Here is a 220562-nt window from a genome sequence, read left to right as displayed (position 1 = left end):
GCGAGCCGCATAAGGTATTGGAACGCTCGGGCGGCAAGCCCGTGGCGGTGATGAAGAACTCGCGCTGCGTGGGCTATTTCGTACCCGCCGAGGCGACATTGCAAGAAGAGCCGCGCGTGGCCACGCTGGATGAGGTGATGGAGAGCATTGCCCGCAGGAAGCACATCAATCAGCCCGTTCTGGACTACCTCAAAGATAAATGACCTATGTGCTGCTTTCACCTGACCTCGTCGTCAGGATTCACGATTCCGCACTAAACCCAGGCGAGTTGGCCGGCATGGCCTTGGACAAATCGCTAGAAGGGGCATTGGCGCGGGTCGATAACCGGCTGGTCTACGGCATGATCGAAGATGTTTTCGACCTTGCCGCGGCCTATTGCGTGGCAGTTGCCACCGGGCATGTCTTTAACGACGCCAACAAGCGAACCGCGCATCTCGTTCTCGATATCTGCCTTGATCTCAATGGGGTGCAGCTTGACCACGACACCATCGAGGCTGGCGATCTGATCCGCGAGGTGGCCCAAGGCCGCGTCGACGAAGAGACCCTTGCCGATTGGCTGCGCGCCAAAGCTGGCTGACCGGGGCAAAACAGCAGCCCAAGACAAACCCGCGATTGCCCCCGGCGCGCGGGGCTGTCAAAATGGCCCCCACCCACAAACAAAGAGCAGGCCCGCATGACCGACCTTCTTTCCGGCCAGGAACCCACCGAATACGATGCCTCCTCCATCGAAGTGCTGGAAGGGCTGGAGCCCGTCCGCAAACGCCCCGGCATGTATATCGGCGGCACCGATGAACGCGCGCTGCACCACATGGTGGCCGAAGTGCTCGACAACTCGATGGACGAGGCGGTCGCGGGCCATGCCAACCGCATCGAGGTGGAGTTGAACGCCGATTACTCGGTCACCATCCGCGACAACGGTCGCGGCATCCCGATCGACCCGCACCCGAAGTTTCCGGACAAATCGGCGCTGGAGGTGATCCTCTGTACCCTGCACGCGGGCGGCAAGTTCTCGGGCAAGGCCTATCAGACCTCGGGCGGCCTGCACGGTGTGGGCGCCTCGGTCGTCAACGCGCTGTCGGATTCCATGGTGGTGCAGGTCGCGCGCAACCGCGAGCTTTTCGAGCAGCGTTTCTCGCGCGGCATCCCGCAAGGCCCGGTGGAGAAGATCGGCGCGGCCCCCAACCGGCGCGGCACCACCGTCACCTTCCACGCCGACGAACAAATTTTCGGCGCGCATCGGTTCAAGCCCGCGCGCCTGCTCAAGATGGTCCGCTCCAAGGCCTATCTCTTCTCGGGCGTCGAGATCCGCTGGAAGTCAGAGATCGAGGATGGCGACACCCCGATGGAGGCGACCTTCCACTTCCCCGGCGGCCTCGCCGACTACCTGCGCGAGACGCTGGGCAAGGCCACGACCTATGCCGAGAACCCCTTCGCCGGGACCGTCGACTTTCAGGAACGTTTCGGCGTGCCGGGCAAGGTCGAATGGGCGATCAACTGGACGCCGGCGCGCGACGGTTTCATCCAGTCCTACTGTAACACCGTCCCCACGCCCGAGGGCGGCACCCATGAAAGCGGCTTCTGGGCCGCGATCCTCAAGGGCATCCGCGCTTACGGCGAGCTGGCCAACAACCGCAAGGCCAAGGACATCACCCGCGACGACCTGATCACCGGGGGCTGCGCGCTGGTGTCCTGCTTCATCCGCGAGCCGGAGTTCGTCGGCCAGACCAAGGACCGTCTCGCCACCACCGAGGCGCAGCGGCTGGTCGAGAACGCCGTGCGCGACCATTTCGACAACTGGCTGGCGGCGGACACGAAATCCGCGGGCGCGATCCTCGACTTCCTCGTGCTACGCGCCGAGGAGCGGATGCGCCGCAAGCAGGAGAAGGAAACCGCCCGCAAATCCGCCACCAAGAAACTGCGCCTGCCCGGCAAGCTGACCGATTGCACCAGCAAGTCGCGCGAGGACACGGAGCTTTTCATCGTCGAGGGCGACAGCGCCGGCGGCTCCGGCAAGGGCGCGCGCAACCGCGAGAAACAGGCGCTGCTGCCGCTTAAGGGCAAGATCCTCAACGTGCTGGGCGCGGCGTCGAGCAAGCTGTCGACCAATGCCGAGATCAACGACCTTTGCGAAGCGCTTGGCGTTGGCATGGGCACGAAGTTCAGCCTCGACGATCTGCGCTATGACAAGATCATCATCATGACCGACGCCGACGTCGACGGCGCCCATATCGCGTCCCTGCTGATGACCTTCTTCTTCACCCAGATGCGCCCGCTCATTGACGCGGGCCACCTCTACCTCGCCTGCCCGCCGCTCTTCCGCCTGACCCAAGGCGCCAAGCGGGTCTATTGCCTCGACGAGGCGGAAAAGAACATGTGGCTGGAGAAGGGCCTCGGCGGCAAGGGCAAGATCGACGTCAGCCGCTTCAAGGGTCTGGGCGAGATGGACGCGAAGGACCTCAAGGAGACCACGATGGATCCCGAGACCCGCAAGCTGATCCGCGTGACCGTGGACGAGGACGTGCCGGGCGAGACCGGGGATCTGGTGGAGCGCTTGATGGGGAAGAAGCCGGAGATGCGCTTTGCGTATATTCAGCAGAACGCGCAGTTTGTGGAGGAGTTGGATGTTTGAGGGAATGGGAGATGCTGTTGCGAAGCTTCTCCCGTTCGCAGCGGCAACTCTTGAATCTTCATTTGCAACCGCTCTGTTAGGCGCATTTTTCGGCGCGGCTGCTGCCAATCACTTTGCAGTTAATAATGCCCGGAAAAACGCACTTCAAGAACGCCTGTTGGCCAGTAATGCTGCAACAAACTTTGCCATAGCAAGCTTTAATCACGCGATCGGTTTCAAAGCACAACTACGCCCTGTTCTGTACGAGAACTACTTCGCTGATAGAGAACGATACATTTCATTCTTAAGGGAGATAAAAGCCGAAAAGAAAACATTCACCATTCAATACGATTTCAGTCCGGTTCGCGGCTTTAATACGAATGCTGAAAAATTGTTGGAGCTTGTGAGTCATAGAGCTGGCGCCTCCCAAACGGCCATAGTAGCCGCGGCCAATCTAGTGCAAATTTTAGCTAGTCTCGAAGCATTTTTGTCGAAACGTACTGAACAGTTGTCAAGATTGGCTCGCGAAAAGGCCGAATGTGGCGATGAAGAATTTGCTCACCGTTTCTTCGGTTTAGAAGAACCTAATGGAAACATAGACACACGACTGTACGACGCTGTTGATGCGGTACGGCAACATCTGGAAGATGCGATCTTTTTTAGCGCGTATATTGCGGAAAAACTCTCTGAGCAGAACAGAGCGCTATCTCGCAAAATTGGCAAGGGATCGCCCGATCCCGCGACATTTGCAATTGATGAACGCAGGTTAAAAGACCTGATGCCAAATCGTTCCGATTACTCCGATTGAACCAAATAGATTTAACCCACATCTGTTCCGTATCCCATGCGCCTTTGGCGCATAGCCCCTTCCCTTCCCCCCATGGGGAAGGGGCTTCTACACAACGATAGGTCGGGACCGCGACAGCAGTTGCCTGCGCCGTTCGCCATCACGACCAAACTTCCCCCTTGATCCGCAGCCTCCCCCGCGCCTAACTCCATCCCATGATCCGCGCGCTTCTCATCCTGCTCCTCCTCACCGCCTGCGGCCGACCGCTGACCGAGAACGAACGCGCCTATCTCGCCACCATCCACGGGCCCACCCTCAACTACGACCGCGTGCGCCTGCATGACGGCGCCCCCACCCGCGCCGTCACCTTCCGCCGCAAACCCCGCCCGCGCACCACTTGCCGCGAGCGTATCCTGCCGCCGCAGGTGGGCGAGACCGTCACCTCGAAACCCGCCGCCGTGGCGCTGTTCAACCATGTGCTCTTCGACAAGGATTGGTACCTCGAGGACTACCTGCCCGATCACCCCGACCGCATCGGGCTGATCGCCGCCATGCTGCTGGCGCATGAGATCACCCATGTCTGGCAATGGCAGAACCGCGAGTTCACCGGCTATTCGCCCCTGCGCGCGGCCTCCGAGCAGTTCACCAGCCCGGACCCCTACCTCTTCGACGTGGATACCAAGCCGCGGTTTCTCGACTTTGGCTATGAGCAACAAGGCTCGATCGTGGAGGAATTCGTTTGCTGCCGCGCGCTCGACCCGCAGGCGCCGCGCACCAAGCGGTTGCATGCGATGCTGTCGGAGGTCATGCCCGTGGCCCCCCTGCCCCAAAGCCGCCCCTATGACGTGGGCCTGCCCTGGGACGGGGCCGAGCTAGAAAACATCTGCGGCTGAGTCAGACCGGCACCAACTGCCCCGCGTCGAGCCGAATTTGCCGGTCCATCCGGGCCGCCAGTTCGAGGTTATGGGTGGCGATCACCGCCGAAAGCCCGGTGCCGCGCACCAGCGCCATCAGCGCGGCAAAGACCTGATCCGAGGTCGAAGGGTCGAGGTTGCCCGTGGGCTCGTCCGCCAGCAGAAGCCGCGGCGCATTGGCCAGGGCGCGGCAGAAGGCCACCCGCTGTTGCTCGCCACCCGACATGGCGGCGGGGCGGTGATCGGCACGCTCGGCAATGCCCACCTGCGTCAGTAGCTCCCGCGCCCGCGCCTCGGCCTCCTTGCGCGCCACGCCATTGGCCAGCTGCGGCAGCACGATGTTTTCCAGCGCCGTGAACTCGGGCAGCAGGTGGTGGAACTGGTAGATGAAGCCCACGTCGGCGCGTCGCACGGCCGTCCGGCGGCGGTCGCTCTGGCCGGTGAGGTCATCGCCCGCGATCTCCACCGTGCCGCTGTCGGCGGTGTCCAAAAGCCCCGCGATATGCAGCAGCGTCGACTTGCCGGCGCCCGAGGGTGCGACCAGCGCGACCACCTCGCCGGGGGCCACCTCAAGGTCGATGCCACGCAGCACCTGCACCTCATTCGGCGCACCGGGGTTGTAGGCCTTGGAAATGCCGCTCAAACGCAAGACGGGATCATTCATAGCGCAGGGCCTCCACCGGGTTCATCCGCGCCGCGCGGCGGGCGGGAAAGATCGTGACGACAAAGGACAGGCCAAGCGACAGCGCCACGGCCGAGAGCACATCGCCCAATTGCAGTTTCGCGGGCAGGAAATAAATGCCGCGGATCGAGGCATCCCAAGCCGTGCCGCCACTGAGATAGTTCACGAAAGCAAAGATTTGGTCGACATAAGTGGCGAAGAGCACCCCCAGCACCACGCCCGCCGCCGTGCCGATGATGCCGGTAAAGGCGCCACAGATGAAGAACACCCGCAGCACCGAGCCCTCACTGAGCCCCATGGTGCGCAGGATGCCGATGTCGCGGCCCTTGTTCTTGACCAGCATGATCAGCCCCGAGACGATGTTCATCGCCGCGATCAGCACCAACACGCTGAGGATCACGAACATCACCCGGTCCTCGATGTCGAGCGCCGAGAGGAAGGAGCCGGAGGCGTCGCGCCACGTCCAGACCTGCGCGCGCTCGCCCGCCGCCTGCATCAGCGCGGGCGCCATGGCGTCCACCCCTTCCGGGTCTTCGACCATGACCTCCAGCTCATCGGCCACGCCCTCGCGGTTGAAAAAGCTCTGCGCCTCGGTGATCGGCAGGTAAACCCGTGTTTTATCAATGTCGTAGCGCCCGGCAGAGAAGATATACACCACCTCATAGGCATTGACGCGCGGGCTGGTGCCAAAGGCGGTCTTTACCCCGTTGGGCGAGATCAGCTTGACGCTATCGCCAACCTGCACGCCCAAGGACTGCGCCACGCCGCTGCCGATGGCCATGCCCTCTTCAAAACGCGTGATGTCACCGAAAGAACGCTCCGAAGGCTGGATGCCGGGGATGGTCATCAGGTCATCCGAAGCGATGCCGAAAACCTCGACGCCCGCATTCGACTGACGGCGGTTGGCCATGACCTGTTGCCGCACCAGCGGGGCCACGCGGGTCACGCCTTCGACGGCTGCCACCCGCTCGGCCATGGCCTCGTAATCGTCGATGGTGCGGTCGATCTGGCCGTTGGGCAGGACCTCCCCCATCGTGTAGACGGTGACATGGGCATTGGCCCCGAGGATCGTATCGACGAACTCGGCGCGGAAGCCTGAGCGGACCGAAAGCGTGGCGATCAGCGCGAAGACCGCCAGCGTGATGCCGATGAGGCTGATCCACGTCATAACGCTGACGCCCCCTTCGGCGCGGCGGGCGCGCAGGTAGCGCCAAGCGATCATCCATTCAAAAGCCGCGAATGGGGCGGTGCGTGTGGGTTTGCTGGCCATGCGGGAAGGCTCCGGTCTGAGGTGCGCGCAACCTGAGGCTTTGCCCCAGCAGGGTCAAGAACGCAATGCCCGGCGGCGGCGGAAGCGCGCGGGCCATGTGGGTAGCCACAGCAACAGGCGGGTGAGACTGGCCCCCGCGATGAACCCCAAAACGGCGAAGAGCCATTCGGCCCGGCTGCGCGGGGCGGTGGGGGCAAAGCCGCGCAGGGCGGCGCGCAAGGCTTCGGCATCCAGGTTACGCCATAGCAGATAGCAACGCAGGAAGGGGCCCGCTGATTGGAGCCTTGGCAATGTGGCCTCAAGCCCCCCTTGCCGTTCGATGTTGCGGCGCAGGTCCAAGCGCCGACGCTCCAGCAGCGCCGATCCGCGCAGCCGCGCCACAGCGTCTTCCCGCACCAGCCCTGCGGCCTGCGCGGCGGCATCAAAATCCGCCACGACTTTGGCGAGGCGCTGCTCTGCCGCCTCCAGTTGAAACACATAGGCCCGGGTGAACCCCGGGCCTTGTGCGGCAATGCCTGCGCTTACGATCCCACCGGCCAATGTCACCGCCCGTAGGATCATCGCGGGCCTCAGACGATACCGGCGTAGATCTTGGCGATCTTCTCAACCGCCTGTTCGGGCGGTAGCTCCTCGCTTTCGCCTGTCCGGCGGCTGGTGAGTTCGACCACACCGTTCTTCAGCCCGCGTGGGCCGACGGTGATGCGCCATGGCAGACCGATGAGGTCCATCGTGGCGAACTTCATCCCCGCCCCGCCCTTGCGGTCGTCATAAAGCGGATCGAGGCCCAGCGCCTTGAGGCTGTTGTAAAGTGCGTCGCAGGCCGCGTCGGCCTCCGCATCGCCCTGTTTGAGGTTTACGATCCCCGCATGGAAAGGCGTCACCCCCTCGGGCCAGATGATGCCCTTGTCATCATGGCTGGCTTCGATGATCGCGCCCAGCAGACGGCTGACGCCGATGCCGTGGCTGCCCATATGCACCGGCACCTGTTTGCCGTCGGGGCCTTGCACCTTGGCGTTCATCGCGTCGGAATATTTGGTGCCGAAGTAGAAGATTTGCCCCACTTCGATGCCGCGGGCGCTGCGCTGGCGTTCTTCCGGTACCTTGGCAAATACCTCCGGATCGTGGGTCTCATCCGTGCGGGCGTAGCGGGAGGTGAACTCCTCCAGCACCGCGCGGCAGGCGTCGTGATCATTGGGGTCGATCTCGCGGTCACCAAAGGTCAGGTCGGTGATCTCGCTGTCATAGAAAACCTCCGACTCGCCCGTTTCGGCCAGCACGAGGAACTCATGCGTGTCATCGCCGCCGATGGGGCCAGAGTCGGCGCGCATTGGGATCGCTTGCAGGCCCATCCGTTCATAGGTGCGCAGGTAGCTGACCAGATGGCGGTTATAGGCGTGCAACGCGTCTTCTTTGGTGAGGTCGAAGTTGTAGCCGTCCTTCATCAGGAACTCACGGCCCCGCATCACGCCGAAACGCGGGCGGATCTCGTCACGGAATTTCCACTGGATGTGGTAGAGCGTCAGCGGCAGGTCCTTATAAGAGCCGACATGGCTGCGGAAGATGTCGGTGATCATCTCTTCGTTGGTGGGACCATAGAGCATGTCGCGGTCTTGCCGGTCGCGGATGCGCAGCATCTCGGGGCCATAGGCGTCATAGCGGCCCGATTCCTTCCACAGGTCCGCCGATTGCAGCGTTGGCATAAGCATCGGGATATGGCCCACGCGCTGCTGCTCTTGGTGCACGATCTCTTCGACCTTGCGCAGCACCTTGTAGCCCAGCGGCAGCCAAGAGTAGATCCCCGCGCTGGATTGCTTGATCATCCCCGCCCGCAGCATCAACCGGTGGCTGACGATCTGCGCCTCGGCAGGGTTTTCCTTCAGCACGGGCAGAAAATATTGGGACAGACGCATGGTGTTTCCTCATTGACGCATTGCCCCCTGACTAGTGCATGTCAAAGGGCGAGACAATCACATCGCTGAGGTCTGGCGGCCCGCCGGGCCAGTTCCACCGCTTGCCCGTTCCGCGCCCCTGACGCGCGCGCCACCCGCAGCCAAGGCTTGAAACGAAACGCCACATGGGCGATGTGATGGCATTCCCTGCCGGAGAGCGCCATGGCCCTGCCAATCAGAGACCAATTGAAGTACTGGGGCATCGCGGCAGCGGTGTTCATGGTGGCGCTGTGGTTCATCGGTGATGTGATGCTGCCCTTCCTGCTGGGCGGGGCGATTGCCTATTTCCTCGACCCCGTGGCCGACCGGTTGGAGCGTTTGGGGCTCAGCCGCACCATGGCCACCGCCGTCATCACCGTGGTCGCGCTTTTGGTCTTCGTGCTGATGGCGCTTTTGGTCATCCCGACGCTGGTCAATCAGACCGTGAACTTGATCGAGACCGCCCCCAAGCTGACCCGCAATTTCACCGATTTCATCACTGATCGCTTCCCGTCGATTCTGGACGACGATTCGACCCTGCGCACCTCGCTGACGACGCTGGGGACCACCATTCAGGAACGCGGTGGGCAATTGCTGCAAACCGCGCTGGCCTCCTTTGCCTCGCTGATCAACGTCCTGCTCTTGTTCGTCATCGTCCCCGTGGTCGCGGTTTACCTGCTGCTCGATTGGGACCGTATGGTCGCCGCCGTTGACCGGCTGCTGCCGCGTGACCATGCCCCGACGATTCGCCAATTGGCACGCGAGATTGACGCGACGCTGGCCTCTTTCGTGCGCGGCATGGGCACGGTTTGCCTGATCCTCGGCACCTATTACGCCGTGGCTTTGATGCTGGTGGGGCTGCAATTCGGCCTCGTCGTCGGCTTTGTCGCGGGGCTGGTGACCTTCATCCCCTACCTCGGCGCTTTAATCGGCGGGGCACTGGCGATCGGTCTGGCGCTGTTCCAATTCTGGGGGGATTGGCTATCCATCGGTCTCGTCGCGGGGATCTTCGTGCTGGGCCAAGTGGTCGAGGGCAACCTGCTGACACCAAAACTCGTGGGCAATTCGGTCGGGCTGCACCCGGTCTGGCTGCTGCTGGCACTGTCCGTCTTCGGCACGCTTTTCGGCTTCGTGGGTCTGCTGGTCGCGGTGCCCGTGGCCGCCGCCATCGGCGTGATCGCGCGTTTCGCCACGGCGCGCTACCGCGAGAGCGTGCTCTACAAAGGCCGCGAGCCTGAAACGACCGTCGACGAGGACATCCGCTAACATGGCCCACCAACTCGGGTTGAACCTGCCCAGCCGAACGGCTCTGGGCCGCGACGCTTTCTTTGTCGCCCCCTCCAACGCCATGGCTATGGCGATGATCGACGGCTGGCGCGGTTGGGCGGGCGGCAAGCTGGCGCTGACCGGGCCGCAAGGCTCGGGCAAGACGCATCTGACGCATGTTTGGGCAGACCTTTCGGGCGCGCGGATCATCAGCGCGGCGGACCTGCTGGAGGCCGACATTCCCGCCCTTGCCCGTGGCCCCGTGGCCGTGGAGGACGTGCATCTGATCGCCGGAGACGCGGCGGCGCAAACGGCGCTGTTCCATCTGCACAACCTCGTGCTGGCCGAAGGTCAGGCGCTGCTGCTCACCGGCACCGGGCCGGTGGCGCATTGGGGCCTTACGCTGCCCGATCTGGTCAGCCGGATGCGCGGCGCCACGATGGTCGAGATGGAGGCGCCAGACGATGCGCTGCTCTCGGCCCTGCTGGTCAAACTGCTGGCCGACCGGCAACTGACGCCCAAGCCGGAGCTGATCAACTACCTCATGACCCGAATGGACCGGTCCTTTGCCGCTGCCATCGCGCTGGTCGACCGGCTGGATGCCGCCAGCCTTGCGCAGAAGCGCCCCCTGACCCGCGCACTGGCCGCGCAGGTGCTGGACATCGCCCCGCCTCGCGCGTGATACTGGAATAATTAACGCAAGCCTTCGCAAACCCGTTACATTCCAATGTCATGAGGCCCGCATGACCCAAGCCGATTTCCTGCAAGCGCCCTTTCCGCCCGCCACCGATCTGCCCGATCTCGACACCGCCGGGCCGGGCCGGTTCTTTAACCGTGAGTTGAGCTGGCTCGACTTTAACTGGCGCGTACTGGAAGAGGCCGAGAACCCGCGCGTGCCACTTTTGGAGCGGCTGCGCTTCCTGTCGATCTCGGCCACCAATCTGGACGAATTCTATACCGTGCGCGTGGCGGGCCTGCGCGAGCTTGCGCAGGCGGGCAACACCACCGCCGCCGCCGATGGGCTGAGCCCCGGTGAGCAACTGGTGTTGATCAACGAAGACGCGCGCAACCTGATGATGTCCCAGCAACGGGTGCTGGTCGACCTCATGGCCGAGATGGACGCGCAGAACATCATGCTGGAGCGCACCGCCGACCTGACCGAGGCCGATCACAAACATCTCGAAGGGGTCTTCCTCAACCAAGTCTTTGCCGTGCTCTCGCCGCTGGCGATCGACCCCGCGCACCCCTTCCCCTTCATTCCCAACACTGGCTACGCGCTGGCGCTGCAACTGGAACGCACCCGCGACAAACGCCCGCTACAGGCGCTGCTGCCGATCCCGGCGCAGATCGACCGTTTCGTGCCTCTGCCCGCCCCCGATGGCTGCCTGCGCTACCTGCCGCTCGAAGATCTGCTGATCATCAATATCCCTAACCTCTTTCCGGGCTACAAACTCAAGGCGCATTTCGAATTCCGCGTGCTGCGCGACAGCGATCTTGAGGTCGAGGACGAGGCCGAAGACCTCGTACGGGAATTTGAGGTCGCGTTGAAACGCCGCCGCCGGGGCGAGGTCGTGCGCCTGACCCATTCCGCCGGCGCGCCGGAAAAGCTGAAATCCGTCGTCATGCGCGAGCTTTGCGTGCGCCCGCAAGACGTGATCGAGATCGACGGCATGTTGGGCATCGCCGACCTGTCGAAACTGGTGACCGACGCCCGGCCAGACCTGCTCTGGCCGCAGTTTACCCCCCGCGTGCCTGAGCGGGTCAGCGACCATGACGGCGATATGTTCGCGGCGATCCGGCAGAAAGACATGCTGCTGCACCACCCTTACGAGACCTTCGACATGGTGGTGCGTTTCCTTGCCCAAGCGGCGCGCGACCCGGATGTGGTGGCGATCAAACAGACGCTCTACCGCACCTCGCGCGACAGCCCCATTGTCAGCGCGCTTTGCGAAGCGGCGGAGGATGGCAAATCGGTCACCGCGCTGGTCGAGCTGAAGGCCCGCTTTGATGAGGCCGCCAACATCCGCCAATCGCGCCGGTTGGAGCGGGCGGGCGCGCATGTGGTCTACGGTTTTCTCGACCTCAAGACCCACGCCAAGATCTCGACCGTGGTGCGCCGCGAGGGCGATCAATTGGTGACCTATACCCACTACGGCACCGGCAACTACCACCCGATCACCGCGCGGATTTATACGGACCTGTCGCTCTTTACCTGCGACTCGAGCCTTGGGCGCGATGCGACGAAAGTGTTCAATTTCCTGTCGGGCTATGCCCCGCCAGAGCAGTTGGAGAACCTCGCCATCTCCCCCACGACGCTGAAGCCGCGCCTGCTTGAGATGATCCGGGCCGAGGCCGAACATGCCCGGGCGGGACGCCCCGCCGTGATCTGGGCCAAGATGAACGCGCTGATCGACGCCGAGGTGATCGACGCGCTGTATGACGCGAGCCAAGCCGGGGTGGAAATCAGCCTCGTCATTCGCGGCATCTGTGGGCTGCGCCCCGGGGTGAAGGGGCTGTCGGACAACATCCGCGTCAAATCCATCATCGGGCGCTTTTTGGAGCACAGCCGCATCGTCTGCTTCGGCAACGGTCACGGGCTGCCGCATAAAAAGGCGCGGGTCTTCATGTCTTCTGCCGATTGGATGGGCCGCAACCTGAACCGCCGGGTCGAGACGCTGGTCGAGATCGAAAACCCCACCGTCAAGGCGCAGATCACCAGCCAGATCATGGCGGCCAATCTGGCTGACGTGGCGCAGAGCTGGGTCATGGGGCCGGATGGAAAATTCACCCGCCCGGCGATCCCCGAAGGCACTTTCGCCTTCAACTGCCACCGCTTTTTCATGGAAAACCCCTCGCTTTCGGGCCGGGGCAGCGCCGGGGCCTCGGATGTGCCCAAGCTGACCCATACCGAGGATTGACCTTGCAAGCCCCCTTTGGCAATTGACCTCACCGCCCCCCTGCGCCAATTATCCAGTGAAACGGATGGCCCGCAGGAGCATTGATGGCAGACCAGACCGACCCTTCCCGAGCCGCCCCCGTCCCTGAGACGGGTGTGGCGGAACTGGGCCTTTTCGGAAAACCCTTGTTTCAGGATCCGGGCGCGCGGGCGCTGGCCCGCGTGGGCGTGGTGGATGTGGGGTCGAACTCCGTCCGGCTGGTGGTCTTTGACGGCGCGGCGCGCTCTCCGGCCTATTTCTACAACGAAAAGATCATGTGCGCCTTGGGCGCGGGCATGGCCGAGACCGGGCATCTGTCGCCCGAAGGCCGCGCCCGCGCGCTCTCGGCCCTGCGGCGGTTCAGCAAATTGGCCGATGGCATGGGCCTGTCGGAGCTTACCGTCGTCGCCACGGCGGCGGTGCGCGATGCCAGCGACGGGCGCGCCTTCTGCGCCGATGTGCTGCGCGAGACCGGGTTGCGCATCTGGGTGATCGACGGCGAGGAAGAGGCGCGGCTCTCGGCGCAAGGGGTGCTTTTGGGCTGGCCCGGCGCTTACGGTCTTGTCTGCGACATCGGCGGCTCTTCGATGGAGCTTGCCGAAATCTCGGGCGGGCGCGTCGGGCGGCGGGTCACCTCGCAGCTTGGCCCCCTCAAGCTGCGCGACCTCAAGGGCGGGGCCAAGGGGCGGCGCGCGCATATCAAAGAGGTGATCACCGGGCTTCAGGAAAAAATGGGCAGCCAGCGTGACCGGCTGTTCCTTGTGGGCGGCTCATGGCGGGCAATCGCGCGGATCGACATGTACCGCCGGGGCTATCCGCTGCATGTGCTGCATGAATACCGCATGACCGTGACCTCGGTTCGGGAAACGGTGAAGTTCATCCAAACTTCCGACCTTGAGGAATTGCGCAATGCCTGCGGCGTCTCTTCCAGCCGGATGTCGCTGGTGCCCTACGCCGCCGAGGTGCTGAGCCGTCTGGTCAAAACCTTCCGGCCCAAGGACATCGCCATCTCCAGCTACGGCATCCGCGAAGGCATGCTCTATGAGCAGATGCCGCAGCGCCTGCGCGACCGTGATCCACTGATCGAAGCCTGCTATTTCGCCGAGGCCAAAGACGCGCGGATGCCCGGTTTCGGCAAGGTGCTTTATAACTTCATCCTGCCGCTCTACCGCTCTGCCCCCCACGCCCGTAGGCGTTTGGTCAAAGCGGCCTGCCTTTTGCATGATGTCAGTTGGCGCGCGCATCCCGATTACCGGGCCGAGACCTGTTTCGACAATGCCACCCGCGCCAACCTCGGCGGGCTGAAACACGCCGAACGCATCTACCTCGGGCTGGCCCTGTTGCACCGCTATTCCAACAAGCGTGAGAACACCCGTTTCGAAGACCTCTATGAGATGGTCGATGAAAAGACCCGGTTGGAGGCCGAGATCCTCGGCAAGGCCATGCGCTTTGGCGCAATGCTCTGGATGGACAAGGGCGAACAGCGCGGCGAATTGCGCTGGTTCCCCAAGAAAAAGCAATTGGAACTGTGGCTCACACCCGACATGGTGCCGCTTTTCGGAGAGGTCGCAGAGGCGCGGCTGAACTCACTCGCCAAATCGCTTGAGGCAGAGGTGCATGTTCGGACCGGCAAACGCGCCGCGCGTTAAAGCTCGATCTGCGGCGCGGGTTCGGTTGGGGTCTCTGGCGGGACCATCGGGTGATCGGGCTTGCGGCGGATGATGATATCGCCGTTGGGCTGCATCTCGGGCGCTTGATAGGCGCTCCAATCCTCGACCTCGTCCAAAAGCTCCGTAAGCTTCGGCCCCATCTCCCGCGCGAAATCGCGCAGCGCGGGGCGCATGGCCTCGGTGAACCCTTCAAACCCCTCCATGACCGGGCCCATCTCATCCATGATCCCGTCCATGAACATCTGCGCGCCGCGCTCCATCAGGCCGAGACCGCGTTCTTGGGATTCTTCCTGCGCATGGGCTGCGAGGGGCAGCACCGTACAAAGGGCGATAAGGGGCATGAAGCGTGTCATGGGATTGAGGTAGGCGGCGCAGCGCGCATGTCCAGTCTTACGCCACGCCGCTGGCAGCCCCCCGCCTAAAGATCGACATCCAGCGTGACGGGAAAGTGATCCGAGGCGGCCAGCAGCGCGTCACGCAGGGCGACGTCTTGCCAGCAGGCCGGGTCATCCATCGGGTGCCAAATCCGCCAGCGGGCCGCAGGGGCGGCGATCTGCGGGCTGACCATGATGTAGTCCAGCAGCGCCTGAAGATAGCGTTCCTCCGGCGCGATCCAGAAACGCGCGCTGGTCGGCGCGGCCCCCAAACGGCGGCTGAGCGCCTGTTTGGCATGGGGGTCGAACAGCGCCGCCGCCCCCTGCCCCAGCACGATCTCGACCGAGGACCGCCCGAAGAGGCTTTCGAATTCATCCAGCCCCGGCCCGTCGTTCAGATCGCCCAAGACCATCACGGGCCGTTCCGCCGCCAAATGCATGTCGATCCGCCGCCTCAGCCAGATCGCCTGTGCCAATTGTTTGCGCCGGTTGGCGATGGCGATGCGCAGCACATCGGCCTCGGACTTCGCCCCATGGGGCGCTTTGGATTTGAGATGCGCGCCGATCATCTGAAAGGCGAAACCGGCCTTCGTGGTGACCTCCAACTCCAAGGGCGGTTTGGAAAAGACCACCGCGTCTTCCGTCGCATCCACGTCAAGGTCGATCCGCAGCGCCTGGTCAAAGCGCGGGGCATTGGTGGCACCCTGAGGTACATGGCGGGCGCTGAGCTTGTCAGGATCATAGAGCAGCGCGATCTCTTGCTCGGTGTCGTTGGAAAATCCCATGACAGCGGCCCGCATGCGCAGGGAAAACCGCGCGGCAAATTGCTCAAGCGCCGCCACGGTGGATTGCCGCCGCCCGTGGTTCGGCGCTTCGATCACCATGACCGCATCGGCATCTAGCGCGCTGAACACTTGGCCCAAAGCCGCCGTCTGCTGGGCACGGGTCACCCCGTGCCGCCCGGCCCAAGCGTCATCGTCGTAAAGCCGGTTGTCATTGTCAAAAAGGCTCGCAAACCACTCAACATTGTAGGTCGCGATGCGCATCAAGCGTGTTTGCCCGAGAGCGTTTCCCACGCGCGGTTGATGTCGATCATGCGTTTCTCGGCCATCTTGATCGCCTCTTGCGGCAAGCCCCGCGCCACCAGCGCGTCGGGATGGTTCTCGCGCACCAGCCGCCGCCAGGCGCGGCGGGCCTCTTCCAACGTCGCATTGGGGCCGATGCCCAAAACCGTGCGCGGCAGGGGCGAGCTATCCGGCACGAAACGCGCTTTGAGCGAGGCGAAAGCCTCTTCATCCATGCCGAAAATCGCGGCCACATCCTCAAGAAAGGCGTTTTCGTTGGGGTGGTAGATGCCATCGGCCATCGCGATGTGAAACAGCCCCTCCATCAGGTCATGCAGGGTCTGGGGCTGGTCACTGAACATCCGCGCGATGCGGCGGGCGTAATCCTCGAAACCGGTCACGTCTTGGCGGGCGAGGTTAAAGACCCGCGCCGCCCCTTCCTGATCCGCTTCGGCGATCTGGAACACTTCGCGAAAGGCGGTCACCTCATCGCGGGTCACCAGCCCATCGGCCTTGGCCATCTTGGCGCCAAGCGCGATCACCGCGATGGTAAAGGCCACCGAGCGCTCGGGCGGGCTGCGCAGCCGGTCAAAGACAGCCGACAGCCCCTCGCCCGCGGTGAGGGCTGACAGAGCTTCGGAGATGCGCGTCCAGATCGACATGGGCTGACCCTTTGGTATTCGGCCCCCAGCTTAACCGCTGGCATCGGGGAAGTCAGGATGCAGTCAGCGTTTTTTGCATCAAGATGAGATCGAGCCATCGCCCATGTTTACGCCCCACCTCGGGCATCCGCCCGACCTGCGCAAAGCCAAGTCTTTCATGGAACGTCACAGCGCCGGGATTGGCGCTGCTGATCGCGGCGACCATGGTATGACGGCCCTGCGCCGCTGCCGCCTCTATGGCCTGTGTCATCAGGTCGTGGCCCAGCCCCCGCCCCTGCGCCGCCTCGGACAGAACGATGCTATGCTCCACCGTCGCCGCATAGCCCGGCCCGCCGCGAAAGCTGCCATAGGTGACAAAGCCCAGCACCGCGCCCTCCCCTTCGGCCACCCAAAAGGCATTGGCGCGGGCGGCGATCAGCGCTGCGATCTCCTCCGGCGTCTTTTCGTCGGTCGTGAAGGTCGACAGGCTGTCGCGGATCATAGCGTTCCACAGCGCCGCCACGGCGGCGGCATCCTGCGCCGTAGCCGCGCGGATCACGCCGCCCCTCAGGGCGGCGCTTCCTTCCCCTTGCATCACTTCCGCGTCTCGCGGATCAGCTTCAGGATGTCCTGCGCGGCGGTCGGGATATTGGTGCCCGGCCCAAAGATCGCCTTCACGCCCGCGTCTTGCAGGAACTTGTAGTCCTGCTGCGGGATCACCCCGCCGCAGATCACGAGGATATCCTCCGCCCCCGCATCCTTCAGCGCCTGAATAAGCTGCGGCGCCAGCGTCTTGTGCCCCGCCGCTTGGCTCGAGATGCCGATGACATGCACGTCGTTGTCCACGGCGTCCTGCGCGGCCTCCGCAGGGGTCTGGAACAACGGGCCCACGTCCACGTCAAAGCCGATGTCGGCAAAGGCGGTGGCGATCACCTTGGCACCGCGGTCGTGGCCGTCCTGACCCATCTTGACCACCAACATACGCGGGCGACGGCCCTCGGCCTCGGCGAACTCATCGACCGATTTCTGAATGTCGGCAAAGCCCGCGTCGCCCTCATAGGCCGCGCCATAGACACCCGAGAGTGTCTTGACCTCGGCCCGGTGCCGTCCGAATTCCTTTTCCATCGCCATGCTGATTTCCCCCACTGTGGCGCGTGCGCGCGCGGCCTCGACCGCGGCGTCGAGCAGGTTGCCGCCCTCGGCCGCCCGCCGTGTCAGTTCCGCCAAGGCGGCGGTGCAGGCCTCTTCGTCGCGCTCGGCGCGGATGCGCTCCAGACGCGCCACCTGTCCTGCGCGCACCTTGACGTTGTCGACGTCGAGAATGTCGATCGGCTCTTCCTTGTCGCGGCGGTACTTGTTGACGCCGACGATCACCTCGGTGCCGCGGTCGATGCCCGCCTGACGCTGGGCCGCGGCTTCCTCGATGCGGAGTTTCGGCATGCCCGAGGCCACGGCCTTGGTCATGCCGCCCATCTCCTCGACCTCTTCGATCAGCTTCCACGCCGCTTCGGCCAAATCGGCGGTCAGTTTCTCGACGTAGTAGCTGCCCGCCAGCGGGTCGACGACATTGGTGATGCCGGTCTCTTCCTGCAAGATCAGCTGGGTGTTCCGGGCAATGCGCGCCGAATGGTCGGTGGGCAGGCCGATGGCCTCATCCAGCGAATTGGTGTGCAGCGACTGGGTGCCACCCAGCACCGCCGAAAGCGCCTCGTAGGCCGTACGGACTACGTTGTTGTAAGGGTCCTGCTCGGCAAGGCTCACGCCCGAGGTCTGGCAGTGGGTGCGCAACATCGAGGACTTGGGGTTCTTCGGCTCGAACTCCTCCATCACCCGCGACCAGAGCAGACGTGCGGCGCGCAGCTTGGCGGCCTCCATGAAGAAGTTCATGCCGATGGCAAAGAAGAACGACAGACGCGGCGCGAAGCGGTCCACGTCCATACCCGCCGCAATCGCCGTGCGCACATATTCGCGCCCATCGGCGATGGTGAAGGCCAGTTCCTGCACGAGGTTCGCCCCCGCCTCCTGCATGTGGTAGCCAGAGATTGAGATCGAGTTGAACTTGGGCATGTGGTCCGAGGTATATTCGATGATGTCCCCGATGATCCGCATCGACGGTTCCGGCGGGTAGACATAGGTGTTGCGCACCATGAATTCCTTGAGGATGTCGTTCTGGATCGTGCCCGAAAGCTTGGCCCGGTCGTGGCCCTGCTCTTCGCCCGCGACGATGAAATTAGCGAGGATCGGGATCACCGCGCCGTTCATCGTCATGGAGACCGACACCTGATCGAGCGGGATGCCGTCGAAGAGGATCTTCATGTCCTCGACCGAGTCGATGGCCACGCCCGCCTTGCCAACATCGCCCTCCACGCGGGGGTGGTCACTGTCATAGCCCCGGTGCGTCGCCAGATCGAAGGCGACGGAGACACCCTGCTGGCCTGCCGCCAAGGCACGGCGGTAAAAGGCGTTGGATTCCTCCGCCGTGGAGAAGCCCGCATATTGCCGGATCGTCCAAGGGCGGCCCGCATACATCGTGGCCTTCACGCCGCGCGTAAACGGCGCCTCGCCGGGGATGCTGCCGAGATGCTCCAGCCCGTCCACGTCCTCGGCGGTGTAGAGCGGCTGGACGTCGATCCCCTCCAGCGTCTTCCACGTCAGATCGTCAAGGCTGCGCCCACGCAATTCGCCGGTAGCCAGTTCCTGCCAACGCGCCTTCGCGTCCTTTTGGTCGGATGTCATATGCTTGTCCTTCTCCCTTAGCGCCCGGCGGCAGGCATCGGCCTGCGCGACTGGGGCGGCTGAATTGTCAAAGGCCGCGCCCCTAGGGGGATAAATACCCCCTGCGGCGCTTTGCCCTTCGCAAACTGGCACAGGCCCCCTATATTTGAGGGGACAGGAGCCTTGATGAAACGTTTGATCTCACTAGTTTTTGCAGGATTGATGACCACGGCGGCCATGGCCCAAGGGGCCGATGCCCCGGTGGAGGAGCCATTGTTCCTGCCTGCCGATATGGCCGATCTCAGCACCTTCCAATGGACCAAGCGGCCCGTGCTGGTCTTTGCCAATTCCGAGAATGACCCCGCCTTCGTCGCGCAGATGGAATACCTCCGCGAGCGCGAGGACGAGTTGCGCCTGCGCGATGTCGTCGTGCTGACCGATACCGACCCCGCCGCGCAGAGCCCGCTGCGCCTGCGGATGCGCCCGCGTGGTTTCATGCTGGTGCTGGTCGACAAGGAAGGCCAGATCGAACTGCGCAAACCCTTCCCTTGGGACGTGCGCGAGATCACCCGCAGCATCGACAAGATGCCGCTGAGGCAGCGAGAGATCAGAGAGGCGAAGGAGCGCGGCGTCAACCGCTGATGCCCCGCGCCCTGCCCGCCCTGATCGCCCGCGCGTCGCACCCTATTCGAACTCCATGATCACATCGTCCACCGCAAGGCTGTCGCCCGCACCGGCGTTGACCTTGTTGACGACGCCCTTCTTCTCAGCGCGCAGGATGTTTTCCATCTTCATCGCCTCGATGGTGCAGAGCGCTTGGCCCTCCTGAACCTCGTCGCCCACTTCGACGTCGAGCTTCACCACCAGACCCGGCATCGGGCAGAGCAGCATCTTCGACGTGTCAGGCGGCAGCTTTTCGGGCATCAGGGCCGCCAGTTCCGCCTGACGCGGCGTGCGGACATGGACCTTCAGGTCCGCGCCGCGGGTACGGATGCGGAAGCCGCCGGAGATTTTGCCGACCTTCAGCACCAAAGGCGCGCCATCGACGGTCATCTCGGCCAGTTGGTCGCCCGGGGTCCAATCGCCGCTGACACGCATTTCGCTGCCATCAGAGAAAGCCACCGTCGCCCCTTCGGGATCGGCCTTGGTGACCACATCAAAGTTCTCACCCTGAAGCTTCACGTTCCAATCGCTGCCGACTTTGCGCTCGTGGTTGTCCATCCGGCCCGAAACGCGGGCGCGGCGGATTTCGCCAACGCGGTGCATGGCGGCACAGGCGGCGGCGATGCGGCGCAGCTCGCTCTCCGGCAGGGTCACGCCTTCGAAACCATCGGGATATTCCTCGGCGATGAAGGCGGTGGTCATCTCGCCCGAGACGAACTTGGGGTGATCCATCACCGCGCTGAGGAACGGCAGGTTGTGCCCGATGCCCTCGACCTCGAAACTGTCGAGCGCCACGCGCATCTTCTCGATCGCCTCGGCGCGCGTCGGCGCCCATGTGCAGAGCTTGGCGATCATAGGGTCGTAATACATCGAGATCTCGCCGCCCTCGTAGACGCCAGTATCGTTGCGCACGGCCATGTCACCGGCGGGCGCGTCGCCCTGCCAAGTGCCCTGCTCCAGAAGCGGCCCCGCGGCCACTTCCTGCGGCGGGCGGTAGCGGGTCAAGCGACCGATGGAGGGCAGGAAGCCGCGGTAGGGGTCCTCGGCGTAAAGCCGGTTCTCGATGGCCCAGCCGGTCAGGGTCACGTCGTCTTGGGTGATCGACAGCTTCTCGCCATTGGCCACGCGGATCATCTGCTCCACCAGATCGACGCCGGTGATCAACTCCGTCACCGGGTGCTCCACCTGAAGGCGGGTGTTCATCTCAAGGAAGTAGAAATTCTTGTCGCCGTCGACGATGAATTCCACGGTGCCCGCGCTGGTGTAGCCCACGGCCTGCGCCAGAGCGACAGCCTGTTCGCCCATCGCGCGGCGGGTCTCTTCGTCAAGGAAGGGGCTCGGCGCCTCTTCAACCACCTTCTGGTTGCGGCGCTGGATCGAGCATTCGCGCTCCCCCAGATAGATGCCATTGCCATGAGCATCGCAAAGCACCTGAATTTCGATGTGGCGCGGCTGCGTCACGAATTTCTCAATGAAGATCCGGTCATCGCCGAAGGAATTCGCGGCCTCGTTCTTGGACGATTGGAAACCCTCGCGCGCTTCCTCGTCGTTCCAAGCGATCCGCATACCCTTGCCACCACCGCCGGCGGAGGCCTTAAGCATCACCGGGTAGCCGATGTCATTGGAGATCTTCACCGCTTCCTCGGCGTCTTCGATCAGCCCCATATAGCCCGGCACGGTCGAAACCCCGGCCTCTTTGGCGATCTTCTTGGAGGTGATCTTGTCGCCCATCTTCTCGATGGCCCCTTTCGGTGGGCCGACGAAGGCCACGCCAGCGGCGTCGAGCGCTTCGGCGAACTTGCTGTTTTCGCTCAAGAAACCATAGCCCGGATGCACCGCCTGCGCGCCCGATTGCTTGATCGCCTCCATAACCTTGTCGATGACGATATAGGACTGGTTCGCCGGGGGCGGGCCGATGTGAATGGCCTCATCCGCCATTTCCACATGCAACGCCTGCGCGTCTGCATCGGAATAGATCGCCACGGTGGTCAGTCCCATTTTCTTGGCGGTCTTGATCACGCGGCAGGCGATTTCGCCCCGGTTGGCAATGAGGATCTTGTCAAACATCAGCAGTTCCTTTGACGGTGACAGGCCACGCAAAATGCCGCGTCAGCCGGGGCTGCGCGGGTGCCTGTAGGGGTAAAGATGAAAGGGAGGCCGCCCTGACCGCGCGGATGGCGGGCAAAGCGGCTATTGTAGCTGGATCAGTTACATTTGCCGGGGTTGAGCTGGCAGTAACCGACGTTGGCTGCAGCGCCGATGGCTGCGCCCTGCGCCAGAGACCCGCCTGTGACGGCTGCCGCACCTGCGCCGACGGCTGCGCCGCCCAAACCTTGTTCGCCGATGTTGTCGCCGCATGCGGCCAGACCGGCTGTCGCGCCAAGCGCGAGAATGATGTTACGAATGGACATGTGCCTGTTCCTTCACTGCTATCTACTATCCGACCAACGCCCTGCCGTTTGACAAGTTCCCGGACGTTTTTTCGGTCTGCTGCCCTGTGACGCAAAAACCACCCTTTCGAAAAGTCGGACAGCCCCGCACAAGCGCGCGACTGCCCGATAGGGGAAGGGGTATGGTCTTCATGTCCAGCGGCACGAAGGACAAATGATGTGCCGCCAGCCATGGCAAGCTTGGCCCACGCCGCCAGCGGTGCCAAGCCTGCGCCAGTCCCGGACGGAACTTCGGCAAAGCCATGCTGATCTGTGAACAGGCGCGGCGACATCATGCCGATCAATCCTCGAAAGCTTCGGGAAATGCGGCGCGGGCTGCAGGCACGTCAAGCACCAGCAGCGCTTCGTAATCGGCAGGGTCGAAAGGATCGGTCGCGGGCAGAACCTCACGGCCAAAGAGCCAAGACAGACGTCCCGCATCCAGATTGCCCCGCTCAAAAGGATGTTCGCCAAAGGCTTCCCAAAGGGCTTTGACAAAGGCGGTATCGGCGCGACGATCCGGGGCGCGGCGATCGGGACGACGTTCACGCCGGGTGATGGGCGTGACCCCTTTGGGGTTCGGACGGCGAATGGTGAATTGGAAATCGGTGCCGGGCAGACGCCCGGGGAACCCGCGGTGTTTTAGCATATAGGCGGGCATCAGACACCCCTCCCGGTTGCAGGGGTGGCTGGGATCAGGGCAGGCGCAAACGCCTGCCCTGCAACGGCATTACTTGTACTTGCCGGTGTAGACGGGCTCAACCGAGATGGGCTCGGGCTCGACCACGACAAACTCTTCTTCTTGCTGCGCGCAGGCCGAAACCGCTGCAACGAAACCGATGGCTGCCAGCAACTTGATGCTCTTGGACATGGATATCTCCTATTAATGTTAAATGAACCTGACACGACAACACGCCGGCCAAGCCCGGGTTCTGAGGTAAGGGATACGTGGGTATTCCTTGACCGCATCATATGCGATTCACATGGCAATGGATACGGTTGCAAGTGCAATCGGTCGCGTTGTGACTCCAAAGCATCATTCCAATCCGAGGATCGGCGGATTCTTGCAAGATATTGCCTGTGCATCACAAACCCTCCCAAATGCAGGTGTCATCCTGCGCCCGGAAAGCTTCGAAATACTGGGTCGCCTCGGGGTCGGCCGCGCCGAATTCCACCGGACGGTCGGCGAGGGAGACGACGATCACCTGCCCCGCCAGCGCATGTTCAGTCATGTAAGGAAGTGCGACGACCGCGCAGAGATGCTCCATATCCGGAGCGGCGCGGTCATAGGCGATGGCCCCCGGCCCTTTGGCAATCTGCGGGGCGATAAAACGGAAGCGAAGCCAAGTTTCACCGCCGAGCTCCTCGACCAAGACCTCTTGAAGGTCAACAGCTTGCCCAGAGGGGACATCAATGGCCCGCGCGGGGCCTCCAAGCCCGACCGCCAGCAGGGCTGGCAGCCATGCCCGGCGCAGAAGAGCGCCTAGTGGTTGCGCAGCACATCGATCAGCGCGCCCTTGTCCATGTCCGAGCGCCCTTCGATCCCGAGCTCCTGCGCCCGGTCGTAGAGATCGTCCTTGGTCCAATCCTCGTAGGGCGGCTGTTTGCCCCCCTTCTGGCTGGGATGCTGGCTGTCGTTGGCCTGAGCGTTGGCGATCCGGGCGGCTTTCTCCTTGCTCGCCCCATCCTCGCGCAGGGACTTGTAGGTCTCTTCGTCCTTGATGGATGAATTCGGCATGATCCGGTCCTCCTTTGCAAGGAAAACCACCCAGCCCGCCGAGGGTTCCGCGCGCGGCCCTCGTGGGATCGGTATTTGAGAAAGGATGAAGCTGCATGATGGCGCTCAGAGCGGGATGTTGTCGTGTTTCTTCCACGGGGTCTGCACTTTTTTGTTGCGCAGAGAGGCGAAGGCGCGGGCGACCCGTTTGCGGGTAGAGCGCGGCTGGATCACCTCGTCGATGAAGCCACGTTCGGCGGCGACGAAAGGATTGGCGAAACGATCCTCGTAATCCTTGGTGTGTTTGGCGATCTTTTCGGGGTCGTTCAGATCCTTGCGGTGAATGATCTCGGTCGCGCCTTTGGCGCCCATCACGGCGACTTCGGCGGTGGGCCAAGCGTAGTTGAAATCCGAGCGCAGGTGCTTTGAGGCCATCACGTCATAGGCGCCGCCATAGGCTTTGCGCGTGATGACGGTGACCATCGGCACGGTCGCTTCGCCATAGGCGAAGAGCAGTTTCGCGCCGTGTTTGATGACACCGCCGAATTCCTGACCGGTGCCGGGCAGGAAGCCGGGCACGTCCACCAGCGTGAGGATCGGAATTTCGAAGGCATCGCAGAAACGCACGAAACGCGCCGCCTTGCGCGAGCTGTCGATGTCGAGGCAGCCGGCCAGCACCATCGGTTGGTTGGCCACCACGCCGACGGTACGCCCCTCAAGGCGGATGAAACCGGTGATGATGTTCTTGGCGAATTCCTCTTGGATTTCGTAGAAGTCGCCCTCATCCGCCAGCTTGAGGATCAATTCCTTCATATCATAGGGGGTATTGGCGTTCGACGGCACCAGCGTGTCGAGCGAGGGCTCGATCCGGTTGGGATCGTCGAAGAAGGGGCGGACCGGCGGTTTCTCGCGGTTGTTGGCGGGCAGCAGATCGACGAGGCGGCGCACCTCGGCCAATGCCTCGACATCGTTCTCGAAGGCCGCGTCGGCGACGGAGGATTTGCGCGTGTGGGTCGTGGCGCCGCCCAGCTCTTCGGCGGTGACGACTTCGTTGGTGACGGTTTTCACCACGTCCGGACCGGTGACGAACATATAAGAGCTGTCTTTGACCATGAAGATGAAGTCGGTCATCGCGGGCGAATAGACCGCCCCGCCCGCGCAGGGGCCCATGATGACGCTGATCTGGGGGATCACGCCGGAGGCTTCGATGTTGCGCTGGAAGACCTCGGCGTAGCCTGCAAGGCTTGCCACACCTTCTTGGATGCGCGCGCCGCCGGAATCGTTGATGCCGATCACCGGCGCGCCGTTTTGCACTGCCATATCCATGATCTTGCAGATTTTCTGAGCATGGGTTTCAGATAGGGAGCCGCCGAAGACGGTGAAATCCTGACTGAAGACATAGACGAGGCGGCCATTGATCGTGCCCCAGCCGGTGACCACGCCATCGCCCGCGGGCTTTTGATCCTGCATGCCGAAATCGGTGCAGCGGTGGGTGACGAACATGTCGAATTCCTCGAAGGAGCCTTCGTCGAGCAGCAGATCGACACGCTCCCGCGCGGTGAGCTTGCCGCGGCCGTGCTGCGCATCGATCCGTGCCTGACCGCCGCCCAAACGCGCATCTTCGCGACGCCGCTCCAGTTGTTCGAGAATGTCTTTCATGACGCACCCCTATTGTGATTTCGACCAGTCTACCGGAGGAGCGCAACTGACCAAAGCGCAATTTTGCAAATTTGCAAAATCAATACAGGCGCGGCGAAGCAAAATGAAAAGTTGCAAAACAATCTAGTTAACATGGACATTTCCCATACCCGCGACTACTTGCATTTGCATGAGCGATATCCCCCGGGTCCGGTATTTAGACCGGACGACCCCGCCCCATATTTCAACGCTGATCCTGCTGGCCGGGCTTTCGGCCATGGTCATGAACATCTTCCTGCCCAGCCTGCCGAAGATGGCAGAGCATTTCGGCACGGATTATGCGGTGATCCAGCTTTCTGTGCCGCTCTACCTGTTCTTCAGTGGGATACTGCAGATTTTCATCGGGCCAATTTCGGACAACCTCGGGCGGCGGCGGGTGATGCTTTGGGGCTTGGGCATCTTCTTCGTGGCTACGGTCGGCTGTCTGCTGGCGCCGAACATCGCCGTGTTTCTGGTATTCCGCATGGCGCAGGCCGTGATCGCCACGGGCATGGTGCTGAGCCGCGCGGTGATCCGCGACCTTTATACCCAAGACGAATCCGCCTCCATGATCGGCTATGTGACCATGGGCATGGCGCTGGTGCCGATGATCAGCCCCGCCTTGGGCGGGCTGCTGGAGCAGGGTTTCGGCTGGCAGGCTTCCTTCTGGGCGATGCTGATCCTTGGCGGGCTGGTGTTTTGGGTGGCTTGGGCGGATTTGGGCGAAACCGCGCGGGCCAGCGGCAAATCGCTGCGCCAGCAGTTCGGCGAATACCCCGAGCTGCTCCGCTCGCCGCGGTTTTGGGGCTATGCGCTGGCCACGGGCTTTTGCTCGGGCGCCTTCTTTGCCTATCTCGGCGGCGCGCCCTTTGTGGGGACCGTGGTCTTCGGGATGGAGCCTGCGGTGCTTGGCCTCTATTTCGGCGCACCCGCGATTGGTTATTTCATCGGCAACTTCGTCACCGCGCGGACGGCGACCCGGTTTGGCGTCAATACGCTGGTGCTTTGGGGCTGCATTTCCAACGCCCTGGGCGGCACGGTGTCGCTGCTGATCTTCCTTGCAGGATACGGCTCCCCGCTCAGCTTTTTCGGGCTGATGACGCTGGTGGGGCTGGGCAACGGGCTCTGCATTCCCAATGCCACCGCCGGGATGCTGTCGGTGCGCCCGCATTTGGCGGGCACGGCCTCCGGGCTGGGCGGGGCGATCATGATCGTCGGCGGCGCGGCCTTGAGCGCGCTGGCGGGCGCCCTGCTCACCCCCGAAACCGGGGCCTATCCGCTGTTGTGGCTCATGTTGCTGACGGCCATCGCCTCGGTCGCCTCCATCTGGGTGGTGATCCGGCGTGAGAAAGCCTTGGGGCTCTAGGCCCACGCTCTCCGCGCTTGTGACCCCGGCTTTGCAAAGCTAGGCTGCACCTAACTGCAAAGTTGCAAAGGTGCGCGGATGGCGATCCAGAAACTCTATGCCGGTGTGAAACTGCGTGAGACCCGTACCCGCGCGGGGCTGACGCAGAAAGACTTCGCCGCCCGGTTGGGCGTCTCCTTGCCCTATCTCAACCAGATGGAGAACAACAACCGGCCTGTCAGCACCAATGTCGTGCTCGCCTTGGCGTCGGAGTTCAGGCTGGATGTAACCGAGCTTTCCAGCGGCGATGGGGAGCGGTTGGTCAGCGATCTGCGTGAGGCGCTGGCCGATCCGATTTTCGCCGGAAAGGCGCCCCCGGTGGCCGATCTGCGCCTTACCGCCTCCAACGCGCCGGGGCTGGCACATGCCTTTCTCGCGCTGCATCAAAGCTACCGACAGGTGCATGAACGGCTGGCCTCGCTGGACGAAGCATTGGGCCGTGAGGATGCCCGCGCGATGCCCTCCCCTTGGGAAGAGGTGCGGGACTTCTTTCACTATTGCGACAATTACATCGATGCCGTCGACCGTGCGGCAGAGCATTTCGCGACCCGCGAAGGCAGCGGCAGTGACACGCGGGCGACCGCGGCGCGTGCGCTTGAGAGCGTTGGGGTACGCGTGGTTTTTGAGGATGACGACCGGCTGCGCGCCTATGATCCCGCGCGCAAGGTGCTGCATCTATCGGCCCGTGCGGCGCCTGAGACACAGACCTTTCAGATGTTGCTGCAGGTGGCGCTGACCCAGCAAGACGCGCTGTTGGAGGCGACGCTGGACCTCGCCCGCTTCCACAGCACCGCGGCCCGGGATATCGCAAAGATTGGGCTGGCCAATTATTTCGCCGGGGCGGCCCTCTTGCCCTATGGGCGGTTTTTGCAAAAGGCGCAGGACTGCCGCCATGATCTGGAGGTGCTGGCCGGGCATTTCGGTGCCTCGATCGAGCAGGTGGCGCATCGGCTATCGACGATGCAAAGGCCCGGGGCAAAGGGGGTGCCCTTCTTCTTCGTCCGGGTCGATCAGGCGGGAACAATTACCAAACGCCATTCCGCGACCCGGCTGCAATTCGCGCGTTTCGGCGGCGCCTGCCCGCTCTGGAACGTCCACCGCGCCTTTGAGACGCCGGGGCGGTTCCTTCGGCAATTGGCCGAGACGCCGGATGGGGTGCGCTATATCAGTTTGGCGCGGGACATCTCGAAACCGGCGGGGCGGTTTGGCGCGCCGGTGCGGCGCTATGCGATTTCACTGGGCTGCGAGGTGCGCCATGCGCCCGCGCTGGTCTATGCCGATGGGATGGATGTCACCCGCAGCGATGCCTTTGAACCGATTGGCATTTCCTGCCGGATTTGCGAGCGCCGGGACTGCCATCAACGCTCCGTCCCGCCGCTAGAGCGGCAGTTGGTGGTCGACCCGCATCTGCGCGACACCCTGCCCTACCGGGTGGAGTGATCAGCGCCGCGCGCGCCGCCACCCCGCGCCGCGGGCCTCGGCTTCGGAACAGAACCAACGCTCGCCCTTGCGGGCGCTGATGCGGGTGCGGCTGTAAAATTCCTGCCCCGGCATATGGTAAATCTTGACCCCCTTGGCGTTGATATTGCCTTTGATCTGGCAACTCCCCTCGGGCCGGGCAGGCTCGGACCCGCTGCGGCGGGTCACGCGGTAGCGGGCGGGGGAAACCGTCTTGAACCCGTGAATCCCACGGCCCGCGACAAAGGCGGCTTTCTCATCCAGATCATAGTCCATCGAATATTTGCGATAGGCAAAGGCCAGCCCGTCACGCACCAGCGCCTGCCCCACGTCAACGTCGCCCACATGGCAGCGGGCGACGATGCGATCATAACGGTCGCGGTCCAGTGCCTCACAATGCGCGTCGGCCCCTTGGTATCTGTCGCGCACCTCCCTCGTTGTCCAATCTCCGCAGGCCCAGGCCTGCCCGCCCTCTGTCTCGCAGGTCTGGCTGGATTCGAGCGCATCGATGCCGTGTAAGCGGATGCGCGTACCGCCGAGATCGAAAGTATCCCCGTCGATCACGCGGACCACGCCCGAGACGGTCTGCGCCCCCGCCGATCCAGTTGCGAGGCTCAATGTCAGACTGAGGGCGAAAAGTGAACAAATCCTTAACATGAGGCAGGTATGACGCCCCGCTCCGCGGCCTTCAAGACAGGATGTTAAGGCAGGTTAACGATCAACGCTGCGCCACCTGCCAGTTCGGATGCATCCAAGGCTCATCGTTCGCGCGCGGCAGCGGATCGCGGCCCAGAAGGAGGTCCGAGACCTTTTCGCCGACCATGATCGAAGGCGCGTTAAGGTTGCCATTGGTGATCCGCGGGAAGATCGAACTGTCGGCCACGCGTAGCCCCTCGACCCCGATCACCCGTGCTTGCGGATCGACCACGGCGCCCGGATCGTCCGCCGCCCCCATGCGGCAGGTGCCGCAGGGGTGATAGGCGCTTTCCGCGTGTTCGGCGATGAAGGCGTCAAGCTCCGCGTCCGATTGCAACGCTTCTCCGGGCTGGATCTCATGTTTGACGAAGGGCTTGAAGGCGTCCTGCGCGAAGATCTCCCGCGTAAGGCGGATGCAGGTGCGGAACTCCTCCCAATCGTCGGGGTGGGACATATAGTTGAAGCGGATGCGCGGCGCCTCGGCAGGGTCGGCGGAGCGCAGGGTGATCTCGCCCCGCGACTTTGAGCGCATCGGCCCCGTGTGCGCCTGAAACCCATGCCCCTCGGCCGCCGCCTGCCCGTCGTAGCGCACGGCAATGGGCAGGAAATGGTATTGGATATCAGGGTATTCCACACCGGGCTTCGAGCGGATGAAGGCCGCGGATTCGAACTGGTTCGAGGCGCCCATGCCGGTCTTGGTGAACAGCCACTGCGCGCCGATGACGGCCTTCGACAAGAGGTTCCAGTGCTTGTAGAGCGTGATCGGCTGGCGCGAGGCCATCTGGATGTAAAGCTCCAGATGGTCCTGCAGGTTCTGACCCACGCCCGGGCGGTCGGCCAGCACCTCGATCCCGTGGTCGGCCAGATGGGCAGCCGGGCCGATCCCCGAAAGCATCAGCAGTTTCGGCGAGTTGATGGACGAGGCCGCCAGCACCACCTCGCGGCTGGCGCGGATCACCTCCGTCGCGCGGCCACGCTTGACCTCGACACCCACAGCACGGCCCTCTTCGATCACGACACGTTGCGCCAGCGCACGGATCAGGGTGACGTTGCCGGTCTTCTGCGCCGGGCGCAGATAGGCATTGGCCGCCGACCAGCGCCGCCCGTTCCAGACGGTCTGCTCCATCGGGCCGAAGCCCTCTTGCTGCTCACCGTTGTAGTCATGGGTCACCGGGTAGCCCGCCTGTGCCCCGGCCTGAACGAAGGCGTCGAAAAGCGGGTTCTCGCGCGGACCGCGGCTGACGTGCAGCGGGCCGTCCTTGCCGCGCCATGCCGCATCGCCGCCATGGCCGTTCTCGTGCCATGTCTCCATGCGTTTGTAGTAGGGCAGCACATCCGAGTAGGACCAGCCGCGCGCGCCGGAATCTTCCCAATGGTCGAAGTCCTTAGCATGGCCGCGCACGTAGACCATGCCGTTGATCGACGACGAGCCGCCGATCACCTTGCCGCGCGGGCAGACCAGCTCGCGGTTGTTGAGGTGCGGCTCGGGCTCGGATTTATAGCCCCAATCGTAACGCGGCATGTTCATCGGATAGCTGAGCGCCGCGGGCATCTGGATGAAGGGGCCCGCATCGCTGCCACCATGTTCGATAACGATGACCTTGCGGCCCGCCTCGGCCAGACGGTAAGCGATGGCGCAGCCCGCGGAGCCCGCGCCGACGATGACAAATTCAGCTTCCATAGCTCTTCCTTCCGTGATTCCCCGCCGGGTCAAGGATGCGCAGCACCGCGCGTAGGCGCGGCTTGTCCTTGAGGCGGTGGGGAATCGCTCCCCAGAATTGACGAGGTGACTTGAGGATCAGGCTGATCCCTCAAGCACCTCTCAGCAAATTCACCCCTTAGAAGGGCGCCTCGACATCGCCCATGCGCACGTAGACCGACTTCACCTGGCTGTAGTGCTCGATCGCGGCCTTGGCGTTCTCGCGGCCGACGCCGGAGTTCTTCATGCCGCCGAAGGGTGCTTCGACCGGCGCGTCGTTGTAGCTGTTGATGTAGCAGGTCCCGGCCTCGAACCCCGCCGCCACGCGGTGCGCGCGGGCGAGGTCTCGAGTGAAGACACCGGCGGCGAGGCCGAACTCGGTGGCATTGGCGCGGACCATGACCTCACCCTCGTCCTCGAAGTCGAGCACCGCCATGACGGGGCCGAAAATCTCTTCGCGGGCGATGATCATGTCGTCGGTCACATCGGCAAAGACGGTGGGCTGCATGTAGAAGCCATCACGCTCGATCCGCGCACCGCCATAGACCAGCCGCGCGCCCTCGGCCTTGCCCTTCTCGACGTAGTCCAGTGCGATCTGCATCTGGCGTTCGCTGACCATCGGGCCAAAGCTGGTGTCGGGGTCCATCGGGTCACCGATCACGGCGTCGTCCAGCCGCTCGGACAGCCGCGCGAGGAACTTTTCCTTGATGTCGCGGTGCACGAAGACCCGCGTGCCGTTCGAGCAGATCTGGCCGGAGCTGTAGAAGTTGCCCAAGATCGCGCCGCCGACGGCATTGTCGATGTCCGCATCCTCGAAGACGATCAGGGGCGACTTGCCGCCAAGCTCCATCGTCACATGCTTGATACCTTCGGCAGCGGCGGCATAGACCTTGCGCCCCGTGGGCACCGAACCGGTGAGCGAGACCTTGTCGACGCGGGTGTCGGTGACAAGCGACTGGCCGACCTCGCCCATGCCCTGCACCACGTTGAAGAGGCCCGCCGGCAGCCCGGCCTCGATCAGGACTTCGGCGACCTTCAGGGCGCAGAGCGGCGTGGTCTCGGACGGTTTGAAGATCATCGCATTGCCGCAGGCCAGCGCGGGGGCGGCCTTCCAACAAGCGATCTGCGTGGGGTAGTTCCATGCGCCGATACCGACGCAGACGCCCAAGGGCTCGCGCCGGGTATAGACCCAGTCTTCGCCAAGTTGGATATGTTCGCCGGTCAGGCTGCCAGCGAGGCCGCCGAAATACTCCAGCGCGTCCGCGCCGCTGGTGGCATCGGCGACGGAAGTCTCCTGATAGGGTTTGCCGGTGTCTTGGGTTTCCAGCACCGAGAGGTCGTGGTTGCGGTCGCGGATCATGTCGGCGGCGCGGCGCAGGATGCGGCCCCGCTCGGTGCCGCTTAGCGCGCCCCATGCGGCCTGCGCGCGGCGGGCCGAGGCGATGGCCTGTTCCACGATCTGAGGCGTGGCGGCATAGACCGTCGCGATCTTTTCGCCCGTTGCCGGGTAGATCACCGGGATCGGCGTGCCATTGGTGTCTTCGACATAGGCGCCGTCGATAAAGTGGCTGGCGGTGGGTTGGGGATCATAGGACATCAAAGGGACTTTCTTGCCTGAGGCGAGGAGTGTTCAGAGAGGCGGAGCGCGGCGGTGCCGCCCGTCTCCGCGGTGTTCAACGGCCAGCTTTGAGCAGCAGGTCGAGGGTATAGAGCGCGCGGGTCATGGCCTCTGCCGCGCTGACGCCATCCGACAGCGCCGCGCGCAGGTAGAGCCCGTCGATCAGCGCTGCCAAGGTTTCGGCGTCGCCTTCGGGCTGAGGGCTGATCGGGCGCAGCGCATGGGTGAGGTTGGACCGCAACCGGCTTTGGTAAGCCGTCAGCAGCCGCCGGGTTTCGGGGTTGGTGCGGGCATGGGCGTAGAGTGTCATCCACGCGCTGATCGTGCCGGGGTGAAAGCCGGTATCGTCGAAACTGGCGACGATGATCGCCGCCGCGCGGTCATGCGGCGTGCGGGCCGTGGCCAAGCGTTCGCGGACCCCGGCGGCATATTCCGACAGGATATGCCGCATCGCCGCCAGAAAGATCTGGTTCTTGCCGCCGAAGTAGTGATGCGCCAGCGCGCTCGACATGCCTGCCCGCTTGGCGATCTGGCTCACCGTCACATCCAGCGACTGGGCCTCGCCAATCTCGGCGATGGTGGCTTTGACCAGCGCAGAGCGACGAATGGGTTCCATTCCGACTTTGGGCATTGGATTCGGATCCTTGGGGCAGTGTTGACCGCCTCAGGATAGGGGATACTTTATTGACTCGTCAATCAAGTACCGCCCGACGGGGCGAAGGGTCAGAATTTCGTCGCATGCGAGGGGGGCGTGACCTGCCGTTTCAGCATCGCTTCGCGCCATGTAATAAAGGTGACAGAGCCCAAGATCACCGCCCCGCCCAGCACGACCCAGAGGTCCACCGGCTCGGCAAAGACCACCACGCCGAGGATCGTGGCCCAGACCAATTGCAGGAACGTGACCGGCTGCGTCACCGTCACCGGGGCGGCGGCAAAGGCCAGCGTCATGGTGAAATGCCCCGCCGTCGCGAAAAAGGCGACCCCGGCGAGGATCAACAGTTCCTGCGGTGTCGGCGTGATCCAGACGGCAAAGGCAAAGGGCGCTAGCCCGATGGTGACGAAGATTGACAGCATGGTCACGATCATCACCGGGCGCGCCTCATCCGCCAGCACCTTGGCCAAAAGGTAGGACCCGGCAAAGACCACCGCCGCCAGCAACATCGCCAAATGCCCTGTAGAGACTTCGCGAAAACCGGGCCGCAGGATGATCGCCGCCCCCGCCAGCCCCAGACAGACCGCCACGATACGCCGCGCGGCCAGCTTCTCCCCCAGAAAGATCGCAGCACCCACGGTGACATAGATCGGCGCGAGGTAGTTCATCGCGGTCACCTCGGCGATGGGCAGGCGGGTCATGGCGTAGAACCACAGGATCACCCCGCCCGCGTGGCACAGGCCCCGCATGCCGAAAAGCCCCCATTGCCGCCGGCTCACCGGTGTGGCCAGCAGCGACCGCAGGACCGGCAGGACAAAGACCAACCCCATGGCGTAGCGCAGGAAAGCAGCCTCTGCCGAGGGCAGCCGCGGCCCCATGTATTTCACCAGCGCGGTCACGCCGATGAAACAGGCCCCCGTCACCAACATCCAAAAGACCCCGACAAGCGGGCGGTTGGGCGGAACGGGGATGTCGGGGGTGGTGGCGGGAGAGTGTGTCATGCCGCGACCCTTTCCCAAAGCGCTGCCAAGGGCAAGATGGGCGCGGCATTTTTATTCACATCGCAAGCAATTTGATGGCAATCGCCCACATGGTCACGGCGATGATGGCGTCCAAGACCTGCCAACTGCGCGGTCTGGCAAAGAGCGGCGCCAGCAGCCTCGCGCCATAGCCCAGTGAAAAGAAGAAAAGGAAGCTTGCCAGCACCGCCCCGATGCCAAAGCTGAGCCGGTCGGGATATTGCGCCGAGATCGAGCCGAGCAGCACCAAGGTGTCGAGGTAGACATGCGGGTTCAGCCACGTCAGCGCCAGCAGCGTCAGGATCGCCTTGCGCAGGCTGCCGGTGGATTGCCCCTCGGCCTCCAGCGCCTCCCCGCCCTGCCATGCGGAAACCGCGTTGCGCCAGCCGTACCACAGCAGGAAGGCCGCGCCGCCATAGCGCATCAGCGGGCCGAACCACGGGGCCGCCTCGGCCAGCGCGCCAAAGCCCGCGACCCCCGACATGATCAACACCGCGTCCGAGGCAGCGCAGACCAGCACCACCGGCAGCACATGTTCGCGGCGCAGCCCTTGGCGCAAGACAAAGGCGTTCTGCGCTCCAATGGCCATGATGAGGGTGAGGCTGAGGGCGAAGCCGGGAAGGAGTGAGGTGAACATCAAAAGCGTCCTATAACATGGGTTGCCTTTGCCTAGCCCGGCGGTTCAGATTACTCAAATTCAATAGTCTACGTCAGGATTAGCAACTCTTATGCAGCTCGACAGCGCGCAGCTAACCGCATTGGCCCATATCCTGCGGCTCGGCAGTTTTGACGCCGCGGCGGCGGTGCTGGGGGTGACCCCCTCGGCAATCTCGCAACGGGTGAAGGCGCTGGAGGATCGTGTGGGGGCCACCCTCGTTCTGCGCGGCCAGCCCTGCACCGGCACCCCCATGGGCCAGCGTCTTGCCAAACATGCGGAGGATGTGGCCCTGCTCGAAGCGCAGGCGCTTGGCGCGGGCGATGCCACCGCCCCGCCCCGCCTGCGCCTTGCGGTGCCTGCGGATGTCTTGGCCACATGGCTGATCCCGGCGCTGGCGCAGGTGCCCGACATGCTTTTCGATCTGATGATCGACGACCAAGACACCTCTGCCGATTGGCTGCGACGGGGGGAGGTCAGCGCGGCGGTGACGGGGCAAGCCCGCGCGGCACCGGGCTGCGATGTCCTGCCCTTGGGGGCGCTGCGCTACCATGCCACCGCCAGCCCCGCCTATCGCGAGACCTGGTTTGCCAAGGGCGTCACGACCGAGGCACTGGCCCGCGCGCCAATGCTCACCTTCGATCATAAGGATCAACTGCAAGGGCGATGGCTGATGCGAAAGACCGGGCAGCGACTGACCCCGCCAAGCCACCATCTGCCCTCAAGCCACGGCTTTGTCGCGGCGGCGCGTCAAGGGCTAGGCTGGGGGATGAACCCCGCGCCGCTGGTGGCCGAGGATATGGCGGCGGGGCGGCTCGTGTCACTTGACGAGGCGCTGCCGCTGGATGTGCCGCTTTACTGGCAGGTGGCGCGGATCATGGCGCCCGCGCTGGCCCCGCTCACCGCCGCCATAAGGGCCGCGGCGCGCGAGGCGCTGGTGCAAATGCCGCGTTAAAGCTGCGACATAACCTCGTCGGAGGCCTCAAAGTTGGTGGTGACGCGCTGCACGTCGTCATCTTCCTCAAGCGCATCGACCAGCTTCATCAGCTTTTCCATGTTCTCAAGATCCATCTCGGTGGTGGTGGTCGGACGCCAGATCAGCTTGGTCGATTCCGACTCGCCCAATTCGGCCTCAAGCGCGGTCGACACGTCGTTGAGATCGGTGTCGGCGCAATAGATCACGTGACCTTCTTCGGAGCTTTCGACATCTTCGGCCCCGGCCTCAATCGCCGCCATCATCACGGTGTCCGCGTCGCCCACGGAGGCCGGGTAGATCACCTCGCCCTTGCGCTCGAACATGAAACCGACGGAGCCCGTCTCGCCCAGATTGCCGCCGTTCTTGGTGAAGGTCGAGCGCACGGTCGAAGCGGTGCGGTTGCGGTTGTCGGTCATCGCCTCGACGATCACCGCTACGCCATTGGGGCCATAGCCCTCATAGCGGATTTCCTCGTAATCCTCGCCCTCACCGCCGACGGCCTTCTTGATGGCGCGTTCGATGTTGTCCTTGGGCATGGACTGGCCCTTGGCCTCTTTCACCGCCAGACGAAGACGCGGGTTCTTGTCCGGGTCGGGGTCGCCCATCTTGGCCGCGATGGTGATTTCCTTGGAGAGTTTGGAAAACACCTTGGCGCGCAGCTTGTCCTGACGGCCCTTGCGATGCTGGATGTTTGCCCATTTGGAGTGACCGGCCATGAATACCTCGTTCTGGCAATGCGTTTGCGCCACTCTATATGCCAGCATCACCGCTGGAACAAGCCACCCGGCCTGTGCTTAGCTTTCCGCCGATGGGGCAACCAAGTTAGACCGGATTTATGACCACTGATCAGATCATCCTTTTCACCCTCTTCGGCGCGGTCTTTGGTCTGCTGCTCTGGGGGCGGTTTCGCTATGATATCGTGGCCTTCGGGGCGCTGATGCTCGGCGTGGTGCTGGGGGTGGTGCCCACGGAAAACGCCTTTGACGGTTTCGGCCATCCGGCCACGCTGATCGTGGCGCTGGTCTTGGTGGTTTCGGCTGGGTTGGTCCGCTCCGGCGCGGTGATGCTGATCACCCGCACGCTGGTCGACAGTTCGCGCAGCTTGGGCGCGCATATCACCATGATGGGCGCCGTGGGCGGGGTGCTGTCGGCCTTTATGAACAACGTGGCGGCGTTGGCCCTGCTGATGCCGGTCGACATCCAGACTGCACGCAAAGCGGGCCGCGCGCCGGGGCTGAGCCTGATGCCACTCAGTTTCGCCACCATCCTTGGCGGCATGGCCACGCTGATCGGCACGCCGCCCAATATCATCATCGCTTCCATCCGGCAGGAATCCTTGGGCGCGCCTTTCAAGATGTTCGACTTCGCCCCCGTCGGCGGGTTGGCCGCCATTGCGGGGCTGATCTTTGTCGCGCTGATCGGCTGGCGGCTGATCCCCGCCCGCGAAGACGCCATGATCGAGGCCGAGGACATCGCCCAATATATCGCCGAGCTGACCGTGCCCGAGGGCAACAAACAGATCGGCAAACGTCTGGCCGAGTTGCAAGAAGAGGCGCATCGCGCCGATGTGGCGATCTTGGGGCTGATGCGCGACGGCAAGCGGCGCTATGGCACGGCCCGCAACGTGGTGCTGCAAGCCGGAGATGCGATCGTGCTTGAGGCCACGCCCGACGCGCTGGACGAGTTTCGCAGCACGCTGAACCTCGCGCTGGCCGACCGGGACCGCGAAGACCTGCTGCTGGCTGACGGTGACGGGGTCGAGATTGTCGAGGTCGTGGTGACCGATGGCTCGCGGCTCAACGGGCGCACGGCGCAGGCGGTGGGCCTGTCGTGGCGGCAGCGCACGGTGCTGCTGGGCCTGTCGCGACAGGGCCGCAAGATCACCTCGCAACTGCGCACGACCGAGCTGAAACCGGGGGACATCCTGTTGCTGCTGGTCCCGCGCGACACGGTGGCCCATGTCACCGACTGGCTGGGCGTGCTGCCGCTGGCCGACCGGGGTCTTGCGGTGACGCAAGACAGCAAGACATGGCTTGCCATCGCGATGTTCACGGGGGCCGTGGCGGCGGCCTCCTTCGGGCTGATCTACCTGCCCATCGCGCTTGGCATCGTGGTGGTCGGCTATGTGCTGGCCAAGATCGTGCCGCTGTCGGAACTTTACACCCATATCGAATGGCCGGTGATCGTGCTCTTGGGCTCGATGATCCCACTGGGCGCGGCGCTGGAGACTTCGGGCGGGACCGAATTGATCGCGGGCGCGCTGGTGGGGCTGACCGAGGGGCTGCCCGCTTGGGTGGTCCTTACGGTTCTGATGGTGGTGACCATGTCGCTGTCGGATGTGCTCAACAACACCGCGACGACCATCGTCGCGGCCCCCGTGGGCATCCAGATGGCGCAGTCGCTCGGCGTCTCTCCCGATCCGTTCCTGATGGCGGTGGCGGTGGCGGCCTCTTCGGCTTTCCTCACGCCGATTGGGCATAAGAACAACACGCTGATCCTCGGCCCCGGCGGCTATTCCTTTGGCGACTATTGGCGCATGGGGCTGCCGCTGGAGATCATCGTCGTCGCCGTGTCGATCCCCGCGATCCTGTTCTTCTGGCCGCTTTAATTGCCGCCGCCGCGCGTCGGACTTGCCAGAGCATATTTGCCGCCCCTAGGCTGAGTGTCAGCTTTGGGGGGACAAATGGACATTCTAATCAACGTCGTACTGCCGCTGTCATTGGCGATCATCATGCTGTCGCTGGGGGTGGGCCTCACGGTCCCAGACTTCACCCGCGTGGCGAAATACCCGCGCGCCTTTGCCTTGGGCGCGCTTTGCCAAGTGGTGCTGGTGCCCGCTGCCGCATGGGCGGTGGCCATGGCCTTTGGGCTGCGCGGAGAACTGGCCGTCGGACTGATGATCCTCTCCTTCTGCCCGGGCGGCGTGACCTCGAATATGATCAGCAAATTCGCGCGGGGCGATGTGGCGCTTTCGGTGACTTTGACGGCAGTGGTCTCGCTTCTGAGCATCCTGACCGTGCCGGTCTTCACCGCCATCGCTGTGCGGCATTTCATGGGCGATGCCGCGCCGGATGTCTCGGTCGCCGCGCTGGCGGTGGCGATGTTCGTGATCACCACCCTGCCCGTGGCACTTGGGCTTGCCCTGCGCCACCTCGCCCCCGGCTTTGCCGCGCGGATCGAGCCGGGCCTCTCCGCCCTCGCCGCGCTGCTCTTCGTGCTGATTGTCCTCGCCGCATTGACCGGAAATTGGAGCGTTTTCACCGAGAATCTCGCGCGCCTAGGGCCCGCGCTCATTAGCATGAACGCGGCGCTGATGTTGCTGGGGCTGGGCATTGCCGCCGCGGCCGGGCTGGCGTGGCAGACCCGCAAGACGATCTCAATCGAAGTGGGCATCCAGAACGCCACGCTCGGCATCACCCTCGCCGGGTTGATCTCGGGCCAAGCGTCGGGTTTCAGCGCCTATGCCCTGCCCTCGGCGGTCTATGGCATCACGATGTATCTGGTGGCCCTGCCCTTCGTCCTTTGGATGCGCGGGCGCTGAGAGCGACGCCCGCCAAGCAAAAGGCGCGCCCCGAGGGACGCGCCTTTCGTTTTTAGACTGACGGCCCCCTAGGCCATGTCGAAAGCGTCATCCTCGCAGGTGTCGCCCCCTTCGTCTTCTTCCTCCGGCACGGAGGTGAGGGTCAGCGCGTCCATGAGGGCGCTCGCGGGGTCGGAGGTATCGGCCTCGGGGTCCTCCATGTCAGGGTCGACCATACCGGACACCTCAAGCACCTCGCCGCCGCTCTCATCCGAGTCCACCACGACCCGCATGCCGCTCAGATCGATATCTTCGAAAGACAACGAGCCGGGATAGGTCCATAGGGTGAAGTTCGTGCTTGGGACTTCACCATCGGAACTGTCAGCAGTCGTGCCGAATTGCAGACCCACATCGAAGCTGCCCCCCGCTTGGGGACCACCCGCGAAACCGTCGACACCGTCATCCACGGCCTTCACATCCGTCAGGTGATAGCCTTCGGCGTTCACATCAGGGAAGAAGTTCAGTTCTTCGATTGCGCTGCCATCAGTCACATTGAAGAAAAGCCCGTTGATGTCGGCGTGGGATTCCGCTTCGGGATCAGTGGGCGAAAGGTTGAAGTGCAACTGCCCCTCCGGCGTTTCCGTGACGGCGATTGTGATCTCCCCATTCTCTCCCATCAGGAAATTAAGAACGGACTTATCGTCGCCACCGGTATCACCCCCTTGCGTACCACCCGAGCCGGCCCCCTTAGTGCCGCAAGAGCCGGAACCTTTGGTACCGCCAGAGCCGGAGCCTTTCGTACCGCCAGAACCGGAACCCTTGGTGCCACCAGAACCGGAGCCCTTCGTACCGCCAGAACCGGAGCCCTTCGTGCCACCCGAACCGGAGCCCTTCGTGCCACCCGAACCGGAACCCTTCGTGCCACCCGAACCGGAACCCTTCGTACCGCCAGAGCCGGAACCCTTCGTGCCGCCAGAACCGGAACCCTTCGTGCCGCCAGAACCGGAACCCTTGGTGCCACCCGAGCCGGAGCCCTTGGTGCCGCCAGAGCCGGAGCCCTTCGTGCCGCCGGAACCGGAACCCTTTGTACCACCCGAACCGGAGCCCTTCGTGCCGCCCGAGCCGGAACCCTTCGTACCACCCGAGCCGGAGCCCTTCGTACCGCCAGAGCCAGACCCCTTGGTCCCACCCGAACCGGAACCTTTGCCGTCATCGTTCCCGTCGAACTTCCCGGCCAAGTGCTTGTCATACCACTTCGCGAAGGAGGAGCCCTCTACCCCGCCGTTGTGATAGGACTTCGTTCCGCTGGCATCGCAACCGCTGCCCGCTTCACCGCCAGTGGACCAGCTATTGTCCTTGCTGTTCCAACCCTTTGAGAATCTGTAACCCATGACGCCAATCCCTCATATGCATTTGCAGCCGCGGCCGTTTTGCAGCGCCGCGTCCCCCACTGACCTGTGAACCTAGCAGCGGCGCCTATTTCCGCCAAATTCTTTCCATTTTTTGGGTAAATTAGGCGGACAAAGCGCGACGAATCGAAACAGTGAGATACCCGGAGAGGGCATTGTCCTTTCGTATAGATCAAATGCGCTGATGGGGTGCGAATCACTTCCGTCGGGATAGGTGGAAATTGCCTTTGTTTTGCCCAAAACCCGCCGTACCCTCGTCAGCCAGCCGACCTAGACAGGCGAAAACACCAGCGGAGGCCCCATGGCACGACCCAAGGAACAAAGCGCTCAGGCCCAGATCGTCGCGGCGGCGCGCAAGCATTTCGGGCAAGACGTGGCGCGGGTATCGGCGCCGGGCGGCGAAAACCGGTCGAGTTTTCGGCTGCATCTGACCGACCGCACGGTGATCGCCACCCTGCGCCCGAACTTCCGCCGCACCCATCTCGAAGCCCATGTGCTGACCGAGCTTGGCCGCCACTGCAGCGACCTGCCCGAATGTCTGGGCGTGGTGGGCGAGATCATGTTCCAATCCGACGTCGGCAAACGCCGCCTCAACGTTGAGGTCGCGCGAGTGGAACGCGCCGAACAGCTTGACCTCGCAGCCGAGGCCGTCTCAGCCATCTTCCGCATCCACGGTGCCGCGCGCCAAACCGAGTTGAACGCGATCATGCCGCATCTGGGCAACAACCGCGACTGGGTGCTGAACTTTGTCGATGCGGTGGATTTTCTAAAAGACCTCGGCGACGGCATCTCGGAGCAGTTCGACCGCACCGCCGCCTATGAGCGCATCAACGCCCCGGCGCGGCAATTCGTCAAATGGGATTGCCGCTCAGGCAATGCCGCGATTGGCGCGGATGACAAGCTGCGCTGGTTCGACTTTGAATATGCCGGTCTGCGCCACGGGGCCGAAGACATCGCTTGGCTGATCGGGGATGAGGCATGGCCCATCGCCCCGCCGGATATGGTCGATGTGGTGATCGACGCCTTCGATCCGACCTGCGGCATCGCCCTGCCCGACTACCTCGATTACCTCTCGGTTTACCTGACCTTCCACGCGGTGCAGCGGCTCAAACTGATCAGCAAAGAGGCCAAGAAACGTGGCTGGCTCAGCAAAGACCGCATCCGGCGCTATGACGATGCCGGGGTGCATCCTGAATTCGCGGCGCATATCTGTCGGGTCGGGGCCTATTTCTCGGACCAATCCGAACTCACCGCCCCGCTGACCCGTAACTTCCTTGAGGCACAAGCGGGCTTTGACGCAATCGTCGCCCAGTCCGACGTGCCGCGCAGCGCCTAAGCTACCAAATGAGCGGGATCACCGCGCTGACCAGCACCGACATGCTCAGGTTCAGCGGGATCCCGATGCGCATGAAATCGGTGAAACGATAGCCCCCCGGCCCGTAAACCAGCGTGTTGGTCTGATAGCCAATGGGCGTGGCAAAGGCGCAGGAGGCCGCGATCATCACCGCCACCACCAGCGGGCGCGGGTCCATGCCAAGCGCGGTGCTGAGGCTGATGGCAATCGGCGTCATGATCACCGCCACGGCATTGTTGCTGACGATCTCGGTCAGGATGGTGGTCAGCAGGAACACCGCCCAGATGATGAAAAACGGCGGCAACTGCGCCAACCCCGGCGCGATATTGTCGACGATCAGCGTGATCGCGCCGGAGTTCTGCAAGGCCGCGCCAACCGCCAACATGGCAAAGATCAGCGCCAGCAGCCGCCCTTCAACGAAAGAGAAAGCCTCCTCCGCGTCGATACAGCCCGTCACCAGCACCACGGCCACGGCGATCACGGCCAGAAGCAGGATCGGCGCCACATTGAAGGCCGCCAGCGCCACGATCCCCACGAGGGCGGCAATGGCGATCGGCGCATGACCCCGGCGGAACGCCCGGGCCGAGGGTTGGGTCACATCGACAAGGTTCATCTCGCTCGCCAGCCGCTGGATGTCTTCGGCAGCCCCTTCCAGCAGCAGCGTATCGCCGACCTTGACGATCAATTGGTCAAGCTGCTGGCCGATGTTCTGGTTCCGCCGATGCACCGCCAGCGGATAGACCCCATAGCGCCGCCGCAGCCGCATCGAGCCCAAGCTGCGCCCCACCATCCGGCAACCGGGGGTGATCAACACTTCGACGGTCGTGGTCTCCACCGCCGACAGCTGGTCGACCCGGCGCAGTTCCTTGTTGTTTTGCAGGCTCAAAAGTTCGGTCATCTGGGTGCGCAGCACGACACGGTCGCCGACCTGAAGCGCGACCCCTTTGAGGTTGCGGCGCAGAGAGTCGTCGCCCCGCACCACGTCGATCAGCCGCACGCCCTCGCGTTTGAAAAGCTGCACGTCCAGCACTTCACGGCCAATCAGGTTGCTTTCAGGCGGGATCACCGCCTCGGTAAAGAATTTCATCTTGGAGCGGTCGGAGAGCATATTCGCCATGCTGTCGCGCGCGGGCAGCAGCCGGTCAGCGAAGAGCAGCATGTAAAGCACGCCCCAAGCACAGACCACGAGGCCCACGGGCAGGATCTCGAAAATGCCGAAAGGGGCCATGCCCTGCGACCGCGCCACACCGTCGACCAACAGGTTGGTCGAGGTGCCGATCAGCGTCAGAGAGCCGCCCATGATCGCGGCATAGCTGAGCGGTATCAACAGCTTGGAGGCCTTGGTGTTCAGCGTGCGAGTCAACTGCACCACCACCGGGATCATCACCACCACCACGGGGGTGTTGTTCATGATCGCACTGGCCGCCATGACCGACAGGATCACCCCCGCCACCGCCGTTTTAGGATGCGTCTTGGCCGAACGTTCGGCCAGTCGCGTCAAAACATCCAGCGCGCCGGTGCGGACCAGCGCCCCCATGATGATGAACATCGCCGCGATGGTCCAAGGCGCGGGGTTTGAAAGCACCTCAAGCGCGTCGTCATAGGGCAGCACGCCAAGCGCCAGCAGCAAGGCCGCCCCGGCGATGGCGACCACTTCGGTCGGAAAGGCTTCGCGCAGGAAAAGCACGAACATCATGCCGACGACCACGAGGGTCAGCACCGCCGTCTCCATCGGAGAGAAGCTGAAAAATTCCATCAAGAACCTGTCATTCGGGCAAAAGGCCGTTGTCCAGTTACGCCGATTGCCGCCCTCGGTGCAAGCGCGACGCACGGGCCGCGCCTTGCTGCTCTTAGGGCGCGCTGGCCTGAAGCGTTCCGCCCTCGCGCACCGGCACGATCCGGGTGGCCCGACCCGTGCGGTCATCGGTTTCGATATAGACGCCCGACAGGGTCGCCTCGCCATTGGCGGGGGTGAAACGTTCGCGCGGCATCCCGGTGATGAAACGGCGCAGCGGCTCGGCCTTGTCCATGCCGATCACCGAATGATAATCGCCGCACATGCCCGCATCGCTGAGGTAGCCCGTCCCGCCCGGCAGGATCATCGCATCGGCCGTCGGCACATGGGTATGGGTGCCGACCACAAGGCTCGCACGCCCGTCGCACCAATGGCCCATGGCCATCTTCTCACTCGTGGCTTCGCAGTGCATGTCGACAATGATCGCCTGCGCCATGCCGCCCAACGGATGGGTTTTCAGCACCGGCTCCAGCGCCGAGAAAGGATCGTCGAAGGGCCGTTTCATAAAGACCTGCCCAAGCGCTTGGGTCACCAGAACCTTCTTGCCGTTCTGCGCCGTGAACAGTTTAGCCCCCTTGCCCGGCGCGGATTTGGAGAAGTTCAGCGGGCGGATCACCCGCGGCTCCTGCTCGATAAAGCTGAGCATGTCTTTCTGGTCGAAAGCGTGATCGCCAAGGGTCAGACAATCGGCCCCGGCATCGAGAAGCGTCTTGGCATGTGCGCCCGAAAGCCCCATGCCGCCGGTCGCATTCTCGCCGTTGACCACAATGAAATCGAGCTTCCAGTCGCGCCGCAGCCGCGCCAGATTTTCGGTGATCGCCCGCCGTCCGGCCCGGCCCATCACATCGCCAAGAAACAAAATCTTCATGCCCATGGACTAGGACGCGTGCGGCTTGGCGGCAACCCTTATTCCGCTCGGGACGGGGGTTGGCCCGGCGTCACCTCGATCACCCCGGCCTCGGTCACGATCAGATCGAGCGGCGCATCGGTGTCTTCCAGCGGGATATCGTCCCATTCCTGCCCCGCGAAAGCAAAGCCGATGGCCAGCGTGGCCCGCCGCGCGCGCAGCCTCGCCAGCGTGCGGTCATAAAAGCCGCCGCCATAGCCCAGCCGCCCGCCTGCGCGGTTGAAGGCCAAAAGCGGCACGATCACGATCTCGGGCTCAAAAAAGTCGGTTTCTGCGGGGATCATCGCGCCAAAGGTGCCCGGCACCATCGGTGTTTCCGGGGTCCAACGGGCAAAGGACAGAGGGTGGTTCGGCTTTTTGATCACTGGCACGCCGACGGGACCATGGGCGCAAGCCTCGGCCATGGCGGGGCGTGGATCAATCTCCGTTCGGATCGGCATGAAACCCGACAGCGGCACGCCGCGGTAGCCCGCCAAAACCTCGGAAAGATAGCCTGCCTGCGCTGCATTCGCCTGCTCAAACAGGGGCTTACGGCGGGCAAAGGCCGCCTTGCGCGCCTCGGCCTTCCGCGCGGCGCAATCGCTCACAACAGCACCATGGCGGCAAGGCCGAGGAAGGCGAAAAAGCCTACCACATCCGTCACCGTCGTCACAAACGCGCCCGAGGCAAGCGCCGGGTCCACCCCGAACCGCTCCAGCAAGATCGGGATGCCGGTGCCCGCAAGCCCCGCCACCACGAGGTTGATCACCATGGCCGTGGCGATGACATAGCCCAGCCCCGGCGAGCCGAACCAGAGCACGCCGACGATCCCCATGATCACCGCGAATATCAGCCCGTTGACCAACCCCACCAAAACCTCGCGCCGGATCACCCGCCAAACGTTGGAGCCGGTGAGGTCTTTGGTCGCGATGGCGCGCACCGCCACCGTCAAGCTCTGCGTGCCCGCGTTGCCACCCATGGAGGCCACGATCGGCATCAACACGGCCAGCGCCACGATCTGCGCAATCGCCGCCTCGAATTGCGAGATCACCACGGAGGCCGCAATCGCCGTCACAAGGTTCACCGCGAGCCACGGCAGCCGCTGCTTCGTCGTCTCCGTCACCCGGTCAGAAAGCGACCCCTCGCCCACGCCCGCCAGTCGCAGGATATCTTCTTCGTGTTCTTCGTCGAGCACGGCCATGGCGTCGTCAATGGTGATGACCCCGATAAGGCGCCCCTCCTCGTCGACCACGGGGGCCGAAATCAGGTGGTACTGGTTGAAGGCATAGGCCACATCGCCCTCATCGCGCATGGCGGGGATGATTTGAAAGGTCTCTTCCAGAATATCCGCTAGCCGCGTCTCGCGACGCGAGCGCATGAGCTTGCCCAAGGTCACATTGCCCACCGGATGCAGGCGCGGGTCGACCATGACGATATGATAGAACTGATCCGGCAGGTCTTCTTCTTTGGTGGCACGCAGATGGTCGATGGCTTGGCCCACCGTCCAATGCTCTGGCGCCATGACAACCTCGCGCTGCATCAGACGACCGGCGGAATATTCGGGCCAGTTCAGCGCCTGCTCCACCGCGACGCGGTCGGTCTCTTCCAGCGCGTCGAGGATGGTTTCCTGCTGCGCGTCTTCCAGATCTTCGATCAGGTCGACCACATCGTCGCTGTCCAACTCGCGCACCGCTTGGGTCAGAACCTGCGGCGTCAGGATGCTGATGACTTCCTCGCGGACCGACTCGTCGAGTTCCGACAGGATTTCCCCGTCGAACTCCTGCCCGTAAAGCCGGATCAAGGCGGCGCGGTCGTCCTCGTCGATCTGCTCAAGAAGGTCGGCGATATCTGCCGCGTGCAGCGGCTCCATCAATTGGGTCAGATGCGCCTGATCATTGGCCCCTACCGCCTCAAGGATCGCGGCCACGGCTTTCCGGTCGAGCACATAGGCCTCGGCACGCTCTTCAGGGGAGGCCGCCGGATCCAGCTCTTCAATCTGCTCTGACATCCGCTGCTCTCCGTCTCTGTGCCTTTGTCGGGAACGATAGTATGCGAGCGCCCAAGCCGGTACAACGGCACCAGCGACGCTTCGGTATTGTTCCCCGTCCCGCCCTCACCTAAACCACTGGCATGACAAATCAACGACTCCTTTTGGGCGCGACGCTCACCTATTCCGGCAACCCGATGCAAAGCGCTTGGGAGGATGCCGTGAAGATCGACACCCAGGGCGGTGTGCTGATCGAAAACGGCCGGATCGCCGCCGTCGGCAAGGGGGACGCGCTGCGCGCCGCGCATCCGCAGGCCGAGGTGACACGCTACACCGATGCGCTGATTTGCCCGGGCTTTGTCGATGCCCATGTGCACTACCCGCAGACCGCGATCATCGCCTCATGGGGCAAGCGGCTGATCGACTGGCTGAACACCTATACTTTCCCCGAAGAGATGCGCCTGTCGGATCCCGCCTACGCGGGCGAGATCGCCGCGCGCTATCTGGACCTGACGCTGGCCCATGGCACCACCACGGTCGCGTCTTATTGCACCATCCACCCCCATAGCGCCGATTCGCTGTTTCAGGCGGCGGAAGAACGCGGCCAGCGGATCGTCGCGGGCAAGACCTGCATGGACCGCAACGCGCCCGAAGGGCTGCGCGACACGGTGCAATCGGCCTATGACGACAGCAAAGCGCTGATCGAGCGCTGGCATGGCAAGGGCCGCGCCACCTATGCGATCACGCCGCGTTTCTCACCCACCTCCACGCCCGAGCAGCTCTCCACCCTCGGCGCGCTTTGGGCGGAGCATCCGACCTGCCTGATGCAGACGCACCTCAGCGAGCAGACGGATGAGATCGAATGGGTCCGAGACCTGTTTCCAGAGGCGCGCGACTACCTTGATACCTATGAGGCCCACGGCCTGCTGGGCGAACGCGGCCTCTACGGCCATGCGATCCATCTGGAACCGCGCGAGATTGACCGGCTGGCGGAGGTCGGCGGTGCGCTGGTGCATTGCCCGACCTCAAACACCTTCATCGGCTCGGGGCTGTTCGACATGACCGGCCTTGCCGCGCGGGGCATCCCGCTGGCGCTGGCGACGGATACCGGCGGCGGCTCGTCCTTTTCGATGCTGCGCACCATGGCAGCGGCCTATGAGGTCGGCCAGTTGCGCGGCACGCCGCTGCATGCGGCACAGCTCATTTGGCTGGCGACCGCGGGCTCGGCCCGCAGCCTGCATTTGCAAGATCATGTGGGTTCACTGGCCGAAGGGATGGAGGCCGACATCACCGTGCTGTCGCTCGACTCCACCCCCGCCATCGCGCAGCGCCATGCCGCGGCCAAGGACATTTGGGAAAGCCTTTTCGCCACGATCATGATGGGCGATGACCGCGCGATTGCGGATGTTTGGGTGGCGGGCGCACGGCGGGGCGGCACGGCGTAACGCCCCCCGCCTATGGCTGGGCTCAGCAGGGCGCGCCCAGCACCATGACCCAGACCGCGTCATCAGCACGGACCAGCCCCATCTCCTCGGCCCGGGCGTCGACCATATTGCGGTAATGCCCCGGCGAGTTGGTCCAGCCGGTCATGACCTCATCGAGCGATTGCTGCCCCTTGGCGATATTCTCGGCCACGAAACACCATTCATAGCCCGCCACCGCCGCGCGGCGGCCGACATCGGTGCCATCGCGGCCTTGGTGGCTGAAATAGTCATGCGTGGCCATGTCGCGGGCGTGGTCCTTTGCCGCCTGTTCCAAACGGCTGTCATAGCTCAGGGGCTGCAACCCCTTCACATCGCGCAGGGCGTTCACCCTGTCCAATCCCATCGGATCGGCCAAGGCGGGCATCCCCGCCAGCATCAGTATCGAGAGTAAAACCGGCTTCATCCAGCCAAGCCTTTCGCCAAATGATTCTGCCGCGCCACCTGAGCGGCCAAGTCGATGGTGGTGATCTGACCATCGCGCACCACCTGTCGGCCTTCAACGAAAAGGTCGCGCACCGCCGTAGGACCGGCAAGAAGCAGCGCAGCCGGGTCCCAACTGCCCGCGCTCTGCACGCCCGAAACATCCCAGATCGCCACATCGGCCCGTTTACCGGGCATCAGCCGCCCGCAGTCGGGCCGGCCCAGCACATCCGCACCGCCCCGCGTGGCCAGTTCGAGCGCCGCGCGCGGGCTCATCGCGTCGGCCCCGCGGGCCACCCGCTGCAACAGCATCGCCTGCCGCGCCTCGGCGGCGAGATTGCCGCTGTCGTTGCTGGCGGAGCCATCGACGCCCAGCCCCAGCGGCACGCCTGCGTCCAGCATCGCCCGCACCGGCGCGATGCCCGAGCCGAGGCGGCAGTTCGAGCAAGGACAATGCGCAACCCCCGTGCGGGTTCGGGCGAAAAGGTCGATCTCGGCCCCGTCCAACTGCACGCAATGGGCGTGCCAAACGTCGTCGCCGATCCAGCCGAGGCTTTCGGCATATTCCCCCGGACGGCAGCCGAATTTCTCCTGCGAATAGGCCACATCCTCGGCATTCTCGGCCAGATGGGTGTGCAGCATCACGCCCTTGTCGCGCGCCAGCAGCGCCGTGTCGCGCATCAATTCGCGGCTGACCGAAAAGGGCGAACAGGGTGCCAATCCGACGCGGCACATCGCCCCTTCGGTGGGGTCGTGAAAGGCGTCGACCACGCGGATGCAGTCTTCCAAAATGGCCGCCTCACGTTCCACCAGCGCATCGGGCGGCAGGCCGCCATCGCTTTCGCCGATGCTCATCGAGCCGCGGGTGGGATGAAAGCGCAGCCCAAGTTCGGCGGCGGCGTGGATCGTATCCTCCAGCCGCACGCCGTTGGGGTAGAGATAAAGATGGTCCGAACTCAGGCTACAGCCCGAGAGCGCCAATTCCGCCAGCCCAATCTGGGCCGAGACGAACATATGCTCTGGCCCCATGCGCGCCCAGATCGGGTAGAGCCGTTGCAGCCAGCCAAAGAGCAGCGCATCCTGCGCCCCCGGCACGGCACGGGTCATGCTTTGGTAAAGATGGTGGTGGGTGTTCACGAGGCCCGGCGTGACGACACAGCCCGTCGCCTCGACAATCTCACCCTTTGTCCGAAGGCCCTGCCCGATCTCGGCAATCATCCCGTCGCGCAGCAGCAGGTCCGCGCCTGCAAGCTCCCGCCGGGTGTCGTCCATCGTGATAAGGTAATCCGCGCCGCGGATGAGGGTCTCTGCCATAGGTCACACTTTCGCTATGCCCGTCTCATGCAAAGTGTGTGTGGCCGATGGAAAACGGGCGAGAGAACCGACCTTCTGGGGGATTTATCGCATCCCGCCGGGGCCGGTCAATCCGGGGCTTCCCGACAATTGGATCAATAGGCGGAAAGGATCGCAAGCGCTTGGGCGTGAATGTCGCGGTTGGCCGCGGCCAGCGCCCTGCCCCCTTCATGCACCGGGTTGCCCTGCCAATCGGTGACGATCCCGCCTGCGGCTTGGATCACCGCGATGGGCGCTTGGATGTCATAGGCGTTCAGCCCCGCTTCGATCACCAGATCGACCTGCCCCGCCGCGACCAGCGCATAGGCGTAGCAATCCATGCCATAGCGGGTCAGCAACGCCTGCGAGGCGACGGCGCGAAAGGCGCTGGCCTCCTCGCTGCTGCCGACCTCGGGGAATGTGGTGAAAACGATGGACTGCCGCAAATCCCGCGCCGCACGTGTCTGCAAGGGGTGGCTGCCGTGCGGCCCGCTCAACAGCGCGCCATCCGGCGCCCCCTCGAACCGCTCCCCGATATAGGGCTGGTCGATGATGCCATAGAACGGGCCCGAGGCATCGGAAACCGCGATCAGCACGCCCCAAGTCGGCGTACCGCTAAGAAAGCCGCGCGTCCCGTCGATGGGGTCGAGCACCCATGTCAGCCCCGACGTGCCGGGCTGCGCGCCATATTCCTCACCCAAGATGCCATCTGCAGGCTGCTCCGACGCCAAGATATCGCGCATCGCCCGTTCGGCGGCGCGGTCGGCCTCTGTCACCGGATCGAAACCCGTGCCGAGCTTGTTGTCGGCCTGCAAATCGAGCCTGCGGAAATAGGGCAGGATCACCTGCCGCGCCGCATCCGCCATCAGATGGGCAACGCGGCGGATATCGGGATCGAAGTCACTGGTGTTCATCATGGCGAAGACCTGACAGTTTGCGCCCCTTTGCGCAAGCCTGTCAGTGCGTTAGAGCCGAGCCTTGCAGCGGATGAGAGGCAGGCTCAGGCCACGTCACTCAGCACGCGGGCGAGTTCAAACAACCGGCGGCGCTGGTTCTCGGGGATGGCGTAGTAAGAGCGCACCAGTTCCATCGCCTCCTTGTCGGCCATCAAATCGGCAGGCAGCCCGTCCATCGGCGCGCCCTCGGTGACTTCCTCATCCTTCAACCCTTCGAAAAAGAAGGACACGGGCACCCCAAGCGCATCAGCGATATCCCACAACCGGGAGGCGCTGACCCGGTTCGCGCCGGTTTCGTATTTCTGTATCTGCTGGAATTTGATCCCAACCAGTTCCGCCAGTTTCTGCTGGGTCATCCCCGTCAGCCAGCGGCGCTGCCGGATACGTTTGCCTACATGTACATCTACCACATGCACCATATTCTCTAATCCTTATAGGGCACATGCGACCGTGCCAATCTCAGTTCCAAACAAGGACGAAGTGTGCCGTCGCCTCGTACGATACCGCAGGGGTTGCGCGAAAGTTCTGCCTCCTATCATAGCGGTTGCGTTGAATTCGGCCAAGAAATTTCACGGGATGGTAAAAAATCCGCCCTGTATCGACTGCAACCTCAGGCGGTGCACTGCCCCTCTCTCTCTTCGACCGGCGGGTGTGAAATCCCCAAGTTTCCTTGGGCCTGTCGGTTTTCCGCTCGGCAACCACTGGATGAACGCGAGGGATATCAATCGGTTCCCGTCGGAATGCGTCAAATGCCATGTTTTCGTGTTTGGGGCGGTGAGAATGGCTGCTGCCCGCCCGCGCGCGACTTGAAATGCGTCGGTGCTTTTCCGCCGATCGACCGCTCGCGGCAGTCCCGTCCAAGGCGCGCGCAGGGCAAGCCGACGCCCCGAACATCCCCACCCGTAAAACCCACGATTATTGCCGTGATATCAGGCCGCAAGACACTTGAAATTCGCCCCCTCAGGCCCGATATTCAGACCCAAGAACGTGTCGGCCGGGTTTCGACACGCAACTTTGCCAATGGGAGTCACTAAATGGCTGACGTCAATTCAATTCGCTCTGCTGCCGGGTCGCGCGTCTCCGCGATCGACGAGGGTCTGCGCGCTCATATGAACAAGGTGTATGGCACCATGTCGATCGGCATGCTCATCACCTTCGCCGCGGCCTGGGCCATCTCGGGCCTGTCGGTCACCACCGACCCCTCCGCCGCCGTGGCGCAGCTCAGCCAGGATAAATACCTGACGCAATTGGGTTATGCGCTCTATGCCTCGCCGCTGAAGTGGGTCGTGATGTTCGCACCCCTGGCTTTTGTTTTCGGCTTTGGCGCCATGATCAACCGCATGTCCGCCGCCACGGCGCAGGTTGTGTTCTACGCCTTCGCCGCCGTCATGGGCATCTCGATCAGCTCGATCTTTTTGGTGTTCACCGGCTATTCCATCGCGCAGGTCTTCCTGATTACCTCCATCGCCTTCGCCGGTCTGTCGCTCTGGGGCTACACCACGAAAAAGGACATCTCCGGTTGGGGCAGCTTCCTGATCATGGGTGTGATTGGTCTGGTCGTCGCGTCGATCGTCAACATCTTCCTCGCCTCCTCGGCGCTGATGTTCGCGATCTCGGCGATCGGTGTTCTGATTTTCGCGGGTCTGACCGCCTATGACACCCAGAAGATCAAGACCGAGTATCTGGCCCACGCCCATCACGGCGACACCGAGTGGCTGGGCAAAGCCGCGATCATGGGTGCGCTGAGCCTCTATCTGGACTTCATCAACATGTTCATGATGTTGCTGTCGCTCTTCGGCAACCGCGAGTAATCGCCCTGCCATCTGATGCGAAAGGCCGGCTCCGAAAGGGGCCGGCCTTTTCTTTGGCACCGTCTTAGGCCAAGCCGCTTATCCAATCGCGCCGAACAGATGCCCGACCCCGGCCGTCACAGCCATTGCCAGACCGCCCCAAACCACGACGCGCCCGATGGCGGGCCGCTTTGGCGCGCCGCCCAGTTGCGCGCCGCCCGCGCCAAGCAGCATCAGCGCCAGCAATGCCACCAATGCAATGGTCACGCCGCGCAGCCCCGCAGGCGCCAGAACCGCCGCAAACAGCGGCAGACCGCCGCCCAAGGCAAAGGCCAGCGCCGAAGCGCCCGCCGCCTGTAGCGGATCGGCCTGACCAGCGAGGCCGAACATGCCCAACTCTTCGCGCGCATGGGCGCCGAGGGCGTCATGGTCCGTCATCTGGGTGGCGACCTCTAGGGCAAGGTCGCTTTGCACGCCCCGGTTCTCCAGCCCTTCGGCCAGTTCGCTGAGTTCATAGTCCGGGTCTTCGATCAGGGCGACGCGCTCGCGCTCCAGATCGGCCTTCTCCACATCCGCCTGCGCCGAGACCGAGACATATTCCCCCGCCGCCATCGAAAGTGCCCCGGCGGTGAGGCCCGCAAGCCCCGTCAGCAGGACATTGCCCTGCGTCATGCCAGCCGCGCTCACCCCGACCAGCAGGCTGGCCGAGGAGACGATACCATCATTGGCCCCCAAAACGGCGGCGCGCAGCCAGTTGCTGCGGTTGATGAAGTGTCCTTCTTTGGGCATCTGACCCGCCTTGCGTCTACTGCGGCTGATACACCAACAGATGCGCCGGGAAGATGACCGGCCTGTCGCCGCCCACCCCGGTAAAGCCGACACTGCCGGTGGGTTCCGCCCGGCTCAACGGGGCGCAGGCCCCCAGTGTCAGCAGCAAGATCACGGCAGTCGATTTGGCAAACATGGCATTCCCCCGGCAGTTCCTTCAGGTATCCCCCGTTCCGCCCCGCCGCGCAAGGCGTCGGGGCGGAGGAGGATCAGACGGTGATCGGCTGCATCACCTGCGGCTCCACCACATCGACGCCCGGAAGCCCGTCAATCAGCGTCTGTGCCGATTGCTCCAACGCGTCGAAGGTGCGGTAGTGGCAGGGAATGACCGTCTTGAAATCGAAATAGCGTTTGGCGGCATAGGCGGCCTGCGCCATGTCCATCGTGAAATGCCCGCCCGCTGAGAGGATGCCGATATCGGGTTTGTGGTAGTCGCCCATCCAATCCATATCCGCCATGATCGCCGTATCGCCGGAATGGTAGATCGTATGCCCCTCGCCCGAGATCATGAAGCCGGTCTCCATCCCGGTGTAGATCGGCCCGTTCTCGCCATCTACCGATGAGGAATGCGAGGCCGGAACCATCGTGATCGCCACCTCGCCCGCGCGGATCGTCCCGCCTTTGTTAAAGCCCGTGGTCTGCTGCACGCCTTTGCTTTCCAGCCAGCCCATCAGCTCGACCATGCCCGCGACCGGGGCGTTGGTGCGGCTGGCGATGTCGGCGATATCTGCCGTGTGGTCGAAATGGCCATGGGTCACAAGGATCTGCGTGGCGCCTTTGATTGCATCAGCATGGTGCGCCTCGTCCAGCATGGGGTTGTCTTTGAGCCAAGGGTCGATCAGCAGCACTTGGTCTTCGATCTCGATGCGGAATGAGCCGTGGCCGAGCCAGATGATGTTCATGGGGGTCCTCCTGATTGCGGTGGGTCTAACATCAGATTTGACCCTATGCTGCGCGGAATCAAGTAACCCCGAACATGCCACCCTAGCCTGGAATCAAGGGCGCATGCCCGCCGGGCCGCGCCAGAGCGGCCCGACGGGCTGGCGCTTCTGCAACCCGGACGCCATCCCGATATCATCGAATACCGCCGCGGCCATAAATTGCCCAACTGCCCCGGAGCAAGCACCATCCCCCGGTCTGGCGCCGCCCGGCTCCGTTCCGGTCCTCTCAAACCCTTGCGAGGCCCGCCCCCAAACGGTAGAGGAGCCTCAAAGAGATGGAGATGTTCATGTCGATCGACGAAAACACCGCCGCACGCGTGGCGAAACTGGCCCGGATCAAGGTTGAACCCGACGCGCTTCCGGCGCTGGCGGAAGAGTTCAACACCATCCTCGGCTTTATCGAACAGCTGTCCGAGGTGGATGTCGACGGCGTCGAGCCGATGACCTCTGTGACCCCGCAGCGCCTGAAGCGGCGCGAGGACGTGGTCACCGATGGCGACCAGCAGGACCGCGTGCTGGCCAATGCCCCCGATGCCCGTGAAGGGTTCTTTGCCGTGCCGAAGGTGGTGGAATAATGACCGATCTGAACAAACTGAGCCTCGCCGAGGCCCGCGATGCCCTACGCAAGGGTGAGACCACCTCGAAAGACCTGACCGAGGCCTGCATCCAAGCCATCGACGGCGCGGGCGCGCTGAACGCCTTTGTGCACCGCACGCCAGAGATCGCGATGGAACAGGCCGCCGAGGCCGACGCCCGCATCAAACAGGGCGACGCCCCCGCGATGTGTGGCCTGCCCATCGGCATCAAGGACCTTTTCTGCACCAAAGGCGTGCCAAGCCAAGCGGGCAGCCGCATCCTCGAAGGGTTTTTGCCCGAGTATGAAAGCACCGTGAGCCAAAAGCTGCGCGACAGCGGCGCGGTGATGCTGGGCAAGCTCAACATGGACGAGTTTGCCATGGGCTCGTCGAACGAAACTTCCGTCTACGGCAACGCGGTGAACCCGTGGCGGCGCGAAGGTGACACGGCGGAACTGACGCCGGGCGGCTCCTCGGGCGGCTCTGCTGCCGCCGTGGCAGCCGACCTCTGCCTTGCCGCCACTGGCACCGACACCGGCGGCTCAATCCGCCAGCCCGCCGCCTTCACCGGCACCGTAGGCATCAAGCCGACCTATGGCCGCTGCTCGCGTTGGGGCATCGTGGCCTTCGCCTCCTCGCTCGACCAAGCTGGGCCGATGACCAAGACAGTGCGCGACGCGGCCATCATGTTGGAAGCCATGTGCGGCCATGACGCCAAGGACAGCACCAGCGCCGATCTGGCCGTGCCGGACTTCGAGGCGGCGCTCACCGGCGACATCCGTGGCAAGAAGATCGGCATCCCGCGCGAATACCGCATGGACGGCATGCCCGAGGAGATTGAAAAGCTGTGGGCCGACGGCATCGCCATGATGAAGGACGCGGGCGCCGAGATCGTCGACATCTCGCTGCCGCACACGAAATATGCCCTGCCCGCCTATTACGTCATCGCGCCCGCCGAGGCGTCGTCGAACCTCGCGCGCTATGACGGCGTGCGCTTTGGCCACCGCGCCAAGCTTGACCACGGCGACGGCATCACCGAGATGTACGAAAAAACCCGCGCCGAAGGCTTTGGCCATGAGGTTCAGCGCCGCGTGATGGTCGGCACCTATGTGCTCTCCGCCGGTTTCTACGACGCCTATTACAACCGCGCCCGCAAGGTCCGCACGCTGATCAAGAAAGACTTCGAAGACGTCTTTGCCCAAGGCATCGACAGCATCCTGACCCCGGCGACCCCCTCCGCCGCCTTTGGTCTGGGCGAGATGAAGGACGCCGATCCGGTGGCCATGTATCTCAACGACGTCTTCACCGTGACGGTGAACCTCGCCGGCCTGCCCGGCGTGGCGCTGCCCACGGGGCAAAGCAGCACGGGTCTGCCGCTGGGTCTGCAACTGATCGGGCGCCCGTGGGAAGAGGCAGACCTGCTGTCCTCCGCCTATGCGCTGGAGAAGGCCGCCGGTTTTGTGGCCAAGCCCGAGAAATGGTGGTAAGCCGCAGAGCGGTGAACAAGAGGCGAGAGCGGGTCAGATGATCACACGGACACTTCTAGCGATGACGGCGGGCGGTCTTTTGGCAGCCTGCCAACCGGCGATCCCCGATTCCGGGAACATCAACACCGGGCGCGGTGTCGGCTTTGGTGACAGCAGTTTCGAGGCCGAGCAGCGCGCGCGCGATGCCGCGCTGGCGGGCGACGGCAGCTACATGCCCGCCGCCTCGGAGGTGACCGCCCAGCCTTTGGATGACGGCTCTCCCGAAGCGACGGCGGCGGAAACTGCCCGTGTGCTGGCCGCGACCCGTCCGGGCGGGGCCAGCAACGGTCTGGGCAATGACGCGGCCACCAACTCGGGCGTGGCCCCGGTGAACGCCAGCCCGTCGAACCCGCCCCCCGCCGCGGTCAACGCCGTGGGCATCTCGAACGAGAACAACTTTGACGCCGTGTCGGGCCAGCGCAGCATTCAAGACGACGCCGCCCGCGTGGCCGCGAACCGCGCGCAATATGAGGTCGTCCAACCCGAGGCCCTGCCCGAACGCCGCAATGTCGGCCCGAATATCGTCGCCTATGCGCTGCAAACCAATCAGTCGGTCGGCCAGCAGATTTATAGCCGCATCGGCTTCAACAAGGCCCGCAAGTTCGAACGCGCCTGCGCGCAATACGGCCACGCCGACCAAGCGCAGATCGCCTTTCTTGAGGCCGGCGGCCCCGAGAAAGACCGCCTTGGCATGGACCCCGATGGCGATGGTTTCGCCTGCGACTGGGACCCTACCCCCTTCCGCCGGGCTGCACAGGGCTGACAGATGCCTGCCGCGCCTGATGTGACGGCGCATCCCTCGCCCAATTGCGGCCCGCGGCGCGGTGGGCTGCGCCCCCGGCTGATCGTCCTGCACTACACCGCCATGACCAGCGCCCAAGCGGCGCTGGAGCGGCTCTGTGACCCCTCTGCCGAAGTCTCGGCCCATTACCTGATCTCGGGACGCGGAGAGGTCATTCAGATGGTCGAGGAAGAGCAACGCGCCTGGCATGCAGGCGCGGGCGAATGGGCGGGGTTGGAGGACATCAACTCACGCTCCATCGGGATCGAGTTGGACAACCGTGGCGACCACCCGTTTTCCGAGCCACAGATGCAGGCGCTGGAAACCCTCCTGCCCGGCATCATGGCACGCCACCGCATCCCGCCCGAAGGGGTGATCGGCCATTCCTGCATGGCACCGGGCCGCAAGATCGACCCCGGCCCCCGATTCGATTGGGCCCGGCTCGCACGGCGCGGGCTGGCGCTGCCTGCGGGCAATGGCCCCCTTCCTGACAGCGTAACCACCGAAACCTTCCGCGCCGCCGCGCAGGCCGCAGGCTTCACCGCGCCCTGCGACGATGACACGCTGCTAGACGCCGTGCGGATGCGTTTCAGGCCATGGGGGCGCGGCCTTCTTACCCCCCCAGACTTCGCCGCCCTACCCGCCCCCATTGACGCGCCGCGCGCCGGCGTCTAGGGCGGGGCTGCGCGGAAGGCTGGATGGCCGCTGCGTCGACTCGCGTCGCATGACCGACGTCCGCTCTCGTCACACGCATGTGTGACATCCGCGGCGTCGCTTTTGCGGGGCAAAAGCGACGTAGAGGAAAGTCCGGACTCCAAGAAGAAACGGTGCCGGGTAACGCCCGGGCGGGGCAACCCGACGGAAAGCGCCACAGAAATGAAACCGCCCCTCGGTCCGGCCTTGCCGGAACGCCCGCGGGGTAAGGGTGAAACGGTGGGGTAAGAGCCCACCGCGGGGCTGGCAACAGTCCCGGCATGGCAAGCCCCACCGGGAGCAATGCCAAATAGGGACCGCGCGCCGATGATCTTCGGGTCAAAGGCGGGGCACTTCTGCCCCAGCAGGTCCGGGTTGGCAGCTATAGCCGCATCGGCAACGGTGCGGTCAGAGGAATGGTCATCGCCTGTTTTCGGACAGGTACAAAATCCGGCTTATAGGCCTTCCGCGCATATTTCTGCTCTTTCGAGGCTGAAAGGCAGGTTTTTCGACGAAACCGGCGTCTTTCGGCACCGGGCGGGCAAATAGCGGTTGACTCGGGCGCGGGTCTGACTAGAACCCGAAATTCAGAATTCACGCAGGCCTGCGCGGCGCTGCAGCAGGAGAAGACACATGGCGAAGCCAACCACGATCAAGATCCGCCTGAACTCGTCCGCGGGCACAGGCCATTTCTACGTGACCAAGAAAAACGCACGCACCATGACCGAAAAGATGGTCATCAAAAAGTACGACCCCGTTGCGCGCAAGCACGTCGAATACAAAGAAGGCAAGATCAAGTAAGATCGCCTGACTTTTGAGTTTCAAAGGGCCACGTGGTTTCGCCTGGCCTTTTGCATTGTGCAGGGCTGGATCGCGCCCGACCCGGGGCCGATGGCCGTCTTGCAAAAGGTCCGGTGGACCTTTTGAGGCCAGCGGGTGCTTCAGCACCGGGGGCGCATTGCGCGCCCGCCCTGGGGGCGGGTCGGGCGCGATTCGGACGCGGGGCGTCCGGATAATCGTTGAGACGCCTGAATGCCATCCCCGGTCCGGCGCTGCCCGGCTAGCGGTCTCTCTTCTCGCGGAAAAACCTCACGAGCATCTCTTCCGCCTCTCCCGCCGCGATCCCGTCGAACACCTCGGGCACATGGTGGCATTGGGGATGCGAGAACACCCGCGCGCCCTGCGCCACGCCGCCTGATTTGGGGTCCGCCGCACCGTAGTAGAGCCGCTCCACCCGGGCGGCGGCGATGGCACCGGCGCACATGGCGCAGGGCTCCAGCGTGACGTAAAGCGCGTGACCGATCAGCCGTTCCGAGCCAACAGCGGCGCAGGCGGCGCGCAGGGCCAGCATCTCGGCATGGGCAGTTGGGTCATTGCGGGCGCGGGTCTCATTGCCTGCGGCGGCAACGATCTGCCCTTCCGGAGAGACAACGACTGCCCCCACCGGCACTTCGCCGCGCGCGGCGGCGGCGCGGGCCTCGGCCAAGGCCTGTCCCATATACGAGCGAAACTCCATTCCGTCACATGGCCGCAAACGCCACCCTTTCGCAAGCCCGTGAAACAGGGTAAGCGCTGTGTATGAACGCAAAAACGCCCCCCTCCGGCTCCGGCCCGCAAAACTCTGACAGCGATGCAAGTGCAGGCACCCCCACCGGCGACCGCATCGCCAAGGTGCTGTCGCGCGCGGGCATCGCCTCGCGCCGCGAGGCCGAGCGCATGATCGAAGCAGGCCGCGTGCGCGTGAACGGGGAGCAGATCACCTCGCCCGCGCTGAACGTGACACCCGAGGATAAGATCACCGTTGACAACACCCCCGTCGGCGCGCCCGAACCGCCGCGCATGTGGCTGTACCACAAGCCCGCCGGTCTGGTGACCACCGCCCGCGATGAAAAGGGCCGCGAGACGATCTTTGACGCCCTGCCCGAGGATATGCCCCGCGTGATGACCGTGGGTCGGCTCGACCTCAACTCCGAAGGGCTGTTGCTGCTGACCAATGACGGCGGGGTGAAGCGCAAGCTGGAACTGCCCAGCACCGGATGGCTGCGCCGCTACCGCGCGCGGGTGAATGGCCGCCCCACCGATGAGATGCTGGAGCCGCTGCGCAAAGGCATCACCGTGGAAGGCGAGAACTTTCAGCCGATGGACGTGACGCTCGACCGCCAACAGGGGGCCAACGCCTGGCTGACCGTCGGCCTGCGCGAAGGCCGCAACCGCGAGATTCGCCGCGCGATGGAGGCCGTGGGCCTGACCGTGAACCGGCTGATCCGCATCTCCTACGGCCCGTTCCAACTGGGCGAATTGAAGATCGGCGAGGTGGAAGAGCTGCGCCGCAAGGTCGTGCGCGATCAACTGGGGCTCGAGTTGGAAGACCCCAGCGGCACCGCCACCAAGAAACCCACCGGTCTACGCCGCCCGCCGCGCCGCAAGCCCGGCGGTTTCGGCGGCGCGGGCCAACCGGGCCTGCCCGTGCAACGGGGCGAAGACGACGAACCGCCGCCCCGCCGTGGCGGCGGCAAGGCAAAGAACGCACCGCGTGGCAAGGCCGCGATGGGCAAGACGGCTGGCAAAGCAGGCGGCAAGGCGAGCGGCAAACCGGGGGCGCGCCCCACGGGGCGACCGAATGGCAAACCGGGGCCAAAACCCACAGGCCGGGGGCCAAAACCCCGCCGCTGACCGGCCCTGCCCCGAGCTGCCCCTGCGCGTTTCCGGAACGCGGCCGACCTGCGTGCGTTGAATAGATAACGGCAGGCAAGATCAGCGCGAAACCGCTGTCAGAAAAGGGCAATATGGCGCGAATAGTGATGTTTTTGGTGGCCTTGGCCGCGCTCGTGGTTATCATCCTCGGCGCAGCCTCGCTCGTGGGGCGTGCGGCTGACAGTGCTGGCACAGCGTTGCGCCCGATCTGGGGCAGCAAAAGGGGAAACATGATGGCGCCAACAACCTTTCAGAAAATCGCCTTCGGCGCGTTGCTGGTGCTGCTGCTTGGGCTGACCAGCGGTTTTCTCGGAGGGCTTTGACCTATGGCGCAGCGCTTTGGCGGCAAATATAGCCCCGACCCCGACGCCCCCCCCAGCAGCGCCCCGCGCAAGAACGCACGCCTGCGCGTCGATCCGGCGGGCGGTCGGGTGAACCTGATGTTCCTGCCGCCGGTGCTCTTGGCGGCAACTTCGCTCATCGGGGGCGCAGGCACGCTAGTGCTCGGCCTTGGTGGGGCCTTCCTGCTGGCCTCTGGCGTCTGGTTGCTCCGCGATGGCTTGTTGGCCGAGGCGGAATACCACGAGCGCAAAGTCGCCCGCCGCCCCGTCCTGCCGCGCAAGATCCTCGCGGCCCTTTTGGCCGGTGCGGGCGCGGCCCTCGCCGCTTATAGCAACGATCCCAGTCTGGCCGCGGCCCTGCTCTATGGCATCGCCGCCACTGCGCTGCACCTCGCCGCCTTCGGCATCGACCCGTTGCAGAACAAGGGCATGGAGGGCATCGACACCTTCCAGCAAGACCGCGTCGCCCGGGTGGTGGATGAGGCCGAAAAACTGCTCTCGGGCATGAGCCAAGCGATCCTGCGTGCGGGCGACCGCCGCGCCGAAGCGCGGCTGGCGGAGTTTCAAGAAACCGCCCGCCATTTGATCCGCACCGTCGAGGAAGACCCCCGCGACCTGACCGCTGCGCGCAAATACCTTGTCGTCTATCTGCGCGGGGCGCATGATGCGACGGTGAAATTCGCCGACCTCTATGCCCGCAACCAAGACGCCCAAGCACGCGATGACTACCTCGCCTTGCTGGACGATCTGGATCAGAACTTCGCCGCGCGCACAGCCAAATCGCTGCTGGACGACCGCAGCGATCTGAACGTGGAAATCGACGTGCTGCGGGCGCGCCTCTCTCGTGAGGGGGTCCGACTGGAGCAACCCACCCCTGCAAATACTAAGGAAGATCAGTGATGACCGATGCCCTCCGTGACAAAGCTGCCCAATCGCAAGGGTTGGTGGAAGAAGTGAACGCAACCGTCTTGCCGGAACCGGCGGATGCCAATGCCATCGTGCCGCTGAACAAAGCCGATCCCGAACAGAGCGCGGAAATCCAAAAGCGCATGGCCGAGATCGACGTGACCGATACCCAGTCCATCGTCAGCTTCGGCTCTGCCGCACAGGCCGAGTTGCAAGAGATCAGCCAATCCATGCTGGCGGATGTGCGTAACAAGGATGTTGGCCCTGCTGGCGACAGCCTGCGCACCATGGTCAGCGCGATCCGCGGCTTCTCGGTCTCGGAATTGGACGTGCGGCGCAAGCAAAGCTGGTGGGAGAAACTGCTGGGCCGTGCCACGCCCTTTGCCAAGTTCACCGCCCGTTTCGAAGAGGTGCAGAGCCAGATCGACCGGATCACCGACAACCTGCTGGCGCATGAGCATACGCTGTTGAAAGACATCAAATCGCTCGACCTGCTCTATGAAAAGACGCTGCAATTCTACGACGAACTGGCGCTTTATATCTCTGCTGGGGAGGCCAAGATCGAAGAGTTGGATCACAAGACCATCCCCGCCAAACAGACCGCGCTGGATAAGGCGGGCGAGGACGATCAGGTGATGCGCGCGCAGGAGCTGCGCGATCTGCGTGCCGCGCGTGATGATCTGGAGCGTCGGGTGCATGACCTGAAACTGACGCGGCAGGTCACCATGCAATCGCTGCCCTCGATCCGTCTGGTGCAGGAGAATGACAAGAGCCTTGTGACCAAGATTAACTCGACCTTGGTTAACACCGTGCCCCTGTGGGAGACGCAATTGGCGCAGGCCGTCACCATCCAGCGCAGTGGGGATGCGGCAAATGCAGTGCGCGAGGCCAATGACCTGACCAATGAACTGCTGACCTCCAACGCCAAGAACCTGCGCGACAGCAACAAGGTGATTCGTCAGGGGATGGAGCGCGGCGTCTTCGACATCGAAGCGGTGAAACAGGCCAATGAAGACCTGATCGGCACCATTGAGGAATCCCTGCAAATCGCGGATGAGGGCAAGGCGAAACGCGCCAATGCCGAGAAAGAGTTGCAGGAGATGGAAGGCCGCCTGCGCGACACGCTCGCCGCTGCCAAGGCCCGCGAAACGGGGTTGGGCGATACCACCGGCAACGCGGTGCCAAGCTAAAACCGACGTGAGGGAACAGGCCATGCAAGGACGTCTGCGCAGAAATCTGCGCGCCGCAGGGGCGCTGGCGCTGAGCACGCTGCTCTTGGCCTGCGCCGAGCCTGCGCCCGTCTTGCAAAAGGTCGCCAAACCGCAGGCCCGCCCTGCCGCCGCCACCCCTTCCCCGGCGGCGGTGGCGAAACCGACCTCGCAAAAAAGCGCCATGCTGCGCAGCTATCTGCATCAGGTCGAAAAGGCGCAGTTGGGCCAAGATCTGCTGCGCCAAGACGGGGGCGGGGAGGACACGCCCTTTACCAGCGAAATGCTGGCACGCAATTTCGAGCAGATCGCGCTATATAACGAATATGACGGCAATTTCTCAGGCCAAGGCGGCGCCAGCCCGTTGCGCCGCTGGGATGCGCCGGTGCGGATGCAAATCATCTTTGGCGACAGCGTGCCGCCCTCACAGCGCCGGTCCGACACCGCCAAGATCAACGCCTTCGCCCGCCGTTTGGCGCGGGTGACCGGGCATTCGGTCTCGATCGGCGACAGACCGAATTTCATGGTGGTCGTGGCCTCGGAAGATGACCGGGTCGATGCGCTGGCCCAAGCGGCGGAAGAGGTCGCGGGCGTCAGTAAATCCTCGCTCCGGGCCATGCGCAACATGCGCCGGGACACCTATTGCGCCGTGGCCGCCTATGCCGCGGGGGACAACCCCAATGTCTATACCGCCGCCGTGGCCGTGATCCGCTCGGAAAACCCCGAATTGCTGCGGCTTTCCTGCATTCACGAGGAATTGGCGCAGGGTCTGGGCCTTGCCAATGACAGCCCCGCCGCGCGACCGTCGATTTTCAATGACGACGACGAATTCGCCCTGCTCACCAAACATGACGAACTTCTGCTCAAGATGCTCTACGACCGGCGCCTGCGCCCCGGCATGACGGCAGAGCAGGTCAACCCGATCACCCGGATCATCGCGCGCGAGTTGACGGACGGCCCGGTGTAACGCAGCATTACGACGAAAGAATAAGGACCATCCCCATGGGCATTTTCGATTTCCTCTCTGGCCAGTTCATCGACGTCATCCATTGGACCGACGACACCCGCGACACGATGGTTTGGCGGTTCGAGCGTGAGGGCCATGAGATCAAATACGGCGCCAAGCTGACAGTGCGTGAGGGGCAAGCGGCGGTTTTTGTGCATGAGGGGCAGTTGGCGGATGTCTTCACCCCCGGTCTCTATATGCTTGAGACCAACAACATGCCGATCATGACGACCCTGCAGCACTGGGACCACGGTTTTCGCAGCCCGTTCAAGTCTGAGATCTATTTCGTCAACACGACCCGCTTCAACGACCTGAAATGGGGCACCAAAAACCCGATCATCGCCCGCGACCCTGAGTTTGGCCCGGTGCGCCTGCGCGCCTATGGCACCTATTCCGTGCGGGTGAGCGACCCCGCGAAGTTCCTGACCGAGATTGTCGGCACCGATGGTGAGTTCACCATGGACGAAATCTCGTTCCAGATCCGCAACATCATTGTTCAGGCTTTCTCGCGCACGCTTGCCTCCTCCGGCATCCCGGTGCTCGACATGGCCGCCAACACGCGCGAGTTGGGGCAGTTGGTGGGCAAGGATATCGCCGCCCAGATTGCGGAATACGGGCTGGCGATGCCCGAGCTTTACATCGAAAACATCTCCCTCCCGCCCGCGGTCGAGGCGGTGATGGACAAGCGCACTTCGATGGGCGTGGTCGGCAACCTCAACGAATACATGCAATTCCAAGCGGCTGAGGCGCTTGGCCGCGAAGGTGCGGGCGGGGCCGCGATGCAAACGGGCCTTGGCGCGGGGCTGGGGATGAGCATGGCCCAAGCCGCCACCGCGCAGGCTGGCCCCTGGGGCGCCCGCCCTGCCCCCACCGCCGCCGCCCCGGTGCCGCCGCCCCCGCCGCCGGTCGAAAAGGTCTGGCATATCGCCAAGGACGGCGCGACCTCAGGCCCGTTTTCCAAGGCCGCCATGGGCCGCAAGGCGAGTGAGGGCAGCCTTACCCGCGATTCTCTTGTCTGGACACCGGGGCAGGATGGCTGGCAGCGGGCCGAAGACGTGGCCGAACTGGCGCAGCTTTTCACGGTGATGCCCCCGCCACCGCCGCCGCCCCCGGCCTGATCCGCAGGCGCGTGGGCCCACGCCCTTCGCGCGCGTCCCGCCCGTGGCCCCTCAGGTCCACGGGCCACCCCCATCCGCTCCGCCGCGATTGACCTTGCAAAGCACCCCATATGTCCGCCACCGATCTGCCCCCCGCCGCCCCGCTTGAAGAGCACCGTTTCCCCTGTGACACCTGCGGGTCGGACATGCGCTTTGACCCGGCGCAGGCGCTGCTGATCTGCGATCACTGCGGCAATGTGGAGCCGATCGACGGCAGTGGGCGCCACGCCCATGCCATCGCCGAACAGGACTTTCGCGCCGGATTGCAGGCCGCCCTGCCCGCCGCCGAGATGGAAGAGACCCGCGTCACAACCTGTCCCAACTGCGCAGCGCAGGTGGAATTCGAGCCCGGCAAACACGCCGCCGAATGCCCTTTCTGCGCGACGCCTGTGGTGATCGACACCGGCACCAACCGCCATATCAAACCACGCGCCGTGCTGCCCTTCGCCCTGCCCGAAGAACGCGCCCGCGACGCGATGAAAGACTGGCTCGGCAGCCTTTGGTTCGCCCCCAACGGGCTGCAACAATATGCCCGCAAGGGCCGCCGGATGCAGGGCATCTATGTGCCCTTCTGGACCTATGACGCACAGACCGCCTCTAGCTATCGCGGGGAGCGTGGAACCGTCTATTACGTCACCCGCACCGTCATGCGCGATGGCAAGCGGGTGAAGCAGCAAGTGCCGAAAATCCGCTGGCGGGCCGCTTCGGGGCGGGTGGCACGCTTCTTTGACGATGTGTTGGTGCTGGCCTCCCGGTCGCTGCCCAAGAGACACACCGACGCGCTGCACCCTTGGGACCTCTCGGCGCTGGAGCCCTATGCGCCCGAATACCTCGCCGGTTTCCGGGCCGAGGCTTACGGCATTACGCTGGAGGAAGGCTTTGTTCAGGCCCGCGCGCATATGGACCGGGTGATCGAGCGGGACGTGAAGTTCGACATCGGCGGCGACCGCCAGCGGGTGCATGACATCAATACCCAAGTCAGCGATGTGACCTTTAAACATATCCTGCTGCCGGTCTGGCTTGCCGCCTATAAATACCGCGGCAAGACCTATCGTTTCGTGGTGAACGGCCATTCGGGCAAGGTGCAGGGCGAACGCCCCTATTCCGCCGTCAAAATCACCTTTGCCGTGGTGCTGGGGCTGATCGCCGCCGCCATCGTCGGCTATTTCATGGCCCAGCAATGACCCAGAGCTACGACCAGTTCTCCGACCTCTTGCAGGCGCGCTATTCCTGCCGCGCCTTTCGGCCCGACCCCGTGCCGGAGGAGACCATCACCCAGATCGTGAGCGCCGCGCGCCATGTGCCATCGTGGTGCAATGCCCAGCCGTGGCAGGTGACCGCGACACGCGGCGCGGGCACAGATGCCTTCCGCGCCGCACTCCTTGAAGCTGCCAACACCGACACCCCGGTCGCGCCGGACCTGCCATGGCCCACGGGCTACTCCGGCGCCTATGCCGAACGCCGCCGCACCTGTGGCTTCCAACTTTACGACGCGGTTGGCATCGCCAAATCCGACCGCGCCGCGCGTCAGGCGCAGATGCTGCGCAACTACGCGCTTTTCGACGCGCCGCATGTGGCCATCGTGACCGCCCCGGCCGAGCTTGGCCCCTATGGCGCGATGGACTGCGGCGGCTTCGTCACCGCCTTCACCCTCGCCGCGACGGCGCTTGGCGTGGCCAGCATCCCGCAAGCCGCCATCGCCGCCTATGCGCCCTTGGTGCGTGAGGTGCTGGCACTGCCCGAGGATCGGCTGGTGCTCTGCGCAATCTCCTTCGGCTATGCCGATGAGACGCATCCCGCGAACGCCTTTCGCACCGAGCGAGCCACCCCTTCTGACATCATTGATTGGAAAGACTGACATGCGCGCATTGCTGCAACGGGTGACCGAGGCTTCGGTCACGGTCGAGGGTGAGGTCATCGGAGAGATCGGCCCCGGCCTGCTGATCCTCGTCTGCGCCATGCCCGAGGATACCGAAGAAACCGTCGAGAAACTGGCCCTAAAGATCTCCAAACTGCGGCTGTTCAAGGATGACGGCGGCAAGATGAACCTGAGCCTTGTCCAAACCGGCGGTAGCGCCTTGGTGGTGAGCCAATTCACCCTCGCCGCCGATACCGCGCGCGGCAACCGCCCCGGCTTTTCCGGCGCGGCAAAGCCCGAGATGGCCGAGGCGCTCTATTCCCATTTTGCCCGCAGCCTCGCCGGGCTCGAGATCCCCGTGCAGACCGGACGATTCGGCGCGGATATGGCCGTGGCGCTGGTCAACAACGGGCCGGTGACCCTCTGGCTCGATACGGCGGCGCCCTGATAATTCATTGGAAAGCATGGGCCGGCAAGCTTGGGAGGAGGTAAGCTTGCCGGCCGGTATAACGGGTCCGGGAGGAGGAGGACCGTTAATATGCGGTGTCAGATCAACCCGGGAAGGAGCGGGGTCCGGCACCTGACAATGCAGCGCGTAAGGCGCGACATTGATGGCTGAAGGTCTAAAAGCGCAGTGGCTTAGAGACCGTCGTATTCTTCGGTCACCAGCGCTTGGGCGTGCTGGGGAATTTGGTTGCGGTCGATGCCCGCACGCTCAAGCTGCGCGTCGCTCATGCTGTTGAGGACGGCTTGCATGCGCGAGATCTGCATCTGAGTGACGCCACGCGCCAGCAGGCTGCCGACCTTGCCCGCAGCGGTGCCAAGCGCGCCGAGAACCGGAGCGGACGCATCACGCAGGGAGAAACCGTGGGGGGCGGATAGGGTGTTGTCATACTTCATAGGTCTGTTCCTTTGAAAGTTCTTCCGACGCCACACGCCGGATCTCGCACCGTGCGATGCCGATATCGGACAGTTCGCGATCGCTCAGTACGTTGAGTTCTGTGAAAGTTCGGTTGTAAGCTGCGCGCCGGGCTTTGATCTGGGCCACGCGGCGGCGCATGCCGTCAACGGTGTGATGAAGCCCATCGAGCGCGGAGCTCAGGGTAGTGCCACGTGAGATTGCCATCGTCATAAGCGCAACTCCTTTCAAAATGCTGCAAGTGCATTATCAATGCTGCAATGCAGAAGTAGTACGCTCTGACCCTATTTTGAACCCGCAGAATTTGCATAGGCGCTATGCCCGAAACGAAAGGCCGGGGGCTAACTGCAGGTAAACAGCCTAAAATTTTTGCGCCGATACACAGGAAATGTGCATCGGCGCAACGCAGCAGGGCTGCAATCAGGGGATTTGGGGATGGGGGGCGGCGTGCCGCCCTTTTTTGCGTGAGTCGTTTAGCTGACCGGTTCCCAAGGGCGCGTGTAGACGCTGAGCACCTTTGAGACCTCATCGTGGGTCGCGTCGTTCATCGTGACCTGGGCCACCAACCCGCGTTTCTTGTCGTCCACCACCTCGGTTACCCGCGCGGCACAGCCCGCCTTTTCAAGGCTGCCGTTATAGACCCGCGTGATCGCGTCCTTGCGCAAATCGGGTTTGAAGATCTTGCCGACAGCCGTCTTGGGCAACTCGTCCATGATCTTGAGGTGCTTGGGCTGGGCTGCGCGTTCCGCGACATGCTCACGCGCATAGGCCAGCAGTTCCTCTTCGGTGACATTGGCACCCTCAACGAGTTCGACAAAGGCGCAAGGCACCTCGCCCGCGTGGGGGTCGGGCTGGCCGATAGCACCCGCAAAGGCGACGGCCTCATGGCCCAGCAGTGCCTCTTCGATCTCGGCGGGGTCAATGTTGTGGCCGCCGCGAATGATGAGGTCTTTAGCGCGGCCCGTGATCCAGATATAGCCATCGCTGTCGATCCGGCCCAGATCGCCGGTGCGCAGGTATTTGCCGTGGTAGAAGAGGTCTTTGTTCTTGTCTTCCTCGACATAGGTATGGCCCGAAAAGACGCCGGGGTTCGAGACGCAGATCTCGCCAATCTCATCCGTCTCCGCGTCGATCGGACCATCCACAGTGCCCTTGATGATCCGCACGTCTGAATAGGGGAAGGCGATACCGATGGAGCCGACCTTCTTGATCCCGTCCGTCGGGTTGCAAGAGACAAGGCAGGTCGCCTCGGTCAGACCATAGCCTTCGACCAGCGTGACGCCCGTGGCCTTCTCAAACCGCCGGAAAAGCTCCAGCGGCAGCGGGGCGGAGCCGGAAAAGGCGGTTTTCACCGTGCTGACATCCGCATCAATCGGGCGCTGCATCTTGGCCGAGATCGCCGTCGGCACGGTGATGATAAAGGTGATCTTCCACCGCTCGACCAGCTTCCAGAAGTTGTCAAAGACACCATCCCCGCGATAGCCCTGCGGCGTGGGGAAGACCACATGCGCGCCCGACGACACGGCGGCCATCAGGATCACATGGCAGGCAAAGACGTGGAATAGCGGCAGCGGACACATGATATTGTCCTGCTCGCTGAACAACAGCCGATGCCCCAGCCAGCCGTTATAGATCAGCCCCGAATACTTGTGCTGCGCCACTTTGGGCATCCCAGTGGTGCCGCCGGTGTGGAAATAGCAGGCAACGCGATCCTCTTGCACATCCTCGAAGTTGAGCGAGGTGTTTTGCTTCGCGATCTCGGCATTGAAGTTGAGGTATTTGGCTTGGTTGTTCACCATCCCCTTGGGCCGCACCAGCGGGACGATCCAGCTTTTCGGCGGGGTGAGATAGCGCACCAGATCGACCTCGAGCACCGTGTGCACCTTGGGCGCAAGCCGCACTGCTTCGGCGGTCTTCTGGGCCACGTCCGTCTTCGGGAAAGGCCGCAGGGTGACGACCACGGAGGCGCCCACTTCGCGCAGGATTGCACCGATCTGTTCGGCGTCCAGCAGCGGGTTGATCGGGCTCACGATCCCGGCCACGGCACCGCCCAACAGGGTGATCGTCGTCTCGTTACAGTTGGGCAGCACATAGGCCACCACGTCTTTCTCGCCCACGCCGAGGCTGCGGAAGAGGTTCGCCGCCTGCGTCACGCGGCCATGCAACTCTTTCCAAGACAGCGTTTCGGCCTTGTCCTTGGGGCCCGAGAAAATCTGATAGCTGACGGCATTGTGGTTGGGGAATTTCGCGGCCGTATTGCTTAGCATTCCGTAAAGCGTCTTGGCCACGTCGCGGTCTTCCCACGGCATTTCCGCCGCGATGGCATTGCGGTCTTCGATCCCGGCGAATGTCATGGTGTCTCCTCCCCTGTGCCGGTGTTCCGGCTTATTCTCCTCGCGCCAGATTGCGGCGAAACGCGCCGTTTCGCAAGCAATCGGCGGCAACAAACGCAACGTCACACTAGGGTGACGTAACGCCGGGGTTGCACTGTTCAAGGGCGGCTCAGGCCGCCGCGGCGGCCCCATCGGTGAACTGAAGCCGCGCCAGACGCGCATAAAGCCCGTCACTGGCGACCAATTCGTCATGGGTGCCGATGGCCGCGATGCGCCCGGCCTCCATCACCACGATCCGGTCGGCCTTTTTCACGGTGGCGAGACGGTGCGCCACGATCAGCGTCGTGCGATCCGCGCTCAGCCGGTCGACGGCGGCCTGCACCAGCCCCTCGCTCTCGGAATCCAACGCCGAGGTCGCCTCGTCCAACAGCAGCACCGGCGCGTCGCGCAGGATGGCGCGGGCGATGGCGATGCGTTGTTTCTGCCCGCCCGACAGCATCACGCCGCGCTCGCCCAGATAGCTGTCATAGCCATCGGGCAGCGCCGTGATGAAGTCATGCGCGGCGGCGGCGCGGGCGGCTTCCTCGACCTCGGCGTCACTGGCATCGGGGCGTCCGAAGCGGATGTTCTCAGCCGCCGTGGCGGCAAAGATCACCGGGTCTTGCGGCACCAGCGCCACCGAACGGCGGAAGTGGTCCCGGGCCACATCGCGCAGGTCGACCCCATCCAAGGTGATCCGCCCCGACTGCGGGTCATAAAAGCGCAGGATCATCTGGATGATCGTCGTCTTCCCCGCGCCCGAGGGGCCGACAAAGGCCACCGTCTCACCGGGGTTGATCTCAAGGTCGACGCCATCGAGCGCCGCCACATCGGGGCGGGCGGGATAGGTGAACTGCACGTTCTCAAAGGCGATCCGCCCCGCGACAGGCTGCGGCAGGCTGCTCTGGCTTGCGGGCGCCGGGTCTTGCACCGTATCCTTGCTTTGCAACAGGTCGATCAGCCGTTCCGTGGCGCCCGCGGCGCGCTGCAACTCGCCCCAGATCTCTGACAGGGCAGCGACCGCGCCCGCGACCATGACCGCATAGATCACGAATTGCACCAGCGCGCCTGCGCTCATCACATCCGCCCTCACGTCGCGCGCGCCGATCCACAGCACGCCCACCACACCCGCGAAGACCAGAAAGATCACGATCATCGTCATCACGGCGCGGGTCTTGATCCGGCGCTGCGCGGCATCGAAAGAGGCTTCGGTCATCTGCGCGAATTGGCCCCGGCTTGCGGCCTCATGGGTAAAGGCCTGCACCGTTTGTACCGCGCCCAGCGTCTCAGAAGCGTTGCCCGAACTTGCCGCGATCCAGTCTTGGTTCTCGCGGCTGAGCACCCGAAGGCGGCGGCCCAACGTTAGGATGGGGATCACCACGGCGGGCACGATCAGCAGCACCAGCCCGGTCAACTTGGCCGAGGTCAGCAGCATCAGCCCCAGCCCGCCCACAAAGATCAGCATGTTGCGGAGCGCGATCGAGACCGAGGAGCCGATCACCGAGAGGATCAGCGTCGTGTCGGTGGTGATCCGGCTGAGCACTTCGCCGGTCATGATACGCTCGTAAAAGGCCGGGCTCATGCCCACGACACGGTCAAACACCGCACGCCGGATATCGGCCACCACCCGTTCGCCCAAACGCGTCACCAGCGCATAGCGCAGCCCGGTGCCAAGGGCGAGCAGCCCCGCGATCAAGAGCGCGGCGATGAAATAGAGGTCGAGCAATTCGCTCTCCCCCGTGCCGAAATTGTCGATCACCCGCCGCACCGCCAAGGGCAAGGTAAGCGAAATCATCGCGGTCAGCACCAGCGCCGCACCGGCGGCGGCCATCAACCAGCGATAGGGCGCCATGAAGGGCATCAGCGCCGCCAAAGCCCCGATCCGCCGCGACTTTTCGCGTTCGTCTTTGGCGCTTGGTGCGGGGGCTGGGGTGCGTGCCATAAGCTTTCCTTTGTCTTTCCACATCGGTCATGGCGCGGGGGCTGGGCGGGGTCAAGCAAGACCGCCCCGATGAGGACAATCTGCCGCCCCCGACAGACAGCGGCGGTCGCATCTATCCCGCGCGGCGGCGGTCACGAAAGCTTCGGGGAAAGAGTGGAGCGGGCGACGGGAATCGAACCCGTATCATCAGCTTGGAAGGCTGAGGTCTTACCATTACACAACGCCCGCGCTACGGCTCCTCTCCTATTTTATAGCTCCCTGAGCGTCAAGTGGAGCGATGCCCCTTTGGCAAGATCAATCGCATGAGCCTGCTCTTGCCACTGGCCCGTCATCAAGGTGGCAGCCAGGCCCAAGGGGCACTAGCTTAGCCTCACGGGATGAAAACGAGGCATTGGAATGGACGCCAGACCGGCCCAAGACCAAAAGCGCGAGGTCGTCATGACCCACGGTGTTCTCAGCGAGGACCCCGAGGATCTGTTTCACGGCACCGGGCTGCGGGTGGTGCGGGCCGTTTTGCACGAAGCGGTGCTGCGGCTGTGGAGCGATGATGCCTTCGGCATGGCCGGAAACGTGGCCTTTCGCGCGCTGCTGGCGATCTTTCCCTTCCTGATTTTCACCAGTTCGCTCACTGCCTTTGTCGGCGACCGGTCGATGGCCGATGACCTGATCCATTTTCTGATCGCCATTGTCCCCCCTGCCCTTATCGAGCCGATCGTGTCGGAGGTTGAAAAGGTCATGACCGTGCCGCGCGGCGATTTGCTGAGCGTGGGTATCCTGCTGACCGTCTGGTTCGCCGTGGGCGGAGTCGATGGGGTGCGCGTGGGGTTAAACCGCGCCTATGGGCTGCGCGAGACCCGGTCGGTCTTTACCATCTACGCGGTGCAGGTGGCCATGGTGCTGTTGGCGAGCCTGATCCTCGTGATCGTGGGCTATCTGCTGGTGCTCGCCCCTCGGGCCGGGTCTTGGCTGCATATGCTGATGCCGGGTTTTGATCCGCGTTCGGTCACCGTGGGGCTGGTCCGCTTTCCCGCCTCGGCCACGATCCTGCTGGTCGCGCTTTTTGCCGCCCATGTGATCCTGCCCGCACGCCGGACCAAGTTTAACAACATCTGGCCCGGCGTGGTGGCCACCGCCGTCGCTTGGACGGTGCTGGCGGTGCTCTTTTCATCCTATCTGCGCAGCTTTGGCACCTATGCCAGCTATTACGCGGGCATGGCGGGGATCATCGCGGCGCTCTACTTCATGTATCTCGCGGCACTGGTGCTGATCTTTGGCGGAGAGTTGAACCGCGCGTTGCGTATCCGCAGACTGGCCCGCGCGATGAGCGATCAGCCCTGATCCCCTGCGCAGGGCGTGCCCGCAGCCCCCCAGACCGTCACGTCATGCACCAGCGCATCGAGCGTCCCTTCGGGCACCGACCGCCCCGCACCGGGGGCGAAACCCCAGTTCACGAAGGCCGAGTTTTGCAGGTGATCGACCAATGAGGCGATGTCATGCCCGTCGTTGGTTTCGGGGTCGCGCAACTGGATGCAGACCTCTGCCGAGGTCTTGCCGAGCCACGCCAATTCCACCGGCGGCAGCCGCCAGGCATCGTCGATATGCGGCGGGGCATGGGGCACCGTGTTCGCAGCGGCAGAGGTGACGTGGCAGGCGTCGCAGGGGATGCTCTCGGCCCCGATCCGACTCTCGCCCGCGCGCACGTTCATGCCGTGCACCGCCTCCGGCCCATAGCCCAAGCCCTGCCACATCGGCTGCCCCTCTTCGCCGACATGGCAATTGGTGCAACGCGGATGCGCGGTGACGGTGAAGATCCGGTCCCACGCGGCCAGCCCTTCGGCGCGATCAGGCGCCTCCTGCGCAAAGGCGGGGGCGGCCAGCATGAGTGCGGCGCAGGTCGATAGATATCTCATGCGAAATCCACGGATTTGGAGAGGGGAAGTTCACGGATCCGCTGGCCCGTGGCAGCAAAGATTGCATTGGCCAGCGCAGGCGCGGCGGGCGGCACCCCCGGCTCGCCAATGCCGCGCAGCTTGCCGCCATTCTCCAAGCCGCGCACCTCGATCTTTGGCGTCTGATACAGCCGAAGCCCTTCGTAAAGGTGGTAATTGTCCTGCTGCGGCACCCCGTCGCGATAGGTCAGTTCGCAGTTCATCGCATGGCCCAAGCCCCAGATCACCGCGCCGGAGAGTTGCGCCTCCAAGTTCACCGGGTCCATCACGCGGCCCACTTCGGCGGCAACGAAAACGCGGTCGATCTTGAGGCCCGCGTCGGTCTGGCTGACCTCGACCACCTCGGCCACCGGCACGCTGAAGGACAGGCAGAACGCCAGCCCCCGGCCCTGCCCCGGCCCAAGGTCAGCGCCCCAATCCGACATCTCGGCCACAGCCTCCAACACCCCGCGCGACGGCGCATGGGTGCAAAGGCGCAACCGTTCCTCCAAAGGGTCGACACCCGCCGCATAGCACATCTCATCCATGAAGCTTTCGTGCAGGAAACCGTTGCCGGACGCCCCGACTGACCGCCACGAGCTTACCGGCACCATTGCGGGCACACGGTGGCCGGTCACGCGGTAGTCGGGGATCGCGAAGGGCTGATCCCACGCGCCCGCCACGATGGCGATGTCAGGGCCGAAGACCGGCTGGTTCAACCGCGCCATCTGCGATTCGGCCGTCGAAGGTGCCGCGATGGCCAAATCATAGGCCGCGATCTGCCCCTCCGAGACCTTGCCCCGCGCCCGCGCCATGGCCAGCGGGCGGGGGAAGTCATGGGTGAAATCCTCCTCCCGCGACCAGACCATCTTGATCGGCGTGCCGGGCAGTTGCATCGCCACTTCGACGGCGCGCAGGGTATAGTCATCCTCCAACCGCCGCCCGAAACTGCCGCCCGACATCAGCACATGGATATGCACATTCTCAGCGTCGATCCCGGTCAGCGCGGCGACATTGGCCTGCATGAAACGCGGGATTTGCGTGCCGGTCCAGATATCGACGCGGGCCTTCTCCAGCTTCACCACCACGCTCATCGGCTCCAGTGGGGCATGGGCCAGATAGGGGATGCGGTACTCGGCTTCCAACACCTCCCCATCGGCCAGTGCGGCGCTGACATCGCCGTCATCGCGAAACCGGCTGTCCTGCCGGTCATCAGTGAAGGAGGCCGCCACGGCTTTGAATTGATCCGCCGTATCGCCGATATAGGGCGACGGCCCCCAGTCACATTTCACCGCCTGCGCGGCCTGAAAAGCCCGCCAGGTGTTGTCGGCCACCACGGCGACACCGCCCGTGATGGGCAAGACCGCCTTCACGCCGCGCATCTTTTCGGCGCGGCCCGCGTCAAAGCCCATGATCGCCCCGCCCTGCGCCGGGTTGGTGCGGGTCGTGGCGTGAAGCATCCCCTCCATCGCCATGTCGATGCCATAGGTCTGGGTGCCGGTGGATTTGGCCATGATATCGGTGCGCATCTGCGGCTTGCCAAGGTGCCGCCAGTCGCCGGGGTCGCGCAGCGTGACCTCGGTCACCGGGTCAATCTCCGCCGCGGCGTCGGCAAGGTCTTGATAGGCCAGCCGCATCCCATCGGGCAGCACCACCGCGCCCGCCTCGGTCTTGAGTTGGCTCCGCTCCAGCCCCGTCTGCGCCACGGCGGCGGCCAGCAGGGTTTCGCGGGCCACGGCCCCGGCCATGCGCAGCCGGTCGTACATATCCGGCACGGTGGAACTGCCGCCGGTCAATTGCAGGCCGAGCAGCTTTCCCGCCACATCCGAGACGCCGCGCCCGGTCCGCGCCAGTAGCGTTTCCGAGGTCGCGGCAATCGGCATCGCCTCAACCCCGACCACGCCGTTGTAATAGACCGGCGAGGGCGGCCCGGGCGTGATCCGCACCGTATCTAGGTCGACATCCAATTCCTCGGCAATCATATGGGCTTGGATCGAATAGGCCCCCTGCCCCACATCGGCGCGCGGGGTGATCAGGGTGACGCCGCTTGCATCAATCTTGACGTAGGGCGTGATCGCCGCCGCGCCGGGCGGCAACCCTTCGAGAAGCGGGTTCTTCAGGTCACGTTTGTACAGATAGGTACCAAAGGCCACGCCCCCGGCAATGGCGGCGGAGCCGACGATGAAACTCCGGCGGGTGATGGTGCGCAGCCGCGACATGTCAGGCCCCCCGCAGCCGCGCGGCGGCGCTGTGAACGGCGGCGCGAATGCGCGGATAGGTGCCGCAGCGGCAGAGGTTCCCGCTCATCGCGGCGTCGATCTGATCGTCGGTCGGCTCGGGATTCAGCTCCAGAAAAGAGGCCGCCTGCATGATCTGCCCCGATTGGCAGTAACCGCATTGCGCGACCTGATGCTCCACCCATGCCGCCTGCACCACATGCAGCGCTTCGGGCGTGCCCAAGCCTTCGATGGTGGTGACATCGCCGTTCACATCCGCCGCCCGCAATTGACAAGACCGCACGGCCAGCCCATCGACATGCACCGTGCAGGCACCGCATTGCGCGATGCCGCAGCCGTATTTCGGCCCGGTGATCCCCAACTCATCGCGCAAAACCCAGAGCAGCGGCATGTCGTCTTCCACGTCCACCTCGTGGACCGTGCCGTTAACCGTCAATTCCATCGGTGATCCTTCCGCGCTGGTGCCCCCAATGTAGCCGGCAGCGCCTATCGCGCAAGACCGCGCGAAGCGGGTCGCGCAGCGTCATCTTGGCGGGGCGGGCATGGCGGCGGGTGCCGCCGCTTCGCTTATTCGAGGTCTTGCGCCGTCAGCGCGCGGTGAATTTCGCGGCGGACCAATTTGCGCACATTGCGGGTGATCCGCTCGCCCAAGGCCCCCTGAAGCTCGGCGCGGACGATCTCGGTCACCATGTCGCGCAGTGCTTCCTCGTCGAGGAACTGATCCTCACCCGCGCTGCCCGCCTCCTGCGCGGGGGCGGCATAGTCGAATTCCGGCGCGGTGGCGGCAGGATCGGCCACACGCGGGCCACTGTCAGCAAAACGGCGCACCTGCTCTTCGAGTTGCGGTGTCGTGGGCTGCGGGCGGCTTGGCGCTGGCGCCTCAGCCTCTACCGTCGCCGTATCGGCAATCGGGCCCTCAGGCGCGTCAAGCTCCGCATCGTCTTTCCACTCCATCGCCGGAGGTTCGGTGCCGGAATAGTCATTATCGCCGGGCGCGTCAGGGTCCCAGTCGTCAGAGATCTTGCCAATGGCCGTCTCAAGCGCCGCCAGCTTGTCGCTACGGCTGGCCCCGGTCGCCTTGGCCACGGCGTCTGAGACGGCGCGGGACCGGGCCTCATCCGCGGTCTCCGGCGCGGGGGTGCGATAGTCCTCGGCATGCAGATCGCTCGGATCGTCATGCAGCATGTCATAGTCCAAGGGCGAGACCTTGGCCGGATCAACGGCAGCGGCCTTTGGGCGATCCTCGCCATCCGACGTGGCGACTCTGAGAGCGGGGGTCAGCACCAACCGGTCGCTCGACGCCGCGGGAGCCTTGTCGGCAGGCGGGGTCGCGGGGTGACGGGCCGAGACGAATGGACGCTCCGCCTCATCGGCACTGTCTTCCGCTTCGGTCTGCATGGCTTGGGTCAGGCTCAGCGGCTGTGGCGCGGCTTTGGGTGTTTCACCGACGCCCTCGTCAGAAGCGGGACGCGCCGTGCCGCCCGAGGCTGTGCGCAGCGACAGATGCGGGGTGAAATCCTCGGACGTGACGCTATCCGATGTCGGCTCGTCCAATGCGCCCCGCATGCTTTTGAACGCGGCCCCGGTCCCATCTGTAGTATCGCCAGCCTCCGGCTTGGAAACCGGCGTAGGGTTGGACGTTTGCAGGGGACGCTTGTCTTCGGACACCAATCGGCGAATCGACGACAGGACGTCTTCCACCTCCGCGTTTGTGACGGGTTCGGACATATTTCTCTACCACTCTTGCCTCGCGGATAGCTTAACCGCGTGGGAGGATTCTCACAATGGGGCGGTGCAAAATGCCAAACGACCGCGCGAAACGTCAGTCTTTTTGCAGCGCGCGCAGCACCCGATCCAGCGCTTGGCCCTCTTTCGAGTATTTAGCAGGGGCGTCCTTAACAAGGTTGTAATAGGCCCCCGCGTCATAGATCTGCACCGGCAGTTTCAAGTCCTGCGCGGTCAGACGGCCCGTGGCCGCCAGCACGGAATAGGCCGCCACATAGAGGTTGGCGCGGGCCGACACGCGGGTCGATTCCGCATCCAGCAGCGATTGCTCTGCATCAAGCACGTCCAAGGTGGTGCGCGCGCCGAGGGTGGCTTCCTCGCGGACGCCGCGGAAGGCGATACGCGCGGCCCGGATCTGGCGGTCGGAAGCCTCCAACTGCGCCCGTGCCGAAGACAGTGAGGCATAGGCGTTGCCCACTTCCTGCTCGACGTCTTGGCGCACCACATGCAGGTTCGCCCGCTGCGCATCACGCTGCGCCATCGAACTGCGCACGGCCGAGGAAAGCGCCCCGCCCTGATAGATGGTCTGACCGACCTCGACCCCAACGCTGCCGCTGCGGGTATAGGCTTCGCTGTCGAAAGTCTCGTTCAGACCATATTGCCCGTTCAGCGTGATCCGCGGGGCCATGGCGGCTTCATTCGCTTCGACGCTGAGATCGGCTGCCGCCACCTGATGCTGTGCGGCGATGATCGACGGGTGAGTGCGCACAGCCAAAGCCTTGGCCGAGGCGAGGTTGCCGCCGACATTCGGGAGGCTCGGCGGCTGGCTAAGGTTGCCCGGCGCGTGGCCCACGGCATTGCGATACTCCTCGACCGCGCGCAGCAGCACGCCTTCGGCGCCCGCCAGCCCGCTGCGGGCATTGGCAAGCTGCGCTTCGGCCAAGGCCACATCGGTGCGGGTGACTTCGCCCACGTCGAAACGATCCCGCGCGGCGCGCAGCTCTTGGGTCAGCAGCCGCAGGTTGTTGTTGCGCAGCTCAACCGTTTCCGAGGCTTCGATCACACCCATATAGGCCGCAACCGCGCGCAGCAGCACCTGCTGCTCTAGGTTGACCAAAGTCTGGCGGGTGGCCAGAACGGCCTCTTTCGCCGCCTCCACCCGATAGGCGCTCGCGCCGAAATCATAGAGCAGAAGCTCGCCAATCAGGCTGATCGACGCCTTGAGGCTTTCCGTCGATTGGGCTGGCAAAAGGGAGGAACTGCGCGTGGTGCCAAAGCTCTGCGTCAGCCCGGCGGCCCACCGCAGCACAGGTTTCAGTGTCGACTTCGCCGCGGCCACATCCTCATCGGCGGCACGCAAAAGCGCGCGGTTCTGCTCCAGCAGGCCGGAATGCTCATAGGCCCCCACCAGCGCATCGGCCAATGTCTCAGCAGCAGCCACACGCGGCAGGGCAGCGCCGCCGGCGAGGACAAGGCTCACCGGCACGGCGATGGCAAAACGTTTGAGGGATTTCGTAAAACTGTTCGCGCTCATGGCTCAATGCCCCTGAATGGCTTTTTTAGACCTTTGGACCGGCCCGTAGGCCGATCGGGGCGGGTGCCCCTCCCCTGAAGGCGAAGTGGCGCGCGGTATGACCGGCGCGCCATCTTGTCGCTTACAGCTGGAATTCTGCCTGACGTTCAAAGCCACGCAGCACCGGCGCACCGGCGTTGAATTCGGGCCGCCAAGACACCTGACCGCCGCGTTTATAGCCCAGGCGCACCTCGCCCAGACCCCGATCCATAAAGAGGCAAGCAATCCGCCCGCCCTCTTTCACCTGTTCCACCAGCGCTGCGGGCAGCTCACCCACCGCACCTTGGACGATGACCACATCATAGGGCCCATGCTGCGGCGCGCCTTCGGTCAGCGGGGCGACATGGACGATCACATTGTCTGCACCCGCCTGCGCCAGCGCCTCTTGCGCCTCGGCGGCCATGGCTTCGTCTTCCTCAACGGCGACGACGGCCTCGGCCATATGCGCGATCACGGCGCTGGAATAGCCCATGGCGCAGCCGATATCGAGCACGAGTTCCTCATTGGTGATGTCGAGGTGGTCGAGCATCTTGGCCAATGTCCGCGGGTCGAGCAGCACCCGATCCTGCCCCAGATCGAGGTTTTCACCCAGATAGGCAGCCTCGCGCTGTGCCGCCGGCACGAAGTCTTCGCGCTGCACGGTCAGCATCGCGTCGATGATTGGAAACTTGGTCACATCCGAAGGACGAACCTGCGTATCTACCATGGTTACGCGGCGGGCGGCGAAATCACTCATCAGCTAAACTCATTCGTTCAGGGTGTCTGAAGAGTGATGTGCCACATTGCCGGGCCAGCGGCAACGCCCTGACCGCATTTTCGCGCGCATATGGGACTTGCGGCCCCCTTCGTGATCCGTTAGCAGTGCGCCAACCACCGGTCGGCGAGTTGGCGGAGTGGTTACGCAGCGGATTGCAAATCCGTGTACACCGGTTCGATTCCGGTACTCGCCTCCATTTCCCCGACATAAGAGGTTACGCGATACCGCCCCCCCGGCGAAACCACCATTCGCGCGCGCTCCTCTTAAAAGCCACCCAGGCCCCCTCGCCATCAACGGCGCGCCTATGTCTCACCCCTCGCCGCCTTTCCCCGCCGCCGCCAAAACCTCGCGCAACTCATCCTCATTCCGGTAGCCGATCAGAATACCCGCCGTCGCCTCGCCCATCGTGGCATCGCTGGCTGCAATCTTGGCGTCGGAGATGGTGGTGCGCTGAGCGGTGCGGCGCGTCCAGCGGAACAACAGTTGCTCCAGCCGGGCGCGCTCAGGCGCATGGGCGGGGTCGGCCCCCAGATCGACCAGCTCATCGGGGTCGCTTTCAAGGTCGAACAGCATCGGGCCGAACCCTTCGGCAAAGACGTATTTCCACCGCCCGTCGAAAAGCATCGTCAGCTTGGCGTCCTTGACCTCGACCCCCAAGCGTTTGCGCACGTCGCGCTGCGCGTAGTCGTATTCCGAGACCACGAAATCGCGCAGCCCTTCGGCCTTACCATGCAGCAGCGGCAAGAGGGATCGGCCCTCGATGATATGCGACACGGCGGCGCCGCCGAAATAATCAAGGATGGTGGGCACCACGTCGATCGCCTCGACCAGTGCCGAGGATTTTGCGCCGCGGGTCGCATCGGCCTCGGGGCGGGGATCGACGACGATCATCGGGATGCGCGCGGAGGGGTCGTGAAAGAGCTCTTTCTCGCCCATCCAGTGATCGCCAAGGTAATCGCCGTGATCCGAGGTGAAGACGATCATCGTATCATCCGCGACCCCCTCTTCGGTGAGAAACGCCATCAGGCGACCGATCTGGTCGTCGAGCTGTTTGATCAGCCCCATATAGGCAGTCAGAACCCGGCATCGGGTGGCATCATCGGAAAAGGCTTGAGAGACGCGCTCCTGCATGAATGCGCCATAGACGGGATGCGGATCGCGCTTTTCGGCCGCGCTGCGCACCGGGTCCAAATGGCTCTCGGACCCATAGAGATCATGGTAGGGCGCGGGGACGATATAGGGCCAATGCGGTTTGATATAGCTCAGGTGCAGGCACCAAGGCTGATCGCCGGCCTCGCGGATGAAATCCATGGCGCGGCCCGTGATATAGGGCGTCTCGCTCTCTTCATCCGCGGCGCGGGCCGGTTTGTCGGCATGGTCCAGAAACCAACCGCTCAGGATATTGCCCTCTGCATCTTCGGCGCTGTTGGCGACGGAATGCCAGGGGTTCTCATCCTGCCAGCCGCGGTCCTTCATATGCGCGTTATAGGCGGAATTGCGGGCGTAGGGCCCGCCGTCGGGGTGCAGCCCGTCGTCCCGCTCATAGGGCTCGAACCCGCATTCCGAAATCAGCACGCCAATCTCGCTGTCGGGCGACAGGCCAAGGCGGCGCAGCCCTTCGATATCGGCGGCCATATGGGTCTTGCCGCAAAGCGCTGTGCGCACGCCCAAGGGGCGCAGATGGTCGCCCAGCGTCATCTCCCCCACTTTCAGCGGGATGCCATTCCAAGTCGACCCATGCGAGCTGACATAGCGGCCCGTGTAGAACGACATGCGCGAGGGGCCGCAAATCGGCGATTGCACATAGGCGCGGTCAAAAAGCACCCCGCGCGCGGCCAACGCATCGATATGCGGCGTGTGCAGATGCGGATGGCCGGTGCAGGAGAGGTAATCCCAGCGAAGCTGGTCACACATGATGAAAAGAACGTTCTTGGGCATGGGCCGCTTTCCCTGTGATGGTCCTTCGCGCGCCCTGCCCGCGAAGCGTTTCGTCGTGCCGCGACTTGATTTTGGCCCGCCTGACAGTGCTTTGCAGTTCCCGGCCCAAATTTAACCAAATTTTTAGCATTCACGGCCCAACCTTCACCAGGACGATGGGAAAGGCAACTCAAGCCGCGCAAAGCGAGGATGCCAGAATGGACAGCACGCAAAGGATACTTGTCACCGGCACGGGCGGTTTCATCGGCTTTCACCTTGCCCGGCTGTTGCTGGCCGAAGGCGCACGGGTGCAGGGCTATGATGGGATGACCGATTACTACGATGTCGCCCTGAAACAACGCCGCCACGCGATGCTGCTTCAGCATGAGCATTTCACCACGAAAGAAGCCCTGCTGGAGGACCGCGAGACCTTTGACGCGCTGGTCGATGACTTTGCCCCCGACATGATCGTGCACCTTGCCGCACAGGCTGGCGTGCGCCACAGCATCGACCACCCCCGCGCCTTTCTGGAGGCGAATATCACCGGCACCTTCAACGTGATGGAAGCCGCGCGTCGGTTGGAGGTGAAACACCTGCTCATGGCCTCCTCCTCGTCAATCTACGGGGCCAATACCGATATGCCTTTCGCCGAGACCGGGGCCACCGACCGGCCCCTGTCGATCTACGCCGCCACGAAAAAGGCGAATGAGGGGATGGCCCATGCCTATGCCCATCTCTGGGGTCTGCCGACGACGATGTTTCGGTTTTTCACCGTCTACGGGCCTTGGGGGCGGCCCGACCTTGCCTTGAGTAAATTCGTCGAAGCGATCCTCGATGGCCGCCCGATCGATATATACAACCACGGCGAGATGTACCGCGATTTCACCTGCGTCGACGATCTGGTGCGCGCCATCCGCCTGCTGATGGATTGCGTTCCGCCGCAACCGGGCACGGCGCCACCGCCGCCGGACTGGGATTCGCTCTCTCCCGCGGCCCCCTACCGTGTGGTGAATATCGGCAATTCCGAAAAGGTGCGCCTGCTGGATTTCGTCGAGGCGATCGAAGCCGCGCTCGGCAAACGGGCGGTCCGCAACTACATGGGGATGCAGATGGGTGACGCCCCCGCCACATGGGCCGATGCGACCCTGCTACATAGGCTTACCGGCTACCGCCCACAGACCGACATTCACGAAGGCATCGCGCGTTTCGTCGCTTGGTTTCGGGATTATCATGGCAGATAGCCGCAGCGCTTAGTGCTGGTGCTGCTGGCGGACGTAGTCCATCACCGCGCCCCTGACCGACATCTCGCCCTGCTCTCGTGCGGCATGGATGACCGCGCGCACGTCATCGAGGTTGCAACGCCGCAGCAGGCTTTTGACCGGCCCGATCGATGCCGGGCGCATCGACAGGGTCTTGAGCCCGATGGCCGCGAAACACAGCGCCTCGACCGGGCGGCCCGCATCCTCCCCGCAGAAGGACAGCGCGGTATCGGTTTCGGCGCAGCGTTCCACGATGCCCTCAAGGAAGGTCAGGAAAGAGACGTTCAGCGTGTCATAGCGCCGCCGCACACGCTCGTTCTCACGGTCGGCGGCGAAAAAGAACTGCTTCAGGTCATTGCCCCCGATCGACAGGAACTCGACCTCCTCAAAGAATTTCTTTGGGGCAAAGGCGAGGCTGGGGGTCTCCAGCATGGCGCCGACCTCCAGCTTTTCAGGCAGGACATGGCCAAGAATACGCTCACGCTCCATCGCTTTGTCGACCTCGGCGCGGGCGGCGCGGAATTCCTCGAACTGGGCGATAAAGGGGAACATCACCGCCAGCGGGCGGCCCGCGGCGGCGCGGATCAGGGCCTGCAACTGCATCCGCATGACACCGGGCTTGTCCAGCCCCACCCGGATCGCGCGCCAGCCCAAGGCCGGGTTCGGCTCATCATGGGGCTTCATATAGGGCAGCACCTTGTCCGACCCGATGTCGAGCGTACGAAAGACCACGCGGCGGCCATGGGCGGCGTCAAGCACACGGGCATAAAGAGCGGCAAGCTCGGTCCGGCGGGGCATCTGGTTGCGCACCAGAAACTGCAACTCGGTGCGGAAGAGCCCGACCCCTTCGGCCCCCGACCCTTCGAGCGAGGGCAGATCGGCCATTAGTCCTGCATTCATCTGTAGGCTGATGATCCGCCCGCATTTCGTCTCAGCCGGTTTATCGCGGATCGAGGCATAGCGTTCCTGCGCCGCTGCTTGCATCGCGATCTTGTCGCGAAAGGCCGTGGCCACGGTATCGTCGGGGCGCAGATGCACCACGCCCTGCTCACCATCGACCATGATGTGATCGCCGTTCAGCGCGTCATTGGTCACGCGGCTGGCATGGACGATCAGCGGAATCGCCAGCGCCCGCGCGACGACAGCGGCGTGCGAGCCGACCGAGCCGCCCTCTAACACAATGCCGCGCAGCGACCGCCCGTAATCCAGCAGTTCCGCCGGGCCGATGTTGCGCGCCACGAGGATCGGATCGACCGGCATCTCGGCCCCGGTATCGCTGCCCTGCCCCGTCAGATTGCGCAGCAAGCGGTTCGACAGATCATCCAGATCCGACAGCCGCTCCCGCAGGTAGGCATCATTGACCTGCCCCAGACGGGCGCGGGCCATGGATTGCTCTTTCTCGACCGCGGCCTCAGCACTCAGCCCGCTTTGAATATCCTCCACCATGCGCCGCATCCAGCCTTTGGAATTGGCGAACATGCGGTAGGCTTCGAGCACCTTCTGCTGCTCTTTGTCGGCGGTAAGGCTTAACAATTGGTCAACGCTGAGCCGCAATTGCTCGACCGCTTCGGTCAGCCGCTCCGTCTCACGTTCAGGATCGTCGGCAATGGGGTTGGAGACCACCACCCGCGGCTCATGCAGCCAGACGTGCCCCTCGGCCACGCCCTCCTGCCCCACGGTGCCGCGCAGCAGCACCGGCTGGCTATGCCGGGCCGACATCGCAGCCCCCTCGCCGACAAAGGCGCCAAGCTCGGCCATTTCGGCCAGCACCATCGCGACGACCTCAAGCGCATAGACCTCATCGGCGGAGAACTCCCGCGCGACTTTGGACTGCACCACCAGCACGCCCAGCGTCTCGCCCAGACGTTGCACCGGCACCCCAAGGAAGGAGGAATAAATCTCCTCCCCCGTCTCGGGCATGAAGCGGAAACCGGCGGCTTGGGGCGCATCGGGCGTGTTGATGACCGTGCGCCTCTTGGCGACCCGACCGACCAGACCTTCGCCCAGTTTCATGCGCGTTTCATGCACCGCCGCTTCGTTCAGACCTTCGGTGGCACAAAGCTCAAGCGTGTCTTCGTCGCGGAACAGATAGATCGAGCAGACTTCGCAGCCCATGGAATTGGCGATCAACTGGGTGATCTTGTCCAGCCGCGCTTGGCCCGCCACATCGCTGGCCATCGCATCACGCAGCCGCCCCAGCAGCTTGCGGCTTTCTGTCTCAACCCGTTCGGCCATATGATCCGGTCCCTGTCCCTCTGGAGCAGGGTTTAGCGCACTCGCGCAAGGATAGAAATGCTATTCGCGCCATACCCTACATCCTCAGCCAGCATATCGGCGGGATGCTGCAGTTTTACGCAAGGGGTCACCTTGCGTAAAACCCGTATCATCGCAGGTGTTTAGGCCGCTTTATCAAGCTCGAAAGCGTCGTGCAGGGCTTGCACGGCCAATTCCATATACTTGCGGTCAATCAACACGCTGATCTTGATCTCGGAGGTGGTGATCACCTTGATGTTGATCCCCTCGTCCGAGAGCACCTTGAACATCTTGGCGGCCACGCCAGTGTGGCTGCGCATGCCGATCCCCACAACAGAGACTTTGGCCACGGCCTTGTCGGCGATCAACTCCTGATAGTTGATGATCCCCTCTTCATGGGCCTTTTCCATCGCCTTTTCAGCGCGGATCACCTGATCTACGGGGCAGGACCACGTCATATCGGTGCGCCCCTCTTCCGAGATGTTCTGAACGATCATATCGACGTTCACGCCGCCCTCGCTGAGCGCGGTAAAGATCGTCGCGGCGATGCCGGGGCGGTCCGCCACGGACACCAAGGTCATCTTTGCCTCATCACGGGAAAACGCGACCCCGGCCACCACATTGCTTTCCATGATTTCCTCCTCATCGCAGACGAGCGTCCCGGCGTCGTCAGATTGTTCTTCGAAACTGCTCAGCACCCGCAGTTTAACCTTGTAGCGCATCGCCAGTTCGACCGAACGGGTCTGCAAAACCTTCGCCCCGAGAGAGGCCAGTTCCAGCATCTCTTCAAAGGAAATCTTGTCAAGTTTGCGGGCCTTGGATTCGACCCGCGGGTCGGTGGTGTAGACACCATCGACGTCGGTATAGATATCGCAGCGCTCCGCGCCAAAGGCGGCGGCAAAGGCGACAGCGGTCGTGTCAGACCCGCCCCGGCCCAGCGTGGTGATCCGGCCCTGCGGGCTGATGCCTTGGAAACCTGCGACCACGGCCACCTTCATGCCTTCGCCGAACTTGGCGGTGATGTTGTCTGTGGGGATCTCTTCGATCCGCGCGGCGGAATGGGCATCGGTGGTGCGCACCGGCACCTGCCAGCCCTGCCAAGACCGCGCGGGCACGTCCATTTCTTGCAAAGTCAGCGCCATGAGGCCAGCGGTGACATTCTCCCCGCTCGACACGATGGCGTCATATTCGCGCGCATCATAGAGCGGCGAGGTCTCATTGACGAAGCCCACCAGCTTGTTCGTCTCACCCGACATGGCGGATACGATGACGATCACGTCATAGCCCTTGGCCACCTCGACGCCGACGCGCTTTGCCGCGCGGCGGATACGGTCCAAAGTGGCAACCGAAGTCCCACCGAATTTCATAACCAGAACAGGCATATTGTCCCCCGCGCAACAGTCCAGCGCGGTCTAAGCCCACGGCACGGCAAGGGCAAGCCTATTTAACATGACGTTATGTAGCGCCGCCTAGAACGGATGCGCGCGGCCATCCCATGTTTCGAAACAACCCGTCTGGGCGATATCCAGCGCGTCGATCCGCCCGGCGAGGCCCTGCGCCGAGTCCTCAACGCTGATCTCGCCCTGATCGCCGCCCATATCGGTGCGCACCCAGCCGGGGTGGTAAATGCCCACCGCAATGCCCTCGGGCTTTAGGTCCACCGCCAGATTGCGCCCCAGATTGATCGCAGCCGCTTTGGAGGCGCGGTAGATATAGCTGCCCCCCGGCGCCCGCGCCTGCGAGCCCATCTGCGAGGCAATGATCGCGATTTTCGCCCCCTGCGCCGCCCGCAGGTTGGGCAGCAGGGATTGCACGGTGAGGAAAACCCCGGTCACATTGGTCGCAAAGCTCTGCGCCCAGAGGTCGGGGCCGAAGCCGGTATCCAAGTCATCGCCCTTGTCGAGATACACACCCGCATTGCAGATCAGCAGGTCCAGCGGACGGTCTTGCAGGCTTGCGGCAAACGACGCGTGGCTTGCCGGTTCGGTCACGTCCAGCACGGCCTGCGCGCCTGCGCCGCGTGCGGTGCCGATCACCTCTTCGCCCGCGTGTTTATACTGGCGGGCCAGCGCCGCGCCGATGCCGCGGCTGGCGCCTGTGATAACGATGGTCATGGGCGATCCTTTATGAAAACGGGCCTTTAGGAAAGTTGGCGTTTGGGTTTGAACGGCAGCGGCATCAGGGGCACGCCCTCGGCCACCAATTCCCGCGCCTGATCCAGCCGCGCCTCGCCATAGATCGGGCGCTCGGGGGTGCGCCCTGCGTGCATGTCCCGCGCCTCGCGCACGAAATTCTTGCCGACGTAATCGGAGGTGGATTCGACCTTTTTGCGGAGGGCCGTCAGTGCCTTTTCCACATCACTCGTCGGATTGGACAGGGCCGGGGCGGGTGTCTCGGCAGGTTGCGGTTTTTCCGCCGCTTCCGGCGCAGCCGGAGCGCTGCCGCCCGAGGTGACCCGCGGGGCCATCAGCGATTTGCTCACCTTCGTCGACCCGCAGACCGCACAGCTCAGATGGCCTGCACGGGCAAGGCTGTCAAAGGCTGCCGTGGATTGGAACCAACTTTCGAAACCATGCCCGGCCTCGCATTTCAGTGCATAACGGATCATTCGCCCGGTCCTCAAACTCTCTGCTTTAAATGGGCTGCAGCGCGAAAGAGGTCAAGACAAGTGCGGGCGCGGCGCACATCGAAACGCCGCGCGGTCAGCCTGCTAAACCACTGCTGCGCGGATCGAAATCACGGATCAGCCGCGCCAGATCGGGGGCCTCCACCAGCCGCGCGGCCTTGCGGCGCGAACACCACATCCGCTTGCGCTGTCCCTTCTCGGGGAAGTGTTTGGCCAGCGCCTTGACCTTTACCGGGTAGAGCATCGCCAGACAGGGCAAGATCCCATCCGCGCCGGTTTTGGCATAGCTGTAGACGCCCAGACATTGCCCCCGCGCCTGCCCCACGACGCCGCCTTCCTCCCATGCCTCGACCAAGGCCGAGGCGGCGGGGGTCTTGCCATCCATCGGCCAGCCCTTGGGAATGATCCAACGTTTGCTCCCGCGCGAGGTGATCAGCAGGATCTGCAACTTGCCCCGTTTACGACGCCAGCAGAGCGCCGCGAACTGAATACGCAGTTCATCCTTCTGTCCGCCGTTCAAGGATATCGGAGCCTGTTTCACCATCCGTTGCAGCCGCGCCCCTTGGCAGGTTGTTTCCCCTTGACCCTAGCGCGGCGATCCCCGTCTGGCCATATCCCCTTGCCCCCTTTCATCGCATCAAAGATACTACCAAAATGATAAGATTTTCCGCTCTTCTGACAGTGCTTTGCAGCCTTGCCCTGCCCCTTCGGGCCGAGGCGCCCGTGACGGTCTTTGCCGCCGCCAGCCTGCGCGGCGCCTTGGAGGAAGTCACGGCGGATTTCCCCGCGCCGGTGGTGCTGTCTTACGGCGGGTCGGGCACGATGGCACGGCAAGTCGCCTCCGGAGCGCCCGCCGATGTGGTCTTGCTGGCCAATAGCGACTGGATGACATGGCTCGCGGACAAAGGCGTGGAGGGGGCAGAGACTGCCCAGATCATCGCCCGCAACCGCCTCGTGCTGATTGCCCCCGCCGACAGCGCCCCGCTGGCTGATCCTGCCGAGCTGCCCGCCCGGCTTGGCCCCGAGGGGCGGCTTGCCATGGGGCAACGTGACGCCGTTCCCGCAGGCAGCTATGCCCGCGCATGGCTCACCCATGCAGGGCTTTGGCAGCAGCTGCAAACCCAATTGGCCGAGACCGACAATGTCCGCGCCGCACTGGCCTTGGTCGCGCGGGGCGATGCGCCGCTTGGCGTGGTCTATGCCAGCGACGCGCAGGCCGAGCCGGCGGTGCAAACCGTCTATGAGGTGCCCGCCGAGGCCCATGCCCCGATCACCTATCCCGCCGCGGCGTTGACGCCTGAGGGCAAGGCGCTGGTCGATTTCCTGACCACCGAGGCGGCGCAGGCGATCCTTGTGGACCACGGGTTCCTTCGGGCCGATCATGGATCTTGATGCCGCCGCTTGGAGCGCGCTGTTGCTGTCGCTGCGGGTGGCCAGCGTGGCGATGCTCTGCTCCCTGCCGCTGGCGCTTTGGGTGGCGTGGATCCTCGCCCGGAAGGAGTTTCGCGGCAAAGGCGTGTTCAGCGCGCTGGTCCATCTGCCGCTGGTGCTGCCGCCGGTGGTGACGGGCTATCTGCTGCTGCTCAGCTTTGGCCGCAACGCCCCTTTGGGCCGCCTGTTAGAGAGCCTCGGCATCGGTCTTGCCTTTCACTGGACGGGCGCGGTGCTGGCCGCGCTGATCATGGGCTTCCCGCTGATGGTCCGCGCCATGCGGCTGGCGATCGAAGCGGTCGACCCCCGGATCGAAGACGCCGCCGCCACTTTGGGCGCGCCGCGCCTCAGCGTATTTTGCCGCGTCACCCTGCCGCTGATCTTTCCCGGCATCCTCGCCGGGGCGGTAATGGGCTTTGCGAAAGCGATGGGCGAATTCGGCGCCACGATCACCTTTGTCGCCAATATCCCCGGCCAGACCCAAACCCTGCCAAGCGCGATCTGGACGGCCTTGCAGGTGCCGGGCGGTGAAAACCGTGCGCTGGCCATGGCGGCGTTGGCCGGTCTGGTGGCGCTGGCTGCCGTGCTGCTCTCCGAAGCCTTGGCACGGCGGGTCGCGAAACGCATTTCGGGGGCGCGCTGATGCTTGAGGTCACGCTGCGCCATGGGTTCGACGGCTTCGATCTGGACCTGTCTTTCACCACCCAAGGCGGGATTACCGCGCTCTTTGGCCGCTCCGGCGCGGGCAAGACGACGGTGATCAATGCGCTTGCCGGATTGCTGCGCCCCAATGCCGGGCGCGTGGTGCTGGACGGTGAGGTGCTTTTGGATACGCAGCGCGGCATCTGGGTGCCGCCGCATCGCCGCAGGCTGGGCTATGTCTTTCAAGACGCGCGGCTTTTCCCCCATTTGGACGTGCGCGGCAACCTGACCTTCGGCGCGCGCTATGCCCCGCGCGGCAGCCAAGGCGCGGGTTTTGCTGATGTCGTGGCGCTTCTGGGGCTTGAGCCCCTGCTCGACCGTGCCCCGGCAACGCTTTCAGGCGGGGAGAAACAGCGCGTTGCCCTTGGTCGCGCCCTGCTGTGCCATCCGCGCATGTTGCTGATGGACGAACCGCTGGCCAGCCTCGATGGCCCGCGCAAGCAAGAGATCCTGCCCTATCTAGAACGGCTGCGCGACGGGGGGTTGGGCCTGCCGATCCTCTACGTCAGCCACGCGGTGGATGAAATCGCCCGCCTCGCCGATCGCTTGGTGCTGCTGCAAAGCGGACGGTTGAAGGCCCAAGGTGCCCTGTTTGACGTAATGGCCGACCCCGCCGCCGTGCCGCTGCTCGGCGTGCGCGAAGCGGGCGCGGTGCTGGAGGCCGATGTTATCGCCCATGCCGAGGATGGGCTCTCGACCCTCGCCGTGCGGGCGGGGCAGTTGGAGCTTCCCGGCGTGCAAGCGCCGGTGGGCGCGCGGGTGCGGCTGCGGGTCTTGGCGCAGGATGTGATCCTGTCGCGCGCGCGGCCCGAGGGGCTGTCTTCGGTCAACATCCTGCCCGTGCGGGTCGAGGCCGTGCATCCCGGCGACGGCCCCGGTGCGGCCATCGCGCTCGACGCAGGCGGAGACCGCCTTTTGGCGCGGGTGACGGCCCGGGCGGTCCGCGACCTTGATCTGCGCGCGGGCATGGGCTGTTACGCCATCCTCAAGGCCACCACCGTGGCCCCGGGCAGCATCGGGCGCTGATCACAGTTTGGGCGGCGTGCTGCCCATTTTCTTTCGTAGGCGGGCGACCAGTTCCTCTTGCGGGATATCCGCCTCTATCGCCAGTTTGCGCAGGCCGAAATGCACATGGGCCATGTCTTGGTAATAGCTGGTATAGGCATAGTTCGTCGCAGCCCCAGCCACAGCGCCCAGCACCGGCACCGCCTGCGCGGCAAGCTTTTGCCCCAGCACCAGCGCCAGACGCGGGGCCACCCGGGCAATCACCGCATTCATCGCGCGGCCCGTGAGCGCCATGCGCACGGTGAGAAACCCCAGATCGGCGCTATCGTCATCCGCCAGCGGCCCGGCGGCGGTAAAGACATGCACGCAGTCGAACTGCACATTCTCCGCCGAGGGATCGAACCCATGTTCAGCCGCCACCCCTTGGATGACCCGCAACAGCAGCGTGGTGGTCACCGGCAGTTCGGCCAAGGCGGTCGGCAGCCCCCCGGCCCCGCCTGCGGCGCCCATCGCGGTCGAGACCGCTTGGTTCAGCCAACCCTGCTGGTCTTTCACATAGCTGCGGCTGGAATGGGCGGCCTGCATTGCATGGCCAAGCGCCTTCATCGTCGCCCCTTCGAGGTTGCGGCGCACCGCCCCCGGCAAACGGTCGATCAACCCATCCGCGCTGCCGCCGATGAGGTTGAGCACATGGATGCCCACGCCACCCGCCTGTTTGTAACGGCGGGCGATCTCATCCAGCCGGGCATCGACATCAATGGTGCTGGGCAGGTTGCTTTCGATCTGCATGGGCGTCCCTCTTTGAGCTTAGGCTCAATGTGGGTCGCGGGCGGGGTAAAATCAATCGTGCCAGCGGCGAACCTTGCCCGTCACCCCGGCCCAAGCCCCCTCGGCCAGGGCGCGACCCAGAATGCGCGCGGGGTTCGTCGGCGGTGGCATCTCGACACCCTGCAACAGGGCAAAGCCAAAGCGATTGTAATAGGGCGCGTCGCCCACCAGCATCACCCGTTCCCACCCCAACGGGGCCGCCTGCGCAAGCGAGGTTTCGATCAGCCCCGCACCCAGCCCTTCGCCCTGCCTTGTAGGATGCACCGCCACCGGTCCCAGCAAGAGCGCCTTCGCCGCGCCGATGCGCACCGGCCAATAGCGGATCGCCCCGGCGAGGATTCCACCGCTGTCACGGGCCACATGGTTCAGCCCCGCCACCGGCGGCACGCCATCGCGCAGACGGTATGACGACAGCGCCTCGCGCCCCGGCGCGAAACAGGTGTCATAGAGCGCTTCGACCTCCCAATGGTCGGCGGGCACCTCCGGGGTCATCTTGTAAGGCGTCTGATGCAAGGCCGGAGGCTTTCGGGAGCAATTGCGGGTGGCGCTGGACGTAGCATGAGGCTAGCCATGGGTGCAAACCATCAAGGAGTGTACATGTTCTATCGTCCCGAAGACGGCCATGGTCTGCCGCATAACCCGTTCAACGCCATCATCAGCCCCCGCCCGATCGGCTGGATCTCCACCCGTGATGGCGCGGGTCGAGACAACCTCGCGCCCTATTCCTTTTTCAACGCCGTCGCCTATGTGCCGCCGCAGGTGATGTTCGCCTCGACCAGCGCCAAGGAAGACGTGGACGGCACCAAGGATTCCGTGGCCAACATCCGGGAAACCGGGGTGTTCTGCGTGAACGTGGTGGAATATGCGGCGCGCGACGTGATGAACGTGAGTTCTGCCATGCTGCCCCATGGCGAGGATGAATTCGCCCGTGCAGGTATCGACAAGGCCGAATGCGAACAGATCGCCTGCGCGCGGGTGGCCAATGCGCCCGCCAGTCTTGAGTGCAAGCTGACCCAGATCGTGCAACTGCCGGGCGAGGCGAATTTCGCGGTTTTCGGTGAGGTCGTGGGCGTGCATATGCGCGACGAGTGCGTGGTTGACGGGCGGTTCGACGTGACCCGTTTCCAGCCGCTGTCGCGTTTGGGGTACCGCGATTACACGGTGGTGCGGGATGTGTTCGAGTTGAAGCGGCCGGATGATTGATGGCTGAGGGCCGCAGTTAAGATGCGAGGGGCATCGCCTACCCGGTCGCACCGGAGGTGCGCTCAGAATAATACGGCACGCCTTTGGCGTGACGGGCGGGCAGGCGATGGCCCGGCGCCTGCGGCTTGTCCCGGGCCGGCTGGCAAACTTGACCGAGAAGTTGCTGACTAAGAAGGCTACAAAAAACCCGGCACCTCTCGGCGCCGGGTTTTCCATTCAATGTCCGCCCAGAACCCCGGTGCGCACATCGTAATCAACCGCCAATTCGTAATCGGGGTCGTCATCGCTATCGACCATCAAATGCCCCGCCTTGTTCAGCAGACGGTGACAATCCCGGCTGAGGTGGCGCAGTTGCAGACGTTTGCCCGCGGCCTCGTATTTCGCGGCCATCGCTTCGATCGCCTGTAGCGCGGATTGATCCACCACCCGGCTGTCGGCGAAATCGACGATTACGACCTCGGGGTCGTTCTCCACATCGAAAAGCTCGGCAAAGCCATCGGAAGAGCCGAAGAACAGCGGCCCGTGGATCTCATAGACCTTGGCGCCCTTCTCGGTCACCGATTCCCGCGTGGTTGCGTGGATACGGCGCGCATTGTTCCACGCATAGGCCAGCGCCGAGACGATCACGCCGACAACCACCGCCACGGCGAGATCTTCCATCACGGTCACCACGGTCACCAGAATGATGACGAAAGCGTCCATCAGCGGCACTTTGCGCAGGATGGTGAGCGAGTTCCACGCGAAGGTGCCGATCACCACCATGAACATCACGCCCACCAGAGCGGCCAGCGGAATAAGCTCGATCACCGAAGAGCCGACGAGGATGAAGAGCAGCAAGAACACCGCCGCCGCGATCCCGGCGACACGGGTGCGACCGCCGGATTTCACGTTGATCATCGACTGACCGATCATCGCACAGCCGCCCATGCCGCCGAAGAAACCGGTGACCGTATTGGCCACACCTTGGGCGATACATTCTTGGCTTGCGCCGCCGCGCTTGCCAGTGAGATCCCCAACGAGGTTCAGGGTCAGCAGACTTTCGATCAGACCGATGGCGGCGAGGATGACGGCATAAGGCAGGATGATCTCAAAGGTCTCCCAAGTCAGCGGCACCATGGGGATGTGCAAGCTCGGCAAGCCACCTTGGATCGACGCCAAGTCACCCACCCGCGGCACGTCGAGGCCGAAACCGATCACCACGGCGGCAATCACGCCGATGCCCGCAAGCGGCGCGGGGATCACCTTGGTGATCCGCGGGGTGATCCAGATGATCGCCATGGTCGCCGCCACCAGCGCCAGCATGAGGTAGAGCGGCTGACCCGAAAGCCATTCACCACCGCCCACGCCATGACCGGTGTCGACCATGGTGCCGGGCACTTTGAACTGGCTCATCTGGGCAAGGAAAATCACGATGGCGAGGCCATTGACGAAGCCCAGCATCACCGGATGCGGCACCAGCCGGATGAACTTGCCCCATTGCATGACGCCCGCGAAAATCTGCAACAGCCCCATCAGCACGACGGTGGCAAAGAGGTATTCGACCCCGTGCTGCGCCACCAAGGCCACCATGACCACCGCAAGCGCCCCGGTCGCGCCCGAGATCATGCCGGGCCGCCCACCGATCAGCGCGGTGATGAGGCCCACGAGAAAGGCGGCATAGAGCCCGACCAGCGGGTGCACCCCGGCGACGAAGGCAAAGGCCACCGCCTCGGGCACCAGCGCCAGCGCCACGGTCAGCCCCGACAGCAGTTCGATCCGCAGCCGCCCGATGGAAAAACCGTCATCCGGCATCCAACGCAGATCGGTCACATCGAGGTTCTTGGCGAAATTGTGCAGCGTGGCGCGCATGGGGGCGTCCTTTGACTTTCGGAAAACGGATATAGCGCCCTGACCGCGGATGCGGGGCGCTTTTGGCTGCACCTAGAGGAATTTCGCCGCAAAGAAAAGCGTCTTGGCGATGAGGCCACGGAAGCTGCTGCAATGCAGAAACAATTTCACCCCCTCCCCTGACGCAGTCGTGTCTTGCCTCTCGGCAAAAACACTTGATCCCCGTGGCATTCTATGAGGTTCTTTGACCCTTACCCGCAACCATCCAAGGCACAGGCTTACCCCTCATGACAGATACGAAAATCGCCGTGATCGGCGGCTCCGGCATTTACGACATCGACGGGCTTCAGGATGCCGATTGGGTCACCGTGGAGACGCCATGGGGCGCGCCCTCGGATCAAGTGCTGACCGGCACGCTGGATGGGGTCGCCATGGTCTTTCTGCCGCGCCACGGCCGCGGGCATGTGCATACGCCGACCTCCGTCCCCTACCGCGCGAATATCGACGCGCTGAAACGGCTGGGCTGCACGGATGTGATCAGCGTCTCGGCCTGCGGGTCGTTCCGCGAGGAGATGGCCCCGGGCGACTTCGTGATCGTCGACCAATTTATCGACCGCACCATGGCGCGCGAAAAGAGCTTCTTCGGCCCCGGCTGCGTGGCCCATGTCTCGGTCGCCCATCCCACCTGTCCACGCTTGGGGGACGCCTGCGAGACCGCAGCACGAGACGCGGGCATCAACGTGCACCGGGGCGGCACCTATCTGGCGATGGAGGGGCCGCAGTTCTCCACGCTCGCGGAATCCAAGATGTACCGCGACAGCTGGGGGGCGGATGTGATCGGCATGACCAATATGCCCGAGGCGAAACTCGCCCGCGAGGCGGAGCTTTGCTATGCCAGTGTCGCGATGATCACCGATTACGACAGCTGGCACCCGGACCATGGCGAAGTGGATGTGACCCAGATCATCGCCACGCTGATGGGCAATGCCGACAAGGGCCGCGCCATGGTTTCGCGTCTGCCCGCGCTTTTGGGTGCCGAGCGCGCGCCCTGCCCGCACGGCTGTGACCGGGCGCTGGAGTTTGCGATCCTGACCCAGCCGGATGCGCGGGATCCGGAATTGCTGGTCAAGCTGGATGCGGTGGCGGGGCGGATGCTATGACCGCAGGCGGCGGCTTTGCTTGGCTGAGTGCAGAAGGTATTTAAGAAAGGATGAAGGGAGGGGGTTGGCGCCCCTTTCTTGGATGTTGTGCGGCGGGCGCAGATGGGGGGTTCGCCCGGGCGGCGCGTTGCGCTAAGACGAGTCCGGTCAAACACGCGGAAGGGCGGCATGAAACAGGTTCAGGACTATATTCGCACGATCGTAGATTTCCCCCATGAGGGGATCATGTTTCGTGACGTGACAACGCTTTTTGCCGATCCGCGCGGGTTTCGCATGGCGATCGACCAGATGCTGCACCCCTATGCGGGGATTGCGATTGATAAGGTCGTGGGGCTGGAGGCGCGTGGTTTCATTCTTGGCGGGGCGATTGCGCATCAGTTGAGCGTGGGTTTCGTGCCGATCCGCAAGAAGGGCAAGCTGCCCGGCACGGTGATCAGTCAGGAATACCAGCTTGAATATGGCGAGGCCATTGTCGAGCTGCATGATGATGCGATCAAACCGGGCGAGAAGGTTCTGGTTGTGGATGATCTTTTGGCCACCGGCGGCACGGCGGAGGCCGGGATCAAACTGATCGAGCGTTTGGGCGGCGAGATCGTTTCTTGCGCCTTTATCATTGATCTGCCCGAGTTGGGCGGGCGCAAGCGTTTGGAAGCGCTTGGCAAAGAGGTTCATGCGCTCTGCGCTTTCAACGGGCTTTAAGCCCTTAGGACGGCCCCGGGGTTCATGATGCCTTGGGGGTCGAGCGCCTTTTTGATGGCGCGCATGGCGGTGAGTTTGGCGGGGTCGCCGTAGCGTTCGAGGTCGTCGACCTTGATGCGGCCCACGCCATGTTCCGCGCTGAACGAGCCGCCAAGGTCGTGGACGAGGTCGTGCACCAGGCGTTTCACGGCGTCGCGCTTGTCTTCGTAATCGGCGCGGCTTTTGCCCTTTGCGGGGAAGACGTTGTAGTGCAGGTTGCCGTCCCCGACATGGCCGAAACAGTTGATGCGGAAGTCGCCGAGGGCCGAGAGCGCATCGGTGGCGCGGGTGATGAATTCGGGGATCGCGCCGAGGGGCACTGAGATGTCGTGGCTGGAGACCGAGCCGATTAGGCGGTTGGCCTCGGGGATGGTTTCGCGGATGGTCCAGAAGTCTTGGGCCTGCTGGGCGTTCTGGGCGATGAGTCCGTCGGAGACGAGGCCGGCGTCGAGGGCGGCGGCGAAAAGGGCCTCTAGGGCGGCGTCGGTATCGATCTCTCCGGGGGTGCCGATGTCGATCAGGACGCACCATTGCGGGGTTTCGGCGAAGGGTTGGCGGATGTTGGGCAGGGTCTCGTTAAGGAAATCGAAACCTCTTCGGTGCATCAATTCGAAAGCGCTGACCATTTCGCCCAAGTGATCGCGCGCGAGGGAGAGGAGCGCCAATGCGGCGGCGGGGCTCTCGATCACCATGAGTGCGGTGCCGCTGCGGGCGGGGCGCGCGTAGAGCTTGAGGGCCGCGGCGGTGATCACGCCGAGCGTGCCTTCGGCGCCAATCAGCAGGTTGCGCAGATCGTAGCCGGTGTTGTTTTTGCGCAGGCGGGTCAGCCCGTGCCAGATTTGGCCGTCAGGCAGGACGGCTTCGAGGCCGAGGCAGAGGTCGCGGGCGTTGCCGTAGCGCAGCACGCCGGTGCCGCCTGCGTTGGTCGAAAGCGTGCCACCGATGCGCGCGGTCCCTTCGGCGGCGAGGGACAGGGGGAAGAGGCGGTTTGCCTCTTCGGCGGCGGTTTGGACATCGGCGAGGATCGTGCCTGCTTCGGCGACTAATACGTTTTCTTCGGGCAGGACGGCCCGGATGCGGTTCATGCGTTCGAGGGAGAGGATGAGCGGTGCCGGGCCATCGCTGCTGATCTGGCCCCCGACAAGGCCGGTGCCGCCGCCATAGGGCACGACCGGCACGCGGGCGGCATGGGCGGCGCGGATCAGGGTGGCGACCTCTTCGGTGCTGCGCGGCAGGGCCAAGACGCCGCCCTGCCCCGCGTAGCGGCCGCGGGGTTCTTCGAGGTAGCGCTGCTCGGGGTCGCGCAGCACATCCTCGGGCAGTTGCGCGCGCAGGGTGTCGATGAAGGCGGTGTCGGCGGGGTTCAATGTCATGGGCCTTTGATCCTGCGCGGGGCGCGCGGATGCAAGGGCAAAGCGCCGGAACGGCGGGGAGAATGCGGGGCATGAGGCGGGGCGATCATGCCCCGGCGATGCATATGTTGTCAGCGAAGCGTTTCGCCTTGAGGCTTAGCCTACGTCCGTGCGGCCGCGCCGGTCTTTGCGGAGAGAAGCGTAGAGCACATGGGTCCGCCAGCGGCCATCGATCTGTAGATAGCTCTGCGCGACGCCCTCGTATTTGAAGCCCGCCTTTTCGAGCAGGCCGCGGGAGGCTTGGTTTTCCGGCAGGCAGGCGGCTTCGATGCGCGACAGGTCGAGGCGGGTGAAGGCCTGATGCACCGTCGCTTCGATCGCCTCGCGCATGTAGCCTTGGCGGGCGAAGGGTTCGCCCGTCCAATAGCCCAAGGTGCCGGATTGGGCCGGCCCGCGGCGGATGTTGTCGAGGGTGATCGCACCGACAAGGTTTTGATCGCTGCGCCGGATCAGAAAGAGCGGCATGGCATTGCCCGAGGAGACCGAGCGCTGCGCCCAGTAGACACGGTTGGTGAAAGCCTTGCGGGTCAAGTGATCCTCGGCCCATGTCGGCTCCCACGGGCGCAGGTAGTCGTTGCTGGCGCGGCGCAGGGCCGCCCAGGCGCGGAAATCGGCATGGATCGGCGGGCGCAGGGTCAGCCGTTCCGTTTCGATCCGCAGTTTGCGTCGCCCCAGCATCAGGCGGCGCGTCTGTTGTGAAGGTCGTCCAGCGTCGGGGCGGCGTCGACCGGACCGTAGAGCGCGAGGGCCGCAGGGGCTTGCGTGGCCATGCGTTCGGCGAAGTCGCGCACGTCGCCGGTGGTCACCGCGTCGATCTGCGCGACGGTTTCTTCCAGCGGCGGCACGCGGTCCCAGATCTGGATCAGCCGGGCAAGACGTTCGGCACGGTTTGAGGGGCTTTCCAGCCCCATGAGCAGCCCGGCCTTCATCTGCGCACGGGCGCGGGCGACTTCGGCAGGCGACATGTCAGAGGCCGCGCGCTTCATCTCGTCGATGGTGATATTGGCCAGTTCGGGCAATTGTTCGGCGCTGGTGCCGGCGTAGATTGTGGTCATCCCCGTATCGGCATAGGCGCCTGCTTGGGCGAAGATCGTATAGCAGAGGCCGCGATTCTCACGAATCTCTTGGAACAGGCGCGAGGACATGCCGCCGCCCAAGGCCGAGGCATAGATCTGGGCAATGTAGATGTCGTCGGAGCGGTACCCGGGGCTTTCAAAACCGAGCGCGAAATGGGCCTGTTCCAGCTGTTTGACCTGTCGATATTCGCCGCCGCCAAAACGGGCGCTGTCGATCTGGTAGAGCGTCTTGGCGGGCATGTCGCCAAAGAGGCTTTCGGCGAGTTTGACGATTTTGTCGTGGTCCACCGCACCGGCGGCTGAAAGGATCATCTGCTCCGGCCCGTAGTGATCGGCGATGAACCGTTGCAAGTCGTCACGCGAGAAGGCCGAGACCCGCTCGCTCGGCCCAAGGATCGTGCGACCGATGGGCTGATCCGGGTAGGCTTGCTCTTGCAGCCAGTCGAAAATCACATCGTCGGGCGTGTCGAGCGTTTGGCCGATCTCTTGCAGGATCACGCCGCGTTCGACTTCGACCTCCGAAGGGTCCAGCACCGGGTTGCGCAGGATGTCGGCAATCACGTCGAGGCCGAGCGCCACATCGTTTTCCAGCACGCGGGCATAATAGGCGGTGACTTCGCGCGAGGTATAGGCGTTGATATAGCCGCCCACATCCTCAATCGCCTCGGCGATTTGCAGCGAGGAACGGGTCGCGGTGCCTTTGAACGCCATATGTTCGAGGAAATGCGCGATGCCGTTTTGCTGCGGCGTCTCGTGGCGCGCGCCTGCGTTGACCCAGACGCCGATGGCAGAGGAGGCAAGCCCCTCCATATGTTCGGTGACGATGCGAAAGCCGTTGGGCAATGTGGTCTGTTGAAGGCTCACGCGGAGAGGTTTCCTTTGATATGCGCTTTGAGCGCGTCGAGGTCGTTAGGCAGCCGGGTGAGACGTTCTTCCCGGTCGAAAAGGTCCGCCATGCGGGGCGGCAGACCCGGGCGGATGCCAGTGGCGGCTTCGACCGCGTCGGGGAATTTTGCCGGATGGGCGGTGGCCAGCGTGACCATCGGCGTCGCGGCATCGCGCAGATCGTCTGCGACTTTCACGCCCACGGCGGAATGCGGACAAAGCAGCTCGCCGGTGGTGCGGCGGCGGTCGGCGATGGTGGCGGTGGTTTCCTCTTCGGAGACGCGGCCCGAGCGGTAGATGTCTTGCAGCGCTTGCATCGCCCCTTGAGAGACGTCGAAACCGCCCTGCCCCAACTCGTCCATCAACTGCGCCACGGCACCGGCGTCACGGTCATAGGCGTCAAAGAGGGCACGTTCGAAGTTCGAGGAGACCTGAATGTCCATCGAGGGGCTGATCGAGGGGGTCACGCTCCCCTTATGATAGCCCTGGCCCGAGAGGCAGCGGTGCAGGATGTCGTTCTGGTTCGTGGCAACGACGAGATCGGCGATGGGCAGGCCCATGCGCTTGGCGATATAGCCCGCGAAAATGTCGCCGAAATTGCCGGTGGGCACAGTGAAGCTGACCTCACGCAGGGGCGCGCCGAGGCTGGTGGCGGCGGTGAAGTAATAGACCACCTGCGCCAGCACCCGGCCCCAGTTGATCGAGTTCACGCCCGCCAGCCGCACGGAATCGCGGAAGTCGAAATCGTTGAACATGTCCTTAAGGCGCGCTTGGCAATCGTCGAAATCACCGTCGATGGCCAGCGCGTGCACGTTGGACTCCGCAGGCGTGGTCATCTGGCGGCGCTGCACGTCAGACACGCGGCCATGGGGGTAGAGGATGAAGACGTCGACATTGTCGAGCCCTTTGAAGGCTTCGATCGCGGCGGAGCCGGTGTCACCCGAGGTGGCGCCCACGATGGTCACCCGCTCGCCCTTGCGGCCCAACGCGGCTTGGAACATCTGGCCGATGAGCTGCATAGCGAAATCTTTGAACGCCAGTGTCGGCCCGTGGAACAGCTCAAGCAGGAAGTGGTTCGGGGCGAGTTCCACCATGGGCGCGCGGGCGGTGTGGCCGAAGCCTGCGTAAGCGCGGGCGATGATGGCGCGGAATTCTTCGTCGGTGAAAGTGTCACCGATGAAGGGGCGCATGACGGTGAAGGCCACCTCTTCGTAGCTTTGGCCCTGCATGGCCGCGATCTGTTCCGCGCTCAGCGTCGGGATCGTTTCGGGGACGTAGAGGCCGCCGTCACGGGCAAGGCCGGTCAGCATCGCCTCTTCGAAGGACAGAACAGGGGCGGAGCCACGGGTAGAGATATAGCGCATAGGGTCAGTCGACTTTCGGCGTTGCAGGGGCGCGGCGGCGGCGCAGGAAAAGGACGGTCATCGCCAGCCAGATGGCGGCGAGGGAAAACCAGGTGATCGCATATTGCAAGTGGTCGTTGGGGATGCGGGCGGTATCAACCGGCAGCGGGGTGATCTTTGGGTCCGGCCCGGCGCCTTCGCGCATGACGATCAGAAGCGGTTCGGTGTCGAGGGTTTCGGCCATGACCTCAACATCGCGGGCAAACCAGATGTTGCGATCCATGTCGGCCTCGGGCGTGAAACTGTCGACCTCTTGGGGCCATTGCAGATTGCCGGTCAGGGTGGCGGTGCCTGCGGGGGCGATAGCGTCTTTGTTCGATGTGGCGGTAAAGCCGAGGTCGATGAGCACGCGCCGCCCGCTTTGCAGCGCCATGGGTGCGATGACGCGGTAACCTGCGCCTTTCTGCTTTTGGCTGACCAGTACATGCAGCGCCCGCTCCCCGATCTCTCCGCTGACGGTGACGGGCAGATAGGCATCGGCCTCCGGGTCAGGATCGGCGGGCAAAGCGACGGGCGTGGCGGCGATGCGGTTGTTGATGTCGGCGATGATCGCCTCTTTCCACGCCAGCCGCTGCACCTGCCAGACCCCGAGTGCGACGAGGATGGCTGCCCCGCCAAGGCCGACGATGATGAAGAACAGGCTGCGCCGCATTCGAATCTCTCTGGTTGAAACGACAAACGCGCGAAGAGGGCTTCGCGCGTTTGGGTTTTACGGGTGTGGGGCGCGGATGCAACCCCGCCCTATGGTCAGGGCTGGCCCCACATGTAGACGGCGAAGAAGAGGAACAGCCAGACCACGTCGACGAAGTGCCAGTACCACGCTGCCGCCTCGAAGCCGACATGGCGTTCGGGGGTGAAGTGGCCACGCATGGCGCGCAGCAGGCAGACGAAGAGGAAGATCGTGCCGATGATCACGTGGAAACCGTGGAAGCCGGTCGCCATGAAGAAGCTGGAGAAATACATGTCGCCGCCGAATGTCCAATCGTCATGGACCAGCAGTTCATAGTATTCGTAAGCCTGCAGCGCGGTGAAGAGCACGCCGAGGATCACCGCGATGGTCAGGCCCGAGATCAGGTCTTTGCGGTTGTTCTCATGCGCCAGCGCGTGGTGCGCCCATGTCACGGCACAGCCCGACAGCAGCAGGACCAGCGTGTTGATCAGCGGCAGGTGGAAGGCATCGACCGCATGAATGTCGGGCTGGACGTATTCCGTGCCGACATATTCATACATCGGGTAAAGGGCCTGTTTGAAGAAGGACCAGAACCACGCCACGAAGAACATGACTTCGGACATGATGAAGAGGATAAAACCATAGCGCAGGCCGATCCGCACCACGCCGGTGTGATCGCCCACTTCGCTTTCCGAGACGACTTCGGCCCACCATCCGAACATAACGTAGAGGGTGGCGACCAGACCGCCCAAGAAGACGAAGGGCGTCATCCCGTGCATCCACAGGACAGCGCCCGCCAGCATGACAAATCCGCCTACCGACCCCAGCAGCGGCCAGGTCGAGGGGGGGAGAATATGGTAGTCGTGGTTTTTTGCATGGGCCATGGTTGCGGGTCCCTCACCTTTGTTCAATCAGGTCGTTAATTGGTTGTTGTGGCGCTGTCCTGATCAAGGGCGGCATAGCCCTCGGGCAGGTCAATTTCGTAGAATGTATAGGACAGAGTGATGGTATGTACAAACTTCCCATCACGGTCTTCGACCATTTCCGGGTCGACGAAGAAGCTTACCGGCATCTGCACGCGCTCGCCCGGGGCGAGCACTTGTTCGGTAAAGCAAAAGCAGTCGATCTTCTCGAAAAAGGCCCCGGCGGTATAGGGGGTGACGTTATAGCTCGCCTGCCCCGCCACCGGTTTGTCGGTCGGATTGTACGCCTCGTAGAAGGCCAGGCCGGTCTCGCCGATGCGGACTTCCATTTCGCGCACCACGGGTTTGAACTCCCAGGGCATGCCGTCATTGAGGGAGCCGTCGAACCGCACCTTGACCGTCTGATCCAGCACATCGGCGCTGGCGGCAGAGACCTGCCCCGGCGTGCCGCCAAAGCCGGTGACGCGGCAGAACCAGTCGTAAAACGGCACCGACGCCCAGGCGAGCCCGCCCATGAGCACCACCACGCCGACGGTTTGCATCACTGTTTTCTGAGGACCGGAAAGCGCCATTACTGTGTCACCTCGCGTTGCTCCGGGGGGAGTTCGAAATCGGTCTGGGTGATCTTGACGTAGGTCAGCGCCATGATCAGCACCACGAAAGCGCCCAGCATCAGGCCCACGCCGATGTTGCGGCCACGGCGGCGGTCGTGCAGCTCATGCTCGGGTCGGATGCCCATTACCAGCCTCCCAAGCCAAAGGTGCGCAGAGCCGCTTCGCCCAGGATCGCGCCGAAGTGCAAGAAGAGATAGGCCAGCGACAGGCGGAAGAACTTGCGCTCTTCGGCATAGTCGTCACCCTCGGCCATGACCTCATCCCGCTTCCAGATGCGGTAGGCGCCCAAGAGGAAAGCCGCGTTCAGCACCAGCGCCACGGCGAAATAGAAGATACCGCCGATGGCCGTGAAGGCCGTGCCAATGGCCAGAGCAGCCAGAAGGACGGTGTAGACCAAGATATGCAGCCGCGTGGCCGGGCGGCCATGGGTCACGGTCAGCATCGGCACCTTCGCGTCGTCGTAGTCCGAGCGCATGAAGAGCGCCAGCGCCCAGAAATGCGGCGGCGTCCACATGAAGATCAGCGCGAACATCAGCCATGCCTCGACCGAGAAGCTGCCCGTGGCCGCGACCCAGCCGATCACCGGCGGGAAGGCCCCCGCGGCACCGCCGATGACGATGTTCTGCGGCGTCAGACGCTTGAGCCACATGGTATAGAAAACGGCGTAGAAAAGGATGGTGAAAAGCAGCATCCCGCCCGCCAGCAGGTTGGTCGCCAGCGCCAGCATCATCACCGACAGGCCCGAGAGCGCGACGCCAAGCGTCAGCGCCTCACCGGGCTGGACCCGGCCCGAGGGGATCGGGCGCCCGCGCGTGCGGCGCATCACCGCGTCGATATCGGCGTCCCACCACATATTGAGCGCGCCCGAGGCACCGCCGCCGATGGCGATGAACAAGATCGCGCAAAAGCCGATGACGGGATTGACCGAAACCGGCGCGGCCAACAGCCCCACGAAGGCCGTGAAAACGACCAGCGACATGACGCGCGGCTTCAGCAGGGCGAAGTAATCTCCCAGCTGCGCGTCGTATTCACTTGTTGGCGTATTGGTGATGTCAGTCATCCCGAACCTTCCAAGGGTAAACACGGGGCACAGGCCTGCGCCCTGCCCCGTGGAACTGGCTTACTTAGAGGCGACGGTCAGCGGCTGTTCGATGCCAGCATATTCCGCCTTGGCGTTGCCAAGCCATTCCGCATAGGCCTCTTCCGAAACCACTTTGACGGTGATCGGCATATAGGCGTGGGCCTGACCGCAAAGCTCGGAACACTGGCCAAAGTAGACGCCCTCTTGCTCGGCGGTGAACCACAGTTCGGCCAGACGGCCCGGCACGCCATCCTGTTTCACGCCGAAGGCGGGGATGGTCCAAGAGTGGATCACGTCGCTGGCGGTCACCTGCACGACGATGGTCTTGCCCACGGGGATCACAACGGATGTGTCGGTGGCCAGCAGGAAGTCGTCGCGGCTATAGCCTTCGTCTTCAAGCTTGGCGACCATCGCGTCATCCAGCACGAAGGGGGTCACGTCCTCATCGCCGTCGCCCAGCGTCGCCGGGGCGCCGATCATGTAGCTGTCAAAGGCGATCTCTTCGTCGACATATTCATAGGTCCAGTACCACTGGTTGCCGATGGCCTTGATCGTGATGTCCGCCTCGGGGATTTCCTGTTGGCGGAACAGGATCGGCAGCGAATAGGCACCGATAAGCACGAGGATGAGAATCGGCCCGATGGTCCAAGCGATCTCAATCGGGGTGTGGTGGGTGAAGGACGAGGGGTTCGGGTTCCGCTTTTTGTTGTAGCGGATCATGACCCAGATGATCAGGCCGGTCACGAAGACGGTGATCGCCGCGATGATCACCAGAATCAGGTGATCCAGATCGTGGATATCCCGCGCCAATTCGGTAACGGCGGGTTGAAAGCCTGTCTCGCCGTCAACAGGTCTGCCGATGACATCAAGCCCGTCAATGCGCAGGCTGTCCTGTGCCAATGCAGGCAGGGCGGCAAGGCTGGTCATGAGACCGGAAAGGGGGAGTAGATGTTTCATATGTCGTCCTGATCTTGTGACCATTAAGAAGCCGATAAGCACCCCAAACCGCTGCTGCGATCCGGTGCCGTTGTAATCCTGGGTGCTTACAATCATATTCTGCCTACAAGATAAAGTCACATGCTTGCGTCATAGAGCCGCGCGAGACAGTTTTGTGACAGCAAGCAAGGATACCCCCGATGAGCCGCGCGCATTTCACCCCCTTCGAGGCCGATCTGGACCGAGAAACCGCTCTGTGCGTGCTGCGCGAGGCCGTGGCCGGCGCCGATGACGGGGAATTGTTCCTCGAACGCCGCCGTTCAGAAGCGCTGGTTTTCGACGACGGACGCCTCAAAACCGCCAGCTATGATGCCGCCGAGGGCTTTGGCCTGCGCGCCGTGCGCGGTGAGGTGGCAGGCTACGCCCATTCGACCGAGCTGAGCGAAGCGGCCCTGCGCCGCGCGGCGGAAACGGCGCGGCTGGCGGTCGGCGATGGCGGCGGCACTTGGGCGGATGCGCCTCAGGCCAGCAACACGCGTCTCTATACGGACGAAGACCCGATCGCGGGCCACGCCTTCCCGGTCAAAGTCGATACCCTGCGCGAGATCGACGCCTATGCCCGCAGCCTCGATTCCCGCGTGGTACAGGTGAGCGCCACGATTGCCGCCAGCATCCAAGAGGTGGAGATTCTTCGCCCCGAAGGACATTCGGTGCGTGACGTGCGCCCAATGACGCGGGTCAATGTCTCGGTCATTGTCGAGCAGGATGGCCGCCGCGAGAGCGGCGGTGTCGGCGGCGGCGGGCGGATCGGGCTCGACGGGATGTTGGCCCCCGAAGACTGGCAGGCCAAGGTCCGCGAAGCCCTGCGGATCGCCTGCGTGAACCTCGAAGCCGTCCCTGCGCCCGCGGGCGTGATGGACGTGGTGCTCGGCCCCGGCTGGCCCGGCATCCTGCTGCACGAAGCCATCGGCCACGGGCTTGAGGGCGATTTCAACCGCAAGGGCTCCAGCGCCTTTGCCGGGCTGATGGGCCAACAGATCGCAGCCAAGGGCGTGACCGTGCTGGACGACGGCACGATCCCCGACCGGCGCGGCTCAATCTCTGTCGATGACGAGGGCACCCCCTCGGCGCGCAATGTGCTGATCGAAGATGGTAAGCTGGTCGGCTATATGCAGGACCGTCAGAACGGGCGGCTGATGGGCAGCGCCTCAACGGGCAACGGGCGGCGGCAATCCTATGCGCATATCCCGATGCCGCGCATGACCAACACCTATATGCTGGGCGGTGAGGCGGCACCGGGCGATATCGTGGCTGATCTCAAGGACGGGATCTATGCCGTGGGCTTCGGCGGCGGCCAGGTGGATATCACCAACGGTAAATTCGTCTTCTCCTGTACCGAGGCCTACCGCGTGCAGAACGGCAAGATCGGCGCGCCGGTCAAAGGCGCGACCTTGATCGGCGATGGGGCCACGGCCTTGCAAAAGATCCGCGCTATTGGCAACGATCCGGCGCTCGACCCCGGCATGGGCAACTGTGGCAAACAGGGGCAATGGGTGCCGGTGGGTGTGGGCCAGCCCACTTTGATGATCGGCGGGCTGACCGTCGGCGGGGCTGCGACCTGACGGTGGCACGCTGGGGTTGAATCAAATGCGCGAGGAAATCTTCATAGGTTGTTAAGCACTAAATCCTATACCTGATTCTGCAACGGACGGAGTTTCGGGATGACTGACAAGGACCTACATCCTTCTTCCACTCACCCCCCACTCCCACCCACCCAGGAAGATGAACAGTTTGCCCGGCTTCGTCTGTTGCGCTCTCGCCGCGTGGGTATTTCGACCTATCGGCGCCTGCTGGATGAACATGGCTCTGCCCAAGAGGCGCTGAAGGCGCTCCCGGAAGTCGCGCGTGCCGCCGGGATATCAGACTACCGCATCTGCCCCGAAGGGGTCGTTCAGGCGGAACTCAACGCCGCCCGCCGCGCCGGGGCGCAGCTACTGGTTGAGGGGAAGGCACCCTACCCGCGCCTGCTCAGCGACCTCCCCGATGCGCCGCCCTTCCTATGGCTGATCGGCGACCCGGCATTTATGGGCCGACCGATGATCTCCCTCGTGGGCGCGCGAAACGCCTCTTCGCTCGGGCTGCGCATGGCCCGCAGCCTCGCCGCCGAATTGGGGGAAGCTGGCTTTGTCGTCGTCTCCGGCCTAGCCCGGGGGATCGACGCGGCGGCGCATGAGGCCGCATTGCCCCGCGGCACCATCGCCGTGCAGGCGGGCGGGGTCGACATTATATACCCTAATGAGAACACCGCGCTGGCCTGCCAGATCGCTGCTCAGGGGCTGAGGCTGTCAGAGCAACCGATGGGGCTGCAACCGATGGCGCGGCACTTCCCCCGCCGCAATCGCATCATCTCGGGCCTGAGCCGTGCAACGGTGGTGGTTGAGGCGGCGGCCCGCTCAGGCAGTTTGATCACCGCCCGCGACGCTCTCGATCAAGGGCGCGACGTGCTGGCGGTCCCCGGCCACCCGATGGACGCCCGCGCGGCAGGCTGCAACATGCTGATCCGCGACGGTGCGGTGCTGGTGCGCTCTGCCGCGGATGTGTTGGAGGTTTTGCCGGAGGAGGAAACTCAGACCCCGCTACCCCGCAACAAGCCCCCCGCGGCCCCGCGCCCGGAAACGCCGCCGCGAAACCAAAGCCCTGTCGCGAAGCTCCATGCGCAGATCCTCTCTCGTCTCGGCCATGCGCCGGTTGCGGAGGATCAGTTGATCCGCGACTTGCAAGTGCCGAGTAGCGATGTCGCCCCCGCGCTCCTCGATCTTGAGATGGAGGGGGAAATTCAGCGCCAACCCGGCGGGCTGCTCAGCCGCTCTGCCTAACGCCGCGAAGGAGCGCGGCCCGGTCAAAGCGCCGCGAAACCGTGACCAACCGCGGGGCAGTTGGTCGGGCCAATCAAGCCTCGCAAGCCGACCGTCGATGCCGCCGAAATGGCCCATCCGGCCCGCGAAACCGCTGCGCCGCAAACCCGTGTTACGCAGCAGCTGCATTGACAAACACCCCTGCCATCCCACATGAGACTGCGCAAAGCCGCCCCCGTTTTTGATCTAAGGTGCCTGTATTTATGCCCGTCGTCGTCGTCGAATCCCCAGCCAAGGCCAAAACGATCAACAAATATCTGGGCGACGATTACACCGTTCTCGCCTCCTACGGCCACGTCCGCGACCTGCCGCCGAAAGACGGCTCGGTCGATACCGACGCCGATTTCGACATGAAATGGGAGGTCGCCAGCGACAGCAAGAAACACGTCAAGGCTATCGCCGATGCGCTGGCCCAAGACAACGCATTGATCCTCGCGACTGACCCCGACCGCGAGGGGGAGGCGATCAGCTGGCACCTGCAAGAGGCGCTGACCAAGCGCAAATCGATCAAGAAAGACACGCCCGTCAGCCGCGTGGTCTTTAACCAGATCACCCAGAAGGCGGTGACCGAGGCGATGCAGAACCCGCGTCAGGTCGACATGCCGCTGGTCGAGGCCTACCTCGCCCGCCGCGCGCTGGACTATCTGGTGGGGTTCAACCTCTCCCCCGTGCTCTGGCGCAAGCTGCCGGGCGCCAAGTCTGCGGGCCGCGTGCAATCGGTCACCCTGCGCCTCATCGTCGAGCGCGAGATGGAGATCGAGGCTTTCCGCGCCCGGGAATACTGGTCGGTGAAGGCGCTGCTCGCTACCCCGCGCGGTCAGGAATTCGAAGCCCGTCTCGTCTCGCTGGCCGGAAACAAGCTCGAACGTTTCGATCTCGCGGATGCCACACAGGCCGAAATGGCGGTGCAGGCGATCACCTCCCGCGCGCTGAAGGTGATGAATGTCGAGGCGAAACCGGCCAGCCGCAACCCCTCAGCCCCCTTCATGACCTCGACCCTGCAGCAGGAGGCCAGCCGCAAGTTTTCGATGGGCGCGCGCCAAACCATGTCGACCGCGCAGCGCCTCTACGAGGCCGGCCATATCACCTATATGCGGACCGACGGCATCGACATGGCGCCCGAGGCTGTCTCCATGGCGCGCGACGCGATCAAGGACCGTTTTGGCGCGGATTACGTGCCGAAAGAGCCGCGCATCTACAAGAACAAGGCGAAGAACGCGCAGGAAGCCCACGAATGTATCCGCCCCACGGATATGACCAAGGACGCCAAGGCGCTGAAGCTCGATGCCGATCAGGCGAAACTCTATGACCTGATCTGGAAACGCACCCTCGCCTGCCAGATGGAAAGCGCCCGACTGGAACGCACCACCGTTGAGATTGGCAGCGACGATGCGCAGGTCGGCCTGCGCGCCAACGGTCAGGTCGTGCTCTTCGACGGTTTCCTGCGGGTCTACGAAGAGGGCCGCGACGATGTCGTTGACGAGGACGACAAACGCCTGCCCCAGATCAGCCAAGGCGACGCGATGGACAAGCGCAGCGTCACGCCCGAGCAGCATTTCACCCAGCCCCCGCCGCGCTACACCGAGGCGACGCTGGTCAAGAAAATGGAAGAGCTCGGCATCGGCCGCCCCTCGACCTATGCCAGCATCGTCACCACGATTCAGGACCGCGAGTATGTCCGCAAGGATGGCAACCGTCTGATCCCCGAGGATAAGGGCCGTCTGGTAACCGCCTTTCTTGAGAATTACTTCCGCCGCTACATCGGCTATGACTTTACCGCCGATCTGGAAGACCAACTCGACAAGGTCAGCGCCGGGGATGCCGCCTATAAAGAAGTGCTGCGCCGCTTCTGGCGCGATTTCTCGGCCGCCATCGCGGAGACGTCGGAGCTGCGCATCACCGAGGTGCTGGAGAAGATAAACGAGGTGCTGGAGCCGCATCTCTTCCCGCCCACCGAAGACGGCAGCGACCCGCGGCTTTGCCCCAATTGCGAGATTGGCCGCCTGTCGATGCGCACCGCGCGCTCGGGCGGTGCTTTCATCGGCTGCTCGAACTACCCCGAATGCCGCTATACCCGCCCCTTCGGCCCGCCAGACCCGGAGGCCGAAGCCTCGGCCATTCCGCCCGACGGCAAGCTTCTGGGAGAGGATCAGGGCGACGAAATCCGCGTCTTCAAAGGCCGCTTCGGGCCTTACGTCCAGCGCGGCCCGGTGACGGAAGAGAACAAGAAACCCCCGCGCCAGTCGATCCCCAAGGATTGGGTGCCCGAGGATCTGACGCTGGAACAGGGCGTGATGCTCTTGTCGCTCCCGCGTGAGATCGGCCCCCACCCCGAGGATGGCGTCATGGTCTGGGCGAACATCGGGCGCTATGGGCCTTACATCAAACACGCCGAAAGCACCTCGCACCGGGGCGGCACCAATGCCAATCTCGAAGGCATCGATGAGGTTTGGACCGTCGGCATGAACCGCGCGGTGCAGTTGTTGGCCGAGAAAGTCGCCAGCCGCGGTGGCCGGGGCAAGGCCGCGAAACCGATCCGCGAGATGGGCGAGCACCCGGATATGGGCGGCGCGGTCAACGTCATGGAGGGCAAATACGGGCCTTATGTGAAATGGGAAAAGGTGAACGCCACGATCCCGAAAGAGATCGAACCGGCAGACCTGACCATGGAGCGCGCGGTGGAACTGATCGAAGAGAAGCTCGCCAAATCCCCCGCCAAACGCAAAGCGGCGACGAAGAAGGCACCGGGCAAGAAGACGGCAGCCAAGAAGCCCGCGGCGAAAAAGACGGCCACCAAGAAGGCTCCGGCAGAGACGGCGGCCAAGAAACCTGCGGCCAAGAAAACAACCGCGAAAAAAGCCGACAGCGCGTAAGCCGCGCCTAGGCACAGCAACCGCGCCGGGGGATCGGCGCGGTTCCGCCTGTGGCCTGCCTTTATATCCAGCATCATGAATATGTGATTTGCCATTCGCCTTCGATTTTCGGATCAGGGGCGGCGGCAAGACCACTATGAAAGGCAGATCAATGTCAGGCTTGAAATTCACCCGGCGCGGGCTGATCGCCGCAAGCGGCGCGGCGCTGATGACGCCGCAGATCCTGCGTGCGCAGGAACCCGGCCAAGCGCCCCGCGAATATTCCGCCGAACCTCCGGTGTCGCGCAACACGTCGAGCTTTGCCACGCAGCGTTGGCAGGACCATTTCGACAGCCTTGGCAAAGGCGCGATCGTGGCCGACACCACCAGCCGCGCCCTGCATTACTGGAGCGCGGACGGTCAGAACTATAAGGTCTATCCCACCTCGGTACCCGCCACCGAAGAGCTGACCAAACGCGGCTATACCGAAATTGTGCGCAAGAAAGTCGGCCCTGATTGGACGCCCACCGCCTCGATGATGGAGCGTTTCCCGCATTACAAATACATGCCACCGGGCCCGGACAATCCGCTCGGCACCCACGCGATGTATCTTAGCTGGCCCGCCTATATCATCCACGGCACTCATGACACGCGCAAGATCGGGCGGCGGTCCTCGGACGGTTGCATCGGGCTTTACAACGAGAAGATCGAAGAGCTTTTCGGCCTCTGCCCCGTGGGCACGCAGGTGCGCATCATCTGACCTTCCGGGCGGCCTTTCCTGCGTAGCACCACGTAATTGACACTGCCCCGACGCAGGGTCACATATGGCGCAGCGAAACTGTAGGGAGGTCGCCCGTGAACAAAATCTATGGATCCGCCGCCGAGGCGCTGGAAGGCGTTCTGTCGGATGGCATGCTGATCGCCGCCGGGGGCTTTGGCCTTTGCGGCATTCCAGAATTGCTGTTGCAGGCGATCAAGGAAAACGGGGCCAAAGACCTCACCTTTGCGTCGAACAATGCGGGCGTCGATGACTTCGGCATCGGCATTCTGCTGCAATCGCGGCAGGTGAAAAAGATGATCTCCTCCTATGTGGGGGAGAATGCCGAATTCATGCGCCAGTATCTGTCGGGCGAACTCGAGCTTGAATTCAACCCTCAGGGCACCTTGGCCGAGCGCATGCGCGCTGGCGGTGCAGGCATTCCGGGTTTCTACACCAAGACCGGCGTCGGCACCCAGATCGCCGAGGGCAAGGAAGTGAAACAGTTCCACGGTGAGGATTACATCCTCGAAGAGGGCATCTTTGCCGATCTGTCGATCGTGAAAGCGTGGAAAGCCGACGACACCGGCAACCTCGTCTTCCGCAAGACCGCGCGCAACTTCAACCCGCCCGCGGCCATGTGTGGCAAGGTCTGCATCGTCGAGGTCGAAGAGATCGTCCCCCGCGGCAGCCTCGACCCCGACCACATCCACCTGCCGGGCATCTATGTGCATCGCATCATCCAGGGCGAGCATGAGAAACGCATCGAGAAGGTCACGACACGCAAGCGGGAGGACGCATAATGCCTTGGGATAGAGATCAGATGGCGGCGCGGGCCGCAGAGGAACTCGAAGACGGCATGTATGTGAACCTCGGCATCGGTATTCCGACGCTGGTGGCGAATTACGTCGGCGACAAAGACATCACCCTACAGTCCGAGAACGGCATGCTGGGCATGGGCCCCTTCCCTTACGAGGGCGAGGAAGACCCCGACCTGATCAACGCCGGCAAGCAGACCATCACCGAGCTGAGCCGCACCGCTTACTTCGGCAGCGCCATGTCCTTTGGCATGATCCGCGGCGGCAAGATCGCGGCGGCGATCCTCGGCGCCATGGAAGTGGCCGAGAACGGCGATCTGGCGAACTGGATGATCCCCGGCAAGCTCGTTAAGGGCATGGGCGGCGCGATGGACCTCGTGGCCGGTGTCCGCAAGGTCATCGTCGTCATGGACCACCAGAACAAGGCCGGTGACTCGAAGGTGCTGAAAGAATGCACCCTGCCGCTGACCGGCAAAGGCGTGGTCGACCGGATCATCACCAACCTCGGTGTGCTCGATGTGGTCGAAGGTGGCTTGAAAATCGTCGAATGCGCCGATGGCGTGACCGAGGACGAGCTGCGCGCCGCAACCCAAGCGACCATCGTTTGAGAAAACAGCCCTCGGCGACATCCGCCGGGGGCATGCCCGTCGCGCTCAGTTCATCGCAGCAAAGACGCAGCCATCGCTGATAAGTTCCGGCGGTGTCAGGCAAAGCCCCTGCGCCACTTGGAACGCCGCCAGCACCTTGGGCACATAGTCGCGCGTCTCGGCAAAAGGCGGCACGCCCGCATGTTTGCGCACCGACCCCTCACCCGCGTTATAACCCGCCAGCACGAGAATCGGATCGCGGTCGAACTCCCCCATCAGCCAGTCGAGATATTTGACCCCGCCTGAGATATTCTCGGCCGCGACCATACTGTCGCGCACACCAAAACGGGCGGCGGTATCGGGCATCAGTTGCATCAGGCCAGCCGCCCCCGCCCGGCTCACCGCATCCGCCCGGCCTGCAGATTCCACGCTGATCACCGCCAGCACCAGCGCGGGCGAGACATTCGTATCAACCGTGGCGCGCAGAATATCCACCCCATTGCTGCGCGCGATATCTTGCAGATGTTGCAGGCGCGGGGCGGGCACCTTGCCGCCCGAAAGCGCCGCCATCGCAGGGGCCAACCGCCCTGCCCCGCTCCGCTCAGCCGCGGGAGAGATTCTATCCCAGAACCAATCGAACTGCCCGGCATTCAAAGGCGCAATCGCGCCGCTCGGGGTGGCGGCAACGGCGGGGCCTGTATCCACCTCCGCCGCTGCCGCGGCGCGGGCCGCCGGATCGATTTGCACCGTGATGCGTTTGGCCCCCTTCTTGGGCGGGCCGACCCGTTTGGCCGAAAACTCAGGGAACGGTTTCGGCCCCTCTGCCATGGCGGCAGGGGCCATGAGAGCCGTGACCAGCGAGAATGCCAAATGCGATACATGCCTGCTCTACCTTGCGTCTGACGCGCCTTTGCGCGGCAATATCACACGAATCGTGGAATCGGGCCAGCGTTTGAGGCGGGGATCATGGCAATTTCGCCGCAATTGCGGTGTTCGACGGTGGGAAAGCGCAAGCGGAAGACCCGATACGAGAATTAAAACGACTACAAACAGAGAGTTAACATGTTTCCGCAAGAAAAACGCGGACAGTCTGGAAAAGGCACGTTTGCTGCCAAATTCGCGCCCCAATCTGACGGCTATATAGGGTCATACCAAGTCGGACAGCTTCAAATGAGAGAGCGAGGCAAACCGGACGGCGAGGTTAAGACCTTTTACTCAGTGATCCTTGGAGGGACATGACATGATGAACTTTATCAAAAACTTCCGCAAAGACGAAGACGGTGCCGTGACAGTTGACTGGGTCGTTCTGACCGCTGCGATTGTTGGCCTGGCCGTGGTTGCTTTCAACACAATCGGCGACAACACTACTGCGTTGACGGACCAAATCGCTGGCGACATCGCTAGTGTCACTGACGAGGCTCCTGCTGACACCCCTGATTAAATCCAAACCTGGTCAAAACCGATAGGTCTACGAAGATTTAGGACCGCCTCCCTCTTGGGGCGCGGTCCTTTTTCAATGCTAAGGTAAAGCACATCCATTCATAGGGTACGTATGCGCAGCCATTTCAAGAAATTTTTCTGCGACCAAAACGGAGCGGTCAGCGTCGAATGGGTTGTCCTGACCGCCGCCCTCGTGAGCCTAGCGATCTTCGTGCTGAGCGTATTTTCAGACAGCCTAGACGGACTTGTCGAATACATCCGGGTCCAACTGACGACTTAAGGCGCCCCCACAAACGCGACACGGCAAGCATCTTCGCATCGCCGCCATGGGAACCAATTCTCGCCATATTCGGCAGCTAACTTTCTGGGGTGATAAAAGCGAGCCGAGATTCGCTTCCATAGCAAAGAGGTAACATCATGCGAGCCGTATTCGGATTGGTTCTTTTGGTAGGTGTCGCACTTGCCGGCGGGGCCGTATATCTGGCGAAAGACCGGATTTCACAGTATCAGGCCGCCAACGCGCAGGCTCAGGCCGCGCTGGCGCAGGTCGTGCCAACGAAAACCGTTTGGGTGGCCGACAAGCCTTTGAAATACGGACAGCCCCTTACCCGCGAAGACGTTCGCGCCGTGAAATGGCCAGAGAATGCCATTCCCGAAGGTACATTCTTCGAAGAAACCGTATTGTTCCCTGAGAACACAAAAGAACAACGCATCGTGCTGCGCAACATTGAGAAAGATGAAGCGATCATGGCCGTGAAGGTGACCGAGCCGGGTGAGGACTCTGGCCTGACCTCCCGCCTTGCGCGCGGAATGCGGGCGTTTGCACTTAAAGTTGATGTTTCCAGCGGCGTTTCGGGCTTCCTGCGCCCCGGTGACCGGGTGGATATCTACTGGACGGGTCGCGTAAACGTTGGCAACCAGTCCAGCAACGGCGATGTCACCAAGCTGATCGAGTCGGCCATTCAGCTGATCGCCATCGACCAGAGCGCCGATGCGTTGGTCGTGGGGGAAGCCTCGATTGCCAAAACGGTGACGGTTGCCGTGAACCCGCAGCAGGTTGCCGCGCTTGCACAGGCACAATCGACCGGCAAACTCTACCTCTCCCTCGTCGGCACGAATGACGACACCGTGGCCGAAGCCATCGAAGTCGACCAACGCTCGCTTCTGGGAATCGAGGCGCAAGAGACCATCGCCGAAGTAACCAAAGAGAAGGTTTGCACGATCCGCACCCGCCGCGGGGCCGAGGTGGTCGAACTGCCGATCCCCTGCACAAACTGACCTGAAAACAACCTCTTGCTAAGTTAACGAAGGCGCCGCACCCCCCTGCGGCGTCTTTCATTTTTGCAGCTATGTTGCGCATAGCCCACATGCACAGCGCCCGCGAAGAGCTTGATTCTTGCAATAAATTTGGAATTGCCGCAGAGTGATGCCAAACGAGGGCAAAAAGACCCATCCCGATGCGTGATCAAAAAGGCAGGTCACATGAAAATCGATAGATTTCTGAAAGCGGCCCTGCTGGGGCTGACACTGGGCGCAATGCCGATGGCATTGACCCTGCCCAGTTCAGCTGGCGCCGACACGCTGCGCGTCGTCAAACGCGGCACTAATTCCAGCCTCGACGTCCCGATGAACCGCGCCGTGGTGGTGGAAAGCGACATTCCCTTCGCGGAACTCAGCATCGCCAACCCCGGTATCGCGGATATCTCCTCCCTGTCCGACCGCACGATCTATGTGTTGGGCAAATCGCCGGGGCTGACCACGCTCACCCTGCTCGATGCGGCGGGACAGCTGATCACCAATGTCGATGTCCGCGTCGCGGCGGATGTCTCTGAATTCAAAGAACGGCTGCGTCAAATCCTGCCGGGTGAGAAGATCGAAGTGCGCACCGCCAATGACGGTATCGTGCTGTCGGGCATCGTCTCTTCCACACAGCGGCTGCAACGCGCGCTCGATCTGGCCGAACGCTATGCCCCCGAACGGGTCAGCAACCTGATGAGCGTGGGCGGCATCCAGCAGGTCATGATGAAGGTCCGGTTTGCCGAGATGCAGCGCAACGTGTCGAAGTCGCTCGGCTCTTCGCTGGCAATCAACGGCGGCTCCGATTTCAGCGCGGGCACCGGCAGCACCAATACGTCAGGCGGGGTCGCGACCTCGCTCGGTGGGTCGATCCCATCGGCGAACCAGAACGCAGGCGCGGTGCTTTTCGGTTTCAACGCAGGCTCTATCCAAGTGGGCATCCTGTTGGAAGCATTGGAGGAAAAGGGCGTCGTGCGGTTCTTGGCGGAGCCGAACCTCGTGGCGCTTTCGGGGCAAGAGGCCAAGTTCCTCGCCGGGGGCGAGTACCCGATCCCAGTCGCCCAAACCAGTGATACGGTATCGGTGGAGTTCAAACCCTTCGGCGTAGAACTCGCCTTCATCCCGCGCGTCGTGGACAAGGATATCATCAACCTTGAGATGAACGCCGCCGTTTCGGCCATCGACGCAAGCAACAGCATTTCATTGGGCAACGGCATTGAGATTTCCGCCTTCACCCGGCGCGAAACCTCGACCACGGTCGAAATGCGCGACGGGGAAAGCTTTGCCATCGCAGGCCTTTTGACCGACGACTTCACCGACAGCACGCGGCAACTGCCGTGGATCGGCGATGTCCCGGTGTTGGGCGCGCTGTTCCGTTCGGCGGATTACCAGCGCAGCCAGACCGAATTGGTCATCATCGTCACCGCCCATCTGGTCACCCCGACCCGTGGCGAAGCGCTGGCCCTGCCCACGGATCGCATCAAACCGCCATCCGAGAAAGACCTGTTCCTGCACGGGCGCACAGCGGATGGCACCCGCACCCCCAGCCGGGGTGCTGCGGGCGAAGTGGCCAAGCAGGACTTCCGCGGTTCCTACGGTTATGTACTGGATTGATCCGATGACACGCAGACATATCACGTTGATCGCGGGCACCGCGGCCCTGGCCGGGCTCGCCGCCTGCGCGCCCAGCAACGATCCGGTCTATACGCAGTTCTACCGCGAGGCGGGGTCGATCGTCGACACGGGCCAATTCGGCAATGCCACGCTGCACAACCGCCAAGTCATGACCGGCGAAAAGCGTGTGACCTTTGATCTGGCGAACCGTTTCTCGAACGAAGTCCGCTCGACCGTCACCTTCGCCTTCAACTCGGCCCGACTGGACGCGAATGCGAAAGCCATCCTGCGCCAGCAGGCCAGCTGGATTCGCCAATTCCCCGAGATTCGCTTCCGCGTCTATGGCCACACCGATCTGGTCGGCTCGCAAACCTATAACCGCGCCTTGGGTCTGCGCCGGGCGCAGGCCGTGGTGCGCTATCTCTCGACCTTGAGAATCAGCCCCAGCCGTTTGGAAGCCGTTGTTTCCTTTGGCGAAACGCAGCCACTGATCGTGACCCAAGGCCGCGAGCGCCGCAACCGGCGCACGGTGACCGAGGTCAGCGGCTTCGTCCAGGGCCACCCGATGCTGTTGGACGGCAAATATGCGCAGATCATCTACCGCGAATATGTAGCCAGCGCCGTGCCCCCCTCTCAGCTAAGCTCCGGTGCCACCGAGGCAGGCGGCGGCGGGGAGTAAGGGTAAGCCCTTCTTTCGCATATAAAATATCCCCCCGCGCCTTCGGGCCGCGGGGGTTTTCGTCTCTGAAAAGCCATGTCCAATCGGGCGCGAATGGACGTATCGTTTCAAGATACCCAACAATAGAGGCTTTTTGGCCCCAATCTCGCCCCAGTTGGGGGTGATATTCGACGCAGAAGGATAAATGTGCCCGGCTCAAGCGCCGCGCATAAGGCAGAGGTCAGAGCGTTCGCAGCGACAGAATATCGCCGCCCTCCGGCCAAACCGTTGATGTAAAGGACAAAAGGTCATGAGCAGCACTATGCCACAACCCGAAGCAGCGCCGATCGTTGCCTGCACAATCAGCCGTGATGTACAGAACTTCGACCTCTTGATCGAAGATATGGAAGCCACTTTGGGCGAAAGCTGGGGCGATCTGGGATTCGCCGAGGCGCTGGCCTTTTTCAGCCAACCCGAAGCCGAGGCGATGGAATTCGTCGCCCTCGCCATGGATGAGACCGACGAGGACAACCTCGTTTTGATGAGCGAAATCATCACACAGGCCAAGGCGCGCGACATCCGGGTGATCCTGATCGCCGAAGACATGACCCCCGCCGCATTGCATTCGCTGCTGCGGAAGGGGGCGGATGAATTCGTCCCCTATCCGCTGCCCGAAGGCGAATTGGCCCAGGCCATTGCCCGCGTCCGTGCCGGAGAGAACGCCCCCCCTGCCCCGGCAGCCGAGGCTAGCGCCCCGCAACTGAAGGCCGGTGCGCAAAAGGATGGCGCGCTGATCGTGGTGCATGGCTTGGCTGGCGGCACCGGGGCTACGACCCTTGCGGTAAACCTTGCTTGGGAACTGGCCAATGCAGACAAGAAGGACCCGCCCTCGGTCTGCCTGCTGGATTTCGACCTGCAATATGGCTCGGTCGCGACCTTCCTTGATCTGCAACGCCGCGAGGCGGTCTATGAGATGATGTCCGACACGGAATCCATGGATGAAGAGATCTTTGGCCAAGCGCTGCAAACCTTTGAGGACAAGCTGCATGTGCTGACCGCCCCGGCAGAGATGCTGCCGCTCGACATCGTGACCAACGAAGATATCGACCGCATCCTCAACATGGCGCGCAACCAGTTCGACTATGTCATCGTCGACATGCCCTCGACGCTGGTACAATGGTCCGAAACGGTGCTGACCAGCGCGCATGTCTACTTTGCCATGCTGGAACTCGACATGCGCTCGGCCCAGAACGCGCTGCGCTTCAAACGGGCGCTGCAATCCGAGGAGCTGCCCTTTGAAAAGCTGCGCTATGTGATGAACCGCGCGCCGAAATTCACCGATCTCAGCGCCAAGAGCCGGGTCAAGCGCATGGCCGAATCGCTGAGCATTTCGATCGACGTGCAGATGCCCGATGGCGGCAAGGCGGTGACCCAGGCCAATGACCACGGGCTGCCGCTGGCCAATTCCGCGCCGAAAAGCCCGCTGCGCCGCGAAATCGCCAAACTGGCAAGCTCCATCCACGATCTCAAGGGCGAGCAGGCCAAAGCCGCCTGAGCCCCCTAGCGAAAGAGCGTACCGATGTTCTCGAAATACAAGAAACCAGCCTCTGCCACCCCGAAAGCCGCCGCCCCCGCGCCGGCGCGTGAGGCCAAGCCAGCCAAAGCCGCCCAGCCCGCCCCCGCGGCACCTGCGCCCGCACCGGCAGCCAAACCGGTTTCAATGCGCCGCGCGGTCAAACCAGCCGCCGCCTCCCCCGAGGACCGTGAGGTCAAGCGCAAGCAGCGGATGAGTGAGATCAAACTCGAATTGCACCGCGCGCTCTTGGACAACCTCAATCTCGCCGCGCTGGAACATGCCTCGGAAGCTGATTTGCGGCAGGAAATCAACGATATCGCCGTCGAGATCCTTTCGGAAAAGAGCATCGTGCTCAACCGCGAAGACCGCATGACGCTGAACTCCGAGCTTTATGACGAGGTCACCGGTCTTGGCCCGCTTGAGACGCTGCTGAAAGACGACAGCGTCAACGATATTCTGGTGAACGGCCCGCAACAGATATTCGTCGAGCGCGACGGCAAGCTGCAATTGACCGACATCACCTTCAAAGACGAAAAACACCTGCTGCGGATCATCGACAAGATCGTCTCGGCGGTGGGGCGTCGGGTGGACGAAAGCAACCCTTACGTTGACGCGCGTCTCAAGGATGGCTCGCGTTTCAACGCCATGGTGCCCCCGGTGGCCGTCGATGGCTCGCTCGTGTCCATTCGTAAGTTCAAGAAAGACAAGCTGGGCATCGACGATCTGGTGAACTTCGGCGCCTTCTCGGAAGAGATGGCCGCCTATTTGCAGGCCGCCGTGGCCACGCGTCTCAACATCATCGTGTCGGGCGGTACGGGCTCGGGTAAGACCACCACGCTCAACGCGCTGTCGTCTTTCATCGACAATGCCGAACGCATTCTGACCATCGAAGACACCGCCGAATTGCAACTGCAACAGACCCATGTGGGCCGGATGGAAAGCCGCCCGCCCAATGTCGAAGGCAAGGGCGAAGTCTCGCCCCGCGACTGTCTGAAAAACGCCCTTCGGATGCGCCCCGACCGCATCATCGTCGGCGAGACGCGCGGCGAAGAGGTCATCGACATGTTGCAGGCGATGAACACCGGCCACGACGGTTCCATGACCACGATTCACGCCAACTCGGCCCGCGATGGCATCAGCCGTCTGGAAAACATGATTGCCATGGCCGGGATCGAAATGCCGCTCAAGGCGATGCGCAGCCAGATTTCTTCGGCTGTGAACCTGATCGTGCAGGCCAGCCGTCTGCAAGACGGCTCGCGCCGGATGACCTCGATCACCGAGATCACGGGCATGGAGGGCGAGGTCATCTCGATGCAAGAGATCTTCCGCTTCCAGCGCGTCGGCCTGACGCCCGAGAACAAGATCATCGGCCATTTCACCGCCACCGGCGTGCGCAGCCACTTCTCTGAGCGGTTCCGCATGTGGGGCTATGACCTGCCCGCCTCCATCTATGAACCCGTGGCGGCCCAGTAAGGATTGATGCAATGAGTGCCGAACCAATCATCTATGGCCTGATCTTCATCGGCGTTCTGGTGCTGGTCGAGGGGCTGTACCTTGTCGCATTCGGCAAATCCATCAGCCTCAACAGCCGCGTGAACCGCCGCCTTGAGATGCTGGAGAAAGGCGCCCGCCGCGAAGAGGTGCTCGATAAGCTGCGCAAGGAAATGCAGCAGCATATGAACGCCAAGTCGATCCCGCTCTACTCTCTGCTGTCAGAACGTGCGCAGAAGGCCGCGATTGCCTTCACGCCGCAGCAGTTGTTGATGATCATGGCCGGATTTGCCGCTTTGGCCTTTCTGGGGCTGACCATCGGCACCGATACCTCCGTGTCGGTGCGCGCGCTGATGTCCATCGCCATGGGCGTGGGCGCGGTGTTCTTCTGGGTGTCGCATAAGGCCAGCAAACGCATGGCGATGATCGAAGAGCAGCTTCCCGATGCGGTGGAGCTAATGGTGCGCAGCCTGCGGGTGGGGCACCCTTTCTCCAACGCGATCTCCATCGTGTCGAAGGAAATCCAAGACCCGCTCGCCTCGGAATTCGGGGTGATCGCCGATGAGGCCGCCTATGGCCGCGATCTGGGCGAGGCGCTGAAAGATATGGCCGAACGGCTCGACATGCAGGATTTGCGCTTTCTCGCCGTCGCCGTGACCATTCAGCAGCAATCGGGCGGCAACTTGGCCGAGATCCTCGCCGGTCTGGCCAAGGTGATCCGCGCCCGCTTCCGCCTGTTCCGCCGTGTCAAAGCCATCACGGCCGAGGCGAAATGGTCGGGCAAGTTCCTGTCGGGCTTCCCGCTGGCCGCGTTGGTGGTGATCAACCTCGGCGATCCGCATTACTATGACGAGGTGCGCGATCACCCCTATTTCATTCCCGCCTGTTTCCTTGTGGGGATCTTCCTTGTGCTGAACCTTTTCGTGATGCGCATCCTTACCAATATCAAAGTCTGAGAGGCCGGTGATGGAATTTTTCAATCAGCTTGACGATCAGATCAACCAAGCCTTGGGGCCGATGGGGTTGATCATCATCATCGGCACTTTGGGCGTCGCCCTGGTGGCGATCACGCTGGTCTTGATGCTGCGCCAGCCCGAAGACCCGCTGACCAAGCTCAAACGCACCAGCTCTGCCCCGACGGGCGACAGTTCGCGTGAGAAGCTGCGCCAATCGGATCAAAACGCGCAATTGCAGAAATTCGCCAAGTTTCTTGAGCCGGAGGACGTGGCCGAACTCAGCGCCAAACAGTTGATGCTGCGCCAAGCGGGCTACCGCTCGCGCGATGCGGTGCGGCTCTATTACTTTGCCCAATTTGCCCTTGGGATGCTCGGGCTGGTCGGCGGTCTGATCTATACCAATGTCTTGGGCGGCGGCGAAGGGCTGACCACGCAGCAAACCATGATGTGGGCCATCGGCCCCGGCGCGATTGGTTACTACCTGCCCAAATACTGGGTCCGCCGCCGGGTCGATTCCCGCAAAGAAGAGATCACCCGCGGCTTCCCCGACGCGCTGGATATGATGCTGGTCTGCGTCGAAGCCGGGCAATCGCTGGACCAATGCATCGTCCGCGTCGCGCGCGAGCTGCGCGCCTCCTACCGCGCCCTCTCCGAAGAGTTCGAAATGGTCGCTTATGAGATGAAAGCGGGTAAGGACAAGGTATCGGTGCTCAACGACATGGGCGAGCGTTGCGGCGTGCAGGATGTCTCCTCTTTCGTGACCGTGCTGATCCAATCGGCGGCCTTCGGTACCTCCATCGCCGACGCCCTGCGCGTCTACGCCGCCGAGATGCGCGACAAACGCGTGATGCGGGCCGAGGAAGCGGCAAACAAGTTGCCAACCAAGATGACCCTTGCCACTATGGGCCTGACCGTACCGCCGCTGCTGATCATTCTGATCGGCCCCTCGGCACATGGCATCTCGCAACTGGGTCAGGTAGGGAATTAATGACGGGCAAAATTCGGCGCAGCCTTCTCCGCGCCGTTTTCATCGGGCCGATCTTGGGCCTTGCTCTGGCCGCCTGTTCGACAGGCGGCTTTTCCGCATTGCGTGGGGATCAGACACCCGAAAACCTCTATGCCCCCGGCGTGAACCAACGGGCCGAGGCGGTGGATGGGATCGAGGTGGGGCATAGGCTCATCGCGGCGGGCCAATATGAATTGGCCATCAAATCCTTCAACCGCGCCGCGCTGGATCATGGGCTGACCGGGGAAATCCTCTCGGCCCTCGGCAGCGCGAACCTTGGGCTGGGGCGTTTGGGGCAAGCGGAAACCCTGCTGCGCCGCGCCGTTGAGAAAGACGCCGCCGAGCCGGAGGTCTGGAACAATCTTGGCGTCGTGCTGATGGAAAGCGGCCAAACCGCCGAGGCCGAGCAGATTTTCCGCAAAGCCTATGCGCTCGACAATGGCGAAAGTGACGCAATTCGGGACAATCTGCGCTTGGCGCTCGCAAAAACGGAAAAATCTGTTATAACAGAAGTCAATGAGGATAATTACAAATTGGTGCGGCGCGGCAGCGGGGATTACCTGATCCGTCCGACACCATGACCCGGCAGAGCAGTAAGAGGACGCAAAATGCGCCATCCAATCATTCTGGCCGTCTGCATGGCAGGCGTCACCGCCCTTGCTGGCTGCGGTGAAAAAGACGCGAACGCCACCGTTGAACGGGCCTTCAAGGACGTCAACGTGGTGGATGAGACCAACCTCTCCGACGTGATGCTGACAGTGGCCGACCCGAATGAGGCGGTGAGCTATTTCGCGCGTTCGGTCAAGGAAAGCCCCGACCGCATCGACCACCAACGCGGGCTCGCCACGTCACTGGTCCGCGCCAAACGCACGACCGAGGCCGTGAGCGAATGGGACAAGGTCGTCAAAATGGAGGGCGCCACCCCCGAAGACAGCGTGCAACTGGCCGATGCGCTGATCCGTTCGGGCAACTGGGCGCGGGCCGAGACGGTGCTCAACGGCATCCCCCCCACCCATGAGACCTTTGCCCGCTACCGGCTTGAGGCCATGGTCGCCGACAGCAAGGAACAGTGGGACCGCGCCGACAGCTTTTACGAGATCGCCGTCGGCCTGACCACGACCCCCGCCGCCGTAATGAACAACTGGGGCTACTCCAAGCTGACCCGCGGGGATTATCCCGAGGCCGAGCGTCTGTTCGGCGAGGCGATCCGTCAGGACAACACGCTTTTCACCGCCAAGAACAACCTGATCATGGCCCGCGCCGCGCAGCGCGACTACACCCTGCCCGTCATGCCGATGGAGCAATCTGAGCGCGCCCAGCTTTTGCACACGATGGCCCTCTCGGCGATCAAACGCGGCGATGTGGAGACCGGCAAGGGCCTGCTGCGCGAAGCGATCGACACGCACCCCCAGCATTTCGAAGCCGCCGTCCGCTCTCTGCGCGCATTGGAAAACGGCTGATCCATGGCGATCTCTGCCACGGCGGCCCTGTGGTTTCTGCCCTTCGTCCTGCCGATCTGCTTCTATGTCGCCTTCACCGACATGAAGCAGATGCGCATTACCAATCAGGCGGTCTTGGTGCTCACCGCGATCTTCGTGCTGCTGGGGCTGTTTCTGCTGCCCTTTGACACCTACCTCTGGCGCCTGCTGAGCCTTGTCGTGGTGCTGGTGGTCGGCATCGTCCTGAACGCCGCCGGGGTCATGGGGGCCGGTGACGCAAAGTTCGCCGCCGCCGCCGCGCCCTATATCGCATGGGGCGATCTGCGCCTCTTAATGATGCTTTTCATGGCCACCCTCCTCGCCGCCGCCGCCACGCATCGCGGGGTGAAATACACCCCCCTGCGCCGCCTCGCCCCCGATTGGCAAAGCTGGCAGGAAACCAAGAAATTCCCCATGGGCCTCGCCCTTGGCACCACGCTGGGGCTCTATCTGATCTTGGGGGCGCTCTTCGGCGTCTGACCGCCCCGCGCAAACTCTTTTTCATCGCGCAAAAGCGTCCACATTCACGCCATATTCAAGATTTACCCTCCAGTCTGACCGACAAGCCGCACCGCCGCATGACTTTCCAAGGAAGCCATTGATGAACGCCCCGACCAGCACCGTGCTTGCCCCGCCGCCCCCCAAGCGGTTGGAGGATATGAAACTGCCCATCGTGATGATGCGCGATATCCTTTTGAAAACGATCTTTCGCAAGAACGTCGAGATGGTCAGCGATCTGGCCCAAGCGCTCTGCCTGCCGATCCCGGTCACGCAGGAGATGGTCGATCAAGCCCGCAGCCAGCGCCTGATCGAAGCCACCGGCACGCTCAGCGCCACCAGCGGCAATGAGATGGGCTATCAACTGACCGACGCGGGCAAGGCGCGCGCATTGGATGCATTGGCGCAGTCGGAATATTTCGGCGCCATGCCCGTTCCGCTTGAGGTTTATCGCGAGCAGGTCAAACGCCAATCCGTGCGCAATCTGCAAATCACCCGTGACCAGTTGACCGGCGCTATGGGCCATCTGGTGCTGCCCGACAGCCTGCTGGATCACCTCGGCCCCGCCGTCTCTGCCGGGCGGTCGATCCTGATGTACGGCCCGCCGGGCAACGGGAAATCCAGCATTTCCAACGGCATACGCGATGCGCTTGGCGATCGGGTCTATGTCCCCCGCGCCATCGAATACGCAGGCCAAGTCATCACCGTCTATGACCCGATCGTCCATTCCGCCGCCGAGGCTGAGGTGCAAGACCCCACCTCCCTGCGCCGGATCACGCGCTATGACGCCCGCTATGTCTGCTGCGAACGCCCCACCGTCATCACCGGCGGCGAGCTGTCACTCGATATGCTCGATCTTGTCTACAACCCCACGGCGCGCACCTATCAGGCCCCGCTGCAACTCAAGGCGACAGGCGGCATCTTCATCGTCGACGACCTTGGCCGCCAGAAAGAGCCGCCGCAAAGCATCATCAACCGCTGGATCGTGCCGCTGGAGGAAAGCAAAGACATCCTCGCCCTGCAATCGGGCGAGAAATTCGAGGTGCCTTTTGATACGCTGGTGATCTTCTCTACCAACTTCCACCCGAACGAGATTTTCGACCAAGCCGCCCTGCGGCGTATCTTTTTCAAGATCAAGATCGACGGTCCGGACCAAGAGAACTTCCTCAAGATCTTTGCCATGGTCGCCCGCAAACGCGGCATGCCGCTGGATGAGGCGACGCTGGTCCATCTGCTCAAGGTGAAATACCCCACCATCGACAATGTCTATGCGAATTATCAGCCGAATTTCCTGATCGACCAGATGATCGCGATCTGCGATTTCGAAGGCATCCCCTATCAGATGAACCCCGATCTGGTGGACCGTGCATGGGCCAATATGTTCGTTCGCGATGAGGTGATCGTTAAATAACCTCTGCCGCTGGCACCGCGCCCTGCCGATACTACATTGGGTGCATGTGCGCCCTACCCCCCAAATTCGCCGATTGGTTCGCCCAGAACGGCTGGTCTTTGCACCCGCACCAGCAAGAGATGCTGGACCGCGCCGAGGCCCCCGCCCTGCTTCTCATCGCCCCCACAGGCGGTGGTAAAACACTGGCCGGTTTCCTGCCAACCCTCGTCGATCTAGCCGAGAATGATCACGAGGGGATGCACACGCTCTACATCTCCCCGCTCAAGGCGCTCGCGGCGGACATCAAACGCAACCTCACACGCCCGGTCGAGGAGATGCGCCTGCCGATCCGCATCGAGGACCGCACCGGCGACACCTCGCAGTCGCGCCGCCGCCGCCAACGCGCCGACCCGCCGCATATCCTGCTGACCACCCCCGAAAGCCTCGCCCTGCTGACCTCCTACGAGGACGCCGCGCGCACCTTTCGGGGCCTCAAACGCGTGGTGATTGACGAGATCCACGCGCTGGCCGAAAGCAAACGCGGCGACCAGCTGATGCTGGCGCTGACCCGGCTGCAAGCACTCTGCCCCGACCTGAAACGCGTGGGCCTCTCGGCCACCGTCGAAGACCCCTCGGCCATCGCCCACTTGATGGCCCGCCACCCCGACCCCTGCGAAGTGCTCTTGGCCGATCCCGGCCCCTCCCCCGACATCCAGATGCTGCGCACCGAGGAGGCCCCGCCCTGGGCCGGCGGCGGCGCGGCCTATGCGATCCCCGCGGTCTTGGAGCAGGTGCGCCAACACAAGACGACGCTCATCTTCCACAACACCCGCGCGCAGGCCGAGATCTTCTTCCACAAACTCTGGCTCGCCAACGAGGACGCCCTGCCCATCGCCATCCACCACGGCAGCCTCGACCGCGCGCAGCGCGAAAAGGTCGAGGCAGCGATGGTACGCGGCGATTTGCGCGCCATCGTCTGCACCGGCACGCTTGATCTGGGGATCGACTGGGGCGACGTGGACCTCATCATCCAGATCGGCGCGCCGAAGAACGTGAAACGTCTGGTCCAGCGCATCGGCCGCGCCAACCACCGCTACAACGCGCCGTCCAAGGCACTTCTGGTCCCCGCCAACCGCTTCGAGGTGGTCGAATGCGTTGCCGCCCTAGAGGCGGTTCTCGAAGGCGCGCTCGACGGCGACCCACGGGGGGACGGCCCGCGCGACGTGCTCTGCCAGCACATCCTCATCGCCGCCTGCGCTGGCCCCTTCGACGCCGAGGACCTCTTTGCCCAAATCCGCACCGCCGGTGCCTATTCCAACCTGTCACGCGCCGCTTTCGACGCCTGCCTCGATTTCTGCGCCACGGGGGGCTACGCGCTGCGCGCCTACGACCGTTGGCAACGGCTGCTGCAACGCCCCGACGGGCAATGGCAACTGCGTGACCCCCGCGCCGCGCAACGCATCCGTATGAACATCGGCACCATTCAGGACACCGACAAGCTCAAGGTCCGCATGAAACGCAACCGCGGCGGCAAGCCCCTAGGCGAGATCGAAGAGGGCTTTGCCGCCACGCTAACCAAAGGCGATACCTTCCTGATCGGCGGGCAAATCGTGCGCTACGAAGGGCTGCGCGAAACCGTGGTCGAGGTCAGCCGAAATGCCGCCAAAAAGCCGAAAGTGGCGACCTTTGGCGGCACGAAATTCGCCACCTCCACCCAACTCTCGGCCCGCGTGCAACAAATGTTCACCCAAGACAGATGGCCCGAACTGCCGCCCCACACCGCCGAATGGCTCAGCCTGCAACGCGAGGTCAGCCAACTGCCGCAGCCCGGCACGCTGCTGGTGGAAAGCTTCCCCCATGACTTTGCCGAACAGACGGTGTTCTACGGCTTTGCCGGACGCAACGGCCAACAAACACTCGGCCTTCTGCTCACCAAACGCATGGAAGACCTTGGCCTGCGCCCCTTGGGCTTCGTCGCGACGGATTATGCCACGCTGATCTGGGGGCTCTCCCCTGTCGACGACCCCGCGCCGCTGCTTGATCCGACGGTGCTGCACGAAGGGCTCGACAGTTGGCTCGCGGGCAATGCCGTGATGAAACGCACTTTTCGCGCCGCCGCCACCATCGCCGGGCTGATCGAGCGCAACAGCCCGCAGGCGCGCAAATCCGGACGGCAGACGACTTTTTCCAGCGACATCCTCTACGACACGCTGCAACGCTATGAACCGGACCACCTAATGCTCGACATCACCCGCGAAGAAGCCCTCAGCGGGTTGGTGGATTTCGGCAGAATCGAAGAAATGCTCGGGCGGATCGCCGGGCGGATCACCCATCGGAAACTCTCCCGCGTCAGCCCCCTGGCCGCGCCGCTGTTTCTCGAAATGGGCCGCGTTCCGGTCGAAGGCGCCGGGCAGGATCGTCTGTTGGCAGAAGAGGCGGAACGTTTGATGGAAGCCTCCGGCCTCGCGCAACTCACCCCGCCGCCCTCGGATCAGCCGCCATGGCGGGATGATCGTTGAACATGAGCGTTTCGCGGGCAGAGAGGTTCTGCAAGGTATTTGAAAAAGGATGAAGATGATTAAGGGTTCTTTAACCAAGGTGGCGCATCTTCCTCTCGCGGTACAGGCTGAGGAGCCGATGACCGCAAAGGATGAAGGCGCGTCTCCGGTCCGGTGACCACCCGATCGCGGGGCGCGCTTTCTGCAATTCATCCTTTCTTTAATACCTCTGCGCTGACCTTTCCATCTGCGCAACCTTCGCGTTTGGCCCCTTGCCAAATCAGCGCCGATCTCAGATGAACAAAGGATGAACGGACTCGAGTTTTCATTCGCCGGGGCGGGGCTGACTGCGCTTGGTTCTGGCGCGCTTTGGTGGCGCGAAAGGGATTTGCTTTGCGTGAGCGACCTTCACTTGGGCAAGTCGGAAAGGATCGCGCGGCGCGGCGGGTCGGCGTTGCCGCCTTATGAGACGCGCGATACGTTGAACCGGTTGGCGGCGGACCTGTCTTTCACGCAGGCGCGGCATGTGATCTGCCTTGGCGATAGTTTCGATGACCTCGGCGCGGCGCAGGCGCTGCCAGAGGAAGAGCGGCTTTGGATTCTTGGCCTGCAGGCCGGGCGGCGGTGGGATTGGATCGAAGGCAATCACGACCCGGGCCCGGTTGGGTTGGGTGGTACGCATTTGGGGGAGTTGACGCTCGGCCCGCTGACCTTTCGGCATATCGCGGCGGAGGGGACCTGCGGCGAGGTGTCGGGGCATTATCACCCCAAGGCATCGATCCGTGCGCGGGGCCGCAGCATCTCGCGTCCGGCGTTTTTGTTTGACAGCAAGCGGCTGATCCTGCCTGCATATGGCACCTATACCGGCGGGCTGCGCAGCCAGTCGCGGGTGCTTTGTGATTTGATGCGGCCAGAGGCCTGTGCGGTGCTGACGGGGCCGCAACCAGTGGCGATCCCCATGCCCGGAAAGAATCGATGATGGATGATCAGACTGAACGCCGGGTGCGGGAGAGTTTTGCCAAGCAGACCATGATGCAGACCTTGGGGGCCGAGATCATCGATGTGCAGTCGGGTCTGGTCAAGGTCGCGGCCCCGGTCCTGCCGGGCGCGATGCAGCAGCAGGGTTTTGGCCATGCGGGGCTGACCTTTTCCATCGGCGATTCCGCGGCGGGCTATGCGGCCTTGAGCATGTTGCCGCCGGAGGTCGATGTCGTGACCTCGGAGATCAAGATCAACCTTTTGGCCCCCGCCCGGGGAGACCGGCTGATTGCCACGGGCCGGGTGGTGAAACCGGGCCGGCGGCTTTGTGTGGTCACGGCGGAGGTGCATGCGGAAACGGATGGCGCGGCCAAGCTCATCGCCATCCTGCAGGGCACCATCGTGCCTGTGCCAGGCGCTTAGGCGGTCAGCCCTTCGGGTTCTGCCAACCCATTGGCGCGGCAGCAGGCGGTGACCGTATTGGCCAGCAGGCAGGCGATGGTCATCGGCCCGACCCCGCCGGGCACCGGGGTGATGGCCCCGGCGCGCTGGCTGGCGCTGTCGAAGTCCACGTCGCCAACCAGTTTGGTTTTCTCCCCGGTCTCGATCCGGTTGATGCCCACGTCGATCACCGTGGCGCCCTCTTTGATCCAATCGCCGGGCACCATCTCGGGGCGGCCAACGGCGGCGACCACGATATCGGCGCGGCGCACCACTTCGGGCAGATCGCGGGTGCGGCTATGCGCGATGGTCACCGTGCAGCTATCGCCCAAGAGCAGCTGCGCCATCGGTTTGCCGACGATGTTGGAACGGCCAATAACCACCGCGTTCATACCCGTCAGATCGCCGTGATGGTCGCGCAGCATCATCAGGCAGCCCAGCGGGGTGCAGGGCACCATGCTTTTCTGCCCTGTGCCCAGCAGGCCGACGTTGGAGATGTGGAAGCCGTCCACGTCCTTGGCGGGCGAGACGGCATTGACCACACGGCTTTCGTCCAGATGATCCGGCAGCGGCAGTTGCACGAGGATGCCGTGGATCTCGGGGTCGTTGTTCAACGCGTCGATCAGCTTGAGCAGGTCATCCTGATCCACGGTCGCGGGCAGCTTGTGTTCGACCGACTTCATGCCGACCTCGCGGGTCATCTTGCCCTTGGAGCGGACATAGACTTGGCTTGCCGGGTCTTCCCCCACCAGCACCACGGCGAGGCCGGGGGTGACACCGTGATCCGTCTTCAGCCGGTCGACATGGCCCGCGACCTTCTCACGCACCGTTGCTGCAAAGGCTTTGCCATCGATGATTGTCGCTGCCATATCCGTCTCACTTTCGCTCGCTGCAGGTTGAACATGCTCTACATCACCGCGACGGCGGGTCATTGCAACCCGCCTTAGAACAATCCCTCCACATCGCCATCGGCGTTGAGCTTGATTGCCTCGGCAGAAGGCACCCGCGGCAGGCCCGGCATGGTCATGATCTCACCGCAGATGACGACAACAAAGCCCGCCCCTGCCGACAGGCGCACCTCGCGGATGGGGACGCTGAAACCAGTGGGCGCGCCGCGCAGGTCGGGATCGGTCGAAAAGCTATACTGGGTCTTGGCCATGCAGACCGGCAGATTGCCATAGCCCTGCGCCTCCCAATCCTTCAACTGATTGCGCACCTTTTGGTCGGCCAGCACTTCGTCGGCACGGTAGACACGTTTGGCGATGGTCTCGATCTTTTCGAACAGCGACATCTCGTCGGCATAGAGCGGGGCGAAATTCGCGTGATCGCCATCGGCGATCTCTGCCACGCGGGTGGCCAGGTCGGCGGAGCCTTCCGAGCCCAGTTCCCAGTGGCGCGAGAGGATCGCCTCAGCCCCTTGGGCCGCGACATAGTCCTTCACAGCCGCCACTTCGGCATCGGTATCGGTGACGAAATGGTTGATCGCCACGACCACGGGTACGCCAAAAGATTTCACGTTTTCGATGTGGCGGCCAAGGTTGGCGCAGCCCTGTTGCACGGCCTCGACATTCTCGGTCCCTAGGTCGGCTTTCGCCACGCCGCCGTTCATCTTCATCGCGCGCACTGTGGCGACGACGACCACCACCGAAGGCGCCAGCCCCGCTTTGCGGCATTTGATGTTCATGAATTTCTCGGCCCCGAGATCGGCGCCAAAGCCTGCCTCTGTCACCACATAATCCGCCAGTTTCAACGCCGTTGTCGTGGCGATGACCGAGTTGCAGCCATGGGCGATATTGGCGAAGGGCCCGCCGTGGACGAAGGCGGGGTTGTTCTCAAGCGTTTGGACGAGGTTCGGCTGCATCGCGTCTTTCAAAAGCACCGTCATGGCCCCATCCGCCTTGATGTCGCGGGCATAGACCGGGCTGCGGTCGCGGCGGTAGGCGACGATCATCGCGCCAAGGCGCTCTTGCAGATCGGTGAGGTTCTTGGCCAGACAGAGGATCGCCATCACCTCGGAGGCCACGGTAATGTCAAAGCCCGTCTCGCGCGGGAAACCGTTGGGCACACCACCCAAGGAGGCGGTGATCTGGCGCAGGGCGCGGTCGTTCATGTCGACCACCCGGCGCCATGTGACGCGGCGGGTGTCGATCTCCAACTCGTTGCCCCAGTAGATGTGGTTGTCGATCATCGCCGCCAGCAGGTTGTGCGCGCTGGTGATGGCATGGAAATCGCCGGTGAAATGCAGGTTCATCTCTTCCATCGGCACGACTTGGGCATAGCCGCCGCCCGCAGCGCCCCCCTTCATCCCGAAGTTCGGCCCGAGAGAGGCTTCGCGGATGCAGACCGCCGCCTTTTTGCCGATCCGGTTCAACCCGTCGCCGAGGCCCACGGTGGTCGTGGTCTTGCCCTCCCCCGCCGGGGTTGGGTTGATCGCGGTGACGAGGATCAGCTTGCCGTTCGCGCGGTCCTGCACGGAATCGATAAAGGATTGGCTCACCTTCGCCTTGTCATGGCCATAGGGCAGCAGGTCGTTGCTTGAGATGCCCAGCTTCGCGCCGATCTCCTGAATAGGGCGTTTCGCCGCTTCGCGGGCGATTTGAATGTCGGTTTTGAAAGCCATGAGAATCCCCTGTTGCCGTTGGTGGCGATCTTTATTCTTTAGCCATAGCGCGACAAGCCCCAGACGGGGGGCCGTGTTTCCGACACTCAAAGTTCGCGAAACGGCGCGGAGTTAGCCGAGATGTGGCCAGACCGGCTGGTTCGGCACGTAAAGCCGTAGTTCGTCCCCGAGGCTCAATGGCCCCTCCCGCTCGACCCATGCGGTCACGCCGCGCTTGCCTTGGGCAGCGGCTTTGAAGGTTTTGCCATGGCCGGGGGCCTCCACCTCGATCTCGCGGGCCGGCAGGTTGCAGGGGCCGTTTTCGATATCCACGACCAAGGTGGTGCCATGCGCGTTTTGCAGCCGCGACCCCGGCGGGACGAGGGTGAAATCCGGGATCCCTTCAAGGATGATCGAAGCGCCCAGCAGGGTCGGGTCGAGCGTGGGCAGGTCGATGGCGGCGGCGATCTCGGCCATCTCTTCGGCGGAGAGGATGGAGAGTTGGCGGGTGTTGCGTATCTCCGTCCCCTTGGCATGCAGGTTGCGCACGCGCACGCAGGCGGGGCGGGTCAACCCTGCGTGAAAATCCCCTTCGATGCCCGCATAGGTCGCAAAGGCCTGCTCCACCCCGATCGAGCGGATGTTTTCGCGGTCCTGAGGGACCATGCCCAGCCAAGTGATCCGGGCGGTATGGTCTGTTGTGCGCAGTTCGGGCATGGGGCGTCCTTTGACGTGGTTTGCTATGGCATCCTATGCCTATTTCCGGATCAGATGCACCTTGAAACCGCCCCCGCTTAGTGAGGCTTTGGCAAGGGTGCCCGCCGTATAGACAAGCGCCATCCCGAAGGATTTGAGATAAAAGGGAGAGACATAGCCCGGCCCCATGACGACCCGGTAGGACATATCGCAGAACACCGAAGCCCCCTGCTCTCGGCTGCTCTGCGTCGCGATCTGCACCACGCGGCGCCCATCGTAGAGCGACAGCGGCGCGGGGCAGCTTTTGCCGGTGGCCAGGGCGGCGAAAAGCTCGGGCGGGAAGAGGACACCGGCAGGCACCGCTCCGGCCTCCGACATTTTCGTCATTTCCGAAGCCGGGGTGATCGCCACCGAGGTGACCTGCCCCGCAGCCCGGTCAATCGCGATATCGCGCGTCTCGCTCCCCCGGTTGGACCCGAGATAGCTGACCGCGGTGCCACGCGACTGGGTGACCGCCGTGAAGCTGCCGTTCTTGATGCCGAAGGGCGCGTTGTCGAGCGACAGCAGGAAGGCCGCGTTCCGGCTTTGCCCGTTGAACTGCAAGGTCCCCAGCTGCCGCCCGCCTAAAGCGACGGCATAGGTCTGCGGCTCGGCCCAGACCGGTCCGGCGGTGAAGGCAAGGAGAATGGCGAGGGCAGAAAGGATGCGTCGCATAAGACCCGGCTTGTTCCAGAATTCCGTCCTTGTCTAACGCGATGGCGACTGTGAAGCGATAGTGGAATCCCCGCCTGCATATCGAAGCTAGGGGGAAGAACATTTGACTGTTTTGGCTTCAGGTACTCCAACCTTCCCTACGGGGGTCTCCAGTAAGGTAGAATTGGCGTATCAGCGTCAGGTACTTTCTGAAGTCGGAGTTTTCTTTAGCGAGGCGAGAGCAAGTGGCCCAATCAACGTCCGCCCGCTCGGTGGCCGGAATGACGATCTGGCTTTCGTCCGGGTTGTTGGTGTCTAGCAATATTAAACCAATCCCGTGCAAGCCATGCAGCATACGAAGCTCACTCATGGTGTCGTCACCTGTCACTTCGGCCGAAACCAGATATCCGAAATTAGCCCATGTTGAGTTTGAAACGGCTTGGAAATAGACCTGCCGTAAGTTTGCTCTATTGATCTTGAGCTTAGCTTCGACAGACCAAAGTCGTGCTTTCGGCTGTGAAGTGGTGTCCACTAACTGTTGCACGTCGCCGTGCCAGTGAGAGTATATATCCTCCATGCAAACTAAATCCGGAAAGAGCCATTTGTTACTTCCAGATTTAAGCGTATTTGAAGAACGTCGCTCGTCAATTCGTTTACTGTATACCCCGAACTCCGAGAATAGGTAGTTGGCGAGCAGAGGGTACATGTCCTTTTCCGTGAGAGCGGCGAATGCAGGTTCTTCTTGATCAGCTTCCGGAACATCTATGTCCTCTATTTCCTGCTCTTCTGATTTCTCGCTCCAGTAGTATTTCTTAGGACGGTCGGCTGTGGTTTTCAGTTGTGGGTACCGTTTTTGAATCCTTGGCCTCTGAGAACCAATCTCCGCTACAATTTGCTGAAGTAGCTCAGCATCTGAGTTGATGGCTGCGCTTCTTCGTTTTTTCGTTTCACACCATTGAGGCTGCGTTTCAAAAATCCACTCCGCAATTTGCCTGGCCGACAATCTTAGCTCTTTTTCACTCTTGAGCCTCTGAACAATCAAACTGGGCAAACTCTTCTGCATAAGGGTTCTTTCGATAAATCCTGAAAATTCTTCGAGAATTTGAAATTCGTAATATAGAGGGTCGAAACCCAGAAATAAGCTATCTTCTATTGATAATACTGCAACTGCCGAAAACGAAAAGACCCCGCCGAAGCGGGGTCTTTCAAATGTCGCAGGTCAGATCAGACCGAAGGTTCAGGCTCCATCCCGCCATCCTTCGGCGGGGTTTTCTTACCCTTCGCCTTGGGGATCGCGGTGACGCTCGGCGCGCTGCCGGTGTCGGAGTTGTCGTCGTCGGAATCCTCTGCCGGCGGCAGGCCGTCCATGACGCGTTTAATCTCATCGCCGGTCAGGGTCTCATACTCCAGCAGACCTTGGGCCAGACGCTCGAACTCCACCTCTTTCTCGGTGATGATCTTCATCGCGCGGTCATAGCCGTCTTGGATGAACTGCTGCACCTCTTTCTCGACCAGTTCCTTGGTATTGGCTGAGACGGAGAAGCCCGCAGTGTTGCCCTGATAGCCCTGCGCGGCTTCGGAATAGTCGATGTTGCCGACCTTATCCGACATGCCCCATTGCAGCACCATCGCACGCGCCAGCGCAGACGCTTGCTGGATGTCGCCCGCCGGACCGTTGGAGACCGAATCCGGCCCGTATTTGTGGATTTCCGCCGCCTTGCCCGCCATGGCCATGGCCAGACGCTGGTGGCATTCGTCCTTGAACATGTTCAGCCGGTCGATCTCAGGCAGGCTCATCACCATGCCAAGCGCGCCGCCGCGCGGGATGATCGTGGCCTTGTAGACCGGGTCGCATTTGGGCAGCGTCATGCCCACCAACGCGTGACCGGCCTCGTGATAGGCGGTCATTTCCTTCTGCTCGGCGGTCATCACCATCGAGCGGCGCTCGGGGCCCATCATCACCTTGTCCTTGGCCTGTTCGAAATCGACCATGGTAACGAAACGACGGCCGACGCGGGCGGCCATTAGCGCGGCCTCATTCACGAGGTTCGCCAGATCCGCGCCCGAGAAGCCCGGCGTGCCGCGCGCGATGATGCGCAGGTCGACGTCCGGCCCCAGCGGGGTCTTGCGGGCATGGACCGAAAGGATCTTCTCGCGGCCCTTGATGTCGGGGTTGGGCACGGTGACCTGACGGTCGAAACGGCCCGGGCGCAGCAGCGCAGGGTCGAGCACGTCGCGCCGGTTCGTCGCGGCGAGGATGATGACACCCTCGTTGCTCTCGAAACCGTCCATCTCGACCAGAAGCTGGTTCAGGGTCTGCTCTCGCTCGTCGTTGCCGCCGCCATAGCCTGCGCCACGGTGGCGACCCACGGCGTCGATCTCGTCGATGAAAACGATACAGGGCGCGTTCTTTTTGGCCTGCTCGAACATGTCACGCACGCGGCTGGCACCGACACCCACGAACATCTCGACGAAGTCGGAGCCCGAAATGGTGAAGAAGGGCACGCCCGCCTCGCCCGCAATCGCACGGGCCAGCAGCGTCTTACCGGTGCCCGGAGGGCCCACCAGCAGCGCGCCTTTCGGGATCTTGCCGCCGAGGCGCGAGAACTTCTGCGGGTTGCGCAGGAATTCGACGATCTCCTCAAGCTCTTCCTTGGCCTCGTCGATGCCGGCCACATCGTCAAAGGTCACGCGGCCATGCTTTTCGGTCAGCATCTTGGCCTTGGATTTGCCAAAGCCCATGGCCCCGCCCTTACCGCCGCCCTGCATGCGGTTCATGAAGTAAATCCACACGCCGATCAGCAGCGCGATGGGCAAAAGCGACATCAGGAAGGTCTGGAAACCGGACTGTTGCTGGGGGCGCGCTTTGACGGGGATGTCGTTGTCGATCAGAAGCTGAGTCAGCTCGGCATCGCCGGGTTTGATCGTCAGATAGTCGGCACCATCCGCTTGCCGGAATCGCACTTGCTCACCATCCAATGTCACATTTCGGACATCCCCATCCTGTACGGAGGTGACGAATTCGGAATAGCTGACTTCGTTGTTTTGCAGCGACCCGCTGGACCCGCTGAACAGGTTGAACAGCGCCAGCACGAGCAACATCAGGACAACCCAGAAGGCGAGGTTACGAACATTTCCCAAGGGAATTCTCCTAAATTCACATGGCCGCGGGCAAGTCCCGCAACCCAAGGGGCGCCCGTTCGGGCAACCACCATACTAAGATAGACATGATGCGCTCATGTTCAATGCGATAATGGCGCGGTTTTGTTCCATTCCGCGCCGCTTTCGCGCCGGACATGCCATTTCTGGTCCAGACCGGCAAGGGGCGCGGCAAGCAGCCGCGGGCCCTGCCAGATGGCCGGGGTCGACAGCAAGGCGGCACGGGGTCGCCCAAGGCTGCGCCAATCGGGGCATTGGGCCAGCCCCTCGGGGCCAAGCGCGCGCAATTCGGCCCCGGGGGGCTCCCCTTCGGGGGGGATCGCACGCCAACGCCCGTCCCAAAGCTGATCCGGATGCACGCGCAGATCGCGCACCGCGTTATACTCACGAAAGACCCATATTTCTCCGCGCCGGAGCAGCGCCTGACACCCCGCCAGCGTGGCCGCCTGCCCTTCCGCCAACCCCGCGATGAGGGCGGCCACGGGGCCGCGGCGCGGGGGGTAAGCGCCGCCGTTGATCTGCCCAAGTGCCCGGAGCATCAGGCGGCGGCGGATCTCTTCCGGCGCGGCGAAAAAGGCATCGGCCCGCATCACCTGCGCGCCCGCCTCCATACGCAGAATATCGCCCGCGGCGCGATCGGTTTGGGCGTCCAACGCCGCCCGGGCGGTGGCCATGTTGCGCGCGACCTCGGCCAAAGTCTCTACATCGATGCCAAGCGGCGCGAGAGCATCGAGGCTTTGGCGGGTTCTGATCCGGGCATAGCGCGGGTCATCGTTGCTGGGGTCTTCGACCCAGTGCAGCCCCGCCCGCCGCAGATGATCGCGCAGGGCCGCGCGCCGGGCGAAAAGCAGCGGGCGCAGCCATGTGACACCGAACCTTTCGCTGCGGGGTGCCATGGCCGCCAGCCCATCGACCCCCGACCGCCGCGCCAAGCGCATCAGCACCGTCTCAGCCTGATCATCCGCCGTATGGCCAAGGGCCACGACGGGTAGCCCGCGCCGCACGGCCCAATCGGCCATCAGGCGATAGCGCGCCTCACGCGCGGCGTTTTGAAGATTGCCCTGACCGTTCCAGTCGCGCCAGTGCAGGGTTTCATGGGCCAGTCCCAGTCGGGCGGCATGGCGCGCGACCATGGCGGCCTCTTCCGCCGCTTCCGGGCGCAGCCCATGGTCGACGGTCACGGTCTCGAGATGGCTGCCCGTTGCCATCGCCAGCCCATGCAGGAGCGACAGCAGCGCCATGGAATCGCCCCCGCCCGAGACGGCGACGCCAAGGCGGGGCGGCAGCGCGCCGCCCAAACCCGAAAGCAACCCCTCGGTCAGCGCTGCATCAGCCGTTGCGGCGGGTGCAGTCATCTGCGGTCAGGAACAACCTAGCGTCTGGCGCTGCGCCTCGGCTTGGCTGACCTGCGGGGCGTTCGGGAAGCGCACGGCGACTTCGGAGAGGGTCACGCAGGCCTCTTGGGTCTGTTCCAACACGCCAAGGGCGCGGCCTAGTTCAAAGAGCGAACGCGGCGCCACCGGCCCTTCGGGATCGGTACTGAAGGCCGCAAGATAGGCGCGCGCCGCTTCGCGGTTGTCGCCCAGACCAGTGAGGGCTTCGCCCCGGCGCATCTCGGCCTCGGCGGCTAGCGGACCGCCGGGGTAGGTCGTATTGAAGGACGCAAAGAGATCGGCGGCGCTGCGAAAGTCACCCGATGCGAGCGCCTCCTGCGCCCGCTCGAAATCGGCCTTCTCGCTGACCGCCAGCTCTGCTTCGTTGATCGGGGTGATGATGCCGCCAGATGTACCTGCGCCACCGCTGCCGGGGGTCACTTCGACAACCTCACGGCCCGCTTCGGGGGTGGGGGCCGCCACGGCGGGCGCCTCCCCTCCGCCGAGGGTCGACGTCTCACCCAAAGCGCCCAGATCGCCGCCCTCAAGCTCGACCAAACGGTACTCCAGATCGCCGATGCGGTTGGTGCCATCGGCGACGATCCGGTTGATGCGGTTCTCCATCTCCTCGGTCTTGGAGGTGAGGCGCTGCAACTCGCTCTCCATCGTGCTGACCCGCTCCAACACAGAATTGCCGCCGGTCTCGACCGAGGCGCCGCCGGTGGTCGACAGTTCGCGGCGCAGCTTTTGCACCTCGACGTTGAGCACGGTCAGCTGCTGGCGAATATCCGCCAGCGTTTGATCGTTGTCCTGCGCCATAAGCGCGGCGGGGGCGGTCATCAGCCCCATCACGGCCACGAAGATATATCGCTTCAGCACATCGGCCTCCTTGGATTGGTCATTGCTTGGGCTGTTGCCGCGATCAGCTGGTCAGCGCGCCGCCAGCCAGCACGGTCACCGCGCGGCGGTTTTTGGCATAGCAAGCCTCGGCCGAGCAGATCTCGATCGGGCGTTCCTTGCCGTAGCTGATGGTCTTGAGCCGCGAGGCCGCGATCCCGCGCGAGATCATATATTCGCGCACCGCGTTGGCGCGGCGACCGCCAAGGGCGATGTTGTATTCGCGTGTGCCCTGCTCATCGGCATGGCCTTCGATCACGGCTTGGTAGTCGGAATTGGCCTGAAGCCATGCGACCTGCCCGTCAAGCGTGGCGCGGCCTTCGTCGGTCAGGGTGGATTGGTCCACAAGGAACAGCACCCGGTCGCCCACGGCCTGCTGGAAATAGGCGGTGGAGGTCGGGTCATTCGCGCTGCCCGGCACCACGCCGGCGTTGACCCCGGCCCCTGCATTTGCCCCGCCCATGCCATCGGCACCAAAGCGGTCAGGGTTGGTACAGGCCGACACGGCCAATGCGGAAATCAAAAGCGTGCTGGTCAGAATGCGTTTCATGGGGTCTGCCTTCTATGTGGTGGCGTTATCGTTGCTGGTATTAACACAGGCGCGGGATCATTGGAATTGCCTGCACCCGTGTGTGGCATGGGGAAACCTTAATCTTGCAGCGGTGACCACGAGGGATCAGAGCCGCCCTCGGGCGTGCGCACGGGCTTGAGGTTGCGCCCCGAAATATCGACGGAATAGAGCGAGGAGGACCCGCCCGCCCCTTGGGTTTCGCGCGCGAACATGATGACCCGCCCGTTGGGGGCCCAAGTCGGACCCTCATCGAGGAAGGAGGCGGTCAGCAGACGCTCTTCCGAGCCATCCAACCGCATGACACCGATGTGGAAGCGGCCCTTGTTCTGCTTGGTGAAGGCCACCAAATCCCCGCGCGGCGACCAGACCGGCGTGCCGTAACGCCCCTCGCCAAAGGAAATCCGCGTCGCCTCTCCGCCGGTGGCGGGCATGACATAAAGCTGCGGGCTGCCGGAACGGTCACTCTCAAAGACAATCCGGCTGCCATCGGGCGAGAAGCTCGGCGCCGTCTCAATCGCAGGCGTGTTCGTCAGGCGCACCGACTGGCCGCTGTTGATGTCCATCGAGTAGATATCCGTGTTGCCGCCTTGGCTCAGCGAATAGACCACCGTCTGACCGCTGGGCGAGAAACGTGGGGCAAAGGCCATGGAGCCTTCGGCGCTTTGCAGCGCGCGGCGTTGGACGGTGCCGATATCCAAGACATAGATGCGCGGGAAGCCACTTTCGTAGCTGGTGTAGAGCACACGGTCCCCGCTGGGCGAAAAACGCGGCGCCAGCACGATGGAGCCGGATTCGGTGAGGTATTTCAGGTTCGCCCCGTCATAGTCCATCACGGCCAGACGTTTCTGGCGATTGTCCTTCGGCCCGGTCTCAGAGACGAACACCACGCGGCTGTCGAAATAGCCGCCCTCGCCGGTGATCCGGCTATAGACCGCGTCGGCCACCTTATGCGCCATGCGGCGCCAGCCGTCGACGGTGCCGGAAAACTGCAAGCCGCCCTGCCCGTTGGCGTCGACCAACTCCTCGCCCGAGAAGACATCGTAGACGCGGAATTTCACGTTCACGCTGTTCCCGGTGACATTGACTGCCCCGGTGATCAGCGCCTGCGCGTTGATCGCCTTCCAGTCGGCATATTCGACCGGCGCATTGAAGTCGCTCACGGTGGAGATATAGGCGCTGGCCGGAATCTCGCGGAAGAGGCCGGTGCCTGTCAGGTCGTCCGAGACGACGCGGGCGATATCGACGGCCAGTTGCCCGGCCTCACCGCTTTCGGGCTGAAAGCTGGGGACGGCGAAGGGCAGCGGCTCGATGGTCGGATCGTCGATCACGATGCGCAGCGGCTCGGCGCGCGCGGTGTCCGGGGCCGCCGCGAAGACGGTCGCGGCCCCCAGTGCCAGAAGTCCCAGAAGTCTCGTCAGCATGTTATCGGCTCCTCATTGGATCGAATGTCATCTCGATGTCTTGCCACTGGCTGTATTTCTCCTGTGGCAGGTCGTAGCCGCGGCTGCCGCAGCGGATGATTGCACGTTTGGCCGCCTCGAAGGCCTGCCTTGCCGCGGCATCGCCACCGCCCGAGGCGCTGAGCATCCGGATCGACCCGATCACCGGCGTGCCGTCCTGATTCATCTGCAGCCCCACGATCACCGTGGTCCGCGCCGCTTCGGTCGACAGCGCGCCGATGTTCCAGCAGGCGGAAACCGCGACGCGCAGGCTCTCGCGCTCGCCCGAGGACAGCGGCGGGCCGCTCGGCACCGGGGCCTCGGCCTCCGGCTGGCCGAGGACTTCGCTCAGCGCATCGGCGATGGCGTCTTCGGTCGTGTCCTGCGCAGGTTCCTCGGCGGGCTCCGGCGTCGTCGTCTCCTCGGGTTCCTCCGGTGCCTCGGCCACCTCGACGGGCGGCGGCGGGGACGGACGGCGACCGGGCGGGCGGGCCGAGGCCGCCGGGGCCTGATCGGCTTCGGTCACGATCTCGGTCGTGGTGTCCTCAGGCGTCTGCGCCTCCTGCGGCTCTTCTTCGACGACAACTTCCGGCTCGGCCTCGGGTTCGGGCGCTACGGCGGGCTGTTCGTCGAGGTCGGGGCGCGCTTCGGGCTCGGGCGGGGCCACGGGCTCGGGCGCTACGCGCGGGGCCTCGCGGGGGCGGGCCTCGGGGGCGATCTCGGGCACCAGCACGGCTGTGTCGCCGATGGGCTCGTTCAGTTCGGGCGCGCTGTCGTCCACTTCGGTCTGTGGCGGCAGTTCCAGCTCGGTCACCTCTGGCGGCCTGTCTTCGGGCGGGGTTTCGGTCTGCACCGGCTCGGGCTGTTCGATCTGCGTATCCGGCTCGGCGGTGACCTCGGGCGCCTCCTCGCTCGGCGCGGGCAATGCGGGCTGGGCCACCTCGGTGGTCGAAGCGGGCGGCTGCTGGGCCGAGACGAGCGCGTCATATTCCGCCGCCGAGATCATCGAGACCTCGGTCATCTCAACCGGGTCCGGCTCGGAGGTGAAAATGTTCCCGAGCAGAAGCCAGCCGATAAGACCCAGATGCCCGGCACCTGATATGTAATGCCCGGTATGCACCGCTCAGCCACCCGACGTGTCGCTGCCGTCCATCGCCGGGCCGCCGATGTCGGTCACCAGACCGATGTTGGAAAATCCGCCCGCGTTGAGCGCGCCCATGACCTCCATGACCTGCGCATAGGGCACCGCGCCATCGGCGCGCAGGAAGACCCGGTCGCTGGCCCGTTCAGCCGCGATGGCGCGCAGCTTGGTCACCAGCTGGTCGCGCGGCGTGTCGGTGGTTTGGATTTGCACCGCGCCTTGGGCGGTGACGGTGACGGTCAGCGGCTCTTCCTGCTCGGCTGGCAGGGCCGTGGCGGCGGTCTTGGGCAGTTCCACCGGCACGCCGACGGTGAGGAGCGGTGCCGCAACCATGAAGATGATCAGAAGCACCAGCATCACGTCCACGAAGGGCGTGACGTTGATCTCGGCCATCGGCTGGGCGCGGCCGCGCCGCCGCCCCTTGCCGCCTTGCTTTTTCATGACACCCGCACCCATGGCTTAGCTGTCCAACTGGCGGCTGAGGATGGTCGCGAATTCGTCCGAGAAGGCCTCGTAGGTGCCGAGGATGCGGTCGCTGTCGGCGCTCAGCTTGTTGTAGAAGACCACCGCCGGGATCGCGGCCAGAAGGCCGATGCCGGTCGCCAGAAGCGCCTCGGCGATGCCCGGGGCCACGACGGCGAGGTTGGTGTTCTGCTGGGCCGCGATCTCGATGAAAGAGTTCATGATGCCGAAGACGGTGCCGAAGAGGCCAACGAAAGGCGCTGTGGAGCCCACGGTCGCCAGCACCGGCAAGCCCTTTTGCAGGCGCTCGGCCTCCTTGGCGATGGCCACGTCCATCGACCGGTCGATGCGCGCGGTGGCACCGGGGATCAGCGCGCCGTCCTCGCGGTGCGAGCGGCGCCATTCCGACATGCCGGCGGCGAAGATCTTCTCCGATGGCCCATCGGGATCGGCGCCAATGGTGTCAAAGAGACCGTCGAGCGGCTCACCTGACCAGAAGGCCCGATCGAACTGCGCCGCCTCGGCACGGGCTTTGCGGTATTGGATGGTTTTCTGAATGATGATCGACCACGACCAGAAAGAGGCCCCGATCAGCATGATCATTACAAGTTTGACCGTGACCGTCGCCTTCGCGAACAGACCCCACAGGGAGAAATCGATCCCCTGTGCCAATGCCAGCGTCTCTGCTTCCATTTAACTATGCTCTTTTACTGCCGCCCCTTCGGGGCATTCTGCCTCTGGGTTCTATCTCTGGGCCCTATTTTCCGGCCTCAATTTGGAGCAAAGCTAACGGACTGCAACCTAGATTGCCAGAATTATGGTATCACCGCGCCGGATCGCCGTCCGACAGGCGGAGTTTCGCTGGCAGCCGCGTGGGTTTTCCGCCCGTCGTCATGCAAACGGCGGTAACTTTGGCGCGAAAGATGACCTTGCCATCGCGCAGCACGTCTTGGTCGAACACCCAACGCACCGGCCCTTCGGCCTGATGGGTGGTCTGCACCTCCAGCCGGTCGCCAAAGCGCGCGGCGCCGAGGTAATCCGCCTCCACCCGCGTCACGACAAAGACCAGCCCCTCGTCGCGCATGGCACGTTGATCAAGGCCGATCTGTTCGACAATATCCGACCGCGCCCGTTCGATATAGCGCAGGTAGTTGGCGTAATAGACGACACCCGCCATATCGGTATCTTCATAGAAGATGCGGACCGGGAAGCTATGGCTCATGACGCCACCTGCACCCGTGCGGCAAGGCGCAGCGCGTGGCTGGCATCATTGGCGGCGTGCGGCATCACCGGGTCATAGGCGGCGCGGATCACATCCGCGACCTCAGGGCGCAGCACCAGCGCGTCGTCGGCCATCGCCAGCGGGGATTGCTCTTGAAAGGCATCCTCGGACCACAGCAGAATGACCTGCACCGCTTGGCTCAGCGCCAGCACCTGCGCGGACATGTCTTGCAGGCTCTCGTCCATGCGCAGGAAGACGAAAGCCGCCTTGATCGCGCCGTTCTCGTCAAATCGGAAGAAGCGGTACTGGTTCGCCCCCGCCGCCTGCAGCCGCTCGACCTGTGCCGCGAGGTCAGGCACCAATCCATCCATCCCCGGCACATCGAGCAGCTCCGCCCAATCGGCGAAGAAGAACATCATCAGATTGCTGCCCAACTCCGGGTCGGTTTCGGCCATGTCGTGACCGGCAAGCTTGGCCACCGCTTCGAGCGCGCCTTTCACCACCGGCAGCACCTCTTCCTCGATCCCGAAGGCCACGGGGGCGATGGGGCGGCCCCAGCGGGCAAAGGCGAACTGCCCGTCGCGGCGGGTGAAAAGGGTCTCGATCTGCTCTGCGGTCATCGTCATCTGGTCTACCTTCGCTCCGAAACGTCAGCCAAAAAGGTCGCTCTGCCCTCTGGGCGCGGCAAGCCCGAGATGGCTCCACGCCTTGGCGGCCAACATCCTGCCGCGCGGGGTACGCTGGATCAGCCCCTGCTGCAACAGGAACGGCTCAATGACCTCCTCCAGCGCATCGCGGCTTTCCGAAAGCGCGGCGGAAAGCGTCTCGATCCCCACCGGACCGCCTTGATAATTCTCAGCCATCAGCCTCAGGTAGCGCCGGTCCGCCCCGTCGAGGCCGAGGTGATCGACCCCGAGCCGGGTCAGCGCCATATCGGCCAGCTCGCGCGTCACGCGGCCATCGCCCTCCACCACCGCGAAATCCACCACCCGGCGCAACAGGCGCCCGGCGATGCGCGGCGTGCCGCGGGCGCGTTTGGCGATCTCGCGCGCGCCGCCTTCGTCCGCCGGGGCACCCAGCTTGCGCGCGTTGCGGTCGACAATGATGTAAAGCTCGTCCTCGGTGTAGAACTGCAGCCTTGTCGGGATGCCGAAACGGTCGCGCAGCGGCGTGGTCAGAAGCCCCATGCGGGTGGTGGCGCCCACGAGCGTGAAGGGCTGCAACTCGATCCGCACGGTGCGCGCGGCGGGGCCTTCGCCGATCACCAGATCGAGCTCGAAATCCTCCATCGCGGGGTAGAGCACCTCTTCGACGGAGGCATTCAGCCGGTGGATTTCGTCGATAAACAGCACGTCGCGCGCCTCGAGATTGGTGAGGATCGCGGCGAGGTCACCGGCCTTGGCCAGCACCGGGCCCGAGGTCATGCGAAAGCCAACGCCAAGCTCGCGCGCCATGATCTGCGCCAGCGTCGTCTTGCCCAAGCCCGGCGGCCCGTGGAACAGCGTGTGATCCATCGCCTCGCCGCGCTGGCGGGCGGATTGGATGAAGACCGACAGGTTCGCCCGCGCCTCCGCCTGCCCGACGAATTCGCTGAGCATTTGTGGCCGCAGCGCGCGGTCGGTGTCTTCGGGCAGCGGGTCGGGCCGCACGGTTGGGTCGATGTCGGTCATAGGGCCTCGTTATGCCGTAGGCTGCGTGGTTCTTCCAGCGGAAGGTTCACGCAGCTGCCGCCGCGCGCATTCGTGCTCACCCCTTCGGTGCCAGCAGTTTCAGCGCCGCGCGAATGAGCGCCTTGGTATCGGCCTCGGGCGTCTCGCCTGCCGCCTGCGCCACGGCGCCCGCCGCATCGCCCGGGGCATAGCCGAGGTTGCCAAGCGCCGAGAGCGCCTCGGACTGGGCAGAGGCATTGGGTGCGGCAGGTTTCGGCGCGGGGCGCGGGGCGGCGGCCTCGATCACCGCCTCGTCGGCGGCGGCCTCAGTCTCGCCCATCGCATCAGCCACGGTGCCGGTCATCGCCATGACGCCGGGCGCCTTGTCCTTGAGGTCAAGCACCACGCGTTGCGCGATCTTCGGGCCGATTCCCTTCGCGGCCTTCACCGCGTTCCAGTCACCAAGCGCGATGGCGCGGCTCACGCCATCCGGCCCCAGCGTGCCGAGGATCGCGAGCGAGGCCTTGGCCCCCACCCCCTGCACCGAGGTGAGCAGCCGGTGCCATTCCTTCTCCACCAGTGTCTGGAAGCCGAAAAGCTGCATCAAGTCCTCGCGCACCACGAGGTCGGTATAAAGCGCCACCGCCTCGCCCACGCCCGGGAGTGCGGCCATGGTCCGGTCGGAGACATAGACGAGGTAGCCCACCCCGCGCACGTCGATCAGCACGTGATCTGCCGCGCGGTAGTCGATGCGGCCCGAAAGCTTGCCGATCATGCGCTTGCCCTCGCCACCGCCTGCGCCAGCGTACTCGCCCCGCCGTGATGCGCGTGGCAGATTGCGATGGCCAGCGCGTCGGCGGCATCCGGCCCGGCAATCTCGATCCCCGGCATCTGCATCTTGACCATATGCGCCACCTGTCCCTTATCCGCATGGCCGACACCGACCACGGTTTTCTTGACCTTGTTGGGGGCATATTCGCCCACCGTCAAACCGAACTGCGCGGGCACCAGCATGGCGATGCCCCGCGCCTGCCCCAGTTTCAACGTCCCGGCGCCATCCTTGTTCACGAAGGTCTGCTCAACCGCTGCCGCTTGGGGCCGCCATGCCGTCAGCACGCGCGTAAGCTGCCCGTGCAAGGACAAGAGCCGCGCGCCGAGGTCGTCGCCTTCGGAATGGCAGATGCCATTGGCCACATGGGCGATTCGGCTGCCCGAGACGTCGATCACGCCCCAGCCCAGATTGCGCAGCCCCGGATCTATGCCGATCACCCGTATCATCTCTGCCCCTCGATAAAATTGTTGCTTTTTTGGTGCACTAGCACGAAAGGCGAACATCGCAAAGCCCTGATGCGCGGCAGGCGCTTTGCGACAGGCGCTCTGTCGCTTTTAAACCGCGGTGTCGAATTGCGCCTCTCCATGGTTCAAAACCGACATGCCGGGCGGTGAATTTTCCCCGTAATGAGAGTGGGTTAACCCTATTTTCGACCCATGCAAAAAACGCAAACCTCACTGTCGTTTTTGAGGGATTGCGCGGGGCGAATTTCGGGCATACTTGCCGGAAATTCCGTTCGGTAAGGAAGGCCACCCCGCCCCCCCCTGCCGACGCAACCTGAGATCAAACAAAGGACGGCCCCATGGCAGCTTTCGACACCACCCGCACCGCTTACGGCTCCCCCTCGGCCGTCACACGTATCCTTGGCTTTTTCGGCGCCTTCTTCGCTGCGGTTGAGGCTTGGCAAGACAGCCGCGCCACCCGCAAGGCGCTGTCGGACCTGACCGATCTTGAACTGCAAGACATCGGCTTGATCCGGGGCGATATCGACCTTGTGGCGCAGAACCACTTCGTGCGTTGACCCCGCGGGATAATCACCAGCCCAATTAGAAAAGCCGTAGCGGAGAGCCTCCGCTACGGCTTTTTCTTTACGCAAGGGGCGGTGCCCCGTTACCGCATGATCGGGCCGGTCAGCTCGGCCAATGTCTGGGTCACCGGGTCGATGGCCATCATCTTGGCGCCGATCTGCTCAAGGTTCGACCCATTGGCGAGGCGCGAGAGACGTTCGTTATAGGTCACCGGGCCGATCGCGGCGAGGGTGAAGGCTTTGAAGCCGAAAAACACTAGAACGATCAGGAAAAGCCCTGTCATCGGGAACCCCCGGCGGGCGCGTTTCGGCAAGACAGAGATCAACCCATCGCGTCCGACGCGGGTGACATATCCTCGTTCCAGCTTCCGATGCTTGCGCCCCAGAAGTTCGATCCGTTTCGCGAATTGAGCGTGTCCTTCAGCCATCACAGCCTCCGTAGCAATCCGGCCCCCACCGTTTGCTGCCAATTTGAATAAAGTCCAAATGTGGCAACAAAGCGGCAAAAGGGTCGAATGCAACGAAAATGAGGCGTTAATTATACTTTCGTTTGAAGCGTTAGTGTCGTCCAGTCACCAATGCTCTCGCGATGGGTCAGATTGATGCCGGATCGTGCATAAACCTCGATCACCTCTTCCGCCTGTTCGTTCAGCAGGCCGGAGAGAATCGCATAGCTGCCGGGTTGCAGCGCCGCCGCCATGTCAGGCGCCAGCGCCACCAGCGGTCCTTTGAGGATATTGGCGAAGACCAGATCGAAGGGCGCGGCTTCGGCCAACGCGGGATGGTCAAAGCCCGCGGCTTCCACGCAGGTCACGCGGCCCGTTAGCCCGTTGGCGTCGACATTGGCCTGCGCCACCTCCACCGCGACTTCGTCGATGTCACTGGCCAGCACGGTTTCCGGCCAGATGCGCGCGGCGGCCATCGCCAGCACCGCGGTGCCGCAGCCGATGTCGGCGACGTTGCGGCCGTGGAACCCCTCGTTCGCCAGCCGGTCGAGCGCCTTGAGGCAGCCCAAGGTGGTGCCGTGATGCCCGGTGCCGAAGGCCATGGCGGCCTCGATCAGCAGCGGCTCGCAGTCTTGCGGCACCTTGTCCGCGTCATGGCTGCCGTAGACGAAGAAGCGGCCCGCCTCCACCGGTGCCAATTCGCGGCGCACATGGGCGACCCAGTCGGTCTCGGGCAGTTCGGAGACGGTGAAATCCTTGGCCCCCATCGCCTTGGCCAGCACGGCAAGTGCCGCGGTATCGGGCGTTTCTTCGAAGTAGCCGCCGACTTCCCACAGGCCCGAGCCGTCCTCAACCTCGAAAACACCCACGCCGGTGGGCTCAGGGGTCAGCCGTTCCATCGCCTCGCCCAGAGCATAGGCGGGGTCGCGGCCTTCGAGGGTGGTGAGGGCGGTGAAAGTGGGCATGGCGCGGTCCTTTGCTACGGTGCGGTTGCGTTTCGCCTAGGGCCGCGCGCGCGCCGGGTCAAGCCATGCCGGGTTTTGCCCGTTACTCGGCGGCCTGCGGCAGGACACGTTGAAAGATCGTCTCATGCCCCGGCGCGGGGTGGCGCGGGATCAGCAGCGACAGCATCAGCGACACAGCCGCCATGCCAGCCGCAAGGAAGAACACCGCTGCCGGAGAGGCCAACCACAAGAGCCCCAAGAGCACCGGCAGGAAGACCGCGGCGATATGGTTGATGGTGAAAGCCACCGCCGCCGTGGGTGCGATATCCGCCGGATCGGCGATCTTCTGGAAGTAGGTCTTCAACGCCAGTGCGAGGGCAAAGAACATATGGTCGATGACATAGAGCGCCGCCGCGATCACCACGCCCCAGCCGAGGTAATAGACCCCGCCATAGGCCAGAAAGACCAAGATCAGTCCGATGTATTCCACCGCCAAGGTCCGGCGTTCGCCGAAATGGCCCACCGCGCGGCCCATCAGCGGGGCAAAGAGCATATTGGCGACGAGGTTGATGAGGTAGAGCATGGTGATCTCATGCACCTCAAAGCCGAAGCGTTCGACCATCATGAAGCCCGCGAAGACCACGAAGATCTGCCGCCGCGCGCCGGACATGAACTGCAGCGCGTAATAAAGCCAGTAGCGGCGGCGCAGCACCATTTTCTTGTTCTGCACCGTGGGTGCCTCAAACTGCGGATAGGCCAGCATAGCGGTGATCGCGATGGCGAGGGTGACACCGCCGCCGATCATATAGACGATGCTGTAGCTGAGGCTCAGCGTCTCCCACAGCGCCATGATCGCGAGATAGGCCACCAACGTGGCCAGCGAGCCCGCGGCCATGAGCCAGCCGATCATCCGCGGCGCGTCCTCAATCTTCAGCCATTGCAGTTGCAGCGACTGGTTCACCGTCTCGTAGTAGTGAAACCCGATGGAGCTGAGCATGGTGATCGTCAGGATGCCGCCCATGGAGGGGAAATAGGCCGTGACCGCCGTGGCCGCGCCCAGAAGCGCGAGCGAGACCAGCCCCAGCACCTGTTCGCGCATGAAGAGCAGAATGGCGATGACACCGATGGCGAAGAAGCCCGGGATCTCGCGCACCGTATGCAGCAGCCCGATGTCGGAGCCGTCGAAATCGGCGACCTCGATAACGAAGTTGTTGAGCAGCGCCGACCATGTGTTGAACGCAATCGGCATGGCCAGCGCCATGAGAAACAGCAGGGCCACGGGACGGCGCCAGAACGGCAGGCGCTTGGCCTCTTCGAGGGTGATGAAACGGGTCATGGGATTTCATTACGCCGGGGTATCGGGAATGGCGAGAGAAAAGGCACGGAGCCGGGCAGCGCCAGACCGGGGGCTGGCGCAGATGACCTTTCGGTTGGGCACTTTATGGCGGCTACTTCTATGACACATGCGCAAGCCGCCACTCCGATAGAAAAAGCGCCAGACCATGGGCCGGTCTGGCGCTGCCCGGCGGCCTTCGGCCTTGATTCCGGGCTGGTGCGCGAGGTGCAAACGTCTTGCCAGCCAGCCTCAATAAAAACTCTGCGGATCGATATCCACCGCCAGCCGCAAATCCCCCTTGAGCCGCAGCCCGCCGACCCAGCGGCTCAGCGCCTCCTGCAACGCCACGCCCTTGTCCGCCTTCACCAACAGCCGCACCCGATGCCGCCCGCGCACCCGGGCGATCGGCGCGGGGGCGGGGCCGAAAACCTGCGCCCCCACTGCACGCAAAGGCGCATCATGCCGCGCCAGATGGTTGCCCAGATCGAACACCGCCGCCGCGTCGCTGCCGCTGAGGATGATCCCTGCCATACGGCCGTATGGCGGCACCCCGGCTTGCCGCCGCTCTCCGGCCTCGGCGGCCCAGAAGGCCTCCTCCTCGCCCGCGAGAATGGCCCGGATCACCGGGTGCTCGGGCTGATAGGTCTGCAACAGCGCCGCGCCCGGCGCCTCGGCCCGGCCCGCACGCCCCGCCACCTGCCGCATCAGTTGGAACGTCCGCTCCGCCGCGCGCAGGTCCGAGCCGGTCAGCCCCAGATCAGCGTCGATCACCCCCACCAGCGTCAGCTTGGGAAAGTTATGCCCCTTGGCCACCAGCTGCGTGCCGATAATGATATCCGCCGCCCCCTCGGCGATGCCTGCGATCTCGGCCTTGAGCGCGCGGGCCGAGCCGTACATGTCCGAGCTGAGCGTCGCGATCCGCGCCTCGGGCCAGAGTGCTGCGGCCTCCTCGCCCAAACGCTCTACCCCCGGCCCCACGGGCGCGAGTTTGCCCTCGACCTCGCAGGAGGGGCAGGCCTCGGGCATCGGTTTGCTCTCGCCGCATTGGTGGCAGACCAGGCGCTTGAGAAAGCGGTGTTCAACCATCCGCGCATCGCATTGGTCGCAGCCGATCTGCTCGCCACAGGCACGGCAGAGCGTCACCGGCGCATAGCCGCGGCGGTTGATGAAGAGCATCGACTGTTCGCCGCGCGCCAATCGCGCATCGACCTCGCGCTTCATCTCGGCTGAAATCCATTTATCCCCCGGCAGCCCGGCAGCCCGCATGTCGATCGCGCCCATCTGCGGCATCACCGCCGGGCCGAAACGGGAGGTCAATTCCAGCCGCCGGTACTTCCCGGCCTCGGCATTGGCCCATGTCTCGAGGCTCGGCGTGGCGCTCGCCAGCACCACCTGCGCGCCGCAGATCGAGGCCCGCAGCACCGCCATGTCCCGCGCATTGTAGAGCACGCCGTCCTCCTGCTTGTAGGAGGTGTCATGTTCCTCATCCACGACGATCAGCCCGAGGTTCTGAAACGGCAGAAACAGGGCCGAGCGCGCGCCGATCACCAGTTGCGCGTTGCCCTGCCCCACCATGCGCCAGATGCGGCGCCGCTCGGTCATCGTGACGCCGGAATGCCACTCGGCGGGCTTGGCGCCGAAACGCTCCTCGACGCGTTCGAGGAACTGCTCAGTGAGCGCGATCTCGGGCAGCAGCACCAATGCCTGCCGCCCCGCTTGCACCGCCGCTGCCACGGCTTCGAGATAGACCTCCGTCTTGCCCGAGCCGGTGACCCCGCGCAGAAGCGTCGTGCCGTAGGTCTCGGACTTGATCCCCTCGCGCAGCACCGCCGCCGCCTTGGCCTGATCCTCGGTCAGTGCCTTGCCGGGCAAGGATGGATCAAGCCGCCGGAACGGCAGATCGCGGGGGCTTTCCTCCTCGCGCACCGCACCTTGGTCCACCAGGCCCTTCACGACCGAGGACGTCACCCCGGCCATCTCAGAAAGCTCCTTCAGCGTGAAGGCCAGATCGCCATATTCCTCTAGCACCGCCATGACCCTTTGCCGCGCATCGGTCATGCGCGACGGCATACCATCGCCGGCGCGGTAAATCTTGCGCATCGAGGGCGGATCGCCGAGGCCCGGCGCGCGGGTCGCCAACCGCAGCATGGCGGGCAGCGGCGTCAGCGTATAGGCAGCGGACCGCAGCAGAAACTCTCGCATCTCCTCCCGCATCGGCGGCGCGTCGAGCACCCGGATCACATGGCGCACCTTGTTGATGTCGTAGTCCCCGGCCCCCGGCCCCCAGACCACACCCATCACCTTGCGCGGCCCCAACGGCACCTCGACAAAGGCCCCTGCATGGCAACCGCCCTCGGGCGCGCGATAATCCAGCGCGCGGCCCAAAGGCTGGGTGGTCATCACCGACAACAACTCACCATGGTGGTAGAATTCAGCCATACCTGCCGCATGCTCCGTGTCGCTTGGGGGAATTGAGGCTTTAAGCATCGCAGATCATGCGGTAAAGCCAAGGCAACGAATTGACCCGATAGCGATCACATTCCAACCCGGAAGGAAAGCCCATGAAATTCTTCGTAGATACAGCCGAGATCGACGCCATCGCCGAACTCAACGACCTTGGCATGGTTGACGGCGTGACCACCAACCCCTCTCTGATCCTGAAATCGGGCCGCAACATCCTTGAAGTTACCAAAGAGATTTGTGACCTCGTCGATGGCCCCGTCTCCGCTGAAGTCGTGGCGCTGGAAGCCGACGCGATGATCGCCGAGGGCCGCAAACTGGCCGAGATCGCCGACAATATCACCATCAAACTGCCGCTGACATGGGACGGGCTGAAAGCCTGTAAGGTTCTGTCGGGCGAAGGTCACATGATCAACGTGACACTCTGCTTCTCGGCGAACCAAGCGCTGATCGCGGCCAAGGCGGGCGCGACCTTCATCTCGCCCTTCATCGGGCGTCTGGACGACATCAACCTCGATGGCATGGACCTGATCCAAGACATCCGCACCATCTATGACAACTACGGTTTTGAGACGCAGATCCTCGCCGCCTCCATCCGCAGCGTGAACCACATTCTGGACGCCGCGCGCATCGGTGCCGACGTGATGACCGCGCCGCCCGAGGTGATCAAGAAACTGGCCGCGCATCCGCTGACCGACAAGGGGCTGGAGCAGTTCATGGCCGATTGGAAAAAGACCGGTCAGAACATCCTCTGATCCGGCCTTAACGCGCGAACATCAAACCCCTTCCGCCCGTGGCGGAGGGGGTTTTTATTTGCCTTAGGCCGCGTTCCCTTCGACCGTTAGGTGATCGCCCGACCACAGGCCCGGGCGCACCTCGGCCTCTGCAGCACCCGCGCGGATGCGGCGGCACTGTCCCACGGGAATTGCGGGTGCTTGCAAAACCAAATCCATGCCCTGCGCCGCTGTCTGGGGCGGCAGGGCCGCATGCATCCCGTCCAAAGCCACCGAAACGTCGCAGGGCAGGTAAACGCTCGCCCCGCCCACGCCGGTATCCTGCTGCCACGGGGTCAGCGGCGCGCCCACTGCGCCGACACAGCAAACGGCGGTCTGCAATTCAATGGCCCGCGCCCGTGCGCAACTGAACACGCGGTTATAGCCGGTGATCATATCGGTCTTGGCGGGAATGATCACCAGATCGAGGTTCAACTCCCCCAGTTTGGACCAAAGCGCGGTATATTCCGCATCGAGACAGATCGCGATGACACAGCGCAAACCGTTCCACTCGAACAGGTTGATCCCCGTGCCCGCGATGGTCACGCCGCTGGCGCCATTCGCCTCAAGTGGGGTCAGGCTCAGCTTGTTCTGCACTTGCAGCCCGCCATCGGGGGTTAGAAACCACGCTTGATTGAGGTAACCTTCGGGCGCATCGACCGAAGGGAAGGCCACGGGAAAGGTGCCGGGCAGCAGGGCCACGCCGGTTTGCTCAACCATGCGCCGCATCGGGTCGAGCGCCAGCGTGGCGGTCTGCGCGAGCCAGCCAAGCTGCTCTTCCGCAGGCAGGTCGGCGGGGGCGAAACTCAGCCACTGCGCGCAGCAAAACTCAGGCATCACCAAAAGCTGCGCCTCACGCGTGGCGGCCTGTTGCAGGCGCGTCTCGACACTGGCGAGCCAGCTTTGCAGCGAGTCCGGCGCGACCTCAAGGTTGGCGGCCCAAAGATCGACAGAGACATGTTCCATGTAAGATTTCCTCTCCCGGCAAGGACCTGTCCCACCGCATCCGGGGATATGCGGCAGGCTTCGATCAGCTACGCGCGGCCCTACGGCTGAAATCCGCGCGTCGACCGGGGCCAACACGTCTGCGCCGCTTTTGTTCCGCCGGGCTTCGTTCTACATCCCGGCTTGACGCAAGGCGGCAACAAAGACCGCAGGCGGCAGGACCCGTGATCAATTGGGGGCAGATCTTGACGCCCCAGCATGCTATGACACCGCAAATCAAAAAGAGACGCCCATGAGCAGCAGCCCCAAAATCGACGACGCCCTGCGGGAGGCGATCATCTCAGCGCCCGACGTCATTCTTGACGACAGCGACGTGATGCAGGCGCTGATTGCGGCCAATGAAAAGGCCATGGGCGGCAATATCGTCGATCTGCGCGGCATCGCGATGGAGCGTCTGGAAACCCGTCTCGACCGGCTGGAGGACACCCACCGCAGCGTCATCGCGGCGGCCTATGAGAACCTCGCCGGGACCAACCAGATCCACCGTGCCATCCTGCGCATGCTCGACCCGGTGGAGTTCGAGACCTTCCTGCGCAACCTCGGCGGCGAAGTGGCCGATATCCTGCGCGTCGATGCGGTGCGGCTGGTGTTGGAATCCACCCAAAACGACAATGATCCGGCGGTGCAGCGTTTGGGCGATGTGCTCAGCGTGGCCGAGCCGGGGTTCATCGACGACTACCTCAGCCAAGGGCGCGGCGGCATGGTGCGGCAGGTGACCCTGCGCGCGCTGCAAGATGGCTCCGAAGCGCTCTATGGCAGCAAGGCGGGGTGGATTCGGTCCGAGGCTTGTCTCAAGCTTGATTTCGGCCCCGGACGGCTGCCCGGCCTGTTGGTCATGGGCGCCGAAGACCCGCATATGTTCGGCCCGCAACAGGGCACCGATCTGCTCACGTTCTTTACCGGCGTGCTGGAGCGCTCCATGCGCCGCTGGCTGTCTTGAGCGAGAAGGCAAATCCGCTGCTGATCAGCCCCGCCGCGCGGGACGCGCTTCAGACGTGGTTGGAACACCAAAGCGCGCTAAAGGATGCGGCCGAAAATACGATCATCGCCTACCGGGGCGATGTGACCGAATTCCTCACCTTCATGACGCTGCATAAGGGCGACACCCAAGGTCTGGGGGCGCTGGCGAAAATCACCATCAGCGATATGCGCGCATGGATGGCCAGCACCCGCAGCGGCGGGGCGGGATCACGGTCGGTCGCGCGCAAACTCTCGGCGGTGAAAGCCTTTTACCGCTGGCTGGCCGAGCGGGAGGGGTTCGAGCCTACTGCGGTCCTCCTCGCCCGGTCGCCCAAGTTCACCAAGAAACTGCCCCGCCCGCTGGCCGAAGACGCCGCCCGCGCGCTGATCGACTGTGTCGAGACCCAAGCCCGCGCCCCTTGGGTCGCGGCGCGGGACGTGGCGGTGCTGACCCTGCTCTGGGGCTGCGGGCTGCGGATTTCCGAGGCGCTGGCGCTGAAAGGCGGCGATGCGCCCCTGCCCGCCAGCCTGCGCATTCTTGGCAAAGGCGGGAAGGAACGTGTCGTGCCGGTCTTGCCCGCCGCCCGCGCCGCGATCGAAGACTACCTCGCCCTCTGCCCGCACCCGCGTGAGGCGCAGGCCCCGCTGTTTCGCGCCATTCGCGGCGGTGGCTTGGGCGCGCGCGCCGTGGCGCAGGTGATGGCCGATGCGCGGATGCAACTGGGCCTGCCCGCCAGCGCCACGCCCCACGCCATGCGCCACAGCTTTGCCACCCATCTGCTCGACGCGGGCGGCGATCTGCGCGCCATTCAGGAGCTTCTGGGCCATGCCTCCCTCTCCACCACGCAGGCCTATACCGCCGTCGATACCGCGCGGCTGATGGAGGTCTATAACAGCGCCCATCCCAAGGCGGGCCGCTGAGCCCCTTGCACCCCGCGCGTCAATCGCCATATTGGCCCCAAGCGAGGACGACCTCCCCCATTTGGGCAGCCACTCGGGACGACCCGACCAATACCGGGACCACCCCATGCGCAGCACTGCAGACCGCATCCGCCACGCCCTTAGTTTTGAGATCATCGCCCTGCTGATCGTCACCCCCGCCAGTGCTTGGCTCTTTGACAAGCCCATCGGCCATATCGGCGTCGTCGCTGTGGTCAGCGCCAGCATCGCGACGGGGTGGAACTATGTCTACAACCTCGGCTTCGACCACGCCCTGCGCCGGTTGCGCGGCACGGTCAAAAAGACGGTGCCGATCCGCGTGCTTCATGCCGTGAGTTTCGAGATCGGGCTGCTCTTCGTTCTTTTGCCCTTCATCGCGTGGTATCTAGAGATTTCTCTGCGCGAAGCCTTCTTGATCGACGTGTCCTTGGCGGTGTTTTACCTGATCTACGCCTTCGTCTTTAACTGGATCTACGACGTGCTCTTCCCCGTCTCGGAACCCGCAAACGCATCTTAATCTGCCCTGAGGCGGCGGACGAATTCCGCCGCCGCTTCCGCAGGATCACGCGCCCCATCGGCCACGGCATCGCTGAGCCGCGTCAGATCGTCCTTGGCCTGCGGGGTCTCAAGCTGCGCCAGAAGCCGCTGCTTCACATCCTGCTCGAACCAATAACGCGCCTGTGCGGCGCGGGTGCGGTCCCAGAACCCGTTTTCCCGGCGCCAGTCGGTCAGTTCCTGCAAGGCGGCCCAAGTCTCTTCCAGCCCGTTTTCCTCCAGCGCAGAGACGGCGGTGGCACGCGGAAAGCCCTCAGGGTCCTGCGGGCGCTTGCGCAGAAGGCGCAGGGCACCGGCATAGTCGGCCCGGGTGCGCGCGGCGGTGGATTTCAGATCGCCGTCGGCCTTGTTGATGACGATGAGGTCGGCAATCTCCATGATGCCGCGTTTGACGCCCTGCAACTCGTCCCCGCCAGCGGGGGCCAGAAGCAGCACGAAGGCATCCGACATCTCGGCCACCACGGTTTCCGACTGGCCGACGCCCACAGTCTCGATCAGCACCACGTCAAAGCCCGCCGCCTCGCAAAGCCGCACCGCCTCGCGCGAGCGGCGCGCGACGCCGCCCAGATGGGTCTGGCTGGGCGAAGGCCGGATGAAGGCGTTCGGATCGCGGCTCAGCCGGTCCATCCGCGTCTTATCACCCAAGATCGACCCGCCCGAACGCGCCGAACTGGGGTCCACCGCCAGCACCGCCACGCGTTTGCCCTGCCCGGTCAGCATCATGCCGAAGCTTTCGATGAAGGTGGATTTGCCCACACCGGGCGTGCCCGAAAGCCCGATGCGCAGCGCCTGCCGGTCGGCGGGCAGCTTCGCCAGCAATTCCGCCGCCGCCGCGCGGTGATCGGCGCGGCCCGATTCCACCAAGGTGATCGCCCGCGCCAATGCGCGGCGCTCTCCTGCTATGATGCCTTCGGCCAATGTCTCGATATCCATGGCGCAACTTTTGCGGGGGTGGCGTGGAATTGTCCATCCCCACCCTTGGCGCGGCGCGCGCGATGCCCGATAACCGCGCCATGTCCAACGCTGATTTCGCCCTGCCCATCGACGCCGTTCTGCCGGATGTGATCGCCGCCCTGCGCGACAAGGGCCGCGTCGTGCTGCAAGCCCCGCCGGGCGCGGGCAAGACGACGGGGGTGCCGCTGGCGATGCTGGAGGCCGGACTGACCCCGGGCCGCATCCTGATGCTGGAGCCGCGCCGCCTCGCCGCCCGCGCCGCCGCCGCGCGGATGGCAGAAAGCCTTGGCGAGGAGACCGGGCAGACCGTCGGTTTTCGCGTGCGCGGTGCCTCGGCGGTGTCGAAATCCACGCGCATCGAAGTCGTCACCGAGGGCATCCTGACCCGCATGTTGCAGGACAACCCCGACCTGCCGGGCGTCGGCGCGGTGATCTTCGACGAATTTCACGAACGCTCCCTCAACGCCGATCTGGGCCTCGCGCTGGCGCTCGAAGTTGCAGGCGCGCTGCGCGACGACCTGATGCTGGTGGCCATGTCCGCCACGCTCGACGCCGCCCCGGTGGCCGCGCTGATGGAGGCGCCGATCGTAACCTCAGAGGGGCGCAGTTTCGAGGTTGAACCGCGCTGGCTCGACAAGCCGATGGGCAAGCAAAGGTTAGAGAACGCCGTGGCCGACCTCACGCTGAAGGCGCTGTCGGAGGCGCCCGGCTCCGCGCTGGTCTTTCTGCCCGGCGAGGGAGAGATTCGCCGGGTCGAGGCGCTTTTGCGCCCTGCCCTGTCCGCAGATTGCACCCTCGCCCCGCTCTTCGGCGCGCTCGACTTCAAGGCGCAGCAGGCCGCCATCGCGCCCGCGCCCTCGGGCCGCAAGGTGGTGCTCGCGACTTCCATCGCCGAGACCTCCCTCACCATCGAGGGCATCCGCATCGTCGTTGACGCGGGCCGCGCGCGGCGCGCGCTCTTCGATCCCGCCTCAGGCATGTCCCGGCTGGTGACCGAGCGGGTGACCCGCGCCGAGGCGACGCAGCGCGCGGGCCGGGCCGGGCGGCTTGATACCGGGGTGGCCTACAAGCTCTGGACCCGGGGCGAGGAAGGCGCACTGGCGGCCTTCCCCCCGGCCGAGATCGAGGCCGGCGACCTCACCGGTTTCGCGTTGGAACTGGCGCTATGGGGTGCGCAGGCAAGTGATCTGAGCTTCGTCACCCCGCCCCACGCAGGCCGTCTGGCCGAGGCGCAATCGGTGCTCCAGATGCTGGGCGCGCTGGACGCTGCGGGGCGCATCACCGAACATGGCCGCGCCTTGGCGAAACTCCCCCTTCACCCTCGACTGGCGCATATGGTGGCGCGCGGCGGCCCTCGCGCACCGATGCTCGCAGCCCTTCTTGCCGAACGGGACCCGATGCGCGGCGCGCCCGTCGATCTTGCGCTGCGGATGGACGCGCTGGCCGGAAAACGCACTGCCACGCCGCCCCATGCTCCGACGCTGGCCCGCATCAAGGCCGAGGCGAAACGTCTGGCACGCGGTGCGAAGGGCGACGGGCCGGACTCCTTAGGCGTGCTGGCGGCCCTCGCCTACCCCGACCGTGTCGGCCTGCGCCGCAAGGGCGAGGCACCGCGCTATGTACTCTCGGGCGGCAAAGGCGCCGTGCTGCCAGAGGCCGACCCGATGGCGGGCGCGCGGCTCCTGGTGGCCACCGATCTCGACGGCGACCCGCGTGAGGCGCGTATCCGGCAGGCGGCGCTGATCTCGGACGCCGAGTTGCGCGCTACCTTCGCCGATCAAATCCGCTGGCAAGATGTCTGCCTATGGTCGCGCCGCGAGGGGCGTGTGCTGACCCGCAAGCAAGAGGTCTTTGGTGCGCTGGTTCTGGAGGACCGCACATGGCCCGATGCGCCCGCCGATGCAGTGGCGGTCGCGATGCTGGACGGTGTGCGGCAATTGGGGCTGAACCCCGGCAAGACGGCGGCGCTGTTTCTGGCCCGCGCCCGGCTGATGCCCGCGCCCTTCCCCGATTTCAGCGAAGCGCATCTGATGGAGACGCTGGAAGACTGGCTGCTGCCGCATCTGGCGGGCGTGCGCAGCAGCGCCGATTGGAAAGGGTTCGATATCACCCCGGCGCTCAAAGCCCGGCTCAGCTGGGAGCAGCAACAAGAGTTGGACAGCTCGGCCCCTGCCCATTTTGAAACCCCGCTCGGGCGGCGCGTGGCCATCGACTACAGCGGAGAGACCCCCGGCATCGCGCTACGTTTGCAAGAGATGTTCGGCGTGACGCGGCACCCGACGGTGGGCGGCCAGCCGTTGCAAGTCACCCTGCTGTCGCCTGCGCAGCGCACGGTGCAGGTCACGATGGATATCCCCGGCTTTTGGGCAAGCTCCTATGCCGATGTGCGAAAGGACATGCGCGGGCGGTATCCGCGTCACCCCTGGCCCGAAGACCCCACGGTGGCGGACCCGACCCTGCGCGCCAAACCGCGCGGCACCTGACAAGACAACGCGCGCCGAAAGCGGCGCGCGATCCGTTGGGGTGAGACCTATCTGTTAAGCCGCGACGAACTTCAACGAGACCCCGTTGAGGCAATGCCGCTTGCCCGTAGGCTCTGGCCCGTCATCAAAGATATGGCCCAGATGGCTGCCGCAGCGGTCGCAATGCACCTCGGTCCGGCGCATGAAGAAACTGTTGTCGGCCATGGTCTCAACCGCATTGTCGAGCGGCTGATAAAAGCTCGGCCAGCCGGTGCCGCTTTTGAACTTGGTCGCCGCATCGTAAAGCGGCTGATCACAGCCCTTGCAGATGAAGGTGCCGGGGCGTTTCTCGTCGTTCAGCGGGCTGGTAAAGGCGCGCTCCGTATCGCCTTCGCGCATGACCGCATATTCCAAGTCGCTCAGCATCGCGCGCCACTCGGCCTCGCTGCGGGTAATCTCGAAGTCGCCCTCGACATAGGCCGCCGATGCGCCGCGCGCGCCCAACCCGATGGCGGTGGCGCCCAGAAAGGTCGATGTCAGAAAATGACGTCTGTTCATGGTGTTACTCCTCGCGTTCGGGTGGGATAGCGCCGGGCCAGCATGGGGGTACTGGCCCGGCAACAGGGGTATGGATTGCCTCTTATTTGGGCACCAGCACGCTGTTTACAACATGGATCACCCCGTTGGACTGGTTCACATCTGCGATAGTCACGCGCGAGGCATTGCCGCTTTCGTCGATGATATAGACGTTGCTGCCCTTCACCTGCGCCGACAGCGCATCGCCGGAGACGGCGTTGAAGTGGTAGAACCCATCGCTGGAGGCGCGTGCCTTGGCGGCGATGTCGGCGGCGGACCATTTACCGGCCACCACATGGGCGGTCAGCACTTTGGTCAGCATGTCCTTGTTCTCGGGCTTGAGCAGGGTCTCGACAGTGCCCGCAGGCAGCGCGTCAAAGGCGGAGTTGACCGGGGCGAAAACGGTGAACGGCCCTTCGGAGGCCAGCGTGTCGACCAGACCGGCAGCCTTGACGGCGGCGACCAGCGTGGTGTGATCGGCGGAGTTCACGGCGTTCTCGACGATGTTCTTATTCTCGAACATGGGCGCGCCGCCCACTTCGGGATTGGCGGCGATGGCACCGGTGGCCAGCAGAGCGGCAGTGGCGGTGGCGGCGGCGAATGTCTTGAGCGTCTTCATTGGGTTTCCTCCCTTGAATGCCTCCCGTTGTGGGCGGCGATACTGGACCCACGGGGCAGAGGTGAGAGGAGTTTCAGAATGGTTCAGAAAATTCGCAACAAAATCATAACGCGTTGTAAGAGAAATGAAAAATGAAACGCCCCGCTTAATCAAAGCAGGGCGTTTCGGGGGTTTAGAGTTCCGCCACAGCACCAGCGGCCATGACCTCCCCGGTGGGGACACCGCCGGGTGCGCCGCCGGGCGGCTCATCGGTGATGGCCAGCGTGATCTGCGCCGCCTCGGGCGCCAGATCGGCGGGCAAGGCCACGCGGTTGACCTCCCCCTCAGGCAGCACGCCTAAAGAAATCGGCGCACGATCCGGCAGGATTGCCCAAAGCTCCAGCACGCGGCCCGCGGGCGCGTCGCCCGAGACACGGCGCAGCGCGATATCGCCGCGCGACATATCCATGACGGCCAGCAATTCCAGCGCGCTGTCCTCGGCCGCCATGCGGGTGGCATAGACCTCTGCCGGGGGCTGCATCGGCGGCTCGCGCAGCATCGGCAGGGCAAGTAAGGCCACAGTGGCCAAAGCCGCCACCGAAATCCCCTGCCACAGCCAAAGCCGCTGCAACAGCGGCACCTGCCGCACGGGGAAGAGCCGCGCCATCAGCGCGCGGCGCAGCTTCGCAGGCGGGGCGACGGGGGCGATATCGTCGGTCATCGCCACGAAACGCTCCTGCCAATCGGCCACGCGGCGGGCGAAATCACGGTCTTGCATCAGCCGGGCGCGTGCGGCGGCACGGTCTTCGCCTTCCAACAGGCCCAAGGCCATTTCGGCGGCCAGCAGATCGTCGTCTTCGGGCGGGGTGATGGCGGTGTCGCTCATATGCTCATACACTCCCGCAGGGCCATCAAACCACGGCGCAGCCATGTGCGCATGGTGTTGAGCGGCACGTTGAAACGCTGCGCAAGCTCGGCATAGCTGTCGCCATCAAGGTACGCCCCGCGCACCGCTGCACCGCGATCCGCTTCAAGATCATCCAGACAATTGGTCAGCCGCTTGGCCTCTGACGCGGCCACGGCGGATTGCTCAGGGTTCGGCCCCGGCGCGGCCAGTTCCAGCCCCGGCGTGTCGATGTCCTGATGGCCCTTGCGGGTGGCGCGCAAACGGTCGATCGCGGTGTTACGCGCAATGGTGATCAGCCACGTCATCGGCGACAGGCCATTGGCCTGATAGCGGTCGGAATTATTCCAGATTTTGACGAAACTGTCCTGCATGGCATCCTCTGCTGCGGCGCGTGTATCCAACACACGCAGGCAGACCCCGAATAGTTTCGCCGACACCCGATCATAAAGCGCCTCAAAGGCGGCACGGTCCCCCAATGCGACCTTTGCAATCAGACGTTCAATCTCTTCACGGTCGCTGTCCAAGGGCCACTCCTTCGGGCGGTCATCTGTGTTGCGGCATCGCGCGCATGGTGCGACAGCCGCAGTAAATGTCAACCCTGCCTTATCCATGGGCACAGGCGCAACCCATCGCCGTAAAACGAAAATTCGCGCCGCGCTTCACAAAGATTGCAGGCTTTGAATGCTTCGGCTACCCACGATTCAGAGGGGAATGCGCAAAGGGAGACTGTGCATGCAAAACGCGCTTGAGACGTCCTATGACGTGGTGATCGTGGGCGGGGCCATCTATGGCTCGGCTTTGGCTTGGTGGCTGACCAACACGCCGGGGTTCGACGGCGAGGTGCTGGTGGTCGAGCGTGATCCGACCTATGAATTCGCCTCGACCAGCCATACGAATTCCTGCATCCGCCAGCAGTTCAGCGCCCCCGTGAACATCCAGATTTCGCAGTTCGGGGCCGAGTTCATCAAAAACTTCCGTCACTTCATGCATGACGATCCCGAGGTTCCGGAACTGGCGCTGCAGAGCTTTGGCTACCTCTATCTTGCCGACACGCCCGAGTTTGCCCAGACCCTGCGCGAGGCGCAGGGCATCCAGACCTCCATGGGCGCCCATACCCAGCATATGACCAAGGATGAGATCGCCGCGCGCTATCCTTTCTACATGCTCGACGATGTGATCGCTGCCAATCACAACACGGTGGATGAGGGCTATTTCGACGGCGGCACGATGTTCGACTGGTTCAAACGCATGGCCAAGCGCCGCGGCGTGACCTTTGTGCATGACGAGGTGACGGGCATGGTGCTGAACCCTGCGGGCAGCGCCGTGGATGCGGTGACGCTGAAGTCCGGCGCGACGGTCTCCTGCGGGACGGTGGTAAATGCCTCCGGCCCCCGCGCGGCGGCGACGGCGCAGATGGCCGGGATCACCCTGCCCGTGGTGCCGCGCAAACGCTACACCTTCATCTTCGACGCCGCCGAGCCGCTTGAGATGGACCTGCCGCTGACCATTGACCCCAGCGGCGTGCATATGCGCCAAGAAGGCAAATATTACATGGCCGGTTGCCCGCCAGAGGATGACTATGACGCGGCCTATGACGATTTCACCTTCGACCATTCGATCTGGGAAGAGAAGGTCTGGCCCACCATCGCCACCCGCGTTCCGGCCTTTGAGCGGGTCAAGGTGATCAATGAATGGGTCGGCCATTACGCCTATAACACCGTCGACCAGAACGCGATTTTGGGGTGGCACGACAAGGTCGCGAACTTCGTCTTTGTGAACGGCTTTTCCGGCCACGGCTTGCAACAGGCCCCCGCCATCGGGCGCGGCACGGCAGAGTTGATCACCCATGGCGGCTACCGCACGCTCGACCTGACGCCGCTGGACTACGCGCGGATCGTGCGTTCCGAGAAATTCGTCGAAAGGGCCGTGATATGAAATTGCGCGAGAACAGCTTCCTCACGGCCATCCGCGCCGGGCAAAAGCAGCTTGGCCTCTGGGTCTCCCTCTCCAACGGCTATGCGGCCGAGGTGGTGGCCCATGCGGGCTATGACTGGGTGATGCTGGATATGGAACATGCGCCCAGCGACATGGCCTCGGTCTTGGGGCAGTTGCAGGCGTTCTCGGGCAGTGAGACCACGGCGATGGTGCGGCCCGACTGGAACGATGCGGTCAAGGTCAAACGGCTGATGGACCTCGGCGCGCCGGGGCTGCTGTTTCCCATGGTGGAGACACCTGATGAGGCCCGCGCCGCCGTGGCCGCCTGCCGCTACCCACCGCGCGGCATTCGGGGCGTGGCTGGGCTGAACCGCGCCAACCAATTTGGCCGGGTTAAGGATTACAACGCCGAGGTCGAGAACCAGACCGCCATCCTGATCCAGCTTGAAACCCGCGCCGCCGTTGAAAACGCCGCCGCCTTTGCCGAGGTTGAGGGGATCGACGGTATCTTCTTTGGCCCCGCCGATATCGCCGCCGACATGGGCCATCTGGGCCAGACCCTGCACCCCGAGGTCTGGGAGGTCATCCGCCCCGCCGCCAAACTCTTGATGGACAAGGGCATTCCCGTCGGCACGTTGGTCACCGATCCCGATTTCGCCGCCCAACTGCTGAACGAAGGCTTCACCTTTGTCGCCTGCGGCACGGATGTGGGTCTTTTGGCCCAAGGGGCCGATGCCCTGCGTGCGAAGGTGCGCGACAAGATTTCTGAGACGTGAAAGGAAGATGTTATGAAATTTAAGAAACTGGTCCTGACGGGCGCCGCCGGGCGCCTCGGCTCCTACCTGCGCGAGCCGCTGGCCGCGATGTGTGAAGAACTGGTCAGCTCCGACATCGCCGAGGACATTGGCAAGCTTTACGACGGTGAGCGTTATCAGAAGGCCGATCTGGCGAGCTACGACGAGGTCGCGGCCCTGATGGAGGGCGCTGACATGGTGGTGCATTTCGGCGCCATCGTGGATGAAAAACCCTTCATGGAACTGCTCGGCCCGAACTTCGTCGGCTCCTACAACGTCTGGGAATCGGCCTATCAGGCCGGGGTGCGCCGGGTGGTCTATGCCTCATCGATCCATGCGGTGGGGATGCACAAGAAGGCCGATTTCATCGGCATCGACGCGGCCCACAAGCCCGATACTTTCTACGGCCTCGCCAAATGCTTCACCGAAGACCTCGGCTCCATGTATTGGGATAAGCGCCAACTCGAATCCGTGCATCTGCGCATCCTAAGCGCGGCACAGGTCAACAACTCCCGCGCGCTCGGCTCGTGGCTCAGCTATGACGATCTGATCCAACTGGTGACCCGCGCGGTGGACACGCCCTCGGTCGGATTCTCGGTGATCTACGGTGTGTCTAACAACGACCGCGCCCCGGTGGACAACTCGAAAGCCTCCTTCCTCGGCTACCGCCCGAAGGACAACGCCGAGCAATTCGCCGAAAAAGTGCTGGCCGAGGAAGGCCCGGTCGACATCACCGACCCCGGCCAGATGTGCCACGGCGGCCCCTTCGCCAAGGTCGATCTGGGCGAAAGCGGCATCGCGCAGATGACCATCGTCGACGACAAGAAAGAGACCTAAGCGGCCAAACGAAAGGGACCGTCATGAAACTGCAAGACCTCGATATCATCGTGACGGCCCCGCCCGCCCCCGGCTGGGGCGGGCGCTATTGGATATTGGTCAAACTGACCACCGACACCGGCGTAACCGGCTGGGGCGAATGCTATGCTGCCAGCGTCGGGCCCGACGCCATGCGCGCGGTGATCGAAGATGTCTTTGCCCGCCATATGCAGGGCGAAAACCCCGAGAATATCGAGCTAATGTTCCGCCGTGCCTATTCCGCGGGCTTTACCCAACGGCCAGACCTGACCGTCATGGGCGCGTTTTCGGGGCTAGAGATCGCCTGTTGGGACATCTTGGGCAAGGACCGCGGCCGCCCGGTGCATGCGCTGATCGGCGGGCGCACCAATGACCGGGTGCGCGGCTATACCTACCTCTACCCGCTGCCGCATCACAGCATGGCAGATTTCTGCACCTCGCCCGAGATGGCGGCGGAATCGGCGGCGGATTGCGTGGCGCGCGGCTATACGGCGGTGAAATTCGACCCCGCCGGCCCCTATACGCTGCGCGGCGGGCATATGCCTGCGATGTCGGACATCAGCACCTCCGCGGCGTTCTGCAAGGCCATCCGAGAGGCGGTGGGCGACCGTGCCGATCTGCTGTTTGGCACCCATGGGCAGTTCACCACCGCGGGCGCAATCCGGCTGGGCCAAGCGATCGAACCCTATAGCCCGCTGTGGTACGAAGAGCCGATCCCGCCAGACGCGCCTGAGCAGATGGCCAAGGTCGCGCGCGGCGTGCGCGTCCCTGTGGCCACGGGCGAGCGGCTGACCACCAAGGCCGAATTCGCGCCTTTGTTGCGGGCGGGCGCGGCGGAGATCCTGCAACCGGCCCTTGGCCGTGTGGGCGGCATCGCGGAGGCCAAGAAGATCGCCACCATGGCCGAGGTCTATAACGCGCAAGTGGCGCCGCATCTCTATGCCGGACCGGTGGAATGGGCCGCGAATGTGCAGCTTGCCACCGCCATCCCGAACATCCTGATGTGCGAATGTATCGAGACGCCGTTCCATGACCAATTGATCAAAGGGTCGATCCGGGTGGAGGACGGCTTCATCACCGCCCCCACGGCGCCCGGTCTGGGGATCGAAGTCGATGAGGAACTCGCGCGCGCGCATCCTTATACCGGCGATGGCCTGCATCTGGAGATGCGCGAAGAGCCTTGCGATTATGTGAATGGGAATAATTTCCAAGGCGGCGCACCGACGGATAGCCACTAGGCGCCGGGCCATCGCCTGCCCGCCCCCCGGGTAGGCGATTTGGCGGGGCTTGGCACAACTTCGCGAAGGCGCGCCGAGGTTGCACCATAAAGTGGCATAAGGCACCCGCGGATCGCCGACCCGCGGGCAGGCGCTGGCCCTCAGCTACCCCAGCAAGTCCCGCGCCGCCGCCACGATCCCCTCGCGTGAGGGCAGTGTCGCCGCATAAGCAGGCCCCGTGGCGATAAAACTGTCCTCCGCCGTCAGCCGAGCAAACTTTGCCACACCGCGCTCAGCCATCAGCGCCATCAGCGCCTCGGCCTGCCCGCCCGTGCGACGACACTCGTCCACGATCAGCACCGGACGATCCCCGATGGCCTCGATCAACGCATCCTCCGGCAAAGGCGCCAGCCAGCGCAGGTCGATCACCCGCGCATCAACACCTGCCTCGGCGAGATCCCGCGCCGCCTGCTGGCTCAGGTAATGCCCGTTGCCATAGCTCACGATCGCCAGATCACCGCCCGCACCCGTGACGCCGACCTCGTCCAGCCCGATCCGCCGATCCGGGGCCGGGTAGGTCCGCATCCAGCCGCCGTCCCCGGCCTCCATCAGGTCGCGCATCGGGTAAAGCGCGATGGGCTCGACAAAGACCACAACGCGCTGCTCCTCGCGCGCCAAACGGTGCGCCTCGCGCAGCATCATCGCCGCGTCGTCCCCTGCCGAGGGGCAGGCGATGATAATGCCGGGAATGTCGCGCAGCACGGCCAGCGAATTGTCGTTGTGAAAATGCCCGCCGAACCCTTTCTGATAGCCCAGCCCCGCGATGCGCAGCACCATCGGGTTGCTCCACTGCCCGTCTGAGAAGAAGGGCAAAGTCGCCGCCTCGCCGCGCAGCTGGTCCTCGGCATTGTGCAGATAGGCGAGGAACTGGATCTCCGGCATCGGCAAAAAGCCATTATGCGCCATGCCGATGGCGAGGCCGAGGATGCTCTGCTCGTCCAGCAGCGTGTCGATCACCCGTCCGGGGCCAAAACGGTTCTGCAGCTTCTGGGTGACGCCATAGACACCGCCCTTTCGGCCCACGTCCTCGCCCATCAGCATGGTCTCGGGATGGGAGAGCATCAGGTCGTGCAGCGCCCAGTTGATCAGCCGCGACATCGGCTGGGGGTTATCCATCTGCCCCATGTCGCTGCCAAAGGTCTCAGCCCGCGCCTCGGCGCTCGGCCCGTTGCTGGGGGTACAGCCGCGCTTGGGCGGCAGGAGGCTCGCCATGACGTCCGACGCCGTCTTCAGCCGGGGGCGTTTCACCACCTCGTCAGCCGCCTTCGCGACCGCGGCTTGCGTATCGCGGTAGATCGCCAGCGCCTCCTCTGCAGACGCCCCGGCCTCCACCAGCAGCCGCGCGGAATGCAGCAGCGGGTCGTTGGCCTCATCTGCCTCCACCTCGGCGCGGGGCAGATAGGAGGTCGCTACATCCGCCCCGGCATGGCCATAGAGCCGCACGGTGCGCAGGTGCAGGAAGGCGGGCTTGCGGTGAACACGCACGTAATCCGCCGCCTCCTTCGCCGCCGCATAGGCCGCGTGAAGATCAAGCCCGTCGCCCTCGAAATACTTCAACCCCGGTCGGGCAGACATCGACGCCTTGATCCAGCCCGTCGGCGTCTTGGTCGAAATGCCGATGCCGTTGTCCTCGCAAACAAAGAGCAGCGGCAGCGGCACGCCCTGCACGGCGGTCCAGCAGGCGGCATTGATCGCCCCCTGCGCGGTGGAGTGATTGGCCGAGGCGTCGCCGAAGCTGCACATGGCAATGCCATCGCGCGGCAGGATCGCGTGCTCGGGCCGGTGCCGCCGCGCCATGCCGATGGAATGCGCCGCCCCCACCGCCTTGGGCAGATGGCTGGCAATGGTCGAGGTCTGCGGCGGAATCATCAGAGGGCGCGAGCCCAGCACCTTGTGCCGCCCGCCGCTGGTCGGGTCCTCCGCCGAACAGGCAAAGCTGAGCAGCATGTCGCGCATCATGTCCTGCCCGCCGGTCTGATCGGCCCGGGCGATCTGGAAGGCCGCATCGCGGTAATGCAGGAAGGCGATGTCATCGACGCGCAGCGCCGCCGCCACCGCCGCCATCCCCTCGTGGCCGGAGGAACCGATAGTGTAGAACCCCTGCCCCTCTTTCTGCATGACGCGGCTTTGCAGGTCGAGCGCCCGGCTCAGCACCTGCGCGCGGTAGAGCTGCTCCAACTGGTCGCGCTCCAGCGCCTTTTCGGAATGGGTGGAATCGGGAAAATCCCCCGCCGCAACGCGACGGAGGAAGTTCTCATGAACGATGGCAACGCGGTCCATGGGGCCTCTTGGAAATAGAAATTCATCGCTCTCGGCGAAAGCATGTCGGCCAGAAAGAAAGGCGCCGCCCCTCTTTCTGGCCATAAGTATTTTCGGTGGCCGGGGGGGAGTGCCCCCCCCCGAAGCCAGTGTTTAGAAGAACGCCTGCAGGCCAGTCTGGGCGCGGCCCAGGATCAGCGCGTGCACATCATGGGTGCCCTCGTAGGTGTTCACCGTCTCAAGGTTCATCATGTGGCGGATCACCTGGAACTCGCCCGAGATGCCGTTGCCGCCGTGCATGTCGCGCGACATGCGGGCGACGTCGAGCGCCTTGCCGCAGTTGTTGCGTTTGACGATTGAGATCATCTCAGGCGCGGCGTTGGCGGCATCCATCAGACGGCCCACCTGCAGCGAGCCCTGAAGGCCGAGCGAAATCTCGGTCATCATATCCGCCAGCTTCTTCTGGAACAGCTGCGTTTGCGCCAGCGGCTTGTTGAACTGCTTGCGATCCAGCCCGTATTGCAGCGCGGCGTGCCAGCAGAACTCGGCGGCACCCATCGCGCCCCAAGAAATGCCGTAGCGGGCGCGGTTGAGGCAGCCGAACGGGCCTTTCAGACCCTGCACATTCGGCAGCAGCGCATCTTCGCCGACCTCGACACCGTCCATGACGATCTCGCCGGTGATCGAGGCGCGCAAGGAAAGCTTGTTGCCGACCTTGGGCGCGCTCAGACCCTTCATGCCCTTTTCCAGCACGAAGCCGCGGATTTTGCCGTCATGGGCTTCGGACTTGGCCCAAACCACAAAGACATCGGCGATGGGGGAGTTCGAGATCCACATCTTGGAGCCGGTCAGCTTGTAGCCATTCTCGGTCTTCACGGCGCGGGTTTTCATGCCCGCGGGGTCGGAACCCGCATCGGGCTCGGTCAGGCCAAAGCAGCCGATCCATTCGCCCGAGCAGAGCTTGGGCAGGTATTTCTGGCGCTGCTCCTCGGAGCCATAGGCATAGATCGGGTACATGACGAGGCTCGCCTGCACCGACATCATCGAGCGGTAGCCGCTGTCCACGCGCTCGACCTCACGCGCAACGAGACCGTAGGAGACGTAGCTGCCGCCCAGACCGCCGTATTCCTCGGGGATGGTGACGCCAAGAAGGCCCATCTCGCCCATCTCGCGGAAGATCTCCGGGTCGGTCTTTTCCTCGGCAAAGGCTTCGATCACGCGCGGCTGCAGCTTTTCCTGCGCATAGGCGCGGGCGCTGTCGCGGATCATGCGCTCGTCTTCGGTCAATTGGCTGTCGAGGCGGAAGGGATCCTGCCAATCGAAGGTTCCAAGATCGGGTTTGTCCTTGGCGCGCAGCTTGGGGGCGTCAGCGGTCATGATGCATCCTTTCGGGTGATGTGATTTGCGGCAGTATTGCAAATCGGCGGCGCGAACTCTATCGCTGCTTTGTCCTGAGTTCATGAGAAAAAGTCATATGATCGCGCCGCGCCGCTTCCTGCCTTCGATCTCGGCCCTGCTGTCTTTCGAGGCGGTCGTGCGGCTCGGCACCGCCACGGCGGCGGCGCAGGAATTGAACCTCACGCAGAGCGCGGTCAGCCGTCAGATCAAGACGCTGGAGGAACAGCTGGGCGTAACGCTGATGATCCGTCAGGGCCGCCGTTTGACGCCAACGCAGGCGGGATTGGATTATGTAACGCAGGTGCGCGACATCCTGAACCGGTTGGCGCAGGCCTCGGTCTCGACTCGGACAAACCCCACGGGCGGCACGCTTAATCTGGCGATCCTGCCTGCCTTCGGGATGCATTGGCTGGCCCCGCGCCTGCGCGATTTCGCGCGGGACCACCCGGAGGTGACGGTGAACCTATCGACCCGGCTGCGTCCCTTTGCCTTTGCGGGCAGCCGATTCGACGCCGCCATTCATTTTGGTCATGAAGATTGGCCCGGCGTGCGCTACCTCCCGCTTTTGCCGGAAACGGTGGTGGCGGTCTGCGCGCCCGATCTGCTGCCCGCACCCTTGGAGGATGCACGCGACGTGCGCCATCTGCCGCTGCTTCATCTGGAGACCCGCCCACGCGGATGGGCGCGCTGGCTGTCCTCGCTCGGGGTGACGGATGAGCCGCCGGGCGGCATGATGTTCGACCAATTCTCGACCATGGCGCAGGCGGCGATTCACGGGCTGGGGGTGGCGCTGCTGCCGACCTTCTTCGCCCGCCCCTACCTGCGCGACGGGCAATTGGTGCTGGCGGCGTCGCCCACCACGCAAAGCATCGGCAACTACTACCTCGTCTGGCCTGACGACCGGGATGAGACGGCGGCGCTTGCGTCATTCCGCGGCTGGCTGGCCCAACAGGCGGAGCCTGCGACGGCGGGGTGAGCCGCGCAAAGCTGGCCCAAGTTATGCCGCATTTACCTTGTATGAAACCGGCTAACCCGCCCGCATCGGGCGTTCCAAAGGAGCAGATGATGCTAAGTTCATACCGCAAAAGCACCGGCGCTCTGGCCCTTGCCCTGAGCCTCTGCGCCGCTGGCGCCATGGCCGAAAGCCGCAACGTGCTGATCGTCGACGGCGCCTATTTCCCATCGCTGTCCCATGTGCAGCCGGGCGATCAGGTGGTCTTTACCAATAACGCCACCGGCAGCCATACGATCACTGGCGAGGATGAGGCTTGGACCAGCGGCCCGATCCCCGTGAACGGCAGCTACACGCTCGACATCACCGCACAGACCCCGACCAGCTTCAGCGGGCAGACTTTGGAAGAGCCTGCTTTCGAAGGGGCGATCAGCTTCGACTGAGCCCGCACCGGTTTCAGCCCTTCAAAGCCCCGCTTGTGACAGCGGGGCTTTGTCGTTTCAGCGCTTGGCCTTATTGGGCAAAAACGCGGTCCATATCGGCGAACCCCTTGACCTCAATCGGATTGCCCGACGGGTCGCGGAAGAACATGGTCGCTTGCTCGCCCGGCTCTCCTTCGAAACGCAGCGAGGGTTCGATTACGAAGTCGACCTCTGCGCCCTTCAGCCGCTCTGCCAGCGCCTTCCAATCCTCCATCCGCAGGACGACGCCCAGATGCGGCATCGGCACCATATGCTCACCGACCTTGCCGGTGGCCTCTGTCTTGAAAGGCTCACCCAGATGCATGGAGATCTGGTGTCCGAAGAAGGAATAATCGACCCAAGTCTCGGTCGACCGGCCTTCGGTGCAGCCCAGCACATCGCCGTAGAAGGCGCGGGTCTCATCAAGGTCGCGGACGTTATAGGCAAGGTGGAAGGGGGTGAGCATAGCGGTCTCCTGTTTGGTTACCGCATGTGTATCCCTTGGCGGGAGAGGTGCAAGGGGCCGGCTTGCGGGGGGACGCGCAGCCTAGGCATCCGCCCGGAATCAAGAGCCCTGCCCGGCTATTCACAAACAAAAAGGGCGCGCCCCGCTGGACGCGCCCTCTCGCCAAGGCCCGAGACCCTTACTTCATCTTGATGCGGCCATCGGTGTAGGGCTTGTAGCTGCCGTTCTTCGCCAGATACTCCGCCGTCACATCCGCCAGATCGGGGCCGAAGTCATAGGCATTCTCGGCGTCCTTGAACATCGCGTAGCCGTCGCCGCCATTGCGGACATAGTTGTTGGACACGGCGCCATAGGTCTTTTCGGGATCAATCGGTTCGCCGCCAACCATCACATCGCTGATGCGGCTGCCGGGCTCGGCCTTGGGATCAAAGGTATAAGACATGCCCGCCACCTGCGGGAAACGGCCCGCGCCGTCTTCCAACTGGCTCACCCCATTCTCCAAGGCTTCGATCAGGGTCGCACCGCTGATCTGGAAGGTCGAGAGCGTGTTCTGGAACGGCAGCACGGTCAGCACTTCGCCCATGGTCACCTCGCCCGCGTCGATGGAGGCGCGCAGACCGCCCGCGTTGGAGATCGCCACGTCGATGCCCTGATCCTTCACCCGGTCCAGCATCGCGTCGGAGACAAGGTTGCCCATGGCGCATTCCTGCGCGCGGCAGATGTCACGGCTGCCTTCGATGGTTTCCGATGTCTCGGCCACGACCTTCTGGCGCAACTCCTCCAGCGGGGCGGCGCGTTCGGCCACCAGATCGACCGTCGCCTGATCCTCTTCGACCGAGGCGTCGAGCAGGATCGGATCGCCGGAGATCGACGTGACCTCCCCCGCATCGTCAAAGGTGACGTTCAGCTCGCCCAGATATTTGCTGTAGGCATAGGCCTGCACGATCGGCACGTCGTTGACCATGGTCGGGTAAGCGCCCTCGGCCCGTTCCTCGCTGTTGCTCAGAAGCGTGTGGGAATGGCCGCCGACGATCAGGTCAACCCCGGTCAACTCCTCGGCCAGCCGCTTGTCGCCCGCCAGCCCGATGTGAGTGAGCAGGATGATCTTGTTAACCCCATCCTCGGTCAGCGCGTCGATCTCGGCCTGTGCCGCATCCGCTGCGGGAGAGAAGATCACCTCCGCCCCGGGCGAGGAGGTCTCGGGCGTGTCCTCGGCAAGGACGGAAACGATGCCGATCCGCTCTCCACCAACCTCAAGCACGGTGGACTTGCCGATCTCGCCCTCCAGCCCCTCGACACCGGTCACGTCGATGTTGGCCGAGAGCACGGGGAAATCGACCTTGGCCACGAAATCGGCCAGCCCCTCGGGGCCGTCGTCAAACTCGTGGTTGCCCACGGCCATCACGTCATAGTCGAGCTTCGACATGAACTCGGCTGCCATGTCGCCCTTGTAGCGCGTGTAGAAAAGCGAGCCTTGGAACCAGTCGCCCGCATCCAGCAGCAGGTGGTTCTCTCCGGCGCGTTCACGGGCGGCTTCGATGGCGGTGACCATCCGCGCGACACCGCCAAAGCATTTGCCCTCGGCATTCTCCTCGGCGCTGCAGGGGCCGTCATATTTGCTGATCGGCTCGAACCGGTCATGGAAATCATTGGTATGCAGAATGGTCAGATTATACTCTGCCGCCGCCATGCCGCTGGTCAAAGCCAGCGCAGCGGTCGCGGTCAGGAATCGTTTCATGATAGTTCCCCTGTTGCTTGTTATGCCGGTATCGTGGCGCGGGGTTTGGCCCGTGTCAAAGGTCATATGACCTGCCCTATGGTCACCCGCGGGTCTTGACCCCGCCCCGCCCGGCGGGCATCAGAAGCCATGCTGATTTTCAAGATATTCCGCGCAGACGAATGGGCTGCGCTGCGCAAGAATGGGGTCTCGGACGGGGCGCCGATCGATGTCACCGATGGCTATGTGCATTTCTCCACCGCCGAACAGGCGGCGGAAACCGCTGCCAAACATTTCAAGGGGGAGGACGGTCTCTTCCTGCTCGCGCTTGAGGCCGACGCTCTGGGCGATGCGCTGAAATGGGAGCCCTCGCGCGGCGGCGCGCTTTTTCCCCATCTCTACCGCCCGCTCAAGATCGAAGACGTAGTCTGGGCGCAGCCCCTGCCGCTGGTGGGTGGCGTGCATGAATTCCCCGCAGGATTGGGCGAGGCCAGCAAATGACGCCGCTCTTGGAAAAGCTGGGCCTGCGGGCGCTGCACCGGGTCGATCCCGAAGCGGCCCATGGTCTGGCGATCCGCGCGCTGCGGGCGGGGCTTGCGCCCGCGCCGGGGCCGCAGACTTCGGCGCGGCTGCACACCACGCTTGCCGGGCTGGACCTGCCGAACCCTGTTGGGCTGGCGGCGGGGTTTGACAAGAACGCCACTGCAATCGCCCCCCTCTCCCGCGCCGGGTTTGGCTTTGTCGAAGTGGGGGCCGCCACGCCCCTGCCCCAGCCCGGCAATCCGCGCCCGCGCCTGTTTCGCCTGACCGAGGATCGCGCCGCGATCAACCGTTTCGGCTTTAACAACGAGGGGATGGAGGCGATCTGCGCCCGGCTTTCGCGCCGGGGTGCGGGGGTGCCGGTGGGGCTGAACCTTGGTGCGAACAAGACCAGCCAAGACCGCGCCGCCGACTTTGCCCGCGTGATGACCGCCGCGCGCAATCACGTCGATTTCGCGACGGTCAATGTCTCGTCCCCCAATACCGAGAAGCTGCGCGATCTTCAGGGCAAGGCGGCGCTCTCGGCCCTGCTCGAAGGGGTGATGGACGTGCGCGGCGCCACGCCGGTTTTCCTGAAAATCGCCCCCGATCTTAGCGAAGCCGAGATTGAGGATGTGGCCGAGGTTGCCCAAAATTCGGGCGTTGCTGCCATCATCGCGACCAATACCACGCTTGACCGGACTGGCCTTGCCAGCGCCCATGCAGGCGAGGCGGGTGGTCTGTCCGGTGCGCCGCTGTTCGACCGCTCGACCCGCGTCTTGGCGCGGCTGGCGGGGCTGACGGATATTCCGCTGATCGGCGTCGGCGGGGTGTCGGACGCGCAGACCGCCTATGCCAAGATCTGCGCCGGGGCCTCTGCCCTGCAACTTTACACCGCGCTGGTCTTCGGCGGTCTCGGACTGGTGCGAGAGATCACCACCGGGTTGGACGCGCTCTTGGCCCGCGACGGTTTCGCCAACGTGGCCGAGGCCGTGGGCAGCAAACGCGAGGATTGGCTATGATCACCCTATGGCACAACCCGCGCTGCTCGAAATCGCGGCAGACGCTGGCCCTGATCGAAGCAGCCGGGGGGAAAGTCACCCTCCGCCGCTACCTCGAAGACGCGCCGACACGGGATGAGGTCATCGCCGCCCGCGACACCCTTGGCCTGCCTGCGATCAAGATGATGCGGACGGGCGAGAAGCTGTTCAAAGAGTTGGGCCTGACCAAGGACAGCCCCGAAGAGGCCCTGATCGACGCCATGGCCTCCCATCCGATCCTGATCGAACGCCCCATCGCCTTTGACAATGGCCGCGCCGTGATCGGCCGGCCGCCCGAAGCGGTGCAGGCGCTGCTCTAACCCGCCGCGCGCTCCAACGCCGGATAGCGCAGCGCCAAGGTGATGCCGCGCACCACGAAGGACGCCAGAAGCGATATCCAAAGCCCGTGATTGCCCAGGCTTGGCACCAATGCCAGCGCGGTCACGGCATAGATCAGAAATGACACCAGCATCATGTTGCACATGTCGCGCGACCGCGTGGCGCCGATGAAGATGCCGTCGAACATATAGGCCGCACAACCCAGCAGCGGCGCCGCGACCAAATAGGGCAGATAGACCCGAGCGAGATCTTGCACCTGCGGGGCCTTGGCCATCAGATCAATGATCGCGCCACCGCTGACGGCAAAGACCACCGATAACAGCAAGCTGACCAACAGCGCCCAAGCGGAGGTCAGCACCGCCCCGCGCCGCAGCACATCGCGCTGCCCCGCGCCGTAGGCCCGGCCAATGATCGCCTCGGCGGCGAAGGCGAAACCGTCCAGCCCGTAGGAGGTGATCATCAGGAACTGCAACAGCACCTGATTGGCCGCCAAGGTCACATCGCCCAAGCCCGACCCCATGAAGAGGAAGGAGACAAAGATCGCCTGCAACAAAAGCGAGCGGATCAGGATATCGGTGTTCACCTGCATCATGCGCGTCCAGCGCGGCCCGTCAAAGACCTGCGCCCAATCGCGCCACGCCACCCCTGCGAAAGCCGCGCGGCAGAACCACAGGCCCAAGGCCGCGCCGCTCCACTCCGCAAGGAAGGTGGCGATGGCGACGCCTTCGACACCCCAACCGAGGCCCAGCACAAACCACAGGTCCAGCAGGATATTCAGCCCGTTCATCCAGACCTGTAACACCAGCACGGCGCGGCTGCGTTCCTGCGCGATGAGCCAGCCGGTGATTGCATAGATCGAGATGGCAGCGGGGGCAGACCAGATGCGGATCGCCATATATTGCCGCGCCAGCCCCTCAACCTCGGGCGATCCGGGGGCGATCTGGAACGAGGCCCAGAAAAGCGGCCATTGCAGCGCCATCAAGGCCAGCCCCGCCCCCGCGCCGATCAAAAGCCCGCGCGTCAGCAATGCGGCGACCTCGCCCTCTTCGCCATTGCCCGCCGCCTGCGCGGTGAGGCCCACGGTGCCCATCCGCAGAAAGCCAAAAATCCAGTAAAGCGCCGAGAGGACGATCGCCCCCAGCCCCACCGCGCCAATCGGGGCAGCGGCGCCCATCTGCCCCACCACGCCGGTATCGACCGCGCCGAGGATCGGCACGGTGGCGTTGGAGATGACAATGGGAACCGCGATCTTGAGCACGCGGCGGTGGGTCACCACATCACGCGCCACCAGCGTGCCACGCTCAACCGCGCGCACCTCTGCCTCGGTCAGCGGCTCCGTCTCTGATTGCGGCTCAGCCACGCCGTTGCGGCATCAGGAAATGGCCTGTGGCCTGCGCGAAAATACGGCTGCGGTTGTCCTGCCATGCCTCGACATGGACACTGGCATAGCGCCGCCCCGACCGGTTGATCCGCGCCCGCGCATAGGCATCGCGCGGCAGGCCCGACCGCAGGTAATCCACGGTGAAATCGATCGTCTTGGGCAGCCGCGGCAAGTGGTCGGCATCCAGATTGTCCAGATCGAGCGCGCCGCTTTCCATATCCTCCCAGATCAGCCCCCAGCTGAGGGTGATGATCGCGGTCGCCTCAAGAAAGGCCGCCGTGGCCCCGCCGTGCAGGGCAGGCAGGATCGGGTTGCCGATCAGTTGCTCGGAAAAGGGCATGATGCCGGTTAGCTCATCGCCACGGCGCTCGAACTCGATGCCCAGAAAGCGGATGTAGGGCACGCCTTCGACCATGGCGCGCAGCACCCCGTCGCGGCGTTGCTTGATGACCTGAACCGGCTCCGGCTTGCGACGTGTGGTCATGTGTGCCCCTCCACGGTGAAAGTGCCGGTTGCCGTGGCGACAAGGTTGTCGGCGTCCTCATCCGTTGTCGTGGCCCGCACGAAGGCCACCGAACGGGTGACGTGATAGCAGGTCGCGCGGGTGATGATCGTCTGTCCCGGTGTGGCGGCGCGCAGATATTCGATCCTGAGATCCATCGTGGCGGTGGCCGCGGGGTTGCTGGGGTGGCTCATCACCGCAGCGCCGCAGCAGGTGTCCATCAGGGCCGAGACCGCGCCGCCGCTGATCACACCGGTCTTTGGGTCGCCGATCAGCTTGTCGTCATAGGGCATGGTAATCACAGCCGAACCATCGCCCAACTCCTGCAACTCCATCCCCAGTGCCATGGAATGGGGCAGCGCCTGAATGAACTGTCGCGCCAGCTTTAATTTGTCGGACATGCAACCCAACCCTCTGCCTCTGGTTTTGTCCTTTATCAGGGCGAGATAGCCAAAGGGCAAGACCGCCTGTTGCGCATCCCCGCGCGTGACCATAGTTTGCCGGAAGGGAGAAGATGCTTTGAACGATGAACGCCTGACATTCAAAGAGATGTGCGCGGCATTTGACGTGACGCCACGCACGTTGCGCTATTACGAGTATATCGAATTGCTGCAACCGCACCGTGAGGGGCGCTCGCGTTTCTATGGCCCGCGCGAACGGGCGCGGATGAAGCTGATCCTGCGCGGCCGCAAGTTTGGCTTCGCGCTGGAGGACATCCGCCAGTGGCTGCTAATCTACGAAAAAGAGGGGACCGAGGCGCAGATGCGCACTTGGGTCACCATGGCCGATGGTCAATTGGAAGAACTGGCCGAACAGCGCCGCCAGTTGGACGAAGCCATGGCGGAATTGCAAAAACTGCGCGACGACACCGCCGCGGCCATCGCCTCGGACAAGAGCTGAGCGGCTGGCTGAGCGGCGGGCTCAGCGGCTGTTGCGCTGCGCCAACTGCCCGATGAGCATCTGCAAATCCGCCGTGATGCGGATGAGATCGGACACCACATCCGCGCTCGCGTCTCCGGCCAGATCGAATGCGCCGTTTTCGATGGTCTCGGACGCGCCTTTCAGCTCTGCAAGCACGCGCGCGCGCGTTTCTGCCACGGAACCGTTTTCAGCCCCGCTACCTGTCTGCTCTTGTTTTTCTGACATGCCTCGTGCCTCTTTAGGTCGAGCGCCCGCACCTACAGCCCCCACGACGTGGGGTCATGTCACGCAGTCACGCGACAGCGACGCGAGGTCAACCTTGCCCTAGGGCGCGCCCTCTTTCGGGCGGCGCAGCAGCCCCGCCCCCAACCCGCGAATGGCGGCGGTGGTGCGGTCATTCACCTCAAGCTTGGAGAAAATCCGCCGCACGATCGTATCGACCGTATGAGGCGAAATCCCAAGTATTTCGGCGATGACGCCATTGCTCTTGCCGGTTGCGATCCACTCCAACACCTCAATCTCGCGCGGGGACAGGCCGAAATCCCGCGGCGATTGGCTTTCGGCCAAGACGCAATAGCGCAGATGCGCGATCTGGGCGGCGCTGAGAAGTTTGTACAACGTCTCCGGCGACAGACGCGCCTGTTTGGCGGCAAACCCCAGTCCTACCACGGCGGAATCCCTGCCCGGGCCATGCACCCTAAGGGAAATGCCGTCATTCGGGTAGCGCCGCATCAATCCTTTCATATAGAGGCCTTCCGCAGAGGTAAGCCGCGCCGTGCGGGCCACATCCGACCAGTAAATCGGCATCACCTGTTGCCGGGCCAGCGCCTCCACCGGGCTTTCGCGCAGCTTCTCCACATCCAAAAACTGCGAATGCCACTGCGCCCCTACCGCGCCCTTCCCGTCGAACTGATAAAGGATCGCAGGCGCGCCGGGGCTGTCCCCGTGATAGCTGACCAGATCAATTCCACGACCTTGATAATAGGCAAGGCCGCAAGCCAGAAGGCGCGCCGCGGAGGTGGCGTTCTGCGCACAGTGAACCAATCCGTCCAACGTCTCCGGCCCGCTTTGATCGAGGTTTGCCATCTCCCACCCGTTCTAATGCCCAGCGCCGTGGCGGCGGCGCACGCCCATCATCCTTTCAAACCTAAAGGAAATTACCCTGCGCATAAAGTGACGCAACGTATCACTTACGTCAACGTCAACTCCCATTGTATCAGGAATGCCAGCCCCCAACTGAAGTCATGAAACGACGATTGGAGAGTGATGAGATGACCGCCGACACGCTGACCATTCGCCAGATGTGCGACGCTTTCGAAGTGACCCCCCGCACCCTGCGGTTCTACGAAGCGAAAGAGCTGCTCTTCCCATTGCGCGAGGGCCAGAAACGCCTGTTCACCAAAAGCGACCGCGCCCGGCTCAAGCTGATCCTGCGCGGCAAGCGCTTTGGCTTCAGCCTCGAAGAAATCCGCCAACTGCTCGACCTTTATCATATGGGCGACCAGCAACAGACGCAGATCGCCGCGGCCTATGAGATCGCCCGTGCCCGTCTGGCCGACCTCGAGTCGCGCCGCGAAGAGCTGAACGAGGCCATCGAAGACCTCAAGGATCAGTTGAAATGGGGGGAAAAGATGATCGCCTCCATGAACCAACCCCGCCGCGCCGCCGAATAACCCCGGCGACGCCGCCCCTCACATCCATAAAAAGACGACCCGGAGAGCAAAGATGCCCAGTTACACAGCCCCCACCAAAGACCTGCAATTCGTTCTGCACGACGTGCTGAAGGTGACCGAAAGCAAGACCCCCGGCTATGATGAGCTGGAGCCCGATTTCACCTCCGCCATCCTTGAAGAGGCAGGCAAGCTCACCTCCGAAGTGCTCGCCCCGCTGAACGTCGTGGGCGACAAGGAAGGCTGCCGTCTGGAAAACGGCGTCGTCTACACGCCCAAAGGGTTCAAGGAAGCCTTTGAAAAGGTGAAAGAAGGCGGCTGGCCCGGCCTCGACATGCCCGAAGCCTACGGCGGGCAGAACATGCCTTACGTCCTCGGCACCGCTGTGGGTGAGATGTTCTCGGCGGCGAACCAAGCCTTCACCATGTACCAAGGTCTGACGCATGGTGCGGCCTCGGCGATCCTTGCCCATGGCACCGACGCGCAGAAAGACACCTACCTGCCCAAGATGGTCTCCTGCGAGTGGACCGGCACCATGAACCTGACCGAGCCGCATTGCGGCACCGATCTGGGCCTGATGCGCACCAAGGCCGCGCCGCAGGACGATGGCAGCTACAAGATCTCTGGCCAGAAAATCTTCATCTCCTCGGGTGAGCATGACATGGCCGACAACATCATCCACCTCGTGCTGGCCAAGATCGAAGGCGGACCTGAGGGCATCAAGGGCGTGTCGCTCTTCATCGTGCCCAAGTTCATGGTCACCGAAGATGGGTCTTTGGGGGAGCGTAACGGCGTCTCCGTCGGCTCCATCGAAGAGAAAATGGGCATCCACGGCAACTCGACCTGCGTGATGAACTACGACGGCGCCACCGGCTATCTGCTGGGGACCGAACACAAGGGCATGCGCGCCATGTTCACCATGATGAACGAAGCCCGCGTCGGCGTCGGCATGCAGGGTCTGGCTCAGGCCGAGGTGGCCTATCAAAACGCGCTGGAATACGCCAAGGACCGCCTGCAGGGCCGTGCCGTCACCGGTGCCGTCGCCCCCGAAAAACCCGCCGATCCGCTGATCGTGCACCCCGACATCCGCCGTTCGCTGATGGACCAGAAAAGCTTCGTCGAAGCCGCCCGTGCCTTCATCCTCTGGGGGGCCACGATGATCGACGCGGCGCACCGCGCCGAGGATAAGGACGCTGATGGCCTGGTGTCGCTGCTCACCCCGGTCATCAAGGGCTTCCTGACCGACCAAGGCTACGACATGACCGTGAAGGCGCAGCAGGTCTACGGCGGCCACGGCTATATCGAGGAATGGGGCATGTCCCAATTCACCCGTGACGCCCGCATCGCCCAGATCTACGAAGGGGCTAACGGCGTGCAGGCGCTTGACCTCGTGGGCCGCAAACTGGCGCAGGACGGCGGCAAGCACGTCATGGCCTTCTTCGACCTCGTGAAGGGCTTCATCAAGGACAATGCGGGCCAAGACGCCGAATTCGACGCGGCCTTCCTTGAACCCCTGAAGGCGGCCAGCAAGGATCTACAATCGGCGGGCATGTACTTCATGCAGAACGGCATGAAGAACCCCAACCACGCGCTCGCCGGGTCCAATGACTTCATGCATATGTTCGGTCATGTCTGCCTCGGCCTGATGTGGGCCAAGATGGGTCTGGCGGCGAAAGAAGCATTGAAGAACGGCAGCGGCGACGCCACCTTCTACGAGACCAAACTGGCCACCGGCCGCTACTATATGGCGCGCCAACTGCCCGCCACGGCCTTGCACCTGACCCGCATCCAATCGGGCGCGGATACGGTCATGGCGCTGGAGGCCGCAAACTTCTAAAACGGGGGGTGGGGGCAAGCCCCCCACCCTGCCCAACACCCGGAGAGACCATGCCCAAACGCTTCCGCCTGACCCGCCGCTTCCCCGTCGCCATGACCGAGGAAGGCTACCGCAGGCTGAAGAAGTTCAGCACCGACGCAGGTCTTGATGAGGGGGAAGCGCTGTCGTTCCTGTTCGAGAATTTCAACTCGGTCATGAACGAGGAAAACCTGATCGCGCGGCTGCGCCTGTTCAACGCCGAACTGGACGCCCGCAAACGCTGAACCCTTGGGGAGGGGGCCAGAAGATGCAGACCAAAACATCCAGCTGGATGACCGAAGAACACCAGATGATCGCCGACATGACGGCGCAGTTCATCAACACCGAATGGGCGCCGCATTTCGAAAAATGGCGCAAACAGGGCCAGATGGACCGCGACATATGGGCACAGGCCGGAGAGCTCGGCCTGCTCTGCCCCTCGGTGCCCGAGGAATACGGCGGCGCTGGTGGCGATTTCGGCCATGAGGCGGCGATCCTGATCGAAGGCTCCCGCGCCAACCTCGCCTCCTGGGGCCACGGCATTCACTCCGGCATCGTGGCGCATTACATCCTCGCCTATGGCACAGAGGACCAGAAAAAACGCTTGCTGCCCAAGATGGTCTCGGGTGAGCTGGTCGGCGCGCTGGCGATGACTGAACCCTCGACCGGCTCGGACGTGCAGCGCATCAAGACCAAGGCGATCCGCGAGGGCAACGCCTACAAACTCTCGGGGCAAAAGACCTTCATCACCAACGGCCAGCACGCCAACCTGATCATCGTGGCGGCCAAGACCGACCCCAAGGAAGGTTCCAAGGGCGTCAGCCTCGTCGTCGTGGAGACCGACAAGGCCGAAGGCTTCCAGCGCGGCCGCAACCTCGACAAGATTGGCCTGCACGCCGCCGACACTTCCGAGCTCTTCTTCGACAACGTAGAGATCCCGCCCGAAAACATCCTCGGTCAAGACGAGGGCCAGGGCTTCTACCAGATGATGCAGCAACTGCCGCAGGAACGCCTGATCATCGGCTGCGGCGCGGTGGGCGCCATGGAAGGCGCCGTGGCGCGCACGATACAATACTGCAAGGAACGCGAAGCCTTCGGCGGCCCGCTGACCCAGTTCCAGAACACGCGGTTCCAACTCGCCGAGGTCAAAACCAAGACCGCGGTGGCCCGCGCCTTCCTCGACGAATGTATCGCGGAACACCTGCGCGGCGAACTCAGCGTCGACAAGGCGGCAATGCAGAAATACTGGCTCACCGATACCCAAGGCGAGGTGCTGGATGTCTGCTTGCAGATGCACGGCGGCTACGGCTTCATGCAGGAATATGCCGTCGGCGAAATGTGGGCCGACGCGCGGGTGCAGCGCATTTACGGCGGCACGAACGAGATCATGAAGGAACTGATCGCGCGCAACCTCTAGCCGTGCGCGGGTTGAAACACCGGCGCAGAGGTATTTGAAAAAGGATGAAGATAAGGCGCCCCCTGCCCCCTTCATCCTTTCACAAATACCTTCCGACATTTCAGCGGGCGCCGACAGAAGAGGAGGAATGACAGGTGACCATACAGCTTTATTGCTTTGGCGAATCGGGCAACGCCTACAAGGCGGCGCTTGCGCTCGAATTGTCGGGGCTCGACTGGGAGCCGGTGAAGGTGGACTTCTTCGGTGGCCAAACGCGCCAGCCCGACTACCGCGCGCAGATCAACAACATGGGCGAGGCGCCGGTGATGATCGACGGCGATCTGCGGCTTACCCAATCGGGCGTGATTCAGGATTACGTCGCGGAAAAGACGGGCAAATTCGGCGGCCGCGACGCGACGGAACGGCGCGAAATCCTGCGGTGGGTGCTATGGGATAACCACAAGCTTAGCTCCGTTGCCGGGATGACCCGTTTTCTGATGAACTTCCTACCCGAAGACAAACGTCCCGCCGAGGTCATCGCCTTTAATCAAGGCCGGCTCAAGGCCGCGTATAGCGTGCTGAACGACCATCTCGACGGCCGCGACTGGATCGTGGGCGACGACATCACCAACGCGGACCTCAGCTGCTGCGGGTATCTTTATTACCCCGAGCCCTTCGGCTTTGATCGCAGCGACTGGCCGCATATCGACGCGTGGCTTACGCGTCTGAGCGAAACACCGGGCTGGAAAGCCCCCTATGATTTGATGCCCGGCAGCCCTGCTGACCGCGCCTGACCCGGAGGATATGACATGACCCAAGACGTTTACATCTACGACGCCCTGCGCACCCCGCGCGGCAAGGGCCGCAAGGACGGCGCCCTGCACGAGGTGACTTCGCTGCGGCTTTCCGCGCAGACCCTGAATGCCGTGAAGGAGCGCAACAACCTCGAAGGCCATGCCGTCGAGGACGTGATCTGGGGCAACGTCACCCAAGTGATGGAACAGGGCGGCTGCCTGGCCCGCTCAGCGGTGCTGGCCTCGGACCTCGATGAGCGCATCCCGGGTCTGGCCATCAACCGTTTCTGCGCCTCGGGCATGGAAGCGGTGAACCTCGCCGCGAACCAAGTCAAAGGCGGCGCGGGCAACGGCTATATCGCCGGCGGTGTCGAGATGATGGGCCGCGTGGCCATGGGCAGCGACGGGGCGGCCATCGCCGTGGACCCGACGCTTGCGATGGAGAAATACTTCGTGCCGCAGGGCATCTCGGCGGATATCATCGCCACCGAGTTCGGCTTCTCGCGGGACGAGGCCGACCAACTGGCCATGCAGTCCCAGCAGCGTGCCGCGCGGGCCTGGGAAGAGGGCCGCTTCGACAAGTCCGTCATCACCGTGCGCGACCAGAACGGCCTCGCCATCCTTGACCGCGACGAATACATGCGCCCGCAGACCGACATGCAGTCGCTTGGCGGCCTGAACCCCGCCTTCCAGCAGATGGGCGAGGTCATGCCCGGCTTCGACAAGGTCGCGCTGATGAAATACCCGCATTTGGAGCGGATCAACCACATCCACCACGCGGGCAACTCGTCTGGCATCGTCGACGGTGCTGCCGCCGTTCTGATCGGCAACAAGGAGTTCGGCGAGCAGCACGGGCTGAAGCCCCGCGCCCGCATCCGCGCCACCGCCAAGATCGGCACCGATCCCACCATCATGCTGACCGGCCCGGTGCCGGTGACCGAGAAGATCCTCAAGGACAACGGCATGACCATCGGCGACATCGATCTGTTCGAGGTCAATGAGGCCTTCGCCGCCGTGGTGCTGCGCTTCATGCAGGCCTTCGACGTGGACGACAGCAAAGTGAACGTGAACGGCGGCGGCATCGCCATGGGCCACCCCCTGGGCGCCACCGGCGCCATGATCATCGGCATCCTGCTCGATGAGATGGAGCGCGCCGACAAGGAAGTGGGGCTGGCCACGCTCTGCATCGCCTCCGGCATGGGTGCCGCCACCATCATCGAGCGCGTGTGAGCCGCGAAGGGAGCAAGAGAATGACCGATTTCACAATGAACAAGGATGCCGAGGGCATCGCCACCATCACTTGGGACGTGCCGGGCAAGAGCATGAACGTCATGTCCTTCGACGGCCTGCGCGATCTGGAAAAGCATATCGACGACGCGCTCTCCGATGACGCCGTCAAAGGCATCGTCATCACCTCCGGCAAGGAAGGCTCCTTTGCCGGGGGCATGGACCTGAACCTGCTGGCGAAGATGAAGGAAGACGCGGGCGACGATCCGGCCAAGGGTCTCTTCGAGGGCACGATGCAGATGCACGCCCTGCTGCGCAAGATCGAGCGCGCGGGCATGGACCCCAAGACCAACAAGGGCGGCAAGCCCGTGGCCTGCGTGATCCCCGGCACCGCCGCGGGCATCGGGCTGGAACTGCCGCTGGCCACGCATCGCACCTTTGCCGCCGACAACCCCAAGGCGCGGATCGGCCTGCCGGAGATCCTCGTGGGGATTTTCCCGGGTGCTGGCGGCACCACGCGGATGGTACGCAAGCTCGGCGCCATGGCGGCTTCGCCCTTCCTTCTGGAAGGCAAGATGGTCGCCCCCGCCGCCGCGCAGAAAGCCGGGATCATCGACGAGGTCAGCGAAGACCCGATGGCCGCGGCGCGCGACTGGGTGCTGAACGCCAAGGACGCCGATCTGGTCAAGCCGTGGGATGCCAAGGGCTACAAGATGCCCGGCGGCGCGCCCTACCACCCGGCGGGTTTCATGACTTTCGTCGGCGCCAACGCCATGGTCAACGGCAAGACCCAAGGCGTCTATCCGGCGGCCAAGGCGCTCTTGTCGGCGGTCTATGAAGGTGCGCTTGTGCCTTTCGACACGGCGTTGAAGGTCGAAGCGCGCTGGTTCACCAACGTGCTGATGAATCCGTCGTCGGGCAACATGATCCGCTCGCTCTTCCTCAACAAGGAAGCGTTGGAGAAAGGCGCGGTGCGGCCCGAAGGTGTGCCGGACCAGCGCGTGAAAAAACTGGGCGTTCTGGGCGCTGGCATGATGGGCGCGGGCATCACGTTGGTGTCGGTTCAGGCCGGCATCGAGGTGGTGCTGATCGACCAGACGCAGGAAGCCGCCGACCGCGGCAAGGCCTATACCGAGGGCTATTTCGACAAGGGCATCGCCCGCAAGAAAGCCACGCCCGAGAAAAAGGCCAAGGCGCTTGACCTGATCACCGCCACCACCGATCTCGATGCGCTGAAGGGCTGCGATCTGATCATCGAGGCGGTCTTCGAGGACCCGAAGGTTAAGGCCGAGATGACCCAGAAGGTCGAAGCCGTGATCCCCGAGGATTGCATCTTTGCCTCCAACACCTCGACCCTGCCGATCACCGATCTGGCCAAAGCGTCGAGCCGCGCGGAGCAGTTCATCGGCATTCACTTCTTCTCGCCGGTCGAGAAGATGCTGCTGGTGGAGATCATCAAGGGCCAAGAGACCGGTGACCGGGCCGTGGCCAAAGCGCTCGACTACGTGCGCCAGATCCGCAAGACCCCGATCGTGGTCAACGACGCGCGCTTCTTCTACGCCAACCGCTGCATCATTCCCTACATCAACGAGGGTGTGCGCATGGTGCAGGAGGGTGTCGAACCCGCGCTCATCGAGAACGCCGCGAAGCTGGTCGGCATGCCCTTGGGCCCGCTGCAGCTGATGGACGAGACCTCAATCGATCTTGGCGCGAAGATCGCCCGGGCGACCAAGGCGGCGATGGGCGATGAATATCCGAACGACGACATCGACCCGCTGGTGTTCTGGATGGAGGAAGAGGGCCGTCTGGGCCGCAAGGCCAACGCCGGTTTCTACAGCTACGATGCCAAGGGCAAGCGTGAGGGGCTGTGGCAGGGCATGGGGGACAAGTACCCCGTCGCCGAGGAGCAGCCCGAGTTGATCGAGGTGCAGCACCGCTTGCTGTTCTCGCAGACGTTGGAAGCCGTGCGCGCGCTGGAGGAGGGTGTCTTGATGGACATCCGCGAGGGCGACGTCGGCGCGATCCTCGGCTGGGGCTTTGCGCCGTGGTCGGGTGGCCCGCTGAGCTGGCTCGACATGATCGGCGCGCCCTATGCGGCGGAGCGTTGTGATCAGTTGACTGAGAAGTTCGGTGAGCGCTTTGCCTGTCCGGACCTGCTGCGCGAGATGGCGCAGAAGAACCAGAGCTTTTATGGACGGTTCAACCCGGACGCCAAGGCGGCGTAAGGGGGAGAGGGGCGCTTCGGCGCCCCTTTTTATTGGTAGGAGGGTCATCGCCTGTGATGCCACCCGGCCCGGAAACAAGCCGCAGGCGCCGGGCCATCGCCTGCCCGTCCCCCGGGTAGGCGATTTAGTGAGGCTGGGCGTGACCTCGCGATGGCGCGTCACGGTTGAACGATAAAGTGGCAGCGACCCCGGTCGGGTCGCCGACCCACGGGCAGGCGCTGGCCCTAGTGCTCTTGGTAAACGTAGCCAAACCGCGCGATATCCTCGGCGCAGATATCCGACACCAAATCGCGCAACTCGGGCGTATAGGCCGCCTCCCCCTCCGAGGCATTCACCCGCGGCAATTCCAACTCAAACCCAAGATGCTCAAACAACGGCGCCGCATCTTCGGCAAAATGCTCCAACCGAATATAGAGATCACAGCGCTCCCGCCCCGCCGCATCCTGCATATACCGCCGCGCAGGCAATGCGCGCAGACTGGCTTGCGTCTGCGGATGCCGCAGGAACCCGGCGAAATCCGTGCCCTTTGCCAGAGCCACCGCCGGATGCTCGAACCCCTGCGCCCGCAGCCAGCGATAATAGCTCGCCACCCGGTCCCATGGGTTGCGCACCAGCGTGAAACAAAACAGCCCCGAGAGTTCCTCCGCTGTCACCAACCCGTCGATGTCCGCCAGCGTCGAATGCTTCCACAGCCGCCCCGCCGCCTGCACCACCTGCACCCGCCGCCGCCGCTTCCGCGCTTTCGGCGTGTCGCCCAGCATCACGTCGTCTTTCATCGCGCGATCCTCAAGCGCCAGCGCCATTGAGGTGCCCCCGGTCTTGGGGATATGCACAAAGACGTAACGCCGACCGCGACTGATGATCACTCTACCGCCTCCGGCGCGCGCAGGGTCGAAGGCTCATCGCTGCGCAGGGCGATCACCGCCCCGGCCAGTGCGATCAACGCCATGCCCGCGAATGCCAAAGGCGGCACCTCTTGATCCCAAAGGATATAGGCCCAGAAACTGGCGAAGATCAGCAGCGAATATTCGAAAATCGCCACATGCCCGGCCTCTCCCAATTGGTAGCCGCGCACCAAAAAGCCGATGCCCACCAGCGAGCCGACCGCCTGCACCGCGATCCAGAACCACATCGCGCCGTCGAGCGGCCCCCATGTGCGGCTGACGAAACCTTCGGCCCCCGCCACCTCCGCACCCGGCAGGACCAAGACACCGATGCCGCCCATGACAGCCAACATGCCGAAGAAGCCCGCGGTCATCACCATCGTGCTCTCCCCCTCGCACCACGCCCGCGTCGCCACGGCACCGATGGCATAGAGCGCCCCGGCCAACAGCGGGAGGAAGGCCACGGGGTCAAGATCGCTCGGGTCCGGACGGATCACCATCAAGGCCCCGGCAAAGCCCACGGCCACGGCTCCCCACCGCCACGGGCCGACGCGTTTGCCCTGAAACAGGGCCGAGATCATCAGCACGAAAAGCGGCGAGGTGAACAGCCCGGCCACCACCACCCCGATGGGCAGAAAGGCCAGACAGCCGAAGTAGATCAACATCGCGCCCGCCTGAAACAGGCTGCGCCCGGCCACGGCCCAGAACCGCCGCGGACGCAGAATGCCGAAGCCCAAGGCCGCAAGCACCATCAGAATCGCCACCGCCATAAGCCCGCGCAGGAAGTGAAACTGCCAGAGCGACCCGCGCTCGGTGATGAAGGGGACGAAATTGTCCGTCAGCCCCAAGGCCGCCATACCGCTCACCGCGCAAAGCGCCGCCAGCCCCGATTTTACCGCTGTGTCCTGCATCTGCCCTCCTTTTCCCTCCTGCCCTCTTTTCAAAGTCACGTCCGGGCAGCAATACTCAACCCCAAATCGCAACCAATGCCTTGGGAGGGGTCGCATGGGGTGGATGACGGATGAAAGCGGGCTTGAGAAATGTGCGGCGAATTTCGTGCCGCTCACGCCCCTGTCGCATTTGGCCCGCGCCGCAGAGGTTTTCCCGAACCAGACGGCGGTGATCCACGGCGCACATCGCGTCACCTATGCCCAGTACCATGACCGCTGCACCCGCCTCGCCGCGCTACTGGCCGAAATCGGCGTGACCCCCGGCGATGTGGTCGCCACCCTCATCCCCAACCTGCCCGCGCAGGCCGAGGCGCATTTCGGCGTGCCCGCCTGCGGGGCCGTGCTCAATACAATCAACATTCGCCTCGATCCCGACACGGTGGCCTATATCCTCGACCACGGCGGCGCCAAGGTGCTCTTGGTCGATACCGAATTCCTGCCGCTGGCCGAAGACGCCTGCGCGCGGATGGAGGGCACCTGCCCCGCCATCATCGAAGTGCCGGACGCATCTGCCGGTTTCCCCGCCAGCGGACGGCACCCGCAATACGAAGAGTTGCTGGCGGAGGCCAATCCGAACTTCCACTGGATCATGCCGCAGGACGAATGGGAGAGCCTTGCGCTCAACTACACCTCTGGCACCACCGGGCGGCCCAAGGGCGTGGTCTATCACCACCGCGGCGCCTACCTGATGACCATGGGCACGGTGATCTCATGGCAGATGGTGCTGCGCCCGGTCTTCATGCAGATCGTGCCGCTGTTTCACTGCAACGGCTGGAACCACACTTGGATGATGCCGCTCTTGGGCGGCACGCTGGTCTGTTGCCGCGACATCACCGCGGCGGCGATCTATGACGCCATCGCCGATCACGGCGTCACCCATTTCGGCGGCGCGCCCATCGTGTTGAACATGCTGGTCAACGCGGACGCAGAAGACCGCCGCGCCTTCGATCACCGGGTCGAGGTTTTCACCGCGGGCGCGCCCCCGGCCCCCGCGACCCTGTCGAAGATCGAAAAGCTGGGGTTCAACGTCACGCAGGTCTATGGGCTGACCGAGACCTTTGGCCATGTCACCGAATGTCTCTGGCAAGGCGCATGGGACGGGCTGCCCGAGCCTGAGCGCGCCGGGATCAAAGCCCGCCAAGGTGTCGCCATGCCGATGATGGAAGAGATCACCGTGATGGACGCCGAGATGGCCCAAACCCCGCGCGACGGCACCGCGCAGGGCGAGATCATGATCCGCGGCAATGCGGTGATGAAAGGCTACCTCAAAAACCCAGAGGCCACGGCCGAAGCCTTTACGGGCGGCTACTTCCACTCCGGCGACATCGCGGTGCAGCATCCCGATGGCTACATCCAGATCGCCGACCGCGCCAAGGACATCATCATCTCGGGCGGAGAGAATATTTCGAGCGTCGAGGTCGAGGGCGTATTGATGGGCCACGGCGCGGTCAACCTCGCCGCCGTGGTGGCACAACCGGATGAGAAATGGGGCGAAGTGCCCTGCGCCTTTGTCGAGCTGAAACCGGGGGCGGAGGCCAGCGAAGAGGCGCTGATCGCCTTCGCCCGCGCGCGCCTTGCCGGGTTCAAGACGCCCAAGCGCGTGGTCTTTGGCGAGTTGCCCAAAACCTCCACCGGGAAGATCCAGAAGTTCGAATTGCGCAAACAGGCAGAGGCCCTCTAAGGCGGGGCATTATGTCACCTGCCATTGCTGATCCCGCAGCGCGTGGTAGAGTGGCGAAAACTGACAGGCCCGCAGCAGAACCCCATGACCGCCTTGACAAAATACGCCCGGCTCGAAGCGACGGGCCTCTGGCGCGCCACGCCCGATGCGCAGCGGCGCGAGGTGATCGTCTCTATCGGTGACGCGACGCTGGTGATCAGCGATCTCAAGGATCAGGCGCTGACCCATTGGTCGCTGGCCGCCGTCGACAGGGCCAACCCCGGCCAGACCCCCGCGCTCTATCACCCAGACGGCGATCCGGGCGAAACCCTGGAACTGCCCGAGAATGAAACCGAGATGATCGAGGCCATCGAAAAGCTGCGCCGCGCGATCAACCGCAGCCGTCCCAAGCCGGGGCGTTTGCGGTCGGTTGGCATGCTGGCCTCCGTCGCGGTGGTGGCGGCGCTGGCGGTCTTTTGGATGCCCGGCGCGCTGCGCGATCATGCGATCAAAGTGGTGCCAGAGGTTAAACGTGTCTCTTTGGGCACGGCGCTGCTCAAGCGGCTTGAACGCGTCTCTGGCCCCGCCTGCGAAAGCCCCGGCGGCAGCGCCGCGCTGGCGCGGCTCACCAAACGGTTGGAGGTCGGGCGCGTGGCGATCCTGCCCGATATGACCCGCGCCAGCCTGCATCTGCCGGGCCGTATCATCGTGCTCGACCGCGCGGTGCTGGAGGATTACGAAGAGCCCGATGTCGCCGCGGGCTATGTGCTGACCGAGGATGTGGCGCGCCGGGAACATGACCCGCTGCGCGCCCTTTTGGAGGCCGTGGGCCTGCGCGAGAATTTCCGCCTGCTGACCACCGGCGATATCTCTTCCGAGGCGCTGGATGCCTATGCCGAACAACTGCTGATGCGCCCCGCCGCGACACCGCAGGTCGAGGCTCAACTGGCGCGATTTGCCAAGGCCGAGTTGCGCAGCAAGCCCTATGCCTTTGCCCGTGACATCACCGGCGAAAGCACCCTGCCCCTGATCGAAGGTGACCCGATGAACGGCAAGCTGACCGCGCCGCTGATGTCGGATGCCGATTGGCTGAGATTGCAAAGCATCTGCGGCGGCTGACGGATTGGCCCAAGAAAAAGGCCAGCCGGGGAAACCGCGGCTGGCCTTTTTCCTTCATCGCATATCGCTTAGCGCCGCAGATAGGCGTCCCGGTATCCCGCCCGGCGCAATTGACCAAGCGCCGCTTGGGCAGAGCCGCCCGCGATGGGGCCTGCCTGAACGCTGTGATAGGTCTTGCCGCCACGGGTCTGTTTGCCGATGCGGGCGGGCAGGCCCAAGGCCGCGATCTGCCGGGCCGCGCGCTGCGCATTGGCGGGGCTGCCAAAGACACCGACCTGCACATAGCCCGCTTTGGTGCTGGGCTGGGCTGTCGGGGCCGAGCGGCTGGAGTAGACGGGGGCCTTCTTGATCGGGCGGGCATCCCGGTGGATCGGCGCGGCGTTGCGGTAGCGCAGCACCCGTTTCACCACTTGGCCATCCCGCTCGACGATCTTGACCCGCCCCAGCTTGCGGCGTTGCGTTTCGATATCGAGATAGGGGTAGATCAGCGGCACTTTGGCGGTCACGTCTTCGCCGGTGGCCTTGTTGACCAAACGGCGCGGCAGGGTCTGGGTCCAGACCAACAGCATGTCGGCGCGGCCTTCCAAGGTCTGCTCGGCCCGGTGCGGGTTCAGACGGTCGTCCTCCCAAACCTTCCGGTATCCTTTGGGGACTTTCACATTGGTCGTGTTCACCCGATTGATCGCCACATGTTTCGGCACGATCCGCGTCTGCGTGCCCACGGCGCGGGCGGGCTTGGCGCTGACCACCGGGGCGGCGACAGCGGCAGGGGCCACGATCCGCGCGGGTGCAGCGGCAACGCCGGGCATCACACCCGCGCTGCGGTAGGGCTGCGGTGCGGTGCCGCGCTGCGGGCTCGAAGGGGCAAGACGCCCCGTCACAATCGGCTCCGCCTGCGGACCGCAGCGCACGCTATAGCCATCCCCGCGCCGCATATAGCGCTGCGACAGGGGCGAAGCGCCGGGGCAAGCGGTGGCGAAGCCAGCCGGTGCCGGGGCGGCCAGTGCGACGGGTTTGCTCGGCACCACGGGCACGGGCCGCGGCGCGGTCTCGCGCACGACTTTGGGGGCAGCGCTCCGCGCCGGGGCTGGCGCGACACGGCGCACCACTTTTTGCGGCGCGGGCCGGGCCACGGGTGCTTTCGGCTTCGCCTTGGGCGCGGGCGCTTCGGCGACACGGGCTGGGGGCCTCTTGGCCGGGGCGGGGTCGACCTTGGGCTGCGCCGCCTCAACCTTTGCCTCTGCCATTTTCACGCCATTCGTGGGCTGGAACCCGCAGATTTGCTGGCGCGCACGGCTCATGCGGGGCACCCATGACACATTGCCGTCAATGCCCGCGCGGATGAACACACATCCCGCGCTGTCGACATATTGCTTGCCCTTGTAAGAGGACGGCGGAAACTCTGCCGGTTGGCTGCGGCTGTCCTGCGCTTGGGTCTGCGATCCGCCGACGCCCAAGGCTGCGACGATCATCGCCATGGCAATACTTCTGGTAAGTGTCATCTAATGCCCCCACACTATCTGGTAGAACGATGCATCAGCGCGCGGCCTGAGTAAAGCACCGCGCGCTGATTAGCGAAACTTACCCGATCACTTGGTGCCGAACATCCGGTCACCCGCGTCGCCCAGACCGGGGATGATATAGCCCTTTTCGTTGAGGGACTCGTCCAGCGAAGCCGTGACGATGCGCACATCCGGATGCGCGGCTTTCATCGTAGCGACCCCCTCGGGCGAGGCCAGCAGGCAGAGGAAGATGATGTTGGTGGCGCCTGCCTCTTTCAGCAGATTGATCGCCGCGACCGAGGAGTTGCCGGTGGCCAGCATCGGGTCCACGGCGATGACCAGACGGTCTTCCATCGCCTCGGGCACTTTGAAGTAATACTGCACCGGCTGGAGGGTCTCTTCGTCACGGTAGAGACCGACAAAGCCGACCCGCGCCGAGGGGATCAATTCGAGCACCCCATCCATCAGCCCGTTGCCCGCCCGCAGGATCGAGATCAGCGCCAGTTTCTTGCCGTCGAGCGTTGGCGCGTCCATCTCTTGCATCGGGGTCTCGACCCGTTTGGTCGTCATCGGCAGGCCGCGCGTCACCTCATAGGCCAAAAGCTGGCTGATCTCGCGCAGCAACTGCCGGAAGACGGCGGTCGAGGTGGCTTTGTCGCGCATGATGGTCAGCTTGTGCTGCACCAGCGGATGGTCGACGATCGTCAGGTGATTGGGGGTATCGGTCATGCGGCAGGCTCCTTTATTTGCCCTGCTTCTAGCCGCACAAGCGCCCCGCTCGCAAGCAAAGGCTGCGCGGCTACTGCGGCACCTCTACCCCCAGATGCCCGGCGACGAGGGCTGCGACATCGGTAAAGCCGATCTGCCCCAACGCCCCGGCCCCGGTCCCGGCGACCAGCACCGGCACCCTTTCGCGGGTGTGATCGCTGCCCGCCCATGTCGGATCATTGCCATGATCCGCCGTCACGACCAGCATGTCGCCCGTCCGCAGCGCCGCGATCACCTTGCCGATCTCGGCGTCGAACCACTCCAACGCGCGGGCGTAGCCCGACACATCGCGGCGGTGCCCGTAAAGACTGTCGAACTCCACGAAATTGGCGAAGGTCAGGCTGCCCTCTTCGGCGTCGGCAACCAGATCATGCAGATGGTCCATTAGCTTGGCGTCTGGCCCTTTGCGCAGCTCGTCGATGCCCTGCATGGTAAAGATGTCGCCGATCTTGCCCACCGCATAGACCCGCCCTCCGGCGTTCTGCACCCAGTTGGTCAGCACCGGTTTGGGCGGCGTGATGGCATAGTCGCGCCGGTTCGCGGTGCGCTGGAATGCGCCCGGCTCGCCAGTGAAGGGCCGCGCAATGACACGGCCCACCTTCATCTCATGCAGCCGCGGCGCGATGTCTTGGCAAAGTTTCAGCAAACGGTCGAGGCCAAAGGTCTCTTCATGCGCGGCGATCTGAAAAACACTGTCGGCAGAGGTATAGCAGATCGGCCAGCCGCTTTCGCAATGCTCCGCCCCCAGCCGTTCGATGATCGCCGTGCCAGAGGCATGGCAATTGCCCAAGATGCCATCGGTGCCCGCCATCCGCGCGACCTCTGCGGTCAGGTCGGCGGGAAAGGCAGGCGTCTCATCAGGGAAATAATGCCATGCCCAAGGCACCGGCAACCCGGCCAATTCCCAATGGCCCGAGGGAGTGTCTTTGCCCTGCGAAACCTCCGTCGCAGCGCCCCAGCGGCCTTCGGGTGCAGCAACCAGCCCCGGTGCCTCCATCCCGCTGGCGAGCTTCAGCGCGGCACCCAGACCCAACCGGTCGAGATTGGGCAGGGCCAGCGGCCCGCTGCGCCCCTCTTCGGCCTCTCTCGCCGCACAGGTTTGCGCGATATGGCCCAGCGTATTGGCCCCGGTATCGGGCAGATCACCGTTAAAGAAATCCCCCGCGTCCGGCGCGCCGCCGATGCCCACGGAGTCGATCACGACCAAGAATGCACGTCCCATCAACCGATCCTTTCCAAGATCAAATCCGGCGCTTCAATCGCCGTGTCCCCTAGCGTGATCGCCGCCAGAACCGCCGCCTCTGCCGCATCCGCAGCCGCCTCTCCCGCTGCGTGGATCGTGGCCAAAGGCCCGCCCGCGCGGACCTCTTCGCCCAAGCGCAGCACCTGCGACAGGCCCACCGCCGGGTCGATCTGGTCTGCCTCGACCACCCGGCCCCCGCCGAGATTGACCACCGCCATGCCGAGTGCCGCGCCGTCAATCGCGCTTACGTAGCCGCCGCGCGGCGCGGGGACTGCGCGGATCACGGGGGCTTTGGGCAGAATACGCTCCCAGTTTTCGGCGAAATCAGCGGGTGCGCCCATGGCGCTGAGCATCCGGGTGAAACGCTCCAACGCGCGGCCATCGCGGACTGCCGCGCGGAGCGCTTCGGCCCCCGCCTCAGCCGTCGCGGCCAGACCGCCATTGGCAAGAAGCCCGCCGCCCAATTCAGCCGTCACATCAAGGATCGGCCCTGTGGCCGCCCCAGTGAGCACCCGCATCACCTCGGCCACTTCCAGCGCGTTGCCAAGGCTCGGCACCAGCGGCTGGTTCATGTCACTGATCACCGCCGTCGTCGGGCAGCCTGCCGCCGTGGCAGTGCCGCTCAGCGCTTCGGCCAAGGCACGCGCCTGCGCGAGGTCCTTCATGAAAGCGCCCGAGCCGACCTTTACGTCAAGCACCAGCCCATCCAGCCCAGCAGCGAGCTTTTTCGACAGGATCGACGCGGTGATCAGGTCGAGCGAATCCACGGTCGAGGTCACATCCCGCACCGCATAAAGCCGCCGATCCGCCGGGGCGATGTCGCCGCTGGCGCTGACGATGGCGCAGCCCACGTCTCTCACGACCGCGCGAAAACGGGCCTCGTCCAACTGCGTGCTGACGCCGGGGATCGCCTCAAGCTTATCCAGCGTGCCGCCCGTATGCCCCAGCCCCCGGCCCGAGATCATCGGCACATAGGCCCCGCAGGCGGCCAGCGCGGGGGCGAGGATCAGCGACACGCAATCGCCCACCCCGCCGGTCGAATGTTTGTCGAGCACGGGGCCGTCCAAGTCCCAGTCCAACACCTGCCCCGAATCGCGCATTGCGAGGGTCAGGGCCACGCGGCCCTGCTGGTCCAAGCCATTCAGGCAGATGCCCATGGCAAAGGCTCCGGCCTGCGCGTCGCTGACACGCCCATCGGCCAGCGCCCCGGCCATCCAAGTCAGCGCCTCTGCATCCAATGCCTCACCATGGCGCAGCCGCGCCAGAATGTCCCGCGCGCTCATGCGGTTAACCCTGCATATGGGCGGCGCCAAAGGCCCCCGGCAGCAAGTCGCCCATGGTGGTCTGCTGTTCCTTGCCCGCCACGGTGGCCATGGTCACGGCTACATCCCCGCCCGAGAATTCCGCCAGTTTCTGGCGGCAGCCGCCGCAGGGCGTCACCGGCATATCGCTGCCCGCCACGACATAGACCTCGGCGATCTCACGCTCGCCTGCTGCGACCATGGCGGCAATCGCACCCGCCTCGGCGCAGGTGCCCTGCGGGTAGGCGACGTTTTCGACATTGCAGCCACTGAACACCGCCCCCGAGGCGGTGCGGATCGCCGCGCCGACCTTGAAATTCGAATAGGGCGCATGGGCATTTTCCCGCACCAACACAGCCGCGTCGCGCAAATCAGTCATTAGGCTCTCCCTTTTCTCGGACTATAGAAAATTGCCCCGCCCTGTGCGATGCAAAACCACATGTCCCCTCAATCGCCTCTTAAAGCCCGCGCAAAATGACCTGCAAGGGCGACGCTGGGGCAAAGCCATCCGGCACCCAGACCGCCCCCGCCAAAAGCCGCTTTGCTTGCGCGCGAAAATTAGTTTAACGCTAAACCATTATTCGGGAGAAGCATAAACGATGTCCGACACCCCCAACCTGCGCCAAGCTGCATTGGATTACCACGAACACCCCCGGCCCGGGAAACTGGAGATCCGCGCGACCAAACCGCTGGCCAATGGCCGCGATCTGGCGCGGGCCTATTCACCGGGCGTGGCCGAGGCCTGTATCGAGATCAAGAACGACCCCGACGCCGCCGCGCGCTATACCTCGCGCGGCAATCTGGTGGCCGTGGTCAGCAATGGCACGGCAGTGCTGGGGCTGGGCAATATCGGCGCGTTGGCCTCGAAACCGGTGATGGAGGGCAAAGCCGTGCTCTTCAAGAAGTTCGCCAACATCGATTGCTTTGACATCGAGCTTGATCAATCCGACCCCGAGAAACTGGCCGAGATCGTCTGCGCGATGGAGCCAAGCTTTGGCGCGATCAACCTCGAAGACATCAAGGCGCCCGACTGTTTCGTAGTCGAGAAGATCTGCCGCGAGCGCATGAACATCCCCGTTTTCCATGATGACCAGCACGGCACCGCCATCGTCGTCGGCGCTGCGGTCAAGAACGCGCTGCATGTGGCGGGCAAACGTTTTGAGGACATCAAGATCGTCTCCACCGGGGGCGGGGCTGCGGGCATCGCCTGCCTCAACATGCTGCTGAAACTCGGCGTGAAGCGCGAGAACGTCTGGCTCTGCGACATCAACGGGCTTGTCTATGAGGGCCGGACCGAGGATATGAACCCCAGCAAGGCCGAATATGCGCAGAAATCCGACCTGCGCACGCTGGATGATGTGATCGACGGGGCCGACCTCTTCCTCGGTCTCTCCGGCCCCGGCGTGCTCTCGCCCGAGATGGTGGCGAAGATGGCCAAACGCCCGATCATCTTCGCGCTGGCGAACCCCACGCCAGAAATCCTGCCCGATGTGGCCCGTGCCGTGGCACCGGACGCGATCATCGCCACAGGGCGCAGCGATTTTCCCAATCAGGTCAACAACGTGCTGTGTTTCCCCTTCATCTTCCGGGGCGCGCTGGACGTGGGGGCGACCACGATCAACGACGAGATGAAGATCGCCTGTATCGACGGTATCGCCGCCCTCGCTCGCGCCACCACGAGCGCGGAGGCGGCAGCGGCCTATCAGGGCGAGCAGCTGACTTTTGGCGCGGAATATCTGATCCCGAAACCTTTTGATCCGCGCCTCATCGGCGTCGTCTCCTCCGCCGTGGCCAAGGCCGCGATGGAGACGGGCGTGGCCGCGCGGCCCATCGAAGACCTCGACGCCTATAAACGCAAACTCGACGGGTCGGTGTTCAAATCGGCGCTGATCATGCGCCCGGTCTTCGAATCCGCCCGCTCCTCCCCCCGCCGTCTGGTCTTTGCCGAGGGGGAGGACGAACGCGTGCTGCGCGCCGCGCAAGCGATCATCGAAGAAACGGTGGAACGGCCCATTCTGATTGGCCGCCCCGAGGTGATCGAACGGCGCATCGAAAAGGCGGGTCTGAACCTGCAACTGGGCCAAAACGTCGATCTGGTGAACCCCGAGAACGACCCCCGCTACCGCGACTATTGGGAGACCTATCACAGCCTGATGTGCCGCCGCGGCGTCAGCCCCGACATCGCGCGGGCAATCATGCGCACCAACACCACCGCCATTGGCGCGGTCATGGTGCATCGTGGTGAGGCCGACAGCCTGATCTGCGGCACCTTTGGCGAGTTTGGCTGGCACCTCAATTACGTCAACCAAGTGCTGGGCCGCGACGGTTTCCGCCCGCATGGCGCGCTGTCGATGATGATCCTCGAAGACGGGCCGCTCTTCATCGCGGATACCCAAGTGAACCTGCACCCCACCCCCGAACAGATCGCCGAGATCGCCATCGGGGCCGCCCGTCACGTCCGCCGCTTTGGCATCGAGCCGAAAGTGGCCCTCTGCTCACAAAGCCAGTTCGGCAATCAGGGCGAAGGGTCGGGCAAACGTCTGCGCGCGGCGCTGGAGATCCTCGACGCGGGCAACCATGATTTCGTCTACGAAGGTGAGATGAACATCGACACCGCGCTTGATGCCGAACTGCGCGCGCGGCTGCTGCCCTGCAACCGGATGGAAGGGGCCGCCAATGTGCTGGTCTTCGCCCATGCCGATGCCGCCTCGGGCGTGCGCAACATCCTGAAAATGAAGGGCGACGGGCTTGAGGTCGGGCCGATCCTGATGGGCATGGGCAACCGCGCGCATATCGTGTCGCCCTCGATCACCGCGCGCGGGCTGCTGAACGTGGGCGCCATCGCGGGCACGCCGGTCGCGCATTACGGCTAAGGCAAGACAAGGCGCCGCCCCCAAAGGGCGGCGCAAAGCCGTTTAGAACCGCCAGGTGAAGGCGCGGCTGACGCCGATGCGCATGGTCCATTGATCCTCTGACCCGGCCTGCGTGATCGGGCTGTCGGCGGCGTCATTCAGCAGGCGTTGATAGGCCACGGCCCCTTCCAGCGCCCATGCCTCGTCCAAACGATAGGTCGCCTCAACCTCGACACCAGCGCCCAGCAGACCGCCACCGGCCTCATAAGCGGCGAAATTCGTGGTGGCGGTGTCGACGCCGTAATAGGTGTCAGCATAGGTGTCGTTGCCAAGGCTGAAACGCGGGCCTGCGGTGATGGTCCAACGCTCATCGGGGCGGAAGATCACATCGGCGCCGATGTCGCCGGTCACGCCTTCATGGCCGCCAAAGCCACGGCGCACCTTGCCGAAGACCTGCCAGTTCACCTCGCGGTAGACCACGCCAAAGCCCAGTTCGACCGCCGCGTCGATATCCTCAAGCCCCGCAAGTTCCGCGTGATCGGAACTGTCACGTTCGCCCAGATAGCGGAACGCGCCGGTGAAGCCGAAACCGGTCTTGGGCGCTTCGCCGATGTTGGTGCCGATCTTGCGCCCGCCCCATTCCAGCGAACCGAAGGTAAAGGCCAAATCCGGCGTCGCGCGATAGCTGCTGGCGCCCGGATAATCCGGCGCCGCCCCGACACCGCCGCGCAGGGCGAAGTTGATGCTACGGTCCTGCGCCACCGCAGGCAGCGCGGCAACAATGGCAAGGCAGGATGCAAGAGGCAAGGAAAGGGCGAGACGCATAATGGCAGGCTCCGAAAAAACAGTGAATTTCCGCCCAATCTAGCATGACGCGGCGCGACTGACAGGAACAATAGCGTTCCGCTTGCCGAAATCTTTCTAAGCGGCCAGAGTGACTGGAAATATTTGCGCGACACTGCACCTATACCCGGCCCGCGGGTTTGCCGCACAGCGCAACAGGAGGAGGAACACCATGGGATATCGCGACACCTACGACCGCTGGAAGGCCGACCCGGAAGCCTATTGGCTTGAGCAAGCCGAGGCGATCGACTGGGACATCGCGCCGACGCGCGCGCTGTTTGACCGGGGCGACCATATCTATGAATGGTTCGCGGATGCCAGTGTGAACACCTGCTACAACGCCGTCGACCGCCATGTCGACCAAGGCAATGGCAAACGCGTGGCGATCATCCATGACAGCCCGATCACCGGCAGCAAATCCACCCTGACCTATGGGGAGTTGCAGGCCCATGTCGCCTCGCTCGCCGGGGCGTTGGTGGCGCAGGGCGTCGAGAAGGGCGACCGCGTGGTGATCTATATGCCCATGGTCCCCGAAGCGGTGGAGGCGATGCTGGCCTGTGCACGCATTGGCGCGATCCATTCCGTGGTCTTCGGCGGCTTCGCCTCTAGCGAATTGGCGGTGCGGATCGACGATTGCAAACCCAAGGCGATCATCGCCGCCTCCTGCGGAGTGGAGCCCTCGCGGGTGGTGGATTACAAACCGCTGCTTGACGGAGCCATCGAACAGGCCAGCCACAAGCCCGACACCTGCATCATCCTGCAACGCGGCCAGAAACCCTGCGAGTTGAACCCCGAGCGGGACATCGACTGGTACGCCGCCCAAGACGGCGTGCGCCCGGCGCCCTGCGTGCCCGTGGAGGGGAACCACCCGGCCTATATCCTCTACACATCCGGCACGACCGGCGCGCCTAAGGGCGTGGTGCGGCCCACGGCGGGGCATCTGGTGGCGCTCAACTGGACGATGAAGAACGTCTATAATGTCGAACCGGGAGAGGTCTTTTGGGCCGCCTCGGACGTGGGATGGGTCGTGGGGCACAGCTATATCTGCTACGCCCCGCTGATCGCCGGGAACACCACGGTCGTATTCGAAGGCAAGCCCGTAGGCACCCCCGATGCCGGCACCTTCTGGCGGGTGATTGAGGAACATGGCGTGGCGAGCTTCTTTACCGCCCCCACCGCCATCCGCGCCGTGAAACGCGAAGACCCCGAGGGCGAGGAGATCAAAAAATACGACCTGTCGAGCCTGCGTGCGCTCTATCTCGCGGGGGAGCGGGCCGATCCCGATACCGTTGAATGGGCGCAGGAGAAACTGGGCAAGCCGGTCTACGATCACTGGTGGCAGACCGAGACCGGCTATACCATCGTCGGCAATCCGGCGGGGCTTGAGGCGCTGCCGGTCAAGGTCGGCTCCCCTACCGTGCCGATGCCGGGCTATGACGTGCAGATTTTGGATGAGCGCGGCGCCCCCCTGCCCGCCGGAGAGTTGGGCGCCATCGCAATCAAGCTGCCCCTGCCCCCCGGCACCCTGCCGGGGCTCTGGAACGCCGAAGACCGCTTTCGCAAATCCTACCTCAGCACATTCCCCGGCTATTATGAGACGGGCGATGCGGGCCGGATCGACGAGGACGGCTATGTCTGGATCATGGCGCGCACCGATGACGTGATCAACGTCGCGGGCCACCGCCTGTCGACCGGCGCGATGGAAGAGGTCTTGGCCGGGCACCCCGATGTGGCGGAATGCGCCGTTGTGGGGGTCAGCGATGAGCTTAAAGGACAGATGCCGGTCGGGTTTCTCTGCCTGACCAAGGGTATCGACCGCCCGCATGAGGAAATCGTCGCCGAATGCGTCACCCGGATGCGCGAGCAGATCGGCCCCGTCGCCGCCTTCAAACAGGCCGTGGTGGTCGACCGCCTGCCCAAGACCCGCTCGGGCAAGATCCTGCGCGCGACGATGGTGAAGATCGCCGATGGGGAGGATTTCAAGACCCCCGCCACCATCGACGACCCGGCGATCTTGGACGAAATCCGCACGGCGCTGAAGGGCATCGGCTACCCGCAGAGCTAACCAACAATCACATGGCGGTGGACCTTTGCCTGTCCGGCGCTACAGTTACCCCCACAGAAACGCGCGCGCAGCCCAGCCCGCGCGTTTTTTACAATTGCGTTGCTTGCGCAAAATATGCGAAGCGCCCCCGGAAATGCCCCCCGGCGGGGCCAACCACGACAGCACATTCAGTGGGTCTTTTCCCTCCCGGAGCTTGCCCTCCGGCCGCGCAGAAAGGTTTTCGACGTGCAGACACCCTATTACCTGATCGACAAGGCCAATCTCCGCGACAATATGGAAAAGATCGCCCGCCTCCGCGCGCTTTCCGGTGCGCGCTGCCTGCTGGCGTTGAAGTGCTTTGCTACATGGTCGGTCTTTGACTTCATGTCCGAGTATATGGACGGCTCGACCTCCTCGTCGCTCTACGAAGTGCGGCTAGGGGCCGAGAAATTCCCCGGTGAGACCCATGCCTATTCCGTCGCCTATGCCGAGCATGAGATCGACGAGGTGTTGGGCCATGCCGACAAGATCATCTTCAACTCCATCGGCCAGCTCGACAAGTTCTATGCGCAATCCGCGGGCCATATCCGCGGGCTGCGGGTGAACCCCGGCGTCTCCACCTCGGACTTTGATCTCGCCGACCCCGCCCGCCCCTTCAGCCGTCTGGGCGAGCATGACCCGGCAGCGATCGACGCGGTCGCCGACCGGATCAGCGGGCTGATGTTCCACAACAACTGCGAGAACGACGACTTCGCGCGCTTCGACGAGATGCTGACCCTGATCGAGGAGCGCTTTGGCGCAGTGCTGCACAAGATGGAGTGGATCAGCCTTGGTGGCGGCATCCACTTCACCGGCGAGGGCTATCCGCTCGACGATCTGGCCCTGCGCCTCAAGGCCTTTGCCGACCGGTTCGGCGTGCAGGTCTACTTGGAGCCCGGAGAGGCCGCGATTACCGGGGCGGCGACGCTGGAGGTCACCGTGCTCGACACGATGTACAACGGTAAGAACCTCGCCATCGTCGACAGCTCCATCGAGGCGCATATGCTCGATCTGCTGATTTACCGTGAGCCTGCGAAGGTCAGCCCCAACAGCGGTGACCACGAATGGATGATCTGCGGCAAGTCCTGCCTTGCGGGCGATATCTTTGGCGAGTTTCGCTTTGATGCGCCACTGAAAGCGGGCGACCGGCTCTCGTTCCAGGACGCTGCCGGTTACACGATGGTCAAGAAAAACTGGTTCAACGGCGTCAAGATCCCCGGCATCGCGGTGCGCGAGTTGGACGGAACCACCCGAATGGTGCGCGATTTCGACTATGACGATTTCGCCGCCGCCCTGTCGTGACAAGGAAAGAGGTCAACACTATGAAACGCAATGTTCTTATCATCGGCGCGGGCGGCGTCGCACAGGTCGTGGCGCATAAATGCGCGCAGAATAATGACCGTTTGGGTGACTTGCATATCGCCAGCCGCACGGTCTCCAAATGCGAGGCGATCATCGCCAGCGTGCATGAGAAAAACGCGATGAAGCAGGATGGCGTCTTCAAGGCGCATGCCGTTGACGGGATGGACACCGATGCCGTGGCCGCCCTGATCAAAGAGACTGGCTGCCAGATCGTGATCAACGTGGGCTCGCCTTTCGTGAACATGACCGTGCTTCAAGCCTGCATCGACACCGGTGCCGCCTATATCGACACGGCGATCCACGAGGACCCGACCAAAATTTGCGAGACCCCGCCGTGGTACGGCAACTACGAGTGGAAGCGCCGCGAGGCCTGCGCCGAAGCGGGCGTGACCGCGATCCTTGGCGCCGGTTTCGATCCCGGCATGGTCAACGCCTTCGCGCGTTTCGCGGTGGATGAGTTCATGGATGAGGTCAAATCCATCGACATCGTCGATATCAACGCGGGCAACCACGGCAAGTATTTCTCGACCAACTTTGACCCCGAGATCAACTTCCGCGAGTTCACCGGCACGGTCTACAGCTGGCAGGAAGGCGCGTGGCAAGAGAACAAGATGTTCGAAGTGGGCCGCGAATGGGACCTGCCCGTGGTGGGCAAGCAGAAGGCCTATCTCTCGGGCCATGACGAGGTGCATTCGCTGTCGGCAAACTACCCGCAGGCCGATGTGCGCTTCTGGATGGGTTTTGGCGACCACTACATCAACGTCTTCACCGTCTTGCAAAACCTCGGCCTGCTGTCCGAGCAGCCCGTGACCACCGCCGAGGGGCTGGAGGTCGTGCCGCTGAAAGTGGTGAAAGCCGTGCTGCCCGACCCGTCGAGCCTTGCGCCCAACTACACTGGCAAGACCTGCATCGGTGACTTGGTGAAAGGCGTGAAGGACGGCGAAGAGGTCGAGGTCTTTGTCTATAACGTCGCCGATCACAAGGACGCCTACAACGAAGTGGGCAGCCAAGGCATTTCCTACACCGCGGGCGTGCCGCCGGTGGCCTTTGCGATGCTGATCGCCGATGGCACCTATGACACCGCCGCCATGGTCAATGTCGAAGAGTTGGACCCCAAGCCCCTCTTCGGTCTGCTCGACGACATCGGCCTGCCCACTCGCGTCAAAGACGACAAGGGCGACCGCGCGTGGCACGAGGCTTGAGCCTCTCTTGAAACGCAAAAGGCGACCCTCAAAGGGTCGCCTTTTCTAATTCTGCCGACGAAACTCAGTATTTCGCAGCAAAGTCATCGACTTGACGCTCGGCCTCATCTTTGGCGATGCCATAGCGTTCTTGAATCTTACCCACCAGCTGCTCGCGATTGCCACGGGCTTCGGCGATTTCGTCATCGGTCAGATCGCCCCATTGCGATTTCACCGCGCCGGTCATCTGGTTCCAATTGCCTTCGATACGGTCCCAATTCATCTTAGGTCTCCTTTCTTCGGCTGTTAAGACGCGGGAGGATCCCGCTCTTGCAGGCTCAACGCATGCGCGAAGTCTGGGTTCCGGCGGGCGCAAGGTGCGGCGGAAAGGCGCCGCCCCCCCCCCGGGTCAGTTGAATTGTTCCGAGATCAACCGCTCTTCCAACCCATGGCCCGGATCGAAGAGGATCCGGTGGCTGACACTGGGGTCCGAGGAAACTTCAACCGTCGTGACATCGCGGTGCGACTGGCCGTCGGCATCGGCCATCACGGGGCGCTTTTGCGGCTCTTGCACATCGAAACGCACCGTGGCCCGTTTCGGCAGCAAGGCCCCACGCCAGCGGCGCGGGCGGAAGGCGGCGATCGGGGTCAAGGCCAAAACGTCAGAACCGATGGGCAGGATCGGCCCATGGGCCGAGTAGTTATAGGCGGTGGAGCCCGCAGGGGTCGCCACCAGTGCCCCGTCGCAGACCAGTTCCTCCATCCGCTGACGCCCGTCTATCGTGATGCGCAGCTTGGCCGCCTGCGGCCCCGCGCGCAGCAAAGACACCTCGTTGATCGCCAGCGCGGTCGAAATCGTCCCGTCGATATGGGTGGCGCGCATGACCAGAGGGTTGATCACCGCCTCTTCCGCCGCCGCCAGCCGCGCTTGCAGGTCCCCCTCCCGGTAGGCGTTCATCAAAAAGCCGATGGTGCCTCGGTTCATCCCATAGACCGGCGCGTCCATGTCTTGGGTGCTGTGCAGCGTATGCAGCATGAACCCGTCGCCCCCAAGCGCCACGATCACCTCGGCTTGACGCAGTGGCACATCGCCATAACGCCCGATCAAAGCGGCCCGCGCCGTCTGTGCCACGCTGGCCCGGCTGGCCACAAAAGCGATCTTTAAGGACATGTCAGCAGGCTCATTCCGGCGAAGTTTCCGATCATCGACGTTTGGGGCCAAAACAATCACATTATTCCGTGCGCCACCAGTGTTGACGCACATATCTTGCAACCTGTCGGTTTACAGCCTTCACCTCGGCCCGCGTTTCCGATAGGCAACACGCGAAACCAGCTCCAATGAGGATCCCCTGATGTCCGATTTCTTCACCAAATCTCTCGCTGATTCCGACCCCGCCCTCGCCGCTGCGATCGACGCCGAACTGGGCCGCCAGCGCGACGAGATCGAGTTGATTGCCAGCGAGAACATCGTTTCGGCTGCGGTGCTTGAGGCGCAGGGCAGCATCATGACCAACAAATACGCCGAAGGCTATCCGGGCCGCCGCTACTATGGCGGCTGTGAGCATGTCGACGTGGCCGAGAACCTTGCCATCGAACGCGCCTGCGCGCTGTTCGATTGTCAGTTCGCCAATGTGCAGCCGAACTCCGGCAGCCAAGCGAACCAAGGTGTCTTTACAGCGCTGCTGCAACCGGGCGACACCATTCTGGGGATGAGCCTTGATGCCGGCGGCCACCTGACCCACGGGGCCAAGCCGAACCAGTCGGGCAAATGGTTCAACGCCGTGCAATACGGTGTGCGCAAACAGGACAACCTGCTGGACTACGATCAAGTCGCCGAATTGGCGAAAGAGTATCAGCCCAAGATGATCATCGCCGGTGGCTCCGCCATCCCGCGTCAGATCGACTTTGCCAAAATGCGCGAGATTGCCGATAGCGTGGGTGCCTATCTGCTCGTCGACATGGCGCATTTCGCGGGGCTCGTGGCAGCGGGTGAGCATCCCTCCCCCTTCCCCCATGCGCATGTGGCGACGACCACGACCCACAAAACCCTGCGCGGCCCGCGCGGCGGCATGATCCTGACCAATGACGAGGCGATCTCGAAAAAAATCAACTCCGCCATCTTCCCCGGCATTCAGGGCGGCCCCCTGATGCATGTGATCGCGGCCAAGGCCGTGGCCTTTGGCGAAGCGCAGCAGCCTGAGTTCAAAGCCTATGCCAAACAGGTCATCGCCAATGCGCAGGCGCTGTCGGATCAGTTGATCAAAGGCGGCCTTGATACCGTGACCCACGGCACCGACACCCATGTTGTGCTGGTCGATCTGCGCCCGAAAGGCGTGAAGGGCAACGACACCGAGAAGGCTCTGGGCCGGGCGCATATCACCTGCAACAAGAACGGCGTGCCGTTTGACCCGGAAAAGCCGATGGTGACGAGCGGCATCCGCCTCGGCTCCCCCGCGGGTACGACACGCGGCTTTGGTGAGGCCGAGTTCCGCCAGATCGCCGATTGGATCATCGAAGTGGTCGATGGGCTGGCGGCCAATGGTGCCGATGGCAATGCCGAGGTCGAGGCCAAGGTGAAAGCCGAGGTCGAAGCGCTGTGCCAGCGTTTCCCGATGTATCCGAACCTGTAAGCTATTTGGCCCTCGCAGCGATGCGGGGGCCTTTTTCTAAGGAATTCCTTTGCCCGGAATCAAGGCGCTCCGCGCCGCCGGGCAGCGCCCGACCGCCCCATGGGCGGGCGCTTCTGTGCCGAAGCACGCCAAATCACCCCCACATCAAACTTGAGAAATTAAGTGGTCTCGGCGCGGTTGCGATGCCCACCCGCGGTCGGGCGCTACCCTCTGTTGCACTGTCAGGCTCCCCCTTGCCGATCCCCCCTCCCCGCGCCACATTCTCTCGCAAAGGAGAACCGCATGATCATTCATCCCAAGGGCAGCCGCCCCTCTGAACCCGGCCCTGACGATTACTTCACCGGAGAGGTCGAGATGACCCCGCTGATCTCGGCCCCGGCGCCTGCCCGCCTGCGCGGCGTGACGGTGACCTTTCAGCCCGGCGCGCGCACGGCGTGGCATGTCCACCCTCTGGGCCAGACCCTGATCGTTACCGAAGGCACAGGCCGCGCCCAGACCGAAGGCAGCCCAGTGCAGACGCTGAACAGGGGCGATGTCGTCTGGTTCGGCCCCGGTGAGAAACACTGGCACGGGGCCGCGCCCGACAGCGCCATGACCCACATCGCGCTGCAAGAGGCACAGGTCGGTGAGGCGGTCGAATGGATGGAAAAGGTATCGGACGCGGATTACGACCCGGCCTGAGCCCATCGGCGCGGCGGCTTACACGTAGCCGCGCCACCAAAGCCAGATCACGAAACCCACGGAAACCACCAGAATATTGAAGGCCACCCCGGCCAGACGGTCAAGGATGATGCCGCGCCGCCGGGCTTTGGGGTCGATCTCTTTCAAATGTGCCGTAACCCGATTGAAGGCAGCCCAAACCGGGGCATCCTCCAACTGGCGGGCGATATGGGGATTGGCGACCAAATGCTCGGTCTTGCTGAGCAACACCCCGTCACCACGAATGCCGCGCGGCAGTTCCGGCCCGGCGCGGTGAAATGCCTCACGCAGATCACGGGCCTTGATGCGCAGACGGTCCTCGAACAGGGGGCGCAGCGCCTCGGCGCGGGTGTTGAAATCTTGCCGGTCAATCATGCGCGCATCTAATCGCTCTGGTCCCCGGGCTGCAATGCCCGTAATTTGCCCGCATGTTGAATTACTCCGAATATGGCGAAGCCACCGCCGACCGCCCGACCCTGCTGATTGTCCATGGCCTCTATGGCTCTGGCCGCAACTGGGGCGTGATCGCCAAACGCCTCGCGGACGCGCGTCATGTCGTCACCGTCGACATGCGCAACCACGGCGGCAGCCCGCATCACGACACCCACAGCTACCCCGAAATGGCGCAGGATCTGGCCGAGGTGATCACCCATCTGGGCGGCCCGGTGGACATCTGCGGCCACTCCATGGGCGGCAAGGCGGTGATGATGCTGGCGCTGACCCGGCCCGAGCTGCTGCGCCGCGTGATCGTCGCCGATATCGCGCCCGTCGCTTACGGCCATACGCAGCAAATGTTCATCGACGCCATGCGCGGCGTGAACCTCAGCGGGGTCGAACGCCGCTCGGACGCCGAGGCGCAGCTGGCCGAGGCGGGGGTGGAGCGCGCGTTGCAGAGCTTTTTCACCCAATCGCTCGACCTACCCGGCAAGCGCTGGCGGCTGAACCTCGACGCGCTGGAGGCGGAAATGCCCAAGATCATCGGCTGGCCCGAGGATGTGACTGGCCAGTTCACGGGGCCGACCCTGTTTCTATCGGGCGGTGCCTCGGACTATGTGCAGCCCGAACATCGCGATCCGATCAAGGCGCTGTTCCCACAAGCGCGCTTTGCCAAAATCCCCGGCGCGGGGCATTGGCTGCACGCAGAGAAACCGCGCGAGTTCGAAGCCACCCTGCGCATCTTTCTAAACGCCGACGGGGCCGCGCCCGCGGGCTGACCCCTTTCGCCCCGGCGGATCGCCCCCGCATAGCGCCCGCAAAGGTTGAACAGACGGCCCCGCCCTTATTTCTGGGGCCGTCAAAGCCATTCCCCCCTTGCAGCCCGTGCCGCCATCCCTATAAGGCAGGACAATTTGCAAAATTAGGGGGCCGCCATGCCGAAACGTACCGACATCCAGTCGATCATGATCATTGGTGCGGGGCCGATTGTCATCGGACAAGCCTGCGAGTTTGACTATTCCGGCGCTCAAGCCTGTAAAGCGCTGAAAGAGGAAGGCTACCGCGTCATCCTCGTCAACTCCAACCCGGCCACGATCATGACCGATCCCGGGCTCGCCGATGCCACCTATATCGAGCCCATCACGCCAGAGATCGTCGCCAAGATCATCGAGAAAGAGCGCCCCGATGCGCTGCTGCCCACCATGGGCGGGCAGACGGGCCTCAACACCTCGCTCGCGCTCGAAGAAATGGGCGTGCTTGAGAAATTCGGCGTCGAAATGATCGGCGCCAAGCGCGAAGCCATCGAGATGGCCGAAGACCGCAAGCTGTTCCGCGAAGCGATGGACCGTCTGGGCATCGAAAACCCCAAGGCCACCATCGTCACCGCCCCGACCCGCGAAGACGGTAAGAAAGACCTCGCCGCGGGCGTGAACCTCGCCCTTGAGGCGCTGGAATACGTCGGCCTTCCGGCGATCATCCGCCCCGCCTTCACCATGGGCGGCACCGGCGGCGGCGTGGCCTACAACCGCGAGGATTACGAATTCTACTGCCGCTCGGGCATGGACGCCTCGCCCATGGGCCAGATCCTCGTCGACGAGAGCCTGCTGGGCTGGAAGGAATACGAGATGGAGGTGGTGCGCGACACCGCCGACAACGCCATCATCGTCTGCTCCATCGAGAACATCGACCCGATGGGCGTGCACACCGGCGACAGCATCACCGTGGCCCCCGCGCTGACGCTGACGGACAAAGAATACCAAATCATGCGCAACCACTCGATCGCGGTGCTGCGCGAGATCGGGGTGGAGACCGGCGGTTCCAACGTGCAATGGGCGGTGAACCCCGCCGATGGCCGCATGGTGGTGATTGAGATGAACCCGCGCGTCAGCCGCTCCTCGGCGCTGGCGTCCAAGGCCACGGGTTTCCCCATCGCCAAGATCGCCGCGAAGCTCGCCGTGGGCTTCACGCTGGATGAGCTCGACAACGACATCACCGGCGTCACCCCCGCCTCCTTCGAGCCGACCATCGACTATGTGGTCACCAAGATCCCCAAATTCGCCTTCGAGAAATTCCCCGGGGCCGAGCCCAACCTGACCACCGCGATGAAATCGGTGGGTGAGACCATGGCCATTGGCCGCACCATCCACGAGAGCCTGCAAAAGGCGCTCGCCTCGATGGAATCGGGCCTCACCGGCTTTGACGAGGTGGAAATCGCCGGTCTCAACAGTGACCTGCCCGGCGACGCGCCCGAGAATATGGCCGCACTTATCAAAGCCGTGTCGGCGCCCACGCCCGACCGGATGCGCACCATCGCCCAAGCGATGCGCCACGGCATGTCGGACGACGATCTGCACGCGCACACCATGTTCGACCCATGGTTCCTTGCCCGCATCCGCGAGATTATCGAGGCCGAGGAAGGCGTTCGCGCAAACGGCCTGCCAAGCGACGCCGATACCTTCCGCGAGTTGAAAATGATGGGCTTCACCGATGCCCGCCTCGCCATGCTGACCGACAGCCGCGAGGCACAAGTCCGCGACGCGCGGCTCGCGCTTGGCGTCAAGGCCGTGTTCAAACGCATCGACACCTGCGCCGCCGAGTTCGAGGCGCAGACACCCTACATGTACTCCACCTATGAGACCCCGCTGATGGGCGAGGCGGAATGCGAGGCGCGGCCCTCTGACCGGAAGAAGGTGGTGATCCTCGGCGGCGGCCCGAACCGGATCGGTCAGGGCATCGAGTTCGACTATTGCTGCTGCCACGCCTGCTATGCGCTGACGGATGCGGGCTATGAGACCATCATGGTCAACTGCAACCCCGAGACGGTTTCGACCGACTATGACACCTCCGACCGCCTGTATTTCGAGCCGCTCACCTTTGAGCATGTCATGGAAATCCTGCGCGTCGAGCAGGAGAACGGCACGCTGCACGGCGTCATCGTGCAGTTCGGCGGCCAGACCCCGCTGAAGCTTGCCAACGGCCTGCAGGAGGCGGGCATCCCGATCCTCGGCACCACGCCCGACATGATCGACCTGGCCGAAGACCGTGAGCGTTTCCAGCAGCTTGTGCTGAACCTCGGCCTGAAACAGCCGCGCAATGGCATCGCCCATTCCGATGCGGAGGCGATGGAGATCGCCAAGGAAATCGGCTTCCCGCTGGTGATCCGCCCCTCCTACGTTCTGGGTGGCCGCGCGATGGAGATCGTGCGCGATCAGGCCAGCCTTGAGCGCTACATCACCACCGCCGTCGTCGTCTCGGGCGACAGCCCGGTGCTGCTCGACAGCTACCTGTCGGGCGCGGTGGAGCTTGATGTCGACGCGCTCTGCGATGGTGAGAATGTCCATGTGGCGGGCATCATGCAGCACATCGAAGAGGCGGGCGTCCACTCCGGCGACAGCGCTTGTTCGCTGCCGCCCTACTCCCTCCCGCGTGAGGTGATCGAAGAAGTCGAAGAGCAGACCCGCGCGCTGGCCAAAGCGCTCAACGTTGTGGGCCTGATGAACATCCAGTTCGCGGTGAAGGACGGCGAGATTTACCTCATCGAGGTGAACCCCCGTGCCTCGCGCACCGTGCCCTTTGTGGCCAAGGCGACAGATAGCGCCATCGCCTCCATCGCCGCGCGGATCATGGCCGGCGAGCCGCTGAGCAATTTCCCGCAGCGCCCCGCCTACCCCGATCAGGCCGCTTATGAAGACACGCTGCCCTTGGGCGACCCGATGACGCTGGCCGACCCCGATATGCCATGGTTCTCGGTCAAAGAGGCGGTGCTGCCCTTCGCCCGTTTCCCCGGCGTCGACACGCTGCTGGGGCCAGAAATGCGCTCCACCGGTGAGGTCATGGGCTGGGACCGCGACTTCCCACGCGCCTTCCTCAAGGCGCAAATGGGCGCGGGCAACCCGCTGCCGCGCAAGGGCTGCGCCTTCCTGTCGGTCAAGGATGCGGATAAGGGCCAGAACATGCTGGATGCCGCAAAAATCCTGCTGGACCAAGGCTTTACTCTCATCGGCACCCGTGGCACGGCGGAATGGCTCACCGCCAATGGCCATGCCTGCGATGTGGTGAACAAGGTCTACGAGGGGCGCCCCGACATCACCGATATGATGAAGAACGGCGATGTGCATCTGGTGATGAACACCACCGAAGGCGCGCAGGCGGTCGAAGACAGCAAGTCGATCCGCTCCATCGCGCTTTACGACAAGATCCCCTATTTCACCACCGCCGCAGGCGCCCATGCCGCCGCATTGGCGATCAAGGCGCAGGCCGAGGATGCGATCGGCGTGAAAGCGCTTCAGGGATAAGAAAAAGGGGCTGCCCATCGGGCGGCCCCTTTCGCATTTGGGCATCGGTGCCCGCTTAGCTGATGATGCACCGGATCCAGCAAAGCTGAGGCGCGAAACGCATCCGTGTGGCATGCGAGACGTTGACCTCCGTGCCCTCCAAACCGATCTGCGCAATCGGCTCATGCATGAAAGAAGTCTCCACCAGCACCAGACGGTCGCCATTGGCCATCAGCGGCACCCGCTCGCGCGAAAGCCCCGCGATAAAGTCGAGGTCGAGCAGGCTGTCCAGCCCGATGCCTTGCGAGAAATCCACCGCCAAAATCCGGCGGGTCAGACTGTCGCAGTTCAGAATGCAGCGCACCTGCGTGACGCGCAGAGAGACTTCGTAACCGGTGAGCTGCTCCGCGACCGACTGCAGCCCCAAGAGGTCAGCGGCGTTGATCGGCGTCGTCTGCCGCGACAGGCTGTCGGCGATGACGGCGGTGGCATCTGTCGCCATCCCGCGGACCCGAAAGGCATCCGTAAAGGTCAGCATCGCCATGATCGACCAGACCAACAGCGGCAGCAGAACCAAAAAGGCAATCGTCTGGCTGCCCTCTTCCGACCGGACGAAACGTTTGAATACGATCCCCCTCATCCGCGCGGCTCCGTCACGAAAGCGGTGGTGACCCGCACGCCATATGTGCCATCCGACCCTTCCGGCAATTTCCGGCCCAAGCCTGTCCCCGGCAAAAGCGGATCGAACAAACGGCAGACCCGCATCATCATCAGATTGTTTTGCTGGCCGGGCAGAAAGCCATTTGCCGGGTCGAAATCCTCATCCCGGTCGACACAGGGGGCAGCCCCGCTCAGATCAGCCCAGTCGGCAATCGGCATGGCGCGCATCTCGATCCGGATATTTTCAATGCAGCCCGCATCGAAAACCGACCGCTCACAAATCAGAGCCTTCATCGCGTCATAGCCTGGCACAGAACCGGTGGCCAAACGCACGTCCCGCACGGCCAAATTCGTGGCCCGCCGCAACATGATCTCACGCGCGCTCCACAACCCCGTCTCAAGCGCAAGGAAGAAGAAGTAAAAGACGAGCGGCAAAAGGATGACGAACTCGATGGTGACCCCGCCCGCCTCGGACCGGCGAAAGCGGTCTTTGACGAAGCGGATCATTTTGTCAGCCTCAACATGGAGATGGACGCCGCGATCATGTCGAAGGCGGTTTGGATCTCCAGACCCTGAACGTCGAAGTAATGGGCCTCGGAAGAGGCGCAGTCTTTCAACAGGCTGAGGGAGTTGGTGCTGTCGACATCCATGCCGATGGAATAGACGACGACGCCAGCAGTGTTCGCGACGCCGCAGATTTGGCGCAGGCGGCGGTCCTTCTCGCTCGCGCTGATGGTGTCGTGCATGTTGTTCCAAAAACTGTTCGCGCGCGAACTCCAAGTCTGCGATCCGCCCCACCAGCTTGTCGTCCGCCGCCGGCCATAGAGGTTATAGCCGTAGTAATAAGGGGACATCTCGGCCCAAACCTCGGGCCAGTCGAGCCGTTCTTCCTGCCCCTGATCCCTATATTGCCGTAGACTGGGGTGATTGAGCAGTGTGTAATCATCCCACCTACGATCAGAGCCCCAAGGGTGGGTCGCATAAAAGTAGTCTTCAGGATAGGAATTATCCCCGTCGTATTCGTTGGAGCGTTCGGCAGAATCCACTGTATAGAACACCACCGACCCGTAATCGGTGCGGATCACATCCGACTCGCCGGAAGCATACTCAGGCTCAAGACGGTATTCCGGAAAGTTCTCACCATCCGTCATCAGAACCAGAACCTTCATGCTGTTATCAGCCCCGTGCGGGTGCGGGCGGCCTTGAAACTCCTGCGGGACCAGACCGGCGTCGATCAAGCCGCTCACCGGCCCCTGTGCGGATGGGTCGAGCAAGGCCAGCCCCCACTTCGCACCAACGTCGATCGACGTCGACCCTTCGGCGGTCAAAGCGAGGATTTGCGATCTCAGCGCCGCGACCGAGTCTGACAAAGGAGTAATTTCAAAACCTGCGTCTTTACGGCAAACCCATTGGCCCCTTTCCTGGTTGGAACTCGACATGCTCTGGAACTGGAAGTGCCCTGTCCGTTGCATCTGTTGTTGGGGGTCGATCGCCAAGGAACCATAGTCATTCCCATCGAAATCCACGCAGTGGGAATAGCTATGCTCGGTGGTTGTCGAATATTGGCCCAGCAGAGCTTCTCCCGCGTTTACCTTGGTCGAATAGGGAATGATCGAAATCGATACGCGTCCCTCTTCGGTATCGCTTAGGATCGTATCGACAAAGTCGATGGCCGCATTCTTCAGCAGGGTCAACTTGATCCCGCTCCGGTCGCTGGTCCTCTCCCCCATCGACCCCGACACATCCAACACCAGCGAAATCTCGATATCCTCAACCCGTTCGGTCGCCTCAGAGCTGATCGTCATTCCGAGTGAATCGATGTCGAAAAACCGGAAGAAATAAGTGTTCAGCCCGGCGGGGAGCGAGGCTTCGACGGTACGCCCCACCAGAATGCCGCCGATCTTTTCTTCGCTCGAGTCGATCACCACCTCGGACGGATCGAGCCCCGCGGAGGTCAGGTAGCTGCGCACGACCTCTTCAGGGTCGAGGTCTTGTGACAGGCTCGCCGCGGCCAGCACGGCATTGTCGAGATGGGTCTGAAAGGTGGTCCGCGTCCGCTCGTGGTTGGCCAGGTCCACGGCCAGCCCGCCAAAGATCGTGATCCCGAAAAACACGACCAACATGAGGACCAGCATGCCGCCGCCCTCGTCCTTGCGAAAACGCTTTGCCCGCTTGCAAAGCATTCGACTGATAATACTGCGCCTCATGACACCTCTCTTTTTCGGAGGTTGAATCCGTAAGCAAATTCTGTGCTTTAGGCTGCGGCATCCGCGGATGGTGGACCTGTAAACCACGCACCGGAGGGGCCGCTGCCTCAAAAAAACCCTGACTGTTCTCGTTCAATTAATGATTGCTAATGCTCAATCACTGCGCGCTTCCGGTTGCATAGTCAAGCCAGCGCGCGGGGGCCGGGGTGATCAAAATTCGCAACTGTAGCGGCATTCACACGTCTGCCCCGTCAAAGCCGTGGCAAGTCCTGCGCGGTTTCGCTAAAGTATGGAACCTGCACCTTGCTGCCCCCTGCATCAGAGTGCACCGACATGACAACGGCCCTTGCAATTCGTCCGGGGCTGCTCAGCTTTATCAGACCAGCCATGCCGTTGGAGAGAAAGGGATCACACCGATGTATCAAGCCGCCATCACCGGTACGGGCGTTTTCACGCCGCAGCAAACCATCACCAACGCCGAACTGGTCGAAGCCTTCAACGCCTATGCCGACCTCTACAATGCCGAAAATGCCGAGGCGATCGAAGCGGGCACCCTGGAGGCCAAGGCGCATTCCTCGGAAGAGTTCATCGTCAAAGCCAGCGGCATTGAACAGCGCTATGTCATGGATAAATCCGGCGTGCTGGACCGCAATGTGATGCACCCCCTGCTGCGCCAGCGCGCGGATGAGGAGCCTTCCCTCATGGCCGAAATGGCCATTGATGCCGCGCAAAAGGCGCTCGCCGCCGCTGGAAAGAGTGCCGAGGATGTGGACGCGGTGATCTGCGCCGCCTCCAACCTCGAGCGCGCCTATCCTGCCGTGGCCATTGAGATTCAGGAGCTTCTTGGCGTGAAGGGCTTTGCCTTCGATATGAACGTCGCCTGTTCTTCGGCCACTTTCGGCATTCAGGCAGCGGCGGATATGATCCGCTCCGGCTCCATCCGCTCCGCCCTCGTGGTGAACCCCGAGATTTGCTCCGCCCACCTCGAATGGCGTGACCGCGATTGCCACTTCATCTTTGGTGACGTGGCCACCGCCACGCTGCTGGAACGCGCCGAAGATGTCGCAGGGCCCTGTTTCGACGTTATCTCGACCCGCTGCGCGACCGAGTATTCCAACAACATCCGCAACAACAACGGCTTCCTCCGCCGCTCCCGCCCCGATGGGCTGAGCGACCGGCGCGATATGCAGTTCATGCAGAATGGGCGCAAAGTGTTTAAGGAAGTGTTACCCATGGTGGCCGACCATATCGGTGGGCATATGGCCGACAACGGGTTGGAATCCGCCGATCTCAAGCGCATCTGGCTGCATCAGGCGAATAAGTCGATGAACGATTTCATCGGGCGCAAAGTGCTGGGGCGGGAGCCTGAGCCGGGCGAACAGCCCAACATTCTACAAGACTACGCCAACACCTCCTCCGCCGGGTCGATCATCGCTTTCGCCAAGAACTCTGACGATCTGGAAGACGGCGACACTGGGCTGATCTGCTCCTTCGGGGCGGGCTATTCCGTCGGCTCCGTCATCGTCAAAAAGCGCGGCTGACGCGCAGCGTCCGGCCCTAGTGCTCTGAGTCTGACACTTCCTACCTGTTTCCGCGAGTTTCATCGAGCTTGTCCAGCGCGCGACGTTCCCGGG

Annotated in this window: 212 protein-coding genes, 2 tRNA genes and 1 other RNA gene (1 of these 215 running past the window's edge); 97 read left to right on the top strand and 118 right to left on the bottom strand. The window is 63.7% G+C overall.

Features of this window, described 5'->3' with window-relative positions; genetic code table 11:
- From ACGYLQ_RS03740 to ACGYLQ_RS03720, 5 genes are all read left to right on the top strand, one after another.
- On the top strand, window positions 1-203 hold the 3' portion of the coding sequence (locus ACGYLQ_RS03740) for a hypothetical protein (protein WP_093926785.1). Its footprint begins 46 nt before the window's first position; 203 of the gene's 249 nt are visible here — the last part of the coding sequence; its start codon lies off the left edge, out of view; its stop codon occupies window positions 201-203.
- A complete protein-coding gene (locus ACGYLQ_RS03735) occupies window positions 200-577 on the top strand; it encodes a type II toxin-antitoxin system death-on-curing family toxin (protein WP_394440532.1) in 378 nt (125 codons plus the stop codon). Before ACGYLQ_RS03740 ends, ACGYLQ_RS03735 begins: the two co-directional genes overlap by 4 nt.
- Window positions 578-673: 96 nt before the next feature.
- A complete protein-coding gene (gene parE / locus ACGYLQ_RS03730; protein WP_394440530.1) occupies window positions 674-2629 on the top strand; it encodes a DNA topoisomerase IV subunit B in 1956 nt (651 codons plus the stop codon).
- A complete protein-coding gene (locus tag ACGYLQ_RS03725; protein WP_394440528.1) occupies window positions 2622-3416 on the top strand; it encodes a hypothetical protein in 795 nt (264 codons plus the stop codon). The genes parE and ACGYLQ_RS03725 overlap by 8 nt, the downstream gene beginning before the upstream one ends.
- 194 nt (window positions 3417-3610) lie before the next feature.
- Window positions 3611-4288 carry a hypothetical protein gene (locus ACGYLQ_RS03720; protein WP_394440526.1) on the top strand — a complete coding sequence of 226 codons (678 nt, stop codon included), beginning with the start codon at window positions 3611-3613 and terminating at the stop codon, window positions 4286-4288.
- 1 nt (window position 4289) lies between these two features.
- Here ACGYLQ_RS03720 and ACGYLQ_RS03715 read toward each other — a convergent pair whose 3' ends face one another.
- The 4 genes from ACGYLQ_RS03715 to proS are packed head-to-tail and all read right to left on the bottom strand — an operon-like array spanning window position 4290 to window position 8171.
- The gene (locus tag ACGYLQ_RS03715) at window positions 4290-4973 is read right to left on the bottom strand and encodes an ABC transporter ATP-binding protein (RefSeq protein ID WP_394440524.1); all 684 of its coding nucleotides are present in this window, start codon (window positions 4971-4973) and stop codon (window positions 4290-4292) included.
- Window positions 4966-6261 carry a lipoprotein-releasing ABC transporter permease subunit gene (locus tag ACGYLQ_RS03710; RefSeq protein WP_394440523.1) on the bottom strand — a complete coding sequence of 432 codons (1296 nt, stop codon included), beginning with the start codon at window positions 6259-6261 and terminating at the stop codon, window positions 4966-4968. Before ACGYLQ_RS03710 ends, ACGYLQ_RS03715 begins: the two co-directional genes overlap by 8 nt.
- 54 nt (window positions 6262-6315) lie before the next feature.
- Complete coding sequence (locus tag ACGYLQ_RS03705) at window positions 6316-6822, bottom strand: DUF2937 family protein (protein WP_394440521.1); 507 nt, start codon at window positions 6820-6822, stop codon at window positions 6316-6318.
- Window positions 6823-6830: 8 nt separating this feature from the next.
- Window positions 6831-8171: a proline--tRNA ligase gene (proS, locus tag ACGYLQ_RS03700; protein WP_067265474.1), complete on the bottom strand. Its 1341-nt coding sequence runs from the start codon at window positions 8169-8171 to the stop codon at window positions 6831-6833.
- Between the two features lie 201 nt (window positions 8172-8372).
- Here proS and ACGYLQ_RS03695 point away from each other — a divergent pair, with 201 nt between their 5' ends.
- The 4 genes from ACGYLQ_RS03695 (at window position 8373) to ACGYLQ_RS03680 (ending at window position 14040) form a co-directional block, all read left to right on the top strand.
- Window positions 8373-9455 carry an AI-2E family transporter gene (locus tag ACGYLQ_RS03695; protein WP_394440519.1) on the top strand — a complete coding sequence of 361 codons (1083 nt, stop codon included), beginning with the start codon at window positions 8373-8375 and terminating at the stop codon, window positions 9453-9455.
- A 1-nt stretch (window position 9456) separates the two neighbouring features.
- Complete coding sequence (locus ACGYLQ_RS03690) at window positions 9457-10137, top strand: DnaA ATPase domain-containing protein (RefSeq protein ID WP_271693247.1); 681 nt, start codon at window positions 9457-9459, stop codon at window positions 10135-10137.
- Between the two features lie 61 nt (window positions 10138-10198).
- On the top strand, window positions 10199-12373 hold the full coding sequence (locus ACGYLQ_RS03685; RefSeq protein WP_209219043.1) for an RNA degradosome polyphosphate kinase: 2175 nt from the start codon (window positions 10199-10201) through the stop codon (window positions 12371-12373).
- Between the two features lie 83 nt (window positions 12374-12456).
- Window positions 12457-14040: a Ppx/GppA family phosphatase gene (locus tag ACGYLQ_RS03680; protein WP_394440517.1), complete on the top strand. Its 1584-nt coding sequence runs from the start codon at window positions 12457-12459 to the stop codon at window positions 14038-14040.
- Here the strand turns inward: ACGYLQ_RS03680 and ACGYLQ_RS03675 are convergent.
- From ACGYLQ_RS03675 to scpA, 5 genes are all read right to left on the bottom strand, one after another.
- Window positions 14037-14402: a hypothetical protein gene (locus ACGYLQ_RS03675; protein WP_394440515.1), complete on the bottom strand. Its 366-nt coding sequence runs from the start codon at window positions 14400-14402 to the stop codon at window positions 14037-14039. The two genes, ACGYLQ_RS03680 and ACGYLQ_RS03675, sit on opposite strands and share 4 nt — an antisense overlap.
- Before the next feature lie 77 nt (window positions 14403-14479).
- Window positions 14480-15481 carry an endonuclease/exonuclease/phosphatase family protein gene (locus tag ACGYLQ_RS03670; RefSeq protein WP_394440513.1) on the bottom strand — a complete coding sequence of 334 codons (1002 nt, stop codon included), beginning with the start codon at window positions 15479-15481 and terminating at the stop codon, window positions 14480-14482.
- Window positions 15481-16161, bottom strand: coding sequence for a molecular chaperone DjiA (locus ACGYLQ_RS03665; RefSeq protein ID WP_067261634.1), 681 nt, complete (start codon window positions 16159-16161; stop codon window positions 15481-15483). Before ACGYLQ_RS03665 ends, ACGYLQ_RS03670 begins: the two co-directional genes overlap by 1 nt.
- Window positions 16162-16213: 52 nt before the next feature.
- Window positions 16214-16735 carry a GNAT family N-acetyltransferase gene (locus ACGYLQ_RS03660; RefSeq protein WP_394440511.1) on the bottom strand — a complete coding sequence of 174 codons (522 nt, stop codon included), beginning with the start codon at window positions 16733-16735 and terminating at the stop codon, window positions 16214-16216.
- Entirely contained in the window at window positions 16735-18876 is a 2142-nt protein-coding gene (gene scpA, locus ACGYLQ_RS03655) for a methylmalonyl-CoA mutase (RefSeq protein ID WP_209219048.1), read from the bottom strand. Before scpA ends, ACGYLQ_RS03660 begins: the two co-directional genes overlap by 1 nt.
- 165 nt (window positions 18877-19041) lie before the next feature.
- Between scpA and ACGYLQ_RS03650 the strand changes: the two genes are divergently transcribed.
- Window positions 19042-19497: a DUF4174 domain-containing protein gene (locus tag ACGYLQ_RS03650; protein WP_394440509.1), complete on the top strand. Its 456-nt coding sequence runs from the start codon at window positions 19042-19044 to the stop codon at window positions 19495-19497.
- A gap of 42 nt (window positions 19498-19539) precedes the next feature.
- On the opposite strand, the gene ACGYLQ_RS03645 is transcribed toward ACGYLQ_RS03650, so the two are convergent.
- From ACGYLQ_RS03645 to ACGYLQ_RS03615, 7 genes are all read right to left on the bottom strand, one after another.
- Window positions 19540-21585, bottom strand: a complete 2046-nt coding sequence (locus tag ACGYLQ_RS03645) for an acetyl-CoA carboxylase biotin carboxylase subunit (protein WP_394440507.1) — start codon at window positions 21583-21585, stop codon at window positions 19540-19542.
- 137 nt (window positions 21586-21722) lie between these two features.
- On the bottom strand, window positions 21723-21929 hold the full coding sequence (locus ACGYLQ_RS03640; RefSeq protein ID WP_067261646.1) for a hypothetical protein: 207 nt from the start codon (window positions 21927-21929) through the stop codon (window positions 21723-21725).
- Between the two features lie 319 nt (window positions 21930-22248).
- Complete coding sequence (locus tag ACGYLQ_RS03635) at window positions 22249-22596, bottom strand: hypothetical protein (protein ID WP_271693800.1); 348 nt, start codon at window positions 22594-22596, stop codon at window positions 22249-22251.
- Between the two features lie 81 nt (window positions 22597-22677).
- On the bottom strand, window positions 22678-22818 hold the full coding sequence (locus ACGYLQ_RS03630; protein WP_162931863.1) for a hypothetical protein: 141 nt from the start codon (window positions 22816-22818) through the stop codon (window positions 22678-22680).
- Window positions 22819-23032: 214 nt separating this feature from the next.
- Window positions 23033-23533 carry a DUF6497 family protein gene (locus ACGYLQ_RS03625; protein WP_394440505.1) on the bottom strand — a complete coding sequence of 167 codons (501 nt, stop codon included), beginning with the start codon at window positions 23531-23533 and terminating at the stop codon, window positions 23033-23035.
- On the bottom strand, window positions 23431-23685 hold the full coding sequence (locus tag ACGYLQ_RS03620) for a Rho termination factor (RefSeq protein ID WP_394440503.1): 255 nt from the start codon (window positions 23683-23685) through the stop codon (window positions 23431-23433). Before ACGYLQ_RS03620 ends, ACGYLQ_RS03625 begins: the two co-directional genes overlap by 103 nt.
- A 105-nt stretch (window positions 23686-23790) precedes the next feature.
- A complete protein-coding gene (locus ACGYLQ_RS03615; RefSeq protein WP_168612268.1) occupies window positions 23791-25323 on the bottom strand; it encodes an acyl-CoA carboxylase subunit beta in 1533 nt (510 codons plus the stop codon).
- Window positions 25324-25492: 169 nt separating this feature from the next.
- On the opposite strand from ACGYLQ_RS03615, the gene ACGYLQ_RS03610 reads away from it, so the two are divergent.
- Together ACGYLQ_RS03610 and ACGYLQ_RS03605 are read left to right on the top strand one after the other, a co-directional pair.
- The gene (locus ACGYLQ_RS03610; protein WP_394440501.1) at window positions 25493-26707 is read left to right on the top strand and encodes a multidrug effflux MFS transporter; all 1215 of its coding nucleotides are present in this window, start codon (window positions 25493-25495) and stop codon (window positions 26705-26707) included.
- Window positions 26708-26785: 78 nt separating this feature from the next.
- Window positions 26786-28186: a short-chain fatty acyl-CoA regulator family protein gene (locus ACGYLQ_RS03605; protein ID WP_394440499.1), complete on the top strand. Its 1401-nt coding sequence runs from the start codon at window positions 26786-26788 to the stop codon at window positions 28184-28186.
- Here ACGYLQ_RS03605 and ACGYLQ_RS03600 read toward each other — a convergent pair whose 3' ends face one another.
- From ACGYLQ_RS03600 to ACGYLQ_RS03575, 6 genes are all read right to left on the bottom strand, one after another.
- Window positions 28187-28861 carry a thermonuclease family protein gene (locus ACGYLQ_RS03600; protein WP_394440497.1) on the bottom strand — a complete coding sequence of 225 codons (675 nt, stop codon included), beginning with the start codon at window positions 28859-28861 and terminating at the stop codon, window positions 28187-28189.
- A gap of 61 nt (window positions 28862-28922) precedes the next feature.
- Entirely contained in the window at window positions 28923-30581 is a 1659-nt protein-coding gene (betA, locus tag ACGYLQ_RS03595; protein ID WP_394440495.1) for a choline dehydrogenase, read from the bottom strand.
- Window positions 30582-30738: 157 nt separating this feature from the next.
- On the bottom strand, window positions 30739-32196 hold the full coding sequence (gene betB / locus ACGYLQ_RS03590) for a betaine-aldehyde dehydrogenase (RefSeq protein ID WP_394440493.1): 1458 nt from the start codon (window positions 32194-32196) through the stop codon (window positions 30739-30741).
- A 76-nt stretch (window positions 32197-32272) separates the two neighbouring features.
- On the bottom strand, window positions 32273-32848 hold the full coding sequence (betI, locus tag ACGYLQ_RS03585; RefSeq protein ID WP_209219056.1) for a choline-responsive transcriptional repressor BetI: 576 nt from the start codon (window positions 32846-32848) through the stop codon (window positions 32273-32275).
- Window positions 32849-32940: 92 nt separating this feature from the next.
- Window positions 32941-33870, bottom strand: a complete 930-nt coding sequence (locus ACGYLQ_RS03580; protein WP_394440491.1) for a DMT family transporter — start codon at window positions 33868-33870, stop codon at window positions 32941-32943.
- A 55-nt stretch (window positions 33871-33925) separates the two neighbouring features.
- The gene (locus tag ACGYLQ_RS03575; RefSeq protein ID WP_394440490.1) at window positions 33926-34525 is read right to left on the bottom strand and encodes a LysE/ArgO family amino acid transporter; all 600 of its coding nucleotides are present in this window, start codon (window positions 34523-34525) and stop codon (window positions 33926-33928) included.
- A gap of 91 nt (window positions 34526-34616) precedes the next feature.
- On the opposite strand from ACGYLQ_RS03575, the gene ACGYLQ_RS03570 reads away from it, so the two are divergent.
- A complete protein-coding gene (locus tag ACGYLQ_RS03570; RefSeq protein WP_394440488.1) occupies window positions 34617-35498 on the top strand; it encodes a LysR family transcriptional regulator ArgP in 882 nt (293 codons plus the stop codon).
- Here the strand turns inward: ACGYLQ_RS03570 and ACGYLQ_RS03565 are convergent.
- Window positions 35495-36235, bottom strand: coding sequence for a YebC/PmpR family DNA-binding transcriptional regulator (locus ACGYLQ_RS03565; RefSeq protein ID WP_394440486.1), 741 nt, complete (start codon window positions 36233-36235; stop codon window positions 35495-35497). The genes ACGYLQ_RS03570 and ACGYLQ_RS03565 overlap by 4 nt on opposite strands.
- Before the next feature lie 119 nt (window positions 36236-36354).
- Between ACGYLQ_RS03565 and ACGYLQ_RS03560 the strand changes: the two genes are divergently transcribed.
- Window positions 36355-38127, top strand: a complete 1773-nt coding sequence (locus ACGYLQ_RS03560; protein WP_394440484.1) for an SLC13 family permease — start codon at window positions 36355-36357, stop codon at window positions 38125-38127.
- A gap of 75 nt (window positions 38128-38202) precedes the next feature.
- Window positions 38203-39060, top strand: a complete 858-nt coding sequence (locus ACGYLQ_RS03555) for a bile acid:sodium symporter family protein (protein WP_394409861.1) — start codon at window positions 38203-38205, stop codon at window positions 39058-39060.
- Window positions 39061-39128: 68 nt separating this feature from the next.
- Here ACGYLQ_RS03555 and ACGYLQ_RS03550 read toward each other — a convergent pair whose 3' ends face one another.
- Window positions 39129-40430 carry a hypothetical protein gene (locus tag ACGYLQ_RS03550; RefSeq protein ID WP_394440482.1) on the bottom strand — a complete coding sequence of 434 codons (1302 nt, stop codon included), beginning with the start codon at window positions 40428-40430 and terminating at the stop codon, window positions 39129-39131.
- A 319-nt stretch (window positions 40431-40749) separates the two neighbouring features.
- On the opposite strand from ACGYLQ_RS03550, the gene ACGYLQ_RS03545 reads away from it, so the two are divergent.
- A complete protein-coding gene (locus tag ACGYLQ_RS03545; protein ID WP_394440480.1) occupies window positions 40750-41784 on the top strand; it encodes a hypothetical protein in 1035 nt (344 codons plus the stop codon).
- 1 nt (window position 41785) lies between these two features.
- Here ACGYLQ_RS03545 and ACGYLQ_RS03540 read toward each other — a convergent pair whose 3' ends face one another.
- The 4 genes from ACGYLQ_RS03540 to mgtE form a co-directional block, all read right to left on the bottom strand.
- Entirely contained in the window at window positions 41786-43558 is a 1773-nt protein-coding gene (locus ACGYLQ_RS03540) for an SLC13 family permease (RefSeq protein WP_394440478.1), read from the bottom strand.
- 94 nt (window positions 43559-43652) lie between these two features.
- The gene (locus ACGYLQ_RS03535) at window positions 43653-44465 is read right to left on the bottom strand and encodes a TIGR00282 family metallophosphoesterase (protein WP_168612244.1); all 813 of its coding nucleotides are present in this window, start codon (window positions 44463-44465) and stop codon (window positions 43653-43655) included.
- Window positions 44466-44503: 38 nt separating this feature from the next.
- A complete protein-coding gene (locus ACGYLQ_RS03530; RefSeq protein WP_394440476.1) occupies window positions 44504-45091 on the bottom strand; it encodes a 5-formyltetrahydrofolate cyclo-ligase in 588 nt (195 codons plus the stop codon).
- Window positions 45088-46491, bottom strand: a complete 1404-nt coding sequence (mgtE, locus tag ACGYLQ_RS03525) for a magnesium transporter (protein WP_394440474.1) — start codon at window positions 46489-46491, stop codon at window positions 45088-45090. Before mgtE ends, ACGYLQ_RS03530 begins: the two co-directional genes overlap by 4 nt.
- Window positions 46492-46613: 122 nt before the next feature.
- On the opposite strand from mgtE, the gene guaD reads away from it, so the two are divergent.
- Entirely contained in the window at window positions 46614-47915 is a 1302-nt protein-coding gene (guaD, locus tag ACGYLQ_RS03520) for a guanine deaminase (protein WP_394440472.1), read from the top strand.
- Window positions 47916-47937: 22 nt separating this feature from the next.
- Here guaD and ACGYLQ_RS03515 read toward each other — a convergent pair whose 3' ends face one another.
- The 4 genes from ACGYLQ_RS03515 to ACGYLQ_RS03500 form a co-directional block, all read right to left on the bottom strand.
- Entirely contained in the window at window positions 47938-48357 is a 420-nt protein-coding gene (locus ACGYLQ_RS03515) for a CAP domain-containing protein (RefSeq protein WP_067267582.1), read from the bottom strand.
- Window positions 48354-49688: an 8-oxoguanine deaminase gene (locus ACGYLQ_RS03510; RefSeq protein ID WP_394440470.1), complete on the bottom strand. Its 1335-nt coding sequence runs from the start codon at window positions 49686-49688 to the stop codon at window positions 48354-48356. The genes ACGYLQ_RS03515 and ACGYLQ_RS03510 overlap by 4 nt, the downstream gene beginning before the upstream one ends.
- Before the next feature lie 134 nt (window positions 49689-49822).
- The gene (gene hisN, locus ACGYLQ_RS03505) at window positions 49823-50623 is read right to left on the bottom strand and encodes a histidinol-phosphatase (protein WP_394440468.1); all 801 of its coding nucleotides are present in this window, start codon (window positions 50621-50623) and stop codon (window positions 49823-49825) included.
- Between the two features lie 83 nt (window positions 50624-50706).
- Window positions 50707-51081 (bottom strand): helix-turn-helix domain-containing protein, encoded by a 375-nt coding sequence (locus tag ACGYLQ_RS03500; protein WP_394440466.1) that lies wholly within the window; start codon window positions 51079-51081, stop codon window positions 50707-50709.
- 615 nt (window positions 51082-51696) lie between these two features.
- Between ACGYLQ_RS03500 and ACGYLQ_RS03495 the strand changes: the two genes are divergently transcribed.
- Window positions 51697-52473 (top strand): Bax inhibitor-1/YccA family protein, encoded by a 777-nt coding sequence (locus ACGYLQ_RS03495; protein ID WP_067267576.1) that lies wholly within the window; start codon window positions 51697-51699, stop codon window positions 52471-52473.
- A 78-nt stretch (window positions 52474-52551) separates the two neighbouring features.
- On the opposite strand, the gene ACGYLQ_RS03490 is transcribed toward ACGYLQ_RS03495, so the two are convergent.
- From ACGYLQ_RS03490 to ACGYLQ_RS03480, 3 genes are all read right to left on the bottom strand, one after another.
- Window positions 52552-53241, bottom strand: coding sequence for a VIT family protein (locus ACGYLQ_RS03490; RefSeq protein WP_209219072.1), 690 nt, complete (start codon window positions 53239-53241; stop codon window positions 52552-52554).
- A 16-nt stretch (window positions 53242-53257) separates the two neighbouring features.
- Window positions 53258-53416, bottom strand: coding sequence for a hypothetical protein (locus ACGYLQ_RS03485; RefSeq protein ID WP_156505794.1), 159 nt, complete (start codon window positions 53414-53416; stop codon window positions 53258-53260).
- A 73-nt stretch (window positions 53417-53489) separates the two neighbouring features.
- The gene (locus ACGYLQ_RS03480; RefSeq protein ID WP_394440464.1) at window positions 53490-54182 is read right to left on the bottom strand and encodes a metal-dependent hydrolase; all 693 of its coding nucleotides are present in this window, start codon (window positions 54180-54182) and stop codon (window positions 53490-53492) included.
- Between the two features lie 326 nt (window positions 54183-54508).
- On the opposite strand from ACGYLQ_RS03480, the gene gatC reads away from it, so the two are divergent.
- The 6 genes from gatC to rpmG all read left to right on the top strand — a co-directional run bounded on the left by gatC (window position 54509) and on the right by rpmG (window position 58597).
- Window positions 54509-54796, top strand: a complete 288-nt coding sequence (gene gatC / locus ACGYLQ_RS03475; RefSeq protein ID WP_209219074.1) for an Asp-tRNA(Asn)/Glu-tRNA(Gln) amidotransferase subunit GatC — start codon at window positions 54509-54511, stop codon at window positions 54794-54796.
- On the top strand, window positions 54796-56283 hold the full coding sequence (gene gatA / locus ACGYLQ_RS03470; RefSeq protein ID WP_394440462.1) for an Asp-tRNA(Asn)/Glu-tRNA(Gln) amidotransferase subunit GatA: 1488 nt from the start codon (window positions 54796-54798) through the stop codon (window positions 56281-56283). Before gatC ends, gatA begins: the two co-directional genes overlap by 1 nt.
- A gap of 37 nt (window positions 56284-56320) precedes the next feature.
- Window positions 56321-57085 carry a hypothetical protein gene (locus ACGYLQ_RS03465; protein WP_394440460.1) on the top strand — a complete coding sequence of 255 codons (765 nt, stop codon included), beginning with the start codon at window positions 56321-56323 and terminating at the stop codon, window positions 57083-57085.
- Between the two features lie 3 nt (window positions 57086-57088).
- Window positions 57089-57778 carry an N-acetylmuramoyl-L-alanine amidase gene (locus ACGYLQ_RS03460; protein WP_394440458.1) on the top strand — a complete coding sequence of 230 codons (690 nt, stop codon included), beginning with the start codon at window positions 57089-57091 and terminating at the stop codon, window positions 57776-57778.
- Window positions 57779-57789: 11 nt separating this feature from the next.
- An RNA gene (gene rnpB / locus ACGYLQ_RS03455) (RNase P RNA component class A) lies at window positions 57790-58270 on the top strand.
- A 159-nt stretch (window positions 58271-58429) separates the two neighbouring features.
- Entirely contained in the window at window positions 58430-58597 is a 168-nt protein-coding gene (gene rpmG, locus ACGYLQ_RS03450; protein ID WP_007119221.1) for a 50S ribosomal protein L33, read from the top strand.
- Between the two features lie 259 nt (window positions 58598-58856).
- On the opposite strand, the gene ACGYLQ_RS03445 is transcribed toward rpmG, so the two are convergent.
- Window positions 58857-59312 carry a nucleoside deaminase gene (locus ACGYLQ_RS03445; protein ID WP_394440456.1) on the bottom strand — a complete coding sequence of 152 codons (456 nt, stop codon included), beginning with the start codon at window positions 59310-59312 and terminating at the stop codon, window positions 58857-58859.
- A 62-nt stretch (window positions 59313-59374) separates the two neighbouring features.
- On the opposite strand from ACGYLQ_RS03445, the gene ACGYLQ_RS03440 reads away from it, so the two are divergent.
- The 9 genes from ACGYLQ_RS03440 (at window position 59375) to dtd (ending at window position 67414) form a co-directional block, all read left to right on the top strand.
- On the top strand, window positions 59375-60469 hold the full coding sequence (locus tag ACGYLQ_RS03440; RefSeq protein ID WP_394440454.1) for a pseudouridine synthase: 1095 nt from the start codon (window positions 59375-59377) through the stop codon (window positions 60467-60469).
- Between the two features lie 128 nt (window positions 60470-60597).
- Window positions 60598-60813, top strand: coding sequence for a hypothetical protein (locus ACGYLQ_RS03435; protein WP_067267561.1), 216 nt, complete (start codon window positions 60598-60600; stop codon window positions 60811-60813).
- 3 nt (window positions 60814-60816) lie between these two features.
- Window positions 60817-61731 carry a 5-bromo-4-chloroindolyl phosphate hydrolysis family protein gene (locus tag ACGYLQ_RS03430; RefSeq protein WP_394440452.1) on the top strand — a complete coding sequence of 305 codons (915 nt, stop codon included), beginning with the start codon at window positions 60817-60819 and terminating at the stop codon, window positions 61729-61731.
- A complete protein-coding gene (locus tag ACGYLQ_RS03425) occupies window positions 61731-62927 on the top strand; it encodes a toxic anion resistance protein (RefSeq protein WP_394440451.1) in 1197 nt (398 codons plus the stop codon). The genes ACGYLQ_RS03430 and ACGYLQ_RS03425 overlap by 1 nt, the downstream gene beginning before the upstream one ends.
- Before the next feature lie 22 nt (window positions 62928-62949).
- Window positions 62950-63912, top strand: a complete 963-nt coding sequence (locus tag ACGYLQ_RS03420) for a DUF2927 domain-containing protein (RefSeq protein WP_271687975.1) — start codon at window positions 62950-62952, stop codon at window positions 63910-63912.
- Between the two features lie 35 nt (window positions 63913-63947).
- Window positions 63948-65069, top strand: a complete 1122-nt coding sequence (locus tag ACGYLQ_RS03415; protein WP_209219081.1) for an SPFH domain-containing protein — start codon at window positions 63948-63950, stop codon at window positions 65067-65069.
- 110 nt (window positions 65070-65179) lie between these two features.
- Complete coding sequence (locus ACGYLQ_RS03410) at window positions 65180-66292, top strand: primosomal protein N' (replication factor Y) - superfamily II helicase (RefSeq protein WP_394440449.1); 1113 nt, start codon at window positions 65180-65182, stop codon at window positions 66290-66292.
- Entirely contained in the window at window positions 66289-66966 is a 678-nt protein-coding gene (locus ACGYLQ_RS03405; protein ID WP_394440447.1) for a nitroreductase, read from the top strand. Before ACGYLQ_RS03410 ends, ACGYLQ_RS03405 begins: the two co-directional genes overlap by 4 nt.
- A 1-nt stretch (window position 66967) precedes the next feature.
- On the top strand, window positions 66968-67414 hold the full coding sequence (gene dtd, locus ACGYLQ_RS03400) for a D-aminoacyl-tRNA deacylase (RefSeq protein WP_394440445.1): 447 nt from the start codon (window positions 66968-66970) through the stop codon (window positions 67412-67414).
- A gap of 191 nt (window positions 67415-67605) precedes the next feature.
- Here dtd and ACGYLQ_RS03395 read toward each other — a convergent pair whose 3' ends face one another.
- The 5 genes from ACGYLQ_RS03395 to ACGYLQ_RS03375 form a co-directional block, all read right to left on the bottom strand.
- Window positions 67606-67866: a hypothetical protein gene (locus tag ACGYLQ_RS03395; RefSeq protein ID WP_394431563.1), complete on the bottom strand. Its 261-nt coding sequence runs from the start codon at window positions 67864-67866 to the stop codon at window positions 67606-67608.
- Window positions 67856-68098, bottom strand: coding sequence for a DUF1127 domain-containing protein (locus tag ACGYLQ_RS03390; RefSeq protein WP_394440443.1), 243 nt, complete (start codon window positions 68096-68098; stop codon window positions 67856-67858). Before ACGYLQ_RS03390 ends, ACGYLQ_RS03395 begins: the two co-directional genes overlap by 11 nt.
- A 260-nt stretch (window positions 68099-68358) precedes the next feature.
- Window positions 68359-70239: an acyl-CoA synthetase gene (locus ACGYLQ_RS03385; RefSeq protein WP_394440441.1), complete on the bottom strand. Its 1881-nt coding sequence runs from the start codon at window positions 70237-70239 to the stop codon at window positions 68359-68361.
- Between the two features lie 148 nt (window positions 70240-70387).
- Complete coding sequence (locus ACGYLQ_RS03380) at window positions 70388-72199, bottom strand: ABC transporter transmembrane domain-containing protein (RefSeq protein ID WP_394440439.1); 1812 nt, start codon at window positions 72197-72199, stop codon at window positions 70388-70390.
- A gap of 154 nt (window positions 72200-72353) precedes the next feature.
- Window positions 72354-72427, bottom strand: a tRNA-Gly gene (locus ACGYLQ_RS03375).
- A gap of 168 nt (window positions 72428-72595) precedes the next feature.
- Here ACGYLQ_RS03375 and ACGYLQ_RS03370 point away from each other — a divergent pair.
- A complete protein-coding gene (locus ACGYLQ_RS03370) occupies window positions 72596-73537 on the top strand; it encodes a YihY/virulence factor BrkB family protein (RefSeq protein ID WP_394416668.1) in 942 nt (313 codons plus the stop codon).
- Here the strand turns inward: ACGYLQ_RS03370 and ACGYLQ_RS03365 are convergent.
- The 6 genes from ACGYLQ_RS03365 to ACGYLQ_RS03340 all read right to left on the bottom strand — a co-directional run bounded on the left by ACGYLQ_RS03365 (window position 73528) and on the right by ACGYLQ_RS03340 (window position 80398).
- Complete coding sequence (locus ACGYLQ_RS03365; RefSeq protein ID WP_394440437.1) at window positions 73528-74109, bottom strand: hypothetical protein; 582 nt, start codon at window positions 74107-74109, stop codon at window positions 73528-73530. The genes ACGYLQ_RS03370 and ACGYLQ_RS03365 overlap by 10 nt on opposite strands.
- On the bottom strand, window positions 74106-76346 hold the full coding sequence (locus tag ACGYLQ_RS03360; RefSeq protein ID WP_394440435.1) for a molybdopterin cofactor-binding domain-containing protein: 2241 nt from the start codon (window positions 76344-76346) through the stop codon (window positions 74106-74108). The genes ACGYLQ_RS03365 and ACGYLQ_RS03360 overlap by 4 nt, the downstream gene beginning before the upstream one ends.
- 1 nt (window position 76347) lies before the next feature.
- Window positions 76348-76806: a (2Fe-2S)-binding protein gene (locus ACGYLQ_RS03355; RefSeq protein WP_322328186.1), complete on the bottom strand. Its 459-nt coding sequence runs from the start codon at window positions 76804-76806 to the stop codon at window positions 76348-76350.
- Between the two features lie 125 nt (window positions 76807-76931).
- Window positions 76932-78092 (bottom strand): hypothetical protein, encoded by a 1161-nt coding sequence (locus tag ACGYLQ_RS03350; RefSeq protein WP_394440433.1) that lies wholly within the window; start codon window positions 78090-78092, stop codon window positions 76932-76934.
- Between the two features lie 94 nt (window positions 78093-78186).
- A complete protein-coding gene (locus ACGYLQ_RS03345; protein WP_394440431.1) occupies window positions 78187-79623 on the bottom strand; it encodes a TolC family outer membrane protein in 1437 nt (478 codons plus the stop codon).
- 121 nt (window positions 79624-79744) lie between these two features.
- Window positions 79745-80398, bottom strand: a complete 654-nt coding sequence (locus tag ACGYLQ_RS03340; RefSeq protein ID WP_394440429.1) for a protein-L-isoaspartate O-methyltransferase — start codon at window positions 80396-80398, stop codon at window positions 79745-79747.
- A gap of 143 nt (window positions 80399-80541) precedes the next feature.
- On the opposite strand from ACGYLQ_RS03340, the gene ACGYLQ_RS03335 reads away from it, so the two are divergent.
- Window positions 80542-80615, top strand: a tRNA-Cys gene (locus ACGYLQ_RS03335).
- A gap of 113 nt (window positions 80616-80728) precedes the next feature.
- On the opposite strand, the gene ACGYLQ_RS03330 is transcribed toward ACGYLQ_RS03335, so the two are convergent.
- Complete coding sequence (locus ACGYLQ_RS03330) at window positions 80729-82357, bottom strand: alkaline phosphatase family protein (protein ID WP_394440427.1); 1629 nt, start codon at window positions 82355-82357, stop codon at window positions 80729-80731.
- A 197-nt stretch (window positions 82358-82554) separates the two neighbouring features.
- Here ACGYLQ_RS03330 and ACGYLQ_RS03325 point away from each other — a divergent pair, with 197 nt between their 5' ends.
- The gene (locus ACGYLQ_RS03325; RefSeq protein WP_394400337.1) at window positions 82555-83577 is read left to right on the top strand and encodes an NAD-dependent epimerase/dehydratase family protein; all 1023 of its coding nucleotides are present in this window, start codon (window positions 82555-82557) and stop codon (window positions 83575-83577) included.
- Window positions 83578-83586: 9 nt separating this feature from the next.
- Here the strand turns inward: ACGYLQ_RS03325 and ptsP are convergent, their stop codons facing one another.
- From ptsP to ACGYLQ_RS03300, 5 genes are all read right to left on the bottom strand, one after another.
- The gene (gene ptsP / locus ACGYLQ_RS03320) at window positions 83587-85830 is read right to left on the bottom strand and encodes a phosphoenolpyruvate--protein phosphotransferase (RefSeq protein WP_067263814.1); all 2244 of its coding nucleotides are present in this window, start codon (window positions 85828-85830) and stop codon (window positions 83587-83589) included.
- A 161-nt stretch (window positions 85831-85991) separates the two neighbouring features.
- The gene (locus ACGYLQ_RS03315) at window positions 85992-87230 is read right to left on the bottom strand and encodes an aspartate kinase (RefSeq protein ID WP_209219097.1); all 1239 of its coding nucleotides are present in this window, start codon (window positions 87228-87230) and stop codon (window positions 85992-85994) included.
- An 87-nt stretch (window positions 87231-87317) separates the two neighbouring features.
- Complete coding sequence (locus ACGYLQ_RS03310; RefSeq protein WP_394440425.1) at window positions 87318-87962, bottom strand: SDR family oxidoreductase; 645 nt, start codon at window positions 87960-87962, stop codon at window positions 87318-87320.
- Window positions 87963-87988: 26 nt separating this feature from the next.
- Complete coding sequence (locus ACGYLQ_RS03305; protein WP_394440423.1) at window positions 87989-88456, bottom strand: DUF1178 family protein; 468 nt, start codon at window positions 88454-88456, stop codon at window positions 87989-87991.
- A gap of 94 nt (window positions 88457-88550) precedes the next feature.
- Entirely contained in the window at window positions 88551-89018 is a 468-nt protein-coding gene (locus tag ACGYLQ_RS03300; protein WP_394440421.1) for an NUDIX hydrolase, read from the bottom strand.
- A 110-nt stretch (window positions 89019-89128) separates the two neighbouring features.
- Between ACGYLQ_RS03300 and modA the strand changes: the two genes are divergently transcribed.
- Genes modA through modC form a run of 3 tightly spaced genes read left to right on the top strand, consistent with a single transcriptional unit; the run spans window position 89129 to window position 91633 of the window.
- Window positions 89129-89866 carry a molybdate ABC transporter substrate-binding protein gene (gene modA / locus ACGYLQ_RS03295; RefSeq protein WP_394440419.1) on the top strand — a complete coding sequence of 246 codons (738 nt, stop codon included), beginning with the start codon at window positions 89129-89131 and terminating at the stop codon, window positions 89864-89866.
- Complete coding sequence (modB, locus tag ACGYLQ_RS03290; RefSeq protein ID WP_394440417.1) at window positions 89856-90548, top strand: molybdate ABC transporter permease subunit; 693 nt, start codon at window positions 89856-89858, stop codon at window positions 90546-90548. The genes modA and modB overlap by 11 nt, the downstream gene beginning before the upstream one ends.
- Window positions 90548-91633: a molybdenum ABC transporter ATP-binding protein gene (modC, locus tag ACGYLQ_RS03285; protein WP_394440415.1), complete on the top strand. Its 1086-nt coding sequence runs from the start codon at window positions 90548-90550 to the stop codon at window positions 91631-91633. The genes modB and modC overlap by 1 nt, the downstream gene beginning before the upstream one ends.
- Here the strand turns inward: modC and ACGYLQ_RS03280 are convergent, their stop codons facing one another.
- Both ACGYLQ_RS03280 and ACGYLQ_RS03275 read right to left on the bottom strand, forming a co-directional pair.
- On the bottom strand, window positions 91634-92401 hold the full coding sequence (locus ACGYLQ_RS03280) for an EcsC family protein (protein ID WP_209219102.1): 768 nt from the start codon (window positions 92399-92401) through the stop codon (window positions 91634-91636). It lies immediately after the preceding gene.
- Between the two features lie 51 nt (window positions 92402-92452).
- Window positions 92453-92932, bottom strand: a complete 480-nt coding sequence (locus tag ACGYLQ_RS03275; RefSeq protein ID WP_394440884.1) for a GNAT family N-acetyltransferase — start codon at window positions 92930-92932, stop codon at window positions 92453-92455.
- 105 nt (window positions 92933-93037) lie between these two features.
- Between ACGYLQ_RS03275 and ACGYLQ_RS03270 the strand changes: the two genes are divergently transcribed.
- Window positions 93038-93643, top strand: a complete 606-nt coding sequence (locus ACGYLQ_RS03270) for a flavin reductase family protein (protein WP_394440413.1) — start codon at window positions 93038-93040, stop codon at window positions 93641-93643.
- Window positions 93644-93859: 216 nt separating this feature from the next.
- Here ACGYLQ_RS03270 and ACGYLQ_RS03265 read toward each other — a convergent pair whose 3' ends face one another.
- The gene (locus ACGYLQ_RS03265; RefSeq protein WP_394411240.1) at window positions 93860-95491 is read right to left on the bottom strand and encodes a SulP family inorganic anion transporter; all 1632 of its coding nucleotides are present in this window, start codon (window positions 95489-95491) and stop codon (window positions 93860-93862) included.
- Window positions 95492-95757: 266 nt separating this feature from the next.
- On the opposite strand from ACGYLQ_RS03265, the gene ACGYLQ_RS03260 reads away from it, so the two are divergent.
- Entirely contained in the window at window positions 95758-96630 is an 873-nt protein-coding gene (locus ACGYLQ_RS03260) for an S-methyl-5'-thioadenosine phosphorylase (protein WP_394440411.1), read from the top strand.
- A 168-nt stretch (window positions 96631-96798) separates the two neighbouring features.
- A complete protein-coding gene (locus ACGYLQ_RS03255; protein ID WP_394440409.1) occupies window positions 96799-97329 on the top strand; it encodes an adenine phosphoribosyltransferase in 531 nt (176 codons plus the stop codon).
- Here ACGYLQ_RS03255 and ACGYLQ_RS03250 read toward each other — a convergent pair.
- The 10 genes from ACGYLQ_RS03250 to coxB form a co-directional block, all read right to left on the bottom strand.
- Entirely contained in the window at window positions 97326-98741 is a 1416-nt protein-coding gene (locus ACGYLQ_RS03250; protein WP_394440407.1) for an FAD-binding oxidoreductase, read from the bottom strand. The genes ACGYLQ_RS03255 and ACGYLQ_RS03250 overlap by 4 nt on opposite strands.
- A gap of 135 nt (window positions 98742-98876) precedes the next feature.
- Complete coding sequence (locus tag ACGYLQ_RS03245; RefSeq protein WP_067267819.1) at window positions 98877-99461, bottom strand: GNAT family N-acetyltransferase; 585 nt, start codon at window positions 99459-99461, stop codon at window positions 98877-98879.
- Complete coding sequence (locus ACGYLQ_RS03240) at window positions 99458-100720, bottom strand: M16 family metallopeptidase (RefSeq protein ID WP_394440405.1); 1263 nt, start codon at window positions 100718-100720, stop codon at window positions 99458-99460. Before ACGYLQ_RS03240 ends, ACGYLQ_RS03245 begins: the two co-directional genes overlap by 4 nt.
- Window positions 100717-102105 (bottom strand): threonine synthase, encoded by a 1389-nt coding sequence (thrC, locus tag ACGYLQ_RS03235; RefSeq protein ID WP_394440403.1) that lies wholly within the window; start codon window positions 102103-102105, stop codon window positions 100717-100719. Before thrC ends, ACGYLQ_RS03240 begins: the two co-directional genes overlap by 4 nt.
- 4 nt (window positions 102106-102109) lie before the next feature.
- Window positions 102110-102796, bottom strand: a complete 687-nt coding sequence (locus ACGYLQ_RS03230) for an SURF1 family protein (protein ID WP_394440401.1) — start codon at window positions 102794-102796, stop codon at window positions 102110-102112.
- Between the two features lie 95 nt (window positions 102797-102891).
- Window positions 102892-103698: a cytochrome c oxidase subunit 3 gene (locus ACGYLQ_RS03225; RefSeq protein ID WP_271688018.1), complete on the bottom strand. Its 807-nt coding sequence runs from the start codon at window positions 103696-103698 to the stop codon at window positions 102892-102894.
- A 35-nt stretch (window positions 103699-103733) separates the two neighbouring features.
- Window positions 103734-104309 carry a cytochrome c oxidase assembly protein gene (locus tag ACGYLQ_RS03220; RefSeq protein WP_209219110.1) on the bottom strand — a complete coding sequence of 192 codons (576 nt, stop codon included), beginning with the start codon at window positions 104307-104309 and terminating at the stop codon, window positions 103734-103736.
- Window positions 104309-104476: a cytochrome C oxidase assembly protein gene (locus ACGYLQ_RS03215; protein WP_067267789.1), complete on the bottom strand. Its 168-nt coding sequence runs from the start codon at window positions 104474-104476 to the stop codon at window positions 104309-104311. Before ACGYLQ_RS03215 ends, ACGYLQ_RS03220 begins: the two co-directional genes overlap by 1 nt.
- Window positions 104476-105411 carry a heme o synthase gene (gene cyoE / locus ACGYLQ_RS03210; RefSeq protein ID WP_209219111.1) on the bottom strand — a complete coding sequence of 312 codons (936 nt, stop codon included), beginning with the start codon at window positions 105409-105411 and terminating at the stop codon, window positions 104476-104478. Before cyoE ends, ACGYLQ_RS03215 begins: the two co-directional genes overlap by 1 nt.
- A 60-nt stretch (window positions 105412-105471) precedes the next feature.
- Window positions 105472-106389 carry a cytochrome c oxidase subunit II gene (gene coxB / locus ACGYLQ_RS03205; RefSeq protein ID WP_394440399.1) on the bottom strand — a complete coding sequence of 306 codons (918 nt, stop codon included), beginning with the start codon at window positions 106387-106389 and terminating at the stop codon, window positions 105472-105474.
- A 179-nt stretch (window positions 106390-106568) separates the two neighbouring features.
- Here coxB and tldD point away from each other — a divergent pair, with 179 nt between their 5' ends.
- The 6 genes from tldD (at window position 106569) to ACGYLQ_RS03175 (ending at window position 114318) form a co-directional block, all read left to right on the top strand.
- On the top strand, window positions 106569-107990 hold the full coding sequence (gene tldD, locus ACGYLQ_RS03200) for a metalloprotease TldD (protein ID WP_394440397.1): 1422 nt from the start codon (window positions 106569-106571) through the stop codon (window positions 107988-107990).
- Window positions 107991-108089: 99 nt separating this feature from the next.
- The gene (gene dprA / locus ACGYLQ_RS03195; RefSeq protein ID WP_394440395.1) at window positions 108090-109244 is read left to right on the top strand and encodes a DNA-processing protein DprA; all 1155 of its coding nucleotides are present in this window, start codon (window positions 108090-108092) and stop codon (window positions 109242-109244) included.
- Between the two features lie 242 nt (window positions 109245-109486).
- Window positions 109487-112156: a type I DNA topoisomerase gene (gene topA / locus ACGYLQ_RS03190; RefSeq protein WP_394440393.1), complete on the top strand. Its 2670-nt coding sequence runs from the start codon at window positions 109487-109489 to the stop codon at window positions 112154-112156.
- Window positions 112157-112307: 151 nt separating this feature from the next.
- Window positions 112308-112895: a L,D-transpeptidase gene (locus tag ACGYLQ_RS03185; protein WP_394440391.1), complete on the top strand. Its 588-nt coding sequence runs from the start codon at window positions 112308-112310 to the stop codon at window positions 112893-112895.
- Window positions 112896-112990: 95 nt separating this feature from the next.
- Window positions 112991-113695, top strand: coding sequence for a CoA transferase subunit A (locus ACGYLQ_RS03180; protein ID WP_067267259.1), 705 nt, complete (start codon window positions 112991-112993; stop codon window positions 113693-113695).
- The gene (locus ACGYLQ_RS03175) at window positions 113695-114318 is read left to right on the top strand and encodes a CoA transferase subunit B (protein WP_394440390.1); all 624 of its coding nucleotides are present in this window, start codon (window positions 113695-113697) and stop codon (window positions 114316-114318) included. Before ACGYLQ_RS03180 ends, ACGYLQ_RS03175 begins: the two co-directional genes overlap by 1 nt.
- A gap of 45 nt (window positions 114319-114363) precedes the next feature.
- On the opposite strand, the gene ACGYLQ_RS03170 is transcribed toward ACGYLQ_RS03175, so the two are convergent.
- Window positions 114364-115140, bottom strand: coding sequence for a lytic transglycosylase domain-containing protein (locus ACGYLQ_RS03170; RefSeq protein ID WP_394440882.1), 777 nt, complete (start codon window positions 115138-115140; stop codon window positions 114364-114366).
- 397 nt (window positions 115141-115537) lie between these two features.
- On the opposite strand from ACGYLQ_RS03170, the gene ACGYLQ_RS03165 reads away from it, so the two are divergent.
- The 15 genes from ACGYLQ_RS03165 to ACGYLQ_RS03095 all read left to right on the top strand — a co-directional run bounded on the left by ACGYLQ_RS03165 (window position 115538) and on the right by ACGYLQ_RS03095 (window position 131599).
- Window positions 115538-115738, top strand: coding sequence for a Flp family type IVb pilin (locus tag ACGYLQ_RS03165; protein WP_394440388.1), 201 nt, complete (start codon window positions 115538-115540; stop codon window positions 115736-115738).
- 416 nt (window positions 115739-116154) lie between these two features.
- Complete coding sequence (gene cpaB / locus ACGYLQ_RS03160; protein ID WP_394440387.1) at window positions 116155-117015, top strand: Flp pilus assembly protein CpaB; 861 nt, start codon at window positions 116155-116157, stop codon at window positions 117013-117015.
- Between the two features lie 204 nt (window positions 117016-117219).
- Entirely contained in the window at window positions 117220-118647 is a 1428-nt protein-coding gene (locus ACGYLQ_RS03155; protein WP_394440385.1) for a type II and III secretion system protein family protein, read from the top strand.
- Window positions 118648-118651: 4 nt separating this feature from the next.
- Window positions 118652-119326 (top strand): OmpA family protein, encoded by a 675-nt coding sequence (locus tag ACGYLQ_RS03150; RefSeq protein ID WP_394440383.1) that lies wholly within the window; start codon window positions 118652-118654, stop codon window positions 119324-119326.
- A gap of 289 nt (window positions 119327-119615) precedes the next feature.
- On the top strand, window positions 119616-120860 hold the full coding sequence (locus ACGYLQ_RS03145) for a CpaE family protein (protein ID WP_394440381.1): 1245 nt from the start codon (window positions 119616-119618) through the stop codon (window positions 120858-120860).
- A 24-nt stretch (window positions 120861-120884) separates the two neighbouring features.
- Window positions 120885-122354 carry a CpaF family protein gene (locus ACGYLQ_RS03140; protein WP_271688036.1) on the top strand — a complete coding sequence of 490 codons (1470 nt, stop codon included), beginning with the start codon at window positions 120885-120887 and terminating at the stop codon, window positions 122352-122354.
- 11 nt (window positions 122355-122365) lie between these two features.
- Complete coding sequence (locus ACGYLQ_RS03135) at window positions 122366-123328, top strand: type II secretion system F family protein (RefSeq protein WP_394440379.1); 963 nt, start codon at window positions 122366-122368, stop codon at window positions 123326-123328.
- Window positions 123329-123338: 10 nt separating this feature from the next.
- A complete protein-coding gene (locus ACGYLQ_RS03130) occupies window positions 123339-124316 on the top strand; it encodes a type II secretion system F family protein (RefSeq protein ID WP_394440377.1) in 978 nt (325 codons plus the stop codon).
- Window positions 124316-124915: a tetratricopeptide repeat protein gene (locus ACGYLQ_RS03125; RefSeq protein WP_394440375.1), complete on the top strand. Its 600-nt coding sequence runs from the start codon at window positions 124316-124318 to the stop codon at window positions 124913-124915. Before ACGYLQ_RS03130 ends, ACGYLQ_RS03125 begins: the two co-directional genes overlap by 1 nt.
- A 27-nt stretch (window positions 124916-124942) precedes the next feature.
- Window positions 124943-125794: a tetratricopeptide repeat protein gene (locus tag ACGYLQ_RS03120; protein ID WP_394440373.1), complete on the top strand. Its 852-nt coding sequence runs from the start codon at window positions 124943-124945 to the stop codon at window positions 125792-125794.
- Between the two features lie 3 nt (window positions 125795-125797).
- The gene (locus ACGYLQ_RS03115; protein ID WP_394440371.1) at window positions 125798-126292 is read left to right on the top strand and encodes a prepilin peptidase; all 495 of its coding nucleotides are present in this window, start codon (window positions 125798-125800) and stop codon (window positions 126290-126292) included.
- Window positions 126293-126413: 121 nt separating this feature from the next.
- Entirely contained in the window at window positions 126414-127721 is a 1308-nt protein-coding gene (locus ACGYLQ_RS03110; protein ID WP_394440370.1) for an ATPase, read from the top strand.
- Window positions 127722-127765: 44 nt separating this feature from the next.
- The gene (locus tag ACGYLQ_RS03105) at window positions 127766-130219 is read left to right on the top strand and encodes a ligase-associated DNA damage response DEXH box helicase (RefSeq protein WP_394440368.1); all 2454 of its coding nucleotides are present in this window, start codon (window positions 127766-127768) and stop codon (window positions 130217-130219) included.
- Between the two features lie 286 nt (window positions 130220-130505).
- A complete protein-coding gene (pdeM, locus tag ACGYLQ_RS03100) occupies window positions 130506-131177 on the top strand; it encodes a ligase-associated DNA damage response endonuclease PdeM (RefSeq protein WP_394440366.1) in 672 nt (223 codons plus the stop codon).
- The gene (locus tag ACGYLQ_RS03095) at window positions 131177-131599 is read left to right on the top strand and encodes a PaaI family thioesterase (RefSeq protein ID WP_394440364.1); all 423 of its coding nucleotides are present in this window, start codon (window positions 131177-131179) and stop codon (window positions 131597-131599) included. The genes pdeM and ACGYLQ_RS03095 overlap by 1 nt, the downstream gene beginning before the upstream one ends.
- On the opposite strand, the gene folD is transcribed toward ACGYLQ_RS03095, so the two are convergent.
- The 18 genes from folD to ruvC all read right to left on the bottom strand — a co-directional run bounded on the left by folD (window position 131596) and on the right by ruvC (window position 148796).
- Window positions 131596-132486, bottom strand: coding sequence for a bifunctional methylenetetrahydrofolate dehydrogenase/methenyltetrahydrofolate cyclohydrolase FolD (gene folD, locus ACGYLQ_RS03090; RefSeq protein ID WP_394440362.1), 891 nt, complete (start codon window positions 132484-132486; stop codon window positions 131596-131598). The genes ACGYLQ_RS03095 and folD overlap by 4 nt on opposite strands.
- Window positions 132487-132560: 74 nt before the next feature.
- Window positions 132561-134237 carry a formate--tetrahydrofolate ligase gene (locus ACGYLQ_RS03085; RefSeq protein WP_394440360.1) on the bottom strand — a complete coding sequence of 559 codons (1677 nt, stop codon included), beginning with the start codon at window positions 134235-134237 and terminating at the stop codon, window positions 132561-132563.
- 111 nt (window positions 134238-134348) lie between these two features.
- Window positions 134349-134933, bottom strand: a complete 585-nt coding sequence (locus tag ACGYLQ_RS03080) for an MOSC domain-containing protein (RefSeq protein ID WP_394440358.1) — start codon at window positions 134931-134933, stop codon at window positions 134349-134351.
- 39 nt (window positions 134934-134972) lie between these two features.
- The gene (locus tag ACGYLQ_RS03075) at window positions 134973-135626 is read right to left on the bottom strand and encodes a hypothetical protein (protein WP_394440356.1); all 654 of its coding nucleotides are present in this window, start codon (window positions 135624-135626) and stop codon (window positions 134973-134975) included.
- 118 nt (window positions 135627-135744) lie between these two features.
- Complete coding sequence (locus ACGYLQ_RS03070; protein WP_394440354.1) at window positions 135745-136668, bottom strand: COG2958 family protein; 924 nt, start codon at window positions 136666-136668, stop codon at window positions 135745-135747.
- 161 nt (window positions 136669-136829) lie between these two features.
- Window positions 136830-138746: an ATP-dependent zinc metalloprotease FtsH gene (gene ftsH, locus ACGYLQ_RS03065; protein ID WP_067262909.1), complete on the bottom strand. Its 1917-nt coding sequence runs from the start codon at window positions 138744-138746 to the stop codon at window positions 136830-136832.
- Window positions 138747-138847: 101 nt separating this feature from the next.
- The gene (tilS, locus tag ACGYLQ_RS03060; protein ID WP_394440352.1) at window positions 138848-140119 is read right to left on the bottom strand and encodes a tRNA lysidine(34) synthetase TilS; all 1272 of its coding nucleotides are present in this window, start codon (window positions 140117-140119) and stop codon (window positions 138848-138850) included.
- 6 nt (window positions 140120-140125) lie between these two features.
- Window positions 140126-140986: a tol-pal system protein YbgF gene (gene ybgF, locus ACGYLQ_RS03055; RefSeq protein WP_394440880.1), complete on the bottom strand. Its 861-nt coding sequence runs from the start codon at window positions 140984-140986 to the stop codon at window positions 140126-140128.
- Window positions 140987-141059: 73 nt separating this feature from the next.
- A complete protein-coding gene (gene pal, locus ACGYLQ_RS03050) occupies window positions 141060-141584 on the bottom strand; it encodes a peptidoglycan-associated lipoprotein Pal (protein WP_067262930.1) in 525 nt (174 codons plus the stop codon).
- Window positions 141585-141682: 98 nt separating this feature from the next.
- Complete coding sequence (tolB, locus tag ACGYLQ_RS03045; protein ID WP_394440350.1) at window positions 141683-143026, bottom strand: Tol-Pal system beta propeller repeat protein TolB; 1344 nt, start codon at window positions 143024-143026, stop codon at window positions 141683-141685.
- Between the two features lies 1 nt (window position 143027).
- Window positions 143028-144065 carry an energy transducer TonB gene (locus ACGYLQ_RS03040; protein WP_394440348.1) on the bottom strand — a complete coding sequence of 346 codons (1038 nt, stop codon included), beginning with the start codon at window positions 144063-144065 and terminating at the stop codon, window positions 143028-143030.
- Between the two features lie 102 nt (window positions 144066-144167).
- Window positions 144168-144641: a protein TolR gene (gene tolR, locus ACGYLQ_RS03035; protein ID WP_209218187.1), complete on the bottom strand. Its 474-nt coding sequence runs from the start codon at window positions 144639-144641 to the stop codon at window positions 144168-144170.
- 3 nt (window positions 144642-144644) lie between these two features.
- Window positions 144645-145340, bottom strand: a complete 696-nt coding sequence (tolQ, locus tag ACGYLQ_RS03030) for a protein TolQ (RefSeq protein WP_271688060.1) — start codon at window positions 145338-145340, stop codon at window positions 144645-144647.
- A gap of 130 nt (window positions 145341-145470) precedes the next feature.
- The gene (locus tag ACGYLQ_RS03025) at window positions 145471-145869 is read right to left on the bottom strand and encodes a YbgC/FadM family acyl-CoA thioesterase (protein WP_209218189.1); all 399 of its coding nucleotides are present in this window, start codon (window positions 145867-145869) and stop codon (window positions 145471-145473) included.
- Window positions 145866-146489, bottom strand: coding sequence for a hypothetical protein (locus tag ACGYLQ_RS03020; RefSeq protein WP_394440878.1), 624 nt, complete (start codon window positions 146487-146489; stop codon window positions 145866-145868). The genes ACGYLQ_RS03025 and ACGYLQ_RS03020 overlap by 4 nt, the downstream gene beginning before the upstream one ends.
- A gap of 30 nt (window positions 146490-146519) precedes the next feature.
- Window positions 146520-147539, bottom strand: coding sequence for a Holliday junction branch migration DNA helicase RuvB (gene ruvB / locus ACGYLQ_RS03015; RefSeq protein WP_271693148.1), 1020 nt, complete (start codon window positions 147537-147539; stop codon window positions 146520-146522).
- 76 nt (window positions 147540-147615) lie between these two features.
- Window positions 147616-148293, bottom strand: coding sequence for a Holliday junction branch migration protein RuvA (ruvA, locus tag ACGYLQ_RS03010; RefSeq protein WP_067263546.1), 678 nt, complete (start codon window positions 148291-148293; stop codon window positions 147616-147618).
- Complete coding sequence (gene ruvC, locus ACGYLQ_RS03005; protein WP_067263543.1) at window positions 148290-148796, bottom strand: crossover junction endodeoxyribonuclease RuvC; 507 nt, start codon at window positions 148794-148796, stop codon at window positions 148290-148292. Before ruvC ends, ruvA begins: the two co-directional genes overlap by 4 nt.
- Before the next feature lie 356 nt (window positions 148797-149152).
- Here ruvC and ACGYLQ_RS03000 point away from each other — a divergent pair, with 356 nt between their 5' ends.
- Complete coding sequence (locus tag ACGYLQ_RS03000) at window positions 149153-149371, top strand: DUF1127 domain-containing protein (RefSeq protein WP_209218191.1); 219 nt, start codon at window positions 149153-149155, stop codon at window positions 149369-149371.
- A gap of 89 nt (window positions 149372-149460) precedes the next feature.
- On the opposite strand, the gene ACGYLQ_RS02995 is transcribed toward ACGYLQ_RS03000, so the two are convergent.
- The 4 genes from ACGYLQ_RS02995 to ACGYLQ_RS02980 all read right to left on the bottom strand — a co-directional run bounded on the left by ACGYLQ_RS02995 (window position 149461) and on the right by ACGYLQ_RS02980 (window position 154542).
- Window positions 149461-149805: a hypothetical protein gene (locus ACGYLQ_RS02995; RefSeq protein WP_271688065.1), complete on the bottom strand. Its 345-nt coding sequence runs from the start codon at window positions 149803-149805 to the stop codon at window positions 149461-149463.
- 110 nt (window positions 149806-149915) lie between these two features.
- The gene (locus tag ACGYLQ_RS02990; RefSeq protein ID WP_394440346.1) at window positions 149916-150788 is read right to left on the bottom strand and encodes a 50S ribosomal protein L11 methyltransferase; all 873 of its coding nucleotides are present in this window, start codon (window positions 150786-150788) and stop codon (window positions 149916-149918) included.
- Window positions 150789-150870: 82 nt separating this feature from the next.
- Complete coding sequence (locus ACGYLQ_RS02985) at window positions 150871-152103, bottom strand: MFS transporter (protein WP_394440344.1); 1233 nt, start codon at window positions 152101-152103, stop codon at window positions 150871-150873.
- Window positions 152104-152352: 249 nt separating this feature from the next.
- On the bottom strand, window positions 152353-154542 hold the full coding sequence (locus tag ACGYLQ_RS02980; RefSeq protein WP_394440342.1) for a primosomal protein N': 2190 nt from the start codon (window positions 154540-154542) through the stop codon (window positions 152353-152355).
- Window positions 154543-154664: 122 nt separating this feature from the next.
- On the opposite strand from ACGYLQ_RS02980, the gene fsa reads away from it, so the two are divergent.
- Window positions 154665-155318: a fructose-6-phosphate aldolase gene (gene fsa / locus ACGYLQ_RS02975; RefSeq protein WP_067263530.1), complete on the top strand. Its 654-nt coding sequence runs from the start codon at window positions 154665-154667 to the stop codon at window positions 155316-155318.
- Window positions 155319-155381: 63 nt separating this feature from the next.
- On the opposite strand, the gene ACGYLQ_RS02970 is transcribed toward fsa, so the two are convergent.
- Window positions 155382-156302: a nitrilase-related carbon-nitrogen hydrolase gene (locus ACGYLQ_RS02970; protein ID WP_394440340.1), complete on the bottom strand. Its 921-nt coding sequence runs from the start codon at window positions 156300-156302 to the stop codon at window positions 155382-155384.
- Between the two features lie 271 nt (window positions 156303-156573).
- Between ACGYLQ_RS02970 and ACGYLQ_RS02965 the strand changes: the two genes are divergently transcribed.
- The 3 genes from ACGYLQ_RS02965 (at window position 156574) to ACGYLQ_RS02955 (ending at window position 158757) form a co-directional block, all read left to right on the top strand.
- On the top strand, window positions 156574-157281 hold the full coding sequence (locus ACGYLQ_RS02965) for a DUF484 family protein (protein ID WP_271693139.1): 708 nt from the start codon (window positions 156574-156576) through the stop codon (window positions 157279-157281).
- Window positions 157278-158222, top strand: coding sequence for a tyrosine recombinase XerC (locus tag ACGYLQ_RS02960; protein WP_394440339.1), 945 nt, complete (start codon window positions 157278-157280; stop codon window positions 158220-158222). Before ACGYLQ_RS02965 ends, ACGYLQ_RS02960 begins: the two co-directional genes overlap by 4 nt.
- Window positions 158223-158328: 106 nt before the next feature.
- A complete protein-coding gene (locus ACGYLQ_RS02955; protein ID WP_067263523.1) occupies window positions 158329-158757 on the top strand; it encodes a PACE efflux transporter in 429 nt (142 codons plus the stop codon).
- Here the strand turns inward: ACGYLQ_RS02955 and meaB are convergent.
- A complete protein-coding gene (gene meaB, locus ACGYLQ_RS02950; RefSeq protein ID WP_394440337.1) occupies window positions 158754-159728 on the bottom strand; it encodes a methylmalonyl Co-A mutase-associated GTPase MeaB in 975 nt (324 codons plus the stop codon). The genes ACGYLQ_RS02955 and meaB overlap by 4 nt on opposite strands.
- A gap of 62 nt (window positions 159729-159790) precedes the next feature.
- On the opposite strand from meaB, the gene hrpB reads away from it, so the two are divergent.
- The gene (gene hrpB / locus ACGYLQ_RS02945; protein WP_394440876.1) at window positions 159791-162232 is read left to right on the top strand and encodes an ATP-dependent helicase HrpB; all 2442 of its coding nucleotides are present in this window, start codon (window positions 159791-159793) and stop codon (window positions 162230-162232) included.
- 54 nt (window positions 162233-162286) lie between these two features.
- On the opposite strand, the gene msrB is transcribed toward hrpB, so the two are convergent.
- From msrB to ACGYLQ_RS02925, 4 genes are all read right to left on the bottom strand, one after another.
- Entirely contained in the window at window positions 162287-162769 is a 483-nt protein-coding gene (gene msrB, locus ACGYLQ_RS02940) for a peptide-methionine (R)-S-oxide reductase MsrB (protein WP_394440335.1), read from the bottom strand.
- 82 nt (window positions 162770-162851) lie between these two features.
- Window positions 162852-163406, bottom strand: coding sequence for a fasciclin domain-containing protein (locus ACGYLQ_RS02935; RefSeq protein WP_394440333.1), 555 nt, complete (start codon window positions 163404-163406; stop codon window positions 162852-162854).
- 172 nt (window positions 163407-163578) lie between these two features.
- A complete protein-coding gene (locus ACGYLQ_RS02930; RefSeq protein ID WP_394440331.1) occupies window positions 163579-164271 on the bottom strand; it encodes an anti-sigma factor domain-containing protein in 693 nt (230 codons plus the stop codon).
- On the bottom strand, window positions 164268-164816 hold the full coding sequence (locus tag ACGYLQ_RS02925; protein WP_394440329.1) for a sigma-70 family RNA polymerase sigma factor: 549 nt from the start codon (window positions 164814-164816) through the stop codon (window positions 164268-164270). The genes ACGYLQ_RS02930 and ACGYLQ_RS02925 overlap by 4 nt, the downstream gene beginning before the upstream one ends.
- Before the next feature lie 208 nt (window positions 164817-165024).
- Between ACGYLQ_RS02925 and ACGYLQ_RS02920 the strand changes: the two genes are divergently transcribed.
- The 4 genes from ACGYLQ_RS02920 to ACGYLQ_RS02905 are packed head-to-tail and all read left to right on the top strand — an operon-like array spanning window position 165025 to window position 169114.
- Window positions 165025-166227 carry an NAD(P)/FAD-dependent oxidoreductase gene (locus tag ACGYLQ_RS02920; protein ID WP_394440327.1) on the top strand — a complete coding sequence of 401 codons (1203 nt, stop codon included), beginning with the start codon at window positions 165025-165027 and terminating at the stop codon, window positions 166225-166227.
- Entirely contained in the window at window positions 166224-167003 is a 780-nt protein-coding gene (locus ACGYLQ_RS02915; RefSeq protein ID WP_394440325.1) for an HpcH/HpaI aldolase/citrate lyase family protein, read from the top strand. The genes ACGYLQ_RS02920 and ACGYLQ_RS02915 overlap by 4 nt, the downstream gene beginning before the upstream one ends.
- Window positions 167004-167015: 12 nt before the next feature.
- Window positions 167016-167858 (top strand): NAD-dependent epimerase/dehydratase family protein, encoded by an 843-nt coding sequence (locus tag ACGYLQ_RS02910; protein ID WP_394440323.1) that lies wholly within the window; start codon window positions 167016-167018, stop codon window positions 167856-167858.
- A gap of 23 nt (window positions 167859-167881) precedes the next feature.
- Complete coding sequence (locus ACGYLQ_RS02905; protein WP_394440321.1) at window positions 167882-169114, top strand: mandelate racemase/muconate lactonizing enzyme family protein; 1233 nt, start codon at window positions 167882-167884, stop codon at window positions 169112-169114.
- A gap of 144 nt (window positions 169115-169258) precedes the next feature.
- Here the strand turns inward: ACGYLQ_RS02905 and ACGYLQ_RS02900 are convergent, their stop codons facing one another.
- Window positions 169259-171433, bottom strand: a complete 2175-nt coding sequence (locus ACGYLQ_RS02900) for a thiamine pyrophosphate-dependent enzyme (RefSeq protein ID WP_394440319.1) — start codon at window positions 171431-171433, stop codon at window positions 169259-169261.
- Between the two features lie 132 nt (window positions 171434-171565).
- Window positions 171566-172789, bottom strand: coding sequence for an acyl-CoA dehydrogenase (locus ACGYLQ_RS02895; RefSeq protein ID WP_394402948.1), 1224 nt, complete (start codon window positions 172787-172789; stop codon window positions 171566-171568).
- Between the two features lie 97 nt (window positions 172790-172886).
- Here ACGYLQ_RS02895 and ACGYLQ_RS02890 point away from each other — a divergent pair, with 97 nt between their 5' ends.
- Both ACGYLQ_RS02890 and ACGYLQ_RS02885 read left to right on the top strand, forming a co-directional pair.
- Entirely contained in the window at window positions 172887-173786 is a 900-nt protein-coding gene (locus ACGYLQ_RS02890) for a LysR substrate-binding domain-containing protein (RefSeq protein ID WP_394440317.1), read from the top strand.
- Window positions 173787-173872: 86 nt separating this feature from the next.
- Window positions 173873-174205, top strand: coding sequence for a hypothetical protein (locus ACGYLQ_RS02885; RefSeq protein WP_394440315.1), 333 nt, complete (start codon window positions 173873-173875; stop codon window positions 174203-174205).
- A gap of 70 nt (window positions 174206-174275) precedes the next feature.
- On the opposite strand, the gene ACGYLQ_RS02880 is transcribed toward ACGYLQ_RS02885, so the two are convergent.
- Entirely contained in the window at window positions 174276-174689 is a 414-nt protein-coding gene (locus ACGYLQ_RS02880; RefSeq protein WP_271688085.1) for a VOC family protein, read from the bottom strand.
- A 178-nt stretch (window positions 174690-174867) separates the two neighbouring features.
- Complete coding sequence (locus ACGYLQ_RS02875; RefSeq protein ID WP_394440313.1) at window positions 174868-176427, bottom strand: bifunctional metallophosphatase/5'-nucleotidase; 1560 nt, start codon at window positions 176425-176427, stop codon at window positions 174868-174870.
- 129 nt (window positions 176428-176556) lie between these two features.
- On the opposite strand from ACGYLQ_RS02875, the gene ACGYLQ_RS02870 reads away from it, so the two are divergent.
- The 3 genes from ACGYLQ_RS02870 to arsC are packed head-to-tail and all read left to right on the top strand — an operon-like array spanning window position 176557 to window position 178285.
- Complete coding sequence (locus ACGYLQ_RS02870) at window positions 176557-176907, top strand: DUF952 domain-containing protein (protein WP_394440311.1); 351 nt, start codon at window positions 176557-176559, stop codon at window positions 176905-176907.
- Window positions 176904-177947, top strand: a complete 1044-nt coding sequence (locus tag ACGYLQ_RS02865) for a quinone-dependent dihydroorotate dehydrogenase (protein ID WP_394440309.1) — start codon at window positions 176904-176906, stop codon at window positions 177945-177947. Before ACGYLQ_RS02870 ends, ACGYLQ_RS02865 begins: the two co-directional genes overlap by 4 nt.
- Window positions 177944-178285, top strand: a complete 342-nt coding sequence (arsC, locus tag ACGYLQ_RS02860) for an arsenate reductase (glutaredoxin) (RefSeq protein ID WP_394440307.1) — start codon at window positions 177944-177946, stop codon at window positions 178283-178285. The genes ACGYLQ_RS02865 and arsC overlap by 4 nt, the downstream gene beginning before the upstream one ends.
- Here arsC and ACGYLQ_RS02855 read toward each other — a convergent pair.
- Genes ACGYLQ_RS02855 through ACGYLQ_RS02845 form a run of 3 tightly spaced genes read right to left on the bottom strand, consistent with a single transcriptional unit; the run spans window position 178282 to window position 180588 of the window.
- Window positions 178282-179634 (bottom strand): MATE family efflux transporter, encoded by a 1353-nt coding sequence (locus tag ACGYLQ_RS02855; protein ID WP_394440874.1) that lies wholly within the window; start codon window positions 179632-179634, stop codon window positions 178282-178284. The genes arsC and ACGYLQ_RS02855 overlap by 4 nt on opposite strands.
- A gap of 22 nt (window positions 179635-179656) precedes the next feature.
- Window positions 179657-180169 (bottom strand): PaaI family thioesterase, encoded by a 513-nt coding sequence (locus tag ACGYLQ_RS02850; protein ID WP_209218213.1) that lies wholly within the window; start codon window positions 180167-180169, stop codon window positions 179657-179659.
- Complete coding sequence (locus ACGYLQ_RS02845; RefSeq protein ID WP_394440305.1) at window positions 180166-180588, bottom strand: PaaI family thioesterase; 423 nt, start codon at window positions 180586-180588, stop codon at window positions 180166-180168. The genes ACGYLQ_RS02850 and ACGYLQ_RS02845 overlap by 4 nt, the downstream gene beginning before the upstream one ends.
- A 118-nt stretch (window positions 180589-180706) precedes the next feature.
- Here ACGYLQ_RS02845 and ACGYLQ_RS02840 point away from each other — a divergent pair, with 118 nt between their 5' ends.
- Window positions 180707-181087, top strand: coding sequence for a MerR family DNA-binding transcriptional regulator (locus ACGYLQ_RS02840; protein WP_394440303.1), 381 nt, complete (start codon window positions 180707-180709; stop codon window positions 181085-181087).
- A 21-nt stretch (window positions 181088-181108) separates the two neighbouring features.
- On the opposite strand, the gene ACGYLQ_RS02835 is transcribed toward ACGYLQ_RS02840, so the two are convergent.
- Both ACGYLQ_RS02835 and ACGYLQ_RS02830 read right to left on the bottom strand, forming a co-directional pair.
- Window positions 181109-181333: a hypothetical protein gene (locus ACGYLQ_RS02835; RefSeq protein ID WP_394440302.1), complete on the bottom strand. Its 225-nt coding sequence runs from the start codon at window positions 181331-181333 to the stop codon at window positions 181109-181111.
- A 99-nt stretch (window positions 181334-181432) separates the two neighbouring features.
- Window positions 181433-182194 carry a LuxR C-terminal-related transcriptional regulator gene (locus tag ACGYLQ_RS02830; protein WP_394440300.1) on the bottom strand — a complete coding sequence of 254 codons (762 nt, stop codon included), beginning with the start codon at window positions 182192-182194 and terminating at the stop codon, window positions 181433-181435.
- Window positions 182195-182379: 185 nt separating this feature from the next.
- Here ACGYLQ_RS02830 and ACGYLQ_RS02825 point away from each other — a divergent pair, with 185 nt between their 5' ends.
- The 7 genes from ACGYLQ_RS02825 to ACGYLQ_RS02795 all read left to right on the top strand — a co-directional run bounded on the left by ACGYLQ_RS02825 (window position 182380) and on the right by ACGYLQ_RS02795 (window position 190275).
- Window positions 182380-182781, top strand: a complete 402-nt coding sequence (locus ACGYLQ_RS02825; protein WP_067261195.1) for a MerR family DNA-binding transcriptional regulator — start codon at window positions 182380-182382, stop codon at window positions 182779-182781.
- A 52-nt stretch (window positions 182782-182833) separates the two neighbouring features.
- Window positions 182834-184615: an acyl-CoA dehydrogenase C-terminal domain-containing protein gene (locus ACGYLQ_RS02820; protein WP_394440298.1), complete on the top strand. Its 1782-nt coding sequence runs from the start codon at window positions 182834-182836 to the stop codon at window positions 184613-184615.
- A gap of 50 nt (window positions 184616-184665) precedes the next feature.
- Complete coding sequence (locus ACGYLQ_RS02815) at window positions 184666-184878, top strand: hypothetical protein (protein WP_067261198.1); 213 nt, start codon at window positions 184666-184668, stop codon at window positions 184876-184878.
- Window positions 184879-184901: 23 nt separating this feature from the next.
- Entirely contained in the window at window positions 184902-186050 is a 1149-nt protein-coding gene (locus ACGYLQ_RS02810; protein WP_394440296.1) for an acyl-CoA dehydrogenase family protein, read from the top strand.
- Window positions 186051-186184: 134 nt separating this feature from the next.
- On the top strand, window positions 186185-186823 hold the full coding sequence (locus tag ACGYLQ_RS02805; protein ID WP_067261202.1) for a glutathione S-transferase family protein: 639 nt from the start codon (window positions 186185-186187) through the stop codon (window positions 186821-186823).
- A 15-nt stretch (window positions 186824-186838) separates the two neighbouring features.
- Window positions 186839-188053 (top strand): acetyl-CoA C-acetyltransferase, encoded by a 1215-nt coding sequence (locus tag ACGYLQ_RS02800; RefSeq protein WP_209218222.1) that lies wholly within the window; start codon window positions 186839-186841, stop codon window positions 188051-188053.
- Window positions 188054-188073: 20 nt separating this feature from the next.
- Window positions 188074-190275: a 3-hydroxyacyl-CoA dehydrogenase NAD-binding domain-containing protein gene (locus ACGYLQ_RS02795; protein ID WP_394440294.1), complete on the top strand. Its 2202-nt coding sequence runs from the start codon at window positions 188074-188076 to the stop codon at window positions 190273-190275.
- A gap of 224 nt (window positions 190276-190499) precedes the next feature.
- Here ACGYLQ_RS02795 and ACGYLQ_RS02790 read toward each other — a convergent pair whose 3' ends face one another.
- Together ACGYLQ_RS02790 and ACGYLQ_RS02785 are read right to left on the bottom strand one after the other, a co-directional pair.
- The gene (locus tag ACGYLQ_RS02790; RefSeq protein ID WP_394440292.1) at window positions 190500-191141 is read right to left on the bottom strand and encodes a sulfotransferase family 2 domain-containing protein; all 642 of its coding nucleotides are present in this window, start codon (window positions 191139-191141) and stop codon (window positions 190500-190502) included.
- A complete protein-coding gene (locus ACGYLQ_RS02785) occupies window positions 191138-192070 on the bottom strand; it encodes a DMT family transporter (protein ID WP_394440290.1) in 933 nt (310 codons plus the stop codon). The genes ACGYLQ_RS02790 and ACGYLQ_RS02785 overlap by 4 nt, the downstream gene beginning before the upstream one ends.
- Window positions 192071-192164: 94 nt before the next feature.
- Between ACGYLQ_RS02785 and ACGYLQ_RS02780 the strand changes: the two genes are divergently transcribed.
- Both ACGYLQ_RS02780 and ACGYLQ_RS02775 read left to right on the top strand, forming a co-directional pair.
- Window positions 192165-193790: a long-chain-fatty-acid--CoA ligase gene (locus tag ACGYLQ_RS02780; protein WP_394440288.1), complete on the top strand. Its 1626-nt coding sequence runs from the start codon at window positions 192165-192167 to the stop codon at window positions 193788-193790.
- An 84-nt stretch (window positions 193791-193874) separates the two neighbouring features.
- Window positions 193875-194888 (top strand): hypothetical protein, encoded by a 1014-nt coding sequence (locus tag ACGYLQ_RS02775; RefSeq protein WP_394440286.1) that lies wholly within the window; start codon window positions 193875-193877, stop codon window positions 194886-194888.
- Window positions 194889-194956: 68 nt separating this feature from the next.
- Here the strand turns inward: ACGYLQ_RS02775 and ACGYLQ_RS02770 are convergent, their stop codons facing one another.
- From ACGYLQ_RS02770 to ACGYLQ_RS02750, 5 genes are all read right to left on the bottom strand, one after another.
- A complete protein-coding gene (locus tag ACGYLQ_RS02770) occupies window positions 194957-196390 on the bottom strand; it encodes an SPOR domain-containing protein (protein WP_394440284.1) in 1434 nt (477 codons plus the stop codon).
- A gap of 87 nt (window positions 196391-196477) precedes the next feature.
- Window positions 196478-197119: a uracil phosphoribosyltransferase gene (upp, locus tag ACGYLQ_RS02765; protein ID WP_067263778.1), complete on the bottom strand. Its 642-nt coding sequence runs from the start codon at window positions 197117-197119 to the stop codon at window positions 196478-196480.
- A 70-nt stretch (window positions 197120-197189) separates the two neighbouring features.
- A complete protein-coding gene (locus ACGYLQ_RS02760; protein ID WP_394440282.1) occupies window positions 197190-198380 on the bottom strand; it encodes a phosphopentomutase in 1191 nt (396 codons plus the stop codon).
- Window positions 198380-199684: a thymidine phosphorylase gene (locus tag ACGYLQ_RS02755; RefSeq protein ID WP_394440280.1), complete on the bottom strand. Its 1305-nt coding sequence runs from the start codon at window positions 199682-199684 to the stop codon at window positions 198380-198382. Before ACGYLQ_RS02755 ends, ACGYLQ_RS02760 begins: the two co-directional genes overlap by 1 nt.
- Window positions 199685-199688: 4 nt before the next feature.
- On the bottom strand, window positions 199689-200081 hold the full coding sequence (locus tag ACGYLQ_RS02750) for a cytidine deaminase (RefSeq protein WP_394440278.1): 393 nt from the start codon (window positions 200079-200081) through the stop codon (window positions 199689-199691).
- A 220-nt stretch (window positions 200082-200301) separates the two neighbouring features.
- Here ACGYLQ_RS02750 and ACGYLQ_RS02745 point away from each other — a divergent pair, with 220 nt between their 5' ends.
- The gene (locus ACGYLQ_RS02745) at window positions 200302-202575 is read left to right on the top strand and encodes an NADP-dependent malic enzyme (protein WP_394440276.1); all 2274 of its coding nucleotides are present in this window, start codon (window positions 200302-200304) and stop codon (window positions 202573-202575) included.
- Between the two features lie 42 nt (window positions 202576-202617).
- Here the strand turns inward: ACGYLQ_RS02745 and ACGYLQ_RS02740 are convergent, their stop codons facing one another.
- Window positions 202618-203379, bottom strand: coding sequence for a MipA/OmpV family protein (locus tag ACGYLQ_RS02740; RefSeq protein WP_394440274.1), 762 nt, complete (start codon window positions 203377-203379; stop codon window positions 202618-202620).
- Window positions 203380-203569: 190 nt separating this feature from the next.
- Here ACGYLQ_RS02740 and ACGYLQ_RS02735 point away from each other — a divergent pair, with 190 nt between their 5' ends.
- The 3 genes from ACGYLQ_RS02735 to ACGYLQ_RS02725 all read left to right on the top strand — a co-directional run bounded on the left by ACGYLQ_RS02735 (window position 203570) and on the right by ACGYLQ_RS02725 (window position 208044).
- Window positions 203570-205462, top strand: a complete 1893-nt coding sequence (locus ACGYLQ_RS02735; protein WP_394440272.1) for a propionyl-CoA synthetase — start codon at window positions 203570-203572, stop codon at window positions 205460-205462.
- Window positions 205463-205687: 225 nt separating this feature from the next.
- Window positions 205688-206782, top strand: coding sequence for a carboxynorspermidine decarboxylase (locus ACGYLQ_RS02730; protein WP_394440270.1), 1095 nt, complete (start codon window positions 205688-205690; stop codon window positions 206780-206782).
- Window positions 206783-206802: 20 nt separating this feature from the next.
- A complete protein-coding gene (locus ACGYLQ_RS02725; RefSeq protein WP_394440268.1) occupies window positions 206803-208044 on the top strand; it encodes a saccharopine dehydrogenase family protein in 1242 nt (413 codons plus the stop codon).
- A gap of 64 nt (window positions 208045-208108) precedes the next feature.
- On the opposite strand, the gene ACGYLQ_RS02720 is transcribed toward ACGYLQ_RS02725, so the two are convergent.
- The gene (locus ACGYLQ_RS02720; protein ID WP_067267282.1) at window positions 208109-208306 is read right to left on the bottom strand and encodes a CsbD family protein; all 198 of its coding nucleotides are present in this window, start codon (window positions 208304-208306) and stop codon (window positions 208109-208111) included.
- A gap of 126 nt (window positions 208307-208432) precedes the next feature.
- Window positions 208433-209194: an NAD kinase gene (locus tag ACGYLQ_RS02715; RefSeq protein ID WP_067267283.1), complete on the bottom strand. Its 762-nt coding sequence runs from the start codon at window positions 209192-209194 to the stop codon at window positions 208433-208435.
- 181 nt (window positions 209195-209375) lie between these two features.
- Between ACGYLQ_RS02715 and glyA the strand changes: the two genes are divergently transcribed.
- Both glyA and ACGYLQ_RS02705 read left to right on the top strand, forming a co-directional pair.
- Entirely contained in the window at window positions 209376-210653 is a 1278-nt protein-coding gene (gene glyA, locus ACGYLQ_RS02710) for a serine hydroxymethyltransferase (protein WP_394440266.1), read from the top strand.
- Between the two features lie 282 nt (window positions 210654-210935).
- Window positions 210936-211334, top strand: coding sequence for a cupin domain-containing protein (locus ACGYLQ_RS02705; RefSeq protein ID WP_394440264.1), 399 nt, complete (start codon window positions 210936-210938; stop codon window positions 211332-211334).
- A gap of 18 nt (window positions 211335-211352) precedes the next feature.
- On the opposite strand, the gene ACGYLQ_RS02700 is transcribed toward ACGYLQ_RS02705, so the two are convergent.
- Entirely contained in the window at window positions 211353-211727 is a 375-nt protein-coding gene (locus ACGYLQ_RS02700) for a hypothetical protein (RefSeq protein WP_394440262.1), read from the bottom strand.
- A 53-nt stretch (window positions 211728-211780) separates the two neighbouring features.
- Here ACGYLQ_RS02700 and ACGYLQ_RS02695 point away from each other — a divergent pair, with 53 nt between their 5' ends.
- On the top strand, window positions 211781-212566 hold the full coding sequence (locus ACGYLQ_RS02695) for an alpha/beta fold hydrolase (protein WP_394440260.1): 786 nt from the start codon (window positions 211781-211783) through the stop codon (window positions 212564-212566).
- 156 nt (window positions 212567-212722) lie between these two features.
- Window positions 212723-216082 (top strand): carbamoyl-phosphate synthase large subunit, encoded by a 3360-nt coding sequence (gene carB, locus ACGYLQ_RS02690; protein WP_394440258.1) that lies wholly within the window; start codon window positions 212723-212725, stop codon window positions 216080-216082.
- A gap of 55 nt (window positions 216083-216137) precedes the next feature.
- On the opposite strand, the gene ACGYLQ_RS02685 is transcribed toward carB, so the two are convergent.
- From ACGYLQ_RS02685 to ACGYLQ_RS02675, 3 genes are read right to left on the bottom strand one after another with little or no spacing between them, the layout of a single operon-like run.
- Window positions 216138-216701 (bottom strand): TadE/TadG family type IV pilus assembly protein, encoded by a 564-nt coding sequence (locus ACGYLQ_RS02685; protein ID WP_394440257.1) that lies wholly within the window; start codon window positions 216699-216701, stop codon window positions 216138-216140.
- A complete protein-coding gene (locus ACGYLQ_RS02680; RefSeq protein WP_067267295.1) occupies window positions 216698-217228 on the bottom strand; it encodes a TadE/TadG family type IV pilus assembly protein in 531 nt (176 codons plus the stop codon). The genes ACGYLQ_RS02685 and ACGYLQ_RS02680 overlap by 4 nt, the downstream gene beginning before the upstream one ends.
- Window positions 217225-218928, bottom strand: coding sequence for a pilus assembly protein TadG-related protein (locus ACGYLQ_RS02675; protein WP_394440255.1), 1704 nt, complete (start codon window positions 218926-218928; stop codon window positions 217225-217227). The genes ACGYLQ_RS02680 and ACGYLQ_RS02675 overlap by 4 nt, the downstream gene beginning before the upstream one ends.
- Window positions 218929-219344: 416 nt before the next feature.
- Between ACGYLQ_RS02675 and ACGYLQ_RS02670 the strand changes: the two genes are divergently transcribed.
- On the top strand, window positions 219345-220469 hold the full coding sequence (locus ACGYLQ_RS02670; RefSeq protein WP_394440253.1) for a beta-ketoacyl-ACP synthase III: 1125 nt from the start codon (window positions 219345-219347) through the stop codon (window positions 220467-220469).
- Window positions 220470-220562 lie beyond the last annotated feature (93 nt).

It is taken from the genome of Sulfitobacter sp. 1A12779, assembly GCF_043557315.1.
GTDB classification, from domain to species: domain Bacteria; phylum Pseudomonadota; class Alphaproteobacteria; order Rhodobacterales; family Rhodobacteraceae; genus Sulfitobacter; species Sulfitobacter faviae.
Note: the sequence above shows the minus strand (reverse complement) of the source record. Positions and strands in the feature narration are given on the sequence as shown.

What these genes read in the sequence shown, in the direction of transcription:
- ACGYLQ_RS03735 (WP_394440532.1), top strand. Translation starts at nt 200, where the DNA reads ATGACCTATGTGCTGCTTTCACCTGACCTCGTCGTCAGGATTCACGAT.
- parE (WP_394440530.1), top strand. Translation starts at nt 674, where the DNA reads ATGACCGACCTTCTTTCCGGCCAGGAACCCACCGAATACGATGCCTCC.
- ACGYLQ_RS03725 (WP_394440528.1), top strand. Translation starts at nt 2,622, where the DNA reads ATGTTTGAGGGAATGGGAGATGCTGTTGCGAAGCTTCTCCCGTTCGCA.
- ACGYLQ_RS03720 (WP_394440526.1), top strand. Translation starts at nt 3,611, where the DNA reads ATGATCCGCGCGCTTCTCATCCTGCTCCTCCTCACCGCCTGCGGCCGA.
- ACGYLQ_RS03715 (WP_394440524.1), bottom strand. Translation starts at nt 4,973, where the DNA reads ATGAATGATCCCGTCTTGCGTTTGAGCGGCATTTCCAAGGCCTACAAC.
- ACGYLQ_RS03710 (WP_394440523.1), bottom strand. Translation starts at nt 6,261, where the DNA reads ATGGCCAGCAAACCCACACGCACCGCCCCATTCGCGGCTTTTGAATGG.
- ACGYLQ_RS03705 (WP_394440521.1), bottom strand. Translation starts at nt 6,822, where the DNA reads ATGATCCTACGGGCGGTGACATTGGCCGGTGGGATCGTAAGCGCAGGC.
- proS (WP_067265474.1), bottom strand. Translation starts at nt 8,171, where the DNA reads ATGCGTCTGTCCCAATATTTTCTGCCCGTGCTGAAGGAAAACCCTGCC.
- ACGYLQ_RS03695 (WP_394440519.1), top strand. Translation starts at nt 8,373, where the DNA reads ATGGCCCTGCCAATCAGAGACCAATTGAAGTACTGGGGCATCGCGGCA.
- ACGYLQ_RS03690 (WP_271693247.1), top strand. Translation starts at nt 9,457, where the DNA reads ATGGCCCACCAACTCGGGTTGAACCTGCCCAGCCGAACGGCTCTGGGC.
- ACGYLQ_RS03685 (WP_209219043.1), top strand. Translation starts at nt 10,199, where the DNA reads ATGACCCAAGCCGATTTCCTGCAAGCGCCCTTTCCGCCCGCCACCGAT.
- ACGYLQ_RS03680 (WP_394440517.1), top strand. Translation starts at nt 12,457, where the DNA reads ATGGCAGACCAGACCGACCCTTCCCGAGCCGCCCCCGTCCCTGAGACG.
- ACGYLQ_RS03675 (WP_394440515.1), bottom strand. Translation starts at nt 14,402, where the DNA reads ATGCCCCTTATCGCCCTTTGTACGGTGCTGCCCCTCGCAGCCCATGCG.
- ACGYLQ_RS03670 (WP_394440513.1), bottom strand. Translation starts at nt 15,481, where the DNA reads ATGCGCATCGCGACCTACAATGTTGAGTGGTTTGCGAGCCTTTTTGAC.
- ACGYLQ_RS03665 (WP_067261634.1), bottom strand. Translation starts at nt 16,161, where the DNA reads ATGTCGATCTGGACGCGCATCTCCGAAGCTCTGTCAGCCCTCACCGCG.
- ACGYLQ_RS03660 (WP_394440511.1), bottom strand. Translation starts at nt 16,735, where the DNA reads ATGCAAGGGGAAGGAAGCGCCGCCCTGAGGGGCGGCGTGATCCGCGCG.
- scpA (WP_209219048.1), bottom strand. Translation starts at nt 18,876, where the DNA reads ATGACATCCGACCAAAAGGACGCGAAGGCGCGTTGGCAGGAACTGGCT.
- ACGYLQ_RS03650 (WP_394440509.1), top strand. Translation starts at nt 19,042, where the DNA reads ATGAAACGTTTGATCTCACTAGTTTTTGCAGGATTGATGACCACGGCG.
- ACGYLQ_RS03645 (WP_394440507.1), bottom strand. Translation starts at nt 21,585, where the DNA reads ATGTTTGACAAGATCCTCATTGCCAACCGGGGCGAAATCGCCTGCCGC.
- ACGYLQ_RS03640 (WP_067261646.1), bottom strand. Translation starts at nt 21,929, where the DNA reads ATGTCCATTCGTAACATCATTCTCGCGCTTGGCGCGACAGCCGGTCTG.
- ACGYLQ_RS03635 (WP_271693800.1), bottom strand. Translation starts at nt 22,596, where the DNA reads ATGCTAAAACACCGCGGGTTCCCCGGGCGTCTGCCCGGCACCGATTTC.
- ACGYLQ_RS03630 (WP_162931863.1), bottom strand. Translation starts at nt 22,818, where the DNA reads ATGTCCAAGAGCATCAAGTTGCTGGCAGCCATCGGTTTCGTTGCAGCG.
- ACGYLQ_RS03620 (WP_394440503.1), bottom strand. Translation starts at nt 23,685, where the DNA reads ATGCCGAATTCATCCATCAAGGACGAAGAGACCTACAAGTCCCTGCGC.
- ACGYLQ_RS03615 (WP_168612268.1), bottom strand. Translation starts at nt 25,323, where the DNA reads ATGAAAGACATTCTCGAACAACTGGAGCGGCGTCGCGAAGATGCGCGT.
- ACGYLQ_RS03610 (WP_394440501.1), top strand. Translation starts at nt 25,493, where the DNA reads ATGAGCGATATCCCCCGGGTCCGGTATTTAGACCGGACGACCCCGCCC.
- ACGYLQ_RS03605 (WP_394440499.1), top strand. Translation starts at nt 26,786, where the DNA reads ATGGCGATCCAGAAACTCTATGCCGGTGTGAAACTGCGTGAGACCCGT.
- ACGYLQ_RS03600 (WP_394440497.1), bottom strand. Translation starts at nt 28,861, where the DNA reads ATGTTAAGGATTTGTTCACTTTTCGCCCTCAGTCTGACATTGAGCCTC.
- betA (WP_394440495.1), bottom strand. Translation starts at nt 30,581, where the DNA reads ATGGAAGCTGAATTTGTCATCGTCGGCGCGGGCTCCGCGGGCTGCGCC.
- betB (WP_394440493.1), bottom strand. Translation starts at nt 32,196, where the DNA reads ATGTCCTATGATCCCCAACCCACCGCCAGCCACTTTATCGACGGCGCC.
- betI (WP_209219056.1), bottom strand. Translation starts at nt 32,848, where the DNA reads ATGCCCAAAGTCGGAATGGAACCCATTCGTCGCTCTGCGCTGGTCAAA.
- ACGYLQ_RS03580 (WP_394440491.1), bottom strand. Translation starts at nt 33,870, where the DNA reads ATGACACACTCTCCCGCCACCACCCCCGACATCCCCGTTCCGCCCAAC.
- ACGYLQ_RS03575 (WP_394440490.1), bottom strand. Translation starts at nt 34,525, where the DNA reads ATGTTCACCTCACTCCTTCCCGGCTTCGCCCTCAGCCTCACCCTCATC.
- ACGYLQ_RS03570 (WP_394440488.1), top strand. Translation starts at nt 34,617, where the DNA reads ATGCAGCTCGACAGCGCGCAGCTAACCGCATTGGCCCATATCCTGCGG.
- ACGYLQ_RS03565 (WP_394440486.1), bottom strand. Translation starts at nt 36,235, where the DNA reads ATGGCCGGTCACTCCAAATGGGCAAACATCCAGCATCGCAAGGGCCGT.
- ACGYLQ_RS03560 (WP_394440484.1), top strand. Translation starts at nt 36,355, where the DNA reads ATGACCACTGATCAGATCATCCTTTTCACCCTCTTCGGCGCGGTCTTT.
- ACGYLQ_RS03555 (WP_394409861.1), top strand. Translation starts at nt 38,203, where the DNA reads ATGGACATTCTAATCAACGTCGTACTGCCGCTGTCATTGGCGATCATC.
- ACGYLQ_RS03550 (WP_394440482.1), bottom strand. Translation starts at nt 40,430, where the DNA reads ATGGGTTACAGATTCTCAAAGGGTTGGAACAGCAAGGACAATAGCTGG.
- ACGYLQ_RS03545 (WP_394440480.1), top strand. Translation starts at nt 40,750, where the DNA reads ATGGCACGACCCAAGGAACAAAGCGCTCAGGCCCAGATCGTCGCGGCG.
- ACGYLQ_RS03540 (WP_394440478.1), bottom strand. Translation starts at nt 43,558, where the DNA reads ATGGAATTTTTCAGCTTCTCTCCGATGGAGACGGCGGTGCTGACCCTC.
- ACGYLQ_RS03535 (WP_168612244.1), bottom strand. Translation starts at nt 44,465, where the DNA reads ATGAAGATTTTGTTTCTTGGCGATGTGATGGGCCGGGCCGGACGGCGG.
- mgtE (WP_394440474.1), bottom strand. Translation starts at nt 46,491, where the DNA reads ATGTCAGAGCAGATTGAAGAGCTGGATCCGGCGGCCTCCCCTGAAGAG.
- guaD (WP_394440472.1), top strand. Translation starts at nt 46,614, where the DNA reads ATGACAAATCAACGACTCCTTTTGGGCGCGACGCTCACCTATTCCGGC.
- ACGYLQ_RS03515 (WP_067267582.1), bottom strand. Translation starts at nt 48,357, where the DNA reads ATGAAGCCGGTTTTACTCTCGATACTGATGCTGGCGGGGATGCCCGCC.
- ACGYLQ_RS03510 (WP_394440470.1), bottom strand. Translation starts at nt 49,688, where the DNA reads ATGGCAGAGACCCTCATCCGCGGCGCGGATTACCTTATCACGATGGAC.
- hisN (WP_394440468.1), bottom strand. Translation starts at nt 50,623, where the DNA reads ATGATGAACACCAGTGACTTCGATCCCGATATCCGCCGCGTTGCCCAT.
- ACGYLQ_RS03500 (WP_394440466.1), bottom strand. Translation starts at nt 51,081, where the DNA reads ATGGTGCATGTGGTAGATGTACATGTAGGCAAACGTATCCGGCAGCGC.
- ACGYLQ_RS03495 (WP_067267576.1), top strand. Translation starts at nt 51,697, where the DNA reads ATGGCTGACGTCAATTCAATTCGCTCTGCTGCCGGGTCGCGCGTCTCC.
- ACGYLQ_RS03490 (WP_209219072.1), bottom strand. Translation starts at nt 53,241, where the DNA reads ATGCCCAAAGAAGGACACTTCATCAACCGCAGCAACTGGCTGCGCGCC.
- ACGYLQ_RS03485 (WP_156505794.1), bottom strand. Translation starts at nt 53,416, where the DNA reads ATGTTTGCCAAATCGACTGCCGTGATCTTGCTGCTGACACTGGGGGCC.
- ACGYLQ_RS03480 (WP_394440464.1), bottom strand. Translation starts at nt 54,182, where the DNA reads ATGAACATCATCTGGCTCGGCCACGGCTCATTCCGCATCGAGATCGAA.
- gatC (WP_209219074.1), top strand. Translation starts at nt 54,509, where the DNA reads ATGTCGATCGACGAAAACACCGCCGCACGCGTGGCGAAACTGGCCCGG.
- gatA (WP_394440462.1), top strand. Translation starts at nt 54,796, where the DNA reads ATGACCGATCTGAACAAACTGAGCCTCGCCGAGGCCCGCGATGCCCTA.
- ACGYLQ_RS03465 (WP_394440460.1), top strand. Translation starts at nt 56,321, where the DNA reads ATGATCACACGGACACTTCTAGCGATGACGGCGGGCGGTCTTTTGGCA.
- ACGYLQ_RS03460 (WP_394440458.1), top strand. Translation starts at nt 57,089, where the DNA reads ATGCCTGCCGCGCCTGATGTGACGGCGCATCCCTCGCCCAATTGCGGC.
- rpmG (WP_007119221.1), top strand. Translation starts at nt 58,430, where the DNA reads ATGGCGAAGCCAACCACGATCAAGATCCGCCTGAACTCGTCCGCGGGC.
- ACGYLQ_RS03445 (WP_394440456.1), bottom strand. Translation starts at nt 59,312, where the DNA reads ATGGAGTTTCGCTCGTATATGGGACAGGCCTTGGCCGAGGCCCGCGCC.
- ACGYLQ_RS03440 (WP_394440454.1), top strand. Translation starts at nt 59,375, where the DNA reads ATGAACGCAAAAACGCCCCCCTCCGGCTCCGGCCCGCAAAACTCTGAC.
- ACGYLQ_RS03435 (WP_067267561.1), top strand. Translation starts at nt 60,598, where the DNA reads ATGTTTTTGGTGGCCTTGGCCGCGCTCGTGGTTATCATCCTCGGCGCA.
- ACGYLQ_RS03430 (WP_394440452.1), top strand. Translation starts at nt 60,817, where the DNA reads ATGGCGCAGCGCTTTGGCGGCAAATATAGCCCCGACCCCGACGCCCCC.
- ACGYLQ_RS03425 (WP_394440451.1), top strand. Translation starts at nt 61,731, where the DNA reads ATGACCGATGCCCTCCGTGACAAAGCTGCCCAATCGCAAGGGTTGGTG.
- ACGYLQ_RS03420 (WP_271687975.1), top strand. Translation starts at nt 62,950, where the DNA reads ATGCAAGGACGTCTGCGCAGAAATCTGCGCGCCGCAGGGGCGCTGGCG.
- ACGYLQ_RS03415 (WP_209219081.1), top strand. Translation starts at nt 63,948, where the DNA reads ATGGGCATTTTCGATTTCCTCTCTGGCCAGTTCATCGACGTCATCCAT.
- ACGYLQ_RS03410 (WP_394440449.1), top strand. Translation starts at nt 65,180, where the DNA reads ATGTCCGCCACCGATCTGCCCCCCGCCGCCCCGCTTGAAGAGCACCGT.
- ACGYLQ_RS03405 (WP_394440447.1), top strand. Translation starts at nt 66,289, where the DNA reads ATGACCCAGAGCTACGACCAGTTCTCCGACCTCTTGCAGGCGCGCTAT.
- dtd (WP_394440445.1), top strand. Translation starts at nt 66,968, where the DNA reads ATGCGCGCATTGCTGCAACGGGTGACCGAGGCTTCGGTCACGGTCGAG.
- ACGYLQ_RS03395 (WP_394431563.1), bottom strand. Translation starts at nt 67,866, where the DNA reads ATGAAGTATGACAACACCCTATCCGCCCCCCACGGTTTCTCCCTGCGT.
- ACGYLQ_RS03390 (WP_394440443.1), bottom strand. Translation starts at nt 68,098, where the DNA reads ATGACGATGGCAATCTCACGTGGCACTACCCTGAGCTCCGCGCTCGAT.
- ACGYLQ_RS03385 (WP_394440441.1), bottom strand. Translation starts at nt 70,239, where the DNA reads ATGACATTCGCCGGGATCGAAGACCGCAATGCCATCGCGGCGGAAATG.
- ACGYLQ_RS03380 (WP_394440439.1), bottom strand. Translation starts at nt 72,199, where the DNA reads ATGGCACGCACCCCAGCCCCCGCACCAAGCGCCAAAGACGAACGCGAA.
- ACGYLQ_RS03370 (WP_394416668.1), top strand. Translation starts at nt 72,596, where the DNA reads ATGGACGCCAGACCGGCCCAAGACCAAAAGCGCGAGGTCGTCATGACC.
- ACGYLQ_RS03365 (WP_394440437.1), bottom strand. Translation starts at nt 74,109, where the DNA reads ATGAGATATCTATCGACCTGCGCCGCACTCATGCTGGCCGCCCCCGCC.
- ACGYLQ_RS03360 (WP_394440435.1), bottom strand. Translation starts at nt 76,346, where the DNA reads ATGTCGCGGCTGCGCACCATCACCCGCCGGAGTTTCATCGTCGGCTCC.
- ACGYLQ_RS03355 (WP_322328186.1), bottom strand. Translation starts at nt 76,806, where the DNA reads ATGGAATTGACGGTTAACGGCACGGTCCACGAGGTGGACGTGGAAGAC.
- ACGYLQ_RS03350 (WP_394440433.1), bottom strand. Translation starts at nt 78,092, where the DNA reads ATGTCCGAACCCGTCACAAACGCGGAGGTGGAAGACGTCCTGTCGTCG.
- ACGYLQ_RS03345 (WP_394440431.1), bottom strand. Translation starts at nt 79,623, where the DNA reads ATGAGCGCGAACAGTTTTACGAAATCCCTCAAACGTTTTGCCATCGCC.
- ACGYLQ_RS03340 (WP_394440429.1), bottom strand. Translation starts at nt 80,398, where the DNA reads ATGAGTGATTTCGCCGCCCGCCGCGTAACCATGGTAGATACGCAGGTT.
- ACGYLQ_RS03330 (WP_394440427.1), bottom strand. Translation starts at nt 82,357, where the DNA reads ATGCCCAAGAACGTTCTTTTCATCATGTGTGACCAGCTTCGCTGGGAT.
- ACGYLQ_RS03325 (WP_394400337.1), top strand. Translation starts at nt 82,555, where the DNA reads ATGGACAGCACGCAAAGGATACTTGTCACCGGCACGGGCGGTTTCATC.
- ptsP (WP_067263814.1), bottom strand. Translation starts at nt 85,830, where the DNA reads ATGGCCGAACGGGTTGAGACAGAAAGCCGCAAGCTGCTGGGGCGGCTG.
- ACGYLQ_RS03315 (WP_209219097.1), bottom strand. Translation starts at nt 87,230, where the DNA reads ATGCCTGTTCTGGTTATGAAATTCGGTGGGACTTCGGTTGCCACTTTG.
- ACGYLQ_RS03310 (WP_394440425.1), bottom strand. Translation starts at nt 87,962, where the DNA reads ATGACCATCGTTATCACAGGCGCCAGCCGCGGCATCGGCGCGGCGCTG.
- ACGYLQ_RS03305 (WP_394440423.1), bottom strand. Translation starts at nt 88,456, where the DNA reads ATGATCCGTTATGCACTGAAATGCGAGGCCGGGCATGGTTTCGAAAGT.
- ACGYLQ_RS03300 (WP_394440421.1), bottom strand. Translation starts at nt 89,018, where the DNA reads ATGGTGAAACAGGCTCCGATATCCTTGAACGGCGGACAGAAGGATGAA.
- modA (WP_394440419.1), top strand. Translation starts at nt 89,129, where the DNA reads ATGATAAGATTTTCCGCTCTTCTGACAGTGCTTTGCAGCCTTGCCCTG.
- modB (WP_394440417.1), top strand. Translation starts at nt 89,856, where the DNA reads ATGGATCTTGATGCCGCCGCTTGGAGCGCGCTGTTGCTGTCGCTGCGG.
- modC (WP_394440415.1), top strand. Translation starts at nt 90,548, where the DNA reads ATGCTTGAGGTCACGCTGCGCCATGGGTTCGACGGCTTCGATCTGGAC.
- ACGYLQ_RS03280 (WP_209219102.1), bottom strand. Translation starts at nt 92,401, where the DNA reads ATGCAGATCGAAAGCAACCTGCCCAGCACCATTGATGTCGATGCCCGG.
- ACGYLQ_RS03275 (WP_394440884.1), bottom strand. Translation starts at nt 92,932, where the DNA reads ATGACCCCGGAGGTGCCCGCCGACCATTGGGAGGTCGAAGCGCTCTAT.
- ACGYLQ_RS03270 (WP_394440413.1), top strand. Translation starts at nt 93,038, where the DNA reads ATGTTCTATCGTCCCGAAGACGGCCATGGTCTGCCGCATAACCCGTTC.
- ACGYLQ_RS03265 (WP_394411240.1), bottom strand. Translation starts at nt 95,491, where the DNA reads ATGCGCGCCACGCTGCACAATTTCGCCAAGAACCTCGATGTGACCGAT.
- ACGYLQ_RS03260 (WP_394440411.1), top strand. Translation starts at nt 95,758, where the DNA reads ATGACAGATACGAAAATCGCCGTGATCGGCGGCTCCGGCATTTACGAC.
- ACGYLQ_RS03255 (WP_394440409.1), top strand. Translation starts at nt 96,799, where the DNA reads ATGAAACAGGTTCAGGACTATATTCGCACGATCGTAGATTTCCCCCAT.
- ACGYLQ_RS03250 (WP_394440407.1), bottom strand. Translation starts at nt 98,741, where the DNA reads ATGACATTGAACCCCGCCGACACCGCCTTCATCGACACCCTGCGCGCG.
- thrC (WP_394440403.1), bottom strand. Translation starts at nt 102,105, where the DNA reads ATGCGCTATATCTCTACCCGTGGCTCCGCCCCTGTTCTGTCCTTCGAA.
- ACGYLQ_RS03230 (WP_394440401.1), bottom strand. Translation starts at nt 102,796, where the DNA reads ATGCGGCGCAGCCTGTTCTTCATCATCGTCGGCCTTGGCGGGGCAGCC.
- ACGYLQ_RS03225 (WP_271688018.1), bottom strand. Translation starts at nt 103,698, where the DNA reads ATGGCCCATGCAAAAAACCACGACTACCATATTCTCCCCCCCTCGACC.
- ACGYLQ_RS03220 (WP_209219110.1), bottom strand. Translation starts at nt 104,309, where the DNA reads ATGGCGCTTTCCGGTCCTCAGAAAACAGTGATGCAAACCGTCGGCGTG.
- ACGYLQ_RS03215 (WP_067267789.1), bottom strand. Translation starts at nt 104,476, where the DNA reads ATGGGCATCCGACCCGAGCATGAGCTGCACGACCGCCGCCGTGGCCGC.
- cyoE (WP_209219111.1), bottom strand. Translation starts at nt 105,411, where the DNA reads ATGACTGACATCACCAATACGCCAACAAGTGAATACGACGCGCAGCTG.
- coxB (WP_394440399.1), bottom strand. Translation starts at nt 106,389, where the DNA reads ATGAAACATCTACTCCCCCTTTCCGGTCTCATGACCAGCCTTGCCGCC.
- tldD (WP_394440397.1), top strand. Translation starts at nt 106,569, where the DNA reads ATGAGCCGCGCGCATTTCACCCCCTTCGAGGCCGATCTGGACCGAGAA.
- dprA (WP_394440395.1), top strand. Translation starts at nt 108,090, where the DNA reads ATGACTGACAAGGACCTACATCCTTCTTCCACTCACCCCCCACTCCCA.
- topA (WP_394440393.1), top strand. Translation starts at nt 109,487, where the DNA reads ATGCCCGTCGTCGTCGTCGAATCCCCAGCCAAGGCCAAAACGATCAAC.
- ACGYLQ_RS03185 (WP_394440391.1), top strand. Translation starts at nt 112,308, where the DNA reads ATGTCAGGCTTGAAATTCACCCGGCGCGGGCTGATCGCCGCAAGCGGC.
- ACGYLQ_RS03175 (WP_394440390.1), top strand. Translation starts at nt 113,695, where the DNA reads ATGCCTTGGGATAGAGATCAGATGGCGGCGCGGGCCGCAGAGGAACTC.
- ACGYLQ_RS03170 (WP_394440882.1), bottom strand. Translation starts at nt 115,140, where the DNA reads ATGGCCCCTGCCGCCATGGCAGAGGGGCCGAAACCGTTCCCTGAGTTT.
- ACGYLQ_RS03165 (WP_394440388.1), top strand. Translation starts at nt 115,538, where the DNA reads ATGATGAACTTTATCAAAAACTTCCGCAAAGACGAAGACGGTGCCGTG.
- cpaB (WP_394440387.1), top strand. Translation starts at nt 116,155, where the DNA reads ATGCGAGCCGTATTCGGATTGGTTCTTTTGGTAGGTGTCGCACTTGCC.
- ACGYLQ_RS03155 (WP_394440385.1), top strand. Translation starts at nt 117,220, where the DNA reads ATGAAAATCGATAGATTTCTGAAAGCGGCCCTGCTGGGGCTGACACTG.
- ACGYLQ_RS03150 (WP_394440383.1), top strand. Translation starts at nt 118,652, where the DNA reads ATGACACGCAGACATATCACGTTGATCGCGGGCACCGCGGCCCTGGCC.
- ACGYLQ_RS03145 (WP_394440381.1), top strand. Translation starts at nt 119,616, where the DNA reads ATGAGCAGCACTATGCCACAACCCGAAGCAGCGCCGATCGTTGCCTGC.
- ACGYLQ_RS03140 (WP_271688036.1), top strand. Translation starts at nt 120,885, where the DNA reads ATGTTCTCGAAATACAAGAAACCAGCCTCTGCCACCCCGAAAGCCGCC.
- ACGYLQ_RS03135 (WP_394440379.1), top strand. Translation starts at nt 122,366, where the DNA reads ATGAGTGCCGAACCAATCATCTATGGCCTGATCTTCATCGGCGTTCTG.
- ACGYLQ_RS03130 (WP_394440377.1), top strand. Translation starts at nt 123,339, where the DNA reads ATGGAATTTTTCAATCAGCTTGACGATCAGATCAACCAAGCCTTGGGG.
- ACGYLQ_RS03125 (WP_394440375.1), top strand. Translation starts at nt 124,316, where the DNA reads ATGACGGGCAAAATTCGGCGCAGCCTTCTCCGCGCCGTTTTCATCGGG.
- ACGYLQ_RS03120 (WP_394440373.1), top strand. Translation starts at nt 124,943, where the DNA reads ATGCGCCATCCAATCATTCTGGCCGTCTGCATGGCAGGCGTCACCGCC.
- ACGYLQ_RS03115 (WP_394440371.1), top strand. Translation starts at nt 125,798, where the DNA reads ATGGCGATCTCTGCCACGGCGGCCCTGTGGTTTCTGCCCTTCGTCCTG.
- ACGYLQ_RS03110 (WP_394440370.1), top strand. Translation starts at nt 126,414, where the DNA reads ATGAACGCCCCGACCAGCACCGTGCTTGCCCCGCCGCCCCCCAAGCGG.
- ACGYLQ_RS03105 (WP_394440368.1), top strand. Translation starts at nt 127,766, where the DNA reads ATGTGCGCCCTACCCCCCAAATTCGCCGATTGGTTCGCCCAGAACGGC.
- pdeM (WP_394440366.1), top strand. Translation starts at nt 130,506, where the DNA reads ATGAACGGACTCGAGTTTTCATTCGCCGGGGCGGGGCTGACTGCGCTT.
- ACGYLQ_RS03095 (WP_394440364.1), top strand. Translation starts at nt 131,177, where the DNA reads ATGGATGATCAGACTGAACGCCGGGTGCGGGAGAGTTTTGCCAAGCAG.
- folD (WP_394440362.1), bottom strand. Translation starts at nt 132,486, where the DNA reads ATGGCAGCGACAATCATCGATGGCAAAGCCTTTGCAGCAACGGTGCGT.
- ACGYLQ_RS03085 (WP_394440360.1), bottom strand. Translation starts at nt 134,237, where the DNA reads ATGGCTTTCAAAACCGACATTCAAATCGCCCGCGAAGCGGCGAAACGC.
- ACGYLQ_RS03080 (WP_394440358.1), bottom strand. Translation starts at nt 134,933, where the DNA reads ATGCCCGAACTGCGCACAACAGACCATACCGCCCGGATCACTTGGCTG.
- ACGYLQ_RS03075 (WP_394440356.1), bottom strand. Translation starts at nt 135,626, where the DNA reads ATGCGACGCATCCTTTCTGCCCTCGCCATTCTCCTTGCCTTCACCGCC.
- ACGYLQ_RS03070 (WP_394440354.1), bottom strand. Translation starts at nt 136,668, where the DNA reads ATGCAGAAGAGTTTGCCCAGTTTGATTGTTCAGAGGCTCAAGAGTGAA.
- tilS (WP_394440352.1), bottom strand. Translation starts at nt 140,119, where the DNA reads ATGACTGCACCCGCCGCAACGGCTGATGCAGCGCTGACCGAGGGGTTG.
- ybgF (WP_394440880.1), bottom strand. Translation starts at nt 140,986, where the DNA reads ATGGGGCTGATGACCGCCCCCGCCGCGCTTATGGCGCAGGACAACGAT.
- pal (WP_067262930.1), bottom strand. Translation starts at nt 141,584, where the DNA reads ATGAAACGCATTCTGACCAGCACGCTTTTGATTTCCGCATTGGCCGTG.
- tolB (WP_394440350.1), bottom strand. Translation starts at nt 143,026, where the DNA reads ATGCTGACGAGACTTCTGGGACTTCTGGCACTGGGGGCCGCGACCGTC.
- ACGYLQ_RS03040 (WP_394440348.1), bottom strand. Translation starts at nt 144,065, where the DNA reads ATGACCGAGGTCTCGATGATCTCGGCGGCGGAATATGACGCGCTCGTC.
- tolR (WP_209218187.1), bottom strand. Translation starts at nt 144,641, where the DNA reads ATGGGTGCGGGTGTCATGAAAAAGCAAGGCGGCAAGGGGCGGCGGCGC.
- tolQ (WP_271688060.1), bottom strand. Translation starts at nt 145,340, where the DNA reads ATGGAAGCAGAGACGCTGGCATTGGCACAGGGGATCGATTTCTCCCTG.
- ACGYLQ_RS03025 (WP_209218189.1), bottom strand. Translation starts at nt 145,869, where the DNA reads ATGAGCCATAGCTTCCCGGTCCGCATCTTCTATGAAGATACCGATATG.
- ACGYLQ_RS03020 (WP_394440878.1), bottom strand. Translation starts at nt 146,489, where the DNA reads ATGACCGCAGAGCAGATCGAGACCCTTTTCACCCGCCGCGACGGGCAG.
- ruvB (WP_271693148.1), bottom strand. Translation starts at nt 147,539, where the DNA reads ATGACCGACATCGACCCAACCGTGCGGCCCGACCCGCTGCCCGAAGAC.
- ruvA (WP_067263546.1), bottom strand. Translation starts at nt 148,293, where the DNA reads ATGATCGGCAAGCTTTCGGGCCGCATCGACTACCGCGCGGCAGATCAC.
- ruvC (WP_067263543.1), bottom strand. Translation starts at nt 148,796, where the DNA reads ATGATACGGGTGATCGGCATAGATCCGGGGCTGCGCAATCTGGGCTGG.
- ACGYLQ_RS03000 (WP_209218191.1), top strand. Translation starts at nt 149,153, where the DNA reads ATGGCAGCTTTCGACACCACCCGCACCGCTTACGGCTCCCCCTCGGCC.
- ACGYLQ_RS02995 (WP_271688065.1), bottom strand. Translation starts at nt 149,805, where the DNA reads ATGGCTGAAGGACACGCTCAATTCGCGAAACGGATCGAACTTCTGGGG.
- ACGYLQ_RS02990 (WP_394440346.1), bottom strand. Translation starts at nt 150,788, where the DNA reads ATGCCCACTTTCACCGCCCTCACCACCCTCGAAGGCCGCGACCCCGCC.
- ACGYLQ_RS02985 (WP_394440344.1), bottom strand. Translation starts at nt 152,103, where the DNA reads ATGACCCGTTTCATCACCCTCGAAGAGGCCAAGCGCCTGCCGTTCTGG.
- ACGYLQ_RS02980 (WP_394440342.1), bottom strand. Translation starts at nt 154,542, where the DNA reads ATGGCTGAATTCTACCACCATGGTGAGTTGTTGTCGGTGATGACCACC.
- fsa (WP_067263530.1), top strand. Translation starts at nt 154,665, where the DNA reads ATGAAATTCTTCGTAGATACAGCCGAGATCGACGCCATCGCCGAACTC.
- ACGYLQ_RS02970 (WP_394440340.1), bottom strand. Translation starts at nt 156,302, where the DNA reads ATGGAACATGTCTCTGTCGATCTTTGGGCCGCCAACCTTGAGGTCGCG.
- ACGYLQ_RS02965 (WP_271693139.1), top strand. Translation starts at nt 156,574, where the DNA reads ATGAGCAGCAGCCCCAAAATCGACGACGCCCTGCGGGAGGCGATCATC.
- ACGYLQ_RS02955 (WP_067263523.1), top strand. Translation starts at nt 158,329, where the DNA reads ATGCGCAGCACTGCAGACCGCATCCGCCACGCCCTTAGTTTTGAGATC.
- meaB (WP_394440337.1), bottom strand. Translation starts at nt 159,728, where the DNA reads ATGGATATCGAGACATTGGCCGAAGGCATCATAGCAGGAGAGCGCCGC.
- hrpB (WP_394440876.1), top strand. Translation starts at nt 159,791, where the DNA reads ATGCCCGATAACCGCGCCATGTCCAACGCTGATTTCGCCCTGCCCATC.
- msrB (WP_394440335.1), bottom strand. Translation starts at nt 162,769, where the DNA reads ATGAACAGACGTCATTTTCTGACATCGACCTTTCTGGGCGCCACCGCC.
- ACGYLQ_RS02935 (WP_394440333.1), bottom strand. Translation starts at nt 163,406, where the DNA reads ATGAAGACGCTCAAGACATTCGCCGCCGCCACCGCCACTGCCGCTCTG.
- ACGYLQ_RS02930 (WP_394440331.1), bottom strand. Translation starts at nt 164,271, where the DNA reads ATGAGCGACACCGCCATCACCCCGCCCGAAGACGACGATCTGCTGGCC.
- ACGYLQ_RS02920 (WP_394440327.1), top strand. Translation starts at nt 165,025, where the DNA reads ATGCAAAACGCGCTTGAGACGTCCTATGACGTGGTGATCGTGGGCGGG.
- ACGYLQ_RS02915 (WP_394440325.1), top strand. Translation starts at nt 166,224, where the DNA reads ATGAAATTGCGCGAGAACAGCTTCCTCACGGCCATCCGCGCCGGGCAA.
- ACGYLQ_RS02910 (WP_394440323.1), top strand. Translation starts at nt 167,016, where the DNA reads ATGAAATTTAAGAAACTGGTCCTGACGGGCGCCGCCGGGCGCCTCGGC.
- ACGYLQ_RS02905 (WP_394440321.1), top strand. Translation starts at nt 167,882, where the DNA reads ATGAAACTGCAAGACCTCGATATCATCGTGACGGCCCCGCCCGCCCCC.
- ACGYLQ_RS02900 (WP_394440319.1), bottom strand. Translation starts at nt 171,433, where the DNA reads ATGGACCGCGTTGCCATCGTTCATGAGAACTTCCTCCGTCGCGTTGCG.
- ACGYLQ_RS02895 (WP_394402948.1), bottom strand. Translation starts at nt 172,789, where the DNA reads ATGACCGCTGACGCCCCCAAGCTGCGCGCCAAGGACAAACCCGATCTT.
- ACGYLQ_RS02890 (WP_394440317.1), top strand. Translation starts at nt 172,887, where the DNA reads ATGATCGCGCCGCGCCGCTTCCTGCCTTCGATCTCGGCCCTGCTGTCT.
- ACGYLQ_RS02885 (WP_394440315.1), top strand. Translation starts at nt 173,873, where the DNA reads ATGATGCTAAGTTCATACCGCAAAAGCACCGGCGCTCTGGCCCTTGCC.
- ACGYLQ_RS02880 (WP_271688085.1), bottom strand. Translation starts at nt 174,689, where the DNA reads ATGCTCACCCCCTTCCACCTTGCCTATAACGTCCGCGACCTTGATGAG.
- ACGYLQ_RS02875 (WP_394440313.1), bottom strand. Translation starts at nt 176,427, where the DNA reads ATGAAACGATTCCTGACCGCGACCGCTGCGCTGGCTTTGACCAGCGGC.
- ACGYLQ_RS02870 (WP_394440311.1), top strand. Translation starts at nt 176,557, where the DNA reads ATGCTGATTTTCAAGATATTCCGCGCAGACGAATGGGCTGCGCTGCGC.
- ACGYLQ_RS02865 (WP_394440309.1), top strand. Translation starts at nt 176,904, where the DNA reads ATGACGCCGCTCTTGGAAAAGCTGGGCCTGCGGGCGCTGCACCGGGTC.
- arsC (WP_394440307.1), top strand. Translation starts at nt 177,944, where the DNA reads ATGATCACCCTATGGCACAACCCGCGCTGCTCGAAATCGCGGCAGACG.
- ACGYLQ_RS02850 (WP_209218213.1), bottom strand. Translation starts at nt 180,169, where the DNA reads ATGACCACACGTCGCAAGCCGGAGCCGGTTCAGGTCATCAAGCAACGC.
- ACGYLQ_RS02845 (WP_394440305.1), bottom strand. Translation starts at nt 180,588, where the DNA reads ATGTCCGACAAATTAAAGCTGGCGCGACAGTTCATTCAGGCGCTGCCC.
- ACGYLQ_RS02835 (WP_394440302.1), bottom strand. Translation starts at nt 181,333, where the DNA reads ATGTCAGAAAAACAAGAGCAGACAGGTAGCGGGGCTGAAAACGGTTCC.
- ACGYLQ_RS02830 (WP_394440300.1), bottom strand. Translation starts at nt 182,194, where the DNA reads ATGGCAAACCTCGATCAAAGCGGGCCGGAGACGTTGGACGGATTGGTT.
- ACGYLQ_RS02825 (WP_067261195.1), top strand. Translation starts at nt 182,380, where the DNA reads ATGACCGCCGACACGCTGACCATTCGCCAGATGTGCGACGCTTTCGAA.
- ACGYLQ_RS02820 (WP_394440298.1), top strand. Translation starts at nt 182,834, where the DNA reads ATGCCCAGTTACACAGCCCCCACCAAAGACCTGCAATTCGTTCTGCAC.
- ACGYLQ_RS02815 (WP_067261198.1), top strand. Translation starts at nt 184,666, where the DNA reads ATGCCCAAACGCTTCCGCCTGACCCGCCGCTTCCCCGTCGCCATGACC.
- ACGYLQ_RS02810 (WP_394440296.1), top strand. Translation starts at nt 184,902, where the DNA reads ATGCAGACCAAAACATCCAGCTGGATGACCGAAGAACACCAGATGATC.
- ACGYLQ_RS02800 (WP_209218222.1), top strand. Translation starts at nt 186,839, where the DNA reads ATGACCCAAGACGTTTACATCTACGACGCCCTGCGCACCCCGCGCGGC.
- ACGYLQ_RS02795 (WP_394440294.1), top strand. Translation starts at nt 188,074, where the DNA reads ATGACCGATTTCACAATGAACAAGGATGCCGAGGGCATCGCCACCATC.
- ACGYLQ_RS02785 (WP_394440290.1), bottom strand. Translation starts at nt 192,070, where the DNA reads ATGCAGGACACAGCGGTAAAATCGGGGCTGGCGGCGCTTTGCGCGGTG.
- ACGYLQ_RS02780 (WP_394440288.1), top strand. Translation starts at nt 192,165, where the DNA reads ATGGGGTGGATGACGGATGAAAGCGGGCTTGAGAAATGTGCGGCGAAT.
- ACGYLQ_RS02775 (WP_394440286.1), top strand. Translation starts at nt 193,875, where the DNA reads ATGACCGCCTTGACAAAATACGCCCGGCTCGAAGCGACGGGCCTCTGG.
- ACGYLQ_RS02770 (WP_394440284.1), bottom strand. Translation starts at nt 196,390, where the DNA reads ATGACACTTACCAGAAGTATTGCCATGGCGATGATCGTCGCAGCCTTG.
- upp (WP_067263778.1), bottom strand. Translation starts at nt 197,119, where the DNA reads ATGACCGATACCCCCAATCACCTGACGATCGTCGACCATCCGCTGGTG.
- ACGYLQ_RS02760 (WP_394440282.1), bottom strand. Translation starts at nt 198,380, where the DNA reads ATGGGACGTGCATTCTTGGTCGTGATCGACTCCGTGGGCATCGGCGGC.
- ACGYLQ_RS02755 (WP_394440280.1), bottom strand. Translation starts at nt 199,684, where the DNA reads ATGAGCGCGCGGGACATTCTGGCGCGGCTGCGCCATGGTGAGGCATTG.
- ACGYLQ_RS02750 (WP_394440278.1), bottom strand. Translation starts at nt 200,081, where the DNA reads ATGACTGATTTGCGCGACGCGGCTGTGTTGGTGCGGGAAAATGCCCAT.
- ACGYLQ_RS02745 (WP_394440276.1), top strand. Translation starts at nt 200,302, where the DNA reads ATGTCCGACACCCCCAACCTGCGCCAAGCTGCATTGGATTACCACGAA.
- ACGYLQ_RS02740 (WP_394440274.1), bottom strand. Translation starts at nt 203,379, where the DNA reads ATGCGTCTCGCCCTTTCCTTGCCTCTTGCATCCTGCCTTGCCATTGTT.
- ACGYLQ_RS02735 (WP_394440272.1), top strand. Translation starts at nt 203,570, where the DNA reads ATGGGATATCGCGACACCTACGACCGCTGGAAGGCCGACCCGGAAGCC.
- ACGYLQ_RS02725 (WP_394440268.1), top strand. Translation starts at nt 206,803, where the DNA reads ATGAAACGCAATGTTCTTATCATCGGCGCGGGCGGCGTCGCACAGGTC.
- ACGYLQ_RS02720 (WP_067267282.1), bottom strand. Translation starts at nt 208,306, where the DNA reads ATGAATTGGGACCGTATCGAAGGCAATTGGAACCAGATGACCGGCGCG.
- ACGYLQ_RS02715 (WP_067267283.1), bottom strand. Translation starts at nt 209,194, where the DNA reads ATGTCCTTAAAGATCGCTTTTGTGGCCAGCCGGGCCAGCGTGGCACAG.
- glyA (WP_394440266.1), top strand. Translation starts at nt 209,376, where the DNA reads ATGTCCGATTTCTTCACCAAATCTCTCGCTGATTCCGACCCCGCCCTC.
- ACGYLQ_RS02705 (WP_394440264.1), top strand. Translation starts at nt 210,936, where the DNA reads ATGATCATTCATCCCAAGGGCAGCCGCCCCTCTGAACCCGGCCCTGAC.
- ACGYLQ_RS02700 (WP_394440262.1), bottom strand. Translation starts at nt 211,727, where the DNA reads ATGATTGACCGGCAAGATTTCAACACCCGCGCCGAGGCGCTGCGCCCC.
- ACGYLQ_RS02695 (WP_394440260.1), top strand. Translation starts at nt 211,781, where the DNA reads ATGTTGAATTACTCCGAATATGGCGAAGCCACCGCCGACCGCCCGACC.
- carB (WP_394440258.1), top strand. Translation starts at nt 212,723, where the DNA reads ATGCCGAAACGTACCGACATCCAGTCGATCATGATCATTGGTGCGGGG.
- ACGYLQ_RS02685 (WP_394440257.1), bottom strand. Translation starts at nt 216,701, where the DNA reads ATGAGGGGGATCGTATTCAAACGTTTCGTCCGGTCGGAAGAGGGCAGC.
- ACGYLQ_RS02680 (WP_067267295.1), bottom strand. Translation starts at nt 217,228, where the DNA reads ATGATCCGCTTCGTCAAAGACCGCTTTCGCCGGTCCGAGGCGGGCGGG.
- ACGYLQ_RS02675 (WP_394440255.1), bottom strand. Translation starts at nt 218,928, where the DNA reads ATGAGGCGCAGTATTATCAGTCGAATGCTTTGCAAGCGGGCAAAGCGT.
- ACGYLQ_RS02670 (WP_394440253.1), top strand. Translation starts at nt 219,345, where the DNA reads ATGTATCAAGCCGCCATCACCGGTACGGGCGTTTTCACGCCGCAGCAA.